Origin of the sequence: Nitrospirillum goiasense, from assembly GCF_034427435.1 — a bacterium.
GTDB lineage: Bacteria > Pseudomonadota > Alphaproteobacteria > Azospirillales > Azospirillaceae > Nitrospirillum.
In genome coordinates this window covers 794,542-1,025,227 of record NZ_JAXQNP010000004.1, presented here as the reverse complement: position 1 = coordinate 1,025,227, position 230,686 = coordinate 794,542, and the positions used below count along the sequence as shown (strand labels likewise).

General features: G+C 67.2%; 200 protein-coding genes and 4 pseudogenes (2 of these 204 running past the window's edge). 107 read left to right on the top strand and 97 right to left on the bottom strand.

Features of this window, described 5'->3' with window-relative positions; all coding sequences use genetic code 11:
- From ULB03_RS26265 to ULB03_RS26205, 13 genes are all read left to right on the top strand, one after another.
- Positions 1–1,741 carry the final stretch of a glycosyltransferase gene (locus ULB03_RS26265; RefSeq protein ID WP_322486031.1) on the top strand. Its footprint begins 1,907 nt before the window's first position, so the window shows 1,741 of its 3,648 coding nt (coding positions 1,908–3,648); its start codon lies beyond the left edge, outside the window; the stop codon is at positions 1,739–1,741.
- Between the two features lie 45 nt (positions 1,742–1,786).
- On the top strand, positions 1,787–2,320 hold the full coding sequence (locus ULB03_RS26260; protein ID WP_322486030.1) for a GtrA family protein: 534 nt from the start codon (positions 1,787–1,789) through the stop codon (positions 2,318–2,320).
- Between the two features lie 26 nt (positions 2,321–2,346).
- Entirely contained in the window at positions 2,347–3,180 is an 834-nt protein-coding gene (locus ULB03_RS26255) for a glycosyltransferase family 2 protein (protein ID WP_322486029.1), read from the top strand.
- Complete coding sequence (locus ULB03_RS26250; RefSeq protein WP_416211194.1) at positions 3,167–4,174, top strand: lysylphosphatidylglycerol synthase domain-containing protein; 1,008 nt, start codon at positions 3,167–3,169, stop codon at positions 4,172–4,174. Before ULB03_RS26255 ends, ULB03_RS26250 begins: the two co-directional genes overlap by 14 nt.
- A complete protein-coding gene (locus tag ULB03_RS26245; protein ID WP_322486027.1) occupies positions 4,159–5,160 on the top strand; it encodes a hypothetical protein in 1,002 nt (333 codons plus the stop codon). The genes ULB03_RS26250 and ULB03_RS26245 overlap by 16 nt, the downstream gene beginning before the upstream one ends.
- Positions 5,136–5,642: an aminoglycoside phosphotransferase family protein gene (locus tag ULB03_RS26240; RefSeq protein ID WP_322486026.1), complete on the top strand. Its 507-nt coding sequence runs from the start codon at positions 5,136–5,138 to the stop codon at positions 5,640–5,642. The genes ULB03_RS26245 and ULB03_RS26240 overlap by 25 nt, the downstream gene beginning before the upstream one ends.
- The gene (locus tag ULB03_RS26235; RefSeq protein ID WP_322486025.1) at positions 5,639–6,064 is read left to right on the top strand and encodes an HAD family hydrolase; all 426 of its coding nucleotides are present in this window, start codon (positions 5,639–5,641) and stop codon (positions 6,062–6,064) included. Before ULB03_RS26240 ends, ULB03_RS26235 begins: the two co-directional genes overlap by 4 nt.
- Positions 6,064–6,807, top strand: coding sequence for a glycosyltransferase family 2 protein (locus ULB03_RS26230; protein ID WP_322486024.1), 744 nt, complete (start codon positions 6,064–6,066; stop codon positions 6,805–6,807). The genes ULB03_RS26235 and ULB03_RS26230 overlap by 1 nt, the downstream gene beginning before the upstream one ends.
- A gap of 18 nt (positions 6,808–6,825) precedes the next feature.
- Complete coding sequence (locus ULB03_RS26225) at positions 6,826–7,245, top strand: hypothetical protein (RefSeq protein WP_322486023.1); 420 nt, start codon at positions 6,826–6,828, stop codon at positions 7,243–7,245.
- Positions 7,246–7,494: 249 nt separating this feature from the next.
- Complete coding sequence (locus ULB03_RS26220; protein WP_322486022.1) at positions 7,495–9,210, top strand: hypothetical protein; 1,716 nt, start codon at positions 7,495–7,497, stop codon at positions 9,208–9,210.
- A gap of 142 nt (positions 9,211–9,352) precedes the next feature.
- Positions 9,353–10,477, top strand: a complete 1,125-nt coding sequence (locus ULB03_RS26215; protein ID WP_322486021.1) for an acyltransferase family protein — start codon at positions 9,353–9,355, stop codon at positions 10,475–10,477.
- Between the two features lie 421 nt (positions 10,478–10,898).
- On the top strand, positions 10,899–11,714 hold the full coding sequence (locus ULB03_RS26210; protein WP_322486020.1) for an ABC transporter permease: 816 nt from the start codon (positions 10,899–10,901) through the stop codon (positions 11,712–11,714).
- Positions 11,704–13,059, top strand: coding sequence for an ABC transporter ATP-binding protein (locus tag ULB03_RS26205; protein ID WP_322486019.1), 1,356 nt, complete (start codon positions 11,704–11,706; stop codon positions 13,057–13,059). Before ULB03_RS26210 ends, ULB03_RS26205 begins: the two co-directional genes overlap by 11 nt.
- A gap of 175 nt (positions 13,060–13,234) precedes the next feature.
- On the opposite strand, the gene ULB03_RS26200 is transcribed toward ULB03_RS26205, so the two are convergent.
- The 7 genes from ULB03_RS26200 to ULB03_RS26170 form a co-directional block, all read right to left on the bottom strand.
- Positions 13,235–14,791 (bottom strand): ISL3 family transposase, encoded by a 1,557-nt coding sequence (locus ULB03_RS26200; protein ID WP_322486245.1) that lies wholly within the window; start codon positions 14,789–14,791, stop codon positions 13,235–13,237.
- Positions 14,792–14,875: 84 nt separating this feature from the next.
- Complete coding sequence (locus ULB03_RS26195; protein WP_322486018.1) at positions 14,876–15,709, bottom strand: hypothetical protein; 834 nt, start codon at positions 15,707–15,709, stop codon at positions 14,876–14,878.
- A gap of 353 nt (positions 15,710–16,062) precedes the next feature.
- Positions 16,063–17,544 (bottom strand): M20/M25/M40 family metallo-hydrolase, encoded by a 1,482-nt coding sequence (locus ULB03_RS26190; RefSeq protein ID WP_322486017.1) that lies wholly within the window; start codon positions 17,542–17,544, stop codon positions 16,063–16,065.
- A 95-nt stretch (positions 17,545–17,639) separates the two neighbouring features.
- Positions 17,640–18,788 (bottom strand): phosphatidylinositol-specific phospholipase C1-like protein, encoded by a 1,149-nt coding sequence (locus tag ULB03_RS26185; RefSeq protein WP_322486016.1) that lies wholly within the window; start codon positions 18,786–18,788, stop codon positions 17,640–17,642.
- 68 nt (positions 18,789–18,856) lie between these two features.
- Positions 18,857–21,121: a GH92 family glycosyl hydrolase gene (locus ULB03_RS26180; protein ID WP_322486015.1), complete on the bottom strand. Its 2,265-nt coding sequence runs from the start codon at positions 21,119–21,121 to the stop codon at positions 18,857–18,859.
- Between the two features lie 44 nt (positions 21,122–21,165).
- Positions 21,166–23,367, bottom strand: coding sequence for a TonB-dependent receptor (locus ULB03_RS26175; protein ID WP_322486014.1), 2,202 nt, complete (start codon positions 23,365–23,367; stop codon positions 21,166–21,168).
- A gap of 461 nt (positions 23,368–23,828) precedes the next feature.
- The gene (locus tag ULB03_RS26170) at positions 23,829–24,518 is read right to left on the bottom strand and encodes a TetR/AcrR family transcriptional regulator (protein ID WP_322486013.1); all 690 of its coding nucleotides are present in this window, start codon (positions 24,516–24,518) and stop codon (positions 23,829–23,831) included.
- Positions 24,519–24,699: 181 nt separating this feature from the next.
- Between ULB03_RS26170 and ULB03_RS26165 the strand changes: the two genes are divergently transcribed.
- Positions 24,700–26,547, top strand: a complete 1,848-nt coding sequence (locus tag ULB03_RS26165) for a DUF885 domain-containing protein (protein WP_322486012.1) — start codon at positions 24,700–24,702, stop codon at positions 26,545–26,547.
- Positions 26,548–26,589: 42 nt separating this feature from the next.
- Here the strand turns inward: ULB03_RS26165 and ULB03_RS26160 are convergent, their stop codons facing one another.
- A complete protein-coding gene (locus tag ULB03_RS26160) occupies positions 26,590–28,398 on the bottom strand; it encodes a hypothetical protein (protein ID WP_322486011.1) in 1,809 nt (602 codons plus the stop codon).
- Positions 28,399–28,733: 335 nt separating this feature from the next.
- Here ULB03_RS26160 and ULB03_RS26155 point away from each other — a divergent pair, with 335 nt between their 5' ends.
- The 3 genes from ULB03_RS26155 to ULB03_RS26145 are packed head-to-tail and all read left to right on the top strand — an operon-like array spanning position 28,734 to position 31,715.
- Positions 28,734–29,087, top strand: coding sequence for a DMT family transporter (locus tag ULB03_RS26155; RefSeq protein WP_322486010.1), 354 nt, complete (start codon positions 28,734–28,736; stop codon positions 29,085–29,087).
- Positions 29,088–29,103: 16 nt separating this feature from the next.
- Positions 29,104–30,669, top strand: a complete 1,566-nt coding sequence (locus ULB03_RS26150; RefSeq protein ID WP_322486009.1) for a hypothetical protein — start codon at positions 29,104–29,106, stop codon at positions 30,667–30,669.
- Positions 30,670–30,689: 20 nt separating this feature from the next.
- Positions 30,690–31,715, top strand: a complete 1,026-nt coding sequence (locus ULB03_RS26145; protein ID WP_322486008.1) for a glycosyltransferase family 2 protein — start codon at positions 30,690–30,692, stop codon at positions 31,713–31,715.
- Between the two features lie 135 nt (positions 31,716–31,850).
- Here the strand turns inward: ULB03_RS26145 and ULB03_RS26140 are convergent, their stop codons facing one another.
- Genes ULB03_RS26140 through ULB03_RS26130 form a run of 3 tightly spaced genes read right to left on the bottom strand, consistent with a single transcriptional unit; the run spans position 31,851 to position 37,678 of the window.
- Positions 31,851–33,305, bottom strand: coding sequence for an efflux transporter outer membrane subunit (locus ULB03_RS26140; protein WP_322486007.1), 1,455 nt, complete (start codon positions 33,303–33,305; stop codon positions 31,851–31,853).
- Positions 33,305–36,481, bottom strand: coding sequence for an efflux RND transporter permease subunit (locus tag ULB03_RS26135; RefSeq protein WP_322486006.1), 3,177 nt, complete (start codon positions 36,479–36,481; stop codon positions 33,305–33,307). Before ULB03_RS26135 ends, ULB03_RS26140 begins: the two co-directional genes overlap by 1 nt.
- 15 nt (positions 36,482–36,496) lie before the next feature.
- A complete protein-coding gene (locus ULB03_RS26130) occupies positions 36,497–37,678 on the bottom strand; it encodes an efflux RND transporter periplasmic adaptor subunit (RefSeq protein WP_322486005.1) in 1,182 nt (393 codons plus the stop codon).
- Positions 37,679–37,904: 226 nt separating this feature from the next.
- On the opposite strand from ULB03_RS26130, the gene ULB03_RS26125 reads away from it, so the two are divergent.
- Positions 37,905–38,621, top strand: a complete 717-nt coding sequence (locus ULB03_RS26125) for a TetR/AcrR family transcriptional regulator (protein ID WP_322486004.1) — start codon at positions 37,905–37,907, stop codon at positions 38,619–38,621.
- A gap of 13 nt (positions 38,622–38,634) precedes the next feature.
- Here ULB03_RS26125 and ULB03_RS26120 read toward each other — a convergent pair whose 3' ends face one another.
- Complete coding sequence (locus ULB03_RS26120; RefSeq protein WP_322486003.1) at positions 38,635–38,946, bottom strand: hypothetical protein; 312 nt, start codon at positions 38,944–38,946, stop codon at positions 38,635–38,637.
- Positions 38,947–39,200: 254 nt separating this feature from the next.
- On the opposite strand from ULB03_RS26120, the gene ULB03_RS26115 reads away from it, so the two are divergent.
- From ULB03_RS26115 to ULB03_RS26075, 9 genes are all read left to right on the top strand, one after another.
- Complete coding sequence (locus tag ULB03_RS26115; protein WP_322486002.1) at positions 39,201–39,836, top strand: TetR/AcrR family transcriptional regulator; 636 nt, start codon at positions 39,201–39,203, stop codon at positions 39,834–39,836.
- 96 nt (positions 39,837–39,932) lie between these two features.
- The gene (locus tag ULB03_RS26110) at positions 39,933–40,544 is read left to right on the top strand and encodes a 3'-5' exonuclease (protein WP_322486001.1); all 612 of its coding nucleotides are present in this window, start codon (positions 39,933–39,935) and stop codon (positions 40,542–40,544) included.
- Between the two features lie 190 nt (positions 40,545–40,734).
- Complete coding sequence (locus ULB03_RS26105; RefSeq protein ID WP_322486000.1) at positions 40,735–41,100, top strand: c-type cytochrome; 366 nt, start codon at positions 40,735–40,737, stop codon at positions 41,098–41,100.
- 48 nt (positions 41,101–41,148) lie between these two features.
- The gene (locus tag ULB03_RS26100) at positions 41,149–42,552 is read left to right on the top strand and encodes a D-arabinono-1,4-lactone oxidase (RefSeq protein ID WP_322485999.1); all 1,404 of its coding nucleotides are present in this window, start codon (positions 41,149–41,151) and stop codon (positions 42,550–42,552) included.
- Positions 42,545–43,846: an alanine racemase gene (locus tag ULB03_RS26095; RefSeq protein WP_322485998.1), complete on the top strand. Its 1,302-nt coding sequence runs from the start codon at positions 42,545–42,547 to the stop codon at positions 43,844–43,846. Before ULB03_RS26100 ends, ULB03_RS26095 begins: the two co-directional genes overlap by 8 nt.
- A gap of 112 nt (positions 43,847–43,958) precedes the next feature.
- Positions 43,959–46,274, top strand: coding sequence for a TonB-dependent receptor (locus ULB03_RS26090; RefSeq protein WP_322485997.1), 2,316 nt, complete (start codon positions 43,959–43,961; stop codon positions 46,272–46,274).
- Positions 46,275–46,402: 128 nt separating this feature from the next.
- Positions 46,403–47,836: a coniferyl aldehyde dehydrogenase gene (locus ULB03_RS26085; RefSeq protein ID WP_322485996.1), complete on the top strand. Its 1,434-nt coding sequence runs from the start codon at positions 46,403–46,405 to the stop codon at positions 47,834–47,836.
- A 99-nt stretch (positions 47,837–47,935) separates the two neighbouring features.
- Positions 47,936–48,277 carry a hypothetical protein gene (locus ULB03_RS26080; protein WP_322485995.1) on the top strand — a complete coding sequence of 114 codons (342 nt, stop codon included), beginning with the start codon at positions 47,936–47,938 and terminating at the stop codon, positions 48,275–48,277.
- A gap of 227 nt (positions 48,278–48,504) precedes the next feature.
- The gene (locus ULB03_RS26075) at positions 48,505–49,188 is read left to right on the top strand and encodes a hypothetical protein (protein ID WP_322485994.1); all 684 of its coding nucleotides are present in this window, start codon (positions 48,505–48,507) and stop codon (positions 49,186–49,188) included.
- An 89-nt stretch (positions 49,189–49,277) separates the two neighbouring features.
- Here ULB03_RS26075 and ULB03_RS26070 read toward each other — a convergent pair whose 3' ends face one another.
- The 4 genes from ULB03_RS26070 to pcaF form a co-directional block, all read right to left on the bottom strand.
- A complete protein-coding gene (locus ULB03_RS26070) occupies positions 49,278–50,492 on the bottom strand; it encodes a GGDEF domain-containing protein (protein ID WP_322485993.1) in 1,215 nt (404 codons plus the stop codon).
- 170 nt (positions 50,493–50,662) lie between these two features.
- On the bottom strand, positions 50,663–51,334 hold the full coding sequence (locus ULB03_RS26065) for a 3-oxoacid CoA-transferase subunit B (RefSeq protein WP_322485992.1): 672 nt from the start codon (positions 51,332–51,334) through the stop codon (positions 50,663–50,665).
- A gap of 17 nt (positions 51,335–51,351) precedes the next feature.
- The gene (locus ULB03_RS26060) at positions 51,352–52,035 is read right to left on the bottom strand and encodes a 3-oxoacid CoA-transferase subunit A (RefSeq protein WP_322485991.1); all 684 of its coding nucleotides are present in this window, start codon (positions 52,033–52,035) and stop codon (positions 51,352–51,354) included.
- 83 nt (positions 52,036–52,118) lie between these two features.
- Complete coding sequence (pcaF, locus tag ULB03_RS26055) at positions 52,119–53,324, bottom strand: 3-oxoadipyl-CoA thiolase (RefSeq protein ID WP_322485990.1); 1,206 nt, start codon at positions 53,322–53,324, stop codon at positions 52,119–52,121.
- 299 nt (positions 53,325–53,623) lie between these two features.
- On the opposite strand from pcaF, the gene ULB03_RS26050 reads away from it, so the two are divergent.
- Positions 53,624–54,343, top strand: coding sequence for an IclR family transcriptional regulator domain-containing protein (locus ULB03_RS26050; RefSeq protein ID WP_322485989.1), 720 nt, complete (start codon positions 53,624–53,626; stop codon positions 54,341–54,343).
- A 3-nt stretch (positions 54,344–54,346) separates the two neighbouring features.
- Here ULB03_RS26050 and ULB03_RS26045 read toward each other — a convergent pair whose 3' ends face one another.
- Positions 54,347–56,575 (bottom strand): helicase-related protein, encoded by a 2,229-nt coding sequence (locus ULB03_RS26045; protein ID WP_322485988.1) that lies wholly within the window; start codon positions 56,573–56,575, stop codon positions 54,347–54,349.
- Positions 56,576–56,664: 89 nt separating this feature from the next.
- On the bottom strand, positions 56,665–57,432 hold the full coding sequence (locus ULB03_RS26040; RefSeq protein ID WP_322485987.1) for a substrate-binding periplasmic protein: 768 nt from the start codon (positions 57,430–57,432) through the stop codon (positions 56,665–56,667).
- 280 nt (positions 57,433–57,712) lie between these two features.
- Between ULB03_RS26040 and ULB03_RS26035 the strand changes: the two genes are divergently transcribed.
- Complete coding sequence (locus ULB03_RS26035; protein ID WP_322485986.1) at positions 57,713–57,847, top strand: hypothetical protein; 135 nt, start codon at positions 57,713–57,715, stop codon at positions 57,845–57,847.
- A 105-nt stretch (positions 57,848–57,952) separates the two neighbouring features.
- Here the strand turns inward: ULB03_RS26035 and ULB03_RS26030 are convergent, their stop codons facing one another.
- The 3 genes from ULB03_RS26030 to ULB03_RS26020 form a co-directional block, all read right to left on the bottom strand.
- Entirely contained in the window at positions 57,953–59,113 is a 1,161-nt protein-coding gene (locus ULB03_RS26030) for an efflux RND transporter periplasmic adaptor subunit (RefSeq protein ID WP_322485985.1), read from the bottom strand.
- A 19-nt stretch (positions 59,114–59,132) separates the two neighbouring features.
- Entirely contained in the window at positions 59,133–62,348 is a 3,216-nt protein-coding gene (locus tag ULB03_RS26025) for an efflux RND transporter permease subunit (protein WP_322485984.1), read from the bottom strand.
- Between the two features lie 230 nt (positions 62,349–62,578).
- Positions 62,579–63,763: a glycosyltransferase 87 family protein gene (locus tag ULB03_RS26020; RefSeq protein ID WP_322485983.1), complete on the bottom strand. Its 1,185-nt coding sequence runs from the start codon at positions 63,761–63,763 to the stop codon at positions 62,579–62,581.
- A gap of 362 nt (positions 63,764–64,125) precedes the next feature.
- Between ULB03_RS26020 and cobU the strand changes: the two genes are divergently transcribed.
- The 4 genes and pseudogenes from cobU to bluB all read left to right on the top strand — a co-directional run bounded on the left by cobU (position 64,126) and on the right by bluB (position 67,419).
- Positions 64,126–64,629 carry a bifunctional adenosylcobinamide kinase/adenosylcobinamide-phosphate guanylyltransferase gene (gene cobU, locus ULB03_RS26015; protein WP_322485982.1) on the top strand — a complete coding sequence of 168 codons (504 nt, stop codon included), beginning with the start codon at positions 64,126–64,128 and terminating at the stop codon, positions 64,627–64,629.
- Between the two features lie 21 nt (positions 64,630–64,650).
- The gene (gene cobO, locus ULB03_RS26010; protein ID WP_322485981.1) at positions 64,651–65,280 is read left to right on the top strand and encodes a cob(I)yrinic acid a,c-diamide adenosyltransferase; all 630 of its coding nucleotides are present in this window, start codon (positions 64,651–64,653) and stop codon (positions 65,278–65,280) included.
- A pseudogene (locus tag ULB03_RS26005) lies at positions 65,280–66,769 on the top strand (cobyric acid synthase). The gene cobO and the pseudogene ULB03_RS26005 overlap by 1 nt, the downstream one beginning before the upstream one ends.
- On the top strand, positions 66,766–67,419 hold the full coding sequence (gene bluB, locus ULB03_RS26000) for a 5,6-dimethylbenzimidazole synthase (RefSeq protein WP_322485980.1): 654 nt from the start codon (positions 66,766–66,768) through the stop codon (positions 67,417–67,419). The pseudogene ULB03_RS26005 and the gene bluB overlap by 4 nt, the downstream one beginning before the upstream one ends.
- Before the next feature lie 5 nt (positions 67,420–67,424).
- Here bluB and cbiB read toward each other — a convergent pair whose 3' ends face one another.
- A complete protein-coding gene (cbiB, locus tag ULB03_RS25995; RefSeq protein ID WP_322485979.1) occupies positions 67,425–68,408 on the bottom strand; it encodes an adenosylcobinamide-phosphate synthase CbiB in 984 nt (327 codons plus the stop codon).
- Between the two features lie 16 nt (positions 68,409–68,424).
- Between cbiB and cobD the strand changes: the two genes are divergently transcribed.
- The gene (gene cobD / locus ULB03_RS25990; protein WP_322485978.1) at positions 68,425–69,480 is read left to right on the top strand and encodes a threonine-phosphate decarboxylase CobD; all 1,056 of its coding nucleotides are present in this window, start codon (positions 68,425–68,427) and stop codon (positions 69,478–69,480) included.
- 18 nt (positions 69,481–69,498) lie between these two features.
- Here cobD and ULB03_RS25985 read toward each other — a convergent pair whose 3' ends face one another.
- The 3 genes from ULB03_RS25985 to ULB03_RS25975 all read right to left on the bottom strand — a co-directional run bounded on the left by ULB03_RS25985 (position 69,499) and on the right by ULB03_RS25975 (position 72,116).
- Positions 69,499–70,431, bottom strand: coding sequence for a substrate-binding periplasmic protein (locus ULB03_RS25985; protein ID WP_322485977.1), 933 nt, complete (start codon positions 70,429–70,431; stop codon positions 69,499–69,501).
- A gap of 153 nt (positions 70,432–70,584) precedes the next feature.
- Entirely contained in the window at positions 70,585–71,076 is a 492-nt protein-coding gene (ybaK, locus tag ULB03_RS25980) for a Cys-tRNA(Pro) deacylase (protein WP_322485976.1), read from the bottom strand.
- A gap of 35 nt (positions 71,077–71,111) precedes the next feature.
- Complete coding sequence (locus ULB03_RS25975) at positions 71,112–72,116, bottom strand: alpha/beta hydrolase (RefSeq protein WP_322485975.1); 1,005 nt, start codon at positions 72,114–72,116, stop codon at positions 71,112–71,114.
- Between the two features lie 245 nt (positions 72,117–72,361).
- Between ULB03_RS25975 and asnB the strand changes: the two are divergent.
- Together asnB and ULB03_RS25960 are read left to right on the top strand one after the other, a co-directional pair.
- Positions 72,362–74,313: pseudogene (gene asnB / locus ULB03_RS25970) on the top strand (asparagine synthase (glutamine-hydrolyzing)).
- Positions 74,314–74,355: 42 nt separating this feature from the next.
- Entirely contained in the window at positions 74,356–74,652 is a 297-nt protein-coding gene (locus tag ULB03_RS25960; RefSeq protein ID WP_322485972.1) for a putative quinol monooxygenase, read from the top strand.
- 7 nt (positions 74,653–74,659) lie between these two features.
- On the opposite strand, the gene ULB03_RS25955 is transcribed toward ULB03_RS25960, so the two are convergent.
- Entirely contained in the window at positions 74,660–75,685 is a 1,026-nt protein-coding gene (locus tag ULB03_RS25955; RefSeq protein WP_322485971.1) for an NAD-dependent epimerase, read from the bottom strand.
- A gap of 183 nt (positions 75,686–75,868) precedes the next feature.
- Between ULB03_RS25955 and ULB03_RS25950 the strand changes: the two genes are divergently transcribed.
- A complete protein-coding gene (locus tag ULB03_RS25950) occupies positions 75,869–76,093 on the top strand; it encodes a hypothetical protein (protein ID WP_322485970.1) in 225 nt (74 codons plus the stop codon).
- A gap of 17 nt (positions 76,094–76,110) precedes the next feature.
- Here the strand turns inward: ULB03_RS25950 and ULB03_RS25945 are convergent, their stop codons facing one another.
- The 6 genes from ULB03_RS25945 to ULB03_RS25920 all read right to left on the bottom strand — a co-directional run bounded on the left by ULB03_RS25945 (position 76,111) and on the right by ULB03_RS25920 (position 84,413).
- Positions 76,111–76,560, bottom strand: coding sequence for a toll/interleukin-1 receptor domain-containing protein (locus tag ULB03_RS25945; RefSeq protein ID WP_322485969.1), 450 nt, complete (start codon positions 76,558–76,560; stop codon positions 76,111–76,113).
- Positions 76,561–76,819: 259 nt separating this feature from the next.
- Complete coding sequence (locus ULB03_RS25940) at positions 76,820–79,894, bottom strand: multidrug efflux RND transporter permease subunit (protein ID WP_322485968.1); 3,075 nt, start codon at positions 79,892–79,894, stop codon at positions 76,820–76,822.
- Positions 79,895–79,971: 77 nt separating this feature from the next.
- Positions 79,972–81,228, bottom strand: a complete 1,257-nt coding sequence (locus ULB03_RS25935; RefSeq protein ID WP_322485967.1) for an efflux RND transporter periplasmic adaptor subunit — start codon at positions 81,226–81,228, stop codon at positions 79,972–79,974.
- A 476-nt stretch (positions 81,229–81,704) separates the two neighbouring features.
- The gene (locus ULB03_RS25930; protein ID WP_322485966.1) at positions 81,705–82,262 is read right to left on the bottom strand and encodes an arsenate reductase/protein-tyrosine-phosphatase family protein; all 558 of its coding nucleotides are present in this window, start codon (positions 82,260–82,262) and stop codon (positions 81,705–81,707) included.
- Positions 82,263–82,299: 37 nt separating this feature from the next.
- Positions 82,300–82,812: an arsenate reductase ArsC gene (locus tag ULB03_RS25925; RefSeq protein WP_322485965.1), complete on the bottom strand. Its 513-nt coding sequence runs from the start codon at positions 82,810–82,812 to the stop codon at positions 82,300–82,302.
- A 185-nt stretch (positions 82,813–82,997) separates the two neighbouring features.
- Positions 82,998–84,413 (bottom strand): methyl-accepting chemotaxis protein, encoded by a 1,416-nt coding sequence (locus ULB03_RS25920; protein ID WP_322485964.1) that lies wholly within the window; start codon positions 84,411–84,413, stop codon positions 82,998–83,000.
- A gap of 320 nt (positions 84,414–84,733) precedes the next feature.
- Between ULB03_RS25920 and ULB03_RS25915 the strand changes: the two genes are divergently transcribed.
- Positions 84,734–85,507 carry a ferredoxin--NADP reductase gene (locus tag ULB03_RS25915; RefSeq protein ID WP_322485963.1) on the top strand — a complete coding sequence of 258 codons (774 nt, stop codon included), beginning with the start codon at positions 84,734–84,736 and terminating at the stop codon, positions 85,505–85,507.
- Positions 85,508–85,573: 66 nt separating this feature from the next.
- On the opposite strand, the gene ULB03_RS25910 is transcribed toward ULB03_RS25915, so the two are convergent.
- From ULB03_RS25910 to ULB03_RS25885, 6 genes are all read right to left on the bottom strand, one after another.
- Positions 85,574–86,290 (bottom strand): RES family NAD+ phosphorylase, encoded by a 717-nt coding sequence (locus ULB03_RS25910; RefSeq protein ID WP_322485962.1) that lies wholly within the window; start codon positions 86,288–86,290, stop codon positions 85,574–85,576.
- Positions 86,284–86,697: an MbcA/ParS/Xre antitoxin family protein gene (locus ULB03_RS25905; RefSeq protein WP_145731685.1), complete on the bottom strand. Its 414-nt coding sequence runs from the start codon at positions 86,695–86,697 to the stop codon at positions 86,284–86,286. Before ULB03_RS25905 ends, ULB03_RS25910 begins: the two co-directional genes overlap by 7 nt.
- A gap of 65 nt (positions 86,698–86,762) precedes the next feature.
- The gene (locus tag ULB03_RS25900) at positions 86,763–88,172 is read right to left on the bottom strand and encodes a serine hydrolase domain-containing protein (protein WP_322485961.1); all 1,410 of its coding nucleotides are present in this window, start codon (positions 88,170–88,172) and stop codon (positions 86,763–86,765) included.
- A 58-nt stretch (positions 88,173–88,230) separates the two neighbouring features.
- Positions 88,231–89,361, bottom strand: coding sequence for a helix-turn-helix domain-containing protein (locus ULB03_RS25895; RefSeq protein ID WP_322485960.1), 1,131 nt, complete (start codon positions 89,359–89,361; stop codon positions 88,231–88,233).
- A gap of 4 nt (positions 89,362–89,365) precedes the next feature.
- Complete coding sequence (purT, locus tag ULB03_RS25890; protein WP_322485959.1) at positions 89,366–90,541, bottom strand: formate-dependent phosphoribosylglycinamide formyltransferase; 1,176 nt, start codon at positions 90,539–90,541, stop codon at positions 89,366–89,368.
- A gap of 18 nt (positions 90,542–90,559) precedes the next feature.
- A complete protein-coding gene (locus ULB03_RS25885) occupies positions 90,560–91,531 on the bottom strand; it encodes a phosphoribosylaminoimidazolesuccinocarboxamide synthase (RefSeq protein WP_322485958.1) in 972 nt (323 codons plus the stop codon).
- A gap of 241 nt (positions 91,532–91,772) precedes the next feature.
- Here ULB03_RS25885 and ULB03_RS25880 point away from each other — a divergent pair, with 241 nt between their 5' ends.
- From ULB03_RS25880 to ULB03_RS25865, 4 genes are all read left to right on the top strand, one after another.
- The gene (locus ULB03_RS25880) at positions 91,773–93,437 is read left to right on the top strand and encodes a hybrid sensor histidine kinase/response regulator (RefSeq protein WP_322485957.1); all 1,665 of its coding nucleotides are present in this window, start codon (positions 91,773–91,775) and stop codon (positions 93,435–93,437) included.
- Positions 93,431–94,702: a response regulator gene (locus tag ULB03_RS25875; protein WP_322485956.1), complete on the top strand. Its 1,272-nt coding sequence runs from the start codon at positions 93,431–93,433 to the stop codon at positions 94,700–94,702. The genes ULB03_RS25880 and ULB03_RS25875 overlap by 7 nt, the downstream gene beginning before the upstream one ends.
- Before the next feature lie 267 nt (positions 94,703–94,969).
- Positions 94,970–97,132 (top strand): TonB-dependent receptor, encoded by a 2,163-nt coding sequence (locus tag ULB03_RS25870; protein ID WP_322485955.1) that lies wholly within the window; start codon positions 94,970–94,972, stop codon positions 97,130–97,132.
- Positions 97,133–97,450: 318 nt separating this feature from the next.
- Entirely contained in the window at positions 97,451–98,842 is a 1,392-nt protein-coding gene (locus ULB03_RS25865; RefSeq protein WP_322485954.1) for an L-serine ammonia-lyase, read from the top strand.
- Positions 98,843–98,988: 146 nt separating this feature from the next.
- Here the strand turns inward: ULB03_RS25865 and ULB03_RS25860 are convergent, their stop codons facing one another.
- Positions 98,989–100,044 (bottom strand): bile acid:sodium symporter family protein, encoded by a 1,056-nt coding sequence (locus tag ULB03_RS25860; RefSeq protein ID WP_416211193.1) that lies wholly within the window; start codon positions 100,042–100,044, stop codon positions 98,989–98,991.
- A gap of 168 nt (positions 100,045–100,212) precedes the next feature.
- Here ULB03_RS25860 and ULB03_RS25855 point away from each other — a divergent pair, with 168 nt between their 5' ends.
- Positions 100,213–101,064, top strand: a complete 852-nt coding sequence (locus ULB03_RS25855) for a LysR family transcriptional regulator (RefSeq protein WP_322485953.1) — start codon at positions 100,213–100,215, stop codon at positions 101,062–101,064.
- A 15-nt stretch (positions 101,065–101,079) separates the two neighbouring features.
- On the opposite strand, the gene ULB03_RS25850 is transcribed toward ULB03_RS25855, so the two are convergent.
- Positions 101,080–101,460: a DUF4166 domain-containing protein gene (locus tag ULB03_RS25850; RefSeq protein ID WP_322485952.1), complete on the bottom strand. Its 381-nt coding sequence runs from the start codon at positions 101,458–101,460 to the stop codon at positions 101,080–101,082.
- On the bottom strand, positions 101,439–102,815 hold the full coding sequence (locus tag ULB03_RS25845) for a saccharopine dehydrogenase NADP-binding domain-containing protein (RefSeq protein ID WP_322485951.1): 1,377 nt from the start codon (positions 102,813–102,815) through the stop codon (positions 101,439–101,441). The genes ULB03_RS25850 and ULB03_RS25845 overlap by 22 nt, the downstream gene beginning before the upstream one ends.
- Before the next feature lie 175 nt (positions 102,816–102,990).
- Between ULB03_RS25845 and ULB03_RS25840 the strand changes: the two genes are divergently transcribed.
- The gene (locus ULB03_RS25840; RefSeq protein WP_322485950.1) at positions 102,991–103,710 is read left to right on the top strand and encodes a glutathione binding-like protein; all 720 of its coding nucleotides are present in this window, start codon (positions 102,991–102,993) and stop codon (positions 103,708–103,710) included.
- Between the two features lie 4 nt (positions 103,711–103,714).
- On the opposite strand, the gene ULB03_RS25835 is transcribed toward ULB03_RS25840, so the two are convergent.
- The 5 genes from ULB03_RS25835 to ULB03_RS25815 all read right to left on the bottom strand — a co-directional run bounded on the left by ULB03_RS25835 (position 103,715) and on the right by ULB03_RS25815 (position 108,307).
- Positions 103,715–105,352 carry a sensor histidine kinase gene (locus tag ULB03_RS25835; RefSeq protein ID WP_322485949.1) on the bottom strand — a complete coding sequence of 546 codons (1,638 nt, stop codon included), beginning with the start codon at positions 105,350–105,352 and terminating at the stop codon, positions 103,715–103,717.
- Positions 105,349–106,062 (bottom strand): response regulator transcription factor, encoded by a 714-nt coding sequence (locus tag ULB03_RS25830; protein WP_322485948.1) that lies wholly within the window; start codon positions 106,060–106,062, stop codon positions 105,349–105,351. Before ULB03_RS25830 ends, ULB03_RS25835 begins: the two co-directional genes overlap by 4 nt.
- 8 nt (positions 106,063–106,070) lie before the next feature.
- Positions 106,071–107,573 (bottom strand): DUF4153 domain-containing protein, encoded by a 1,503-nt coding sequence (locus ULB03_RS25825; RefSeq protein ID WP_322485947.1) that lies wholly within the window; start codon positions 107,571–107,573, stop codon positions 106,071–106,073.
- The gene (locus ULB03_RS25820; RefSeq protein WP_322485946.1) at positions 107,570–107,734 is read right to left on the bottom strand and encodes a hypothetical protein; all 165 of its coding nucleotides are present in this window, start codon (positions 107,732–107,734) and stop codon (positions 107,570–107,572) included. Before ULB03_RS25820 ends, ULB03_RS25825 begins: the two co-directional genes overlap by 4 nt.
- A 114-nt stretch (positions 107,735–107,848) precedes the next feature.
- A complete protein-coding gene (locus ULB03_RS25815) occupies positions 107,849–108,307 on the bottom strand; it encodes a spore coat protein U domain-containing protein (RefSeq protein ID WP_322485945.1) in 459 nt (152 codons plus the stop codon).
- Positions 108,308–108,552: 245 nt separating this feature from the next.
- Between ULB03_RS25815 and ULB03_RS25810 the strand changes: the two genes are divergently transcribed.
- On the top strand, positions 108,553–109,413 hold the full coding sequence (locus tag ULB03_RS25810) for a protein-methionine-sulfoxide reductase heme-binding subunit MsrQ (RefSeq protein ID WP_322485944.1): 861 nt from the start codon (positions 108,553–108,555) through the stop codon (positions 109,411–109,413).
- 43 nt (positions 109,414–109,456) lie between these two features.
- Here ULB03_RS25810 and ULB03_RS25805 read toward each other — a convergent pair whose 3' ends face one another.
- Both ULB03_RS25805 and ULB03_RS25800 read right to left on the bottom strand, forming a co-directional pair.
- On the bottom strand, positions 109,457–110,416 hold the full coding sequence (locus ULB03_RS25805; protein ID WP_322485943.1) for a nucleoside hydrolase: 960 nt from the start codon (positions 110,414–110,416) through the stop codon (positions 109,457–109,459).
- 23 nt (positions 110,417–110,439) lie between these two features.
- Complete coding sequence (locus tag ULB03_RS25800; RefSeq protein WP_322485942.1) at positions 110,440–111,978, bottom strand: adenosine deaminase family protein; 1,539 nt, start codon at positions 111,976–111,978, stop codon at positions 110,440–110,442.
- Positions 111,979–112,447: 469 nt separating this feature from the next.
- Here ULB03_RS25800 and ULB03_RS25795 point away from each other — a divergent pair, with 469 nt between their 5' ends.
- Positions 112,448–112,720, top strand: a complete 273-nt coding sequence (locus tag ULB03_RS25795) for a hypothetical protein (protein WP_322485941.1) — start codon at positions 112,448–112,450, stop codon at positions 112,718–112,720.
- A gap of 58 nt (positions 112,721–112,778) precedes the next feature.
- Here the strand turns inward: ULB03_RS25795 and ULB03_RS25790 are convergent, their stop codons facing one another.
- On the bottom strand, positions 112,779–115,298 hold the full coding sequence (locus tag ULB03_RS25790) for a TonB-dependent receptor plug domain-containing protein (RefSeq protein ID WP_322485940.1): 2,520 nt from the start codon (positions 115,296–115,298) through the stop codon (positions 112,779–112,781).
- A gap of 414 nt (positions 115,299–115,712) precedes the next feature.
- Here ULB03_RS25790 and ULB03_RS25785 point away from each other — a divergent pair, with 414 nt between their 5' ends.
- The 3 genes from ULB03_RS25785 to ULB03_RS25775 all read left to right on the top strand — a co-directional run bounded on the left by ULB03_RS25785 (position 115,713) and on the right by ULB03_RS25775 (position 118,417).
- Positions 115,713–117,140, top strand: a complete 1,428-nt coding sequence (locus tag ULB03_RS25785; protein WP_322485939.1) for an FAD/NAD(P)-binding protein — start codon at positions 115,713–115,715, stop codon at positions 117,138–117,140.
- Positions 117,141–117,302: 162 nt separating this feature from the next.
- Positions 117,303–117,992 carry an EAL domain-containing protein gene (locus tag ULB03_RS25780; protein ID WP_322485938.1) on the top strand — a complete coding sequence of 230 codons (690 nt, stop codon included), beginning with the start codon at positions 117,303–117,305 and terminating at the stop codon, positions 117,990–117,992.
- A gap of 140 nt (positions 117,993–118,132) precedes the next feature.
- Positions 118,133–118,417 carry a hypothetical protein gene (locus tag ULB03_RS25775; RefSeq protein ID WP_322485937.1) on the top strand — a complete coding sequence of 95 codons (285 nt, stop codon included), beginning with the start codon at positions 118,133–118,135 and terminating at the stop codon, positions 118,415–118,417.
- Between the two features lie 15 nt (positions 118,418–118,432).
- Here the strand turns inward: ULB03_RS25775 and ULB03_RS25770 are convergent, their stop codons facing one another.
- The 4 genes from ULB03_RS25770 to puuE are packed head-to-tail and all read right to left on the bottom strand — an operon-like array spanning position 118,433 to position 122,353.
- A complete protein-coding gene (locus ULB03_RS25770; protein WP_322485936.1) occupies positions 118,433–119,689 on the bottom strand; it encodes a M20/M25/M40 family metallo-hydrolase in 1,257 nt (418 codons plus the stop codon).
- Positions 119,686–120,933, bottom strand: coding sequence for an allantoate amidohydrolase (locus ULB03_RS25765; protein ID WP_322485935.1), 1,248 nt, complete (start codon positions 120,931–120,933; stop codon positions 119,686–119,688). Before ULB03_RS25765 ends, ULB03_RS25770 begins: the two co-directional genes overlap by 4 nt.
- A complete protein-coding gene (uraD, locus tag ULB03_RS25760; protein WP_322485934.1) occupies positions 120,930–121,433 on the bottom strand; it encodes a 2-oxo-4-hydroxy-4-carboxy-5-ureidoimidazoline decarboxylase in 504 nt (167 codons plus the stop codon). The genes ULB03_RS25765 and uraD overlap by 4 nt, the downstream gene beginning before the upstream one ends.
- Positions 121,430–122,353: an allantoinase PuuE gene (gene puuE, locus ULB03_RS25755; RefSeq protein WP_416211192.1), complete on the bottom strand. Its 924-nt coding sequence runs from the start codon at positions 122,351–122,353 to the stop codon at positions 121,430–121,432. The genes uraD and puuE overlap by 4 nt, the downstream gene beginning before the upstream one ends.
- Positions 122,354–122,586: 233 nt before the next feature.
- On the opposite strand from puuE, the gene uraH reads away from it, so the two are divergent.
- The 20 genes and pseudogenes from uraH (at position 122,587) to ULB03_RS25655 (ending at position 140,274) form a co-directional block, all read left to right on the top strand.
- Entirely contained in the window at positions 122,587–122,991 is a 405-nt protein-coding gene (gene uraH / locus ULB03_RS25750; protein WP_322485933.1) for a hydroxyisourate hydrolase, read from the top strand.
- Position 122,992: 1 nt separating this feature from the next.
- Positions 122,993–124,513 (top strand): xanthine dehydrogenase small subunit, encoded by a 1,521-nt coding sequence (gene xdhA, locus ULB03_RS25745; protein ID WP_322485932.1) that lies wholly within the window; start codon positions 122,993–122,995, stop codon positions 124,511–124,513.
- On the top strand, positions 124,506–126,881 hold the full coding sequence (gene xdhB, locus ULB03_RS25740) for a xanthine dehydrogenase molybdopterin binding subunit (RefSeq protein WP_322485931.1): 2,376 nt from the start codon (positions 124,506–124,508) through the stop codon (positions 126,879–126,881). Before xdhA ends, xdhB begins: the two co-directional genes overlap by 8 nt.
- Positions 126,878–127,471 (top strand): XdhC family protein, encoded by a 594-nt coding sequence (locus tag ULB03_RS25735; protein WP_322485930.1) that lies wholly within the window; start codon positions 126,878–126,880, stop codon positions 127,469–127,471. The genes xdhB and ULB03_RS25735 overlap by 4 nt, the downstream gene beginning before the upstream one ends.
- Complete coding sequence (locus ULB03_RS25730; protein ID WP_322485929.1) at positions 127,408–127,770, top strand: XdhC family protein; 363 nt, start codon at positions 127,408–127,410, stop codon at positions 127,768–127,770. The genes ULB03_RS25735 and ULB03_RS25730 overlap by 64 nt, the downstream gene beginning before the upstream one ends.
- Positions 127,770–128,906 (top strand): cysteine desulfurase family protein, encoded by a 1,137-nt coding sequence (locus tag ULB03_RS25725; protein ID WP_322485928.1) that lies wholly within the window; start codon positions 127,770–127,772, stop codon positions 128,904–128,906. The genes ULB03_RS25730 and ULB03_RS25725 overlap by 1 nt, the downstream gene beginning before the upstream one ends.
- A gap of 29 nt (positions 128,907–128,935) precedes the next feature.
- A complete protein-coding gene (locus ULB03_RS25720) occupies positions 128,936–129,943 on the top strand; it encodes a hypothetical protein (protein WP_322485927.1) in 1,008 nt (335 codons plus the stop codon).
- 94 nt (positions 129,944–130,037) lie between these two features.
- Entirely contained in the window at positions 130,038–131,264 is a 1,227-nt protein-coding gene (locus tag ULB03_RS25715; protein ID WP_322485926.1) for a urate hydroxylase PuuD, read from the top strand.
- A 14-nt stretch (positions 131,265–131,278) separates the two neighbouring features.
- Positions 131,279–132,601 (top strand): guanine deaminase, encoded by a 1,323-nt coding sequence (gene guaD / locus ULB03_RS25710; RefSeq protein ID WP_322485925.1) that lies wholly within the window; start codon positions 131,279–131,281, stop codon positions 132,599–132,601.
- Between the two features lie 73 nt (positions 132,602–132,674).
- The gene (locus tag ULB03_RS25705; protein WP_322485924.1) at positions 132,675–132,935 is read left to right on the top strand and encodes a CopG family ribbon-helix-helix protein; all 261 of its coding nucleotides are present in this window, start codon (positions 132,675–132,677) and stop codon (positions 132,933–132,935) included.
- On the top strand, positions 132,932–133,246 hold the full coding sequence (locus tag ULB03_RS25700) for a type II toxin-antitoxin system RelE/ParE family toxin (RefSeq protein WP_322485923.1): 315 nt from the start codon (positions 132,932–132,934) through the stop codon (positions 133,244–133,246). The genes ULB03_RS25705 and ULB03_RS25700 overlap by 4 nt, the downstream gene beginning before the upstream one ends.
- Positions 133,247–133,317: 71 nt before the next feature.
- A complete protein-coding gene (locus ULB03_RS25695; RefSeq protein WP_322485922.1) occupies positions 133,318–134,265 on the top strand; it encodes a LysR family transcriptional regulator in 948 nt (315 codons plus the stop codon).
- A gap of 231 nt (positions 134,266–134,496) precedes the next feature.
- On the top strand, positions 134,497–135,333 hold the full coding sequence (locus tag ULB03_RS25690; protein WP_322485921.1) for an urease accessory protein UreD: 837 nt from the start codon (positions 134,497–134,499) through the stop codon (positions 135,331–135,333).
- 15 nt (positions 135,334–135,348) lie between these two features.
- Positions 135,349–135,651, top strand: coding sequence for an urease subunit gamma (locus ULB03_RS25685; protein WP_004273333.1), 303 nt, complete (start codon positions 135,349–135,351; stop codon positions 135,649–135,651).
- Positions 135,652–135,666: 15 nt separating this feature from the next.
- Complete coding sequence (locus ULB03_RS25680; protein ID WP_322486242.1) at positions 135,667–135,999, top strand: urease subunit beta; 333 nt, start codon at positions 135,667–135,669, stop codon at positions 135,997–135,999.
- On the top strand, positions 135,999–137,711 hold the full coding sequence (gene ureC / locus ULB03_RS25675) for an urease subunit alpha (protein WP_322485920.1): 1,713 nt from the start codon (positions 135,999–136,001) through the stop codon (positions 137,709–137,711). The genes ULB03_RS25680 and ureC overlap by 1 nt, the downstream gene beginning before the upstream one ends.
- 12 nt (positions 137,712–137,723) lie before the next feature.
- Complete coding sequence (locus ULB03_RS25670) at positions 137,724–138,269, top strand: urease accessory protein UreE (protein WP_322485919.1); 546 nt, start codon at positions 137,724–137,726, stop codon at positions 138,267–138,269.
- Positions 138,235–138,954, top strand: a complete 720-nt coding sequence (locus tag ULB03_RS25665; protein WP_322485918.1) for an urease accessory protein UreF — start codon at positions 138,235–138,237, stop codon at positions 138,952–138,954. The genes ULB03_RS25670 and ULB03_RS25665 overlap by 35 nt, the downstream gene beginning before the upstream one ends.
- Positions 138,951–139,585, top strand: a pseudogene (ureG, locus tag ULB03_RS25660) (urease accessory protein UreG). The gene ULB03_RS25665 and the pseudogene ureG overlap by 4 nt, the downstream one beginning before the upstream one ends.
- Positions 139,586–139,671: 86 nt before the next feature.
- Positions 139,672–140,274 (top strand): HupE/UreJ family protein, encoded by a 603-nt coding sequence (locus ULB03_RS25655; protein ID WP_322485917.1) that lies wholly within the window; start codon positions 139,672–139,674, stop codon positions 140,272–140,274.
- A 3-nt stretch (positions 140,275–140,277) separates the two neighbouring features.
- Here ULB03_RS25655 and ULB03_RS25650 read toward each other — a convergent pair whose 3' ends face one another.
- The 6 genes from ULB03_RS25650 to ULB03_RS25625 form a co-directional block, all read right to left on the bottom strand.
- Positions 140,278–140,868: a hypothetical protein gene (locus tag ULB03_RS25650; protein ID WP_322485916.1), complete on the bottom strand. Its 591-nt coding sequence runs from the start codon at positions 140,866–140,868 to the stop codon at positions 140,278–140,280.
- A gap of 55 nt (positions 140,869–140,923) precedes the next feature.
- Positions 140,924–141,502 (bottom strand): hypothetical protein, encoded by a 579-nt coding sequence (locus ULB03_RS25645; protein WP_322485915.1) that lies wholly within the window; start codon positions 141,500–141,502, stop codon positions 140,924–140,926.
- Between the two features lies 1 nt (position 141,503).
- Positions 141,504–142,091 (bottom strand): hypothetical protein, encoded by a 588-nt coding sequence (locus tag ULB03_RS25640; protein WP_322485914.1) that lies wholly within the window; start codon positions 142,089–142,091, stop codon positions 141,504–141,506.
- A gap of 116 nt (positions 142,092–142,207) precedes the next feature.
- A complete protein-coding gene (locus ULB03_RS25635) occupies positions 142,208–142,726 on the bottom strand; it encodes a GNAT family N-acetyltransferase (RefSeq protein ID WP_322485913.1) in 519 nt (172 codons plus the stop codon).
- Positions 142,723–144,021, bottom strand: a complete 1,299-nt coding sequence (locus tag ULB03_RS25630) for an alpha/beta hydrolase family protein (protein WP_322486241.1) — start codon at positions 144,019–144,021, stop codon at positions 142,723–142,725. Before ULB03_RS25630 ends, ULB03_RS25635 begins: the two co-directional genes overlap by 4 nt.
- 330 nt (positions 144,022–144,351) lie before the next feature.
- Complete coding sequence (locus ULB03_RS25625; protein WP_416211191.1) at positions 144,352–146,442, bottom strand: PAS domain S-box protein; 2,091 nt, start codon at positions 146,440–146,442, stop codon at positions 144,352–144,354.
- A 216-nt stretch (positions 146,443–146,658) separates the two neighbouring features.
- Between ULB03_RS25625 and ULB03_RS25620 the strand changes: the two genes are divergently transcribed.
- Positions 146,659–147,564: a LysR family transcriptional regulator gene (locus tag ULB03_RS25620; RefSeq protein WP_322485912.1), complete on the top strand. Its 906-nt coding sequence runs from the start codon at positions 146,659–146,661 to the stop codon at positions 147,562–147,564.
- A gap of 61 nt (positions 147,565–147,625) precedes the next feature.
- Here ULB03_RS25620 and ULB03_RS25615 read toward each other — a convergent pair whose 3' ends face one another.
- Positions 147,626–148,354 carry a tetratricopeptide repeat protein gene (locus ULB03_RS25615; RefSeq protein ID WP_322485911.1) on the bottom strand — a complete coding sequence of 243 codons (729 nt, stop codon included), beginning with the start codon at positions 148,352–148,354 and terminating at the stop codon, positions 147,626–147,628.
- A gap of 198 nt (positions 148,355–148,552) precedes the next feature.
- On the opposite strand from ULB03_RS25615, the gene ULB03_RS25610 reads away from it, so the two are divergent.
- The 6 genes from ULB03_RS25610 to ULB03_RS25585 all read left to right on the top strand — a co-directional run bounded on the left by ULB03_RS25610 (position 148,553) and on the right by ULB03_RS25585 (position 156,378).
- Positions 148,553–149,047 (top strand): formate dehydrogenase subunit gamma, encoded by a 495-nt coding sequence (locus ULB03_RS25610; protein WP_322485910.1) that lies wholly within the window; start codon positions 148,553–148,555, stop codon positions 149,045–149,047.
- Positions 149,044–150,642 (top strand): formate dehydrogenase beta subunit, encoded by a 1,599-nt coding sequence (locus ULB03_RS25605; RefSeq protein WP_416211190.1) that lies wholly within the window; start codon positions 149,044–149,046, stop codon positions 150,640–150,642. Before ULB03_RS25610 ends, ULB03_RS25605 begins: the two co-directional genes overlap by 4 nt.
- A 14-nt stretch (positions 150,643–150,656) precedes the next feature.
- Positions 150,657–153,518: a formate dehydrogenase subunit alpha gene (fdhF, locus tag ULB03_RS25600; RefSeq protein WP_322485909.1), complete on the top strand. Its 2,862-nt coding sequence runs from the start codon at positions 150,657–150,659 to the stop codon at positions 153,516–153,518.
- Positions 153,515–154,423, top strand: coding sequence for a formate dehydrogenase accessory sulfurtransferase FdhD (fdhD, locus tag ULB03_RS25595; RefSeq protein ID WP_322485908.1), 909 nt, complete (start codon positions 153,515–153,517; stop codon positions 154,421–154,423). Before fdhF ends, fdhD begins: the two co-directional genes overlap by 4 nt.
- Complete coding sequence (locus ULB03_RS25590; RefSeq protein WP_322485907.1) at positions 154,413–154,628, top strand: formate dehydrogenase subunit delta; 216 nt, start codon at positions 154,413–154,415, stop codon at positions 154,626–154,628. Before fdhD ends, ULB03_RS25590 begins: the two co-directional genes overlap by 11 nt.
- Positions 154,629–154,845: 217 nt before the next feature.
- Positions 154,846–156,378, top strand: a complete 1,533-nt coding sequence (locus ULB03_RS25585) for an OFA family MFS transporter (protein WP_322485906.1) — start codon at positions 154,846–154,848, stop codon at positions 156,376–156,378.
- Positions 156,379–156,447: 69 nt separating this feature from the next.
- Here ULB03_RS25585 and ULB03_RS25580 read toward each other — a convergent pair whose 3' ends face one another.
- Positions 156,448–157,230 carry a 3-hydroxybutyrate dehydrogenase gene (locus ULB03_RS25580; RefSeq protein WP_322485905.1) on the bottom strand — a complete coding sequence of 261 codons (783 nt, stop codon included), beginning with the start codon at positions 157,228–157,230 and terminating at the stop codon, positions 156,448–156,450.
- A gap of 338 nt (positions 157,231–157,568) precedes the next feature.
- Between ULB03_RS25580 and ULB03_RS25575 the strand changes: the two genes are divergently transcribed.
- The 4 genes from ULB03_RS25575 to ULB03_RS25560 all read left to right on the top strand — a co-directional run bounded on the left by ULB03_RS25575 (position 157,569) and on the right by ULB03_RS25560 (position 162,115).
- On the top strand, positions 157,569–158,168 hold the full coding sequence (locus ULB03_RS25575) for an EAL domain-containing protein (protein WP_322485904.1): 600 nt from the start codon (positions 157,569–157,571) through the stop codon (positions 158,166–158,168).
- On the top strand, positions 158,165–159,397 hold the full coding sequence (locus tag ULB03_RS25570; protein ID WP_322485903.1) for an EAL domain-containing protein: 1,233 nt from the start codon (positions 158,165–158,167) through the stop codon (positions 159,395–159,397). The genes ULB03_RS25575 and ULB03_RS25570 overlap by 4 nt, the downstream gene beginning before the upstream one ends.
- Positions 159,398–159,477: 80 nt before the next feature.
- Complete coding sequence (locus ULB03_RS25565; protein WP_322485902.1) at positions 159,478–161,643, top strand: putative bifunctional diguanylate cyclase/phosphodiesterase; 2,166 nt, start codon at positions 159,478–159,480, stop codon at positions 161,641–161,643.
- 139 nt (positions 161,644–161,782) lie between these two features.
- Positions 161,783–162,115: an EthD family reductase gene (locus ULB03_RS25560; protein ID WP_322485901.1), complete on the top strand. Its 333-nt coding sequence runs from the start codon at positions 161,783–161,785 to the stop codon at positions 162,113–162,115.
- Positions 162,116–162,165: 50 nt separating this feature from the next.
- Here ULB03_RS25560 and ULB03_RS25555 read toward each other — a convergent pair whose 3' ends face one another.
- Positions 162,166–164,232 carry a sensor histidine kinase gene (locus tag ULB03_RS25555; protein WP_322485900.1) on the bottom strand — a complete coding sequence of 689 codons (2,067 nt, stop codon included), beginning with the start codon at positions 164,230–164,232 and terminating at the stop codon, positions 162,166–162,168.
- Positions 164,233–164,358: 126 nt separating this feature from the next.
- Complete coding sequence (locus ULB03_RS25550; RefSeq protein WP_322485899.1) at positions 164,359–165,105, bottom strand: response regulator transcription factor; 747 nt, start codon at positions 165,103–165,105, stop codon at positions 164,359–164,361.
- A gap of 273 nt (positions 165,106–165,378) precedes the next feature.
- On the opposite strand from ULB03_RS25550, the gene ULB03_RS25545 reads away from it, so the two are divergent.
- The 5 genes from ULB03_RS25545 (at position 165,379) to ULB03_RS25525 (ending at position 170,906) form a co-directional block, all read left to right on the top strand.
- Entirely contained in the window at positions 165,379–165,720 is a 342-nt protein-coding gene (locus tag ULB03_RS25545; RefSeq protein ID WP_322485898.1) for a hypothetical protein, read from the top strand.
- Between the two features lie 156 nt (positions 165,721–165,876).
- Entirely contained in the window at positions 165,877–166,818 is a 942-nt protein-coding gene (locus tag ULB03_RS25540; RefSeq protein WP_322485897.1) for a polyprenyl synthetase family protein, read from the top strand.
- Between the two features lie 78 nt (positions 166,819–166,896).
- On the top strand, positions 166,897–168,807 hold the full coding sequence (gene dxs, locus ULB03_RS25535) for a 1-deoxy-D-xylulose-5-phosphate synthase (RefSeq protein WP_322485896.1): 1,911 nt from the start codon (positions 166,897–166,899) through the stop codon (positions 168,805–168,807).
- Positions 168,804–169,484 (top strand): ABC transporter substrate-binding protein, encoded by a 681-nt coding sequence (locus tag ULB03_RS25530; RefSeq protein ID WP_322485895.1) that lies wholly within the window; start codon positions 168,804–168,806, stop codon positions 169,482–169,484. The genes dxs and ULB03_RS25530 overlap by 4 nt, the downstream gene beginning before the upstream one ends.
- A gap of 273 nt (positions 169,485–169,757) precedes the next feature.
- A complete protein-coding gene (locus ULB03_RS25525; protein ID WP_322485894.1) occupies positions 169,758–170,906 on the top strand; it encodes a glycoside hydrolase family 5 protein in 1,149 nt (382 codons plus the stop codon).
- A gap of 71 nt (positions 170,907–170,977) precedes the next feature.
- Here ULB03_RS25525 and ULB03_RS25520 read toward each other — a convergent pair whose 3' ends face one another.
- The gene (locus ULB03_RS25520) at positions 170,978–171,733 is read right to left on the bottom strand and encodes an MlaA family lipoprotein (RefSeq protein WP_322485893.1); all 756 of its coding nucleotides are present in this window, start codon (positions 171,731–171,733) and stop codon (positions 170,978–170,980) included.
- A gap of 411 nt (positions 171,734–172,144) precedes the next feature.
- Here ULB03_RS25520 and hpnI point away from each other — a divergent pair, with 411 nt between their 5' ends.
- The 7 genes from hpnI to ULB03_RS25485 all read left to right on the top strand — a co-directional run bounded on the left by hpnI (position 172,145) and on the right by ULB03_RS25485 (position 181,082).
- Positions 172,145–173,338, top strand: a complete 1,194-nt coding sequence (gene hpnI, locus ULB03_RS25515; protein ID WP_322485892.1) for a bacteriohopanetetrol glucosamine biosynthesis glycosyltransferase HpnI — start codon at positions 172,145–172,147, stop codon at positions 173,336–173,338.
- Complete coding sequence (gene hpnJ, locus ULB03_RS25510; protein ID WP_211101972.1) at positions 173,335–174,762, top strand: hopanoid biosynthesis associated radical SAM protein HpnJ; 1,428 nt, start codon at positions 173,335–173,337, stop codon at positions 174,760–174,762. Before hpnI ends, hpnJ begins: the two co-directional genes overlap by 4 nt.
- Before the next feature lie 158 nt (positions 174,763–174,920).
- The gene (gene hpnK / locus ULB03_RS25505) at positions 174,921–175,817 is read left to right on the top strand and encodes a hopanoid biosynthesis-associated protein HpnK (protein ID WP_322485891.1); all 897 of its coding nucleotides are present in this window, start codon (positions 174,921–174,923) and stop codon (positions 175,815–175,817) included.
- A 12-nt stretch (positions 175,818–175,829) separates the two neighbouring features.
- A complete protein-coding gene (locus ULB03_RS25500; protein WP_322485890.1) occupies positions 175,830–176,786 on the top strand; it encodes a lysylphosphatidylglycerol synthase domain-containing protein in 957 nt (318 codons plus the stop codon).
- Positions 176,787–176,962: 176 nt separating this feature from the next.
- Positions 176,963–178,546 (top strand): inorganic phosphate transporter, encoded by a 1,584-nt coding sequence (locus ULB03_RS25495; protein WP_322485889.1) that lies wholly within the window; start codon positions 176,963–176,965, stop codon positions 178,544–178,546.
- A gap of 88 nt (positions 178,547–178,634) precedes the next feature.
- A complete protein-coding gene (locus ULB03_RS25490) occupies positions 178,635–179,279 on the top strand; it encodes an HAD family hydrolase (protein ID WP_322485888.1) in 645 nt (214 codons plus the stop codon).
- A 213-nt stretch (positions 179,280–179,492) separates the two neighbouring features.
- A complete protein-coding gene (locus tag ULB03_RS25485) occupies positions 179,493–181,082 on the top strand; it encodes an inorganic phosphate transporter (protein ID WP_322485887.1) in 1,590 nt (529 codons plus the stop codon).
- 181 nt (positions 181,083–181,263) lie between these two features.
- On the opposite strand, the gene ULB03_RS25480 is transcribed toward ULB03_RS25485, so the two are convergent.
- From ULB03_RS25480 to ULB03_RS25460, 5 genes are all read right to left on the bottom strand, one after another.
- Entirely contained in the window at positions 181,264–181,737 is a 474-nt protein-coding gene (locus ULB03_RS25480) for a VOC family protein (protein WP_322485886.1), read from the bottom strand.
- 96 nt (positions 181,738–181,833) lie between these two features.
- The gene (locus tag ULB03_RS25475) at positions 181,834–184,452 is read right to left on the bottom strand and encodes an MMPL family transporter (RefSeq protein ID WP_322485885.1); all 2,619 of its coding nucleotides are present in this window, start codon (positions 184,450–184,452) and stop codon (positions 181,834–181,836) included.
- Between the two features lie 80 nt (positions 184,453–184,532).
- Positions 184,533–185,051 (bottom strand): hypothetical protein, encoded by a 519-nt coding sequence (locus ULB03_RS25470; RefSeq protein WP_322485884.1) that lies wholly within the window; start codon positions 185,049–185,051, stop codon positions 184,533–184,535.
- Entirely contained in the window at positions 184,970–186,190 is a 1,221-nt protein-coding gene (locus ULB03_RS25465; RefSeq protein ID WP_322485883.1) for a CopD family protein, read from the bottom strand. Before ULB03_RS25465 ends, ULB03_RS25470 begins: the two co-directional genes overlap by 82 nt.
- Positions 186,191–186,206: 16 nt before the next feature.
- A complete protein-coding gene (locus ULB03_RS25460) occupies positions 186,207–186,617 on the bottom strand; it encodes a copper resistance CopC family protein (protein WP_322485882.1) in 411 nt (136 codons plus the stop codon).
- 709 nt (positions 186,618–187,326) lie between these two features.
- Between ULB03_RS25460 and ispH the strand changes: the two genes are divergently transcribed.
- Complete coding sequence (gene ispH / locus ULB03_RS25455) at positions 187,327–188,247, top strand: 4-hydroxy-3-methylbut-2-enyl diphosphate reductase (RefSeq protein WP_322485881.1); 921 nt, start codon at positions 187,327–187,329, stop codon at positions 188,245–188,247.
- Positions 188,248–188,351: 104 nt separating this feature from the next.
- Positions 188,352–189,488 carry an adenosyl-hopene transferase HpnH gene (gene hpnH, locus ULB03_RS25450; RefSeq protein WP_322485880.1) on the top strand — a complete coding sequence of 379 codons (1,137 nt, stop codon included), beginning with the start codon at positions 188,352–188,354 and terminating at the stop codon, positions 189,486–189,488.
- Here the strand turns inward: hpnH and ULB03_RS25445 are convergent.
- The 7 genes from ULB03_RS25445 to hpnA form a co-directional block, all read right to left on the bottom strand.
- Positions 189,423–190,127: a phosphorylase family protein gene (locus ULB03_RS25445; RefSeq protein ID WP_322485879.1), complete on the bottom strand. Its 705-nt coding sequence runs from the start codon at positions 190,125–190,127 to the stop codon at positions 189,423–189,425. The two genes, hpnH and ULB03_RS25445, sit on opposite strands and share 66 nt — an antisense overlap.
- A 227-nt stretch (positions 190,128–190,354) precedes the next feature.
- Positions 190,355–192,346 carry a squalene--hopene cyclase gene (gene shc / locus ULB03_RS25440; protein ID WP_322485878.1) on the bottom strand — a complete coding sequence of 664 codons (1,992 nt, stop codon included), beginning with the start codon at positions 192,344–192,346 and terminating at the stop codon, positions 190,355–190,357.
- A gap of 127 nt (positions 192,347–192,473) precedes the next feature.
- Positions 192,474–193,748, bottom strand: a complete 1,275-nt coding sequence (hpnE, locus tag ULB03_RS25435; protein WP_322485877.1) for a hydroxysqualene dehydroxylase HpnE — start codon at positions 193,746–193,748, stop codon at positions 192,474–192,476.
- Positions 193,748–194,629: a presqualene diphosphate synthase HpnD gene (hpnD, locus tag ULB03_RS25430; RefSeq protein ID WP_322485876.1), complete on the bottom strand. Its 882-nt coding sequence runs from the start codon at positions 194,627–194,629 to the stop codon at positions 193,748–193,750. The genes hpnE and hpnD overlap by 1 nt, the downstream gene beginning before the upstream one ends.
- Positions 194,626–195,501, bottom strand: coding sequence for a squalene synthase HpnC (gene hpnC, locus ULB03_RS25425; RefSeq protein WP_322485875.1), 876 nt, complete (start codon positions 195,499–195,501; stop codon positions 194,626–194,628). The genes hpnD and hpnC overlap by 4 nt, the downstream gene beginning before the upstream one ends.
- Positions 195,498–196,766, bottom strand: a complete 1,269-nt coding sequence (locus ULB03_RS25420; RefSeq protein ID WP_322485874.1) for a glycosyltransferase — start codon at positions 196,764–196,766, stop codon at positions 195,498–195,500. The genes hpnC and ULB03_RS25420 overlap by 4 nt, the downstream gene beginning before the upstream one ends.
- Positions 196,763–197,764: a hopanoid-associated sugar epimerase gene (hpnA, locus tag ULB03_RS25415; protein ID WP_322485873.1), complete on the bottom strand. Its 1,002-nt coding sequence runs from the start codon at positions 197,762–197,764 to the stop codon at positions 196,763–196,765. The genes ULB03_RS25420 and hpnA overlap by 4 nt, the downstream gene beginning before the upstream one ends.
- Before the next feature lie 475 nt (positions 197,765–198,239).
- Here hpnA and ULB03_RS25410 point away from each other — a divergent pair, with 475 nt between their 5' ends.
- Positions 198,240–199,034, top strand: a complete 795-nt coding sequence (locus ULB03_RS25410; protein WP_322485872.1) for a hypothetical protein — start codon at positions 198,240–198,242, stop codon at positions 199,032–199,034.
- A 64-nt stretch (positions 199,035–199,098) separates the two neighbouring features.
- Here the strand turns inward: ULB03_RS25410 and ULB03_RS25405 are convergent, their stop codons facing one another.
- Positions 199,099–199,713: a TetR/AcrR family transcriptional regulator gene (locus tag ULB03_RS25405; RefSeq protein ID WP_322485871.1), complete on the bottom strand. Its 615-nt coding sequence runs from the start codon at positions 199,711–199,713 to the stop codon at positions 199,099–199,101.
- A gap of 283 nt (positions 199,714–199,996) precedes the next feature.
- Here ULB03_RS25405 and ULB03_RS25400 point away from each other — a divergent pair, with 283 nt between their 5' ends.
- The 3 genes from ULB03_RS25400 (at position 199,997) to ilvD (ending at position 204,877) form a co-directional block, all read left to right on the top strand.
- Positions 199,997–201,115: an HlyD family secretion protein gene (locus ULB03_RS25400; RefSeq protein WP_322485870.1), complete on the top strand. Its 1,119-nt coding sequence runs from the start codon at positions 199,997–199,999 to the stop codon at positions 201,113–201,115.
- A 62-nt stretch (positions 201,116–201,177) separates the two neighbouring features.
- The gene (locus ULB03_RS25395) at positions 201,178–202,893 is read left to right on the top strand and encodes an MDR family MFS transporter (protein ID WP_322485869.1); all 1,716 of its coding nucleotides are present in this window, start codon (positions 201,178–201,180) and stop codon (positions 202,891–202,893) included.
- A gap of 139 nt (positions 202,894–203,032) precedes the next feature.
- Positions 203,033–204,877, top strand: a complete 1,845-nt coding sequence (ilvD, locus tag ULB03_RS25390) for a dihydroxy-acid dehydratase (protein ID WP_322485868.1) — start codon at positions 203,033–203,035, stop codon at positions 204,875–204,877.
- A gap of 157 nt (positions 204,878–205,034) precedes the next feature.
- Here ilvD and ULB03_RS25385 read toward each other — a convergent pair whose 3' ends face one another.
- The 5 genes from ULB03_RS25385 to ULB03_RS25365 all read right to left on the bottom strand — a co-directional run bounded on the left by ULB03_RS25385 (position 205,035) and on the right by ULB03_RS25365 (position 208,723).
- Positions 205,035–205,943: a CBS domain-containing protein gene (locus ULB03_RS25385; protein ID WP_322485867.1), complete on the bottom strand. Its 909-nt coding sequence runs from the start codon at positions 205,941–205,943 to the stop codon at positions 205,035–205,037.
- A 167-nt stretch (positions 205,944–206,110) separates the two neighbouring features.
- Complete coding sequence (locus ULB03_RS25380) at positions 206,111–206,695, bottom strand: YceI family protein (protein ID WP_322485866.1); 585 nt, start codon at positions 206,693–206,695, stop codon at positions 206,111–206,113.
- 165 nt (positions 206,696–206,860) lie between these two features.
- Positions 206,861–207,436: a YceI family protein gene (locus tag ULB03_RS25375; RefSeq protein ID WP_322485865.1), complete on the bottom strand. Its 576-nt coding sequence runs from the start codon at positions 207,434–207,436 to the stop codon at positions 206,861–206,863.
- A gap of 38 nt (positions 207,437–207,474) precedes the next feature.
- Positions 207,475–208,047, bottom strand: coding sequence for a cytochrome b (locus tag ULB03_RS25370; protein WP_322485864.1), 573 nt, complete (start codon positions 208,045–208,047; stop codon positions 207,475–207,477).
- A 64-nt stretch (positions 208,048–208,111) separates the two neighbouring features.
- On the bottom strand, positions 208,112–208,723 hold the full coding sequence (locus ULB03_RS25365; RefSeq protein ID WP_322485863.1) for a YceI family protein: 612 nt from the start codon (positions 208,721–208,723) through the stop codon (positions 208,112–208,114).
- Between the two features lie 310 nt (positions 208,724–209,033).
- On the opposite strand from ULB03_RS25365, the gene ULB03_RS25360 reads away from it, so the two are divergent.
- The 3 genes and pseudogenes from ULB03_RS25360 (at position 209,034) to ULB03_RS25345 (ending at position 211,059) form a co-directional block, all read left to right on the top strand.
- Positions 209,034–209,405 carry a BufA1 family periplasmic bufferin-type metallophore gene (locus ULB03_RS25360; RefSeq protein WP_322485862.1) on the top strand — a complete coding sequence of 124 codons (372 nt, stop codon included), beginning with the start codon at positions 209,034–209,036 and terminating at the stop codon, positions 209,403–209,405.
- Between the two features lies 1 nt (position 209,406).
- Positions 209,407–210,317, top strand: a pseudogene (gene bufB, locus ULB03_RS25355) (MNIO family bufferin maturase).
- The gene (locus tag ULB03_RS25345; RefSeq protein ID WP_322485859.1) at positions 210,310–211,059 is read left to right on the top strand and encodes a DNA-binding domain-containing protein; all 750 of its coding nucleotides are present in this window, start codon (positions 210,310–210,312) and stop codon (positions 211,057–211,059) included. Before bufB (ULB03_RS25355) ends, ULB03_RS25345 begins: the two are co-directional and overlap by 8 nt.
- Here the strand turns inward: ULB03_RS25345 and nhaA are convergent, their stop codons facing one another.
- The 4 genes from nhaA to ULB03_RS25325 form a co-directional block, all read right to left on the bottom strand.
- The gene (nhaA, locus tag ULB03_RS25340; RefSeq protein ID WP_322485858.1) at positions 211,060–212,241 is read right to left on the bottom strand and encodes a Na+/H+ antiporter NhaA; all 1,182 of its coding nucleotides are present in this window, start codon (positions 212,239–212,241) and stop codon (positions 211,060–211,062) included.
- 80 nt (positions 212,242–212,321) lie between these two features.
- Positions 212,322–212,753, bottom strand: coding sequence for a hypothetical protein (locus ULB03_RS25335; protein ID WP_322485857.1), 432 nt, complete (start codon positions 212,751–212,753; stop codon positions 212,322–212,324).
- Between the two features lie 38 nt (positions 212,754–212,791).
- The gene (locus ULB03_RS25330) at positions 212,792–213,256 is read right to left on the bottom strand and encodes a hypothetical protein (RefSeq protein WP_322485856.1); all 465 of its coding nucleotides are present in this window, start codon (positions 213,254–213,256) and stop codon (positions 212,792–212,794) included.
- 59 nt (positions 213,257–213,315) lie between these two features.
- Positions 213,316–213,990 (bottom strand): class I SAM-dependent methyltransferase, encoded by a 675-nt coding sequence (locus tag ULB03_RS25325; RefSeq protein ID WP_322485855.1) that lies wholly within the window; start codon positions 213,988–213,990, stop codon positions 213,316–213,318.
- 392 nt (positions 213,991–214,382) lie between these two features.
- On the opposite strand from ULB03_RS25325, the gene ULB03_RS25320 reads away from it, so the two are divergent.
- Together ULB03_RS25320 and ULB03_RS25315 are read left to right on the top strand one after the other, a co-directional pair.
- Positions 214,383–215,513: an NADH:flavin oxidoreductase gene (locus ULB03_RS25320; RefSeq protein WP_322485854.1), complete on the top strand. Its 1,131-nt coding sequence runs from the start codon at positions 214,383–214,385 to the stop codon at positions 215,511–215,513.
- Between the two features lie 61 nt (positions 215,514–215,574).
- On the top strand, positions 215,575–215,922 hold the full coding sequence (locus ULB03_RS25315) for an ArsR/SmtB family transcription factor (protein ID WP_322485853.1): 348 nt from the start codon (positions 215,575–215,577) through the stop codon (positions 215,920–215,922).
- Between the two features lie 47 nt (positions 215,923–215,969).
- Here ULB03_RS25315 and ULB03_RS25310 read toward each other — a convergent pair whose 3' ends face one another.
- From ULB03_RS25310 to ULB03_RS25265, 10 genes are all read right to left on the bottom strand, one after another.
- On the bottom strand, positions 215,970–216,722 hold the full coding sequence (locus ULB03_RS25310; RefSeq protein WP_322485852.1) for a hypothetical protein: 753 nt from the start codon (positions 216,720–216,722) through the stop codon (positions 215,970–215,972).
- 81 nt (positions 216,723–216,803) lie between these two features.
- Complete coding sequence (locus ULB03_RS25305; protein WP_322485851.1) at positions 216,804–217,112, bottom strand: hypothetical protein; 309 nt, start codon at positions 217,110–217,112, stop codon at positions 216,804–216,806.
- 88 nt (positions 217,113–217,200) lie between these two features.
- Positions 217,201–217,671, bottom strand: coding sequence for a hypothetical protein (locus ULB03_RS25300; protein WP_322485850.1), 471 nt, complete (start codon positions 217,669–217,671; stop codon positions 217,201–217,203).
- A 96-nt stretch (positions 217,672–217,767) separates the two neighbouring features.
- Entirely contained in the window at positions 217,768–220,566 is a 2,799-nt protein-coding gene (locus ULB03_RS25295; protein WP_322485849.1) for a DUF5695 domain-containing protein, read from the bottom strand.
- 90 nt (positions 220,567–220,656) lie between these two features.
- Positions 220,657–221,556 carry a LysR family transcriptional regulator gene (locus ULB03_RS25290; protein ID WP_322485848.1) on the bottom strand — a complete coding sequence of 300 codons (900 nt, stop codon included), beginning with the start codon at positions 221,554–221,556 and terminating at the stop codon, positions 220,657–220,659.
- Positions 221,557–221,659: 103 nt separating this feature from the next.
- Positions 221,660–222,694: a hypothetical protein gene (locus ULB03_RS25285; protein WP_322485847.1), complete on the bottom strand. Its 1,035-nt coding sequence runs from the start codon at positions 222,692–222,694 to the stop codon at positions 221,660–221,662.
- 70 nt (positions 222,695–222,764) lie between these two features.
- Positions 222,765–223,277 (bottom strand): DoxX family protein, encoded by a 513-nt coding sequence (locus tag ULB03_RS25280; RefSeq protein WP_322485846.1) that lies wholly within the window; start codon positions 223,275–223,277, stop codon positions 222,765–222,767.
- The gene (locus ULB03_RS25275; RefSeq protein ID WP_322485845.1) at positions 223,274–224,011 is read right to left on the bottom strand and encodes a DNA-binding domain-containing protein; all 738 of its coding nucleotides are present in this window, start codon (positions 224,009–224,011) and stop codon (positions 223,274–223,276) included. Before ULB03_RS25275 ends, ULB03_RS25280 begins: the two co-directional genes overlap by 4 nt.
- Positions 223,995–224,843, bottom strand: coding sequence for an MNIO family bufferin maturase (bufB, locus tag ULB03_RS25270; protein WP_322485844.1), 849 nt, complete (start codon positions 224,841–224,843; stop codon positions 223,995–223,997). The genes ULB03_RS25275 and bufB (ULB03_RS25270) overlap by 17 nt, the downstream gene beginning before the upstream one ends.
- A 34-nt stretch (positions 224,844–224,877) precedes the next feature.
- On the bottom strand, positions 224,878–225,147 hold the full coding sequence (locus ULB03_RS25265) for a BufA1 family periplasmic bufferin-type metallophore (protein ID WP_322485843.1): 270 nt from the start codon (positions 225,145–225,147) through the stop codon (positions 224,878–224,880).
- A gap of 225 nt (positions 225,148–225,372) precedes the next feature.
- On the opposite strand from ULB03_RS25265, the gene ULB03_RS25260 reads away from it, so the two are divergent.
- The 3 genes from ULB03_RS25260 (at position 225,373) to ULB03_RS25250 (ending at position 229,664) form a co-directional block, all read left to right on the top strand.
- Positions 225,373–226,734: an amidase gene (locus ULB03_RS25260; RefSeq protein ID WP_322485842.1), complete on the top strand. Its 1,362-nt coding sequence runs from the start codon at positions 225,373–225,375 to the stop codon at positions 226,732–226,734.
- Between the two features lie 181 nt (positions 226,735–226,915).
- The gene (locus ULB03_RS25255; RefSeq protein WP_322485841.1) at positions 226,916–228,343 is read left to right on the top strand and encodes a M28 family metallopeptidase; all 1,428 of its coding nucleotides are present in this window, start codon (positions 226,916–226,918) and stop codon (positions 228,341–228,343) included.
- A gap of 13 nt (positions 228,344–228,356) precedes the next feature.
- Positions 228,357–229,664, top strand: coding sequence for an MFS transporter (locus ULB03_RS25250; protein ID WP_322485840.1), 1,308 nt, complete (start codon positions 228,357–228,359; stop codon positions 229,662–229,664).
- A gap of 89 nt (positions 229,665–229,753) precedes the next feature.
- On the opposite strand, the gene ULB03_RS25245 is transcribed toward ULB03_RS25250, so the two are convergent.
- Positions 229,754–230,059, bottom strand: a complete 306-nt coding sequence (locus tag ULB03_RS25245; RefSeq protein ID WP_322485839.1) for a hypothetical protein — start codon at positions 230,057–230,059, stop codon at positions 229,754–229,756.
- A 425-nt stretch (positions 230,060–230,484) separates the two neighbouring features.
- Here ULB03_RS25245 and ULB03_RS25240 point away from each other — a divergent pair, with 425 nt between their 5' ends.
- Positions 230,485–230,686, top strand: partial view of a YyaL domain-containing protein gene (locus ULB03_RS25240; protein WP_322485838.1) — the 5' portion only. 875 nt of this gene lie beyond the right edge of the window; only the first 202 of its 1,077 coding nucleotides appear in the window; its start codon is at positions 230,485–230,487; the stop codon falls past the right edge of the window.

The following is a 230,686-nucleotide window of genomic DNA, read 5'->3' as shown; positions in this document are numbered from 1 at the left end:
AGGCCTGCGGCTTATCGAGAATACGGAAAACCTGGGCTTCATCGGCAACTGCAACAAAGCCGCGGCCCAGGCCAGCGGCCAGTACCTGCTTTTCCTGAACAATGACACGGAGGTGACGGACGGCTGGCTGGATGCTCTCCTGCGGACGTTCGAGATACATCCCGACGCGGCCATTGTGGGCTCGAAGCTCATTTATCCCAACGGCGTGCTCCAGGAAGCCGGTGGCATTGTCTGGAAGGATGGTTCGGCATGGAATTATGGCCGCCTGGATGACCCCTCTCTTCCCCAGTACAATTACACCCGGGAAGTGGATTATTGCTCCGGCGCCTCCATCCTGGTGGAGGCGACTTTCTTCCATGCCCAGGGAGGCTTCGACAAGGCCTATGCTCCGGCCTATTGCGAAGATTCGGATCTGGCATTTAAGGCGCGCTCGGTTGGTCGCAAAGTTTACTACCAGCCCCGTTCGACTGTTATTCACTACGAGGGGATTTCCCACGGTACCGATACCGGCTCGGGGGTCAAGGCCTACCAGGTTGCCAACCAGCAGCGCCTTATGCAGCGGTGGGCCGCCGTGCTGGAGCAGGAAAATTTCCCAAACGGTGTGAACGTTTTCCGCGCGCGTGAGCGCAGCTTCAACCGCAAAATCGTCCTGGTCATTGATCATTACCTTCCCGAGCCTGATCGGGATGCCGGATCGAGAACGATGTTCTCTTTCCTGGAGGTTCTTCTCTCGGCAGGCTACGGTGTGAAATTCCTGCCAGAGAACGGCTATCTTCACCCCAAATATGCACCGCCGCTCCAAGATATGGGGGTTGAGATTTTGTATGGGGCCCTGGCGACACCGTCCGGCTTTGAGGAATGGATCGCGCGGAACGGGGCTGAAATTCACGCTGTTCTGTCGAGCCGGCCATCGACAACGCTTAAGTATTTGAGCCTCGTTAAGTCTCACTCCAAGGCCCGGATCGTTTATTACGGCCACGATCTTCACCACCGCCGTCTGGCCCTGGAATACAAGTATACCGGCAACGTCAGAGCGCACCTCGATTCGCTGAATATGGAATTGCAGGAAAAGACGGTATGGGTTCAGTCGGACTGTGTGCTTTATCCCTCGGTTGATGAGGTTGTCACGGTCAAGGAGGTGCTGCCTGGCACCCCCGTCCGTGTCGTCGCGCCTTACACAGTGGATCGCGCCGAGGACGATGTTCCAGGCTTTGCCGAGCGTTCAGGTTTGCTGTTCGTGGCAGGCTTCGCGCACACCCCGAATGAGGACGCGGCCCAGTGGCTGGTGAACGAGATCATGCCGCAGGTTTGGGCCTCCATGCCGGACCTGACGCTGTTCCTGGTGGGCTCACACCCGACACCGACGGTGCATGCCCTGGCCTCGGATCGGGTCAAGGTCACGGGCTGGGTCAGTGGCGAAGAGTTGGAGCGGCACTATGCCACCGCGCGGGTTGCGGTCGTGCCGTTGCGCGTGGGGGCCGGCATCAAGTCGAAGGTGGTCGAGGCGCTGCAGCACGGCGTGCCGCTGGTCACGACGACCGTAGGCGCGCAGGGCCTACTCGATCTGGAGCGCGTCTGCACCGTCACCGACGATGCCGCCGAAATCGCGCGAGCCATCCTGTCGCTGGTGTCCAATCAGGCTGCCTGGGAGCGTCAGGCCGCGGTGCAGCCCGATTATGCGCAGGCGAATTTCTCCCGTGAAACCATGCGTCGACAATTGGTGGAGGCGCTGGAAGACTAGCGGTTTCCACCCGGGGCGGTCCGGATCATCATTGATAGCTAGGGCTTGCCATTGCCCGCTTTCGGACAATATCCTCCGGCGCTTTTTCCGGGCTGCGGCGACGCCAGCCCCGGATCCGGATATGGCAAGGGGTGGGATGTGGGAAAAGTTGGCGTGCGCCTTTACCGGTTTGCCCTGATTTCCGGGGCGGGGTGGGCCATGGACATGGCCACGATGACGTCGCTTGTTTGGCTGAAGGTCCCGACTTTTCCTGCCAACCTAATCGGCGCCAGTTTGGCCCTTACTTTTGTCTTTTTCGTTTCCCAGCGGCACATCTTCGTCCATGACGGGCATCTGCTCGGTCGGCAATTCTTGTACTACTGTTTGTGGCAGGTGGCCGCTGTGTCGGTTGCGTCGCTCGTCATCTCTTTCATAGCGTCTATGCTAATGATGGTGGATTGGCCGGTATCCGCATCGTGGCTGCCTCCGCATGCTGTTGTGGCATCTGTTTTGGCGAAGGTGATTGTCACTCCTCTGACGCTTTATTCCAATTTCCTATTTATGACCTGGCTGCTAGAGCGCCGGTTTGTACTCTACTGAAATCACGTCATCGAATTGGATTCGACATGACCACCAAGATTCTTTTGTTTGTGCCAATGTATAATTGTGCACCCCAAATTCCCAGAGTCCTGGCACAGTTGAGCGACGCTTCCATCTCCCGTCATTTCGACGGCTTGATTTGCGTTGACAATCGGTCGACCGACAATACCTTGGAAGTTGCGCGGGCCGCATTGGCGAATGTTGCTGTACCTCATCGGGCATTGCTCCACAATGACGATAATTATGGCTTGGGCGGATCTCACAAGGTCGCGATCCAATGGGCCTTGGATCACGGCTATACCCATTTCGTTGTTCTCCATGGAGACGACCAAGGGCACGTAGGCGATTTGGTGCCCCACATTGAATCAGGCGCCTATAATCAGGTTGATTGCTTGCTAGGCGCCCGCTTTATGGCCGGATCGCGCCTGCAGGGTTATTCCCTATTGCGGACGGCCGCGAATATCACCTTTAACTTGATTTTCTCGGCAGTTGCTGGCCAACGGCTTTACGATTTGGGCTCTGGCCTGAATATGTATCGGACGGACGTTTTTTCTGATGGCTTCCATCTCAAGTTTGCTGATGATCTCACCTTTAATTATTATTTGCTTCTAGGCAGCTGCCAACGGAACCTGACGCAGCGCTTCTTCCCCCTGGCTTGGCGGGAGGACGACCAGATCTCCAATGCCAAGCTGTTCCGTCAGGGGCGTCGAATGTTGGCCATGCTGTACCAGCGGGCCTTGTCACCGACGGCCTTCCTTCTTGGGGAGCATCGGGCGGTGGCGCGCGCCGCATATCCGTCGACTGTGATCGAGCGCTGGAACAAAGGTCCAGTGCAGGGGAACGCCAGTGCCGCCCTTTAATCGAGGCTTGGCGCGCCGGCGGCTACGCCGGGGTCTGTTAGCCTTTCTCCCACTGGTAGCGGTACTGGTTTATTTGCCATTCTCACCGATGGCGGAGGGGACCGCCGGTCCATTGGCGCCCCTTCGCCTGGTCATCCTTGCGATCGCGTTCTACGGTTTAGGACATGCGCTGCGTGCCGTTCGTCTGGCCGTTGTGGGGGTGCCGCTTCTGCGCTGGCCTGCCAGGGCCTTGCTCTTGCTGCACTTTCGCACAGCGCCCACGTCCTTTGTCCTGCCATTTAAATTGGGGGAACTCTACCGTTTCCAGCAACTAGGCGGGCTTTCGGTTGACGGTGCCCGCGCTTTGCTCGTGATCGTGGTGGAGCGCATGATGGACGCCATTGTGCTATCCGGTCTGTGCTTTTTCCTTTTCGCCGTTGATCACGGTGTTCCGGCGAACCTTCTCTTCATTGCGGTTGTCTTGTCGGTATCCATCGCCTTGGCCTTGTTGGTTCTAGTCGCCTTTGGGCCTGCGCTGGCCACCCTACAAGGGTACATTTTCCGGCATCACTTCTCTCCTGGATCCCGGACCGCCTTGCGGCTGATCAATTCTTTGCGGCGCGCGATTGCGGTGGCAACCGAAAGCCTGCGCGGTAGCGTACTGATCCTGTTGTTATTGACGGCGGGCATCTGGGCCTGTGAATGGATCAGCCTTGTCGTGCTTCTGGATGGATGGGGCGGTGGTGGCGTGGCAACGGTCATCGGGGTGATCTCCATGGCGCTTTCACCCCAGGAGGTTTCGGTTCTTCCCCAATCCTTGATTTATCTTTACACGCTGGTGGCCTTGCTCTTCATGGGGGCGGCCTGGCCGGTTGCGACGATGTTGCATCTTCGGTATTTCAGCACGGACGCCCGGCGTTCAAACGCGCTGTCCCAGCGGCCGCTCCCCTTGGCGCGCCTTCCCCGCCGCGTGCGGCTCAATGCACTTCGTAGGACCACATGGCATACGCGTTAACCGTGGTCTATGACGACCGCCAGCTTCCGTCACCCGAGATCGAAAGCATCATCGGTGCGGCCCGTTTTTCTAGCATCCTGCGCCGGCGCCGGTCTCTGGGGCAAGAGGTGGCTGGCATCATGGAACGGGCGGGCGCCACGGATTTTTTCCACCTTGCCGATGATCGGGATGGCCTGTTCCTCCTGGAACTGGTGGAGGCTAGCTCTCAGGACCGCATCTTCCTGCGCTTCCCCTCCTGCCTGATGCCGAGCAGGCCCGATGCGCTGCAGGCCGTGGTGGCGCAGGCGGCTTTCGCGCCGGGGACGACTTTGTTGGCTCCGCCAACCGGGGGCGAGGTCGCGGCCCTGCTCACCGCGGCGGATTTGCGTCCGCTGCTGGCGCGCTACGATGATTCGGCCGTACGGGAATTTCACGCCGGCTTGGCTCGCTCCCGTGCGATCATGAGTGATGATCCATGCGGTTTCATGGATTTGCGGCGCGCCGACAGCTTCCTGTCGTTCATGAGTGGGGCCACGGAAACCCGTGCCTTCAATTCGAACCAGATGGAACGGCGCTCTTTGCGCAAAAGCTCCACCGATCGTGCCAAGATGGAAGCGGAATATAATTTCTTCCATGTGGCACCGGAATCGCTGAAGCCCTTCTTGCTGCCAACCTATGATTTCCGGGATGACGGCCAGCGCGCCAGCTACGCCATGGAGCGCTTGGCCATTCCGGATGTGGCGCTGCAATTCATCCACCATGCTTTCGACACGGCATCGTTCGCCGTCCTTCTGGAGCGCTTCTTCGACTTTATCGAGGCAAGGCCCCTGCGCGAAATTGGCGTGGACGCGGTGCGCGCCAATGCCCGTGATACCATCTTGGGCAAAATGGATCGCCGCTTGGCACAGTTCCTTTCGATGGAGGTTGGCCGCCGTCTGGATGCCATCCTTTCCGCCAGCGGGCCTGGCGGGGGGTGGAGGCGATGGCCGCCCGCGCCAGGCATCTGATCGATATCGCCATTCAGCGGGATCCATCGACGGCGCTGGCCATTGGCCATGGGGACCCCTGCTTCTCCAATATCCTTTTCGACCGCCGTACCGGCCTGATGCGCCTGATCGACCCGCGCGGCGCCAAGTCCTTGGATGATGCCTGGATGCATCCGCTTTACGATTTGGCGAAATTCAGCCATTCGATCTGCGGGGCTTACGACTTTATCAACAACGACCTTTTCGACTGTCAGTTGGACGGGCAATTGGTTCTGCGCCTCCAGCTCCAGGATGGCGGGTCACCGGCCGATCTGCGCGCTTTGTTCCTGGAGGCGTTGCAGGATCGCATGCCATTCGGAGAGGGCTCGCTCTTCATCGTCCGGGCCTATGAGTTGTCGCTTTTCTTGTCGATGCTGCCCCTGCATGTCGATCACCCGCGCAAGCTGGCGGGCTTCGCCCTTACCGCTGCCGCGCTGATCCAGGAATTGGAAGACCAGTTATGATCGCCCATACCAATGTCCTCGTCGTCGATGTCGACGGCACCCTGTGCCCCATCAAGGTGGCTGGGCAAAGCTACGCCGACATTCCACCAGAGCCCCTGTTGGTGGGGCGGTTGCGGGAGCTTGCCGCTGAGGGCTGGCGTATCATCCTGCATTCGGCGCGTGGAATGCGGACGCACGACGGCAATCTGGGGACCATCAACCTCGATACGCTTCCGACACTGCTGGATTGGCTGAAGCGGCACGAGGTTCCCTATCATGAAGTTCACATGGGAAAGCCCTGGCCAGGTGACAATGGCTTTTACATTGATGATCGGGCCGTTCGGCCGCGTGAATTCCTGGAACGGTCCTTGGCTGAATTGGATGCCTTGTGCGAGCGTGATCGGCTGGCCAAAGCGGCGGGGGGTGCGGAATGTCAGGAGTGATGGCCATCACCATGGCGGGGTTCGGCTCGCGCTTCGCCAAGGCCGGATACACCGTTCCCAAATATCAGATCGAGGTTTTCGGGCGCCCACTCTTTGACTGGTCGATGCTGGCGCTGACCGCTTTCCGTGATGCCGGCTGGCGGTTCGCCTTCGCTGTGCGGGCGGATGATCGGGCGCGGGATTTCATCACCGAACGGTGCAAGATTCTTGGCATCGACATCGCCCATTTCGCCGATTTGCCGGCCCCGACGGATGGTCAGGCCACCACGGCCCGTATCCTGGCCGCCGCCGCGGAAGACCGGCAACAGCCTTTCGCCATCTTCAATATCGATACCTTTGTGCGCCCAGGGGCCATGACGCCCGACGAGGTTCCCGCTGATTGCGATGGCTGGGTGCCTTGTTTTCCAGGCCCGGGTGAGGGGTGGTCTTTCGTTCGGCTGGGCGATGACGGGAAGGCAGTGGAACTGAGGGAAAAGCAGCGCATTTCCCCCCATGCGACAGTCGGGTTTTACTGGTTCGGGTCGGTGGCCCTGTATATCGACGCTTACGATCGGTTCTTCGCTCATGGTGGCGAGGAGAAGGGGGAGCGCTACGTGGCGCCGCTTTACAATCAGCTCATTGCCGATGGACGTACCGTGCGTATTTCGAATTTGAGTTTGGATGATGTGGGGCAATTGGGAACACCGGACCAGGTAACGTTATTTGAGAAGTCTCCGCCAGCTGGGGCGAAAGTCTATATCTAATTTCTTTTGCAAGTGATTATGCGACAGCTGGGGCGTGCTATGAGAAATTTTCCGATCGCTTCAATAAATGATGACAATAAAAATTCCGACGGTGTGCCAGGATATGTATTTATTATTCTTGAATTTCTTATTTTGTCAGCGTTGATTTCGTATAATGCATTTGGAATATTTTCGAACCGCCCTGCAGGTCTCCCTGCTGAAGCTATCCGGTGCCAGATACCCGCTGCACTTTTAAGTATTCCGGCGATGGCGGCTGGTTTGTTTGGGTTGAAATATCTTGGCAGAATTAAGATAGTTAATGTCACGGCATGCCTATTGTTCTTTTTTGTTTTTCTGGCCGTTCTTTTGTCTTGTGCTCCGGGATGTTTTCGGGAGATTCATATCGTTCCTGGTGGATGGTCAAATCAAGCGTTTGGTCTGGCTGGTACTCTATTGTGAATCCGCTTCTGTTGACGGCTATCTACCAAATGTTTCCGTCAAATCTTGCCTTTGGTTTGGTTCTCTGTGGCAGATGATGCGTCACTGCGTGGCCCATCACCGTCAAGAAGCGCTTAGAGGGCGTGTGATCGTCAACAGGATGCAATTATCTTTTGGTATGTCGTCTCTTGTAGAGAGAAACTCGAGTTGGCTGATATAATTTTTATTAATCAGCTCAGCGCAAATTCTAAACCTGGGAATGGAATAATAATGTCGCAATTTCCAACAGCGCTGAGGCAAGAAGTGCGGATTATTATAGACGGAATCCTTGGTTCACCATGGATCGCCCCTTTGTTTTTTTTGATGGTTGCATGCCTGCATCCGGATGTTCCTGGTTTGTATATGGATTCGGTAAATCCAGATTATATTTCTGTTTTTGTCACACATGCCCGCGGTTGGGTTCCTGCATGGATATACCAGGATAATATTTTTGCGCCGGGTTATAAATATCCTTTGCTAAACTCTCTGTATGGCGGCAATGTCACCGGGTATATTGCCGCAGTATTCTTTAGTTTTTTTGGATATGGCGTCACCGCTTTGCGCATTTATCATGCGCTCATTGGCGTGTCTTTGGTATTTGTCGTTTATTCTCTGATCCTTTTTGGAACAGGAAGCCGGGGCTGGGCCAGTATTGCTACTACCGTCTTCGCCATAGATCCCGCTTTTATATTTGCGTGGCGGACTCAATATTACCTTCAGCTTTTTCCTCTTTTAGCTTTTCTTCCAGGCGTTCTTATTTTAAGTCGCTCCCTGAATGAGGATAGAAGATTTGGTAAAATCTTTTTTGCTGGAGTTTTAATTGGCCTGAGTGCATTCTTCTATTTCATATTCGCGCTTTATGCCGCAGTTATTTTGGCCGTATTGATTTACCTTTGTCGCTTACAGCGCAGGCCGGTGCTGCGGCCGGGAATATGGTATGTTGTCGGCGTGGTGATTGGCTACCTGCCATACATTTATGCGCACGCGTCCATTATCGCGCAGGAAGGGATGCAGGGCTGGCTCCAAAATTTGCGTTCCTTGCAGAACTCTTACGGAGTCATGAATGGCCAAAAGGAAACGCTGCTGGACCGTGTAAGCTACACGCTCCACGTCATATTTCATGTTTTTGGTGGGAATCCCATCGAGCGACTGTTTTTCGCTGGGATGCCCTCCCAGAATACCAACACCAATGCCATTCTGACGTCGAAGTTGGATTACGGCGCCTGGCTCGTGGTTCTGGCTTGGGTTGCCACCATCGCTTGGGTCGGTTTGGGCGCACGGTGGCGCCAGGGCATCGGTCCGTTGAAGAATTCGTTTGTATTGGCCGTCATGCTGCTGGCGGTGATGGTCACGCACGTCTGCTTCGGGGCCTTCATGGGGTCTCCGTTGGGCTATCAACATTACGTGATGCTCGGGCCCATCTTTGCCATAGCTGGGATAGTGGGTGTTGCCGCATTGGCAACAGAGCTCGGCCCACGCAACCCGCGAATCCGAATCCCCTTCCGCGGCTTAGCCCTTGCCAGCCTGGGCGTTATCGCCCTTGCGCACACGGCTCGGGATGCGTTTCTTTACCGCCAACTCGAAGTCACCGGCGGCGTGGGTGTCTATTCCGATGCCATCAATCGGTTGGCGGCATATTCTTTCGATGCACCCCCGGATACGGTGTTCGCATTCCCGCAGTGGGGCTACTGGATGGGGTTCGTGGTGGCAACGGGCGGCCGCCAGGAGGTCTGGGCCAATGGAAACGTTGATGATTTGATCAAGCGCATCAATTCAGCCGGGGCGCGCCAGCACTACATGATCATTTTGCAGCCCAAGGTTCTTGATAGCGCGATGGCCCAGTTGAGGGAGGAAGGGCACTTGGTCGATGTGAAATCCTATCCGATCAAGGACCGTTCTGGAGAGGTGGTGGTCGTGGCTACGCTTTGGGATCCCAAGCCAGACTGAGCTGGGACGGTCAGGCCTACGAAAGCGGGCCGGGGGAGTGGAGCGGGGCACAGCGTTTGGATTCAGCGCTACGTCGCATTGATAGAGTATGTTATATACGCCGCTCGACATTCCTATCCGAGCACTCGTGAAGTTGGAACAAATGATATCTTCAGCGGCCAGTGGATTTGATGTTTTCAACAAAGAAAAGAACAACTTTAATCTGGTAAGATTGTTCGCAGCACTGGCTGTTATATATGCTCATTCGCATGCCATATCGCCCACTCCGGGTCTTGTGGATGTTATTGCTGCCTATACGGGGGGAGTTGCTCATAGCGGGTCTATCGCCGTAGACATATTTTTTTTTCTGAGTGGTGCGTTAGTTCTAAAAAGTTTGGTTGAGACGCCGGATCTTTCGGGTTTTGTCTTGAAACGTGTAATGCGCATTTACCCAGGCCTCATTGTCTGCTGTGCTATTGTTACTTTTTTAGTGGCGCCAATTTTTGGAGGTCAGGACTTTTTTTATGTTTTTTCTCAGTCACAGGCTTGGCGTTATTTTTACATGAATAGCCTTGCGGTCTGGAATGAGCATGTCATCCCCGGAATATTTTCTGACCATCCTTATCAGGGTCTGAATGGTTCTCTTTGGTCTGTTACTCTAGAGGTCCGGTTGTATTTTGTGCTGGCTCTCTTTGGCCTATTTGGCCTTGCTGTGAGTCGAAAGATAATACAGATAGCGTTATTTTCCTCTATATTGTTAATAGCGATTTGCCCGGGTGCTATCCCTATTCTGGGAAACAATCAAGATACCTTTGGGAACTACGATTTTCCGTCGCACGCCATAATATTTTTTATTGGTGGTCTCTATTATTTGCTTCATGACAGTTTTAAATTTACTAAATGGACTTTGCTTGTATCGATATTTTTAATGTTGCTTACCCGTGGTACGCCCGCATTCCCAATCATGATTAGTACGGTAGGTATTACTTTAGCGCTGCTTTTTGGTACCAGCCGCGTTGCATTGCGGTTCCCGCTTCAGAATGACTTATCGTATGGAGTTTACCTCTACGGTTGGCCCTCTCAACAAATTACCCGCACTTTGTTTCCTCATAGTGGCCCGCATTTAAATGCAGCCGTGGCTATGATTATTGCCTTGGGTCTGGCGGCATTATCCTGGAGGTTGGTGGAGCGGCCCTGCATTAATTTGGCACATGCCCTGGCGAAGAAGGGCTTTCCTTTCCGTAAGCAACCTTCAACCTTTTCGGAAAGGCCCACTGTCGCGCTTTGACGATGTCGGAGCGCGTCCGCCGGGGATAGTTCTGTCATGCCTAGGTTAGGCTCCACAGATTAGGTGCCGCAGCCTGCAGATTGATCGAACCTGTCTAATTTGACGCTGTCCGTTCCTCACCCTGGTTTGACGGACATGTGCGCGTATAATCTTCTGATACCACCTCGGAGAGGGGCGGGTTGGAATCACCTTGTGGCTGAGCGCGTTGGTGCAAGGCGGGGCGGATCGGCACGGTCACCGGCACTATGTTCGGTTCTGGTGATCCTGAAAAAGGGGGGCGGGTTAGCTTGAGTCTTGGCCGGCGACGTCGTATACCCGGCCCCTGAGTTTCCATGCCATTGGATGGCGGGGGCGCGTCGGTGCCTCTTGTGCGCTGGTGGTTCCGCTAATCCGAGTAGCGTATTCTGTCCGAGGCCTATTGATGTCCACCGCCGCAGTGACGTCGCCGTCAATCATCAGCCGTCTTTACGCCAACAGGCGTTTGATCTTGCGCCTCACGGCCCGGCAGCTCAGCGCCAAATGGCAGGGCACGATGCTGGGAATGGTGTGGTCCATCCTAACCCCGCTGCTGACCTTCGCGGTCTATGGCTTCGTCTTCACTCAGATTTTTCACTCGCGCTGGTCAGGCTCCCTGTCGTCCACCAGCTACCCCTTGCTTATTTTTTCGGGGCTGGTGACGTTCTCCATCTTCGGCGAGACGGTCAACGCCGCCCCCACGCTGATTCTGGAGAACGCCTCCTATGTCAAGAAGGTGATCTTTCCGCTGGAGATCCTTCCGATCGTCAGCATCCTGGTCAATACCGTGAACGCCGGGTTTGGCCTGGTGATCCTGCTGGTCGCGCAATTTATAACCATGGGGTCGCTGTCGTTCGGTTTGATCTATGTTCCCATCATCATTCTGCCCTTGGCCGTTGCGACGCTGGGTGTGGCCTGGTTCCTTGCATCCCTGGGGGTTTTCATCCGCGACATGCGCCATATCGTCGGGGTCGCCACATCACTGCTGATGTTCCTGACGCCCATCTTCTATGCAGCCGAAACCGTGCCGGACTCGTTCAAGCCGGTGATGAAGCTGAATCCGATCGCGCTGACCTTGGAGCAAATACGCGCCGCCCTTTTCCTGGGGCAATTTCCAGATCCGCTCGATTACCTGGGGCTCTGGGTCTATGCGCTGTTCATCGCATCCCTAGGATACGCTTGGTTCGCCCGTAGCCGGAAGGCTTTCGCTGATGTCCTCTGAAATCGCTCTCAAGGCCGACGATCTCGGTAAGGCCTATCTCATCTACAAGCGCCCCGAGGACCGCCTGAAGCAGATGCTGTTTCGCTGGCGTCGCTTCTATGAGGAGTACTGGGCGCTGCGGGGCGTCAGCCTGGAGATCAGGAAGGGCGAATCCGTTGGCCTGGTCGGGCGTAACGGGGCGGGCAAGTCCACCTTCCTGCAATTGGCCGCAGGCATCATCCAGCCCACGACCGGCAGCATTACCACCCGTGGGCGCATCGCCGCGTTGCTGGAGCTGGGCGCCGGTTTCAACCCGGAATTCACTGGGGTGGAAAACGTGCGCCTATCGGCCGCGATCCTGGGGCTCAGCAGCGAGGAGATCGAGGACCGGTTCCAGTCCATTGCTGAATTCGCCGCCATCGGCGACTTCATCAACCTGCCGGTCAAGCTCTACTCCAGCGGCATGTACGCGCGGCTGGCCTTCGCCGTCGCCGCGCATGTGGACGCCAGCATCCTGATCGTGGACGAAATCCTGGCGGTGGGCGACGCGGCTTTCACCCAGAAGTGCATGCGCTTCATCCGGAAGTTCCGAGAGAACGGCACTTTGATCTTCGTGTCGCACTCTCCAAGTTCCATCATGTCCCTGTGCGATCGCGCCATCTGGATCGACGGTGGCGAGGTGCAGGAGGTGGGTGACGCTAAGGTGGTCTGCGATAACTACCTGGCCTCCCTTGATCGTGAGCGGGACAATGGCGCCTCTTTCAAGATTGGCGGCCGGCGCCGGTCCAAGGAAGCGTCGGCTCCGGCGGTTCGCCTCCCCAAGGCCGTGAACCCCATCCAGGTGTTCTCTTTCGATCCGGAAGCCAGCTGGTACGGCCGCCGCGGCGCCACCATCGAAAGTGTCCGCTTCCTTAGCAGTGATCGGATGCCCCTGCAGATCATGCACGGCGGCGAGGAGGTCATTCTCCAGATACGCTGCAGTGTGGCGGATGAGCTGTCATCCCCCATCGTAGGCTTTTATATTCGAGACCGCTTGGGACAGAACCTCTTCGGCGACAACACGTATTTGCGCTACGAGAGCGACCCCGTGTCCGTGCAGGTAGGGCAGGAGTTGTATGCGGAATTCCGCTTCGAGATGCCCTACCTGCCTACTGGTCAATACGCAGTCTGTTGCGCCATCGCCAATGGCTCCCAGCAGGATCACGTGCAGCATCACTGGTACGATGAGGCGCTGATTTTCGACGTCGCCTCCAGCCATATCGTCCAGGGATTGGTTGGTATTCCGATGCTCGGCGTGGATTTGCATGCGGTCGACATCAACGGGGGAGCGGCAAATCCGTCCCCGACTGTTGCCGTGGGGGAATGATACGGGGTTCCTGGAACCCTTGGTTTGAGGCGCGCGCGCAACGCCAGCAGCCTGTCATGGCGTGCGAGCGCGCTTCCTCTTGTCAGTGATGTTCCAGACCTGTCAATCGGCGGCGTAACGGGACCCCGTATCGGCGCCCAATAGGGGCTCTGACGCAATTTTGGTGATGGCCAGATCATCCGACGCCGATTACGCGGGCCTGGAGCAGGTCGAGCTTCCCGCGACCGTACATCTGGCGTTTGACGAGTTTGAGCTTGGTGATCTGCCCCTCGGTTTGGCCATTGGACCAAGGCGACGTGATGGCAGCGGCAACGGCTGCGCGGTCCTTGTTGATGCCGTTGGCGAAGGACGCGACCAGGCCGCCTTTGGCCCGCTCCAACCAGGGATCGAGGTCGGCGAGTGACTTGCGCCGGATCATACCCTGGAAGTCGGCGACAACGTTCCTGGTATCGACCAAGGTGGGGATACTTCCTTCAATCGCGGCGACGAGGACGGTTTCGGCCTTGGTCAGGGCATCCCGCCCCAGGGTCATGAACCGGGCGATGGTTCGTGCCGACGGCGTGCGGCTCAGGGCCTCCGCCCCCATCTGATCAGCCCGGCGGCGGCGGGTCGCCCACTCGGCGACCACCCGTAGGGAGCCCCGGAATCCCTGCTGTTGCAACCGGCGCCAGAGGTCAGCGCCATTGTGGTGGCCTGCCGCCCACTGCTGATCCAGCCAGGGAAGATGCACCTCAAGGGAGCTTTCCCGCGTACGGAAGATGTCCGACCTCTGGCCACGCAGGATTTTCCGCACCAGGCCGCGACTGTGGCCCGTCCGGCGGACGATTTCGCGGATCGACATGCCTTCCTTGGACAGCCGCTGGATGGCGGCATTGGTTTCCTCACGGCGGACGTAGCCGTCGTATTGCAACTTCTCCGCCGCCGTAAGCAGGGCGGGATCGATGGTGGTGGCGCCCACCGCGACGCGGATCTGTTTCATCGACTTGCGCACGGCATCCAGAAAGGCGCGGCTGGCGTTCTCCATCAAGTGCCAGCGGTCGGCCACCTGGGTCGCGTCCGGCAAGGCCTTGGCGGTTGCTATCGCATAGCCGCCCCCGCGATCCCGCGCGACGGTGCTGACCTGGGGTTGGCCTTCAAGCCAGGCCTGGACGGTCGCGGGTTCGCGATCCGGCAACAGCGCGATGGTCCGGCGGCGCTCAAGGTCGCAGATCAGGGTTCCGTAGCGCTGGTTACGGCGCCAAGCCCAGTCATCGATCCCGATAACGGTCGGCGGCACGAACTTCGGACTGCCTTGGCGGCGAACCACGCGTAGCAACGTGTCGTTGCTCACCGGCATCATCAGCCGTTGCGCCATCGCCGCCGCCGGTCGGCCGCCCAGCGCCAGGCCCAGGTGATGAATGATCTTGTCCAGCCTCGCCGTCCGGCGGGCCCGAGGCGTCAGGATGGTCGGATCGAACCGTTCGGTGAAGACGCGCCGACCGCACAGAACCGCATCACAGAAGAACCGGCGGGCGAGCAGGGTCAACTGAGCCGTGCGACCGGCGGCGGGGAGATCCATCAATCGGCGTCGATAGCGACTATGAACCCGGCGGGACGGCGAGCCACACCCAGGGCAACGGCTGACAGCACTGGATGAACGGACGCTGAGCCGGATCACCGTGCCGTCATCAGCGACGTCGATGATCTCCATGCCGGGAAGGACAAATGTTGAGCGGAATATCTTTGGGTGCATCGCCTTGATCCCATTGGAAAAGCGATCACAAAAGGACACCCTGATTTCATCAAAATTGAGTCAGAGCCCTTATTCCATGCCGATTCACACCAGACCAGCGTGTGCCAGTAGGTCTCTAAACCTTTTTCGAGCATAGTTGTAGAGGGCGAGGTCCTGGCTGTTTGCGGCCATCAGCCTTTGATACAGACTATTTCCCAGCTCCGATCGCGCCTTTTCAAGGACCTCCTCCTCCGTGAGTGCGGTTTCCGTGGAACTATTCTCGCGCACCGGCTGCAGATTCAGGTCCGGAAAGAAGGGGCGATAAGCGTGGTTAAATAAACCACACGACGCATCGAATTCCCGCACGATACCGAAGGCCGACAAACTATTAAGGAAGCCAATCGCTTCAGATAAATCCTCCGCTGTGGCTTCGGCATCCTGGATGTTCTTGTACCGGAACGAGGCCGATGAAAGATGGATGACTTGGTAGTCGCGTAGAACCACACCCACGCCCGGCGTGTCCAAAGACCACTCAATGTATCCACGGAAGTCGTTCGTGCTGGCCACGGCGTGGTCGTGCTGGGCAGGATCTCTGCGTCCGAAATGATATATGGACCGCGCTCTGTCGATAGGGTGCCGCAGCAGAACAATGGGATGGATGTGTGATCCTGGTGTTGGTGGCCGAACTTTGTGGGAGGATATGGCGATGGCGTCTAAGTTTTCCTTGAAGAAATTCGCTAATTGGCTCGCAGTAAGTGCAAATTTATCTGAATTTCCCTCAAATTCAAGCCATCTACGTCCATATATTTTTTCAAGCTGATGATCTATGCTTGTCCCGGCATTTTTGTAAATATGATAATGTACAATAATGTCTCTTTTTGGATTTGGATATCTATAAACATGGGGGTTAATCAATCTAGAGACAGCCTGAAAGATCATATCTCGCCATCCGGAGCCATTTTTTCTCTCGAAATTTCTAAAAGCTATTGAATTATACATTAATTCATTCGGCGTAGAAATATGACAAATGCATTATACCTTTGGTCTCGAAGCGGTGGGGCGCCTTCATGCGCTGGTTTGCTCTCAGGGGATCAATTAAAGATTGATGATGGTGCTGCGAGGCTGCATTTTCCTGGCAACCTATGCGCCATCTCCCGTACCGGCCGCTGGGGACAGTAAATCATTGTCATTTGTGACGGCACCGGCACATGACAATGCTTCTCCTGGCCGACAGCCAGGAGAAGCGCAACCGTGGATAACCTCGCAAGAGGGCGGGGGCCCCCGCCTACCGTTCACCCCGCGTACTTCTTCACCACGGCGTACAGGAACTCCCGCCCCTCATAGAGGGAGCGGACGCGGATGCGTTCGTTCAGGCCGTGCACGCCGCTGCCGTCGGGGTCGCGGAACATGCCGCTGAGGCCATACGTGGCGATGCCGGCGGCGTTCAGGAAGCGGCCGTCGGTGGCGCCGGTGGACATGGTGGGCACCACCGGCACGCCGGGCCACATCTTGGCCGCGACCTCCGTCACCGGGTCCAGCACCGTGGGCGTCAGGGCTGGCGGGGGTGAGACGGGGCTGGGCTGGCCCACCGCCGTCACCTTGATGGCCGGATCGTCCAGCACCTTCACCAGGGTCTGGCGCACCTCCTCCAGCGGCTGCCCCGGCAGGATGCGGCAGTTGACGTTGGCCTGGGCGTGCTGGGGCAGGGCGTTGGGCGCGTGGCCGGCGGTCACCATGGTGGCGACGCAGGTGGTGCGCAGCGTGCTGTTCCAGCCCGGATCCTGGCTGACGCGCGCGATGGCCGCCGGGTCGGGGTTGTCCTTGGTGATGGCGATCATGTCGGCCCCGACCGCACCGCCGATGACCGGGGACAGGGCGGTGAAGTAGGCCTTGGTCACCGGGTTCAGCGCCACGGGGAAGTCAAAGGCCGCCAGCCGGTTCAGGCCCGCCGCCAGGTGATAGATGGCGTTGTCCTTGCTGGGACGGGAGCTGTGGCCGCCCGGGTTGGTCGTCTCCAGCGTGAAGTCCTGGTAGACCTTCTCCCCCGCCTGGATTTCCAGGGCCAGGTACTTGCCATCCTTGTCCAGGCGGCCGCCGGCCCCCTCGTTCAGGGCGAATTCCGCGTCCAGGGCGTCGCGGTCATGGGCCAGCAGGTACTGCACGCCGTCGAAGGTGTCGCTGGTTTCCTCGCCGCAGGTCAGCGCCAGCTTGATGGTGCGTTTGGGCCGGAACCCTTCCTGGCGCAGTCGGACCAGCAGGTCGGCGAAGACGGCGGCCATGGCCTTGTCGTCGCTGCTGCCGCGCCCGTAGAAATAGCCGTTCTCCTCCACCAGGGTGAAGGGATCACGCTGCCAGTCCTCGCGCTTGGCCTCCACCACGTCGATGTGGGCCAGCAGCAGGAGGGGCTTGGCCGCCGGATCGCTCCCGGGCAGCACCGCGGCCAGCGCGCCGTCCTTGGGCCGCCCCTCCGGCACCAGCACGCGCACGTCGCTTTTCTTCAGGCCGATGGCGGTCAGGCGGTTGGCGACGGCCTGGGCCGCCGCCGTGCAGCTGCCCGACGACAGGGTGGTGTTGGTCTGCACCAACTGCTGGTACAGGTTCCGGAAGGCCACCCAGTCGGGCCGGGTCAGGTCGACCGTGACGCTTTCGGCGCCGGAGGCCGGCCTGCCCGCGTCCGCGGCGAACGCCGTGCCGTTCATGCTGAGGCTCAGCGCCGTGCCCAGGGCCAAAGTGGAGGCCAGGGCGGGGGCCAGTGCCGCCCATCGCGTCATCATCTTCATCGCCTGCCGCTTCCGATGTTCTTGTCAGCAGCAAGAATAGATAACGGTTTCAGGCCCCTGGCAAGGGTGCTGTCCCCCGCCGGCGGCCTTTAGCGGTCCAGCCCCTGGCTGACGCAGTTTGCGCCGGCCGTCACCGGGTTGCAGCGCGCCGCCCCGCCGCCCGGCAGGCTGACGACGAAGCCGGTCGCGGCCGGTTCGGACGCCGGATAGTCCGTGCTGACCATCTGCGCGCCGCTGCCCAGCGCCATGTCGCGGCGGCGGGTGTCGTTGGCCCGCGCCTCCTTGGTGTCGGCGTCCGACCGGGTACGGACCAGGTAACCTTGCCGCACCAGGGTGGTGATGGCCTCGCCGGGGCCGTCGTTCATCTCGATAAAGGCGGCATCGTCGCTGGCGGCCCCGTCAGGGCCCAGCTGGGCGTTGGTGAAGGCCACGCGCCCCTTCAGGCTGGGATGGCCCTCCAGATAGCGGGCGCTGATATTGCGCTGGTCCAGCAGGAAGACGACCTTGCCCCGCGCTTCCTCCAGGCTGGGCCAGCCGTGCGTCCGCACGGCGGCGTTCAGGGTGGCGGCATCGCCCCGCACCCGGTCGGGGGTGATGATCTCATCCGCCTTGAACACTGACAGGATCTCGCGGTCCAGTGCGTCCAGGCTGGCGGGGGTCAGCGCCTCCGGCGTCACGGTGGGGAAGGACAGGGACAAGGTCTCTTCCTTCGTTTCCAGCAGGATGAACAGGGGGACATGGCCCGGGTGCGCCTTGGACCAGGCGTGGATTTCGGCCAGGCAGGCGGTGAAGGGCTGGCAGGTGCTGCGGTAGTCCACATCCTGGACATGCATGACCTTGAAGCCCGGCTTGTCCATGAGGTGGTTGGGATCGAAGGGCGGGTCCGCTGGCAGGCCCGCCCGCGCCGCCAGCCCGGGGCCGGCGGGGTGGGCGTACAGTCCGCCCTTGCTGTCGGCGAAGATGTCCAGTTCCACCTGGCGCACCCCGGCCGACAGCTGGGACGTCAGATCCTGATGGCGGTAATCCAGGGCCGCGTACAGTTCCGGGCGGGTCTTCTTCCACAGCACCGACTCGCTGGCGGCGATGCCGGCGTGATAGCTGTTGTGGGTGCCGATGACCTGGATCTGGTTCATGGCCACCGCGCCCGCGGCGGGCTTGTTCTCCGGGGCCTGGGTGGCGCACGCGGTAAGGGACAAGGCGGCAGCGCCGGCCAGCAGCAGCGAACGGGGGAAAGGCATGGGAAGGCTTTCTCGAAAGGGTTCGGGGCGAAGGCTTAACCGCGTTTGGTTTCAGGACCGTGACGGCCTCAGGGCTGCGACGCTGGGACACACAGCATGGGCCGGTCGCCAGTGGGGTCGGCCGTCGGGTCGGACAGGGAGGGCGGCGGCGTGCCCGTCCCCCAGCGCGTGGGTTCCGGCCCCATGACCAGTTCCAGCACGCCCCCGTCCTTGATCTGGCCATGGCGGAACCAGTTGGTCTCCAGCGGCCGGCCGTTCAGGGTGGCGGACTGGACGTAGCGGTTGAACCGCTCGGCATCCAGGTTATGGGCGATGACGCGGAAGTGCTTGCCCCCGCCCAAATCCAGGTCAGCCTCAGGGAAGCTGGGGGTGCTGATCAGGTAGACGTCCTGGCCGGCGACGGGGAAGAAGCCCAGCATCTGGAAGATCAGCCAGCTGGACATGGCGCCGGAATCGTCGTTGCCGGGAATGCCGCCATGGGTGCCCAGGAATTCCCGTTCCAGGGCGTAGACGGTCATGTCGGCGGTGCGGTCGGGCCGGCCGATCCAGTTGTAATAGAGGGGCAGCAGGAATCCCGGCTCGTTCGACATGTCGAAATGCCGCTTCAGGAACAGCGTGTCCAGCCGCCGCAGGAACCCGGCCTTGCCCCCGGACAGGGCCACAAGCCGCGCCACGTCATGGGGCGCATACAGCGAATAGGTCCACTCATCCCCCTCATAGAAGAAGTCGGGCCAGGTGCCGCGCTTCAGCGTGTTGGGCTCCGCCCAGCTGCCGTCCGGGTTGCGGGGCCGCAGGAAGCCCTTCACCCCCTCCTTCACCAAGGTCGGGTCCCACAAATTGGCCCAGTTGCCGGAGCGCTGGGCATACAGCTTGGCCTCGTCGCGTCGCCCCAGCCCGCAGGCCAGCGTGGCAATGGCGAAGTCGTCGTAGGCGTACTCCACGGTGCGGGAGCCGGAGCGCTCATTGGCCAGGCTGAGATAGCCCTTGGCGTTGTATTCCATCAGGCCGCCGCGCCCCCATTTGCGTGGGTCCTGGGGCGGCACCTCCGCATCCTTGCGCATGCCGGCATAGGCGGTCTTGTAGTCGATGCCGGTCAGGCCCTTCACATAGGCGTCGGCGATGACCACCTCGGCGTTGCTGCCGCCCTGGGTGCGGCCGGTGTCGTTGCCGCTGCGCCCATCGGGCAGGTAGCCCTCATGCCGGTAGATGTCGACCAGCGACCGCACCAGGTCGCGCTGCCGCTCCGGCGCGATCAGGGTGAGCAGGGGGCCGGAGGTGCGGAAGGTGTCCCACAGGGTGTAGTAGTCGTCGTAATAGGGCTCGGCCGAGGTCCAGCCCGGGTTCTCCCCCGTGCGGTCCGAGGGCATCAGCATGGTGTGGTAGAGGGCGGTGTACAGCTGGCGGCGCTGGTCATCACTGGCGCCCGTCACGGCGATGGGCGACAGCGCCTTGTCCCAGGCGGCGGTGGCCTGGGCGCGGATGGCGTCGAAGTCCCAGCCGGGGGCCTCCTTCTCCACAGTGCGGCGGGCCTGGGCGGCGCTGATGAAGGACAGGCCCACCTTCACCTGCACCACCTCGCCCGGCTGGGCATTGAAATCGAAGCTGGCGCCGATGGGCTGGTCGCCGTCCACCGTGGCGGCGGCATCCGGGGACGGCGACCCGCCCGCCCAAGTGCGCACCCGGGCGGGGGCGTGGTCGACCTCCATATGGAAATAGACCTTGTACTCCCCGCCCTCGTTCCAGCCGCCGGTATAGCGGCCCACACCCTCGACCACCGTGGGGGAGATGACCTTCAGGTCGGCCCCCAGGAACTTCTGGGATTCCGATCCCGGCCCCTTGTTCAGGATGGCGGCCAGGTTGACGGTGACATGGGCGTCGCCACCGGCCAGGAAGGTGTAGCGGTGCAGGCCCACGCGCGGCGTGGCCGTCAGCTCCACCCGTGTCTGGTAGCGGGTCAGGGTCGCGGCGTAATAGCCGACCTTAGCCACCTCATCCACCCGTACCGACTTGATGTCGGCGGGGGTGACCTCGCCGGTGACGGGGGCCACCAGGATGTTGCCGTACTTGCCCGAGGCTCCGCTGAGGTGCAGGTGGCTGAACCCCAGCACCCGCCCCGTCCCGGCATAGCCGGAGCCGATGTGGAAACCGTCGAAGGTCTCCATATCCGGCCCCACCTTGACCATGCCGAAGGGCAGGGCGGCGCCCACGAACACCTCCCCACCCCAGTCGATGCCGAGATAGGGGTAGACGGCGTCGCTGGGCCCGGCGGCCTGCGCCGGCCCGGTGGTCCAGGCCAGCAGGAGGGTCGAGACCAGCAGCATCTTCTTCAACATCGGCGTCGCTCCGTCGGATGGCAGATGGCGGACAGGGGGTGCCGTCAGAAGCCGACGGTGACGGTGCCCATGTAGTTGCGGCCCGGCAGGTAATAGAAGGTGGGGTTGGCCAGGTTGCCGCTGCCTTCGGTGGCCGTACGGTTGTTGAACAGGTTGTTGATCATGAAGCTGACCTTCAGCCGGTCGCCCATCTTGTACCCCACCACCACGTCGCTGAACTGATAGTCGGGCAGCTTGACGTTGGGGTTGTTGTCGGCGCGCTGGCCGGTGCCGGCATAGCGGGTGCCGACATACTTGGTCAGGAAGGACCCGAACCAGTTGTCCTTATCGTACATCAGGCCATAGGCGAGGGTGCTGCTGGGGGCGTTGGCGATCTGCAGGCCGGTGGCCTTGACGGCGGCGCTGTTCAGGCTGCCGTTGGCGGTGACGGCCAGGCCATCGATCAGGGTGTAGGTGACCTCCGCCTCAATGCCCTTGTAGATGACGCCGCCCTGGTTGAAATACACCGTGGTGTTGGCGATGCCGTTCACCGTTTCCAGGTCGCTGCTGACCTTGTTGCGGAAGTTGATGTAATAGCCGTCGATATCGGCCACCAGCCGGTCAGTCTTATAGACGAAGCCGGTCTGGTAATTGATCGTCTGCTGCGGGCTGACGCGGTTGGCGCTGGACCCGGTGCTTTCCAGCACGCTGACCTGCGGCGCCTGGAAGCCCATGGCCCACTGGGCGTACACCGCCATCTGGTCGTTCAGGCGGTAATTGACCATGGTTGAGCCCAGGTCGGCGCTGTAATCCCCCTTGTTGTTGTACGGGGCGAAGTTCAGCGGGCCTTGGAAACTGCGCGAAAAATCGATGTGCTTGAAGCCGGGAATGATGGTCAGGTCCGGCAGCGGATGCCATTCCAGCTCGACGAAGGGCTGGGTGGTGTCGCTTTCGGTGATGTAGTTGTTGATGACGCTGCCGAATTTCCGGTAGGGCGTCAGCGCGGTGATGACCCCGGTGGACAGGTTGTAGGACTGCTGGAACTGGGTGTCGCGGGCATGCTCCGCCCAGACGCCGGTGCGGATCGTGGTGGTGAAGAAGCCTTCGCCCACGTCCTTTTCCAGCTTGGCGATGTCGCCCCACGCCCGGTAATAGCCCTGGTTATGGACACCGGGCACGCCGCTGGACAGCAGGGCCGCGTTGGGGGTGGCGCCGGTCTGGTCCGCGCCGGCGATGGCCTTGTCATCCAGGGCGTAGGTGTAGGCTTTGTTGTCGAGGCGCAGGAAGCCCAGGTCGCTTTGCACCCCGATATATTCAAAGTCCGCCTTGCGGTGGTCGACGTTATAGTCCTTGTACTGCTGTGAATTGGGGTCGTCGTTCAGGTTGGCGAAGGATTTGCCGTACTTGGCGGTGGCCGCCCGCGTCTGCTGGGTGAAATTGTTCCAGGTCAGGTCGCTGTAATCGGCGAACAGGGTGACGGTGGTGCTGGCCCCCACCGGCTGCTGCACCTTGATCAGCGCGTTGTCGCGGTTCAGGCCGGCATAATCCAGCAAGCCGTCCGACTGGGTGTGGTCATAGTCCAGCAGGACGCGGGTGCCCTGGGTGGCGGCGATGGCGCCGGTGTTCACGGCGCCATTGCCTTCAAAGCCACCACCGCTGCCGAAGCCCACCATGGCCTTGCCGCCGAAGCTTTCCGCCGGGGTGCTGGACGATAGGGCCATGGTGCCGCCGAAGGTGGCGTTGCCCACCGTGCTGGCGGTGCCGGGGCCGCGGTCCACCACCACATGGTCCAGGGTGGGGGCCGGGAAGAACGAGGTGGTGGCATGGCCGAAGGCGTTGGGATCGCCGAAGGGGATGCCGTCGAAGGTGACGTTGTACTCACCGTCCTGGAAACCGCGCACCGTGGCGTTCTTGCTGGACAGGCCCATGCCGTTGGGGCTGGAATTGCTGGTGCTGGGCGCGAACTGGGCGATGGCCAGATAGTCGGATATGGGCGATGCCACATCCTGGATGAAGTGGCTGTTCAACAGCGATTGCGGCTGCACCGCCGACAGCGAGGCCTGGCCGACCGCCAGGTTGGTGGCCGTGCCCCGCTCCCGGTTCGCGCTGACCACCACCTCTGGCGTCGTGGCTTCGGCGGCGGCATCGGGCGTATCAGCGGCGGGCGTATCGGCGGCCGGGCCGTCCGCGGCGCGGGCGACCGAGGGGACGGTCATGGGGGCGGCCAGCGCCAGGACGGACGCGCTGAGCAGAAGCAGGCGGCGCATAAAGGGGCTCCATCAGGTCAAGAGGGGCCATTCACCCCTCCCACAGGACAGGGCGTGGCCGTTTCTGGTTGGGACGACGCCAAGCCGGGGATCGACGCGTCCTTGCGGTAGAAAGGAAAATTGAAAAATTAAAATGACATGAAAGCATCATCCCCGCGAAAGAGGACGGATGCCATAAAGACCCCGATTTATTGGGTCATGCGCCCACAGAGTGGGCGCATGCGCTAATCACAGGCAAGCGAACGCCAGCCGGACCCAAATCTACCTATGGATGTTTTATCGTTTTTCGAGCGCTATCGCGTTCGGTAGCGAAGACTATCGAATAAGTATTGCCGATTTATGTCGATGTTGCTGAATTTATTGGAACAACGGGGGCGTGTCTTGCCGCCTGCCGGGCGCCACTTAAGCTCGCGCGTCCCCGTGGTGGCGCGTTGGAGCATGAAGCGGAGCGGTGACCGCGCTCAATCGGCCTGGGTCAGCGCCGTCTCGCGCTCGGCGAATTTGGCGAAGTAGCGGACCACCATGTCCGCGATTTCCTGGTTGATCAGGTTGTCGTCCAGGCCGGGTTCGTCGAACACCATTTCCGTGGCGCTGTACATGACCTCGACTGCCAAGCGGGTGGCGAGGCGCAGCTCCGCGTCGCTGGTGTGCGGGTAATGGGCGCGAATTTCCTGGAACGACCGCTCGGCCACGAAATTATGGGATTCCAGGCGCAGTTGCTGCAGGGCCGGCACGGCGCGCAGCGCCCGCAGGATCCAAACGCCGCCCAGGCAATTCCGTGCGATGTCGTTGGTGACCTCTTGAATCTGGCGCAGGCGGTCGGCTTGTTGCTCCGGCGTGTCCCGCGCCGGCATCGGGTGGCTGGCCTTCACCCAGGTCAGATAGGCCGCGTTCATCCGCTCCATCATCCGGACGCCCAGTTCCTTCAGCACGGCGTACTTGTTGGGGAAATAACGGTACAGCGCGGGCGGCGTCAGGCCGGCGCGGGCGCAGATCAGGTTGGTGGACAGCCGTTCGATGCCGACTTCCCCCAACAGCAGGGCGGCGGCGGACAAGATCGTCTCCACTGTATCGATGGACCGTTTCTGGACCGGTGTCTGCTTTTTGCTGAGATCCGGCATGGGTGTCGCGTCGATAGAGCGGGACGACATTGCTTGTCCTGGGCTGCGGCCTTGGATGCCGGATTTTCATTGGGAGGAGCAGGGAAACGCGCAGCCGCACTCTAGGGGGCGGCGGAAGCCCATTCAAGCCTTGGTGGCGGAGCGGCTTTCATCCCTCAAAATTTTGCGCATACTCTCCCGCAAAACAAGGTTCGTCAGTTGGGAGAGCTTCATGATCGATCGTCGTCAATTCCTGGCCGGCGGTACCGCCGCCGTTGCCGTATCATCCGCCCTGCCCGCATGGGCGCAAGGGGCGGCCGGCCCCGTCCCGGGGGCCGCCAGTGGCGCCGGCGCTTCGCTGACTGCCTTGCTGGAAACCTTTTTCCAGGAGGATTTGCGGCGCCGGCCCGAGGCGGCGACCAACCTGGGCCTGGATACCGGGGAGTTGTCTGCCCTGCGCGGCCGCCTGGCCGACCGTTCCGCCACCGGCCTGGCCACGGAGCGAGAGGCCACCGCCAGCCAGATGCGCCGCCTGGCCAGCATCGACCGTCGCGCCCTGGGGGGCATCGACGCCGTCAATTACGATTGCGTCGCCTATGTCCTGTCCAACCGCCTGGAAACCTACAAGCGTTTCGACTTCGGCCGGCCGGGAGAACGCTCCCCCTACGCCATCAGCCAGCTGACCGGCTGCTATCAATCCACCCCCACCTTCCTGGATACCAAGCACCCCATCAACGGCAAGGACGACGCCGAGGCCTACCTGTCGCGGCTGGAGGCCTTCGCCACCGCGCTGGACCAGGATACCGAGCGCCTGGAGCACGACCGGGGCGTTGGCGTGGTGGCGCCGGATTTCCTGCTGGACACCACGCTGACCCAGATGCGCGCCCTGCGTGTTGATGCGGACACGTCGGACCTGGTGGCGTCCGTGGCGCGCCGGGCCAAGGCCAAGGGCATCGAGGGTGATTGGGCCGCGCGCGCCGCCGGCATCTACACGTCCAAGGTGCTTCCGGCCCTGGACCGCCAGATCGCGGCGGTGGAAGGGGCGCGGCGTCAGGCGACGCACGACGCCGGTGTCTGGCATGTGAGGGACGGCGACGCCTGGTATGTCGACGGCCTGCGCGCCAACACCACCACCACCCTGTCGCCGGAGGAGGTGCATAAGATCGGCCTGGACCAGGGGCGCGAGATCACCGCCCGCCTGGATGCCGTGCTGAAGGCGCAGGGCCTGACCCAGGGCACGGTGGGCCAGCGCATCAAGGCCCTGTACCAGGACCCCGCCTCCTTCTATCCCAAGACGGAAGAGGGGAAGGCCCAGCTCATCGCCGACCTGGGTGTGCGTCTGGCCGATGTGGTCGGCCATCTGCCGCGATACTTCTCAACCCTGCCCAAGGCCAGGGCGGAGGTGAAGCCGGTGCCGCCGCAGATCGATGCCGGCGCGCCACTGGCCTATTACCAGTCGCCCTCGCTGGACGGCACCCGGCCGGCCGCCATCTATTTCAATCTGCACGACACCGGCGAATGGCCCAAATGGGCGCTTCCCACCACGCTGTATCACGAGGGCATCCCCGGCCATCACCTGCAGGTGGCCTTGGCGCAAGAGACGGCGGGCATCCCCCGCTACCGCTCCAACATGTTCTTCTCCGGCTATGGCGAGGGTTGGGCCCTGTATGCCGAACAACTGGCCGATGAGATGGGCATGTACGAGAAGGAGCCCATGGGCCGTGTCGGCTATCTCAAGTTCCTGCTGTTCCGCGCCGGCCGCTGCGTCATCGACACCGGCATGCACCACAAGCGGTGGAGCCGCGAAAAGGCTGTGCGTTACATGGTGGAGCTGACGGGCGACACCGAGAGCGCCATGACGCGGGAGACCGACCGCTACTGCGCCTGGCCGGGCCAGGCCTGCAGCTACAAGATCGGGCACACCGTGTGGGGGCGCCTGCGCGACCAGGCGAAAAAGGAACTGGGGCCGAAGTTCGACATCCGCGAGTTCCACCACGCCGGCCTGTCCTCCGGCAGCATGCCGCTGGACGTGCTGTCCCTGGTCATCCAGGACTACATCAAAGCCCGTAAGGCGGCGTAAATCGGGAAAGGGCGCCCGGCTTGGGCTGGGCGCCGCCCCTTTTTAACGGACCGTTCCCGGTCCGCCGAGATTGCAGAACCTCTTGCCGTCGCTGGACACGGCGAAGAAGGTGAAGCCCGAGAAATCGGTGGCACGACCGAATCCGCGCCACCCCAAATTCTCATCGAACTTCTGGCCCATGTACTCTTCCGCCAAGGGGGCGGTTCGGCTCATGACGGCCGCGCCGATGATGCGATTCTGGTGGTCGACGACAAGGACCATGGCGGGAGGCGCATGCTCCTCCGTCATCCAGGCCCAGCCGGAGACGGTTATCGGTTCACCGGGGGCATCGAAGACCGGGGCACGCTCCGCCATTGGCACGGCGTCCAATGACTGCACTCCGCCACGGCAAATTACCTCCTTGCGGCGGGCCAGGAAGGCCTGGGCGTCATCACCCCAGCGGAAGGGGAAGTGGGCATACACGCCCTGATTATTCCGCTCGATGTAGTCAAAATAATCGCGGATGCCGCTGTCGTCCCAATATATGTAATGCAGATGCTCACGGTCGTTTATCTTGAGGAACCCGGCCAAGCCCGCTTCCCAGTTCAGGTCGATCATTTTTTGCCAAATACGGGTTTCACGACCGTAGGCAACGCCGCTGAACATCACGATGGCTGCCAGAATGGCGGTGGCGCTCGCCTGCTCCCAGCGACGGTAACTCCAACGCTGCTCCCGCAGCACCCCGAATAGCACGGCCAGGGCGCCGACCCATCCTAGGATAGCGAAGGACGCGTACTTCTTGTTGCCCCCTTCCAAAATGCCGTACTGCGCCCGGGAAAGTGCGGCTGCGAGGCCGGTGGCCACGATGGCTGCCAGAACGACGAAACCATAAAGGGCGACCCGGCCGCCCAGGCCGGGTTTCATGAATCGAGCGGCGGCAAAGGTGACGGCAACGCCGAAGACCAGAGCACCCAGGATGGCGGCGGAGTAGACGGGCCAGTCCCAGGTCACGAAGGTGCTGGGCCAGGGATCGTAGCGAAACAGGGGAGATCCCCAATAAAGCAGCGCGAACTTGGCAATCTGCACGATGGATTGGCCCGCCGCCACGGATGCCACGGGCGTTGTCTTAAGGACGATGCCGGTATGGACCAGGGCAAGAACGCCTGACGTCGCGATCACCTCAAGCCGGCAGCGCAGGACGATGGCCGCCGAGGCGGCAGCTAGCAGGATGATGGGGGCGTTGCCGAGGGTGAAGGTGCCGACCACAGCGAGGACCACCAAGCTGGTCCAATATGACGCGAGGTCACGCACGCGTTTATCCGGCGACAAATCCCGGCTGATCAAGGCGGCGGCCACCAACAGCAGCACCGCCATGATGGTGTGCTGGATCTGGAACGGAACCACCAGAGTGTACAGGAAATCGGGATTTATGAATAACAGTAAGGAAAGGGCAAAAAGACAGGCCCGGTGGCTGAGAGAGTCGGCTTGCGACGGCACGTTTCCCGCAGTAGGCGCGAAGGCATGCCGGTAAACCAGGACCGCACCCAGAACCTGCAGCAGGTTGGTTACCGCGATTTGGAAAATCTCTTGGCCAGAGAACGCGAATTCGTCGATAATTGTGATAATGCGGGTCGTTAATATTCGATGCTCATTATGCAGCGTGACCAAAAAGCTCAAAAGCTGATACACCCCGCCGAGGCTTGCATGCAGACGCAGCTTGTCGTGGATATCATCATATATCGGCGTGGCGAAGTGATGATGATACTCCCATACTAACGTTGCAACTGCCAATGCGCCTGCTAGTGCTACCAGAGCATGGGAAAACGCCGCCACCGTTGCTGGAAAAGGAATGTTTTCTTTATTTTGGGACAAAATAGTCTCCTGACACGCAAACATGGCGGGCCGCGCTCATCCGCAGGCATATGATTGCATCACGCCATGGCTGGCAGCTGTGAGGCTGGGTCATATCCTTGGTATGGAAGTCAACTTACCCTTACCCCCGAACAGGCGCAGCCCCCCGAACAAGCGCGGCCACGGTACAATAAGCCCTGGGGTCAACGCTATGGCGATGGATGAAGCCTTGAGGCTAAAACGGTGGGCGTGACAGTAGCAGTTTGCGCTTGGTGGGACGTGCATAGTGTGTCAAGGAACGGCGTGTCCTTCTTGCCCTAGAGGGCGCGTGGATCGGTGTCCTGTGGGGGGTTGCAGTGGGCCGTTTTGACTTAATTCTATGTATTATTTTCTCTTTGTGTCTGCCAGCGGGCCAAATTCTTTTCAAGATGGCGGCCCGTCATGGGCAGGCCAACGGTGGCTTTTCCATTCTTGATGTTGTGCGCAACCCGCTCCTAATTGCGGCATTCGCCTTTTATGGGGCGACCGCCGTGTTGTGGTACCGCATCTTGACGGTCTTGCCGCTCAGCCGGGCCTATATCTTCTCCCTTCTCGGATCGGCGCTGGTGCCCGCCGCTGGCTACATTATTTTCGGGGAGAAGATGACGTTGCAGTATATTATCGGGGCGAGCTTTATAATAATAGGATTCTTTATTGCGTTCCGAGCGTAGATCTGTCCGAAGAATTGTGTCGCTTGAAATCGAGGGGGTGGTGGTGTCTATATTGGGGCGTTCTGGCGCGATTATTGCTGTATTTTCATCATTGTTTGTCGCGTTTGTCTATGCGCGTTTGCAAATGCCGGGTCACGACTGGGGTGACGATTTTGGCCTATATCTCCAATATGCTTCTAATATATGGAACGATCGGCCTATTAATTATTTGAACTCCCAGATCCAGGTGCCGCCGGGTTTTCCGTTCCTGTTCGCCATATTGTCACCTTTTCATGGCTGGGATTTCCAGAACATGAAAATGGTACAGTCGGCATTCGTTGGGATGTTTGGTATCGCAGCCTATTTCCTGGCCCGTCACTATGTTTCGCCACTGGCGGCCGTATTGGTTTGTGTCGCCACCGTAGCGAACGAGGCAGTATTTTTTATTCAGCAGTCCCTCATTCCTGACACGCCCTTCTCCGCCGTCATCGCCCTCTCGTTGGTCGCCACCAACCGTCTATGTTCGCTGGATCGGGGTGATGGCGAAAGGGATAAGCCGCTAAGTCATTGGGCGACGCCCTGGCCCGGCTTGCTGGTCCTGGCCGCCCTGATGCTAAAGCCCGCCGGTATGACCATTGCTGTGGCTACTGTGGCTGGCCTGTTTGCCGCCCTTATTGTCGGGCGAACCCGCGGTTCGTCCCGGCCAGTGGCGTTGGCGCTGGCGATCAGTCTTGTTTCGATCACTTATTACTACCTGGCGTGGAATGCGTCCTCAGGCGACTTCGTCAGCAATTTTCTTCGGTATCTCAAGGGCTACGACAGCATCGTCGTCGGCATCGCCAGTTTCTTGTGGGCCGGCCTGCAGCGTGAACTGGGCGACATGCGGGTGCTGCTGCTGTGGTTCAGTGGCGCGGCGTGGGTCGCCAATACGCTGACGATTGTGGGGTTCACCAGTGCCATTTGGGTTCTGCTACGCCAACGCGGTGCCGCCCCGGTGGAATGGTTCATGCTCGCCCACTTCGGCCTGATGATCCTAACTCCGTGGGGTGGTGGTCCTCGGTATTTGCTGCCGCTGCTGCCGCTGCTCTTCCTTCACGTCGCCTATTGCCTGGAGGCTGGCACCAAGGCTTTGCTGCGCCGCTGGCCGGTTGTCATTCGGGTCCCAGGCGTCGCCTTGCTTGCCCCATCTGCTGCCGCCGTCTTGGCCCTCACCCCCATTATTTGGCATGGGGCGAACGAAGTTTATAACAACCGCCATACGGATTATAATGAGATCGATAAGCCGGACGTGAAAGATTTGGTTGCTTGGCTTGACCGGAACACGACGCAGGAAGACTCTATTTGTTCCTTCAAGCCGCGAGCGATGATGTACCTGACTAGTCGCCGTACATGTTACGCCGGGGCTTGGCAGGATCAAAAGCCGCTTGTGGATTTTATCAATATGTCATCCGCTAAGTATTTTGTGGTCATGTCTGGGGAAAAGAACAATCCTGACTTGGAATCGACCAAGCGATCTGCTGCCGACACCAGCGTATGCCTAGCTTATGAGAATGGCTCTTTCCGTGTTTACGGGAAGTGTGGCCAACCCGCCGACAAGCCATGAGTGTCGGAAGGAAAGGACTTATGGATACGTCGTCCTTGATGCCATCCCCGTTAACCGTAGCTGCCGTTCTTCCTTGCTACAAGGCCAAGGAGCATGTTCTCGGCGTTCTGAGCGCCATGCCCGCTATCGTTAATCGCATCTACTGCGTTGATGACGCATGCCCGGAAGCGACTGGCCGACATATTGAAGCGAACATGACCGATTCCCGTGTGCGGGTCATTTACCACACCGCGAACACGGGTGTGGGTGGGGCCATGTGCACGGGCTATGAGGCGGCGCTTGCCGATGGAGCGGATATCATCGTGAAGATCGATAGCGATGGCCAGATGGATCCACAGGCCATTCCCTACCTGATCGCACCCATCGTCGGCGGTATGGCCGACTATGCCAAGGGGAATCGCTTTTCCAATATCGAGGACGTCAGCAGCATGCCGGTAGCCCGTCTTGTCGGGAACGCTGGACTTTCGTTTCTTACTAAAGTGTCCACGGGCTATTGGAATATCTTCGATCCCACGAACGGCTATACTGCGGTTCATGCCCGTGTTCTGGAGCGTATCCCACTACGGAAGCTAAGTCGTCGTTATTTTTTCGAGTCCGACCTGCTTTTCCGCTTGGGTACTATCTCAGCGCGGGTCGTTGATATTCCAATGGCCGCTATTTATGGGGATGAGGTTTCCAATCTCAAGATAACCTCCGTCCTGTTTCCTTTTTTTGTAAAAAATATGCGGAATTCTTTTAAGAGAATAATTTACAACTATTTTCTTAGGGATTTTTCTGTCGGCTCAGTTTATCTGGTCCTGGGGCTTTTGTTGCTATTAGGTGGGGGTACGCTAGGAACATTCTTCTGGGTACACGGCATAATTATAAATCGCGCCGCCACCGCGGGCCAGGTCATGTTCTCCGCCTTGCCGGTCATTTTCGGCGCCCAGCTGCTTGTCGCCTTCACCAGTTACGATATCGGCCGCACCCCATCGACTGCTCTGCATCCCCTGTTGTCTCGGCTGCGTTCTTCCACCCTGCCGGCGGCTGATTCTATTTCCAGGTAACGCCAAACGTCCTGGGTGGTGTTGGCAACCCGGTCCCTTGAACGCGCTGATCACCACCAGGGATGAGGATCAGCGCGTCTTGGTGCAGGGCTACCGCCGGGGGAAGCGGCCCTCCTGGGGTGGGGGAAAGGCCCCTCACTCCACTGTCGGTACCGTCTCCGACCCGCCCAGCACCTTGAACAGGGTGACCCGGTTTTCCAGCAGCGATAGCTGCACGGAAATGCGGTTCTGCTGGGCGCTGTACAGGCTGCGCTGGGCGTCCAGCAAGGTCAGGAAGCTGTCGACGCCCCGTTCATAGCGCTTGTTCGACAGGTCGTAGGTCAGCTGGGTGGACTTCACCAGCGAGGTCTGGGCCGTCAACTGGCGGTCCAGGGTGCCGCGCGCGGCCAGGGCGTCCGCCACCTCGCGGAAGGCGGTCTGCACCGCCTTCTCATAATTGGCCACGTCGATGTCGCGGGTGGCCTTGGCGGAGTCCAGGTTGGCCTGGTTCTTCCCGTTGTCGAAGATGGGCACGCTGATGCTGGGGCCGAAGCTCCAGGCGCTGCTGCCCGCGGCGAACAGGTCGGTCAGCCCGGCGCTGGCGGTGCCGTAGCTGCCGGTCAGCGTGATCTGGGGGAAGAAGGCGGCGCGGGCGGCGCCGATGTTGGCGTTGGCCGCCTTCAGCGTGTGCTCGGCCTCGCGGATGTCCGGCCGGCGCAGCACCAGGTCGGACGGCAGACCGGCCGGCAGGTCGCCCAGCACGTCCTGGTCGTCCAGGCTGGCGCCCTCGATCTCCCCGTCGGTCAGGGGCGCCCCGACCAGCAGTTCCAGGGCGTTGCGGTCCTGCGCCACCTGGCGGGTGTATTGCTCCAGGTTGGCGCGGGCGGTGTCGACGGAGGTCTGCGACTGCGCCAGGTCCAGGGCGGAACTGCTACCCCGCTCGAACATGCGCTTGTTGCGCTCGTACGTCGCCTCCTGGGTGCGCAGGGTATCCTGCGTCAGGGCCAGCAACTGGCGGTCCGACACCAGGGTCAGGTAGGCGTTCGCCACCTCCGCGATCAGGGACAGGCGGGTGGTGGCCGTGGCCTCCGCCGTCGCCAGGTACTGTTCCAGTGCCTGCTGCGACAGGCTGTGGACCCGGCCGAACAGGTCCAGCTCGTACGAGGTCACGCTGACCTGCGCCTGGCTGCTGTTGGCCGTGACCGGCCTGCCGGTCAGGCTTTGCGAGGCCGGGGTGCGAGACCGGGTGGTGCCGCCGCCGGCGTTGAGCGTCGGCAGCGTGGCCGCGTCCTGCACCCGGTATGTCGCTCGCGCCACCCCGATATTCAGCAGGGCCACGCGCAGGTCGCGGTTGTTCTCCAGCGACTTGGCGATCAGGGCCTGCAGCCGGGGGCCGCGGAACACGGCCTTCCAGCTGTCGGGACCCTGCAGGGGCGAGGCCTTGCCGGGCGCATCCGCCGGTTCATACGCCTGGCCGGTGGGCCAGGCGTTGGGAACGGGGCTTTGCGGCCGGGTGTAGTCCGGCGCCAGGGAACAGGCTCCCAGCGAGGCGGTGGTCAGCAGCAGGGCGGTGAAGGCCGCGATGCGCTTGGGGATCGAAAACACGGTCATCACGGATGTCCTGCGGTGTCGTGACCCTGGGCGGCAGGGGTGGGCGTGCCCGAGGCGGGGGTGCCGGGGGAGGGCCGCTTGCCGAAGCGCCGGAGGACCGAGACGAAGAAGACGGGGACGAAGAAGATGGCGAGGAAGGTGGCCGAGATCATGCCGCCCATCACGCCCACGCCGATGGCGTTCTGCCCGCCGGAGCCGGCGCCGTTGGCCACGGCCAGCGGCAACACGCCCAGGATGAAGGCGAAGGACGTCATCAGGATGGGGCGCAGACGCTGCCGGGCGGCGGTGACCACGGAGGTGATGAGGTCGTGCCCGGCCTCATACTGTTCCTTGGCGAACTCCACGATCAGGATGGCGTTCTTCGCCGACAGGCCGATGGTCGTCAGCAGGCCGACCTGGAAGTAGACGTCGTTGTCCAGGCCGCGCAGCCAGGCCGCGGCCACCGCGCCGATGACGCCCAGCGGCACCACCAGCATGACCGACACCGGGATGGACCAGCTTTCATATAAGGCCGCCAGGCAGAGGAAGACGATGGCCAGCGAGATGGCGTAGAGGGCGGGGGCCTGCGAGCCCGAGAGCCGTTCCTCATACGACAGGCCGGTCCATTCGTGCCCGATGCCCGGGGGCAGCTTGGCGGCCAGCTTTTCCATCTCCGCCATCGCCTCGCCCGTGCTGTGGCCGGGGGCCGGCACGCCCTGGATGTCGCGCGACGACACGCCGTTGTAGCGCTCCAGCTGGGGTGAGCCGTACTGCCAATAGGCCGTGGTGAAGGAGGAGAACGGGACCATCTGGTTGCTGGAGCCCCGCACGTACCAGCGGCTGATGTCGCTGGGCAGCATGCGGAAGGGGGCGTCCGCCTGGGCATAGACCTTCTTCACGCGGCCCTTGTCGATGAAGTCGTTGACATAGGCCGAGCCCCAAGAGGTGGACAGGATGCTGTTGATGTCGGACAGCGACAGCCCTAGGGCCGTGGCCTTGGTCTGGTCGACCTTCACCCGCAGCTCGGGAACGTCCTCCAGGCCGTTGGGGTGGACCTGCATCAGCACTGGGCTTTGCGCCGCCATGCCCAGCAGCTGGTTGCGCGCGGCCATCAGCTTTTCATGACCCAGGCCGGCCCGGTCCACCAGTTCGAAATCGAAGCCGGAGGCGTTGCCCAGCTCGATCACGGCCGGCGGCAGGATGGTGTAGATGGAGGCGTCGCGGTAGGCCATCAGCTTCATCATCGCCCGCTGGGCGATGGCGCCGGCCCTCTGGTCAGGCCGGGAGCGCTGCGACCAGTCGCGCAGGTTGACGAAGGCGAAGGCGGAGTTCTGGCCACGGCCGGCGAAGTTGAAGCCCACCACCGTGAACAGGCCGGCCACATTGTCCTTCTCATCGACCAGGAAGTGCTTTTCCATGGCCTTGGCCGCTTCCAGCGTGCGCTCGGCGGTGGCGCCGGGGGGCGTGGCGGCCTGCACGAACAGGAAGCCCTGGTCCTCATCCGGCAGGAAGCCGCTGGGGATGCGCATGAACAGGAAGACCATGCCCGCGACGATGACGCCATAGACCAGCAGGTAGCGCAGCGTGCGGCGGCTGACATGGCCGACGGCGTTGCCATAGCCGTTGGACAGCCGGTTGAAGCCGCGGTTGAACCAGCCGAAGGGGCCAGTTTCCACAGCGCCGCTGCCATGGTGGGCGGCGGGCTTCAGCAGGGTGGCGCACAGGGCAGGGGTCAGGACCAGGGCCACCAGCACCGAGAGGGCCATGGCCGACACGATGGTCAGCGAGAACTGGCGGTAGATGGCGCCGGTGGATCCGGAGAAGAAGGCCATGGGCACGAACACGGCCGACAGCACCAGGGCGATGCCGATCAGGGCGCCCGTGATCTGCCCCATGGATTTGCGCGTGGCCTCGCGGGGGGATAGTCCCTCCTCCGCCATCACGCGCTCGACGTTCTCCACCACAACGATGGCGTCGTCGACCAGCAGGCCGATGGCCAGCACCATGGCGAACATGGTCAGCGTGTTGATGGTGAAGCCGAAGACCGACAGCACGCCGAAGGTGCCCAGCAGCACCACCGGCACGGCGATGGTGGGGATCAGCGTGGCCCGCCAGCTTTGCAGGAACACGAACATGACGATGAAGACCAGGACGATGGCTTCCAGCAGCGTCTCGACCACGTCATGGATGGACAGGCGCACGAACGGGGTCGTGTCGTAGGGGTAGGCGACCTCCAGGCCCTCGGGGAACAGGGGGCGCATTTCGTCGATCTTGGCCTTGATGGCCTTTTCGACCTGCAACGCGTTGGCGCCGGTGGTCAGCTTGATGGCCAGGCCGGCACCCGGATGGCCATTGTAGCGCGCCTGGGTCTCATAGCTGTTGCTGCCCAGCTCCACCCGCGCCACGTCCTTCAGCAGGACCTTGGACCCGTCCTGGTTCACGCGCAGGATGATGTTGGCGAACTGCTCCGGCGTTTCCAGCCGGGTCTGGGCGATGATGGTGGCGTTCAGCTGCTGCCCCTGGATGGAGGGCAGGCCACCGACCTGGCCGGCGGACACGGCCTTGTTCTGCACGCTGATGGCGTTGGTCACGTCGGCCGCCGTCATCTGCACGGCTGCCAGCTTGTTCGGGTCCAGCCAGACGCGCATGGCGTGCTGGGGGCCGAACAGAGTGATGTCGCCGACGCCGTCCAGGCGGCTGATGGGGTCCTGCAGGTTGGACGCGACGAAGTCGCCGACGTCGGTGTCGCTCAACTGCCCGTTGGGGGAGTAGAAGGCCAGCACCATCAGGAAGTTTTTGGCGGACTTGCTGACCTGGACGCCCTGCTGCTGCACTTCGGTGGGCAGCAGCGGCGTCGCCAGTTGCAGCTTGTTCTGCACCTGCACCTGGGCGATGTCGGGGTCGGCCTCGGCGTTGAAGGTCAGGGTGATGGTGACGTTGCCCGAGCTGTCACTGGTCGAGCTCATGTAGCGAAGATGATCGATGCCGTTCATCTTCTGCTCGATCACCTGGGTGACCGTGTCCTCCAGCGTCTTGGCCGAGGCGCCGGGATAGCTGGCGGTGATGGCCACGGACGGCGGCGCGATGCGGGGGAACTGCTCGATGGGCAGGGTGTTGATGGCCAGCGCGCCCGCCATCATGATGACGATGGCGATGACCCAGGCGAACACGGGCCTGTCGATGAAGAATTTTGACATGGGGTGGGCCCTGCCTTACAGCGGCTGCGGGGTGGCGGGGGCGGCCGCCTGGGGCTTCACCTCATCCGCCTTCACGTCCGCGCCGGGGCGCAGGCGCTGGACGCCTTCCACCACCACGCGGTCGCCGGCGTTCAGGCCACCGGTCACCACCCACTTGTCGCCTTGCGCCTGGGTGGTGGTGACGGGGCGGACGGCCGCCTTGTTGTCCTGGCCCACGACCCAGACGGTGGTGCCACCGTCGGCGCCATGGACCACGGCCTGCTGCGGCACCAGCATGGCCTGGTCGCGCACGCCTTCCTCCACCCGCGCCCGCACGAACAGCCCCGGCAGCAACTCCGCCTTGGGGTTGGGCACGGTGGCGCGCAGCGTGACCATGCCCGTGGTCTGGTCCACGGTCACGTCGGCGAATTGCAGGCGGCCGGGCTCGCCATAGGGTTGGTCGCCCAGGCCGTCGATCAGCAGGCTGATGGGGGCGTCGCCCGCCGTGGCGCCCTTCACATGGCCGGCGGCGATCTCCTGGCGCAGCCGCAGCAGGTCGACGCTGGACTGGGTGACGTCGACGTACATCGGGTCCAACTGCTGCACCGTGGCCATCGCCGTGGTCTGGTCGCTGGTGACCAGGGCGCCCTCCGTCACGGAGGAGCGGCCGATGCGACCGCTGATGGGGGAGTAAACGCGGGTGTAGTCCAGGTTGATCTGGGCGGTCTTGACCTGGGCGCGGGCGGCGTCCACCGCCGCCAGGTCGGTCGCCAGGCTGGCCGTGATATCGTCGTAATCCTGCTTGGACACGGCGTTGACGGTCACCAGATCGGCATAGCGTTCCGCCTTGGCCTTGACCGACTTCACCGTGGCTTCCGCCTGGGCCAGGCTGGCCTTGGCGCTGGCCAGCGCCGCCTCATAGGGGGCGGGGTCGATCTGGTAAAGCTGCTGGCCGGCCTTCACGTCGCCGCCCTCGGTGAACAGCCGCTTCAGGATGACGCCGCTGACCTGCGGGCGCACCTCGGCCACGCGGAAGGCGGAGGTGCGGCCGGTCAGTTCCGTCGACAGGGTCACGGGCTGCGGCGCGACGGTGACGACACCCACGGAGACAGGGCCCTGCGGTGGCGGCGCCTGCTTCTTCTCACCGCATCCGGCCAGCGCGATCGCCGCAACCGACAGCGTCGCCACCAAGGCCACCTTAGGAATGTTGAGTGTCATCAATGCCTCTTAGACGTAAGTCCGCCCTTACCCGGTTTGTTCGGATGCCGGCGTAACACGCCTTTGCAAGGAACAAACCGGAAGTGGTAAGGGGACGGGGAAAAAGATAGGCAAGGGTGCATCGTACGGAAGCCCTGACCTTGCCGAATGAGTGTTTCGTACTGTATTATACAGTACAGTCCTGTGACGCGCGTCACCGGGCCATTGATTAAGCTATGAAATTATGATGACCCGCTCTTCACGCCGCGCCACCCCCGCTCCCGGCTATCCTTCTGAGACGGCCTCCACCTCTGGCGCAGCCCCCCCGGCGGACGTGCCCCCCTCGGATGCTCCCAAGCTGGGGCGTCGGGCGGAGGCGCGGCGGGCGGCCATGATGGATGCCGCGCTGAAGGTGTTCATGGAAAAGGGGTTCGAGCGCGCGACCCTGGGTGACATCGTCGCCTTGTCCGGCGGCTCCCGCGCCACGCTCTACGACCTGTTCGGCGACAAGGAGGGCTTGTTCCTGGCGGTGCTTGAGGTCGTCACGGGCCACATCAGCCAATTGATGAACGACGTCGCCGAAAGCTGCGGCCCGCCGGAGGAGGTGTTGCTGCAGTTCGGCACCTCGTTGCTGGAAGCGCTGGTGCAGCCTGATGTCATGGCCATGAACCGCATCCTGGTGGCGGAGGGGCGGCTGTTCCCCGACCAACTGGAAGGCTTCTTCCGCAGCGGGCCCGACCAGGCCCGCGGCAAGGTCGCGGGCTATCTGCGCCGGGCGGCGGACCAGGGGGTGATCGTGGTGGACGATCCCATGACCGCCGCGCGCATCTTCTTCGGCATGGTCACGGCGGGATATTCGTTCGAGGGGCAAATCAATCCCTCCCGCCTGGGGGACGCCGTGGATCGCCGCGCGTATGTCCAGCAGGTCGTGCGGCTGTTCCTGCGGGGCCTGTGCCCCCGCTAACGCCCGTGTGGGGTCAGCCTGGGGGGCAGCCCCGGTTATGGTTCAGTTGAATGAACAGGGCGACCAGTGCGGCGGCCGCGGCGGCGAAGGGCGCCCCGATGAACCACACCATCAGGAACGTATATTGCGATACCCCCAGCAGCAGCAGGACGACCGCCAGCAGGACGATGGCGCCCAGGGCCGCGAAGGCCATGGACCAGCTGACGATGGACAGGCAGGCGACCGTCGGGTCGTGGGCGTCGCCGTCCGCGTTTTCCCCGGCTAGGCCAATCGGGTCTTCGCCGGTCAGGCCCTTGCCAAATGAGCTGTCTGTGGTGACGGTCATTGTGGGTCCCAACAATCTTGTCTTGCCCGCAGAAAAGAGTAGCACCACGCGCCGCCGAATCCAGTGGCCTGGCGCTATACGGACGTATGGCCACGGACATAGGGGCCCCGGCCGGGTCGATGGCCCATGGCGTTCCGTCGCCGGACGCGGTAGTCATGGGCGCCATGGGCGGGCGCAGTAGGCGCCGCGCCGTTTTCCCGTCGCCAATCGCCCCATCCGCCACCCCCGCCCACCAGCCTCAGCCGACCGACCCCGTGACCGCTCCAGAACCCGCCTCCGCCGCATCCACCCCGGGTCCCGCCCTGACCGGCCGCGCCGCCGCCACGCGCCAGCGCCTGATGCAGGCCGGGGCCGAGTTGTTGGGCGAGGTGGGGATCGAGCGTATCTCCACCAACCAGGTGGCCAGCCGCGCCGGTGTGACGCCCCCTGTCTTCTACCGCCATTTCAAGGACAAGTACGACCTACTGGCGGCCCTGGGCGGCGCGCTCATGGAATCGCAGAACGACATCCTCTACGACTGGCTGGAGCGCAGCGCGCCTGCCGGCTTTGAAGAGTTGATGCAGAACCACTATCAGTTCCTGCTGTCCACCATCCAGGCGACGTCCGCCGTGCCGGGGGCGGTGTGGATCATGCGGGCGCTGCGCGCCGTGCCCTCGCTGACCGCCATCCGCCTGGCCTCGCATGAGATGGTCACTGATCGCATCTGCCGCGCCATGGGTCCGCTGTTGCCGGAAATGGACCCAGCCGAATTGCGCCTGCGCACCCGCATCGCCGTGGACGCGGGCTACGCCGCCGTGGAAATGGCGCTGGACGACCCCACCATGTCGCCGGAAAGCGTGTGCCGCGCCCTGACCGACATGTGGATGGGCGGTCTGCGCCACGGCGTGTGAGGCTGGACATCATGGCCGCGCCGGCTGGTCAGGCCGATAGCGGCTCCGCCCCCGTGGGGCCATACGCAGTGAGATAAATCTGGGATGGGGCAGGTCTTGGGTAAGGCGGGAAGCGCCGGTACCGGCCGCTGGGTGGCCATGGATATCGAGATGACCGGCTTTCGCCCGGTCAATGGGCGCAGCATCATCGAGGTGTCGGCGGTGGCGGTTTCGCCATGCGGCATGGGCGGGCATGTGCGTGAGGCGTGCAGCTGGCGCATCAATCCCCGATGCCCCTTGAATCCCATCGCCATCGGCGTGCACGGCGTCCGGGCGGATGAGCTGGCCGATTGCCCTGACTTCGCCGATGTGGCGGCCGACATCCTGGCCTTCATCGGTCAGGATCCCCTGGTGTTCCATGGCGCCTCGGGCGACGTCGCCTTGTTGAACCAGGAACTGGCGGTTGCCGGGCTGGCGCCCCTGTCCAACCGGGTGATATGCACCGAAACCCTGGCCCGCCGCCGTTGGCCGGGCGAACGGTCGCGGTTGCCCTTGGTGGCCGAACGGCTGGGCTGCGCCGTGTGGACACGCCATAAAAAGCGCCGCCGGCAGGACGGCACCCTCACCATCACCGGCGATTACCCGCACAAATCCCGCGCCGACGCCGAAATGACGGCGGACATCTGGCTGGCCCTCGGGAGCATCGGGGGCGAGAGCCATCCGCTCTAAGGCAGACGTAGACCGCTCTCGCTGAGTCTGTCCACGAACGGCCCGCCCGCGATTACCCCCTTGCCGGCACCTTAAAGTTTAGCTATCACTAACAGACGTTAGCGATGACTAACGCCGTGCCCGCGAGAGACGGGTGGCGACGGGGAGTTCCATGGGCTTGGGCATCGGGCATTTTCCGAAACGGGTACGCTTGTCCGCATCGATCCTGCTGGCTGTGATGGCCGGCGGCCTGTCGGCCTGTGACAAGGCGCCGGCACCGCCGCCGTCGGCGGAGACGCTGGCGGCATTGCGGCCGGCGGACCAGCGTCTGGCCGGTCTCTATGAGGCCAGTTGCAAGGCCTGCCACGCCAATCCGGACTCCGGCGCCCCGCTGGTGACCTACGCCGCGGTCTGGGCGCCGCGCTGGGCCAAGGGGCCGGACACCCTGCTGAAACACACGCTGGAGGGGTTCAACGGCATGCCGGCGGGCGGCCAGTGCTTCTCCTGCACCGCCGACGATTACCAGTCGCTGATCCGCTTCATGGCCGGCCAAGCGCCGGCCGCCAAAACCAACTGAACGACCCTTTCCACAAGGGTTTTCCCAAAGGGGGAACCGGACCGAACCATGCTGACACGGCGTACCCTGTTTCTGTTGATGGGCGGCACGGCGCTGGCCGCCGGCGGCGGCGTGGCGGCCAGCCGCGTGGGCGTGCAGCCGGAACCGCCGGCCCCGCCCAGCGCCGACGCTGGCGGCCACCTGCTGTGGCGCAACTGGTCGGGCATCCAGCATGCCTATCCAGCCACCCGTGCCGCCCCGGCGGATGAGGGTGAACTGGCCGACTTGGTGCGCAGGGCCCCCGGGCCCATCCGCGCCGTGGGCTCCGGCCATTCCTTCATGCCGCTGGTCCCCACGCCCGGCACCCTGGTGACGCTGGACCGCATCGCCGGGCTGGACGGCCATGACGCCGATGCCCTGACCGCCCATGTCCGCGCCGGCACCCGCCTGGCCGACCTGGGCCCCGCCCTGGCCGCCGTCGGGCAGGAGATGCCCAACCTGCCCGATATCAACAAGCAATCGCTGGCCGGCGCCCTGTCCACCGCCACCCACGGCACGGGCGTCACCCTGAAGGCGCTGCACGGCAACGTCCAGGCCTTCCGCCTGGTGACGGCCGATGGCCAGGTGCTGGATTGCAGCCCCAGCCAGAACGCCGACCTGTTCGCCGCCGCCAAGGTGGGGTTGGGCGCCTTCGGCGTCCTGACCCGCGTGACGCTGAAGAACAGCCCGGTCCGCCGGGTGGAGCGGCGGGTTTGGCTGCAGCCGGTGGAACAGACCCTGGCGGAATGGCCCACCCTGCAGGGCCAGCACCGCAATGTGGAGTTCTATTACCTGCCCTTCACCGGCATGACGGCCGTGATCACCCATGATGAGACGGACGCGCCCGCCACCCCCCGGCCGCCCACCCAGGACAATGACGCGGTCATGAGCCTAAAGGCGCTGCGCGACTGGCTGGGCTGGTCCCCCGCCATCCGCCGCCGCGTGGCCAAGCATGTGCTGTCCGGCCTGGAGCCGGAGCGCGTGGTGGCCGAAAGCTGGCAGCTGCTGTCCAACGAACGTCCCATCCGCTTCAACGAGATGGAATTCCACTTGCCGCGTGAGGCGCAGGTGCAGGCGTTGAAGGACGTGATCGAGGCCATCGAGACCCGGCGCCCCGACGTCTTCTTCCCCATCGAGGCGCGCGTGATCGCGCCCGACGACGCCTGGCTGTCGCCCTTCCACGACCGTCCATCCGGTTCCATCGCCGTCCATGCCTATTACAAGGACGACTACCAATTCCTGTTCGACGTGGTGGAACCCATCCTGCGGCGCCATGGCGGCCGGCCGCATTGGGGCAAGCTGAACACCCTGAAGGCCGCCGATTTCATCGCCCTTTATCCCCGCTTCCGCGACGCCATGGACGTGCGCCGCCAGGTCGACCCGGAGGGGCGCTTCCTCAACGAGTATCTGCGCGGGGTGTTCACCGATGCGTGACGACGATGGACGGCGGCCCAGCCGCCGCCGGGTGCTGGCGGGCGGCGTCGCCGGCGCCGCCGTGGTGGGTGCCGGCGCCCTGGCCTGGCCGGCGGGCGACCATGGCGGCGGGCACGACGCCTATTTCACCGGGCTGTCGGCCGCCCTGACCAAGGCGGGGGTGGCCCAGCCGGTGCTGGTGGTGGACACCGCGCGGCTGGACGCCAACATCAAGGCGGTCAGCGATACCCTTGGCAAGGCGGGCGGCCAAGCCAAGGGCCTGCGCATCGTCGTCAAGTCGCTGCCCTGCCACGACCTGATGGACCGGGTGGCGGCGGGCTTGAAGACCAAGCGCTACATGGTCTTCAACCAGCCCATGCTGGTGGAGATGGGCGCGCGCGTTCCCGACGCCGACCTGCTGATGGGCAAGCCCCTGCCGGTGGCCGCCGCCGCCGCCTATTACGATGCGCTGGGCGCGCAGGCGCCGGGGCCGCAATGGCTGATCGACACGCCGGAACGCCTGGCCCAGTACACGGCCATGGCCAAGGCGCGCGGCGTGGCGCTGTCGGTCAATTTCGAGATCGACGTGGGCCTGCACCGGGGCGGCCTGACCGATCCGCGTGACCTTGCCGCCCTGCTGGCGACCCTGGACCCGGCCGTCACCGCCTGCGGTCTCATGGGCTACGACCCCCATGTCGCCAAGATGCCGGGCATCTTCGACATGCGGGGCAAGGCGCTGGCCCGGGCCAAGGACCTGTACGCCCGCATGGCCGCCGTGCTGCGTGAGAAGGCGCCGCTGAAGCAGGGCCAGGCGCCCTACACCTTCAACACGGCGGGCAGCCCGACCTATGCCTTGCATACCGACGATCCGGTGGCGACAGAGGTAGCCGTGGGTTCCGCCTTCGTGAAGCCCACGGACTTCGACATCGACACCCTGGCCCATCACCAGCCGGCCTGCTTCATCGCCACCCCGGTCCTGAAGGTGGAGGAGCCGGCCCTGATCCCGGGCCTGGAAGGCTTGGCGGGCGTCGCCGCCTTTTTCGATCCCAACACGGCCCGCGCCTTCTTCGTCCAAGGCGGCCACTGGCTGGCCAATCCGGTATCGCCGCCGGGCTTGCAGCTCAGCGGCCTCTACGGCCGGTCCAGCAACCAGGAGCGCTGGTCGGGATCGCGCCACGTGCCGTTGAAGCCGGACGACTGGGTGTTCCTCCGCCCCTCGCAGAGCGAGGCAGTGCTGCTGCAATTCGGGCCGCTGCTGGCCTATGACGGCGCCGCCATCACCGGGCGGTGGCCGGTATTCGAGATGTCCGCCTGAGCGTCAGGCGGCGGTACCACAGTGCGTACCCCCGGCGGGCACCGGGGTTGAACAAATAAAAAGAGTGGGTAGGGCGGTTGCGCAACGACGGAACCAGAACAGGGAGCCAACCATGACGCGGAAAGACAAGACGGGCATTGGCCGGCTGAGTATGGGCCGGGCGGGTATTGGAGTCATGTTGCTGTCGGGTGTGGCGCTGGGCGCGCTGCACGGAGCCGCCTGGGCGCAGTCGGCGTCGCCGGCCGACACGGACGGCGTGTTGCAGGACATCGTGGTCACGGCGCAGAAGCGGTCGGAGAATTTGCAGGACGTGCCGGTGGCCATCACCGCCCTGACGGCGGAGACGCTGGAGAAGATGGACGTGCGCGATGTCCAGGACCTGCCGGCCCTGACGCCGGGCCTGCAGATCAAGACGTCCGACGCCAGCGCCAACCCCAAGGTTTTCATCCGTGGCGTGGGCCTGAACGATTTCAACGCCAATGCCGCCGGCGCCGTCGGCATCTACGCGGATGGCGTCTTCGTCGCCTCCCCCTTGGCGCAGCTGGGGCAGTTCTTCGACCTGGAACGGGTGGAGGTGCTGAAGGGTCCGCAGGGGACGCTGTATGGTCGCAACACCACCGGCGGCGCCATCAACATCACCACCCGCCAGCCCACCTTTGAGACCACCAGCGACGGCAGCCTGGAATACGGCCGCTTCAACGAGGTGAAGGCGGAGGCCGGCGTGGGCGGCGCCCTCATTCCCGGCAAGCTGGCGATGCGCCTGGCCGGCGTCTACCAGCGCGACGACGGCGACACCTACAACCGCTACACCAACGACTATGTGAACGCGGTGAACCGCTGGGGCGGGCGGGCCAGCCTGCTGTTCACGCCCACCGACGACCTCAGCGTCACGGTGCAGTTCCATGGCGGCCAGAACCGGGGCGACAGCCGGTCTTTCCAGTCCCGCCCCCTAATCCCGCAGGATGCCGCCGCCGCCGGTCCCGGGGGCCTGTGTGCGCCCGGCTATTACGCCTCCGGCCTGTGCACCGACGCGCTGGGCTATGCCGACACCGACAACAACCCCTATGCCGGCGCCTACAACGTCAAGGGCAAGGACAAGGTTGATACCTGGGGCGCCTCCGTCAACGTGCGCTGGGACGTGGGCCAGGCCACCCTCTATTCCATCACCGGTTTCGACAGCGCCGAGCGCAGCGATCTGGAGGATACCGACGCCAGCCCCAACAATCTGCTGACCAGCACCTACAAGGCCACGCAGCACGATGTGTCGCAGGAACTGCGGGTGGAGGCGCCGCTGGGCGACAAGTGGCGGGGCGTGGCCGGCGCCTACTTCCTGCATGACTATCTGAACACCTCCAGCCAGTACGACATCCTGCGCGATCTGCGTCCGATGTTCGTGACCGACGACAACCCCACCGGATTCTCGCTGGAAAACAACGTGGCGACGGTGGGCTATCCCTACACCCAGATAAGCGACAGCTATGCCGTCTTCGGCCAGGTGGATTATCAACTGACCGATAGGATCACCCTCACCGGTGGCCTGCGCTATTCCAAGGACGACAAGGATTTCCGCTACCGCAGCACGGTGGAGGAGGTGGTGGACGTGTTCAGCTACGCCGCCTCCAAATCCTTCGACAGCGTGTCGGGCCGCGCCTCCGTCCAGGTGAAGCCCACCGACGACGTCATGGTCTACGCCAGCTACAACCGCGGCTATAAGAGCGGCGGCTTCTTCGGCGGCTACACCCGCGACCCGGCCGACCTGGCGCCCTATGCCGACGAGACGCTGGACGCTTATGAGGTCGGGGCCAAGACCGAGCTGTGGAACAAGCGCCTGCGCCTGAACGCCGCCGGCTTCTATTACGACTACAGCAACCTGCAGGTCTTCCAGATCGTCACCCGCGACGGCATCCCGACCCAGACCTTCAACAACGCCGCCAACGCCCGCCTGTACGGCGTGGACGCCGACATCACCGTCGTCCCGCTGAAGGGGCTGGAGATCAGCCTGGGCGGTGAGTACCTCAACAGCGAATACCTCAACTATGTCTCGGAGGGGGAAAGCCTGTCCGGCAACCGCCTGCCCTCCGCCCCGCGCTGGACCTTGAACGGCCTGGTCAGCTATGACCAGCCGCTGGACGGTTCCAACGGCAAGGAGGCCGGCACGCTGAATGCCAGCGTCAATGTCTCCTACCGCTCGCTGGTCTTTTTCGACAGCCATAACCTGACGCGGCTCAGCCAGTCCGGCTATTGGCTGACGGACGCGCGCCTGGGCTGGACGGCGCCCAACGGCACCATCAGTCTGGGCCTGTGGGTGCGCAACCTGTTCGACCAGACCTACATCATGGATATCAACAACCTGGACAGCTTCGGCCTGGATTCCATCAGCATGGGCTCACCCCGCCGCTTCGGCGGGTATCTGAACTGGCATTTTTAATGTTCCTCAGACGCCGGCAGGCCCGTCCGGGCCTTTGGCTGTCCTCGATTTCCAGTCCGCTGACGCTCCCCGGTAATCTCCGGGGCCGGCCGTCGCCGGCCTGAACCTTTAGTTGGATGGAGAGGGTGATGATGGCGGTGCAGCAGGGCGGGGCGCCTGACCTGGCGGTGGTGGAGCAGGCCTTCGGCCGGCTGCGCGGGGCGGCGCGGCAGGATGCCTACCCCTCGGCGGCGCGGCGGCGGGACTGGCTGGCGGCACTGGAACGGGGTTTGGTCCGCCGCCGTGACGCCCTGGTCCAGGCGGTGGACGCCGATTTCGGCGGCCGGCTGGCGCATGAGACGCTGTTCGCGGAAATATTCGTCAGCCTGGAGGGCCTGCGCCAGGCCCGCCGCCATCTGGCCGGTTGGATGCGACCCCGCTGCCGGTCCGTGCCCCTGGCCCTGGGGCCCGGCCGCGCCTGGGTGCAGCCGCAGCCGTTGGGCGTGGTCGGGATCATCGCCCCCTGGAACTATCCCCTGTTCCTGGCGCTGGGGCCATTGGCCGGGGCGCTGGCCGCCGGCAACCGCGTGCTGCTGAAGCCCTCGGAACTGACGCCCCGCACCACCGCCCTGATCGCCGACCTGGTGGCGGAGGCGGTGGGGCCCGACGTGGCCGCCGTGGTGTCCGGCGGGCCGGAGGTGGGGGCCCAGTTCGGCCGCCTGCCCTTCGACCACATCCTGTTCACCGGCTCCACCCGCGTGGGGCGGCTGGTCATGAAGGCGGCGGCGGAGAATTTGACGCCGGTCACCCTGGAACTGGGCGGCAAGTCGCCGGCCCTGGTGTTGCCCGATGCCGACCTGACGTCGGCAGCGACCGACATCGCCTATGGCAAGTTCACCAACGCCGGCCAGACCTGCGTTGCGCCCGATTACGTCCTGGTGCCCAGGTCACGGGTCCAGGATTTCGTGGCGGCGCTGGCGGTGGCCGTTCCCGGCTATTTCCCACCGGGGCAAGGGGCAGGCCAAGGGGCCAGCGCCATGTCCGCGGTCTTCGGCGCCGCCGGCCGCGCCCGCATGGCCGACCTGGTGGCGGAGGCCAAGGCCCGGGGGGCGGAGGTGCGGGAACTGGGCCCGCCGGTGCCGGGCCTGGCCATGGGGCCCGCCGTGGTGCTGGACCCGCCCGAGGACATCGTCCTGCAGCGGGAGGAGATTTTCGGCCCCATCCTGCCCATCGTGCCCTACGACAAGGTCGAGGACGCGCTGGACTATGTGCGCGACCGGCCCCGGCCGCTGGCCTTCTATCTGTTCGGCCGCGACCGCACCCTGATCGACCGGGCGCTCAAGACCATCGCCGCCGGCGGCGTGGTGGTCAACGATACGCTGATCCATGTGGCGGTGGAGGATTTGCCCTTCGGCGGCATCGGGCCCAGCGGCATGGGCCGCTATCACGGCCGCGACGGCTTCGACACCTTCAGCCATCTCAAGGCGGTGTTCGACCGCAAGGGCCCCCGCCTGGACCGTCTGGCCCGCCCGCCGCTGAAGCCCCTGCACCGCTGGCTGATCAAGCTGTTGATCGGGGGGTAGGCGGCGCTGGCGCCGGGGCTGCCCGCGCCCTATCTTTCGGGCATGCTGAGACGGCTGCCCCAAATCCGCGCCCCAATCCGGGCACGGTTCACTATCGCCTTGCTGGCCCCTTTGCTCGTCGTCGCCCCGTCGCGCGCGGACGTGTGGGACTATGCGCGCTCCGCCGGCCCCATCATCGGCCAGGCAAAGGCCTGCGGCGCGGCGCCGGCCCGCACGGACCATGCCTCCGACCAAGTGCGGGAATTGCTGGACCTCACAGCACCCAACGCGGATGAGAGGCGCAAGGTGGGCGAGATGTTCGATTTCCTGGTCAACACCGCCGTCACCATGCAGAACCAGGCGCCCAACCGCGACGATTGCCCCGAGGCGCTGGTGACGTTCGCCGATCTGGAACGGCGCCTGCCGCTGTGGCGGGAGATGCTGCCACCGCGCAAGCCTTGAGGACTTAAGGCTGCCAACCAGTTGCGGAGATGCAAAGCAATCCTGCAAACGCATGTGGCAAAATTAACCCTAATCTCCTAAACGGCCGATTTCAGATAAACGGGCGCATTTTTTTCAACAAAAAGGCGACGGACTGTCGATCTCCTGGCGTGGAACCGGGGTCGGGGGGGCGCAACGGGGCCGTTCCCCCGGCTTTTCCCGTCATGACCCCGACGACGGAGAGTCTCATGTCGATCTCTTCTGTGTCGTCGTCTACCTTGTCCGCGTACACGACGAGCACCACCAGCACGACTCAATCCGCGAAGTCGTCCCTCAAGGATGACTTCAAGGCCTTGAGCGATGCGCTGTCCTCCGGTGACCTGGACACGGCCAAGTCGGCCTACGACACCCTGACCAAGGATCTGCAGGCCAACGCGCCCGCCAATTCCTCGTCGTCCTCCAGCGGCAGCAACCCGCTGAAGGACGCGCTGGACAAGGTTGGCAGCGCGCTGGAAAACGGCGATGTCTCAGGCGCGCAGAGCGCCTTCGCTGATATCAAGTCCCACGGGGGCGACCGTAGTGGTCCGCCGCCGGGCCCGCCCCCCGGCGGTGATGCCGGTGGCCAGGGTGGCGGCAATGGCCAGGCATCGGCTGTGCGGTCCGCCTTCTCCAGCCTGTCGGACGCCTTGTCCTCTGGCGACCTGTCCAGCGCCCAGTCGGCCTACGGCAGCCTGACCCAGCTTCTGGGTGGCGGCTCGACCGACAGCACGGATAGCAGCAGCACCGCCAGCGACACCAGCAATCCGCTGAAAAGTTTGCTCAGCCAGATCGGCAGCAGCCTTAACAGCGGTGACGTGTCGTCGGCGTCCAGCCTCCTGTCCTCCTTCACCCAACAAACGGGCGCGGGCCAGTCGGTGAACCTGACGGCCTGATGTCGAGATGGGCCGAGGGTGGTGAACCGCCCCGGCTGAACCGGTGGGTGCCGGGGCCGTCTCAGAGCGGCCTCGACCTCCGGTCCCGGTCACGCGCTCCAGCTTGGCCGCGCCAGGGGATGCGCGGGTGCCAATGCCGGGGTCCCCAGGCTCAGCGTTTCCGTCCGGTTGCGGCCCGTGTCCTTGGCCCGATACAGCGCTTGGTCGGCCGTGCCCACCAGATCATCCCAGACCTGCGCGTCGGGCCCCAGCGTGGCGACGCCGATGCTGACGGTGCAGCGCACCGGCCCCTGCGGCCGATCCAGGGTGATGGTCGCCACGCGGCGGCGCACCCGTTCCGCCACAGACCAGGCGTCCTCCAGCCCCGTTTCCGGCAATAGGGCCATGAACTCCTCACCCCCCACGCGGGCCAGCACATCGCTGCGCCGCAGCTCCTCCGCCAGGGTGTCCGCCACGGCGACCAGCAGGGCATCCCCCGTGCCATGGCCCCAGCGGTCGTTGACCGTCTTGAAATGATCGATGTCGATCATCAACAGCGACAGCGCCCGGCGGTGGCGCAGGGCGCGCGACACCTCCATCTCCCCCGCCGCCCACATCACCCGGCGGTTGGCGACGCCGGTCAGCGGATCCTCCCGCGCCTGCTGCATCAGGTCGCCATCCAGCCGGCGGCTGATCATCCACAGATAGCCGTTGGTGACGGTGGTGGTGACGCAGATGACGACCAGGCGGGTCAGCACCGTCATGGCCTGGGGGTCCTGCGTCGTCTCGTTCCAGTCGATCACCAGGGCCCAGCCGGCGCGCGCCAGGGCCAGCACCGCCCAGACGGCGTAAATGCCGGCGGTCACGGTGGCGGCGGGATGCAGGCTCCGCTCCGCCTGGCGCAGCAGGCGCCAGGCCATGGCCGCCGACAGGGTGGCGAAGAACAGGCTGCCGGCCAGGATGCGCCCCCGGCTTTCCGGCGCGCCCACGGTGAACCACAGGAACATCGCCGCCAGCATCACGCCCACGGCCAAGACGGGCCCGGCCTCGCGCGCCGGCCGGCCCAGGAAGCGGAGCACGCCGACATAGGCCAGGCCATAGCCGGCGAAGATCAGGAATTGGCTGGACAGCAGCGCCAGTTCGGGCGGCAGCCAATCCAGGGGATTGGCCAGCGCCAAGCCGGCCGCCTGGGCGAAGCCGGATAGGGCCCAATAGGTCAAGCCCGCTTGGCGGGGCAGGGACAGCGCCGCCATCAGCAAGCATAGGGCCGCCACGATCTGCAACAGCGTGTTGACGATCAGTAGGCTGGGGACATCCAGGTCCACGCCAACGCCCTCCCACCTGGGTAACCGGTCCGGCCAATGGGGGCCGGATCCGCACCCAGGATAGGAGAGGCGGGATCAACCTACAATGGTACGAAGCCGCCCGCCTGGCCAATCTTCCGGTTAGGTCAAGGGCTTACCCCGGGCGCTTCGTCCCGTTGTTCACGTGCCGTTTACACGCTGGGGTGGCTGGTGGCCGTCAGTGCCAGGCCGGACAGGGCCGCCAGCGCCTCCACGGTCAGGCCGGGGCACAGCTCGCGCACGGCGAAGCCGTCCGCCGTCACGTCCAGCACCGCCAGATCGGTGTAGACACGGGTGACGCAGCCCAGGCCGGTCAAGGGATAGGTGCAACGGTGCACCAGCTTGGACTGCCCGTCCTTGGTCAGGTGCTCCATCATCACGAAAACCTGGCGGGCGCCCACGGCCAGGTCCATGGCCCCGCCCACCGCCGGGATGGCGCCGGGCTTGCCGGTGGACCAGTTGGCGATGTCGCCGTTCTCCGCCACCTGGAAGGCGCCCAGGATGGCGATGTCCAGGTGCCCGCCCCGCATCATGGCGAAGGACAGGCTGTGGTCGAAGAAGGCGCCACCGTCCAGCAGGGTCACCGGCTGCTTGCCGGCGTTGATCAGGTCCGGGTCCACGGCGTCGGCGGCGGGCTTGGGGCCCATGCCCAGGATGCCGTTCTCGCTGTGCAGCAGGATTTCCTTGTTGGGCGACAGGTGGTTGGCCACCAGTTCGGGCATGCCGATGCCGATGTTGACGACCGCGCCGTCCTCAATGTCGTTGGCGATGCGGGCGGCCATCTGGTCGCGGGTCCAGGCGGTGTAGCTTGGGGTCTGGGTCATGATCCGGCTCCTTGACCTCAGGCGGCGGCGCGGGCGGACTTGCCCACGGCCACCACGCGGCTGACGAATATCCCGGGCAGGACGATGGTTTCCGGGTCCAGCGTACCCAGCTCCACGATCTCCTCCACCTGCGCCACCGACACCTTGGCGGCGGACGCCATGATGGGGCCGAAGTTGCGCGCGGTCTTGCGGAAGACCATGTTGCCCCAGCGGTCGGCCAGCCGGCCCTTGATCAGGGCCACGTCGGCGCGGATGGGGTATTCCAGGACATAGCCTTTGCCGTCGATGACGCGCGTCTCCTTGCCCTCGGCCAGCGGCGTGCCATAGCCCGTGGGGGTGAAGAAGCCGCCGATGCCGGCGCCGGCGGCGCGGATGCGCTCCACCAAATTGCCCTGGGGCACCAGCTCCAGTTCCACCTTGCCGGCGCGGTACAGCTCATCGAAGACGAAGCTGTCAGTCTGGCGGGGGAAGGAGCAGACGACCTTGCGCACGCGGCCCGCCGCCAGCAAGGCGGCCAGGCCGGTGGTGCCGTTGCCGGCGTTGTTGCTGACGATCGTCAGGTCCCGGGCCCCCTGCTCGATCAGGGCGTCCACCAGTTCCATGGGCATGCCGGCGTTGCCGAAGCCGCCCACCATGACGGTGGCGCCGTCGCCGACGTCGGCCAGGGCTTCCAGGGCGGAAGTACGAACTTTGGATAGCATCGATTCCTATTCCTCAAACGCCGGCGGGGCATCCGCCCCTTGGCTTGTCCTAGGTTTCCAGCCCGCTTGCGGCCTGGGGGTGATCAGACCCGTTCGATGACGCTGGCGATGCCTTGGCCCACGCCGATGCACATGGTGCACAGGGCGCGCTTGGCATCCGACCCGGCCAGTTCATGGGCGGCGGTGGCAACCAGGCGGGCACCGGACATGCCCAGGGGATGGCCCAGGGCGATGGCGCCGCCGTTGGGGTTCACCCGCGCGTCGTCGTCGGCGATGCCCAGTTGGCGCAGCACGGCCAGCCCCTGGCTGGCGAAGGCCTCGTTCAGCTCCACCACGTCGAGGTCGCTGACGGTCAGGCCCAGGCGGGCCAGCAGCTTTTGCGACGCCGGGGCCGGGCCGATGCCCATGACGCGCGGCGGCACGCCGGCGGTGGCCGCGCCCACGAAGCGCGCCAGGGGCGTCAGGCCGTATTTGCGCACGCCCTCGGCGGACGCCAGCAGCAGGGCGGCGGCGCCGTCGTTCACGCCAGAGGCGTTGCCGGCGGTCACCGTGCCGTCAGGCTTCACCACGCCCTTCAGCTTGGCCAGCGCCTCCAGCGTCGTGTCGGGGCGGGGGTGTTCATCCACGCTGACGACCTTCGGGTCGCCCTTGCGCTGGGGGATGGTGACGGGGACGATCTCCCGCTCGAACCGCCCACGGGCCTGGGCGGCGGCGGCCTTCCGCTGGCTGGCGATGGCGAAGGCGTCCTGGTCGGCCCGGCTGATGCCGAAGTCCTCGGCCACGTTCTCGCCCGTCTCCGGCATGCTGTCGACGCCATAGGCCGTCTTCATCGCCTTGTTGACGAAGCGCCAGCCGATGGTGGTGTCGAAAATCTCCGCTTTGCGGGAAAAGGCGTCCTCCGCCTTGCCCATGACGAAGGGGGCGCGGGACATGCTTTCCACCCCGCCGGCGATCATCAAATCCGCCTCGCCCAGGGCCACGACGCGGGCGGCCATGGCCACCGCGTCCATGCCCGACCCGCACAGCCTATTGACGGTGGTGCCGCCCAGGCCCACGGGCAGGCCTGCCAGTAGCAGGGCCATGCGGGCCACGTTGCGGTTGTCCTCACCCGCCTGGTTGGCGCAGCCGAAAACGACGTCGCCCACCGCGTCCCAGTCCACCGTGGCGTTGCGCTCAATCAGCGCCCGCAGCGGCACGGCCGCCAGATCGTCGGCGCGCACCGACGACAGGGCGCCGCCGTACCGCCCGATGGGGGTGCGGATCGCATCGCAGATGAAGACCTCAGTCATGACTACGCACTCCTCCGTCATAGCGGGGGCAGGGGGCTGGCTGGCGTCCTGATGGCGGTCACCTGGTTGGCGATCGCGCGGGTCGTCTTTGGCCGTCCCTCCCCGGGGAAGTCATCGGCCGCTTTTTTTACGGCGGCCGCATCTTTTTGTTCGTCTAGCGTACAAATGTCCGTATAATGAACATTACAATGAACCTGGCGCCCCGGCCTGTCAACGGCCCGTGGGCGATGCACCTGCATGGTGGAGGCGCGGCCGATGACCGACGTGGATGTGGAGACGGGGAAGAGGGGGGCGAATTCGTGCGCGCCCTGGCGCGCGGCCTGTCGGTTATCGAGGCCTTCGGCGCCACCCACACGCCCATGACCCTGACCCAGGTGGCGAAACGGGCGGAGGTGACGCGCGCCACCGCCCGGCGCCTGCTGCACACCCTGTGCGCCCTGGGCTATGTCGCCTTCGATGGCAAGCTGTTCAGCCTGCGGCCCAAGGTGCTGAACCTGGGCCTGGCGTATCTGTCATCCCTGACCCTGACGGGTGTGGCCCAGCCCTTCATGCAGGAACTGGTGGGGCGGGTGCAGGAATCCTGCTCCATCTCTGTGCTGGACGGCACGGACATCGTCTACGTCGTGCGCGTGCCCATGAAGCGCATCATGTCCATCGAGATCAGCATCGGCACCCGCCTGCCGGCGGCCCGCACGTCCATGGGCCGGATGCTGCTGTCGGCCCTGCCGGATGCCGAGTTGGACGCCATCCTGGCCGCCACCCCGGGCATCGCGGCGGACGCGGTCAAGGCCGCCGTGCGCCAGGCCGGCGCCCAGGGCTGGGCCCTGGTGAACCAGGAGCTGGAGGAGGGCCTGCGCTCCATCGCCGTGCCCATCCGGGGCCGGGGCGGGGCTGTCATCGCCGCCATGAATGTCAGCACCCATGCGTCCCGTGTGACCGAGGCGCAGTTGCGGGAGGAGTTCTTGCCGGCGCTGCAAAGCACGGCGGCGGCAATCTCCCATGCCCTCAGTTTCGCCTGATCGTTACTTCCGCTTGGGCCCATAGCGCTTGCGGGGCGCGCCGCGGAAGCCGGGTTTGGGCTTGTTGGGGCCCTCGCCGGCGGCGCGGGCGCGGCTGCGCATGGCCAGGACCTGGGCCAGGCGCTCGGCCACCGCGGTGCGGCGTTCGGTGACAGCCTCGCGGTCGGGGAAGTAGGTGGGGAACTTGCGCGTCGCCCAGTAATAGAGGTCGCAGATGCGTGACTGCGCCTCCAACCCCAGGTCATCCAGGCTGTCGATGCGCTTACCGGCGACGTTGTCCAGCAGCAGGGGCTGCTCCCGCTCCAGCGCGCGGCAGATGCCATAGACCAGGTCGGCGTCGGTCTCGCGGTCCAGATCCGCCGGCATGAACAGCAGGGTCAGGCGGCGGTCGAAGTCCAGGCGGCGGGCATCCAGGGCCACCGCCATCTTGCGCACCGGCGCCAGGTCGGCCAGGGCGTAGGGCGAGCCCTTGGTGTCGGCGGCGGCGAAGCAATCCACCAGCGGCACCAGGCGGTCGGTGCCGACGTAGGTGGCCAGGCGTTCCATCATGGCGCGGGTGGGCCGCAGGGTCAGGGCCAGGGCGGCGTGCACCTTCTCATCCGCCGCCTTGTACATGTGGCGCAGGGCGTTGGGGCTGCCGCGCCCGACCACGCCGTATTCCCCCACCTCGAACTTGCCATAGCGTCCGGCGCGGCCGGCGATCTGCCGCACCTCCGACCCCGACAGGGGCCGCACCTCGTGCCCGTCGAACTTCTCCAGGCTGGTGAACAGCACGCGGCGCACCGGCAGGTTCAGGCCCATGCCGATGGCATCGGTGGCCACCACCACGTCGGCCTCGCCGGTGGTGAAGCGCTCGGCCTCCCGCCGCCGCACCTCGGGCGCCAGGGCGCCATAGATGACAGCGGCGCTCAGGCCCTTGGCGCGGATTGTTTCGCGTACGGAATGAACCTCGCGCCGGGAAAAGGCGATCAGCGCGTCTCCGGCCTGCACGTCGCTCCATTCCAGCCGGCGGTCGATCAGCTTCAGGGGCGTCTTGCGCTCCAGCTCCACCACCTCCAGGGGCTCGCCCAAATACTGGGCCATGCGCTCGACCACCGGGCGGATGTCGGGGGAGCCCAGCAGGAACACAGTCTCCGCCGGCACGCCCACCAGGGCGGCGGACCAGGCCCAGCCGCGCTCCGCATCCGCCAGCATCTGGACCTCGTCGATGACCGCCACGTCCAGGCGGCTTTCGGGATCCAGCATCTCGACCGTGGAGGCGGTGATGCGGGCGCCGGGCACGCGGATTTCCTCCTCGCCCGTCACCAGGTTGGCGGCCACGCCCTCCTTGTTCAGGCGGTCCATGATCTCCAGCGCCAGCAGGCGCAAGGGGGCGAGGTAGGCGCCGCTGCGGGCATCCTTCAGGGCCTGCATGGCGCGGTGGGTCTTGCCGGAGTTGGTCGGGCCCACCACCAGCACCAGGCGGCGCGGCATGCTGCGCGCCAAGGGGAACAGGTCCTCATAGCGCTTCAGGTCGAAATGGCTGTCGACGAAGCTGCGGCCACGGGCGTGGATGCGGTCCTGTGCCCAGCCCGCCACCTCCCGCTCCCAGCGGCGCAGAACCGATGGCGCGTCCGTCAGGTGGTGGGTGGCCCGCCACAGCCGATCCCGAATTTCGGCCAGGGCGTCGGCGTCGCTCGAAACCTCGGCCTCGATTTCCGTCAAGCGACGGGCCAGGCTGCCTTCAGCGTCGCGCCGGCGCCCATTCAGCTTGCCGTCGGTGCTGACCAAATCGACCAGGGCCGCGCCATCCAGGTCCGACAGCTCACCGACGGAAAAGGTGCGGTCCACGTTCAGGCGATAGGGGTGCGGGAAGCTGGGCAGCCGCACCTCCAGCCGCTGGGTGATGCGCACGCGGTCGGGCACGATGGCCGGGGTGATCTCAAACCCCGCCTCGCGCAGCGGCGGGCGGGCGGCGGTCAGCAGGGCGGGCCGGGCCACGGCCTCCGCCGCGCGGCGCTGAATGACGGCCAGCAGCTCTTCCTGCCGGCCGGCCTCCACCCACACTTGCTCTTTGTCGGGCAGCACCAGCGGCAGGGGCAGCAGGCCCATGGCCGCCGCCTGGCGCGGCCGCACCAGCCCCAATTGGGCCAGCGTGGCGCAGCCTTCTTCCGTCGTGGCGATGGCCAGCAGCAGGTCGGGGTCCCAGGTATGGGCTTCGGCGTCAGCGGTAGGGGGGGTATCGGGCGTCATCGCGGCGGGAAATACCAGACAAGGCAAGAGGTCCCGCCTTTATGGGCCGCCCCGCCGCCGCCGTCCACCCGTCTTGGTCCAAGGACCGCTCAGGGCATCGTTGCCAGGGCCTTGTCGAATGCGGCGATCACCTCATCGCTCACCGTCGGCGCGCACATGATGTGGCCCGCGCCAACGGCGGACAGTTCGGGGAAGTGAATAGAGACAATTTCGGATGGGTCTATGCCGGCCGCCACGGCGGCTGTTCTGGCGTCCTCGGAACCGGAAACGATGGTGTAGTCGATATGACCGGACGTTATCATCTTCACCAAGTCGGATGGTGTGCCCCGAATGGGGCGCACATGGGTCGCTTCCGAAGCGGTCATGGCATCGATAACCGGCCCCTTGGACGCCCCTAACATGCTGCCGTAAACCCGGGTTTTGTCACGCAGCAGCGCCTCGACGGTAGGATAGGCTTTAATCCAATTCGCGTCTTTTTTGGTGATGACCACCCAGTCGATCTGAGGAAAGATGGGCGCGGTGAATTTGAATCGCGCCTCCCGATCCGGAGTCTTGATCACGTTGGGGGTGCAGGCCACACGACCATCCTGCAAATCTGCCAGGATGCGATTGCGCGGAATGGGCCCCAACCAACTAATTTCATATCCCGCCGCAGCGGCTAGAGCTTCTACTCGGTGGGCGATGGGTCCTTTTACGGCTTCGCCATCCGAAACACCTTGTAGGAAGGGGCCTACATCGGGGTAGAGGAATTGAATAACCGGCTTGCCGCTGGACTGGTCCGTGGCCTCGGGCAGGGCAGTACCGCTCGCGATAACGCTTAAGAACAAGCTGCCAATTAAACTCGCGGTGGCGCCCACGGCTCAGGCCCTCAAGTCACGGAAATGAACGATAGGATGGGTCATTTCTGCCTATGCGCCAAGAGACGTTATTGCCGATAGGCAACAATAATATTGCCCTAGACTGCGTCGCCATTTCCCTAATAGCTCAAATCTTAACGGATTAACAATGCCTTGCCGTTTCTGGACCTGAAAACTGTCCTGATGGTAGAGGCGTGGCGGCCTGGCACGGCCTTTGCTTTCCATGATTTTTGCCTGCCGCCGGGATGGTTCCGGATGGCGCTATGATGGGGGAAAAGTCATGTCTTTCAAGAAGATCGCTGCGGCTTGCCTGGTTCTCGCCGGTATCGGCATCTATGCCAGCGGCCATGTGACGGCTGAACGCAAGGTGGCGGCCGCCAGCCCGATCGAGTGCCAAGGCTGCGAGCCCTGGTAAAAGTCCGCTTCACTGTCATGCCTGGCGCTGGCACGGTATGGCGCCATAGAAAAACGGCCGCCCTTCAGGGCGGCCGTTTGCTTATCCGATGCCGGGAAGCGGGGCCTACTTCGCGGCCGCGTCCTTGGGGGCGTCTTCCGCCACCGTCACGGCGTCGCCGTCGTTCAGCATGGTGTTGGGGTTCAGCACCACGCGGTCCTTGTCGCTGACACCGCCCACCACCTCGACCGTGGTGTTGAACTCGCGGCCCAGGGTCACGGCGTGGAAGCGGACCTTGCCTTCGCCGTCGACCACGGCCACGCGCTTGCCGTCCGGCCGGGTGACGATGGTGTTCACCGGCAGGGCCAGGACCTGGGCGCCCGCCTGAGGGAAGCGGGCGTTGCCGCGCATGCCCGCCGGGATGATCAGGTCGGGGTTGGGCAGGTCGGCCTCGACCCGCATGGTGCCGCTGGTGCTGTCCACCGCGTGCGAGATGCGCACCACCTTGGCGGGGAAGGTCCGGCCCGGAAACTCCACGAAGCTGGCGTCCACCGGGGTGCCCACCGCCACGGCGGGCACCTGGCCCTGGGGCACGTCGATGACCAAGCGCAGGTGATCCTGGCGCGACACCTGGTACAGCGCCTTGCCGCTGCTGGCGTCGGCCACCACCAGATCGCCCTGTTCCACCAGGCGCTGGGTGATGATGCCGTCGATGGCCGTGGTCACCGTCTTGTAGGCCGTCAGCTGTTCCAGCCGCTTCACATTGGCGATGGCGGATTCCAGGTCGGCCTGGGCGGCGTTCAGGGCGGACTCGCGGGTGTCATAGGTCTCGCGCGTCACCCAGCCGTCGCCGAGCAGGGACTTGGACCGGCCGTAGTTGGACTTGGCCAGCGCCAGGTTGGCCTCCGCCTGGTGTTGCGCCGCGCGGGCCTGCATCAATTGCTGGTCCTGGTCGGGGGCCTCGATCACGGCCAGGGTTTGGCCCGCCTTGACCATGTCGCCGATGTCCACCAGGCGCTTGCCGATATAGCCGGAGACGCGGGCGTACACGGTGTACTCGGTCAGGGCCTGGGTCTGGGCCGGCAACAGCAGGCCGTCGGACGACTTCACCGGCTTGGGCGTGGTGGTCTTCACCTGCAACGGCGCCTGGGGCCGCGTTTCCGGCGGCGCCTTGGTGCCGCTGGCCAGGTGCGGGGCCGACACCATGCCGATGGCGGCCAGGGCCACGACGGCGGTGCCCAGCATCCAGGTCCGGCGGCGGGCGGTGGTCTTAGGGGCGGCGCTCATCATCATCAAACTCCTAAAATCACTCGGCGGCCGAGCCGGCGGGAACGGGGTGGGCGGCGACCAGGGCGTGGCGCCGGCGGTGCAGCAGGACATAGAGGGCGGGGACTGCCAGCAGCGTCATGGGTGTGGAGAACAGCAGGCCGCCCATCACCGCGCGGGCCAGGGGGGCGTTCTGCTCCCCGCCCTCGCTCAGCGCCAGGGCCATGGGGATCATGCCCAGCACCATGGCCAGCGCCGTCATCATGACGGGGCGCAGGCGGGCGCCGCCGGCCTCCGCCATGGCGTCCAGGGGCGTCAGCCCCTGCTCACGCCGCTGGTTGGCGAAGGACACCATCAGCACGCTGTTGGCGGTGGCGACGCCGATGACCATGATCATGCCCATCAGCGCGGGCTCGCTGAAGGTGGTGCCGGTCAGCAGCAGCATCACGGCGCCGCCCAGGATGGCGGCCGGGGTGGCCCCCAGCACGATCAGCGGGTCCAGCCAGGATTGGAAGTTCACGACCATCAGCATGTAGACGAACACCACGGCCAGGGCCATGCCGGTGGCGATGTCGCCATAGGCCTGCTGCATGGTCTTGATCTGGCCGCCCATCTCGATGCGGTTGCCGGGCTTCAACTGGGGACGCACGGCGTCGATGGCGGCCGTGATGTCGCGGCCGACCGACCCCAGGTCCCGGCCCGAGACGTTGGCGATGACGTCATAGCGCGGCGAGAAGGAGGTGCGGCTGATGTCCGCCGCCACCTTGGTCGGCACCAGCTTGGCCACGTTGCGCAGCAGAACCGGGGTGGATAGGCGGGTGGAGTGGATGGGGGTGTTCAGCAGGTCTTCCGGTGAGCTGATCAGGCGCTGGGGCGACTGCACCACCACCGGGTAGATCACCAGCGAGTTGACGTCCATCCAATAGCTGGGGTTGACCACGCCCGAGGACGCCAGTGACACCAGCACCTCCTGCGCCACGTCGTTCTGGGTCAGGCCCAGCTCGGCGGCGCGGGCGCGATCCACTTCGATGCGATAGCCGGGGGTGGATGTCACCTGGCGCAGGGTCACGTCCACCAGGCCGGGAATGTTCTTCAGGCGCTGGCGCAAATCGTCAGCGATCAGGGCGTTGGGCCCGCGCGCCGTGCCGATGATGCGGATGTCGATGGGGGTGGGGACGGCGCCGTTCAGGATCTGGCTGGTGATGTCACCCGGCTTCTGGAAAATCTCCACGCCCGGGAAATCCTTGGCCACCATGGCGCGGATCTGCTCGACATACTCATGCGTGGGGCGCGACCGCTTCTCCGTCAGGGCGCCCAGGATTTCGCCGTCGGCGGAACTGACGGTGACGCTGTCGGTCAGGCCCAGGTTCACAGGGTCGGGCAGGCCGATGTTGTCGATGATCAGGCCCAGCTCCTCCGGCGGGATGATCTTGCGGATCTCCCGCTCGATGGCGCCGAACTGGCGCGACGCCTCCTCCAGCCGGGTGCCGGCCGGGGTGCGGACATGCAGGCGGAACTGCCCGGCGTCGACCTCGGGGAAGAAGTTCATGCCGACGAAGGGGACGGTGGCTGCGGCGCAGACCAGCAGGATGATGGCGAAACCCGTCACCGCCCAGGGCCGGGACAGGCCGCCGCCCAGCACCCGCAGATAGCGCTGGCGCAGACGTTCGAAGCCGCGCTCGAACCCGGCGTGGAAGCGGGACCAGGCGCCCGCGAGGCCCGTGGCGGGGGCGACGTGGCCCTGATGGTCCTCCTCGCCATGCCCGTGGCCGCGCAGTTCCGCCGGCAGCATCCAGGCGGCCATGGCGGGCACCAGGGTCCGCGACAGCACGTAGCTCATCAGCATGGAGGAGATGACGGCCAGGGCCAGCGGCGAGAACAGGTACTTGGCGATGCCGTGCAGGAAGAAGATGGGCACGAACACGATGCAGATGCACAGCGTGGACACCAGCGCCGGGAAGGCCACCTCGTCCGAGCCCTCCAGGATGGCCTGGCGCAGGGGTTTACCCATGCTGATGTGGCGATGGATGTTTTCGATGGCCACAGTGCCGTCGTCGACCAGGATGCCGATGGCCAGCGCCAGGCCGCCCAGGGTCATGACGTTCAGGGTGTGGCCCGCCATCGACAGCACGGTCACCGCCGTCAGGATGGACAGCGGGATGGAAGTCAGCACGATGGCCGTGCTGCGCCAGCCACCCAGGAACAGCAGGATCAGGATGGCCACCAGCGCGCCCACGATCAGGCCCTCGTGCTGGATGCCCTCCATGGCGTGCTTGATGAAGGTGGTCTGGTCGAACAGGGGTTCGATGCGCATGCCCGCCGGGGCCGCCTTGCGGATGTCCGGCAGGCGGCGCATGACCTCGTCCACCACGGCCAGGGTGCTGGCGCCGCCCAGCTTCATGATGGTCAGCAGCACGGCGGGCTGGCCGTCGGCGTGCACCACGTTGGTCTGCACGGCGGCGCCGTCGCGCACGTTGGCCACGTCCCGCATGAACACGGTGCGGCCGTTCACGTCGCGCAGGGGGATGTCGTTGAAGGTGTCGACGGCGATGGGCGAGCTGTTCAGGCCCACCTGGTACTCGGTGTCCCCGATCTTGGCGGTGCCGGAGGGCAGGTTCAGGTTCTGGGCGGAGATGGCCTTGTTGACGTCGTTGGGCGTCAGGCCATAGCTGCGCAGCTTGTCCGGGTTGATGTCGACCATGATCTGGCGCGCGTTGCCGCCGTAGGGCAGGGGCAGGCGCAGGCCGGGGATGTCGCTGATCTGAGAGCGGATGGTGATGCGGCCATAGTCGTACAGCTGCGCCTCGGACATGGTGTCGGACGACAGCGCCAGCTGCAGGATGGGCACAGAAGAACGGCTGTACTGCACGATCAGCGGCGGCTGCGTGCCGGTGGGCATGCGCTTCAGGATTGTCTGGCTGATGGCCGAGATCTGGGAAATGGCCAGGTCGATGTTCACGCCCGGCTGGAAGGTGGTGCGGATGATGCCCACGCCGTTGGACGTTTCGGATTCCACCTCCGCCACGTTGTCGGCGGTGTTGATGATGGCCAGTTCACCAAAGGCGGTGATCTTGCCCGTCATCTCCTGCGCGTCCAGGCCCGAATAGCTCCACACCACGGTGACCGTGGGGATTTCCACCTCCGGGAAGATGTCCGTGGGCATCTTGAACAGGCTCAGCACGCCCAGCAGCGTGATCAGGCCGGCCAGCACGGCGAAACTGTAGGGGCGCCTGAGGGCGTAGGCGACAATCCACATGGGGAGGGGGCTCCGGCAACGCGATGCGAAAAAGTGCAACGCCACGCCCAAGGGCCGGGGTCGCCCCCCCGCCCGGCACAGCCCGGAATAATTAACGCGCTTAAAGGATGTTGGGAACCTACTTCGATACGCAGCGGCTCGAATTTAGGCATGCCGTTACAAATTGCCGCCCTCCCACGCTCGCTGTGGCGCGCGTCACTGCAAGTTTCCAAAAGGGGGCGTAAAATTGGTCAGCTTTGGGTTGCCAGGCCCTCCCCGGCCGTATCGCTGTCGGGGCGCGTCGGATCGGTCAGCGACGGCACCCAGCGCAGCACCACATACAAACCAAATCCGCACGCCAGCAGCGGCTTGAACCAGGTGGTGGTGGCCTGGTGCAGCCCCCGCGTCCAGACATGCGTGGTCAGGGCGAAGCACAACAGTACCAGCACCCAGCCCAGCGCGCGGTTGCGCCGCGCATGGAACTCCCAGCCCGCGAATGCCCCCGCGACCAGCGCCATGTCGCCGAAATGGCCCAGCACGGTGCGGGGATTGAACAACAGCAGATAGGTCACGATCAGGGCCGCCACCGTGGCACCGGCGCGCGGCGCGGGCAGGCGGCTGACCGTGCCACGCGCCAGCACCAGGACGGCCCCGCCGGCCAGGGCGCGGATGGCGGTCTGCACGGCCAGGTCCAGCGGCAGGCCCAGGGTGGCCAGGCCGTTGGCGAAATCATGCCAGACGCCGCCGCCGGGGTTGGCGCTGCTCATGGTCTTGCGCACCAGTTGGCCATATTCGCCCAGGGCGTACCCGGGGTTCCAATGCGCCAGCGGCAGAACCAGCGCCGCCGCCAGCCATAGCGCCAGATGAAGGCGCAGCGCCGGCCACAGGGCGAAGGCCAGCAGAACCAGCGCCAAGGCCTGGGGCTTGAAGGCACCCGCCAGCACCAGCAGGAAAGCGGCGCGGCGCCAGCGGCCTTCGGCGATATCGGCCAGCCCGCCCAGCATCAGGCCCAGCATCAGGAATTCCGTCTGGGCGCCGCGCAGGTCGACCACCCCGATAGGCAGCGCCGCCAGCAGCGCGACACCGAACACCCGCTGCCAATCCACCGGCGCCAGTAGGCGACAAAGCCGCGCGACGCCCCACCAACAGGCGGCCAGCAGGCTCAGCCGCCACAGCGCGTCCCCGAGCAGCGGCGGCAGGTAGGCCCAGGGCGTGAACAGGACGGCGCTGGACGGCAGATAGAGGAAGCCGTTGATGCCGTCCTCGTAAATTTCCGCCCCGCGCCACCAGGCCCAGGTGGCCTCGGCATAGATATGGAATTCCGAAACGAAGCGTCCGCTTATTACCTGCGCCTCGATCGCCACCAGGGCGATGGCCCACAGGGCGAGGCCAATCGCCAGCGGGCGGGCAAGGCGGAAAGCGGGTGGGCGGGACATGGTCAGGTTAGACCTATTTCATAGGTAATAGGCAGTATGGCCTAACAGGTACCACCTTAGCGCCCAAGTTCAAGGCCTAAGCGGGCTGCTTACATATTTATGATAAAATGTCGCAATTCGCCGCCATGCTGGGTGGCGGTGGATCGCCGTAAGGTTGCCGTGGTCGGCGCCTTCACGGACCCATATCGCGGTCCGGGGGAGGGGAACGTCCGCGCTGGGCGTTTCGCGAGCCGCGACTCCGGGCCAACGCCCCGGTCTTCCTTGAACACTCGACAGACGCGCCCGTTCGCGCTCTTTTGCCCTTCATGACCATCATGGGTGACGGTCGGTGGGAAAGAGGTGGGACCGTGGAGTACGAGGCCATGCCGGGTGTGACCCTGGTGCTGGGGGGCGCCCGCTCCGGCAAAAGCCGCTTCGCCGAAGGGTTGGTGACACGCTTGCCCGGTCCCTGGACCTATGTCGCCACCGCCCAGGCCTGGGATGATGAGATGCGGGACCGCATCCGCCAGCATCAGGCCGACCGCGTGCCCGGCTGGACCACGGTGGAGGCGCCGCTGGATCTGGCCGGTGCCCTGGCGCGCCATGGCCAAGGCCCGCTGCTGGTGGATTGCCTGACCCTGTGGCTGACCAATGTCATGCTGGCCGAGCGCGACGTGCCGGCGGCGTTCGTGGCGCTGGAGGACGCCTTGGCCGCCTGCGCGGGGCCCGTCGTGTTGGTGGGCAATGAGGTGGGCCTGGGCATCGTGCCCGACAACGCCTTGGCCCGGGCCTTCCGCGACCATGCCGGCCGCCTGCATCAGCGCTTGGCTGTCCTGGCGTCGCAGGTCTTTCTCACGGTGGCGGGACTGCCACTGAAAGTGAAATAAGCTCGGGAGACGGAGGACAGCATGACCGAGACGCCCGAACAGCCCCCATCCGACGAGGATGCCGCCCGCCATCGCGAGAAGATGCGCAAGCGCAAGGCGGTGCAGGACGCCCGCGTGGCCCAGGCGACGCAGGAAAAGGGCCTGCTGATGGTCCATACCGGCCCCGGCAAGGGCAAGACCACGGCGGCGCTGGGCATGATGCTGCGCACCGCCGGGTACGGCTTGCGCGTTGGCTTCATCCAGTTCGTGAAGGGCAATTGGGCGACGGGGGAGCAGGCGGCGCTGGCGCGCTTCGCCGACCTGATCGACCACCATGTGATGGGGGAGGGCTTCACCTGGGACACCCAGGACAAGGCGCGCGACATCGCCGCCGCGTCCCGCGCCTGGGACCTGGGCCGGCGCATGCTGGCCGATCCCCAATATCATCTGGTGGTGCTGGACGAGATCAACATCGTCCTGCGCTATGGCTACCTGGACGTGGCCGAGGTCCTGGCCGGGCTGGACACCCGCCTGCCCGACACCCACGTCCTGCTCACCGGCCGCAACGCCAAGCCGGAAATCATCGAGGCCGCCGACCTGGTGACGGAGTTCCAGGCGGTGAAGCACCCCTTCCAGGCCGGCATCAAGGCGCAGCGCGGGATCGACTTCTGATGGCGGACGCAGCACCGGGCGCCCGCGCGCTGATGATCCAGGGAACCGGCTCGGACGTCGGCAAGTCGCTGCTGGTCGCGGCGCTGGCCCGGGCGTACACCCGGCGCGGCTTGCGCGTGCGGCCCTTCAAGCCGCAGAACATGTCCAACAACGCCGCCGTCACCCCGGATGGGGGGAGATCGGGCGGGCGCAGGCGCTTCAGGCCCGCGCCTGCGGCGTGCCGCCGTCGGTCGACATGAACCCGGTGCTGCTGAAGCCCCAGACGGACGTTGGCGCGCAACTGGTGCTGCGGGGCCGGGTGGTGGGCACCGCCGGCGCCGCCAGCTATCAGCGCCGCAAGGGGGAATTGCTGCCAGCCGTGCTGGAAAGCTTCCACCGCCTGCGCGGCCAGTGCGACCTGGTGGTGGTGGAAGGGGCGGGCAGCCCCGCCGAAACCAACCTGCGCGCGGGCGACATCGCCAACATGGGCTTCGCCCGCGCCGCCGGCGTGCCGGTGGTGCTGGCCGGCGACATCGATCGCGGCGGCGTCATCGCCAGCCTGGTGGGCACCCATCGCGTCCTGGATACCGACGACCGCGCCCAGATCCGGGGCTTCCTCATCAACAAGTTCCGGGGGGACGTGCGCCTGTTCGACAAGGGCGTGACGGAGATCGAGGCGCGCACCCACTGGCCCTGCTTCGGCGTCCTGCCGCATCAGCCGGCGGCGGCCCGCCTCCCGGCCGAGGACGGCATGGACCTGGCGCACTGGGCCCGGCGGCTATCCGGCGGGGCGTTGCGCATCGCCGTGCCCATGCTGTCGCGCATCGCCAATTTCGACGACCTCGACCCCCTGCGGCTGGAACCGGGCGTGACGGTGGAGATGGTGCCGCCCGGCCGCCCCCTGCCGGGCGATGCCCACGGGGTCATCCTGCCCGGCTCCAAGGCCACGCTGGCCGACCTGGCCTTTTTCCGCGCCCAGGGCTGGGATATCGACTTGGCCGGCCATGCGCGGCGCGGCGGCTGGGTCCTGGGCCTGTGCGGCGGCTATCAGATGCTGGGCCGTTCCGTGGCCGACCCCGATGGTATCGAGGGACCGCCGGGCGCCGCCCCGGGCCTGGGCTACCTGGATGTGGAAACAGTGCTGGCGCCGGCCAAGACCCTGCGCGCCGTGACGGGCCGCGACGCCGCCACCGGCGCGGCGCTGACCGGCTATGAAATGCACCTGGGCGTGACCCAGGGCCCGGACCGGGCCCGGCCGCTGCTGCATCTGGATACCGACGGCGGTGACCGGGTGGCGGAGGGGGCGGTCAGCCTGAATGGGCGCATCGCCGGCACCTATGTCCACGGCCTGTTCGGGCATGACGACCAGCGGGCCGCTTGGCTGCGGCGATGGAACGCGGCCCCCGGCCTGGACAGTTATGATGGTACGGTGGAGGCGGCGTTGGACGAACTGGCCGAGGCCGCCGAACGCCACCTGGATCTCGACGCGCTATGGGCCATCAGCCGATGAACGCACCCGACAAGCCTTGCCCGGACTTCGATTCCGATTTCCGGTCCCATTTCCGCGATCTGCTGGTCTGGCGGCGCGACGTGCGGCGCTTCCGCACCGATCCCTTGCCCGATGGTCTGCTGGAACGCCTGCTGGACCTGGCCTGCCTGGCCCCGTCCGTGGGGCTCAGCCAGCCTTGGCGCTTCGTCCGGGTGGATGATCCCGCCCGCCGCGACGCCATCCGGACGGAGTTCGAGCGCTGCAACGCCGAGGCGCTGGCCGCCCAGTCGCAGGATCGCGCCCACCTGTACGCCAGCCTCAAGCTGGCCGGCCTGCGCGAGGCGCCCTGCCACCTGGCGGTCTTCGTCGATCCCGATCCGGGACAGGGCGCGGGCCTGGGGCGCCGCACCATGCCGGAGACCCTGGCCTACTCCGCCGTCGCGGCCATACAGACCCTGTGGCTGGCGGCGCGGGCGGAGGGTGTGGGCCTGGGCTGGGTCTCCATCCTGCGGCCGGAGGTGATGAACGGCCTGCTGGAGGTGCCGGGGGGATGGCGGCTGGTGGGCTATCTCTGCATCGGCTATCCCGCCGAGCCCGACGATGTGCCGGAACTGGAGCGCGCGCACTGGGAACACCGGCACCCGCTGTCCGAGGTGCTGTTCCAGCGATGAGGGGGTTAGAGCGCCACCACCAGCGCCAGGCCCCACAGCAGGGCCAGGCTGCGGCGGTAGAGGCTGAGCCCGGCGTCGATGTCGGTGGCCGTGGCCTCGGCCCGGCCGTCGCCCATCCAGTGATCCTCCACCCGCACGTCGCCATAGGTGCGCGGTCCCGCCAGCCTCAGGCCCAGGGCGCCGGCCATGGCCGCTTCCGGCCAGCCGGCGTTGGGGCTGCGGTGCCGCCCGGCGTCCCGCCGCACGGCGGCCAGGGCCGCCCTGGCTCCGGCGCCGCCCCGCGTCCAGGCCGCCAGGATCAGCAGCAGGGCGGTCAGGCGCGAGGCCGGCAGGTTCACCAGGTCGTCCAGCCGGGCGGCCGCCCAACCATAGGCCTCATGCCGGGGGGTGCGGTGGCCCACCATGCTGTCGGCGGTGTTGATGGCCTTGTAGGCCAGCAGCCCCGGCAGCCCGCCCACCGCCAGCCAGAAGACCGGCGCCACCACCCCGTCAGAGAAGTTCTCCGCCAGGCTTTCAATGGCGGCGCGGGCCACCCCGGCTTCGTCCAGGCTGGCGGGGTTGCGGCCGACGATATGGGACACCGCCTCCCGGCCACCCTCCAGCCCGCGTTGGCGCAGGGCGTTCGGCACGGCGGCGACGAAGCGGTGCAGGCTGCGCTGCGCCAGCAGGCTGCTGGCGGCCAGGCCGGTGACCAGGGTGCCCCAAAATCCGCCCAACCGGGACAGCAGCGCCTGCATCGCGATGCCGACGGCCAGCGCCACGGCCACCAGCACCAACTCCGCCACCACGCCGGCCATCTTGCGCGCCATCGCCGGCTGGCCGGTCCGGTTCCAGGCGCGGTCCAGCCGGCCGATGAGGGCGCCCAGCCACACCACCGGGTGGCGGATGCGGGCGTACAGCGCATCGGGATAGCCACACAGGGCCTCCAGCGCCAGGGCGGCCAGGGTCATCCAGGGCAGGGCGGGATACAGGGCGGGAAAGAGCATCATGGACCAGGGGTTTAGCATGAACGACGCTGCCGCGCCGCAGGGGCGTGAGGGCATCCGGCGTGAGGGCATCCGGCATGGCGGCGACCTGACCCAGGCCGCCCGCCTGTTCCCGGAGGCGCCGGCACCCTGGATCGACCTCAGCACCGGCATCAACCCCTGGCCCTATCCGCTGCCGGCCCTGGCCCCCGCCGCCTGGACCGCCCTGCCCACGCGGGGCGCCCTGGATGCCCTGCTGGCGGCGGCGGCCGGTGCCTATGGCGCGCCAGGGCCGGACAGCCTGGTCGCGGCGCCCGGTTCGGAACTGCTGATCCAGACCCTGCCGCGGCTGCGTCCCCCGGGCGAGGTCGCCATCGTCGGCCCCACCTATGGCGACCATGCCCGCGCCTGGGCCGCTGGCGGCCACCGGGTACAGGGGGTGGCGACGCCAGACGGTGCGCCGGGCACCACCGACGTCCTGGTGGTGTGCAACCCCAACAATCCCGACGGCCGGACCTGGAGCCCGACGGATTTGCTCGACCGGGCGGCCGACCTCGCCGCGCGCGGGGGCTGGCTGGTGGTGGACGAGGCCTACGCCGATCTCGATCCCGGCCGCAGCCTGTGCGGCCATGCCGGCCGGCCGGGCCTCATCATCCTGCGGTCCTTTGGCAAGTTCTTCGGCCTGGGCGGCCTGCGCCTGGGTTTCATCCTGGCGCCGGCGCCGCTGCTGGATGCCGTGCGCGCGGGCCTGGGCTCCTGGGCTGTCAGCGGCCCCGCCTTGGCTGTGGGCACTGCGGCGCTGGCCGATCTGGAATGGCAGGCGGGGGCCCGGCGCCGGCTGGCCGGGGCGGCCGATGCCTTGGACGCCGTGGTGCGCGGGGCGGGCGTGCCGATCGTGGGCGGCACCGCCCTCTATCGCCTGCTGGACGCCGGAGATGCCCGGCACCTGTGGCGGCACCTGGCCCAGTGCGGTGTGTGGACCCGGCCGTTCCCCGAGCATCCCGGCCGCGAGGGCTGGCTGCGCCTGGGCCTGCCGCCGGACCCGGATGCGATGGACCGTCTCGCCGGGGCGTTGGCGTCCTTTGTCCGGCCGTGAGGCGCCAAAGACCTGGTGTCAGGGCGGCTGGCCCCCCAGCCAATAGTTACTGGGCAGGGCCGCCGTTTCCGGCGACTGCAAGGGGTTGGGAATGACGATGCGCCGCCGCCCTTCCAAGTCCGCGTTCGCCATCAACTGGCGGATAAAGGGGGCGTTGTTGAAGTACTTCAGGAAGGAACCATCCTGATAGGCCTGCAGCAACCCCCGCTCCACAATCCGTGCCAGGGCGCTGTCTTCCTTGCGGGTGAAGAAATACATGTCGAAGGGATAGACCAGCACCAGGGATTTCTCCACCGTCAGGTCGGGGAAGGCCGCCTGGCGTGACGCCAGCTCCCCATAGATTTCAAAAGCGCTGCGCGGCAGGTAATCCACGCGACCGTGCTGCAAAACCGAATACAGCAGATCATACCGCAGCGCCTCCACCGGCAGGCCGGCGGCGCGCATGATGTCCACGTCCGGCCAGCCCATCCCCTGGACGGCGGTCAGCCGGCGCAAATCCTCCAGCGTGCGGACGGCGGAGAACCGGTCCTGGTCCGCCTTGCGGATGATGAACAGCCGATGGCCCAGCAGGCCCCGGGTCAACGGCATGCGGATCGGGTTCAACTCCCGCTCCATCTCCGCCGTGGTGCCCGTCCAGACGATGTTGACCTCCGCGCCGGCGCGCAGCGCCGCGATGGCGCGGGAATGGCCCATCACCCTTTCGCTGGGCCGTAGCTCATAGCGCACGCCCATCTTGTCCAGGGCCAGGCGCAGCAGCCCCAGGGGATAGAGGCTGCGCGTATCCTCCCCATCGTCGCTATAGCGGGGATAGACGATGACCAGGGGCGTGTCCGTGCCAGGCGCGGCGTCAGCGGCCTGGGCGCGCCCGGTAGTGAACAGGGCGGCCAGAAACACGATGCAAATCATCCCGACCGCACGCAGTACCGGGGCGAGGCGGCTGGTTTCGCGCATGGGCTCTCCCTCCGACGGCGTATACCCGCACCGTCAGGATGGCCTCATGTTCAATCCGGTCGCCGCCTTTGGCAACGGGGCATGAAAAGTTCATGCGGGTGGGTTTACTAGCGGCCCCGAATGACTATGGCCGCCTACTTCCTGCAGCCCGTCTCACCGCACGGTGATATCGGCCCACTGGGCGTCGGCTGCCTTGATCAGGTCGGCCGGGGCCAGCGCCAGTTGCAGGCCGCGCCGGCCGCCGTTCACGATGATTTCCGCCAACGCTTCCGCCGACCGGTCCAGGAAGGTGGGCAACTTGCGGCGCTGGCCCAGGGGGCTGATGCCGCCCACGACGTAGCCGCTGCTGCGCTCCGCCACCGCCTGGGGCGCCAGGTCGGATTTCTTGACCTTGGCGACTGCGGCCAGGGCCTTCAGGTCCAGCCGGGCCGCCGCCGGAATGATGGCGCAGGCCAAGCCCGGGGCCGGGCCGCCCTCCAACTGGCAGACCAGCGTCTTGTAGACCAGCGCGGGGTCCAGGCCCAACGCCTCAGCCGCCGCCAAGCCGATGGCGGCGGCGTTGGGGTCGTAGTCGTATTCCAATAGACGATAGGCGACGCCCGCCGCCTCCACCGCGCGCACCGCCGGCGTTCCCTTGGTTGCCATGATCCGTCGTGCCCCCTTTTGCCGGGGGCAGCGTATCAGATGCCGGCGCCGTCGATGAAATTGTAAATGTCGAAGGATGCCAATCCCTTGGCGATGTCGCTTACCGCCTTTTGCGCCTGGGGCAGCCGGCCGCCCAGGGTAATGAAGCCGTGCACCATGTCGGGATAGACGGTGTGCAGCACCGGCACGCCGCTGCCGGCCAAGCGGGCGGCATACTCCCGCCCCTCATCCTGCAGCACGTCCAGGCCGGCGGTGAGGATGACGGCCGGGGGCAGGTCCGCCAGGCTGTCGGCCAGCAGCGGGGACAGGCGCCAGTCGCGGCGGTCGGCGCCGGCCGTGTAATTGTCCACGTACCACAGGTACTGCTCCCGGCTCATGAGATAGCCGGTGGCGCGGCGGTGGTGCGACGGGCGGTCGGCGGTGAGATCGGTGCAGGGGTAGATCAGCACCTGGGTCTTCAGGTGCGGCCCGCCCTCGTCCCGGGCCTTCAGGGCCAGCACCGCCGCCAGGTTGCCGCCCGCGCTGTCGCCGGCCACGCCGATGGCCAGCGGGTCTATGGCCAACCGCTCGGCACTGGCGGCCAACCAGGTCAGGGCGGCCCAGGCGTCGTCCAGCGCCGCGGGATAGGGGTGTTCCGGGGCCAGGCGATAATCCACCGCCACCACGGTATGGCCGGAGGCGGCGGCCAACTGGCGGCACAGGATGTCGTGGCTTTCCAGATTGCCGATGGTCCAGCCGCCGCCGTGCAGGAACAGCAGCGCCGGCACCGGACGCCAGCCGAAACTGGCGCGATACACCCGCACCCGCAAGGGGCCGGCCGGCCCACCGATGATCTGGTCCATGACCGAGGCCAGGGTCGGCGGCTCCGGAGCCAGCGGGCGGCGGCTTTCGACATAGCCGGTGCGCAAGGCATCCAACGGCACGTCGCGAAAGCGGGGCGGCCCTATGTCGCGCAACAGTTCCGCCAACGCCGGCGGCACATCGTCCGGCACGAAAACGGACCCATCCTCAGTCGGCGTCGGGGCGGAACTGGCGGCCATGGCACCCTCGCTTAAATACGATCTGCGTCAGTATGTTTTCGCTATAATGACTTAGTCAACATGTATTATGTTAAATATAACACTATATACATGTATTTTAGGAAACCTGACGAAGGCCCGGCCCTCGTCACCTTGATGTCGACCTGCACGCCCACCGCCGATGCAATTCGCTGGCGGGCCACCGGTAAGGCCCTGTATTCCTGAACCTCCCCCGGTCAGGGGATCCGGAATCACAGGGCGGAACCATGTGCGGCATTGCGGGGCTTTGGGTATTCGGCGGCGCGGACGGCGCCCGGCTGGCGCGCCAGGCCGGGGTGATGATCGACCGCCTGGCCCATCGCGGGCCCGATGACCGGGGCGTTTGGCAGGATGACGCCGCCGGCGTGGCCCTGGCCAACCGCCGCCTGGCCATCATCGACCTGTCCCCGTTGGGCCACCAGCCCATGACGTCCGCCGATGGGCGCGTGACCATCGCCTTCAACGGCGAAATCTACAATTACCAGGATTTGCGCCGGCAATTGCTGGCCGAGGGCGTGGTTTTCCGCAGCCATTCCGATACCGAGGTGCTGGTGGAGGCGATCGCCCGCTGGGGGGCTGATCGGGCGTTGGCCGCCTGCAACGGCATGTTCGGCCTCGCCATCTGGCTGGCGGCGGAGCGCCGGCTGATGCTGGTGCGCGACCGCCTGGGGGAAAAGCCGCTGTATTGGTCGCTGGCCAACGGCGTGCTGTTGTTCGCGTCCGAACTCAAGGCCATCCGCGCCGAGCTGGGCTATCGCGCCGTGCCGGACGAGGCGGCGCTGGCCGATTATTTCCGCCACGGTTTCATTCCCGCGCCGCGAACCGCCTTCACCGGCATCCGGCAACTGCCCCCCGGCACCTGCCTGATCCTGTCGGCGGACGGCGCGTCCGAGACGCGGGCCCATTGGTCCGTGGCGGAGGCTGGCCGCCAAGCCCTGGCCGAACCGCTGGCGCTGCCGGATTCCGAGGCCTTGCGCCTGACCGGCGACCTGCTGGCCGATGCCGTGCGCCGGCGCATGGTGTCGGACGTGCCCTTGGGCGTTTTCCTGTCCGGCGGCATCGACAGCGCCCTGGTGGCGGCCCTGATGCAGGAACAGAGCGCCACCCCCATCCGCAGCTTCACCATCGGGTTCGAGGAGGCGGCCTTCGACGAGTCCGCCGCCGCCGCGGCCACGGCCCGGGCCCTGGGCACCGATCACACCACCCTGCGTGTGACCGCCGCCGACGCGGTGGACCTGGTGCCCAACCTGGCCGGCATGTATGACGAGCCGTTCGCCGACATCTCCGCCATTCCCACCGCCCTGCTGTGCCGCCTGGCGCGCCAGCAGGTGACGGTGGCGCTGTCGGGGGATGGGGGGACGAGGCTTTTGGCGGCTATTCCCGGCATTTGTGGGCGGGGGCCGTCGCCCGCTGGCGCCAGCGGCCGCGCTGGCTGCGCCAGGGGCTGGCGCGCTTGGACGCGGCCGTGCCCGACGCCTGGATCGACGCCGCCGCCCACCTGCTGAGGCCGCACTTGCGCCAGCCGGCCGACAAGGTGGGCAAGTTCCTGGCCGCTGTGGCGGCGGCGGATGAGGAAGCGGCCTATATCGCCATGCTGGGCATGAAGGCCGATGTCCTCCTGCGCGGCGGCCGGGCGCCGTCCGGCCCTGCCTTGGCCTTGCCCGCCATATCCCTGCCCGCCATATCCCTGCCCAACGGCGGCGACCCCGCCCTCCGCCTGCAGCTGCGCGACCTGGCCCGCTACCTGCCCGACGGCGTGCTGGTCAAGGTGGACCGCGCCAGCATGGCCGCGGGGCTGGAGGCGCGGGCCCCCTTGCTGGACCCGCGGGTGGTGGAATGGGGCCTGCGCCTGCCGCTGAACCAGCGTCTACGCGGGGGGCGGGGCAAGTGGATGCTGCGCCGCCTGCTGGCGGACCGTATCCCGCCGGGCCCCCCCTCAGGCGTCGTGGCCGCCCCCAAGACCGGCTTCGGCGCCCCCCTGGGCACGTGGCTGCGCGGCCCCTTGCGCGACTGGGCGGCGGGGCTGATCGACGGCGCCGCCGGCGACGGGCTGATCCAGGGCCCGGTGGCCTCGGCCCTCTGGCAGCAGCATCTGTCCGGTCGGCATGATCACGCGGGGCGGCTATGGACCATCCTGTCCTATCTGTCGTGGAAGGCCACGGTGGCCCATGCCGACTGAACATCCACCCCTATCCCGACCCCTTTGGAAAGGAACAAATCCATGACCCATCCCGTGAAGATCACGGCCGTCCTCATCGCCCGACCGGGCAAGCTGGATGAGCTGAAGGCCCTGCTGGCCGGCATGGTGGCGCCGTCGCGGGGCGAGCCCGGCAACCTGCGCTGGGATATCTGGCAGGACCAGGCCGATCCCAACCGTTTCGTGCTGGACGAACTCTACGTGGACAACGCTGCCATCGCCGCGCACCGCGCCACCGCCCACTTCCAGCATTACCTGTCCAAGATCAACGATGTGGCTGAGCGCACGGCTATGGTGCTGGACCCGGTCGAGGTCGCCTGACGTCCCGTCAGCCCGGCTGCTGGGCCGCGTGATAGGCGCGGAACCACGCGACGAAACGGGCCACGCCCTCCTCCACCGGCGTTGCGGGGGCGTAGCCGATATCGCGCGCCAGGTCGTCGATATCGGCCCAGGTGGCGGGCACGTCGCCCGGCTGGATGGGCAGCAGGCGTATGTCCGCCGTCATACCCAGATTCTCCTCCAGCAGGCGGACATAGCGCATCAGGTCCACGGGCCGGTCGCTGCCGACATTGTAGAGGCGATAGGGCGCCACGCCGCTGCTGGCCGGGTCGGGCTTGGCGGCGTCCCAGGCGGTGTCGACCGTGGGGACGCGGTCCAGCAGGCCCAGGATGGCGGACACCACATCGTCGATGTAGGTGAAGTCGCGCCGCATGCGCCCCTCGCCATACACCTCGATGGGCCGGCCCTCCACGATGGCCTGGGCGAATTTGTACAGCGCCATGTCCGGCCGGCCCCAGGGACCGTAGACGGTGAACAGCCTGAGGCCGGTCACGGGGATATGGAACAGGTGGCTGTAGGAATGGGCCATCAGCTCATTGGCGCGCTTGGTGGCGGCATAAAGCGTCAGGGGATGGTCGGCCCCGCCGTGCGGGCTGAAGGGCATGGCGGTGCTGGCCCCGTAGGCCGAACTGGTGGACGCGTAGACCAGATGGGCCACGGCGGCGGCACGGCAGCCTTCCAGGATGTTGGCGAAGCCCACCAGGTTGCTGTCCACATAGGCCGCCGGATGGTCCAGGCTGTAGCGCACACCGGCCTGGGCCGCGAGATGGACCACGCGGGCGAAGCGGTGGCTGTCGAACAAGGCCGCCACCGAGGCGCGATCCGCCAGGTCGATGCGCGCCTCGGTAAAGCCGGGGAAAGGCCGCAGGCGGTCCAGCCGCGCCTCTTTCAGCGCCACGTCATAGTAGGGGGTCAGGTTGTCCAGCCCCACCACCGGCACGCCCTGCCGCAGCAGGGCCAAGGCCACATGGTTGCCGATGAACCCGGCGCTGCCGGTGATCAGGACGGGGGACATTGTTGCGGATTTTCCTGACAGAACTGGCCCTTGGAAGAAGGGGGCCGTGACGACGCGTGGACGCCTTTGCCTACCACGTCGGCCCGCGCGGCGCGACAGTCGCTTGATGTCGCATTTGTGACGCGGCCCGGATGGCACGCGCCTTGCGTTAACGGCGTATGTATGAGTGTCACAGGTGCCGCCATGGAAAACATCATCCCCTATGATGCCGAGGAAATCCGCCGCAAACTGGAGCGGGCGGCTGATGAACTGGACGCCGCCGGCGATCCCATTTTGGCTCGCAGATTGCGAGAAATTGTCGATTTGGATCGCGCCGGCGACGGCGTGCCCTCCATGCGCCTGGCTGGCGACCGCCCGCGGGGCTGGACGCCGGTGGTGGTGATGGGCGGCGCTTCCGGCCGCGACTGAGCGCACCGTCCCCCGTCTCAACTGGCCAGGGGGGTGCGTTCCAGCACGGCCCGGCGGATGGCCAGCGCGACCTCGTGCAGGGCCTGGTCCTGGTCCGGCCACAGCGTGACCGGCCGCCCGTCGCGCGGCACCGCCAGCAGGTGGCGCAGGGGCGTGGACAGCCAGTCACAGGCCCGCAGAATGACAGGGATGACGCGCGCCCGTCCCGCCCGGTGGCGATCCACCGCGTGCTGCATCTCCCCGTCATGGCAGGCGGGGGAGGCCAGGAAATCCGGACTGACCAGCAGCAGCACCACGTCCGCCTCGGCCAAGGCGGTGCCGATGCCGTCCTCCAGCGCGTCGCCGGCCAGCAGGCGCCGGTCGTGCCAGACCGCCACACCCTGGCGCTTCAGCGGCGCCAGATGCACCTCCAGCCGGTCGCGCAACGCCTCGTCGACATGGGAATAGGATATGAACACGCGCACCACGGCAGCCCTCCGCCGATACCAGACCTAATGATTTTCCGGGTGCTGGCGCGTACGGGGAGGTCCCGCGACGGGGCCGCCGGCCAGCACGGCGCGCCAGTCCCCCAGGGCCGATATTGTTCTTCTTTTGTTCTTATGTCAACGCAGCCGCCCCGGCGCGAAAGGGGTTGGCCGTTTGGCCAGGAGATGAGGCGGTGTCCAAAAAGAAAACGGCCGGGGAACGTCCCCGGCCGTTTCCAGACTCAGCACCGCTGACGCGCCGTCACGCGACCTCGGCGATCTCCTGCAGGCGGCGTGAGTTGGCGGCCGCCTTGTGGTCCTTGGCCAGCAGGGTATAGACCGCCGGCAGGACGAACAGGGTGAACAGCGTGCCGATGGACATGCCGGTCACCACCACCAGGCCGATGGAGAAGCGGCTGGCGGCACCGGCACCCGACGCGATCAGCAGGGGCAGCAGGCCCACCACCATGGCGGCGGTGGTCATCAGGATGGGGCGCAGGCGCACGCGGGCGGCGTGCAGGATGGCCTCCCGGCGACCCAGCCCTTCCTTCACCTGCATCTCGTTGGCAAATTCCACCAGCAGGATGCCGTGCTTGGAGATCAGGCCGATCAGCGTCACCAGACCCACCTGGGTATAGATGTTGATCGAGGTGATGCCGATGAACAGCGGGATCAGCGCGCCGCAGATGGACATGGGCACGCTGACCAGGATGACCAGCGGGTCGCGCAGGCTTTCGAACTGCGCCGCCAGCACCAGGAAGATGACGATCAGCGCGAAGCCGAAGGTCATGGCCAATTGGTTGCCTTCCTCCACGAACTGCCGGGTCTGGCTGAGGTAGCTGTGGCTGAAGCCCGCCGGCAGCTGCTTCACCTGGTCTTCCAGGAAGGCCACCGCCTCGCCCATGGACACGCCCGGCATGGGCACGGCCTGGAAGGTGGCGGAGTTCATCTGGTTGTAGTGGGTCAGGGCGTTGGGGTCCGTGCCCTCTTCCAGGCGCAGGAAGGTGGACAGCGGCACCTGGTCGCCGGTGACGGAGGTGACGTAGAAGCGCGTCAGCTTGTCCGGCGTCAGGCGGTCGATGCGCGGCACCTGGGGGATGACCTCGTACGACCTGCCCTGCAGGTTGAAGCGGTTGACGTAGTTCTCACCCACCATCAGGGCCAGGGTGTCGCCGATGCTGGCCATGGTGACGCCCATCTCGTTGGCCTTGGCCCGGTCGATGTGGATGCGCACCACCGGCGTGTTGTAGTCAAGGTCGCTGTCGACCACCAGGAACTTGTGGCTGGCGACGGCGGCGGCCTTGATCTTGTCCATCGCCTCATAGATGGCAGGGAAGCCCTGGGTGCCGTTCAGCACCATCTGCACCGGCAGGCCGCCGGTGGTGCCGGGCAGGGGCGGCAGGTTGAACACCAGGGCCTTTTCACCGGGCACCTGGTTGAACGCCGCCTGCAGCGCCGCCAGTGATTCCTGGATGGGCCGGTCCCGTTCTCCCCACGGCTTCAGCAGCACGCCGGCGATGCCTTGGCTGGTGCCGGAGGTGCCGCTGATCAGGAAGCGTTCCCGCCCCTCGGGCAGGGTGCCGCCGGCGGCGTCCAGTTGCTGGGCGTAATGCTGGGTGTAGTCGATGTTGGCGTATTGCGGGCCCTTGAACATGCTGAACAGGATGCCCTGGTCCTCTTCCGGGGCCAGTTCCGACCGGCCGTTCAGGTACAGGTAGGGGATGCTGGCCAGCACGACCACGGCGAACAGCAGGATGACGGGGCGATAGTCCAGCGCCCGGGTCAGGCGGCGTTCGTAGAAGTTGGCCAGCCCGTTGAAGGCGCGATCGACGAAGCGCGAGAAGGCGGTGTGGTCGCCGCCCTTGGGCAGCAGCACCGACGCCATCATGGGCGACAGGGTCAGCGCCACCACGCCGGAAATGACCACCGCACCCGCCAGGGTGAAGGCGAATTCGCGGAACAGCGCGCCGGTGACGCCGCCCAGCAGTCCGATGGGGGCGTAGACCGCCGCCAGCGTGATGGTCATGGCGATGACGGGGCCCGCGATCTCACGGGCGCCGACCAGGGCCGCCTGCACCGGCGTCTTGCCCTCCTCCAGGTGGCGGTAGACGTTTTCCACCACCACGATGGCGTCGTCGACCACCAGGCCGATGGCCAGCACCATGGCCAGCAGGGTCAGCAGGTTCAGGCTGAACCCCGCCGCCAGCATCAGGCTGAAGGCGCCGATCAGCGACAGCGGGATTGTGACCACGGGGATCAGCACCGACCGCAGCGAGCCCAGGAACAGGAAGATGATGACGATGACGATGCCGATGGCTTCGATCAGCGTGTGCTCCACCTCGCTGATCGAGGCGTTGATGAAGTTGGTGGCGTCATAGGCCACCTTCATCTCGATGGCGGGCGGCAGGTTGCGCTGAATCTCCGGCAGGATCTTCTCGCGCACGTTCTGCACCATCTGCAGCGGGTTGCCCGTGGGCGTCACCTGCACGCCGATGAACACGGCGTTCAGGCCGCTGAACATGACGGCGCTGTTGGTGTTCTGCGCCCCCAGCGAGATGGAGGCCACGTCCTCCAGCCGCACCACGGCCCCGCCCGAGGCCTTCACCACCATGCGGCGGAAATCCTCCACGCTGGTCAGGTCGGTGTCGGCGGTGACGTTGGACACGGTGAACAGGCCCTTCACCTGGCCCGGCGCGGACTGCACATTGTTGTTGCGCAGGGCGTTGGCCACGTCGTCGGCCGAGACGCCACGCGCCGCCATGCGGTTGGGGTCCAGCCACAGGCGCATGGCGAAGGTCTGGCCGCCCAGGATGTCGGCCGAGGCGACGCCGTCCACCGTTGCGATCAGCGGCTGCACCACGCGGGTGAGGTAGTCGGAGATGGCCGAGCCCGGCAGTTCCTTGGACGCGAAGCTCAGGTACATCACCGCCGTGGTGTCGCCCGTGGACTTGGTGATGACCGGGTCGTTCGCCTCTTTGGGGATCAGGTACTTGACCTGCTGCACCTTGGCGATGACGTCGGTCATGGCCTGGCTGGGGTCGTAGTTCAGCTTGACGTAGACCGTGACCGTGCTCTGCCCCTGGACGGAGCTGCTGGTCATGTAGTCGATGCCGTCGGCGCTGGCCACCGCCTGCTCGATGGGGGTGGTGATGAACCCCTGCATCAGGTCGGCCGTGGCGCCCGGATAAACGGTGGTGATGCTGATGGTGGTGGATGACAGCTTGGGATACTGCCGGATGGGCAGGGTCGACAGCGACCGCAGGCCCACCAGCAGGATCAGCAGGCTGACCACCAGGGCCAGCACCGGCCGCTTGATGAAAAGATCGGTGAATTTCATGGTCGGGGTATCCCCTGGAACCGGCCGCGCGTCATTCGGGCGCGGCCGGTCCCGATTTACAGGTCAATGGCGGGGTATCAGGGGCGCGGCGTCTCGGCCGGGGCCGGCGGGGCCCCCTGGTCCGACAGGGTGACCGGGGCGCCGTTCTGCAGCTTGTTCTGGCCCACGGCCACGACGCGGTCGCCGGGCTTGACCCCGCTCAGCACCACGACCTTGCCGTCGGCGCGGTCGCCGGTCTTCACAAAGACGCGGTCGACGTGCAGGGCCGGCTTGCCATCCTCGCCATTCACCGGCTTGCCGTCCTTGTCCACCGTGGGGCGGACCACATAGACGCTGTTGCCATACAGCGAGTAGTCCACCGCCGTTTCCGGCAGGGTGACCTGGTTGGGCGTGACCGGCAGCACGACGGTGACGTTGCCGAACATGCCGGGCTGCAGGGCGTGGTCCTTGTTGGGAATGGTGGCCTGCAGCTTCACGGTGCGCGTGTCGCTGCTGATCTGCGGGTCGATGGCGGTGACGGTGCCCTGGAACACGCGGCCCGGGTAGGCGTCCACGGCGACGCGCACCGTCTGGCCCACGGCCACGCGGCCGCGCTCGCCCTCCGCCAGGGTGAAGTTGGCGTACAGCTCATCCAGGTCGGTCAGGGTGACGACGGCGTCGCCGGCCTTGACGTACTGGCCCACGTCCACCTGGCGCACGCCCAGCACGCCATCGAACGGCGCCCGCACCAGCAATTGGGCGATCAGGGCGTTGGTCTTGGCGATGTTGGCGTTGGCCTGGTCCAGCACGGCCACCTGCTGGTCCACCGTCTGCTGCGAGGTCGCCTGCTTGGCCACCAGGGCGCGATAGCGGGCGAGGTCCAGTTCCGCCACCTTGGCCTGGGCCTTGTAGTTGGCCAGGTCGCCCTGCTGCGGCTTGTCGTTCAGCTGCAGCAGGGGCGTGCCCGCGGTGACCGTGGCGCCGGACTGGAACAGGATCTTGGTCACCGACCCGCCGACCTCGGGCGTCACCGTGACCTGGTGGACGGCCTGCAGCGTGCCCACGGCGGGCAGCAGTTGCGGCACATCCTCCACCTTGGCCACGGCGGTGGCGACCGGCGGCGGCGGCGGCATCATCTTTTTCAGGACTTGGCCGATCATCGCCGGCTTAACGGTGTTGTTAAAGTAAACGAACAGGCCGCCGATGATGGCCAGGACAATCACCGTCAGGATCATGAACAGGGCGATGCGCGGTGGCCGCTGCTGCCCGCCCTGGCCCCGGTATTCCTGGCGGGACAGGCCCGTCAGCGGCGCGTCCGGTTTCGGCACGGTGGTCACGGTCGAATGGGATTCCATGGTCTCGGTCTCGCTCGGCGCAAATAGTCCCCGGCGCCGGTGGGCACAAGCCCGCCGGCTGGGCGTTGGTGTCGGTATCGAAGCGGCACACGTCAACAGGTCGCCGCGGGGGAACCCGGGCGATGGTTGGCCACCGGATGCGAAGAACCATTCCTTGCAGGTCCTTCCATACCACCAGACCCCGGAAATCCAGGGGCGGGCGGCGACAGCCGACAGCGGTGCGCTTTCCTAAACGATGGCCTGTCCCCGGCGATCCGATGCCCCCGCACCCGATCCTTCCGATCCCATGGGCCCTCATTATTGCGCGGACTATGGGCAGGGCCGCTGATACTGCCAGTGAGCGGTGTCACAACCGGCCGGGTGCTTTTCAAGAAATCCGGAAAAAATGCAAGGATTGCTCCGATTTCCCGAATGATCCGCACCCGTGGGCGTCTTTGCCCCGTCGTTTCCTAATTATTCGGGGACGCTGAACGACGTCAGCCGACGCGGCACAACCCGTCCTCCGGGCCCTCGTCCCAATGGCTGAGCGCCAACAGGCAATGGGCGGGCAGGATGGCCAACAGGTCGATCCGCCGGCGCAGGTCTTGGAAGACCGCGTCCACCACCGCCTCCGGGTCGGCGGCGACACCAGGGTCCAGGCTGGGATCGGGATCCGGCAGGGCCCAGTGCGCCGTCACCAGCTGGCCCGGCCAGGCGCCGGCCATGCCGGTGGCGGCCAGTTCGCTGACGGTGATGACGATGTCCACCGGCGGCGCCACGGGTCCTATGTACCGGTCCAGCGGCTTGGGCGCCAGGTCCCGGGTGTCGACGCCCTCCGCCCGCAGGCGGGCCAGGACAAAGGGATTGATGTGGTCGACCGGCATCAGGCCGGCGCTGTGGGCGTCGAATCGATGCCCGGCATGGTGGCGCAACAGCGCCTCCGCCATCAGGCTGCGGCCGGCGTTGACCCGGCCGACGAACAGGACGCTCAGGCGGCGGTCCGTGTGGCCGGGACGTGGCGCGGGTTCATCCAGCATCGGGCTGTCAGGCGGCATCGTCGGATCCAGGGGTTGCGGCCTGGGTGGGCGGGGCTCAGCCCGCCGCAGCCCAGCCTTCCTCGCTATTATGCATCGCGGCCAGCGTCTCGGCCGTCAGTCGGGCCAGGCGCTGTTCCGGCAGGGAACAGAAGATACGCACCCGCCGCTCGATCATGCCGAACAGCAGGTTGAACAAGGCGCGCTGTTCCACCTCCGACCCCTTGAACCCCTGCGGGTCGGGGAAGCCCCAGTGGGCGATCATGGGGTGGCCCGGCCAAGCCGGCGCCACGGCCCCGGCGCTGGCGTCGCAGGTGTGGAAGATGAAGTCCATGGGCGCCACGTCCGGGCCGGCGAATTGGTTCCAGGACTTGGGGTGCAGGCCGTCCGTGGAAATGCGGGCCTTGGTCAGCAGGTCCAGGGCGATGGGGTTGCAGTCCGGCAGCGGGTCGGAACCCGCGCTGAACACCACGAACCGGTCGCCGCCCCAGTGACGCATCAACGCCTCGGCCATGATGCTGCGGGCGGAATTGAACTGGCACAAGAACAGGACCCGATAGACTGTCGCCATGTCGCTTCTTTCCCCCTCTGGCTCACGGCTTTCCCGCGCCGGGGGCCCCCATCGCCCCAGGGTCAGGAACCGCGGCCCTGTGCCGCCCGCCCCCTGGGGCGGCACATTTAACCGTATGCTAATCCCAGCGTATGCCAGTCTTGTGACGCTGGTGTTGCAGGCCGGCGAAAAGGGACGAGGTTGCCTCAATCAAGCGCGGTAGCAGACCCGCAGTCCCCCCACAGTCGGCCGCGCACCCAGATGGGGGCGGAGGCGTCCTTCATAAGGGCGAAGACGCCGCCACCCATGTCGCGGCGATAGGTCTGCAGCAGGAAGGGGGCCGTGTTGCTGCTGGCCGCCGCGGCGCTCTTGTCGGGGTAGATACGGCGGTTGCGCCCATAGGTGGCGTTCCATACCGGATCGGGGCCATGAGGCTTGCTGAATTCCGGATTATGGCAGGGGATCAGGCGGTTATGGTCCGTGGGCGCGCAGAAGATCATGCGTGGGTCCATGGACATGACGGGATCGTGCAGCGGCGTCACCGCCTTGTCCAGGAAGGGGATGTAGCGGGTCATGTACTGTTGCGGGTTGGTCCCCGCGATGGGCTTGAGTTCCTTGTCGAACAGGTCGTCCAGGGTCAACTCGCCGGTCGCCAGGGCCTGCTCCATGCGCTCGGAAATCTTCGCCGCGACCTCGCGGGCCTTGTCGATGAAGGGCGTATCCTCGGTGGTGTAGCCGGAGGTGGCGGTCAGCATCATGATGGCTTCCGCCCGGCCCAGGGTCCGGTCCAGATGGGTGGTCCCCTCCTTCAGCGCTTTGCTGGACAATTCCGCGTCGCGATGCAGCGCGTCCACCGTCTCCTGGAAGCCGCCGCAGCGCTCGGCGATGTCGCCGGTCGCGCCGGCGATGGCGGTGGCGTTTTCCTCCACCTGGGCGACGGCGGCGCCCACCGTCTCCACCGCGCGGCCGATGGTGGCGGTGCTGCGGCCCACGCGCTCCGCCTGTTCGGACCCGGTCGCCATGCGGGCGGTCAGGCGCCGCACCTGTTCGGTCAGGGCCTTCAGCGTGGCGTCGATTTCCGCCGTGGCCTCCGCCGTCTGGCGGGCCAGCGCCTTCACCTCGGTGGCGACGACGGAGAAGCCGCGGCCGGCCTCGCCGGCGCGGGCCGCCTCGATGGTGGCGTTCAGGGCCAGCAGGTTGGTCTGGGCGGCGATGCGGTTGATGTCGCTGGAGACGCGTGCCACCCGGGTCATGGCCTTTTCCAGGCCGCTCAACTCATCGGCGCTGGCGTTCACCGCCGTGACCAGGTCGCCGATGGCGGCCAGGGACTGGCGGATTTCCTCCGCCGAGGTGTCGACATCCCGCCGGGCGCCGGCGGCGACCCCCTGGGTCGCCTGCGCCATGCCGGCGATGCTGCGGTTACTGCTGACGATGTCGCGTGAGGCCGCCTGAATTCCCGCCAACTCGGTGGTTTGGCTGTCGATGGCCTTTTCCACCTGATGAATGCTGCCGACGACGTCGGCGATGTCCACACTCAATCGGCCGACTTCCGTCGCGATATCGGCGATCAGCGGCCCCGCGTCCACGCGCGCTTCGTTGAAATGAAGGGTATCCACGGCCATGTCCTCTCCCCACGGATCAAGGCGGTCATTCTGCGCGCCAGCCCGTAAACAAAAAGCAAACGGCCCCCAAACTAAGGAGGTGGCCCGAAAGGATAGGGAATTTAACGGAAATTGCTCTCATCCTTTGGTTGATCACATAATGCAGTGGGGAAAGAGCTATTTTTCCAGGATTGTCTTGTAATACCCCGTCATTCGACCAGATATGCAGTCGCAGCGATCCAGGGCAGTGTATTTTCGCATTTGCGGAAGGGCGGGGAACCGCCATTCTCCCCGGCTTAAAGCGATGTTTTCCGGTGTGTCAGGAAGAGGGTATAGCGAGGATGAGCGCGTTTCTGTCCGGCAAGGTCACCCATGTCCATCATTGGACGGACAACCTGTTCAGCTTCCGGCTGACCCGCGACCCGTCCTTCCGTTTCCGCAACGGCGAATTCACCATGGTGGGGCTGGAGGTGGACGGCCGTCCGCTGATGCGCGCCTATTCCATGGCCAGCACCAATTATGAAGAGCACCTGGAATTCTTCAGCATCAAGGTGCCGAACGGCCCCTTGACCTCCCGCCTGCAACACATCCAGGAGGGGGATGAGGTGCTGTACGGCCGCAAGGCCACCGGCACCCTGCTGCTGGACAACCTGCTGCCCGGCCGCACCCTGTACATGCTGGGCTCCGGCACCGGCCTGGCCCCGTTCATGAGCCTGATGAAAGACCCGGACGTTTACGAGCGCTTCGAGAAGGTGGTGGTCACCCACACCGTGCGCCGCGTGGCCGAGCTGGCCTATTACGACGACATCACGAAGCACCTGCCGAATGACGAGTTCATCGGCGAGATGCTGCGCGACAAGCTGGTCTACTACCCCACCGTGACGCGGGAGCCCTTCCGCACCGAAGGCCGCCTGACCGACCTGATCAAAAACGGCAAGTTCTTCGCCGACATCGGTGAGAAGCCGTTCGATCCGGCCCAGGATCGCGTCATGATCTGCGGCGGCCCCGGCGTGCTGAAGGACCTGCAGGACCTGTGCGAGGAAGCCGGCATGCGGGAAGGCAGCTCCAACGAGCCCGGCCACTACGTCATCGAGAAGGCCTTCGTGGAGCGCTGATCCGGCGATCCGCGCCCCTACGGTTCACGGCCGCGTCTCCCGCAAGGAGGCGCGGCCGTTTGCGTTTCAGGGCTCCGGTATCGGCCGCCAATCCTCTTCACCAATGACGATGTAGCGGGTCACGGCGCGGCCATCCCAGTGATAGCGCAAGGTGCGCGCCTGCAGGATGGGCGGGGTGATCAGGTCGGGGTAGTAGAGGGCCGCGGCCAATCCCCGGGGCCAGCGCACGCTGGGATACAGCACGCCGTCGCTGCCCTGGGCCTTCAGCCGCTTGCCCAGCGCTTGCCCCGCCGTCCAGTCGTCCGGCGCCAGGGTGTCCCGGAAGGCCTCGCCGCGCACGTCGTGCAGCGTCCCTGAGACCCGGGCCGTCAACTCGCGGAACTGGGCGTCGGCCGCCGGCTCCTCCGTCATGCGCATGAAGCGGCCGAAGTGATGGACGGTTTCCATCAGCGCCACCTCGAACCGGTCACCGCAGTACCACACGCCGAAGGCGCCGTCGGAAAAGCGGCTGGGCCGGTCGGTGGAGGTGTGGGTGAAGGCGCCCATGGCCAGGCTGGCGCCTGGGCCCGACAGGCGGCGGTTCCGGGGCACCAGCGACAGGTCGCCCACCTCGTCCCGCACGCGCGGATTGGTCTTGGCCTCCGCGCTGGCGATCAGGTCCCAGTCGGCTGGGTCGGCGATGTCCTCGAACAGCCAGACGGGCGGGTAGATGGTGCGGACGATGCGATAGGCCGGGCGCCAATCCAGGGTCGTGACCGGCGGGTCCGCGGGCGGCGTCACCACCCGCCGCGCTCCGCGTCCAGATAGTTGCGAACGGCGGTCAGGTCCGCCGGGGCGCCGGCCAGCATGCGCTGCAACGCCGATTGGCCGTTGAAGGCGGCGTTGGGCTTGGCCACCCAGGCATAGGCCCGCTCCGGTTCCATGAACAGATAGCGCAGGGCCTTATGGATGCCCATCAGGTCGCCCAGGCGCCACAGCAGGTCGGGCGGCAGGCTGCCGATGTCGCCCCGTTTCCAGCGGTAGAAGGTGGAGGGGCTGGGCTGGCCCAACAGCACGCGGGCCTGGCCGTCATCCACCCCCCACAGGCGGAACAGGTTGAAGACGGCGCGCAGCATGGCCGCCCCCTCCGCCTGGGTGACGGCGCCGGGGATTGCGGTATCGGGCGCACTGGCGGGCAGGGCCTGGGCCATGGCGAACTCCTTAATGCCATATGGCAGTCAATATAAGATAAACTGCCATATGGCACAAGGGCCGCTCACTTGAAGGCCGCCACCGCATCGGCCACCAGCCGCTCCAGCGCCAGGATGTCACCCTCCGGCAGGTAGGACATGCCCAGCCGGACAATGACCAGGTGGGCGCTGGGGATGATGACGATGGACTGGCCCTGGTTGCCGCGGGCCATGAAGCTGTCGGCCGGCATGCCGGCGCGCACCCGCCGGGCAGCGGCGCCCCCCTTGTCCGTATCAGGGCCGGCCCGGTTGGTCCAGAAGCCGGCGCCATAGCCGCAGTCCTCCGACCCCGGCGTCAGGCGGGCGGAATAATCGACCCAACCCTCGGGCAGCAGGCGCCGGCCGCCCACCACGCCATCGTCCAGGAATAGCTGGCCGAAGCGCGCCCAGTCCCGTGCCGTGGCCCACATATGGCTGGACCCGATGGGCGTGCCGGTCGCGTCCAGTTCCAGCGTGGCATGCTCCATCCCCAGGGGATCGAACAGCTCACGGTGGGCGAAGGCAAGAACGTCGGCGCCGCCTCCGCCCGTCCTTTGCTTGATCAGGCGGGACAGCAGCAGGGTGTTGCCGTTGCTGTAGGTCCAGGCCTGGCCCGGTGCCGCCTTGGCCGGCGCGGACTCCGCCATCGCCGCCATGTCGGCGCGGGCGTACACCATCTGCGTGGTGGGGTCGGCCATGCTGGTCCAGTCAGCGGTCAGGGACTGGCCGAAATCCAGCCCGCTGGTCATGCGCAGCAGGCTATCCACGGTGATGTCCCGGCGCACGTCGTGGTCCCAGGCCGGCACCTCCAGGCGCTGGTCCACCGTCAGTTCGCCCCGCCGCACCAGGATGCCGATCAGGGCGTTGGTGACCGACTTGGTCATGGACCAGCCGATCAGGGGCGTATCGATGCCCACGCCGGGGGCGTACCGCTCCGCCACCAACTTGCCTTCGCGCAGGATGACCACCGCCTTGGTCCAGCGGCGGGCGGCTCCGTCCGGCTCGGCGAAGGCCCGGTCCAGCGCCGCCGTCAGGGCGGGATCGGTGGGCGTCACCACCGCCGGCCCGGCGATGGCCGGCAGCAGGGGCGGGGTGGCGGGAGGCAGGGGGACGCGCGGGCCGGACGGCGGATCCTCCGCCGTCAGCACGCGGCAGCCCGCCGGCCCTTCATAAACGGCCGTGCTCTCCACCAGGCCGGCGAAATGGGTGGTCACCGTGCCCTTGGCGCGGTCGACCTCATAGCGGGTCAGGGCCCCGCCCGGCCGTATCTGCGGGGTGACGCCCTGGGCGAAAAAGGTGTCCGCGTCCAGACCGCCGACGAACACGGCGGAGCAGATCTGGTGGCTGGTGAAGTGGGCCGGCACCGCCACGGCGCGGCGCACGCCGTCGCAGCCGGTCAGGGCCAAGGGTAGAAGCAGGGTGGGCAATAGCAGGACGGGTGGCAAACGGGGCGGCATGGATGGCGCTCACGGCTGGGAAGGGGTGTCCCAGGTTTGGGGGCCGCCGCCCCGCCGGTCATGCCGGATTTGAAATCCGGCTAGCCGCTGCCACGACATTTGACGGTTCGGCCAGGGCCTGGCGGCGATAGTCGCCGGGCGTCAGGCCGGTGTCCGTCTTGAAGGCGCGGTTGAACGGCCCCAGGGAGCCGAAACCCGCGTCCAGCGCGATGGTCAGGATGGGCACCTCGGCCTGTGCCGGATCGGCCAGCGCGGCCTTGGCCTCCGTCAGACGGTAGTGGTTGAGGAAGGCGTTGAAGTTGCGATGGCCCAGCCCCTGGTTGATCAGCCGGCGCAGGCGATATTCGGGCAGGCCCAGCTCCACCGCCAGCTGGCCGATGGTCAGGCCGTCGCGGCGATACGCGCGGTCCAGGCGCATGGCCCGTTCCAGCGCCGTCACCCAGATGGGATCGACGGCGGCGGGCCCCGACCCTGGCGCCGGCGGCGCGGTATGAACAGGCGGGCACGAGTCGTGGAACAAGGCCTGGCCGCCGCCGACGCGCAGCAGCGACCACGCGATGACGCCGGCGATGGTCAGCAGGCCGGCCGCGTCCAGCAGGTTGCCGCCGCCGGCGCCCCCGGCCGGTCCCCGCCCCATCGACGAGGGGCCCGCCAAGGTGGCCAACGCCGTGACGGTGGAGTGCAGGGCGGCGGCGACCACGATGAACAGGCGCAGGCGGCGGCGGGGCTCCACCAGGTCGGCCGCCGCGGTGGCCATGGCCTGCCAGGCCGCCAGGCCGGCCCACGCCAGGGGTTGCAAATCCAGGACCAAGCCCAGGGGGCCTGCGGCGGGGTGATGGCCGGGCACCAGCACCAGACCCTGGGTCATGCCCAGGCCCGCCAACGCCAGCCATGCCAGACCTTGCCAGGGACGGGGGCGGAAGGCGTCGTCGAACAGGCTGCAGGCGAACAGCCAGAAGACGAAGCTGTTGGCGGTGGCCAGGCCCATCAGCGGCCCGGCCCACAGCCCCGCCGTGGCATGCAGCCCAGGCAGGCTGCACAGGGCATAGGCGGCGCTGCCCACGGCGAACAGCGCCCCTAGCCGGGCGGCCGTCACCCGGGGGTAGGCCGCCAGCAGCCGGCCGGCCAGCAGGACCAGCAGGCTGACCACGCCGCCGCGCAGGAACAGGTCTAGGGCGGCGGCGTCCATGGCCTTAGTCGCGGTAGCTCAGCCACACCGTGTCGGCCGCCCGCTTGGCCAGCGCCCGCGCCTCGTCAGCGGTGGCGCCCTCGGCCAGGGCCACGCCCATGCGGCGATAGGGCCGGGTGGTGGGCTTGTTGAAGATGCGCACCTCCACGTCATGCTCGGCCGTGCCCAGCGCCAGGGCGTCGGCCAGGCCTTCCACGCCGAAGTGGGTGGAGTCCTGGCTGGCCAGGATGACGGCGCTGGCGGTGGGCCCGCGCAGGGTGATGCGCGGGATGGGCAGGCCCAGGATGGCGCGGGCGTGCAGGTCGAATTCCGACAGGTTCTGCGACATCAGCGTCACCATGCCGGTGTCGTGCGGGCGGGGCGACAGCTCGCTGAACACGACGTCGTCGCCGGCCACGAAGAATTCCACCCCGAACAGGCCATAGCCGCCCAGATTGTCCACCACCTTGCGCGCCATGTCGCGGGCGGTTTCCAGCGCCTGGGCGTCCATGGGCACGGGCTGCCAGGATTCCTGGTAGTCGCCGCGCTCCTGCCGGTGGCCGATGGGCTCGCAGAACACCACGCCGTCGCGCGTGCGCACGGTCAGCAGGGTGATCTCATAGTCGAAGGCGATGAACTCCTCGACGATCACCTTGCGCCGGTCGCCACGCATGTTGGCGACGGCGTAGGTCCAGGCGGTTTCCAGTTCCGCCGCCGTGCGCACCGTGCTCTGCCCCTTGCCGGAGGAGGACATCACCGGCTTAATGACGCAGGGCAGGCCGGTGTGCTCGGCCGCCGCCCGCACCTCTTCCAGGCTTTCGGCGTAGCGGTAACGGGAAGTACGCAGGCCCAGTTCCGTGGCCGCGACCTCACGGATGCGGTCGCGGTTCATGGTCATGTAGGTGGCCCGCGCGCTGGGAACCACGGTATGGCCCGCGGCCTCCATCTCCTGCAGCACCTCGGTGCGAATGGCCTCCACCTCCGGCACGATATAGTCCGGCTTGTGGCGCAGGATGGCGGCCTTCAGCGCCTCGCCATCCAGCATGGAGAACACCTCGAACTCGTCGGCCACCTGCATGGCCGGCGCGCCGGCATAGGCGTCGCAGGCCACGACATGGGCGCCGTAGCGCTTGGCGGAAATGACGAATTCCCGGCCCAGCTCGCCCGAGCCCAGCAGCAGGATTTTGGCGGTCGCGGTCATGATGGCGGCGGTCCCGGCTTAGAAGTATTGGGAAAGGTTGCGGCGGATGCGGGCCAGCGCCCCATCCGGGTCGCGGGCGGGCACGTAGGTCTCACCCGTGATCATCTCATAGGCCTGGATGTAGATGGCCGCCGCCTGCAGCACCACGTCGCCCGGAATCTCCGGCACGTCGTCGGTGTAGGGGTCGCAGCGCGCCACCACCCAGCTGCGCACGAAATCCTTGTCGAAGCTCTCTGGCCGCTCGCCGGCCTCGAACTTGGCGGGGTAGGTTTCGGCGAACCAATAGCGGCTGCTGTCCGGCGTGTGGATCTCATCCGCCAGGATGATGTTGCCGTCCTGGTCCAGGCCGAACTCGTACTTCGTGTCCACCAGGATCAGGCCGCGCTGGGCCGCCAGTTCCCGGCCGCGGGCGAACAGGGCCAGGGCCTTGGCCGACAGCTCTTCCCACTGGGCGGCGGTCAGCAGCTTGCGCTCCACGATCTCCGCCGGGGTCAGCGGCTCGTCATGGCCGCCGTCGAAGGCCTTGCTGGTGGGGGTGATGATGGTCGCGGGCAGCTTCTGGTTGGGGCGCAGCCCGTCCGGCAGGGTCACGCCGTACATCGTGCGCTCCCCCTTCTTGTACATGGACAGGATGGAGGTGCTGGTCGTGCCGGCCAGATAGTCGCGCACCACCACCTCGACCGGCAGGATGTCCAGGCGCTTGGCCACCACCACGTTGGGGTCGGGATAGTCGATGACGTGGTTGGGGCACAGGTCGCGGGTGGCCTCGAACCAATAGCGCGCCGTCTGGGTCAGCACGGCGCCCTTGTGCGGCACCGCCGTCAGGATGCGGTCGAAGGCGCTGAGGCGATCGGACGCGATGATGATGCGCCGCCCGTCGGCCAGGTCATAGTTGTCGCGCACCTTGCCCCGGTAGTGCTTGGGCAGTTCCGGGATGGTGGCGTCGTCGAGGACGTTGGCGGGGGCGAGATCGGAAGGGGTGAGGTCCACCGGGCACCTGAGGGGTTGCGGCGCCCCCCGTCAGCGTCGGATCGGGGGGCGGGGTTGGAATCGCGCGCGATCCTAGTGCGGCCGCGTCCGTTTGACCACTGCGCGGAGGGCGGGGGGCCTACCCATCGCCGCCTGGTCAGGGCGATGGGCCCCGGGGGCCCGACACCTCCCCCCGGATCTCTATATCCGGCGTGCCCGCCGGGTTATGGTGGCGGTCCCCGCTCTCACCAACGCCCGGTTGATGCCGCTCCGTCTCCGCCTCGCCCTGACCTTCGGTATCCTGGTGGCCGTGGCCACCTTGGCGGCGACGCTGGTCATCGGCGGGCTGGCGGCCCGCCGCGTGCGCACCGACATCGCCCGCCAGATGGCGGACGTCGCCTTCCAGACGGGGGACAAGCTGGACCGTGGCATGTTCGAACGCTGGCGCGACGTGCAGGTCGCGGCGTCGCTGGCCAGCGTGTTCAAGGTGGGGGCCGACGAGGACCGGCAGCGCCGGTGGCTGGACCGGCTGAAGCAGACCTTCCCCTCCTACGCCTGGATCGGCTTCGCCGACCCCTATGGCCGCGTCATGGTTTCCGCCGACGGCCTGCTGCAGGGGGCGGATGTGTCGCAGCGCCCCTGGTTCGCCGCCGCCCGCGACCATGGCTCCTACGCCGGCGACGTGCATGAGGCCAAGCTGTTGCAGAAGGTCATGGGGTCCCCGGATGGGGAGCCCCTGCGCTTCGTCGATGTCGCCGCCGCCGTGCATGACGACAAGGGCGGGGTGCAGGGGGTGCTGGGCGCCCATCTCAGCTGGACCTGGGCGACGGAGGTAACGCAATCCGTCCTGGGGGCGGCGGCCGAGCGCTCGGGCGTCCAGGTGTTGGTGCTGTCGCAAGGCGGGACCGTGCTGCTGGGGCCGGAGCCCTTCGTCGGGCGCGACCTGGCGATGGCCCGTGACGAGGGCGGCCGCCCCATGATCCGGTGGCCCGATGGCGGGCCGGACGACTTTCTGATCGGCGTCAGCCAAAGCAAGGGCTATCGCGACTACCCGGGGCTGGGCTGGTGGGTTGTGGCGCGCCAGCCGGCGGCCGTGGCGCTGGCCCCGGTGCACCAGTTGCAACGCCTGGTGGCCGTCGCCGGCGGCGGCATCACCCTAATGGCGCTGCTGATCGGCTGGTTCGCCGCCGGCCGCCTGGCGGCCCCCCTCGAGCGCTTGACGAACGCGGCGGAACGGCTGCGCCTGCACCCGCTTCCCCAGGCGGGGGACGCGGAAGATCCGCTGGATACCCTGCCGGCCGTGGCGGGGGACCGCGAGATCGTGTCCCTGGCCGACAGCCTGCGCACGGCCTTCGCCACCATTCGCGCCCAGGCGGGGGAACTGGCGCAGACCAACGTCACCCTGGAAAAGCGGGTGGAGGAGCGCACGGCGGCCCTGGCGGCCGCCAACATCCGCCTGATGAACGACCAGATCCGGTTGGAAGGGCAGGCCACCGCCCTGGCCGCGCTGGCGGAGGAGCGGGACCGCGCCCGCGCCGCCGCCCAGGCCGCCAACCAGGCCAAGTCGAATTTCCTGGCGGCCATGAGCCACGAGGTGCGCACGCCCCTGAACGGTATCCTGGGCATCGCCCAACTGCTGTTGGCCGGTCCCCTGCCGGCGGAGGTGCGGCCCCAGGTGCGCACCTTGCAGCAAAGCGGCCAATCGCTGCTGACCATCGTCAACGACCTCCTGGACGTCTCCAAGATCGAGGCCGGCAAGCTGGTGCTGGAGGATTTGGCCTTCAGCCTGGAGGACCTGGTCGACGGGGTGCGCCGCCTGATGCAGCCCAGCGCCCAGCAAAAGGGCCTGTCGTTGACCATGACGCTGGACCCGGCGCTGAGTCCCGGCTACCGGGGGATCCGGCGCGCCTGCGCCAGATTTTGCTGAACCTGGTCAGCAACGCGCTGCGCTTCACCGACAGCGGCGGTGTCACCATGGCCGTCGCGTTGGCGGATACCCAGGCCACCGATGGCAGGACCTCCGACACCGGGGGCACCTTGCCAATCCGCCTTCACTTCTCCGTCACCGATACGGGGGTCGGCCTGTCGCCCACCCAGGCCGGGCGGCTGTTCGAACGCTACGCCCAGGCGGACGAGACCATCGCCCGCCGGTATGGCGGCACGGGTCTGGGCTTGGCCATCTGCCGCGATCTCGTGGACCTGATGGGCGGCGATATCGGCGTCGACAGCCGCGAGGGGGCCGGCAGCCGTTTCTGGTTCACCATTCCCCTGGTGCTCGCGGCTGCGGAGGATGTCGCGCCGCTGGCCCCCGGCGCCACGGCGGTTCCGGCGCTGCCTCCCGCCGCCCCCGCGCTGGGTGGGGAGGGGGCCCCCGCCACCGGGGCACCGGCCGGCCGTATCCTGTTGGTCGAGGATGACGCGGTGAACCAGCATGTCGCCCTGCTGCTGTTGCGCCGCGCCGGCTATGCCGTGCGCCTGGCCGAGGATGGCCAGCAGGCGCTGGACATCCTGGCCGCCGACACGTTCGACCTGGTGCTGATGGATATGCAGATGCCGGTGCTGAACGGCCTGGAAGCCACGCGCCGCCTGCGGGCGATGGAGGCCGGGACGGGGCGCCACGTTCCGGTCATCGCGCTGACCGCCCACAGCCTGTCGGATCGCGTCGACGATCATCTGGCCGCCGGCATGGACGATCATCTGGTCAAGCCCTTCGACCACGACCAGTTGCTGGATCGCGTCGCCTTCTGGCTGGGCCGTGCCGGGGGTGAGGCCATCAAGGTCGAGCAGGCGCCGCCAAAGGACGCACAAGGGGATGCGCCCATCTTCGATCCCGCGGTGCTGGGCCGGCTGTCGGCCCTGGTGCCGCCGAACCATTTCCGCACCGTGATCCAGGAGATGGTGACCAATGGCCTGGCGCGCGTGGAGCGCATCGCCGCCCAGGCGGGCGCCGGGGACGTGGCGGCGCTGAAGCGCGAGGCGCACAACCTGATCTCCACCGCCGGCAGCGCGGGGCTGGGGCGCCTGCAGGCGCTGGCCCGGACCCTCGACGGCGCCTGCGCCGCTGGTGATGTCGACCGCGCCCGCCTGGTCGCCGGCACCATCGCCGCCGTGGGGGCCGGCGACTGGCGGCGCCTGGATGATCTGCTGCCGGTCCAGGAGCGGGCCCAGGGCCCGGAAACCCAGGCGCCCTGATCGCCACCACTGCGACCTTCTGTCTTTTGCCGCGTCCGCGCTTTCCCGTTGACGCCCATGCTGCGCCGCGTTAAAAACATGTTACGTTATACTATAACATAACGAAAACCAGCAGTTGGGGCCTGTCTCCACCCTATCCAGCCGTCGCCGACGTCCGTACCGCCCGTGTCCGGACCATGGTGACGGTTGGTTTGGGGCCAACGGGGGCGGCTTGAAGGGAAAAGGGTCGCCCATACATGCGGGCGGCTTGCAGGAAAGGTGGAAGGTATGGCTTTCAAGGTGGGGCGCGCCGGGATTCTTGGCGCCATTCTGTTGGGTTCGGTCAGCACCATGGCGCTTGCCGCCGATGATCCGGCTGCGGAGCCGGCGGGTGCCAGCGGCCAGCTTGGCAACAATTCCGCCAGCGGCCCCATTCCAGAGATCGTCATCACCGCCAAGCGTCTGCTGGACGCCCGCAACAGCATCCAGCCCGAATTGGGCGCCACGTCCTACAAGATGGACGAGGCCGCGTTGGAGGCGCAGCCGGGTGGCCTGAACAACGGCCTGAACCAGGTGATGTTGCAGGCGCCGGGCGTGGCCCAGGACAGCTTCGGCCAGTTGCACATCCGGGGTGAGCACGCCAACCTTCAGTACCGCATCAACGGCGTCATCCTGCCGGAAGGCATCAGCGGCTTCGGCCAGACGCTCAGCCCCCGCTTCGCCCACAGCGTCAGCCTAGTCACCGGCGCGCTGCCGGCGCAGTACGGCCTGCGCACCGCCGGCATCATCGACATCCAGACCAAGTCGGGCGCCTTCGACAACGGCGGCGACATCAGCGTCTATGGCGGCAGCTATAACACGCTGCAGACCAGCTTCGACATCTCGGGCTCTTCCGGCACGCTGAACTATTTCGCCTCGGGCGATTTCAAAACCAGCGGCGTGGGCATCGAATCCCCCGATGGCAGCGGCAAGCCCAACCATGACCGGACCGAGAACGGCCGCGGTTTCGTTTTCGTCCAGGACATCCTGGACCCCGACACCCAGGTCAGTCTGCTGGCGGGAACGGAGCGCGGGCAGTTCCAGATTCCCACCCGCTCCGGCCAGTCGCCCAGCCTGGGCTACAATTTCAACGGCCAGACCGACTATCCCAGCGAGAAGATCGACGAGGATCAGCGGGAAATCACCCATTACGCCGCCGCCACATATCTGAAGGCGCTGGATGCGGTGACGGTGCAGTCCTCGATCTATGGCCGCTATTCCAGCCTGTGGTTCAAGCCCGACCCGGTGCCGGATCTGCTGTACAACGGCATTTCGCAGGAAGCCTACCGCCGCTCCATCGCCGGTGGCTGGCAGACGGACGGCAGCTGGGTGGTGAATGACCAGCACACGCTGCGCGCCGGCCTGCTGATGCAGGTCGAACGCTCCACCGGCAAGACCACGTCGCAGGTGTTCCCGGTGGATGACAGCGGCGCCCAGATCGGCAGCACGCCCACCACCGTGCGCGATGATTTCGGCAAGACCGGCTACAGCGAAAGCGTCTACATCCAGGACGAATGGAAGTTCGCCCCCACCTGGACGCTGAATGTCGGCGGCCGCTTCGACAGCTTCCAGCAGTTCGACAGCGAAAGCCAGTTCAGCCCGCGCGTGAACCTGGTGTGGCAGCCGACGCAGAAGACCACGCTGCACGCCGGTTACTCCCGCTACTTCACCCCGCCGCCGTTCGAGCTGGTGTCCAACACCTCCGTCACCAAGTACGCCGGCACCAGTGCCGCCGCCGCCAGCAGCGTCAACGACGCCCCCAAGGCGGAGCGTGCCAATTACTTCGACGTCGGTATCGAGCAGAAGCTGACCGACGCGCTGACCGTGGGCGTGGACGGCTATTACAAGAAGTCCAAGAACATGCTGGATGAGGGCCAGTTCGGCGCCCCCATCATCCTGACGCCCTTCAACTATGACCAGGGCACCCAGAAGGGTATCGAGGTTTCGCTGACCTACGCCGTCGACAACTTCCAGTCCTACGCCAACTTCGCGGTGTCGAAGGCGGAGGGCAAGAAGATCGTCTCCAGCCAGTTCAGCTTCAGCCAGGATGACCTGGACTACATCGCCACCCACTACATCCCGGTGGACCACGACCAGCGCTTCACCGCCTCGGCCGGCGCCAGCTACCGTATCGACAAGACGCTGCTGACCACCGACCTGATCTACGGTTCCGGCCTGCGCGCCGACGGGGCCACGCCCAATGGCGCCGCCCTGGCCGGCTATGTCCAGGTCAACCTGGGCGTGGTGCAGACCCTGAACCTGCCCACGGTCGGGCTGATGGACGTGCGGTTCGACGTCATCAACCTGTTCGATGAGAAGTATGAGATCCGCGACGGAACGGGGGTCGGCGTGGGCGCCCCGCAATATGGCCCGCGCCGCGGCTTCTACTTCGGCCTGACCAAGATGTTCTGATCCTTGGCCGCCGCCCGGATCGTCCCCGACCCGGACGGCGGCCTTGGAACCGGATCAGCCCAAGGCCCCCTCGATGCCTTGGGCGGTTCCTGGTTGGGCGGAGGGGACCTCACCCCTGACGGCGGGCCCGGGAGGCATGGTCTTCCCGGGCCCGCTTCATTTTAAACATCATCAAAATATTCGGCGTGGGGATGCCAGTGGCGGGCGCTCCAGGAACGCGGTATCAAGGCGCCTGGCGGTTGGGCGCCCGCGAGGTTCGCCGCCGGAATGGTGCGGCGCCGCGGCGGGACGCGGCCGCGCGGGAATAGGGCATCGGGCATGAGCATCAGCGTCTTCGAACTGTTCAAGGTGGGCGTCGGCCCTTCCAGCTCCCACACCATGGGGCCGATGACGGCCGCCTGCCGCTTCGTGCGGCGGCTGGCCGCCGACGGAACGCTGGAGGCCGTGGCGCGGGTGGAGGTGCAGTTGTACGGCTCCCTGGCCCTGACCGGCCGGGGCCATGCCACTGACACCGCCGCCATCATCGGCCTGACCGGCCAGATGCCGGCCGATGCCGATCCCGACGCCTGCGCCGCCCTGGTCGCCCGGGTGCTGACCAGCCGCCGCCTGCCCCTGAACGGGGTGGATGCCGGGGCGGGGCGCGAAATCGACTTCGACGCCGGGCGCGACATCCGCTGGGAAGGCGGCAGCCAACTGCCCTTCCACCCCAACGCCATCACCTTCGTCGTGTTCGACGCCACCGGCGCGGAGCTGGCGCGCGGCACCTATTATTCCGTCGGCGGCGGCTTCGTGCTGGATGAGGATGAGGCGCGGGCCAACGCCCCGGCCAATCCCGGCCCCGCCGTGCCCTATGATTTCGCCAACGCCGACCAGTTGCTGGACATGGCGGCCAAGGCCAGCCTGACCATCGCCGAACTGATGCGCGAGAATGAGCGCGCCGGCCGCACGGATGCGGAGATCGACCAGGGCCTGGATCGCATCCTGGCCACCATGGACGCCTGCATCGACCGCGGCATGCGTGAGACTGGCATCCTGCCCGGTGGCCTGGACGTGCCGCGCCGCGCCGCCAAGATCCATGCCCAGCTGCTGCAGCGGCAGGAACGCATGCTGCGCGACCCGCTGTCGGTCATGGACTGGGTGAACCTGTGGGCCCTGGCGGTGAATGAGGAGAACGCGGCCGGCGGCAAGGTCGTGACCTCCCCCACCAACGGGGCGGCCGGCATCATTCCGGCGGTGCTGCGCTATTACGAGCGCTTCCATGATCCCGATCGCCGCCGCCTGCACATCTTCCTGCTGACCGCCGCCGCCATCGGCGGCCTCTACAAGCGCAACGCCAGCATCTCCGCGGCCGAAGTCGGCTGCCAGGGCGAGGTGGGCGTGGCCTGCTCCATGGCCGCCGCCGGCCTGACCGCCGCCATGGGCGGCACCAACGCCCAGATCGAGAACGCGGCCGAGATCGGCATGGAGCACAACCTGGGCCTGACCTGCGACCCCATCAAGGGCCTGGTGCAGATCCCTTGCATCGAGCGCAACGCCATGGGCGCCATCAAGGCCATCGACGCCGCCCGCCTGGCCCTGATGGGCGACGGCACCCACAAGGTCAGCCTGGACCGGGTGATCGAAACGATGCGGCGCACCGGCGCCGACATGAAGGACCTGTACAAGGAAACGTCCCTGGGCGGCCTGGCGGTGAATTTGCCGGAGTGTTGAGTTTTATTGTTCCTCAGGCGCCGGCGGGGCATCCGCCCCTTGGCTATCCTCCCTCCGCTCCTTCGGTGCTCGGTCCGGCGGACGCGGTCGCGTCCTAGGGCACGGACCGTTTTTCCATGCCGGTTGGCGCTCCCGGGAAGGCTTGATTATTCCGCCGTCCCATACCCCGGCGGATGGCTGCTGGCATAGCGCCGGGCCAGGACGGCGCAGACCATCAGCTGGATCTGGTGGAACAGCATCAGGGGCAGGACGATCATGCCCACGGCGTGGCCGGCGAACAGCACGTTGGCCATGGGGATGCCGCTGACCAGGCTTTTCTTCGACCCGCAGAACACCACGGCGATCTCATCGGGGCGCGACAGGTGCAGGCGGCGGCTGACGAGCGTGGTGATGACCAGGATCAGGGCCAGCAGGGCGGCGTCGACCAGCAGCACCTTCAGCAGGCTGGCCCCGTCCAGTTGGTGCCAGATGCCCTCGTTCACCGCGTGGCTGAAGGCGCCGTAGACCACCAGCAGGATGCTGGCGCGGTCGACGGGGCCCAGCACCTTCTTGTTGCGCGCCACCCAGCCGCCGATGCGGCCGCGCAGCACCTGGCCCAGCACGAAGGGCAGCAGCAACTGCACGAAGACGGAAGTCAGGGCGTCGGCGGAGAAGCCCGCCCCGGCCTTGGAAAGCAGCAGGCCCACCAGCACCGGCGTCACCACCATGCCCAGCAGGTTGCTGGCCGAGGCGCTGCAGATCGCTGCCGCCACGTTGCCGCCGGCGATGGAGGTGAAGGCGATGGAGGACTGCACCGTGGACGGCAGGGTGCAGAGGAACAGCACGCCCAGGTACAGGTCGGGCGTCAGGATATCCAGGTTCACCAGCGGCTTCAGCGCCAGCCCCACCAGGGGGAACAGCACGAAGGTGCACAGGGTCACCAGCAGGTGCAGCCGCCACTGCGTCAGCCCGCCGATCACCGCCTCCCGTGACAGCCGGGCGCCGTAGAGGAAGAACAGCAGGAAGACGGCGACGTCCGTCGCCCCGTTGGCCACGCCGATCATGCCGCCCTTGGCCGGCAGGACGGAGGCCAGGCCCACGGTTCCCACCAGCAGCAGGGTGAAGGTGTCGGGCTTCAGGCGCGCCAGCCACAGCAGGACCGTGGAGGGCTTGTGGGACGGCGGCATGGACGGGTCGGGGGCGGTTGCGGCGGGAACGGACATGGCGGCCAACCTTGGACGGACGGGGGGACGAGGGCAAGCGGCAAAGGCCAGAGGCGGAACAAGATGACGCAGCATCATAAAGTGCTGGACGGCTCATCGTGAAGACTGCTTACAATTGTTACTGAAATCACGTTTGTGAATGACCGTATCGTGGTTGGGGATGGGGTTATGTTGGATACGACACTGCTGCGCACCTTCATGGAGGTGGCGCGCGCCCAAGGGTTTACCGAGGCGGGGCGCCGCCTGGGCCTGCGGCAATCCACCGTCAGCCAGCAGATCGGCCGGTTGGAGGAGGCGGTGGGCCGGCGCCTGTTCGTGCGCGACACCCATACCGTGCGCCTGACGGCGGATGGCGAGGCCCTGGTGGAATACGCCCGCGCCATGCTGGAACTGGAGGAACGGGCGCGCCAGCACTTCGCCGGCGCCGACCTGCGTGGCCGGGTGCGGTTCGGCGCGGGGGAGGACTTCGTCATCTCCCACCTGTCCGATGTGCTGGCCGCCTTCGTGCGCCGCCACCCGGCGGTGGACCTGGAATTGACCGTGGGGCTCAGCGGCTTCCTGTACCAGAAGCTGGACGCCGGCGATCTGGATCTGGTGCTGGCCAAGCGGCGGCCGGGCGACACCCTGGGCCGCCCGCTGTGGCGCGACCGCTTCGTCTGGGCGGGGCGGGAGGGGGAGGCGCTGGACCCCGCCAAGCCCGTGCCCCTGGTGCTCTACACCCCGCCCAGCATCAGCCGGTCGGTGGCGCTGGAGGCGCTGGAACGCCATGGCCGCGCGTGGCGCATCGCCTGCGTCAGCGGCAGCCTCAGCGGCCTGCGTGCCGCCGCCCTGGCCGGGCTGGGTGTCACCGTCCAGCCCCGCGCCATGCTGCCCACCGGCATGGCGGAGGTGCCCCACCTGCCGCCCCTGGTGGATGTGGAGTTCGTCCTGGCCGGCCCCGGCGCCACCGGGCGCGGCCCGGCCGCCGCCTTGGCCCAGGCCATCATGGACAGCGCGGTGAGGTTGCAGGGCGCTGCGTGATCAGCGGGGCGCCAGTCACCCCCGGTCCAGCCATCCCCGGTAATGCACGATCAAGCCGGCCAGCGGGTGGCTGATGCGGACATCGAAGCGGAAGCGCTCGCCGTCCGGCGTGGGCTCCGCCGTCTCGGTGGCGTCGCTACGCGGCGCCAGCCACAGGGGTAGGGGCAGGCCCAGCAGCGTCCACTGGCGCAGGACCAGGCGCACGGTTCCGCCATCGGCCCCGCCATCACTCACCAGGGCCTGCGCATAGGCGGCGGGTCCGAAGCGTTCCACCACCATATGGGTGTTCCGTCCCTGGCCGGCGTCCAGGCGGCTGGCGAAGCGGCGGCCGCCGAAATCCCGCACCCAGCGCTCGCCGCCCTCGGGCGTGCGGGTCAGCGTGACACTGACGGGCACGTCCGCGCCCGTGGGGGAAAGCCCACCAGCAGCGCCGCCAGGCGGGCCAGCAAGCCGCCGCCCCGGGTCACCGTGGCGCGGCCGCGCCAAACCGTGGGCGCCCCGGCCTCGACACCATGCAGCGCGCGCCAGACGGCGGGCTGGCGTGACCAGGCCTCGGCGCCGATGACCTGCCGGAACACCGGCCCCACCGCCTCGGCCGCGTCTCGCACGCCGGTGCGGATGGCGCGGTTGGCGAACAGGGCGTCGAAATCCGCCAGCTCCAGGTCCGTGGCGGCGCGGGCGCCCGGGGCGGGGGGATGCCCCGCCAGCCAGCGGCGCACCAGGGCGGCGGCGGGCATGGCGGGAATTTCCGGGCCGTCGTCCCCCTCCGCCACCAGGTGCCACGACCGGGTGGCCGGCTGACCATTGGCGTCGTGGCCCGTGACCTCCACCACCAAGCCGCCGCGATGCTCGCCCCAGCGGAAAACTCTGGCGCCCCAATGGAACAGCGGGGCCAGGGGCAGCAGGCTGGGCACCAGCCGCAGGCGCACCAGCCAGGCCAGCGCGGTCATGATGCGGTGGATGCTTTCCGGCCGCGTGCCCGCCCCCACCCAGATGTCGCGCAGGTCCGGCCACAGCCGGGGCATGACCTGCAGGTCCGGCACGTCGACCAGGGCGAAGCGGGTGTTGCGCAAGGGCAGGGCGCCGGGCGGGGCGATAGTGCGCCGCCGCGTTTCCGTCAGGGCGTGGGCCCGCGCCCAGGCGCCGTCGCGCCGCAACGTCACCGGCTTGCCCGCATAGCTGGCGATGGCGCGCAGCACATTGTCGCCCACCCCCGCGCGCGGGGTGGGGGCGACGCCGATGCTGACGCCCGTCACCGCCGTCCAGCCCCGGGTCAGGTGCCGCGCCGCCGCCGCCGTCAACGCGGGAAAGGTGCTGACCCCCGACAGCAGTGGAACGCCCCGGTCGCGGGCGGCGGCGTCGAACGCGGCGATGCCGGTGACGAAGTCGGCGCCGTCCGCCAGGTCCAGATAGGGCAGGTCCAAATCCAGGCAGGCCTGGACCACGCGGTAAGGCGCGTTCCCATAGACCTGAAACGGGCCGGTGGCATCGATCACCAGGTCGGGGCGCGCGGTCGCCACCAGGGCCGCCAACTGGACCGTCAGGTCGCCATCGCGGTCGAACGCCAGCGGCGACAGGGCCGTGGCCCCACCCCGCTGCGCCAGGGCAGTGCAAAAGGCCGTCGCCTTGGCCGCTGATCGCCCGGCGATGACCAGGGTCAGCGCCGGCTCATCGGCCAGCAGCCGCGCGATCCGGCCGCCGAAGGTGCCGTACCCGCCGATGATCAGGACCCGCAGGCCGCTCTTGGACATCCGTGCACTCCCCGTAAGCGGCCTGGCGGCGCGCCGGTGCCATGTAGGCACAGTCCAGCTCGCAAGACAAACGAGCCGCCGGGCCGGGCGCGCGCATTAGGGGCGGGCGCCGGGGGCGGGGCCGATGGTAGGATCGGCCCCCATCCCGTGAGACGTTCCCGATGCGAGGCTTGCCATGATCGAGCTGTACTACTGGCCCACGCCCAATGGCCACAAGATCACCCTGTTCCTGGAAGAGGCGGGGCTGGACTACACCCTCCACCCGGTGGACATCAGCGCCGGCGACCAGTTCAAGCCGGAGTTCCTGGCCTTCTCTCCCAACAATCGCATGCCGGCCATCATCGATACCGCGCCGCTTGATGGGGGCGAGGCCATCACGGTGTTCGAAAGCGGCGCCATCCTGTTGTACCTGGCGGAAAAGACCGGGCGTTTCATTCCGGCCGACGTGCGGGGCCGCAAGACGGTGATGGAATGGCTGTTCTGGCAGATGGGCGGCTTGGGCCCCATGGCCGGGCAGAACCATCACTTCGTGCAGTACGCGCCGGAGCGCATCCCTTATGCCATGACCCGCTACGTCAACGAGACCAACCGCCTTTACGGCGTGCTGAACCGCCGCCTGGCGGGCCGCGCCTTCGTGGCGGGCGATGACTATTCCATCGCCGACATGGCGATCTATCCCTGGATCGTGCCGTGGCAGCGCCAGCAGCAGAACCTGGATGACTTCCCCGACCTCAAGCGCTGGTTCGAGGCGGTGGCCGCCCGGCCCGCCACCGTGCGCGCCTATGCCAAGGGCGAACCCCTGCGCAGCCGCCCCACGGTGACGGAGGCGGGCAAGAAGATCCTGTTCGGCCAGACCGCCGCCAGCCTGGACGTCACGGCCAAGCCCGCCTCCTGACGGTTCAGGCGCGCGGCAGCGTCACCTCGAACACCGCGCCGCCCTGCGGCGAGCCGCCCTCTGGTGACTTTTCCGCCAAGCGGATGTCGCCGCCGTGGGCGCGCAGCAGGGACTGCACGATGTGCAGTCCCATGCCGGTGCCGCCGCTGTCCCGCCGGGTGGTGAAGAAGGCGTCGAACACCCGCTCGCGGTTGGCGGGGGAGATGCCCTGGCCGTTGTCGGCCACGGTCACCACCACCGCCCAATCCCGCACCGCCACATCCAGGGTCAGCGTGGTGGCGCCGTGGCGGCCAGCGTTGTCCGCCAAATGGCTGAACAGGATCAGGGCGTTTTCCGCCGACATGGCGACGGTGGCGTTGCCGCCCCGTGGGTCCAGGGCCAGGCCGGGGAATTGCGCGGCCAGATGGGGCCACAGGGCGGCCAGATCCGCCCGCCCGCCCCGCACCGGATTGTCGGCCTGGGCCAGGTCGCGCAGCCGCTGCACCAGGGCGGTCAGGCGGCGGGTGTCGGCCAGGATGTTGCCCAGGAAGCGGCGGCGCTGTTCTGTGTCCATAGGCCTGGGATCCATGGCCTCGTCACCCTCCAGATCGTCGTGCAGCAGCTCCGCCGCGCCCTGGATGCCGGTCAGGGGGGATTTCAGCTCGTGACTGACATGGGCGGCGAAGGTGGTGATGTAGCGCGACCGGTCGGACAGACGCTGGGCCATGTCGTGAAAGCTCTGCGACAGCAGGGCGATTTCCCGGGTGCCGTAGTGGGGCGCGTCGGCTGGCCCCTGGTCCAGCGTCCGGGTGCCCAGTTCCCGCGTCTGGCGCACCAGCTGGTGGATGGGGCGGGTGATGGTGCGGGAAAAGACGAAGGCGATGACCAGGATGACGGCCAGGATGCAGCCGCCGGCCAGGGCCACCTTGCGCCGCTCCCCATACAGGTGGCGGAAGATGTTGTTGGGCGTGCGCGAGGCATAGATGACGCCGGCCACCCGGTCCCCGTCCCGGGTGTGGGCGATGATGGGCAGGGCCACGAACACCCGCACGCCCGTCCCCCGGCTGATGGAATACAGCGGTGGCGGTTCATGCTGGGACCGGCGGATGCGCAGGCTGGCGTGGTAATGGCCGGCCAGCGCGTCCGCCACCTCCGGCACCCCCGCCAGCGATAGGCCGACCTCTTCCGCACCCGCCAGGATGACGCCGTTGAAATCCAGCACCCGCACGCCGGCCAGCATCTGGTCCTGGGCCCGCCGGGCGATGGCGTAGACCTGGGCGCCGATGGCCTGAAGGGCGGCGTCCACCGCTGTGGTCGCGGGCTGGGCCGGCGGGCGGGGGCCCAGCACGTCGTCGCCCGTGAGATCCAGGGCCGGCTCGATGGGGTGGAAGCGGTCGTCCGCCGGCGGCGTCAAGGCGACCGATGACAAGGCCGGCGGTGGTTCCAGCCGCTCCACCGCGTCGGCGTAGGTGGCGGCCAGCACGCTGGCCTGGGCGATCAGTTCCGCCTCCGTCTGGCGCACCAGTTGGTTCTCATAAAGGCGGAAGAAGAACAGGCCGGCCAGGGGCAGGGCGGCGACCGCCAGCAGCACCGCCACCACGATCATGCCCAGCGACGGCCGCCACTTGGCGCGGATGCGCAAGGGCGTCGCGGTGGGCGTCACGACGCCGTGCCCACCGTGCACCCGCCCAGGCGGAAGCCGACGCCATGGACCGTCTCCACCGCGTCCTCGCAGCCCGCCGCCTGGAATTTGGCGCGGATGTTGCGCACATGGCTGTCGATGGTGCGGTCGGACACGTGGATGTTGTCGGGATAGGCGGCATCCATCAGCTGGTTGCGGGTGAACACCACGGCCGGCCGCGTGGCCAGGGTCTTCACCATCATGAACTCCCGCGCCGTCAGGCCCAGTTCCCGCCCCGCCACCGTGGCGCGATGACCGGCGCTGTCCAGCACCAGGGCGCCCCGGGTCAGCGGCGGTTCCCCCTCCGGTGTGGCCGGTGCCGGGGCGGGGCCCCGGGCGCGGCGCAGGATGACGTTGACGCGGGCCACCAGCTCACGCGGGCTGAACGGCTTGGTGACGTAATCGTCGCCGCCCATCTCCAGCCCCAGCACCCGGTCGATCTCCTCATCCCGGGCGGACAGGAACAGGATGGGCACGTCGGAGGCGCGGCGCAGGCGGCGGCAGACCTCCAGCCCGTCCATCTCCGGCATGCCCACGTCCAGCACCACCAGGCTGGGCGGGTTGCGGCTGGCCAGGTTCAGGGCGTCCACGCCGTTGCCCGCCCATTCCGCCGCCATGCCCGCCTTCTCCAGGGCGAAGCACAGGACGTCGCGGATATGGGGATCGTCGTCGACGACAAGGATGCGGTGCATGATGCCCATCATGGTTGGCCCTTATGATCGATACCATCCGGATGCGCCGCCAGATAGTCCTTCAGGCGCTGGTCGCGCAGCGTCCAACTGCGCCAGTCGGTGCGGTGGGACAGGAAACTCTGGGCCAGCTCCGTGCGGGCGGCCTGAACGGCCTGGTCCGGACCGTGAAGCGCCAGATATGTATCCATCGTGGGAATGGTCTGCGGACCCAAGCGCACCAAATAGGCCCAGTCCACGTCCCGCCCACCCCATACCAGCGGGGAATACATCAGATTGAAGTGGGCGATCGTGTCCGGAATATTCATCCACGCCGCGCCATAGAGCAGGATCACCGCCGCCGCCAGGTTGGCGCCCACCAGCCAACGGTTGCTGCGGCCCAGCGCCATGCGCACCAGGATCAGCACCAGGCCCACCGCCACCAGCGCCATCCACAGGAAGGCCGCCAGGCGCAGCACGGTCAGGGAATAGGCATGCACATATCCCGCCAGGCGCAGCATGGCCGACAGCACCAGCACGATGTTCTGTGCCACCCAGGCGACGATCAGGTGCCGCACGGTGGGGGACACCATCGGCCGGTCCAGCGCCGCCAGGACGAACAAGGCGGCCAGCAGCGCGGTCAGCACTAGGGGATAGGCGCCCTGGTGGGCGTAGGCGGCGTGGGTGACTCCCGGGGGCAAGGGATGGCCTGTCCACAGGTAATAGGCGTCCAGGGCCGATTGCATGGCGAACAGGGCGTTGAACAGGATCAGCGCCCGGACCAGCGCCGCCGGCGACAGCAGCAGGGCCGCCACCGGGTGGTCGCGCCACCGGCTGCTTGCGGGCGCGTCGACACGGGCCATGGCGACGCCGGGGCTGGCGATCCGGATGAAGGGCCACAACAGGGCCAGGGCCACCATCCAGAAGACGACGCGGCCGGCGTCGATGCCGCTAAGGAAATCCAGCGGCAGCCGGGACGCCCATGAATCCAAGATGGGGTTGGCCGTGGTCAGCAGCAGGCAGAAGACCAGGCCCAGACCCAAGGGCAGGACCCAACGGGCGGCCAGGGTGACGAAGTCCGGGCGCCGGGCGCCGCTCACGCCCCATTCCAGGGCGGCCAGACCATCCCGCCATAGCCGCGGAGGCCCCTGGACCAGCATGGCGCCCACCGACCGCGCCCGATCCCCCGCACTGGCGGGCCAACGCCCGGTCAGGTGCAGCAGGCAGGCGGCCACGGTCGGTGGGAACAGCAACAGCGACAGGGGCGTGACCGCCTCGGTCAGCAGCGCAAGCACCGCCGTCAGCCCCGCCGCCGCCGGAACCCATCGCCCGGCACCGGCGGCCGGCGGGTTCAGCAACAGTGACCCGGCGCACAGCAGCGCCAGGAAGGCGGCCAGATCCACCCCCAGCGGCGCGTCGTAAAACAGCAACGTTGCCAGTGTCGCCAAGCCGGCGACGGCGATGCCGGCAGGCAAGGCGGGGGCGTCGCCGCCGGGCATCGCGCCGGCGGTCGTGACGGGGATGGTGTCGGTCATGGGGCCGGGGTCTTCCTGGGCTTGAAGGGCAGGATGACAGCCGGCGGGCCCTTGCCGGCAGGGCGCGCCACCAGCCACCAGCCATCGCGCAGGACGCACGGGGGCACGGTGGTGGGGGGCAGCAGGGCGGAGGTCGGGGGTGGGGTTCCGGCGGGTGTCATGCCGGCGTTATGCGATGCGGCCGTGCAGCCGTGGGGGTGCTGGTCAGCAGATATCGCGGGGAATTCGTGCAGATTTTGTGCAGACGGAAGCCAGGCCAGGCCCGCGCGCGGGTTTTACTTCGCCTTGATGGTGATGGTCAGGGTGTCGCTGTAGCTACCGGCGATGGTCTTGGCGTTGGCGGGGATGGTCACGGCCAGGCTGGCGGTCTTGGCGAAGGTGGCCTTGGATCGGGTGACGGAGACGCTGCCGCTGCCATTGCCGGTGGTGCCGTCGTAAAAGGGGGTGAAGGCAACGGTGTTGGTACCGGACTTCAGCTTGCCGTTGTTGGCCGAGTTGACGCTGATGGTGTAGCCCTTGCCGTCGTTGCAGTTCTCAACCACGCTGCCCACCTGGCGTTTGGTTTCGCCGGTCACCACATCCAAGGCGACGCCCAAGTCGGTGACGTCCACGGTGCAGGCGGTGACCACGGTCCCCTTCAGGGCGATGGTGCGGTTGGCGGTGGCGGCGCGGGCTGGCGCTGCGGTGGTCAGCGCCAGGCAGCCCAGGATCAGGGCCGTCAACAGGCGGGTCATGGTCAGGCGTCCTTCGGTTCAGGGGCTTAAAGCCCTTTTGCCGAGTGGTTAAGCAAGGACCGGGCCAGGTGCGGCGGATGGTCGCGTTCGGTAAGGTAAATAAGGAATTAATTAAAGATGGCGTTCCGCTCCCCTTCCCGTGGAAAGGCATCAAGAATGCGTTGTGCAACGGCTGCGGGCCAATCCCTTGCCCGCAGATTTGCAAATAGTATTGCATATCGCGACATCGCCGCCGGGGGTGAGGTATGAACTGGCGCCTTTGGCAGGATCGCGCCGGGCGCTTTTCCTGGTTGTTGACCACGGTGTTGGTGGGCCTGTGTCTGCCCCTGGCGCTGACTGTGGCCGATGCCGTCATGGGCCAATTGGGGCCGCGGCCCTACAGCGCCTTCATCCACCAGGTGGGCCTATGGGCGTTCCGTTTCCTGCTGCTGTCGCTGTTGGTGACGCCGCTGGCGCGCATCGCCCGGTGGCCGGCGTTGATGACGGTGCGCCGCCGCATCGGTGTCGCGGCCTGCCTTTATGCCGTGGTGCATCTGGGGGGCTATGCGGCGGACCAGTCGCTGGACCTGGTGCACATCGCGTCCGAGATCGCGCGCCGCGTCTATCTCACCATCGGGTTCGTGGCGCTGCTGGGCCTGGTGGCGCTGGGCGTCACCTCCACCGACGGCATGATCAAGCGGCTGGGCGGTCTCCGCTGGCGGCGCCTGCACGCCCTGGCCTATCCCATCGCCATCCTGGCGGTGATCCATTACTTCATGCAGGAAAAGGCCGACGTGACCGAGCCGACGCTGATGGCCGGCTGGCTCACCTGGCTGTTGGGCTATCGCCTGCTGAACCGGGCGCTGCCCGATGGGCAGGCGCGCGCCCTGCCGGTGCTGCTGGGGTTCAGCCTGCTGGTGGCGCTGGCCACGGCGGGGGCGGAGGCGCTGGGCTTCTGGGCCGTACGCCATTTGCCCCCCGATTTGATCCTGGAGGCAAACCTCAGCTTCGACCTCGACGTCGGCATCCGCCCCGCCTGGTATGTGCTGGCGGGTGGCCTTATCCTCACCGTGGCATCGGTGGCCGGCGACGTCCGGCAACGCGCCCGGCGCCTGGCGCGGGCCTGACCCACCCCGGGGAGGGTAGGTCAAGGCCGGCGCCGGTGTCGCATCAGCGCACGGCGTCCGTCATCATGCGGACGAAGCCGTCGCGGTCGGCGCGCTTGATGACGCGCATATTGGGCGCCTGGGGCACCAGGTCGGGGTCGGCGTCGGTCGCGTCCGGCAGGATGGCGGAGGAGACGCTGGAATAGCCGCGCGTGAGCGTGCCCGCCGTCTCCACGTCCACCACGCAGTCCTCCGCCTCCAGCACCAGGCTTTCGTCCAGCGCGCAGGCGCAAGTCAGGGCGTCGGGATGGATGCTGCCATCGATACGCTGCCGCTCACGCGAGAAGGCCAGGCTGTCGCGGTTCACGCGGGTGAAGAAGCGCGACACCGGCGTGTCCAATGCCGCGATGGCGTCCAGCTCGGCGCAGGTGATGACGCCCTCGACCATGGACCGGGTCCAGGTCAGCAGGCTGGCCTTGAAGCCGGCGTTGACCACGATCTTGGCGGCCTCGGGATCGACGTAGAAGTTGAACTCGGCGGCGCTGGTGACATTGCCCACCGCGTTGTCGGTGCCGCCCATGATCCACAAATGCTTGGTGGCCTGCACGATGGCCGGTTCCTTCATCACCGCCAGCGCCAGATTGGTCAGGGGCGCCTGGGCGATGATGGTGACCTCGCCCGGGTGGGCCAGGACGGTGTCGATGATGGCGTCCACGGCGTGTTTCGCCTCCGGCCGCTGCTTGGCCGGCGGGAAGTTGGCGTCGCTCATGCCGTCCTTGCCGAAGACGTAGGCCGCGTCCAGCGGCTTGCGCATCATGGGCAGGCGGGCGCCCGGGTAGACCGGCACCTCGCCGCCGCGGCCAGCGGCCTCGACGGTATACAGCGCGTTCTCCACGCACTGGTCGAAGGTCACGTTGCCGTGGCAGATGGTGATGGCGTCCAGCGTGACCTTGGGATTGCGCAGGGCCAGCAGCAGGGAAAAGGCGTCATCGCCGGCGGTGTCGGTGTCGATCAGAAGGCGCATGGGGCGCGGTCTCGCTTCGCTGCTCAGGTGGGGGATAGGCCAGGGGATGCGGCGGTGGTTTTAGGGCTCTGGCCCTGACCCCACAAGCCGCTTTCAGCCTCGGCGGCGACGGCCGCCTCGAAATCGTGGAAGTCCGCCTCCAGCCGCCATTGCAGGGCGGCCTTGGGGCTCTGGTCCAGCAAGGACTGGCAGGCGGCCGAGGCGGGCGTGCCCGGATGGTCGGCGGCGCAGGGTGTTGCCAGTTGGCCCGGCGCCGCCCACAGGCTGGCGCCCGGCAGGAAGGCATGCTCCAGCCCATTGCGGGAAAAGGTCTTCAGCGTGGCGTAATCCAGGCCATAGGTTTCCGCCGCCCGCACATATTCATGCGTCAGGTCGATGCGCGACACGCCCTCGTCATCGGTGGACAGGGCCAGCGGCACGCCGAAGGCGCGGTAGGTGGTGATGGGGTGGTCGCGGCCGGTCACGCCCAGGATGACGTCGTTGCTGGTCAGGTTGATCTCCACCAGCACGCCCCGGTCGGCCATGGTCTTCAAGAGGTGCTGGGCGTCCGTCTCCTGGCCGATGTCCACGCCGTGGCCGATGCGCTTGGCGCCCGCCACCTCAACCGCCAGGCGGATGTGGTCGCGCAGATCCTCTGGCGGCACCAGGCCCAGCGCCAGTTCGCCGGCATGCAGCGACAGGTTGGCCGCCGGCATGCGGTGGCCCAGATAGCCCAGCAGGCGCATCTGCAGCCCATAATCCTTCAGCGTCACCGGGTTGTCCTCCGGCGCCACCAGGTTGACGCCGACGAAGCGCGGGTCGGCGGCGGTCAGAGCATAGCCATAGAGGCTCTGCGCGAACACCTGCGGGCCGGGCAGCACGCGGATCACCTGGGCCAGGTAGCGGATCTGGACGCCGCAGCCCGGCTGCGCCTCCGCCGTGCCGCAGCGCAGGATCTGGCGCATGCGGGCCTCCGCCGCGTCGGTGTCGGCCTTGGCGGCGGCGATGACGGCCGGCAGGCCCGGCGCGATGGCGGTGCGCCAGGCGTCGAACGTGGCCGTGTCGCCGGGGATGCTGCCGGGCGGGGGATTGCCCAGCGGCTTGGCCAGGGCTGCCGCCTTCGACATGCCGTTGGACCACATCAGTTCCAGGTACAGCACGTGGCTGGCGGCGGCGCGGTTCGCCGCCTCCGCCAGCATTTCCGGCACCTGGGCGTTCACCGCCGGCTCGAACTTGCCGAAGCTGTCGAAGAAGTGGTCGTGCCCGGTTTCGGGGCCGGCCACGAATCCGCGCATGGACAGCGCGTTGATCAGGCGGTTGTACAGGCCGACATCGCGCCGCGCATCCGCCGCCGGGATCAGGTCCTTGGCGCAGGGTGCGGGTTTCAGCACCAGGGCCTTGGGATCGACGCAGGCGCCTTTGGCGGCCGCCCAATCCACCATGTTCTCGGCATAGATGCCGCCGGTCAGGTGGTTGTGCAGGTCCGCGCCCTTGGGCATGCGGCGCAGGAACATGGCCAGGCGCACCGGGTCGGCGCGCAGATGCCGGAAAAGGTCGGCGGCCTTGGCTTCGGGGGTGGCCACGGAGGTGGCGGGGGGACGGCCGGGACTGTCGCCGGCGCCGATGCCGGGTGGTCACCGGTGGTGGCGCAGGCGGCCAACAGCGACAGGCCGCCCGCCGCCAGCATCGTGCGGGTATTCCTCACCCGGGTGCGCAGTGCCCCCATGCTCATTCCCCTTGCCCCTCATCATTCCCGGGCTTACGGCACAGGGCGCCTGTCCGCCGGATGGGTCAGGGTCAGGCCGTCGACACATAATCCAGGGGCAGGGGCCACGGGTTGGGTATGCCGTTGCCAGTCCAGGGCATTATGGCCGGGGACGGCCAGCGGTGCCACAGGCCAAATCCGGGAAGACTTTCAAGCAGGGCATGGGTGTCCCGCCATAGCCACCGGCTATGGAAACGCGATATTGAACCGTCACCATTGGCCGCTAAACTTCTGGCTGTCCCGGATGCCCCATCCGGTCCGTCCTTCAGACGTCAGGAGACCTTCCGGTGCGCGCCTATTCCGCCCTCACCCTCGTCCTTCCCGTGGCCCTCGCCGCGCTGCTGCCCGTGCCGGTGGCGGCCCAGAGCGCCCCGCAATCCGATGCCGACAAAAAGGCGGTGATTCAGCAGCAGAAAGAGAATGAGGACGCGGAAAGCCTCTGCCGTGTCATCAAGGACAAGGCCGACTATGAAAAGTGCCTGGAACTGTACTTCCTGGATCAGGACCAGTTCCGCGCCTTCCTGGACGCGCACAAGCCCAAGCCCGCGCCCAAGGGCTGATCAAATGAGACGGCCGCCCCGGGGAACCCCCAGGGCGGCCGCTTTCGTCACGTCCGCATCAGAACTTGTAGCTGACGCGGCCGTAATAGAACGCCCCGTTGAAGCCGAAGGGCGAGTAGTTGCTGTAGGGATAGATGCCGCTGGTGCTGTTGGCGGCGATGACCTTGTCGGGATAGACGTCGAACACGTTGTCCGCCCCGACGGTGACACCGATGGCGTCGGTCACCTGATAGCTGATGGCGATGTCGGTGATCCACTTGGCGCCATAGGTCTGGTCCAGCGCCGGGTTGCTGCTGTCCAGCGACGTGGTGCTGCCGTACCGGGTGGTGCGCACCGTGGTCGACAGCTTGTCCCAGTCGTAGGTGGCCGCCAGGTTCAGCTTGTTCTTGGGCTGGCCCTTCTCGATGCGGCCCTTTTCCGACCGGCCGAAGCGGAAGACGGTGCTGCCCAGGCTGGCCAGCTGCGACGGATTGCCCTCCACCCGCGTCACTTCCGTGTCGTTCAGGTTCAGGCCGGCGGTCAGCGACAGACTGCCCACATCGCCCAGGTCGATGGCGTAGCGGCCGACGATATCCACACCGCGGGTGCGGGTGTCGACGGCGTTGGTGAAGAAACGGCCGCCGCCGACGCCTGTCACGCCATTGGCCGCCAGCAGCCGCACCACCGCCGCCCCGGTCAGGTTCTCCGACAGAACGATGCGGTCATTGATATCAATCTGGTAGAAATCCACAGTGGCGTAGAAGTTGTCCGCCGGGCGGAACACCAAGCCGGCGCTGTAATTGGTGGATTTCTCCGGCTTCAGCGGCTCCGCCCCCAGCGCCTTGGCCGCCGGATCCGTCACCGGGAAGGTGCGGACGTCATAGGGCACGCTGTTGATGAACACCGTGCTGGTGGCGGAATAGTGCGACTGCGCCAGGGACGGCGCGCGGAAGCCGGTGCTGATGGCCCCGCGCACGGACAGGGCGGAGATCAGGTCATACTTGGCCGACAGCTCGCCGTTCGTGGTGTCGCCGAAGTCGCTGTAATGCTCATAGCGGCCAGCCAGGTTCACCAGGAAGTCGGGCGTCAGCTTGGTTTCCAGCTCGGCATAGGTGCCGACGCTGCCCCGGCTGTTGGTGCCGGCGTCCGCCGGCTGGAATCCTGGGAAGACCTGGGCGCCGGGGGCGGCCGCCGTGCCCTTGGACGGGCCGTCCAGCACCGGCACGCCGCCGTTGATGTAGCTGGCGGGCTCACCCGCCTTGATGGTGTAGTCCTCGCGCCGCACCTCGGTGCCCACGGCGATGGACAGCGTGTCGGGCAGGAAGCCGATATGGGCCAGCTTGCGGACATCCAGGTTGCCCACCAGTTCGTCCGAAACCAGTTCGCCGGCGTAGAAATTGCGCGGGCTGGCCGTGCCCAGCGACACGTTGACGGAGTTTTCCACGCCATAGTCGAAGCGGTTGCGGCCGTAATCGACGCTCAGGTCATAGCTCCAGTCGTCGGGCAGGTCGCCCCGCGCGCCCACGGTGGTGGACAGGTCCAGTTGCTTGGACGTGATGTAGGGCAGATAGCCGTCGGGCGTCAGGGCACGCACCGTGCGCGCATCCAGCGGGCGGCGGAAGAAGCCGGCGCTCTGGCCGTCACGCTGGCCCAGGCTGGCGAAGGCGTAGATCTCCGCCTTGTCGTTCACCGGCAGGCTGGCGTTCAGGAACAGGTTGTATTCCTTGTCCAGCGGGTCGCCGAAGCGGCTGTCGTGGCGGTTGAAGGTGGCCTCGCGCGGGTCGCCGGCCGTCAGGTATTGCTGGCGCGGATCGTCGCCCGACCGGTCGGTGGGTCGGGAGCGGTGGGCCTCCGCCGACAGGGTGACATAGCCGTTGCGCGGCAGGGGCAGGCCGACATTGGCCTCTACCCGGCCGGTCTGGCCGTCGCCGGCACCGTATTCGCCATATTCAACCGCCGCGCTGCCGCCGCTGTCCTGGCCCCTCAGGCGGATGTTGATGACGCCGGCGATGGCGTCGGAGCCGTACTGGGCGGCGGCGCCGTCACGCAGCACCTCGATCTTTTCGATGGCGATGGACGGGATGGTGTTCAGGTCCACGGCGTCGGACCCGCGGCCCACGCTGCCGTTCAGGTTCAGCACGGCGCTGACGTGCCGGCGCTTGCCGTTGACCAGCACCAGGGTCTGGTCGGGGCTCAGGCCGCGCAGGGTGGCCGGGCGGACATGGTCGGTGCCGTCGGTGTTGGCCGGCTGCGGAAAGTTGAAGCTGGGCACCAGGGCCCGCAGCATCTGCGTCGTCTGCACCAGGCCCGTCTTCTCCAACTCCTCCACCGGCAGCACGTCGATGGGCACGGGGGAGGAGGCGACGGTGCGGTCGCTGCGCCGCGTGCCGGTCACCACGACCTCATCCAGGTCGCTCAAGGTGGCATTGGCGCTGGTGGCGTTGGCGCCCTGGGGGGCGGAGGCCGGGGCCGGGTCGGCGGCGCGGGCGGCCGCGATGGGGAAGGAAACGCCCAGGATCAGCGCCAGAGCGGTGGCCGACTGGCGGCGGCGGCTCGGGAGGCTGCCTGCCGGGAATAGGGACGTCAGGGGAATGGACATGGATGAAGGCTCCCACGGGTTATTGCCGTCCGGTGCCCCTAGGGCGGGACGTGTGCCGTCGCCATCCGGCAAATCTTTGGGGAATGCCGTCAGAAACAACACTTTTTTCATGTGTATATTTCGATTCAACACACGTCGTGAGCATGGATCAGGTCGCCGCAATCCTGCAAGTATCCGCTATGCGGGGTGGCGGGCGTGGGTGCCATGCCAGGAAGGTATGGATCGCGCAGGGTTCCCGAAATCCAACCGCCCCGCCATTTCACGAAATGACTAATGTGGTATGTAAGCCAAACGTCGCTTGACAGCGGGGGCGGCCGCATTTGAGCATGGGGATCAACTTGCGGCCCAAGCGGGCGGACACCATTGGGCGGAACCCCATTGAGCGTAGCCAGCGGGCGCCGGGCAGGAACATCCATGACGACACGGCCGACCATCGCCATCATCGGCGCGGGCTTCAGCGGCTCTTTGCTGGCCTTGCACCTTCTCTCCCGCGGGGCCGATTGCCCCCGCATCCTGCTGATCGAACGCGCCTCGGACTTCGGCCGGGGCTTGGCGTATGCCACTGGCAACCCGGCGCACCTGCTGAACGTCCGCGCCGGGAACATGAGCGCCTTTCCTGATCAGCCGGAGCATTTCCTGGCGTGGCTGCGCGCCCAGGGCGACGCCGTTCCCGGGGCCGCCGGGGCGGGCCCCGCCAGTTTCGTGGCGCGCCAGACCTACGGCCATTATTTGCAGAAGCTGGTGTCGGACGCGGCCAAGCAATCGCGGTCCGCCGGCCGGCTCATCCTGGTGCCGGATACGGCCGTCGCCCTGCGGCATGAGGGCGACAAGATGGTGGTGCGGCTGGACGTGGGCCGGGAGTACAAGCTGGACGCCGCCGTGCTGGCCATCGGCAACTTCCCGCCGCAGCCGCCGCATTTGTTCGACGCCAGCTTTTTCCGCTCCCCCCGCTTCCATCCCGATCCCTGGGCGCCCAGCGTGGCGCGGGACATTGGCGTCCGCGACAGCGTGCTGGTGGTGGGTACGGGCCTGACCATGGTCGACACGGTGCTGTCGCTGCGGGCGCGGGGGCACCAGGGGCAGATCGTGGCGCTGTCGCGGCGCGGCCTGCTGCCCCGGCGGCATACCGATGCCGTGCCCCACGTCATGCCGCCGCCGCCGGACCTGCCGACCTCGCTATCCCGCGCCCTGGCGCATGTGCGCCGCTTGGTGCGGGAGGAGCAGGCGGCCGGCCGCGCCTGGCAGCCGGTGATCGACAGCCTGCGGCCCCGCACCGTGGCCTATTGGCAGGCCTTGCCCCTGGCGGAGCGCAAGCGCTTCCTGCGCCACCTGCGGCCCTGGTGGGATGTGCATCGCCACCGCCTGGCGCCCGCCGTGGCGACGCAGCTGACCGCGCTGCAGGCCACGGGCGCGCTGATCGTCACCGCCGGCCGCCTCCAGACCATAGAGGAGGTGCCGGAGGCGGTGCAGGGCCGCGTGCGGGTGACCTACCGGCCGCGCAACGAAAACGACGACATCACCTTCCCCGTCGACCAGGTCATCAACTGTTCCGGCCCGGCCTGCGATATCCTGCGGGTGACCGACCCGCTGGTGCGCGACCTGCTGGCCCAGGGCACCATCCGCCCCGATCCCCTCCATCTGGGTCTGGACGTGGACGGGGAGGCGCGGGTGCTGGACGCCAGCGGTCGGCCGGTGGCCGGCCTTTACGCCATCGGCCCTGTGACGCGGGGCACCTTCTGGGAAATGACGGCCGTCCCCGATATCCGTATGCAGGCCGCCACCCTGGCCCAGCACATCGGCGCCTACATCGGCCGCCGGACGCGGGTGGTCGTGGAGGCGTGAGGGAGATTTCCTCGGGCCCTTGTCGAACGCGGAAAAGATATAATTATATGATGCAATGGTTGGGAGTTCTGACGGCCCCCGCCTTCGTCTCCGTCACGAAAGAGTCCATCCATGGGTTGCCAGGCCTGCCGCGAGGGTGCGGAGCTTCCCTTTGATTTCACGATGGCCTTTCAGCCCATCGTCGATGTCGCCGCCCGCACCGTCTTCGCCTATGAGGCCCTGGTGCGGGGCGTTAACGGCGAGGGCGCCGGCACGGTGCTGTCCGCCGTGGACGCGGACAACCGCTATGCGTTCGACCAGGCCTGCCGGGTCAAGGCCATAGAGCTGGCGGCGGCGCTGGGCCTGCCGGCCACGGGGGCCCGCCTGTCCATCAACTTCATGCCGGCGGCGGTCTACCGGCCGGAAAATTGCCTGCGCACCACCGTGCAGACCAGCAACGCCGTGGGCATGCCCCTGGATCGCCTGATGTTCGAGGTGACGGAGAACGAACCCGTCAACGATCCGGCCCACCTGCTGGGCATATTCCAGGAATACCGCCGTCGGGGTTTCCTCGCCGCCATCGATGATTTCGGCGCCGGCTATGCCGGCCTCACCTTGTTGGCCAAGTTCCAGCCGGACATTTTGAAGATCGACATGGAACTGACCCGCGACGTGTCCAACCGTCCCGTCAGCCGCACCATCGTCGCCGCCATCGTCCAGGTTTGCCAGACCCTGGGCATCACCGTGGTGGCGGAAGGGGTGGAGACGGAGGATGAGCTGGCCACCCTGCGCGCCATGGGTATCACCCTGTTCCAGGGCTACCTCTTCGGCCGTCCGGCCTTCCAGGCGCTGGACAAGCCTGTGGGGCTGTAACGCCTCAGTCGCTGGCGGCGCGGGCGTACAGGTCCAGGATGCCGAAGCGCTCCAAGACCGTGCGTGGTGAAAACCGGTAGCCAGGGCGGCAAGCCATCCCGTAAGACAGCGGCATTTCCGTTTAAACGCGATTTGCCGTCATGATCCTCGACATCATCGCCGCCCTGGGCCTGCTGGCCATCCTCGCCATCTGCGCCCATGGCATGCGCACGCCGCGGAAGCGCACGGGTTTCCTGCTCATGGCCGCCGTCACTCTGCTGGCGATGGGGGTGCTGGTGGCCGACAACGTCGTGGCCATCGGCCTGGTGCACAGCGCGCGCTTCGGCGCCGTCATCCTGGGCGTCATGGGCCTGATCAATGGCGCCTTGGTCCTGGCGCAGATCGTCAGTGGCAAGCCCTGGAACCCCCGCCGCCTGGGGCGGTGAGGCGGGGGCGGGGCGTCAGGCGGTCAGGAAATCCACCAGCGTCAGGGCCATGACCTCGGTCGCCTTGTAGAGGTCGCTCAGCGGCAGGCGCTCATCCGCGCGGTGGGCGTTGGCTTCCTCGATGGTGTGGGGGCCGGCGCCGTAGAGCACGGTGGGGATGCCGGCGGCGGCGTAGTGGCGGGCGTCGGTGTAGATGGGCACGCCCTTGGCGGCGACCGGCTCGCCCAGGATGCGGGTGGCGTGGCGGCTGAGGGCGTCGGTCAGGCGGTCGGTGCCGGCGATGGGCTTCAGCGGCTCCGCCAGCAGGATGCGGCGCACCGTCACCGTCGCCTCCGGCCGTTCGGCCGCCGCCGCGGCGATGACCTGGCGCAGGGTGGCCTCCACCGTGGCGCCCTGTTCCTCCGGGATCATCCGCCGGTCCAGGCGGAAGGTGATGCGGTCGGGCACGACGTTGGTGTTGATGCCGCCGGAAATCAGGCCGACGGTCAGCTGGGGGCTGCCGATGCCGGGCACGGCGGAAACGGTGGCGGCATAGCCGGCGCGGTGCTGGTACAGCCAGCTGAGGATGACGGTGGCGGCCTCCAGCGCGTCGATGCCGGTGGCGGGCAAGGCGGCGTGGGCGGACTTGCCCCGCACCTCCACTTCCAGGTGCAGGCAGCCGTTGTGCGCGGTGACGATGCCGTAGCTGAAGCCGGCGGACACGGCATAGTCCGGCTTGCTCAGCCCCTGGTCCAACAGCCAGCGCGGCCCGATCTCCCCGCCCGCCTCCTCATCATAGGTCAGGTGCAGTTCCACCGTGCCGTTCAGCGCCATGCCCTGGCGCGCCAGCTCATCCAGCGCCATCAGGGCGTAGGTGTAGGAGGCGAAGTCGGATTTGGAGACGGCGACGCCGCGCCCGTACATCCAGCCATCCTTGACGGTGGCGGCATAGGGATCCACCGTCCAGCCCTCGCCCGGCGCCACCACGTCGCCATGGGCGTTCAGGGCGATGGTGGGGCCGCCGGTGCCGAAGCTGCGGCGCACGATCAGGTTGGTGGCGCTGATCATGCCGTTGGCCTTGACCAGCTCATCCGGGACCACATGCCGTTCGACGGTGTAACCCAGGCCTTCCAGCAGCTCGGCGGCGCGGGCGGCGTGGGGGGCGCAATCGCCCGGCGGGTTGTCGGACGGCACTTTGATCAGCTCCGCCAGGAAGCGCACCTGCTCCTCCCGCTTGGCCGCCAGGAAGGTGTGGACGGCCTCCTGGATGGCAGTGGCGGCGTCGGTGGTCATGGGCGGGGTCCTTCGGCAAGGGAGACGGGTTCGAAGTGGCGCAGGAAATCCAGCAGCACGGTGACGGCCAAGTCGGCATCCTCCACCGTGATGCTTTCGGCCGGGTTGTGGCTGATGCCGCCGGCGCAGCGCACGAACAGCATGGCCATGGGGCAGAGCGCTTCCATCGCCATGGCGTCGTGGCCGGCGCCGCTGGGCAGATGGTGGGGCACGATGCCGGCCCGCGCCACCGCCTGGCCCAGTTGGCGCATCAGGCCGGGGCGGCAATGGGCGGCTGGGGCGTCGTGCGTGGGTTGGACGTCCAGCGCCACGCCCCGGCGCGCCGCGATGGCGGCCAGGGTGTCCAGCAGGTCGGCGGCGGCCTTCTTGCGGCTGTCGTCACACGGGCTGCGCAGGTCGATGGTGAAGACGGCTTGGCCGGGGATGACGTTCACCGCACCCGGCTTGGCCTCGATGCGGCCCACGGTGGCGACCAAATCCGGTTCGGCCCCGCCGGCGGTCTCCACCGCCAGCACCATTTCCGCCGCCGCCGCCAGGGGGTCGTGGCGCAGGGCCATGGGCACGGTGCCGGCATGGCCCGCCTGGCCGGTGACGGTGATGGCGTAGCGGCTGGCGCCGTTGATGGCGGTGACGATGCCCAGGGGCAGGCCCCGGGATTCCAGCACCGGGCCCTGCTCGATATGCACCTCGACGAAGCCCAGCACCGCCGCCGGGTGACGGGCCACAGCGGCCAGGCCGGCGGGGTCGCCGCCGAATTCCGCCAGCGCGTCGCCCAGGGCGATGCCGTCGCGGTCGCGCGCGGCCATGGCGTCGGGGGCGAGGGTGCCGGCCACGGCGCGGCTGCCCGTCAGGGTGACGGGGAAGCGCACGCCCTCCTCATCGCCGAAGCCCAGCACCTCGATGGCGTAGGGCAGGCGCTCCCCCCGGCGGTTCAGCTCGGCGACAGCGGCGACGGCCGCCAGCACGCCCAGATTGCCGTCGTACTTGCCGGCGTTGCGCACCGTGTCGATGTGCGAGCCCAGCAGCAGGGCGGGCAGGCCCGGCGTCGTTCCCTCATAGCGGCCGACGACGGTGCCGGCGGCATCCAGGTGCGCCACCATGCCCGCCTCGCGCATCCAGGTCAGCAACTGGTCGGCGGCGGCGCGATGCTCCCGCGTCAAATATAGGCGGGTCAGGGCGTCCGGGTCGGCGCTGTGCCGGGCAAAATCGTCCAGGCGCGCCAGGAGGGCGGGGCCGAAGATCACGGCAGCATTTCCTTCAGGCGCAGCAGGGCGATGCGTTCCACCTGCACGGTCGCGGTGGCGAACTCCGTTTCCGCATCATTGCCCACGCGGGCCGCGAAATTCTCCAGGATGGCGGCGCGGGTCAGGCCGCGCACCGCCAGGATGAAGGGAAAGCCGAAGCGCGCCTTATAGGTGTCGTTCAATTCCTGGAAGCGCGCGTATTCCTGGGGCGTGCATTTGTCCAGCCCGGCGGACGCCTGCTCGGCGGTGGAATCGGCCGTCAATTCGCCCCGGATGGCCAGGCGGCCGGCCAGGTCGGGGTGGGCCAGCAGCACACCCAGCCGCTTGTCCCGGCTGGCCGCCCGGAACTGCGTCACCAGGGCGGCGTGCAGCCCCTCCGCCGTGTTGGCGTCGGGCGGAAGGCCGGCATCCCAGGCGGCTTCCGCGATCCAGGGCGAATGCTCGAACACGCCGCCGAAGCGGGCGATGAAGGCGTCGCGGGTCTCGAAGGCATCGCTCATGCGCCGGCCCCCGTGTAGGGGTGGCGGGTGTGCCAGTGGCGGGCGATGTCGGCCCGCCGGGCGAACCACACGCCTTCGTGGGCGGCGGCATAGTCCAGGAAGCGTTCCAGCGCCTGGATGCGGCCGGGCTTGCCCACCAGGCGGCAGTGCAGGCCGACGGACATCATGCGTGGCGTTTCCGCCCCCTCGGCATACAGGGCGTCGAAGCTGTCCTTGAGGTAGGTGAAGAACTGGTCGCCGGAATGGAAGCCCTGGACCTGGACGAAGCGCATGTCGTTGCAGTCCAGGGTGTAGGGCACGATCAACTGCGGCTTGCTCCCTACCACTTGCCAATAGGGCAGGTCGTCGTCATAGGCGTCGGCGTCGTAGAGGAATCCGCCATGTTCGGCCACCAGGCGGCGGGTGTTGGGGCTGGTGCGGCCGGTGTACCAGCCCACGGGCCGGGTGCCGCTGACCTGTTCCAGGATGGTCATGGCCTTGGCCATGTGCGCCGCCTCTTCGGCGGGGTCCATGTATTGGTAATTGATCCAGCGATAGCCGTGGCTGGCGATCTCATGCCCCTGGTCCACCATGGCGCGGATGACGTCCGGATGGCGTTCGGCGGCCATGGCCACGGCGAAGATGGTGAGCGGGATTTTCTTTTTCCCGAACAGCTTCAGCAGGCGCCAGACACCGACGCGCGAGCCGTATTCGTACAGCGATTCCATGGACATGTGGCGCACGCCGGGCAGGGCCTGGGCCGCCACCATCTCCGACAGGAAGGCCTCGGACGCGGCGTCGCCGTGCAGCACGCAGTTCTCCCCGCCTTCCTCATAGTTCAGCACCAGCTGAACCGCGATGCGGGCGGCGTTGGGCCAGTCCGCCTGGGGCGGGTTGGCGCCATAGCCGATCAGGTCGCGCGGGTAATCCACCGTCATCATGCCGCTGCTCGCCCCCTGTTTTCCCAGCCCTTAAGGCGCATTATCGCCCGATAGGGTTGCCGCCGCGACCCCGAAAGGTCCAGCATGGCGACGCCAGCATATCGCGCGCCCCGGCACGGGCGCCTTCCTGATTGTTTTGAAAGACTTTCCTGGGGTGGCTGGCTGACGGGGCGATGCCACCCCATGTACCTTTTGTGCACAAGCGAGAACAGGGCGACAGACGGGCGGCGAAGATGAGTGCAGGCCAGATGAATGCGGGCCGGGGCGAGGGGCGCCTGACAACCCATGTGCTGGACACCATGGCGGGCAGGCCCGGGGCGGGCATATCCGTCGTGCTGGATCGCCTGGGCGATGATGGCGCCCGCACCCGCGTGGCGCAGGCCCGCACCAACGCCGATGGCCGCTGCGACGCGCCCCTGCTGGCGGGCGCCGACCTGGTGGTGGGCCGCTATGAGCTGACCTTCGCCGTCGGCGCCTATTTCCAGACGCGGGTTCATGAAGGGGGCGGCGTTGCCCTGGCCGATCCGCCCTTCCTGGATGAGGTGCCCATCCGCTTCGCCATCGCCGACGCCGGCCAGCACTACCACGTGCCGCTGCTGATCTCCCCCTACGCCTATTCCACGTACCGGGGCAGTTGAGATGCAGCACCGCCGAACCGTCCGCTTCCTGCTGGGCAATGAGCTGCGTGAACTGACCGACCTGGACCCGACGCTGACCGTGCTGGACTGGCTGCGCGGCACGGAGCGCCGCCTCGGCACCAAGGAGGGCTGCGCCGAGGGCGACTGCGGCGCCTGCACCGTGGTGGTGGGGCGCTTGGTCGAGGGTGCGGTCAGGCATGAGGCCATCAACGCCTGCATCCGCTTTCTGGCCACCCTGGACGGTTGCCAACTGCTGACGGTGGAACACCTGAAGCGGCCGGACGGCACCCTGCACCCGGTGCAGCAGGCCATGGTGGACTGCCACGGTTCGCAATGTGGCTTCTGCACTCCCGGCTTCGTCATGTCGCTGTACGCCCTGAACCGGGCGGAGCCGCCAGGCAGTGTGCCGGATGAACAGCGTATCGACGATGCCCTGGCCGGCAACCTGTGCCGCTGCACCGGCTATGCCCCCATCGTCGCGGCGGCCCAGCGGTTGCGTGACCGGACGCCGGACCATATCGACGACGCCCTGCCCACGGTGACCCGGGCGCTGGCCGCCCTGGCCGATGACGCGGTGGTGGAAACGGGCCGCGATGGCCGCCGCTTCCTGGCGCCGTCCACGGTGGACCAGCTGGCCGATCTGGTGCTGGCCAACCCCGACGCCACCATCGTTTCCGGCGCCACCGACGTGGGCCTGTGGGTGACCAAGCACCAGAAGGTGCTGCCCACCGTGATCTACACCGGCCGTGTGGCCGGCCTGGCGCGTATCACGGACCGGGGGGACGCCCTGGAACTGGGGGCCGCCGTCACCTTCACCGCCGCCAAGGCGGCTTTGGGCGCCTTGCACCCCGACCTGGACGAACTGTTGCGCCGGGTGGGGGCAGAGCAGGTGCGCAACGCCGGCACCATCGGCGGCAACATCGCCAACGGTTCCCCCATCGGGGACACGCCGCCGGCCCTGATCGCCCTGGGCGCCAGCCTGACCTTGCGCCGGGGGGCGCAGCGCCGCACGCTGCCGCTGCAGGATTACTTCCTGGCTTACGGGAAGCAGGACCGCCAGCCGGGCGAGTTCGTGGAAAGCGTGACCGTGCCCAAGCCGGGCCGGGGCGACTTGTTCGCCGCCTACAAGATCTCCAAGCGCTTCGACCAGGACATCTCCGCCCTGTGCGCCTGCTTCCTGGTGACCGTGGGCGATGACGGCCGCGTCACCCGCGCCCGCCTGGCCTATGGCGGCATGGCGGGCACGCCCAAGCGCGCGGCGGCGGCGGAGGCGGCGCTGCTGGGCCGGCCTTGGGACGCGGCGGCCGCGCGGGACGCGAAGGCGGCCCTGGCCCAGGATTTCACCCCCCTCAGCGATTGGCGGGCCAGCGCCGCCTATCGCCTGGCCGTGGCGGGCAACCTGCTGCTGAAGTTCCAGGCGGAAAGCGCGCCCGACGCCCCCGCCACGCGCGTGCTGGCGCAGCGTGCCCAGGCGCGTCCGGCGGGTTGCGATATCGCAAGCCGGGGGGTGTGCAATGCCTGACAAGACCCCCGCCGACATCAACGCCGACATCCCCGCCGCCAGCCGCCGCATCGACGGCGCCGTGCATGACAGCCGCCGCCACGAAAGCGCGCACAAGCACGTGAGCGGGGAGGCGCTGTACGTCGACGACATCGCGGAACCGGCCGGCCTGCTGCATGTGCAGTTGGGCCTGGCCAGCCGCGCCCACGCCCGCATCCTGTCCCTGGACCTGGAGGCCGTGCGCCGGGCCCCCGGCGTGGTGGCGGTGTTCACCGCCGCGGACATTCCGGGTGATAACGACATCGGCGCCGGCCTGCGCCATGACGAGCCGCTGTTCGCCGAGGATGTGGTGCAGTACCACGGGCACCCGCTGTTCGCCGTGGCGGCGGAGACGCGCGACCAGGCCCGCCGCGCGGCGGGCTTGGCCAAGGTGGAGTATGAGGATCTGCCGGCGGTCCTGGACATCGCGGCGGCGCGCGCCACCGGCACCCTGGTCACCCCGCCCATGACCCTGCGCCTGGGCGATGCGGAAGCGGCGCTGAAGGCGGCGCCCCGGACGCTGTCCGGCCGCATCGTCATCGGCGGGCAGGAGCATTTCTACCTGGAAAGCCAGATCGCCATGGCCATCCCGGGGGAGGATGAGGACGTGCTGCTCCACGTCTCCACCCAGCACCCCAGCGAGGTGCAGCACATCGTCGCCCACGTCCTGGACATCCCCGACGGGGCGGTGACGGTGGAGGTGCGGCGCATGGGCGGCGGCTTCGGCGGCAAGGAGACCCAGGCCAACCTGTTCGCCGCCTGTGTCGCCCTGGTGGCCAAGAAGACCGGCCGCGCCGCCAAGCTGCGCCCCGACCGCGACGACGACATCCGCATCACCGGCAAGCGCCACGATTTCGAGGTGGATTATCAGGTTGGCTTTGACGATCAGGGCCGCATCCTGGCCACGGACATGCTGTTCGCCGCGCGCTGCGGCTTCGCGGCGGACCTGTCGGGCCCGGTGACCGACCGCGCCCTGTTCCATGCCGACAATTGCTATTTCTATGGCAATGCCCGCATGGCGTCGCTGCCGTTGAAGACCAACACCGTGTCCAACACCGCCTTCCGTGGCTTCGGCGGGCCCCAGGGCATGGTGGCCGCCGAACGGGTGGTGGAAGAGGTGGCCTTCGCCACCGGCCTGGACCCGCTGGATGTGCGGAAGGTGAACTTCTACGGCACCACCGACCGCAACGTGACGCCCTATCACCAGACCGTCGAGGACAACATCATCGGCCCCCTGGTCGATGAACTGGAGGCGTGGTCGGACTATCGCGCGCGGCGGCAGGCCATCCGCGCCTTCAACGCCGCCAACCCCTACCTGAAAAAGGGACTGGCCCTGACGCCGGTGAAGTTCGGCATCTCCTTCACCTTCACGCCCTATAACCAGGGTGGCGCGCTGATCCATATCTACACCGACGGTTCCATCCATCTGAACCATGGCGGGACGGAGATGGGGCAGGGCCTGAACACCAAGGTCGCCCAGGTGGTGGCCGATGAGTTCCAGGTGGATATCGGCCGCATCCGCATCACCGCCACCACCACGGGCAAGGTGCCCAACACCTCCGCCACCGCCGCGTCCTCCGGCTCCGACATCAACGGCAAGGCGGCGCAGAACGCCGCCCGCGCGCTGAAGGCCCGGCTGGTGGAATTCGCCGCCGGCCACTGGAACGTTCCGGAGGCCGCCGTGGTTTTCACCGCCGAGGGGGTACGGGTGGGCGATCGGCTGCTAACCTTCCGGGAGGTGGTGAAGGCCGCGTACATGGGCCGCATTTCCCTGTCGGCCACCGGCTATTACAAGACACCCAAGATCCATTGGGACCGGGCCAAGGGCCAGGGCCGCCCCTTCCTCTATTACGCCTATGGCGCGGCGGTGGCGGAGGTGACGGTGGACACGTTGACGGGCGAGTATGTGGTTGACCAGGTGGACATCCTGCACGACTGCGGCGACAGCCTGAACCCCGCCCTGGACAAGGGACAGGTGGAGGGCGGCTTCATCCAGGGCATGGGCTGGCTGACGACGGAGGAACTGTGGTGGGACGCCCAGGGCCGCCTGCGCACCCACGCGCCCAGCACCTATAAGATCCCGGCCTGTGGCGACCGCCCGCGCCGGTTCAACGTCCGCCTGGTGCAGAACAGTCCGAATGTGGAGGACACCATCCACCGCTCCAAGGCGGTGGGGGAGCCGCCCCTGATGCTGGGCATCAGTGTGCTCCACGCCCTGTCGGACGCGGTGGCCAGCGTCGCCGGCCACAAGATTTGTCCCCGGCTGGACGCGCCGGCCACGCCGGAACGGGTGCTGGCCACCATAGAGCGTTTGCGCGCCCAGGCAGCGGCGGGTGAGGGGATGGCATGAGCACGGTTCCCTCGCCCCGCGTTCCGCTGTCGGCCCCCGGCCCCCTATCCGCCACGCTGGCCGGCCCCCTGGCCCGGGGCGAGGCGGTGGCCCTGGTCACGGTGACGGAGGCGCGCGGTTCCACCCCGCGCGAGGCTGGCGCCTGCATGGCGGTGGGAACGGACTGGCAGATCGGCACGGTGGGCGGCGGCCGGCTCGAGCATCTGGGCCTGGAAACCGCCCGTCGTCTGCTGGTCGAGGGCGGGGACCCCGTACGCCTGGACGTGCCCCTGGGCCCGGCCGTGGGCCAGTGCTGTGGCGGCCATGTCGTGCTGACGGTGGAGCGGGTGGACGAGACGGTGCTGTACCGTCTGCGCGCGGCGGAGGCCACGGCCCTGGCCGGCCAGCCCTGGCTGATGCTGTTCGGCGCCGGCCATGTCGGCAAGGCGGTGGCCCGCGCCATGGCGCCCCTGCCGCTGCGCCTGGTGTGGGTGGACAGCCGGGCGTCGGAATTCCCCCCGACCCGCCGGTCGACGCCGATATCCGCGTGGCGACGGAACTGCCCAGCCAGGTGGCGCTGGCGCCGCCCGGCGCCGGCTATCTGGTCATGACCCATAACCACGACCTGGATTTCGCCATCGCGGCGGAGGCGATACAACGCACCGACGCGGCCTACGTCGGCCTGATCGGGTCGCACACCAAGCGGCAGCGCTTCTCCCGCTGGTATCAGGCGCAGGGCTATGACCCGGTCCACCTGCGCCGCCTGATCTGCCCCATTGGCGCCGGCCTCTCGGGGGACAAGCGGCCCGAGGTTATCGCGGCCCTCACCGTGGCGGAGGTGCTGACCACCCTGTTGCGCCGCCCGCCGCAGACCACGGTGATGATGGGCGATATCTACGGGGCCATCTAGTGGCGGGCCTTCCCACGGCCGCCGGCGGTGGCCCGCTCTATCTGGACCACCTGGCCAGCACGCCCCTGGATGCGGACGTGCTGGCCGCCATGCTGCCCTGGTTCCAGCCGGACCATGCCGGCAACGCCCAGTCCGCCCATCACAATCCTGGCCGCCAGGCCGCCCGCGCCATAATCCAGGCCGCCCGCGCCGTGGCGGCGCTGGTGGAGGCGCCGGCGGATGCCACCGTGACCTTCACCCCCAGCGCCAGCGAGGCCAACCGCCTAGCCCTTCGGGGCCTGGTGCCGGCCGGCATTCCGGTCCTGGTCTCGGCCATCGAGCATGACAGCGTGCTGCGCCAGGTGGCGGATCTGCGGGCCGCCGGGCACGCGGTCACCCTGCTGCCGGTGGACGGCCTGGGCGTCATCCGCCTGGACGCGCTGGAGGCCGCCTTGGTCGGGGCGGGCCGTCCGGCCCTGCTGTCGCTCATGGCCGCCAACAATGAGGTCGGCAGCCTGCAGCCGCTGGCGGCGGTGGGGGACCTGTGCCGTCGCCATGGCGCCCTGTGGCATTGCGACGGGGTGCAGCGCGTGGCGACGGGCCCCTTGCCTTTGGGAGACAAGGATCGTTCCGGCCCCGATATGATAACACTGTCGGCGCACAAGCTCTATGGGCCGCAGGGCGTGGGCGCCCTGGTGGCGCGGTCGGGCCTGGCGCCAACCGCCCCCTGGTCCTGGGGCACGCCGCCCACCGCCCTGATCGTGGGCTTTGCCGAGGCGGCGCGGCTGGCCCTGCGCCGGCGCGATGATGACCGCGCCCATCTGTCGGCGCTGACGGCGCGGCTGTGGGCGGGCCTGAGCGCCGCCGTCCCCGGTATTCGGCGCAACGGCCCCGCCGATGGGCTGCCCGGCTGTCTCAACGTCACCCTGCCGGGTGTGGACGCCGCCGACCTGCTGTTGGACCTGCCCGACCTGGCGCTGTCCACCGGCTCCGCCTGCCGCTCGGCCAGCGGCCAGCCCTCGCATGTGCTGACCGCCCTGGGGCTGGACGCGGCCGCCGCCTTCGGCAGCCTGCGCTTCGGCCTCGGCCGGGGCACCACCGGGGCGGATATCGACCGGGCGGTGGCCCTTATCGCCGCGACGCTGCGGACGCGCTAAGATCGACGGGCGCGGAATGGGAGGCGCCCATGACTGAACACCACGCCCCTGAACACCATGTCCCTGGACACGATGCCGTCATCGCCTGGCTTCTGGCCGGGGACCCGGCCATTCGCTGGCAGGTGATGCGCGACCTGCTGGATCTGCCGGAGGCGGACTGGGCGGGTGAGCGGGCCAAGGTGGAAGCCGATGGCTGGGGCGCCCGCCTGCTGGCCTGCCAGGACCCGGATGGGCAATGGGCCGGCGGCGCTTTCTTCCCCGCCGACTTCACCCCCGACGAATGGCACCGCAGCGGCCAGCCGTGGACCGCCACCGCCTTCGCGTTGGACCAGTTGCGCGAATTCGGCCTGGACCCGGCCACCGAGCGCGCCCGGCGCACCGTGGCCCTGGTCGGGGCCCATTCCCGCTGGGATGAGGGCGGCCAGCCCTACTGGCAGGGGGAGGTGGAGGAGTGCATCAACGGCCGCACCGTGGCCAACGGCGCCTATTTCGGCGCTGACGTCGCCGCCCTGGTCGACCGCCTGGTGGACGACCGCCAACCGGATGGCGGCTGGAATTGTGAGCGCGCCGCCGGTTCCGCCTGTTCCTCCTTCGCCAGCACCCTTAACGTGCTGGAAGGCCTGCTGGAGTATGAGCGCGCCACCGGCGGTACCGACCGCTCCCGCGACGCGCGGCGGACGGGGGAGGAATACCTGCTGACCCGCCACCTGTTCCGCCGCCTGACGACGGGGGAACCGGCCGACCCGCGGTTCCTGGACCTGCTGCACCCCAACCGCTGGCGCTATGACATCCTGCGCGCCCTGGACTATTTCCGCGCCGCCGGCCAACTCAGCCGCGCCCAGCCCGATCCGCGCCTGGCCGAGGCCGTCGCCCACGTCCGTTCCCGCCGCCAGCCGGACGGCACCTGGCCGCTGGACTGGGATTTGCGCGGACGGGTGTGGCTCAAGGTCAACGACGGGCCGGGCCAGCCATCGCCCTGGATCACTCTGCGGGCGCTGCGGGTGTTGAAATGGTGGGATGCTGCCGGCTTTCCATGATTTTTGAAGCTGTTGCCGATATGCGGACCCTGGCGCGGCGCCGCCGGCGCCCGTAGCGTTGTGCGGTTGCACAAAAATTCGGGGCGGCGGGGCGATGGCGTTCATTTTCTGGGAATGGGTCAACGGGCTGGCGCGCTGGCTGCACGTCGTCGCGGCGGTGGCCTGGATCGGGTCCTCTTTCTACTTCATGGCCTTGGACGCCAGCCTGCGCAAACGGCCCCACCTACCCGAGGGCGTGCAGGGGGAGGCGTGGCAGGTTCACGGCGGCGGCTTCTACAACATGGTGAAGTACCTGGTGGCGCCCGGCCAGATGCCGGCCGAGCTCACCTGGTTCAAATGGGAAGCGTACACCACCTGGCTCAGCGGCTTTTTCCTGCTGTGCGTCCTCTACTACCGGGGCGCCGACTTGCTGCTGATCGACCCGTCGGTCATGGCTCTGACGCAAGGGCAGGCCATCGGCCTCAGCGTCGCCCTGCTGGCCGCCGGCTGGATCGTCTATGACCTGCTGTGCCGGTCGCCCTTGGGCAAGCACAACGGCGCGCTGGCGGCGGTGGGCTTCGTCTTCCTGGTGGCGGCCTGCTGGGGAACGACGCACGTTTTCAGCCCGCGCGGCGCCCTGCTGCAGATGGGGGCGCTGATCGGCACCATGATGGTGGCCAACGTCTTCCTGTTGATCATCCCCAACCAGCGCAAGGTGGTTGCCACCCTGCTGGCCGGCGGTACGCCCGACCCGTCCCTGGGCAAGGCCGCGAAGCAGCGGTCCATGCACAACAACTACCTGACCCTGCCGGTCGTCTTCCTCATGATCGGCAACCATTATCCGCTGACCTACGCCACCCGCTACAACTGGGTGATTTTCGCCCTGATCCTGGTGGTGGGCGCCAGCGTCCGCCACTTCTTCAACATCAAGCACACGGGCAAGCCGGCGCCGTGGTGGGCCTGGGGCGTGGCCGCCGCTGGCATCGTCGCAGCCGCCTGGCTCAGCGCCCAGGGCTCCGCTGATGGCGGCCCGGCGGTGGGGGCGGCCTCCGCCACGCCGGCTACGTTCGCTCAGGCGCAGGAGGTGGTGATGAACCGATGCAGCATGTGCCACACGGCGGCCCCGGCCTGGGACGGCATCAGCGACCCGCCGCATGGCGTCATCCTTGACAATCCGGGCGATATCCTGCGCCATGCCGACGACATCCGGCGCCAGGCCGCGCTCAGCAGCGCCATGCCGCCCGGCAATGTCACCCTGATCACGCCGGAGGAACGGGCCATCCTGGCCGCCTGGTCCGCCGGTGCCGCATCGCCCCCCGTGGCGTCGGCTAGCGTTCCGTAACCTGGATATTCGTCATGGCGTTCACCCCCGGCACCACCGCCCTGCGCGGCCGGCTTCTGACCTTCCTGCGCGCGCCCCAAGGGCCGGGCGACCGCGACAGCTATCACTACATCGCCGATGGGATGGTGGTGGTAACGGCCGGTCGCATCACGGCGGTGGGCGAGGTGGCGGACCTCCTGCCCACTCTGCCGGCGGGGATGGCGGTGGACCATTACCCCGATGGCCTGATCCTGCCCGGCTTCATCGACACGCACATCCACTTCCCCCAGACCCAGGTCATCGCCTCCTACGGGGCGCAGTTGATGGAGTGGCTGGAGAAGTACACCTTCATCGAGGAACAGCGGTACGCCGACCACGCGCACGCCAGCCGCAACGCCCGCTTTTTCCTGGATGAGCTGGCGCGCAACGGCACCACGTCGGCCGTGGTCTACGGCAGCGTGCACCCCGGCTCGGTCAAGGCCCTGTTCACCGAGGCGGAGGCGCGCGGCGTGGGTCTGGTGGCGGGCAAGGTCATGATGGACCGCCACGCCCCCACCGCCCTGACCGACACCGCCCAGACCAGCTACGACCATTCCAAGGCGCTGATCGGCGCCTGGCATGGCGTCGGCCGCCAGCGCTACGCCGTCACCCCGCGCTTCGCCATCACCTCCACGCCCGAACAGCTGGAGGCGGCGGGCGCGCTGTTGCGCGAGCATCCCGGCGTCTACCTGCAAACCCACCTGTCGGAGAATGATGAGGAAATCCGCCAGGTGGCGGGCTTGTATCCAGAGGCGCAGGACTATCTGGACGTCTACGACCGCTACGGCCTGCTGGGCGACCGCTCCCTCTTCGGTCACTGCATCCATCTGAGCGAGCGGGAAAGGACGCGGATGCATGAGACGGCGTCCATCGCCGTCTTCTGCCCCACCAGCAACTTGTTCATCGGCAGCGGCCTGTTCGACCGCGCCGCCCTGGAAAACCCGGCCCGGCCGGTGCGCCTGGGCCTGGCCACCGACGTGGGCGGCGGCACCAGCTATTCCCTGCTACGCACGGCGGGGGAGGGGTACAAGGTCCTGCAATTGCGCGGTCAAAGCTGGCCGGCGCTGGCCGCCTTCGACCTCATGACCCGGGGCAACGCCGCCGCCCTGGGCCTGACCGGCGAGATCGGCCAGATCGCCCCCGGCCGCTATGCCGACCTGGTGGTGCTGGACGCCTCCGCCACCCCCGCCATGGCCCACCGGCGCGAAGCCATCCACGGCGACCTGGAGGAGGAGCTGTTCCTGCTCATGACCCTGGGCGACGACCGCGCGGTGCGGGCGACCTACATCCAGGGGCAACGGGTGCATGACCGGGATTAGAATGGTATCTCAGGCGCGCCTGTGCGAAGATGTGTACACCTGAATACAGTCCGCCCGTATGAAGAGAGGCGCCATGTCTAACAGCACCACTCTGACCGTCAGGCTCAAGCCCGAGGTTAAGGACCAACTCGCTGCGTTGTCGGCGCAGACCAACCGAACCCGCTCCTATTTGGCGGCAGAGGCCATTGCTGACTATGTGGCGCGGGAAATCGCTTTGGTTGAAGGAATCCAACGCGGCTTGGCGGATATTGAGGCGGGCCGATTGATACCACACGATCAGGCGATGGATGAACTGGACGCGGCGATTGAGGAAGTTGCGCGGAGCCGGGGGTGAAGCGGTCCGTCATTTGGTCCCGCGATGCGTTGGATGAGCTGATAGGCATCGCGCGTCACATTGCCAAAGACAATCCCGAAGCTGCCCGCAAGGTGGCTGTGGCCATCCGCGCAACAGGCAGCGCCTTGGGGCAGCGCGCCTTGGGGCGTAAAGGGCGCGTTACCGGCACCTATGAAAAGGTGGTGGCGGACCTGCCTTATATTATTGCCTACAAGTTCATGGCCAAACCAACTGGCGGCGAAGCTTTGGTGATCCTGCGTATTGTGCACATGGCCCGTGACTGGCCACCGGATGCATGGCCGGCGAACTGAAGAAATTTTAGTTAGGCCCCGGCCTTGCAAGGGATGTCCGGAGCTAAGCCTAGTGTTTGGGGGATGGGGTGATGGCCCTGCTGGAGAACATGCAGGTCTTCGTGCGCGTGGTGGACCTGGGCAGCCTGTCGGCGGCCGGGCGGAACCTGCGCATGTCGCCGGCCCTGGTCAGCCACCGCATCCAGCAGTTGGAGGCCCACCTGGGCGCGCGCCTGCTGAACCGCACAACGCGCCAGCTGCAGGCCACCGAAACCGGCCAGATCTTCTACCAGCACTGCCTGGAGGTGCTGGAGGCGGTGGAGCGGGCGCACAGCAGCATCGCGGCCGAGGGCGGCGCCCCGTCCGGCAGCGTGCGGGTGACGGCGCCGCTGGGCTTCGGCCGGCGTGTGCTGGGCCCCCTGGTGCCGGAGTTCCGCGCCGCCAATCCCATGGTGGATGTGCGACTGCGCTTGTCTGACCATCTGCTGGACCTGCTGCGCGAGTCCGTGGACATGGCCATCCGCATGGCCGCGCTGAAGGACAGCAGCTTCGTCGTGCGCAAGATCGCCGACCTCCGGCGCGTGCTGGTGGCGGCGCCGGAATATCTGGCGGCGCGCGGCCGGCCGCAGGCGCCGTCCGACCTGCTGGAGCATGATTGTCTGCTGTTGCGCTTTCCCGGCACGCAGCAATATCGCTGGACTCTCACCAGTCCGGGCAAGGGGGATGGCGCCAAGGGGGAGGCGAAGTCCACCAAGCTGTCCATCGCCGGACCCATGGACGCCGATGATGGCGACGTGCTGACGCGCTGGGCCGTGGACGGCCACGGCATCGCCCTGAAACCCCTGTGGGAGGTGGCGGAGGAGGTGAAGTCTGGCGCGCTGGAAATCGTCATGCCCGACCACCCGCCCGAGCCCGTACAACTGGCCATCGTCTATCCGCATCGCGCCCTGTTGCCGGCCAAGGTGCAATCGCTGTCCGATTTCCTGGTGCCCCGTGTGCGCGGCCTGCTGGCCGCCAGCCACCCGGACGCCGTGTTGTGAGGGGACGCCGGTCCGTACGTCAAATGACGTATGGGGGCTGCCCATCTTTTAAGCGCACATCGACAGGCGCTCAAATTCTGGGCGATGATCGGGGGCCGCGTGGGCGGTCGTGCCACGCGGGCCGCAGGGTCAACCGCTGGCACGGCGGTTGCGAACCGCCTGCGGGGAAACAGTGGGGTGGCCTGGGAATGACGCGGGACGGGAAAGCGCCGGTGGGGAGCGGGGGCTGTCATGCCTGACGCCGCGTCCCATCCCGCGGGCCTCCCGCCCGCCACCCGATTGCAGCGCCTGGAGGGCCGTGTCGTCCTGGGCGTGAAGGCGGATGCGGACGGTGTCACCCGCCTGGACCGCCTCTACCAGTCCGGTTCCGCCCGCCTGCGCCTGCCCAAGGGGCCTGGGCTGGAGGGCGTGCTGATCAACACCGGCGGCGGCCTGACCGGCGGTGATGTGCTGGAGACGGAGGTGATCGTAGCCGCCGGCGCTCGCGCCACCGTCACCACGCAGGCCGCCGAGAAGGTCTACCGCGCCAGCGCGGGTGAGGCGCTGGTGCTGAACCGCTTGAGTGTGGCTGGCCGGCTGGACTGGCTGCCGCAGGAGACCATCCTGTTCGATGGCGCGCGGCTGCGCCGCCGGCTGGAGGTGGAGATGGTGCTGGACGCCACCCTGCTGGCGGTGGAGGCCACGGTGTTCGGCCGCACCGCCCGGGGGGAGCGGGTGACCCAGGGCCTATTCCGCGATGACTGGTGCATCCGCCGGGACGGGCGTCTGGTCTATGCCGATGCCGTGCGCCTTGAGGGCGACATCGACGCCCAACTGGCCCGCGCCGCCGTGGCCGGCGGCGGGCGGGCGGTGGCGTCCTGCCTCTACATGGCGGCGGATGCGGAGGCCCGGGTGGACGCGGTGCGCGACCTGCTGCGCGCCGAGGGCGTCAAGGCTGGGGCCAGCGCCTGGAACGGCCTATTGGCCCTGCGCCTGGTGGCATCGGACGGCCAAACCCTGCTGCGGGCGTTGACGCCCCTGATCGAATTCCTGCGCGGGATGCCGGTTCCGCGCGTCTGGCGCTGCTGAGGGAGTATCAAGCCCGTGAACCTGACCCCGCGTGAGAAGGACAAGCTGCTGATCGCCATGGCCGCCATGGTGGCGCGCCGCCGCCTGGAACGGGGCGTGAAGCTGAACCATCCCGAGGCCATCGCCCTCATCACCGACTTCGTGGTCGAGGGCGCCCGCGACGGCCGCCCGGTGGCGGAACTGATGGACCAGGGCGCCCATGTCGTGGGCCGCCACCAGGTGATGGAGGGCATCGCCGAAATGATCCCGGACGTGCAGGTGGAGGCGACATTCCCCGATGGGGTGAAGCTGGTCACCGTCCACAACCCCATCCGCTGAGGTGCCGTGATGACGATGATCCCGGGACAAGTCTTCACCGCCGAGGGGGAGATCGAGCTGAACGCCGGCCTGCCCACGGTGACGCTGGACGTGGCCAACACCGGCGACCGGCCCATCCAGGTGGGAAGCCACTTTCACTTCTTCGAAACCAACGCGGGCCTGAGCTTCGACCGCGCCCAGGCCTACGGCCACCGGCTGGACATCCCCGCCGGCACGGCGGTGCGGTTCGAGCCGGGGCAGACCCGCACCGTCACCCTGGTGCCTTATCGCGGCGCCCGGACGGTGTACGGGTTCAGCGCCCAGGTTTCCGGCGCGCTGTCGGACCAGAGCGTGAAGGGGGGCAACTGATGGCCGTGAAGATCAGCCGCGCCGCGTACGCGGACATGTTCGGCCCCACCGTGGGCGATCGCGTGCGCCTGGCCGACACCGACCTGATCGTGGAGGTGGAGAAGGACTACACCACCTATGGCGAGGAGGTGAAGTTCGGCGGCGGCAAGGTCATCCGCGACGGCATGGGCCAGTCGCAGGCGACCCGCGCGCAAGGGGCGGTGGACACCGTCATCACCAACGCCCTGATCATCGACCACTGGGGCATCGTCAAGGCCGACGTGGGCCTGCGCGACGGCCGCATCCATCATATCGGCAAGGCCGGCAACCCCGACGTGCAGCCGGGGGTGGACATCATCGTCGGCCCGGGGACGGAGGTCATCGCGGGCGAGGGCAAGATCTTGACCGCCGGCGGCATCGACACCCACATCCACTTCATCTGCCCGCAGCAGATCGAAGAGGCGCTGATGTCCGGCGTCACCACCATGCTGGGCGGTGGCACCGGCCCCGCCACCGGCACCAACGCCACCACCTGCACGCCGGGGTCCTGGCATCTGGCCCGCATGCTGGAGGCGGCGGAGGCCTTCCCCATGAACCTGGCCTTCGCCGGCAAGGGCAACGCCGCCTTGCCGGCGGCGCTGGAGGAACAGGTGCGCGCTGGGGCGGCGGCCCTGAAGCTGCATGAGGACTGGGGCACCACCCCGGCGGCCATCGACACCTGCCTGGACGTGGGCGACCGCTTCGACGTGCAGGTGATGATCCATTCCGACACGCTGAACGAGTCCGGCTTCGTCGAGGACACCATCGCCGCCTTCAAGGGCCGCACCATCCACGCCTACCATACCGAGGGGGCGGGCGGCGGCCACGCGCCGGACATCATCAAGGTCTGCGGCCTGGCCAACGTCATCCCGTCCTCCACCAACCCCACGCGGCCCTATACCCGCAACACGGTGGATGAGCATCTGGACATGCTCATGGTCTGCCACCACCTGGACCCCAACATTCCCGAGGACGTGGCCTTCGCCGAAAGCCGCATCCGGCGCGAGACCATCGCGGCGGAGGATGTGCTGCACGACCTGGGCGCCCTGTCCATCATCTCCTCCGACAGCCAGGCCATGGGGCGCGTGGGGGAGGTGCTGATCCGCACCTGGCAGACGGCGCACAAGATGAAGGTGCAGCGCGGCCGACTGGCGGAGGAGACGGGGGAGAACGACAACGCGCGGGTGAAGCGCTACATCGCCAAGATCACCATCAACCCCGCCATCGCCCACGGCATGAGCGCGCATGTCGGCTCCATCGCTGCCGGCAAGCTGGCCGATCTGGTGCTGTGGTCACCGGCCTTCTTTGGGGTGAAGCCGGATTTGGTGTTGAAGATGGGCACCATCGTGGCCGCCCCCATGGGCGACCCCAACGCCAGCATCCCCACGCCCCAGCCCGTGCACTACCGCCCCATGTTCGGCGCCTATGGCCGCGCGGTGCGGCGCAGCGCCGTCACCTTCGTCTCGCAGGCGGCCCTGGACGATGGCCTGGGCCAGCGCCTGGGGCTGGAGAAGACCCTGTTGGCCGTGACCAACACCCGGGGCGGCATCGGCAAGGCCGCCATGGTGCACAACAACGCCACGCCGCATGTCGAGGTCGATCCGGAAACCTATGAGGTGCGGGTGGATGGCCAGATCGTCACCTGCGAACCCGCCGACGTGCTGCCCATGGCGCAGCGCTATTTCCTGTTCTGAGGGTGTCATCCCGTGACTGATTTACCCAAAGCGCACACCATCCTGCCCGCTGGCTACTGGGATGCCGCCAAGGCGGTGGGCACCGTGACGCTGGATTTCGACCACCGCTGCCGCCGGCGCCTGCGGCTGGAGCGGGACGGCGGGGATGGCCCCCTGATGCTGGACCTGCCCAGCCCCCGCCACATCCGTGACGGCGATGGCCTGGTGCTGACCGGCGGCGGCATCGTCGCCGTGAAGGCGGCGCGCGAGGATTTGTTGGAGGTGCGGTGCGAGGCCATCGGCGACCTGCTGCGCATGGCCTGGCACATCGGCAACCGCCACATCCCGGCCGAACTGCGGGGGGATCGCCTGCGCATCCGCGCCGACCATGTGCTGGCCGACATGCTGACCGGCCTGGGTGCCATCGTCACGCCCGTCTCCGCCCCCTTCGATCCCGAGGGCGGCGCCTATGGCGACAGCCCGGCCGGCGGTGGGCACGGGCATGGGCATGGCCATTCGCACGACCACGGGCATGATCACGATCATGGCCATCACCACTATGGGCACGGCCATGGCTGAAGCCGTCGCCGACGCCGCCGGCGTCTACCGCCTCATGACCTGGCTGACCGCGTCCTTTCCCGTGGGCGCCTTCTCCTACAGCCATGGCCTGGAATGGGGGGTGGAGGACGGCACTATTCGCACGGTGGACGCGCTGGTCGCCTGGGTGGATGACCTGCTGGCCCTGGGCTCCGGCTGGAACGACGCCGTGCTGGCGGCGGCGGCCTGGCGCGCCTCGGCGGCCGGCGACTGGGCGGGCCTGGCCGAGGTGGCGGACCTGGCCGCCGCCCTGACGCCCACGGCGGAGCGGCGGCTGGAGAGCCTGTCCCAAGGTCGCGCCTTCGCCGCCGCCATCGCGTCGGCCTGGCCGTGTGAGGCCGTCGACCGGCTGAAGGCCATGGGCGGCGATCTGGCCTATCCCGTGGCGGTGGGGGCGGTGGCGGCCGGTCACGGCCTCAGCCTGCCCGCCACCCTGCTGGGCTACCTGCACGGCTTCGTCGGCAACCTGGTGTCGGCGGCCCTGCGCCTGGTGCCGCTGGGCCAGACGGACGGCCAGCGGGCGCTGGCGCGGCTGGAACCGTTGGTGCTGGCCACCGCCGGCCGGGCGGCGTCCACCACCCTGGATGATCTGGGTGGTGCGGCCTGGGTGGCCGACATCGCCTCCATGAACCACGAGACGCAATACACGAGGTTGTTCCGCTCATGAGCACGTCTTCTCCCCACGTCTCCCCCCATGGGCCCCTGCGGGTGGGCATCGGCGGCCCCGTCGGCTCCGGCAAGACCGCGTTGATGGAGGCGCTGTGCAAGCGGTTCCGCGACATCTACAACATCGTCGCCATCACCAACGACATCTACACCAAGGAGGACGCGCTGATCCTGACGCGCGTCGGCGCCCTGGATCCCGACCGCATCCTGGGGGTGGAGACGGGCGGCTGCCCCCACACCGCCATCCGCGAGGACGCTTCCATCAACTTGGCGGCCGTGGATCAGATGAACGCCAAGTTCCCGGGCCTGGACATCATCCTCATCGAATCCGGCGGCGACAACCTGGCCGCCACCTTCAGCCCGGAACTGGCCGACATCACCATCTACGTCATCGACGTGGCGGCGGGGAAAAGATCCCGCGCAAGGGCGGCCCCGGCATCACCCGGTCCGACCTGCTGGTCATCAACAAGATCGACCTGGCCCCCCTGGTGGGCGCCAGCCTGGAGGTGATGGACAGCGACACCAAGCGCATGCGGGGCGAACGCCCCTACGTCTTCACCAACCTGAAGACGGCGCAGGGCCTGGACGTCGTCACCCGTTTCATCGAACGCGCCGGCGGCTTGGCCGCCTAGTGCGTATTGGGCGGCTTGGCCGCCTGAGACTGAATGAGCGGCTTGGCCGCCTAGGATACACCGACACCGAACAGGGGAACCCGACCATGATGCACCGCCGCCTGCTGCCCGCCCTGACTGTCGCCGCCGCCTTCGTGCCCGCCGTGGCCCTGGCGCACCCGGGCATGCCCGGCCACACCCACGGCTTCACCGATGGCTTCGCCCACCCCTTCGGCGGGCTGGACCACCTGGCCGCCATGACGGCCGTGGGCCTGTGGGCCGGCCAGCAGGCCCGGGGCGGGCAGGGTGCCCGCGCCGTCTGGCTGTGGCCGCTTGCCTTCCTGGCCCTGCTGGTGGCCGGCGCTGTCGCCGGGGCCAACGGTTTGGCCCTGCCCGGCGTGGAATGGGGCATCGTCCTGTCGGTGGCCGCCCTGGGCTGGCTGACCGCCTTCGGCGCCCGCGTGCCCCTGGCTGCCGGCGCCGCCCTGATCGGCGCCTTCGCCCTCTGCCACGGCGCCGCCCATGGGGCGGAGATGCCGGCGGATGCCGATGGCCTGGCCTACGGCCTGGGCTTCGTCACCGCCTCCGCCACCTTGCACCTGGCCGGCGTCGCCCTGTCCCGCCTGGCGGAACGCGCCGGCTTGGCCCTGGCCCCGCGCCTGGCCGGCCTGGGCCTGGCGGCCCTGGCGCCGCTGTTGCTGGCGGTGTGAGGCTCAACACGAGAGATTGACGAAGTAGAAGTGGCCCCCGAAATCGGCGTCCAAACTGTATCCGCACGACAGCAAGGTCTGATCCGTTCGGCTTGTCCAGGCGTTGGATCGGCGTTCCGCCGGCAGGGCCACTTCATCACTTTCATCGTAAACGATGCCGTATGAGGTGGCCAACCAGCCACCCCAAATGAATAGTGCCAGCTTGGGCGCGCTGGTGTCGGGCATGGCCTGGATCCGTCGCAGATAAACGGGGCGCAGGGCGAGGAAGTGCAACACCTCGCCTGTGACGAATATCGGCCGCGCCAGTTCCTCTCGCCATTTCAGGGCCGGAACGACGATAAGAGGCAGCAGAATAAGTGACAGCGCCCGCCGCCAACGACGTCGTCCGATTGCGTGAGCGGCCATGATACCGGCCATGGCGGCTGTAAGCGCCGCGGCGTACATCAGGCCGATCAGGCTGAGCAGGCACAGCAAGCTTAATTCGGCCAGTGAGGCCGTAATCAGCACGGCAACGCTGGCGAGGCCCAGGGCCGTTAGGACGGGCCAGAGGACATAGCCGTCATCTTCCTGGTACCAAAGGGAGGGGTAGCGCATGGAAAGGGCGTCCTGAATGGGTGGGCCTTCGGCGGGCGAGCGGTAGAGACACGGACTAACAACCGAAATCCACCAAGTAAAAATGCCCCTCCAGCACGGCATTGACCGTGTAGTCGTAGGGGCAGGCCAGCACCGTGCGGTCAATCCGCGCTTTCCAGCTGGCGGAATGTTGGCCACGCGGCAATGTCACCTCGTCGCTCTCGTCATAGACGACGCCCGTCCCTCTGAATGGATTGCCAACCCAGTTGATGACCATCAATCGAGGCTCGCCGAGGTGTGGCAAGGCTAGGGCCTTGATTTCATAAGTAGGGCGCTGCAGGGCGAAGTGCAGGCGGTCGCCCAGGACAGTGGGCGCATGGACGGCAATTGACGGCCACAGAATGGCGAACAATGCCGCTGAAGGCAGGATGGCGTAGGACATGGCACGGCGCGGCGAACCACGGCGGCTGCGCAGAGCGAGGTTGATGGCGGTCAAGCTGAGAACCAGCCACGCGGCGAACAGCGCCAGTCGGATCAGGATCAGCCACGCCAATTCGGTTACCAGCAAGGCCTCCCCAAACACCAAGATCAACAGCGTTCCGGCAATGAACAGGGCCGGCCATCGGGCTGGGTGATCGATCACCTCTGCGGTCATGTCAGCATCCCACGCCGACGGCGTAGAAGTGCCCGCCCAGAGTTGTGCGCACCCAATAGCCATACGCGCAGGAAAGGATCGTTTGTTGGGCTCGTGCCCGCCATGCGGTGGATCGGCGCTCCGGCGGTAGAGCCATCTCGTCACTCTCGTCGTAGACCAGGCTGGTTGAGGCGGTAAGGAAGCCGCCCCAATCAACGGTCAGCAACTTGGGCTCACCCGTATCGGGCATGGCGCGGATCAGAGCCAGATATTCTTGGTATTCGATCATGAAGTGCAGGCGGTCGCCCAGGGTCTGCGCGCCGCCCATGACCAGCTTGGGTTGCGCCACCGTCACTAGGAAGGCCAGGGGCAGCAGCGCCAGGGACGCGGCGCGCCGGGGCTGCCCCTGGCGGCCCGCCTGCACTGCCAGGCTTGCCGCCGCCATCGCAGCCGCGCACCACAGGGCGAGAACCAGCAGCAGGGCCAGGGCATCGAACGGCGGCTCCCACTCCAGCGCCGCGTCGACCAGCACTAGGCCGGCGAAGACGCTGGCCATGGCCAATAGGGGCCATAGGGCCGGACGGTCGGGAGCGGAAATGGCGATAGTCATGGGTTGCCCCGGCGGTGGTGGAACAGCCGCCACGCTACCCGCCGCCGGCCTCGGGCAGGCGGGCATTTTTTCCGCAATAACGGGCACTTATGGTGCAGGATTTGTGCAGGCGGCCGTCATGGCGGGGTCTGCGGGGACTTGTGCCAGTTCCACAACACTTCTCGCGTTGCCGGATCCACCAATGCCGCCTGCCGCTTCAGTGTCGCGCGCAAGGTTGGTCCGATGCGCTCAGCCGGCATCGGCGTATAACCGCGGCGGCGAAACCAGGGGCCGTTCCAGGGCGGCGCCCGGAAGGTGGTTAGCGTCAGGGCCTCGGCGCCCAAGGCCCGCGCGTCGGCCAGGGCCTGGCCCAGCAAGGCGCCACCAATGCCACGGCCGCCGGCCTCGGGCGCCACCGAAATATTGGCGATGTAAAGCTGATCGTCCTGCGGTTGCAGGAGGATGAAGCCGACGGGGCGTCCGGGGTCACCCGCCACCCAGACGGTGCCGGTCGCCAGCCGTTCCAGCGCGATGGGCGGGCGGTCGGCGATGAAAGCCAAGTCCGGCCAGGCGGCGTACCGCCGGCGGGCGGCGGCTTCCAGCGCTTGCAGGCCGGGCATCTCATCGGCCTCGGGCGCGCGCAGCGTCACGCTCACGGCTTGGGCGCCCCGCTGTGCGCCGCCACCCAATCGGTGATCAGGTCCAGGGCCAGCGGGGCGATGGTCTGGGGGATGCGGGCGTATTCGGTGGGGGCGCCGGTGTCGGCGGCCTGGAACATGTGGTTCAGGCCCGGCAGCTCGCGCACCTCGGCCTGGGGGTCGCCGGCCAGGGCGGCGCGCAGGGCGGGCAGGTTCTCCGCCGCCGAGACCTGCAAATCCTTGGACCCGACCAGGGCCAGCACCGGCAGGCGCAGGGTGTGCAGGGTGGGGGCGGGGTCGTGGGTCAGGAACCAGCGGTACCAGGGCTTGGTGATCGCCTCGATCAACGCCTCCGAGGTGGCGACGTGGTTGTCGCCGCCGATGATGCCGCCCTGCAGCAGAATGCGCAGGCGGGCGCGGGCGCGCTCCGCGTCCGTTTCCTCCTTCACGATGGCGTATTCGCGTCGGTCCATGTCCACCAGGCGCTCCGCACCGCCGGGGCCGACGCCGGTGGCGCCGGCGATCAGGCGCTTCTGGGTCAGCAGGATATGTTCCCCATCCACGCCCGGGCCGGCCATCAGCACCAGCCAGGCGATGGCCGGGTCATGGGCGGCGACCATGGGGGCGATCAGGCCACCCTCGCTGTGGCCGATCAGGCCAATGCGCGCCGGGTCGATGTCGGCGCGGCTGCGGAGATAGGCGACGCCGGCGGCGGCGTCGGTAGCGAAGTCGGGCGTGGTGGCGGCCTCGAAATCGCCGGTGGAGCGGCCCACGCCCCGGTCATCCACCCGCAGCACGGCGATGCCGCGCCGGGCCAGCGCGTCGGCCAGCACCAGGAAGGGCTTGTGCCCGTCGATGGTCTCATCCCGGTCTTGCGGACCGGACCCGGTGATCAGCAGGGCGGCCGGAAAGGGCCCCTTGCCCGCAGGCAGGGTCAGCGTGCCGGCCAGCCGCACCCCCGGGGCCCGGGGGTTGTCATAGGCGACGTCGACCGCGCGGTAGGGGAAGGGTGGCCGGGGAGTCTGCGGCCGCGCCTGCTCCGCCCATATCTGCGCCGTCGTCACCCGGGCCAGGACCAGGGGCCGCGCCTGGCCCGCTTGGGTCCAGGTGCCGCGCAGGCTCTGCCCGTCCGCCGTCAGGGCGCCGGTATAGCCGCCCAGGATGCTGGGTATGGCGAAGCTCACCTGGTCGCCGTCGCTGGTCACGCTGGGGACGGGGACGCCCATGACCTGCTGGTCGACGCTGTCCAGCGTCGCCGACAGGGAGGTGGAGCCCTGGCCCACGCCCTGGCCGGTGGCCGCCACATGAAACACCAGGCGCAACCGCGTCGCCCCCGTATCCAGTGTGCCCTGCCAGTCCCCGGTGAGAAGCGCCGGGGGAACCGGCTTTCCCGATTGCATGAGGGCGGGGGCATCCGCGTGGGGCTGTGCGGCCGTTAGGGTGGCCCCGCAGGCGACCCCAAGGGCGATCATGCCCCTGGCTGCCCACAGCACCCTCATCCGGAACAACGACCGTCGCCGCACCGCCCCTCCCCGTAACCTTGCCAGCTCCTTCATCCATCCGGTGTCCAAGCGTGGCGCTGGCGGCGGCGTCTGTCCAGGGGGCAAGAGGTCAAGGCGCCCCCCTTGCCAAGGCGGTTGGCATCAGGCTTGAAGCCGGAACTGCTCGATCCGGGTCTGGGTGTCGCCGACCAGGGTGGCGATTCCGGTGGACAGCGAGGCGGAGCGCTGAGCCAGCGACTTGACCTCCCCCGCCACGACGGCGAAGCCCTTGCCGGCCTCGCCCGCCCGCGCGGCCTCGATGGTCGCGTTCAGCGCCAGCAGGTTGGTTTGGCCCGACACGCCGGAGATGGATTGCGCGATCTGGCTGATCTTGGTCAGGACGTTTTCCATCATGGCCTCGGTTTCCTTGGCGGCCCGACGGCGGGAGGTGACGTCCGTCGCGTACATGACCGTGCGCCGCAATTGGCCGGCCACGTCGCGCAGGGGTTGGACCGTGGTGGTCAGGTGGATCTCGTTGCCCGCGACCATCAGGGTCTTATCCGGGCTCAAGGCCGCGCCAGCCTGCAGGCGCTGGCGTTCGTCGCTGGAGAAGACGTCGTCATACCGCAGGTAATCGGCCGCCTGCCGCATGTCGGCGACGCCCAGCAGCGCCAGCGCCCGGGTGTTGAGGTGCGCCAGGCGCTTGTCCTCGTCCCATTCGATGACCACGGTCGACTGCTCGATGGCATCGATGCGGCTGCTGGATTCCAGCGCCTGCAACTTGGTGGCGTTGATGTTGGCCTGGACGGAGACGAACCGCTCCAGCTTGCCGGTCTTGGACCGGATGGGGTTGATGGACAGGGAGATCCAATGCGGTTCCCCCGCCTTGGTGTAGTTCAGGATCTCCTCATAGAACGGTTCGCAGCGGGTCAGTTTCTCGCGGATGCGGGCCACCGTCGCCGGGTCGGTGTGCGGGCCTTGCAGCAGGTGGCCGGGCTTCTTGCCCTTCACCTCGTCCAGGGTGTAGCCGCTCATGCGGGTGAAGCCGGGGTTGACGTACTCGATAAGCCCATCGGCGCCGGTGATCAGCACGCTGTTGTCGGTGCCGTCGGCGACCAACGACAGGATGTTGAATTGCTCCTGCTGGCGGACTTCTTCGGTGATGTCGGTCGCGTACTTCACCACCTTCAGCGGCTTGCCGGTCAGGTCCAGGATGGGGTTGTAGCTGGCCTCGATCCAGACCTCGCGGCCGCCCTTGCCGATGCGCTTGAATCGGCCCGATTGATATTCGCCCTTGGCCAGACGCGCCCAGAAGTCCCCGTACTCGGCGCTTTTCCGGTATTCCGGCTCGACAAACAGCTCATGCCGCTTTCCTTGGATGTCCGCCAGGCTGTAGCCCAGGGCGGCAAGGAAGTTGTCGTTGGCGTCCAGGATGGTGCCATCCAGCGCGAACTCGATAACCGCCATCGCCTTGCCGATGGCCCGCACCTGGCCCTCGCTGTCGGCGGCGCGCAGCGTGCGCTCCGTCACGTCGGCCGCGTACTTGACCACCTTCACCGGCTTGCCGTTGGGGTCCAGGATGGGGTTGTAGCTGGCCTCGATCCAAACCTCGCGCCCATCTTTGCCCAGGCGCTTGAACTGCCCGGCCTGATAGGCGCCCCTGGCCAACTCTTCCCAAAAACTCTTGTACGCGGGGCTGTCGCGGTAGGCGGCATCGACGAACAGGCTGTGATGCCGGCCCTGGATTTCGGCCAGGGTGTAGCCCATGACCGTCAGGAAATTGGCGTTGGCATCCAGGATGGTGCCATCCAGGGCGAACTCGATGACCGCCTGGGATTTGTTGATGGCCGCGACCTGCCCGGCGAGGTCGATGGCCTTGCGCTTCTCATCGGTGATGTCGGCGGCGATCTTCAGGACCTTGACCACCCGGCCGCCCAGGCCGCGGATCGGGTTGTAGGTCGCCTGGAACCAGACCTCGCGCCCGTCCTTGCCCATCCGCTTGAACTGGGCCTGCTTGAACATTCCTTGGGCCAGGTCGCGCCAGAACGTCCGATAGGCGCCGCCCTCCCGCTCCTGCGCGTCCACGAACAGGCTGTGATGCCGGCCGCGGATTTCGGCCAGGCTGTAGCCCGTGGCCCGCAGGAAGTTTTCATTGGCCGTCAGGATTTTTCCGTCCAAACCGAATTCGATCATGGCCTGCGATTGGTCCAGGGCCTTCAGCACGGGATCGGTGATGAACGGAAGCCAAGGCATAATAAACGCTCCTAAAGACGTCTGATGATGACGGGGATGCCCAGGGTTGGACTTGGGGCGAGGTCACCATGACGACATTGTGCTTAATGAATTTTTTGGCCTCACCCTCAGTATAGTGCTCTGGTGTTGCGGGCCCGCGCCCGTGTAATCAGCGGTGGCGCCGGCCGCCGCCGCCCCCTACCATCGGCCGCTGGCGGAAAGGCGACAGGCAGGCCCATGATCGACAAGCTGGAATTCTTCATCGCGTTGGCCCGGGAACAGCATTTCGGACGCGCGGCGGAGGCCTGCGGGGTTACCCAGCCCACCCTGTCGGCGGGCCTGAAGCAGTTGGAAGATCAATTGGGCGTGCTGCTGGTCAACCGCGGCGCCCGCTACCTGGGACTGACGCAGGAGGGGGAGCGGGTGTTGGACTGGGCCCGCCGCATCGTGGGGGACGCCCGCGCCATGCGGCAGGAGGTGCGCGCCCTGCGCCATGGCCTCAGCGGGCATCTGCGCATCGCCGTCATCCCCACCGCGCTGGCCATGGTGCCCATCCTGACCACGCCTTACCGCGAGCGGCATCCGGGTGTGCGCTTCACCGTGCTGTCGCGCACCTCGGTGGAGATCCTGCACCTGCTGGAGGGGTTGGAGATCGACGCGGGCCTGACCTACCTGGATAACGAGCCGCTGGGCCGCGTGCGCACCGTCCCGTTGTACCGGGAGCAGTACCGTCTGCTGATCTCCCGCGACAGCCCCTTGGGCGACCGGGCCCAGGTCAGTTGGGCGGAGGTGGGGGAGATACCCCTGTGCCTGTTGACGCCGGACATGCAGAACCGGCGCATCATCGACCGGCTTCTGGCCATCGCCGGGGTCACTTCGGCCCCGACCCTGGAATCCAATTCCATGATCGTGCTGTTCTCGCATGTGCGCACGGGGAAGTGGGCCAGCGTCATGCCGGAGGTGCTGACAACGGCCTTCAGCTTCCCGGAGGAGATCCGGGCCATCCCCATCGTCGAACCGGCCGCCGTGCACGACATCGGCCTGGTGGTGCCCTACCGCGACCCCATGACCCCCCTGACCGCCGCCCTGGTGGCGGAGGCGAAGAAGGTGTCGCGCACCTTTGGCGAGCCGATGGCGCCATAAACGAACACCCCCGGAGGCGGTGGCCCCCGGGGGTGTCCTCATCCTATGGGATGATGCGGCTTCAGTTCGACGCCACCAGCTTCTGGCGCACGTCCGCCAGCAGGGCACGGGCCTCGGCCCGGCGGCCGGCGTCCCATACCGGCTGGGTCACCGACACCGGCGCCTCAAGGGCGTGGGCCAGCACCTTGGCCGACCGCTCGTACTCACCCTGCTGCGACAGGAACTCGCCATAGAAGTAGTTGGATTCCAGCCCGTTGGGGCTGATGGCGATGCCGCGCTCCAGGTACTTGCGCGCCTTGCTGTCGCTGCCGAAGCCGATGGGGAAGCCCGGCATCAGATAATACAGCGAGCCCAGGTTCACGGCGGCGGCGCCGTCCAGGGCGGTGGGGTCGATCTTGTCGGCCTGCTCGAACAGGTCGCGGGCCTTGCGCACCAGCTCCAGCGAGCCGGCGTTCTGCTCATAGCCCGCGATGCTGCCCAGGATCAGCCCGGTGGCGATCATGGGTTCCGCCCGGCCGGGATAGCGGGTCTGCAGGTCGGTGGCGCGGACCAGCAGGTCGCGCATCTTCTGCGCCTGCACCTTGTCGTCCTGCATCTGGTACTTGATGACCGACCAGTCGCGCAGCAACTGTGTCACGTCTTGCGCCACGGCCGGGTTGGCGGGAAGGCTGGCCGTTGCCGCCGTCGTCACCGCCGCCGGGCTGTCGACCGAGGCGGCCCGCACCGCGATCGGCGCGGTCAACATCAGGCCCAGCACGGTCGAAGTCGCAATGAAAATACGCGCACGCATGATCCACGTCCCAAAAGACGGGCGTCCTAACTCGGGCGTCCTAAAGGGTTGCAAGAGGGCCGCGGAGCCGTCTGCGACAGCCGGGCGGCGCGATAGAAGTTTTCTATCGCAACATGGAACGGCTTCCTTGATTACGTTCCGGCAATAGCCAACTTCTTACGCCAGGGAGAATGCCGGAGAAGTGAGGCCACGGCTGTGATGTCTGCCACAACAACGACCCCTTGGGACCCCGATAAGGCTGCGGAAGTCATTGCCGCACACCAGGATTTAGAAGGGCCTGCTTTGCCAATACTGCATGCCTTGCAGGAAACCTTCGGTCATGTACCACAACAAGCAGTACCCCTGTTGGCGGAGGCGCTGAACCTCTCCCGCGCGGATGTCCATGGAATCGTGAGCTTTTATCATGATTTCCGCGAGGCGCCGGCCGGCCGCCACGTTGTGAAGCTCTGCCGGGCGGAGGCCTGCCAGTCCATGGGCGGCCATGCGTTGGCGGAAAGGCTGTTGCACCGTCTGGGGTTGGATTGGGGCGGCACCACCGGCGACGGCCAATTAACCATTGAGCCGGTCTATTGCCTAGGTCTCTGCGCCTGCGCCCCAGCCGCGCTGATCGATGGCCGCCCGCTGGGCCGTCTGGACCATGAGCGGCTGGACGCCGCCGTGAACGAGGCCCGCAACGATTGGTCACGCCCATGAACGCCACCCCGCCCATGCCCGCCGCTCCCATGTCCCAAGGCGGTGTCCGCATCTTCGTGCCCCGCGACGTCGCGGCCCTGGCGGTCGGCGCCGATGAGGTCGCCAGCGCCGTCACGGCCCAGGCCGCCGCCCTGGGTGCCGCCGTCACCATCGTGCGCACCGGATCGCGCGGCCTGTTCTGGCTGGAACCGATGGTGGAGGTGGAAACGGCCGAGGGTCGTATCGCCTACGGCCAGGTTCAGGCCCGCGATGTCCCGGCGCTGTTCGCCGCCGGCTGGTTGACCGGCGGTGTCCACCCGCTGCGCATCGGCCGGCCCGAGGATCATCCCTTCCTGGTGCGGCAGACGCGCCTGACCTTCGCCCGCTGCGGCATCGTCGATCCCCTGTCGGTGGACGACTACAAGGCTGCCGGCGGTTATCGCGGCTTGGCCAAGGCCATCGAGATCGGCGGTGCGGCGACGGTGGAGGCGGTGACCAAGTCCGGGCTGCGCGGCCGGGGTGGCGCAGGCTTCCCCACCGGCATCAAGTGGAAGACGGTGCGCGACGCGGTCTCTGATCAGAAGTACATCGTCTGCAACGCGGACGAGGGCGACAGCGGCACCTTCGCCGACCGCATGATCCTGGAAGGCGACCCCTTCTGCCTGATCGAGGGCATGACCATCGCCGGCTTGGCGGTGGGCGCCACCCGGGGCTACATCTACTCCCGGTCCGAATACCCGCACGCCAACGCCACCATGCGGGCGGCGCTGGACATCGCGCGGGCCGCCGGTCTGCTGGGCCGCAACATCCTGGGCTCCGACCTGGAGTTCCACCTGGAACTGCGGGTGGGCGCCGGCGCCTATGTCTGTGGCGAGGAGACGGCGCTGCTGGAAAGCCTGGAGGGCAAGCGCGGCGTGGTGCGGGCCAAGCCGCCCCTGCCGGCGCTAAAGGGCCTGTTCGGCCGCCCCACCGTGGTCAACAACCTGCTGTCGCTGGCCACCATCCCCGTCATCCTGGATCTGGGCGCGCAGTATTACGCCGACTTCGGCATGGGCCGCTCGCGCGGCACCATGCCCATCCAGCTGGCCGGCAACGTCCTGCATGGCGGCCTGTTCGAGACGGCCTTCGGCATGACCCTGGGTGAGATCGTGATGGAGGTGGGCGGCGGCACCGCCAGCCGCCGGCCGGTCCGTGCCGTTCAGGCGGGCGGCCCCTTGGGCGCCTACCTGCCGCCCAGCCAGTTCGACACGCCCTATGACTATGAGGCCTTCGCCGCGCGCGACGCCCTGATCGGCCATGGCGGCCTGGTGGTGTTCGACGACACGGTGGACATGGCCCACATGGCCCGCTTCGCCATGGAGTTCTGCGCCGAGGAATCCTGCGGCAAGTGCACGCCCTGCCGCATCGGGTCCACGCGCGGGGCGGAGGTCGTGGACCGCATCCTGGCGGGCCGGGACGTGGCGGCCAACATCGAGCTGTTGGAAGACCTGTGCAACACCATGAAGTTCGGATCGCTGTGCGCCCTGGGGGGCTTCACCCCCTATCCGGTGCTGAGCGCCATCCGCCACTTCCCCGAAGATTTCCACCGCGGGCGCCTGCCCGCCGCGGCTGAATGAAGGAGGGTCCGGCCATGGGCTTGGTTCCTGAGATCGACTACGGCACCCCGCATCCCCGGGGCCTCAAGGGCGACACCGACGCCAAGATGGTCACCCTGACCATCGATGGTGAGACGGTGACGGTGGCGGAGGGCACCTCCATCATGCGCGCCGCCATGGACAGCGGCGTCACCATCCCCAAGCTGTGCGCCACCGATATGCTGGACGCCTTCGGCTCCTGCCGGCTGTGCCTGGTGGAAATCCAGGGCCGGGCGGGCACGCCGGCCTCCTGCACCACGCCGGTGGCCCCGGGCATGGTGGTGTCGACACAGACGGAACGGCTGAAGCGCCTGCGCAAGGGGGTGATGGAGCTGTACATCTCCGACCATCCGCTGGACTGCCTGACCTGCGCCGCCAATGGCGACTGTGAGCTGCAGGACATGGCCGGCGCCGTGGGCCTGCGTGAGGTCCGCTATGGCATGGAGGGGGCCAACCACCTGGGCCAGGCCAAGGACACCTCAAACCCCTATTTCACCTTCGACCCGTCGAAGTGCATCGTCTGTTCCCGCTGCGTCCGGGCCTGCCAGGAGGTGCAGGGCACCTTCGCGCTGACCATCCAGGACCGGGGGTTCGCCAGCAAGGTTTCGGCCGGCATGGATGAGGACTTCATGGACAGCGAGTGCGTCAGCTGCGGCGCATGCGTCCAGGCCTGTCCCACCGCCACCCTGATGGAAAAGTCGGTCATCGAGATCGGCCAGCCCGAGCATTCCGTCGTCACCACCTGCGCCTATTGCGGCGTGGGCTGTACCTTCAAGGCGGAAATGCGCGGGACCGAGCTGGTGCGCATGGTTCCCTACAAGGACGGGGCCGCCAACCGGGGCCATTCCTGCGTGAAGGGCCGCTTCGCCTGGGGCTACGCCACCCACCGGGAACGCATCCTGAAGCCCATGATCCGGTCCAAGATCACCGATCCCTGGCGCGAGGTGTCGTGGGAAGAGGCGATCAGCCACACGGCCAGCGAGTTCAAGCGCATCCAGGCGAAATACGGCCGCGGCTCCGTCGGCGGCATCACCTCCTCGCGCTGCACCAATGAGGAGACCTATCTGGTGCAGAAGCTGGTGCGCGCCGGCTTCGGCAACAACAACGTCGACACCTGCGCCCGCGTGTGCCATTCGCCCACCGGCTATGGCCTGGGTACGGCCTACGGCACCTCCGCCGGGACCCAGGACTTTGACAGTGTCGAGGATACTGACGTCGTCATGGTCATCGGCGCCAACCCCACCGATGGCCATCCGGTGTTCGGCTCCCGCCTGAAGAAGCGGCTGCGCCAGGGCGCCAAACTCATCGTCGTGGACCCGCGCCGCATCGACCTGGTCAAGACGGCGCATGTCGAGGCGGCCCACCACCTGCCGCTGCTGCCGGGCACTAACGTCGCCGTGGTCACGGCCATGGCCCACGTCATCGTCACCGAGGGCCTGGTGAACGAGGCCTTCGTGCGTGAGCGCTGCGATTGGGACGAGTTCCAGGACTGGGCCGCCTTCGTCGCCGAGGACCGGCACAGCCCCGAGGCCATCGCCGAGTATACCGGCGTGCCGGCGGCCGAGCTGCGGGCCGCCGCCCGGCTCTACGCCACCGGCGGCAACGCCGCCATCTACTATGGCCTGGGCGTGACGGAACACAGCCAGGGCTCCACCACCGTCATGGCCATCGCCAACCTGGCCATGGCCACCGGCAACCTGGGCCGGCGCGGCGTGGGCGTGAACCCGCTGCGCGGCCAGAACAACGTCCAGGGCAGTTGCGACATGGGGTCCTTCCCCCATGAGCTGCCGGGCTATCGCCATGTCCATGACGACGCCACCCGCGCCATATTCGAGGACATGTGGGGCGTGACCCTGGAGAGGGAGCCGGGCCTGCGCATCCCCAACATGCTGGACGCGGCGGTCGAGGGCACCTTCAAGGGCCTGTATGTCCAGGGTGAGGACATTGTGCAGTCCGACCCCGACACCCACCATGTCACCCATGGCCTTGAATCCATGGAATGCGTGGTGGTGCAGGACCTGTTCCTGAACGAGACGGCGAATTACGCCCACGTCTTCCTGCCGGGCTCCACCTTCCTGGAAAAGGACGGCACCTTCACCAATGCGGAGCGGCGCATCAACCGCGTGCGCCGGGTCATGCCGCCGCGCAACGGCTACGCCGACTGGGAAATCACCCAGCTGCTGTCCAACGCCCTGGGCTACCCCATGACCTACGGCCACCCGGCGGAGATCATGGCGGAGATCGCGGCCACCACCCCGGGCTTCCGCAACGTGACGTACCAGATGCTGGACGAGCGCGGCTCCGTCCAGTGGCCCTGCAACGATGAGGCGCCGGACGGCACCCCCATCATGCACATCAACGGCTTCGCCCGCGGCAAGGGCAAGTTCGTGCTGACGGAATACATCCCCACGGATGAACGCACGGGTGCCCGCTTCCCCCTGCTGCTGACCACCGGCCGCATCCTCAGCCAGTACAACGTCGGCGCCCAGACACGGCGCACCGCCAACAGCGAATGGCATAAGGAGGACAGGCTGGAGATCCACCCGCATGACGCGGAGAACCGTGGCGTGCGCGACGGCGACTGGGTAAAACTGCAAAGTCGGGCGGGGGAGACCACCCTGCGTGCCCTGATCACCGACCGGGTGTCGCCCGGCGTGGTCTACACCACCTTCCACCACCCCATGACCCAGGCCAACGTGATCACCACCGACTATTCCGACTGGGCCACCAACTGCCCCGAATACAAGGTGACGGCGGTGCAGGTCAGCCCCAGCAACGGCCCGTCCGACTGGCAGGAAAGGTACAAGACCCACAGCGACCTCAGTCGCCGCATCGTCGGTACGGACGCCGCCGAATGACGGACCGCGTGACGCCGGTTCCTCAATCCCCGACGCCCGGGGCCCTACCAGAAGCCAGCCGCCCGGCGACCCGTGTCGCCTGGCGGGAGGGCTTCCCGGTGGAGGGGACGCGCGTGGTGGCGGAGGAAACGGCGGTGGCCATCAGCTATGACAGCGCGGCTTACGCCGTGCTGATGGCGACACCGCGCGACCTGGAGGACTTCGCCCTGGGGTTCAGCGTGACCGAGGGCATCATCGCCAGCCGGGACGACATCGCGGACCTGGATATGGTGGTGGTGCCTGAGGGCGTGAACGTCCGCCTGTGGCTGGCCAAGACCCCGGGGGAGGCGCTGGAACGCCGCCGCCGCCGCTTGGCCGGACCCATGGGCTGCGGCCTCTGCGGTCTGGAAAGCCTGGCGGAGGCGACGCGGGCCCTGCCGGTGGTGCCGCCAGGCTTCACCGTCGATGCTGATCAGGTCGCCGCCGCGCGCGATGACTTGGCCAGCCACCAGCCGCTGTTCGAGGAAACGCGCGCCGTTCACGCCGCCGGCTTCTGGCGGACGGGGCGGGCCGGACAGCCGGGCCACATGGTGGCGGTGCGTGAGGACGTGGGCCGCCACAACGCCCTGGACAAGCTGGCCGGCGCCCTGATCCGGGACGGGGTGGATGCGTCCGCCGGCATGGTGGTGATGAGCAGCCGGGTGTCCGTGGAGCTGGTGCAGAAGGCCGCGGCCATGGGCGTGCCCGTGCTCGTGGCCGTCTCCGCCCCCTCCGCCTTGGCCATCCGCACGGCGGAGGCCGCGGGCATCACCCTGGTGGCGGTGGCGCGGCGTGACGGGTTCGAGGTGTTCACCCATGCCGGCCGGATCGTGCCGGCCAGGAATGATGACAGCGCTCAGCAAGGGAAAGCACGGCATGTCGCCTGACAAGCTGGTCTACATGGCCAACCAAATCGGCAAGTTCTTCACCAGCCAGCCGGGCGACCAGGCCGCCGCCGGCATCGCCAACCACATGGCCAAGTTCTGGGAGCCGCGCATGCGTCAGGCGATCCAGACCCATGTCGCCCAAGGTGGCGCCGGACTGGACCCCGATGTGTTGAAGGCGGTGGAAAGTTTACCTAAGGTAAATTAACCGGAAATCGTGTAATACCCGCCATGGCAGGTGGCGGTTGGCGCTCCGCGAGGGCGGCCGTCTTTTTTTGTCGGCTGAACAAAGCGGGTGACGCCCAATGAGTACGGTGACCTCGGCCCCCCCGACTGGGGGCCCCTCCGGCTCGATTCTGGATCGGGACCGGATCGTCGCGCAGGCGGGATTCAATCGGTGGCTGGTGCCGCCGGCGGCGCTCGCCGTGCATTTGTGTATCGGCATGGCCTATGGCTTCAGCGTGTTCTGGCTGCCGCTGTCCAAGGCGTTGACGGGCACGGATGAGTCGGCGTGCAAGGATATTTCCCTGCTGGCGGCCTTGACCACCACCACCTGCAACTGGCGGGTGGCCGATATCCAGATCATGTACACCCTGTTCTTCGTCGTCCTGGGCTCGGCGGCCGCGCTGTGGGGCGGCTGGCTGGAACGGGCCGGTCCGCGACGCGCCGGCGTCGTCGCCACCTTCTGCTGGTGCGGCGGCATGGTGGTGTCGGCGGTGGGCATCATGGTTCACCAACTCTGGCTGGTGTGGCTGGGCGGCATCGTCGGCGGCGTCGGCCTGGGCCTGGGCTATATTTCCCCTGTGTCCACCCTCATCAAATGGTTCCCCGACCGGCGCGGCATGGCCACGGGCATGGCCATCATGGGGTTTGGCGGCGGCGCCATGATCGGGTCGCCCCTGGCCAACATCCTGATCAACCAGTTCAAGGGGCCGGCGGGGCCGGGTGTGTGGCAGACCTTCCTGGTCATGGCCGCGATCTACTTCGTCTTCATGCTGGCCGGTTCCTTCGGCTACCGCATCCCGCCGGCGGGGTGGCAGCCTGATGGCTGGACACCGCCTGCGGCGGCGCAGCGGGCCATGATCACCCACCGCCATGTCCATCTGGACGACGCGCATAAGACGCCGCAGTTCTGGCTGATCTGGGCGGTCTTGTGCCTGAACGTCAGCGCCGGCATCGGCGTCATCGGCATGGCCTCGCCCATGTTGCAGGAAATCTTCGCGGGGCGACTGATCGGCCATCCCGAACTGGGCTTCGACCAGTTGGACCCTGGGCAGAAAACGGCCATCGCCACCATCGGCGCCGCCTTCGCCGGCCTGATCTCCCTGTTCAACATCGGCGGCCGCTTCTTCTGGGCCTCTCTGTCGGACAGGATGGGACGCAAGATGACCTACTGCGTCTTCTTCGTCCTGGGCCTGGTGCTGTACGCGGCGGCGCCCAGCCTGGCCCGCGCCGGCAGCGTCGCCCTGTTCGTGCTGGCCGTGGGCGTCATCCTGTCCATGTACGGCGGTGGCTTCGCCACGGTGCCGGCCTATCTGGCGGACATCTTCGGTACCCAGTTCGTCGGCGCCATCCACGGCCGGCTGCTGACCGCCTGGTCGGTGGCGGGTATCGCGGGGCCCTCGGTCGTCGGCTATATCCGTGAGGCGGAATTGGCGCTGAAGGTGCCGAAGGATCACGTCTATGACGTCACCTTCTATGTCCTGGCCGTGTTCCTGGTGCTGGGTCTGCTGTGCAACCTGGCCATCAAGCAACTGGCGGCCCGGTGGTTCATGAGCGATGCCGACGTCGCCGCCCTGCAGGCCAAGACTGTCAGCGCCCCAGTGGTCGGCGGTTCCTTCGGCATTGGCCGGGGGGGCGTGGATGGCCCGGCCATGCTGGCCTGGCTGGCGGTGGGCCTGCCCATCCTATGGGGCGTTTGGACCACCCTGCAGAAGGCGGCACCGTTGTTCAACTGACGGGGGCGATTGGGCTCAAACGACAAGAGGCGCGTCCATCGCTGGACGCGCCCGCAAGGCATCCAAAAACTACTGCGCCGTCCAACCGCCATCCATGGGCAGGGGCACGCCCGTCATCTGGGCGGCGGCGTCGGTGCAGAGGAAGGCGGCCAGTTCGCCCAGCTCTTCCGGCGTGGTGAACTTCTTGGACGGCTGCTTTTCCGACAGCAGCTTCAGCTCGGCGTCCTTCTCGCTGATGCCGTCCTTGGCGGCCATGTCCTTGATCTGCTTTTCCACCAGCGGCGTCAGCACCCAGCCGGGGCAGATGGCGTTGGCGGTGATGTTGATCTCCGCCGTTTCCAGAGCGGCCACCTTGGTCAGGCCGACCACGCCGTGCTTGGCCGCGACATAGGCGGACTTGAACGGGCTGGCCACCAGGCCATGGGCGGAGGCGATGTTGATCAGCCGGCCCCAGCCCTGCTTCTTCATGTGGGGCAGGGCGTAATGCATGCCCCAGAACACGCCGGACAGATTGATGGCGATGATGGCGTTCCACTTTTCCTCGGGGAAATCCTCGATGGCCGCCGTGTACTGGATGCCGGCGTTGCTCACCAGGATGTCGATGGACCCGAAGGTCTCCACCGTGGTGTCGATCATTTCCTTGATGGCGGACGGCTTGGAGATGTCGGCCGCGTTGTACAGGGCGCGGATGCCGAATTCGCTTTCCAGGCCGCTGCGGATCTTTTCGATCTCCGCCGCGTCGCCGAAGCCGTTCAGCATGATGTTGGCGCCTTTCGAGGCCAGGACGCGGGCGATGCCCAGGCCGATCCCGCTGGTGGAACCGGTGACGACGGCGGATTTACCCTTCAGCATGACTACCCCTATATGTTGAGGACGTGCGTGTGAATCTCGTTCCCGTTGGCATCGCGCGGCCGATGGCGCTGGCCGCCCCATACCCCTGAGGGCGCTTTTGATATAAGGCCATGTGTGCGCCGCCGAAAGCCCCGCCCATGGCCTAAACCGTCGTCATAGGCCGATTGCCGTCTGAATCGACAAACCGCGGCACCCCGGTACCTCGCGCCGGCATTGCGGCCGCCGGCTGAAGCGCACGAACGATTGCCCGGTCATCACATAACTGTCACCGTCTACGGATATTACTGATGGACACACTCTTTATTGCGGCCTGAAGGTCCGATCCCTCCTTGATCTTGATGCCTGAAGAGAGTCAGGCCGGCATTCCCCGGCAGGGCAAACAGGGACAGCCGGCGCCGGCGCCTGTGGCGGCCCCTGCCGTTACCCCCGCGTCCGCCGCCGCCACTTCCGAAGGCGGCGTCGCCACCCTGCCACCCCGCTGGCGCGACGTTGTGGCGCACCTGGGGTTTGTCTTCCAACCCATCGTCCAGGTGCGGACGGGCCGCGTCCATGGGCACGAGGCCCTGCTGCGCGGGGTGGAGGCGGCGGGCTTTCCCAGTGTGGCGGCCCTGTTCCAGGCGGCGGTGGACGACGGCGCGCTGCCGGCGTTTGAGGCGCATGTCCAGGCATTGGCCGTGGCCGCCTTCCTGGCGGCCGGCGGCACGGCCGATATCCGCCTGTTCCTCAACATCCATCCAGAGGCCCAGGGCCTGGTTTCCCCGCCGCCGCAGGCCGACCAGCTGCACCTGGTGTATGAGGCGACGGGCGCCGGCCTGATCACCACCCGCGCCGGCCGCGACGGCGGTGACCGGCGGGGTCGGGTCGACATCGCCTTCGACCGTTTCGGCGTGGGCGTGGCGGACTTCCAGCGCCTGCTGGCCAGCCCCCCAGTTACGTGAAGATCGACCGCGCCTTCATCACCGGCGTGGATGGCGACCAGGCCAAGCGCGCGCTGCTGGGGCAACTGGTGGGCAGCGCCCATGCCCTGGGTCTTGCCACCATCGCCGTGGGCGTCGAAACCTCGCGTGAGTTTTACGTCTGCCGTGACCTGGGGTGTGACCATGTGCAGGGCTTCCTGCTGGGACGGCCGGCCGCCGGCCCCCTGGCCGAGGCCAGCGAGATCGCCGAGTCCCTGAGCCGCAACGACCGGCGCCGCCCGGCGCCGGCACGCCAACGCCTGTTCGAGCTGATCGAGCGCATCTCGCCCCTGCCGCTTGAGGCGCCCAAGGCCAAGCTGCTGGAGTATTTCGGCAACCTGGCCGCCCCGCCGGTGGTGCCGGTGGTGGACAGGGCCGGCGTGCCGCGCGGCCTCATCCGCGAACGCCACCTGAAGCCCTTCGTCTATTCCCGGTATGGGACCGAGATCCTGCGCAACCGGTCTTTCGGCAACACGCTGAAGGACTTCGTCATCCCCTGTCCGGTGTGCGACATCGGCACCCCCTTGGAGCGCGTGATCGAGCTGTTCGCCGAGGCGTCGGACAGCGACGGCGTCATCATCGTTGAGGGCGGGGAATATGTCGGCTTCCTCAGCAGCCAGTCGCTGGTGCGCCTGCTGCATGAACACCGCCTGGCCACGGCGGTGGACCAGAACCCCCTGACCCGCCTGCCCGGCAACAACGCCATCACCGCCCAGGTGGAGACGCTGGTGGCGGATGCCGAGCGCGACCACGTGCTGGTCTATCTGGACTTCGACAACTTCAAGCCGTTCAACGATTATTTCGGCTTTCGCCAAGGGGATAGGGCCATCCTGATGTTCAGCGAGCAGCTGAAGGTCCAGGCCGCCGCCCTGGGCGGCTTCGCCGGCCATATCGGCGGTGACGACTTCTTCCTGTCGTGCAGCGGCCTGACCCCGGACCGGGTGCGCGAACGCCTGGTGGCCTTCCTGAACCGATTCCGTTCTGACGCCGAAAGCCTGTACGACGTCGAGACGCGGGAACGCGGCTGGTTCGAAGCCAAGGACCGCGAGGGGCGATTGCGCCGCTATCCCCTGTTGCGCGTCAGCGCGGTGATGGTGCCGCTCCTGGCCGGTGCCGTCCGGCCGGGGCTGGAAACACTTGTGGAACTCATCGCCGTCCATAAGACTGCGGCTAAGGCGGCGCCTGACAACCTGTTCCTGGTGGCGGGATGACGGATACCGTCGTCCGTCGACGGTCCCGGAAGGTCGGGGGGCGTCGGCCTGAACATAAGAGATTTGGGGCGCTATTCTCCTTGGCCAGGTTCTCTTTCCACCAGGCGGCTGATGATCCAGCCGGTGCGGGCGGGTCCAACGCGGGCATGGGCGGTGCGGCGGCGAGCGGCACCGGCGCCCATGGTGATTCGCTGTCGGATGGGGTGTCGGGCATCGATGGCGCCCCCCGCGTCGCGGGCTCCCTTTTCAATTGGTCGTTCTGGTCCTCCCTGTCCTTCAAGGAGGGGGTGCGCGGGGCTGTCGCCGCTTTGCTGATCGGCTTCGCCTTTTCCGCGGTCGAGATCGGCTGGGCCGCCAGCCGGGAGCGGGAAAAGGTCCTCACCATCGTCGATGACATCGCCGCCCAGGTGGAGGGCAGCGCCGCCATCGCCGCCTGGAACCTGGATGCCCAGTTGGCCAACCAGGTCATCATGGACAACCTGAAGCTCCATGCCGTGTCGGGCGTTGAGATCCTGCTGAAGGACAATGAGCGCCTGGCCGGTGTGCGACGCAAGCCGGCGCAGGATGGCTGGCTGACCGGGCCACTGTCCCGCCTGGTGTTCGGCGACCTCTCCACCATCCGTCGGCCCCTGCGTCAACCCAACAGCCCCAATGGCGAGATCATCGGCGAACTGCGGCTGGACCTGGATCCGGTGGTGCTGGCCCGCGACCTGCTGATCCTGGCCGGCACCGGCCTGCTCAGCGGGGTGCTGCGCAACCTGTTGCTGGGTCTGGCGCTGGTGGCCGTGCTGCATCGCTATGTCACCCGGCCGCTGTTCAGCCTGGGCCGCTCCATCGCCCGCATCGACCCCGACCGGCCCCTGGAAACGGCGATGCCCCTGCCGGCGGGCCATGAGCGGGATGAACTGGGCTACATTGCCGCCCGCACCAACGAGCTGCTGGCCCGCCTGGCCTCCAGCCAGGAAGCGCAGCGGCGCATGGCCACGCGCGACCTGCTGACCGGCCTGCCCAACCGGGTGCTGCTGACGGAGGAGTTGGGCCGCGCCCTGCCCAAGGCGGAGCGTGCGGGCTACAACGTGGCCGTTTTCCACCTGGATCTGGACCGCTTCAAGACCGTCAACGAAAGCTATGGCCTGGACGTGGGCGATCGCGTCCTGCGGGAGGTTGGCGCCCGGCTGACCGGCGTCCTGCGCGCCGGCGACAGCGTTGCCCGCCTGGGCGCCGATGAGTTCGCCGTGGTCGCCGAGGACATCGCCCAGCCCGAGATGGCGGCCCGCCTGGCGGAGCGCATCGTGGAGGCCCTGGCGGTCCCCTATGCCGTCGATGGCCATTCCGTATCGCTGACCGCCAGCGTCGGCGTGGCGCTCTATCCCGGCGATGGCCGCGATCCGGAGCCGCTGCTGCGCGGCGCCGATGTCGCCATGTGCACCGCGAAGGCGGCGGGCGGCGGCCGCTACCGCTTTTTCGCGCGCGAGATGATGGACAGGGCGGTGGCCCGCCTGCACAACGAAACCGCCCTGCGCCGGGCCATCGAGGAAAACCAGTTCGTCCTCTATTACCAGCCCAAGCTGGAGACGCTGACCCGCAAGCTCAGCGGGGTGGAGGCGCTGCTGCGCTGGCAGAAGGCCGACCGCCTGGTCATGCCGGGCGATTTCATTCCGCTAGCGGAAGAAACCGGGCTGATCGTGCCCATCGGCGCCTGGGTGCTGCGTACCGCGTGTGCGCAGGCGGCGCGCTGGCTGGCCATGGGTCATTCCGTACCCGTATCGGTCAACGTCTCCGCCCGCCAGTTGCAGGAGGCGGGCCTGGTGGACCTGGTGGCCGACTGCCTGGCCCAATCCAAGCTGCCACCCGATCTGCTGAACATCGAGATCACCGAGACCAGCATGATGCGCGACCTGGACCACAGCGAGGCGCTGCTGGAACGGCTGCGCTGCCTGGGCGTGGGCATCAGCGTCGACGACTTCGGCACGGGCTATTCCTCCCTGGCCTATCTGCGGCGCCTGCCGGTGACGGCGCTGAAACTGGACCGGTCCTTCGTCAACGACATCCCCGCCGAAACCGCCATCGCCACGGCGGTGCTGAACCTGTCGCGCAGCTTTGGTCTCAAGACCGTGGCGGAAGGCGTTGAAACCGAAGAGCAATGGCATTGGCTGGGCCAGCAGGGCTGTGATGAGGTCCAGGGTTTCCTCTTCGCCCGGCCGATGCCCGTCGACCTGCTGGAGCGCGACTTCCTGAAGGGATGACGCCCGCGTCCCCTGCACCCAGCCCTACAACCATAGGACAATACGCGGGGTGCCGGGCCCGGGGGTACAAGAAGACTGCCGCCGGCCGTCCCAGGGGCGCGCCGGCATCGCTTCCCCGCAGCCTGAACAGGACGACGCCATGATCAAAGTCAGCGTGCTGTACGCCAACGAGCCCGGCGCCCGCTTCGACCACGATTACTACCGCGACCGGCACATGCCGCTGGTCCAGGAAAAGCTGGGCGCCGCCTGCCTGTTCTACACGGTGGACAAGGGGGTGTCGGGCCTCCCGCCGACCGAGGCGCCGGCCTATGTCGCCATGTGCCACATCTTCGCCGAGTCCGCTGACAGCTTCTTGGCCGCGTTCGGGCCGGTGGCGGACGAGATCGTGGCCGACATCGCCAATTACACCACCCTGTCGCCGACCATCCAGATCAGCGAGGTGGTGGTGGGCGCGGGGCCCGGCCGGGGCTGATCGCCCCGCCCCCAGCCATCCTTCCCGTCCTCCTCAGCCCCGTCTCCTCCTCAGCGGTCGCCCCCCGACGCATTGCCGATTTCCAGCACCAGGCAGCACCCGTCCTGGCGGGCATCGTCGTAGTAGGCCCGGCCGCCATGCAGCTCCGCGATGCGGCGTACCAGGTAGAGGCCCACGCCGATGCCGGGGATGCGCTCCGCTGAGGAAAGGCGCACGAACTTGCCGAAAATGCGCTCCCGGTCCGCCGGCGCCACGCCGGCGCCGGCGTCGATGACGCGCACCATGCTGCATGTCGCCGTCTGTGCCATTTCCACGCGGATGGGCTGGTCGGGCGGGCCGTACTTGGCGGCGTTTTCCAGCAGGTTGAGGATCGAGGTCTTCAGGAGGGCTGGATCGCCCAGGACCTTGTCGGGGACGCCGCCCTCCACCCGCACCTCCTGGTCGGGGTGGGACGCGCGCAGGGACCGTATGGCCTCCGCCACCACACCGTCCAGGCGCAGGGGGCGCGTTTCCAGGTTCAGCCCGGGGGAACGGTCGGTTTCCCGGCGCAGGCCCACCTCGATGATTTCCACCAGCCGGTCCACGGCGCGGGCCATGCGTTTCAGCAGGTCGTGGCCCTTGGGCCCATCCGCCAGGCCGGCGGCGCCCTTGATTTGCAGGATGTCGATGCCGGTGCGGATGATGGACACCGGCGTCCGGTATTCGTGCGACACCATGTCGATGAACTGGATCTGCTCCCGCACCGCCTGGCGTTCCGCGGCCAAGGCCTGTTCCAGGCTTTCCTTCGCCGCCGACAGCTCGCGGGTGCGCAGCGCCACCATGTCCAATGCCCGCTGTTCGGCATGGACGGAGGCGGACAGGGCCGCGGCCTGCGCCTCCTTCCGTTCCTTTTCGGACAGGCGCACGCGGGACGCGATGGCGACGTTCATCAGGATCATGTGAACCAGCGAGGCGCTTTGCGCCACGGCCTCGGTCACGCTGATTTCGGGGATCACCCCCAGGGTGCGCAGGAAGCCCATCAGCCCGGCCATGCAGGCGGAGCCGAAGGCCAGGCTGTACATCAACGCCCCCGGGTGCCCGCGGCGGGCCAGCAGGATGCCGCTGCCGATATAGATCAGCATGTAGGCGGAGGTCACCGTCGCCAAGGTGGCGCCGGCAATGGTGTAATGACCGGCCACGGTGGCGATGACGCCCAGGCCGCCCAGGACGATGGGGATGCGGTTCAGCAGGCTGACCAGCGGCAGGGTGCGCCGCAGGTTCAGGAACTCCTCCGTCAGGATGGCGCCGATCAGGATGCCGCCGCAGACGCTGGTGCCGGTGATCAGGTTGGCCAGCTCCGGCGCCGGGCCTGGCAGCAGTTGGGCCAGGGCCCCCATGGATCCCAGCCCCAGGCCGATCAGCGTCAGCACATAGAGCGCATAGATGAAATAGATGCGCTCCAGCAGCCAGTAGCTGTGGATGAGGTTGGAGATCAGCACCGCGAGCGCCATGCCCAGCACGAAGCCTAGCCAGATGGACTGCAGGCTGATGTGGTTCATCAGCGGGATCAGGCGATAGACCTGACCGCTCAGGATGGTGGCGCTGGTGGTGTGGACATGGACGTAAATCCAGGCCTGGCCGGCGCCATCGAACGCCAGGGGCTGGGTGAAGCTGCGGAATCGCACCATGCGGTTGGCCGTGGGCTCGCTGTCGCCCTGCACCGTCCTGTCGTAGGCCGCCGCCGGCGGCGGCCCGGCATCGGCGGGCGTCAGGGCGACATAGCTCTCGACCGTGTCCAGGAAGCTGGGCTGCAGCTCCAGGTACCAGGTGTCGTCCGCGCCTTCCTGCCGCGTGACCCGCATGCGGACCCAGGTGTCGGTCAGCGTGAAGCCCCGGTTGAGGTTGCCGCGCAGCGGCTGGAAGCGATGGCTGGCCTCCCCGGACACCACGTCGGCCAGGGTCAGCGTCCGGTCGGGATCCACCAGGTATTCAAGATGCCCACCGATGGGCACCACCCGCGTGTCCGGATGCAGGTGCATCGGCGGCTGCGTCCACCCGTCCGCCGCCGGTTGGGCCCGCGCTGGCAGGAGCGGCGTCCAGGACAGCACGCCCAATAGGGCGAGGCGGAGCAAAAGCATGCCGGTCCAGACGCGTCCACCACGGAGCCACCGCCGGGTGGACCCTGCCCAGGTGGACAATACCCGGGCTGGCCATACCCGGGCTGGAAGTACCGGGGGCTGGGCGGTGGCCGTCATGATTGCGGGCTAAAGCTGCTTGATGGGGGCGGAGAACAGGTAACCCTTGGCATGGACGGTCTGGATAGGAAAGGCCTCACCCACCGCGGCCTCGATTTTCCGGCGCAGGCGGCTGACCAGCGCGTCCAACCCGCGACTGCCCTGCACCGTGTTGGCGTAGTCCAGCTTTTCCAGCAACTCGGTTCGGTCGACCGCCCGCCCCGGCTCCTGCGTCAGGGCCACCACCAAGTCGAACTCCTTGGCGGTCAGGCGGACGGGCAGGCCGCGGGGGGAGTGGATGGACCAGCGTGAACTGTCCAGCACCCAGGGTTCGCTGGATGGCGTGGGTTGCAGGGTCTGCGGCTCACCGGCCTCGGGGCCGGCGGCGAGGCGGCGCGCCAAGTTGATGGTGGCGATGGCCAGTTCGCGGCAGTCCACCGGCTTCACGAAATAAAGATCCGCGCCGCTGGTGAAGCCCTTCAGCCGGTCATCGACCCGCGACCGGGCCGTCAGGATGATCAGACCCATGTTGGTGTTGGCGCGCAGGAAGCTGGCGATGGTGTAGCCATCCTGGTCGGGCAGGCCGATGTCCAGGATCACGATGTCCGCCGGCTCCTTGGCGATCTGCTGGTACAACTCCAGGCCGGAACCCGCCGTCGCCACCGACAGGCCCTGGCTGCTCAAGCAGTGGGCGAGTAATTCCCGAAGGTCGACATCATCCTCCACCAGAACCACGCGTGGGGCCGTGGTGTCGGCGTATGCATCCAGGTCTGCCATAGAAAATCTTTTCTATTGAAAGGTTTTAGCGATGGTTCTGTATCAAAATTCTTTGATCGTTTCCCCGATGGGCACGGCGTCGGCACTTTTGTGAGTCGGCACTCTAAATTTCCGTTAATTTTATAGCAATACGGTGCGTGGGGTTTCGATTTTTACGGTCACCGTCCCATCCAGGGGAGTTCATCCCCAGGTGGATTAAGCCCATTGCCGCCGCCGGCATGGTTGTTTACCCTCACTGGCTTATCGAAAGCGTGGTTGGTCCGCAGGGCCGCCATGGAACGAAAGCCAGCCCGCCGCGCGGCCCGCGCCGCAGGGGGCGGCTGGGTCGCCGGGGTGTCATTGATGGGCCAGGGAAAGGAATGGACGCTGCTGCGCGCCGCGGAGCACTGTTATCGCGTCGCCGTCAGCATACCATCCGGGCCTGAGCGCGACCTGTGGATTCGGCGGGGCGGCATGCTGGAGGCCGACAGTGTGGCGGCGCTGCTGCCCGGTCCCTGGCCTGAGCGCTGGCCCGACCAAGCGGCGGCCCCCGATCCGCTTGTCGACGCGGTGATCGAGTCTCCGGCGGTTTCGTCTGTGTCGGCGGACACCGCGAGCGCTGGCCGGATCGAATAATTTCCCGGAATCGCCCTTCGGGTGCCCATTTCTGCCGAACCTCTTGATACGTGCGGCGCAACGGCGCCCTGCGGTCGCCAGTAATTGACACTGGGCGAGGGCTGGCAGAGTGTGCCCAGCTTAAACGACGCGTCATCATCTTCGAGGTTTCTTCAAGTGACCGGCCTTGTTTCTTCCGCCGCATCCTCTTCCTCGGGCCGTTACCCCTCGGGTCGTGAATTGCTGGAGGCCATGGGCCTGGCGTCGCGCCAGACCGAACAGCGCATGGAGGCGCTGTTGCCCGCCCCCGCCCAGTACATCGGCCGGGTGCAGGAGGCCGCCCGTTACGCGGTGTTCGCCGGCGGCAAGCGCTTGCGCCCCTTCTTGGTGAAGTCGTCCTCGGCGCTGTTCGGCGTGTCGGAGGACAATTGGCTGCAGGCCGCCGCGGCGGTGGAAATGGTGCACACCTACAGTCTGGTGCACGACGACCTGCCCTGCATGGATGACGACACGCTGCGTCGGGGCAAGCCCACCACCCATGTCCAGTTCGATGAGGCCACGGCCCTGCTGGCTGGCGACGCGTTGCTGACCCTGGCGTTCGAGGTGCTGGCCCAGCCGGCGGCCCACGCCGATCCGGCCGTGCGCTGCGCCCTGATCGCCAAGCTGGCCCAGGCCGGCGGCACGCTGGGCATGATCGGCGGCCAGATGATGGATATGGAAGCGCCCAATTCCGATTTCGGGTACGACGAAATCCTGACGCTGCAAAAGCTCAAGACCGGCGCCTTGTTCGAGTTCTGTTGCGAGGCCGGTCCCATCCTGGGCGGCGCCAGCGAGGCCGAGCGGGCCCTGCTGCGCGACTACGCCGCGGATTTCGGCCTTGTGTTCCAGATTTCTGACGATCTTATTGACGCCACCGGCGATAGCGGTAAGGCGGGCAAGACCGTCGGCAAGGATGAGGCCCAGGGCAAAGCGACCCTGATTTCCCTGCTGGGCCTGGACGCCGCCCGCGCCAAGGTGGTGGAGCTGGCGGAGCAAGCGGCCGCACGGCTGGATGGTTTCGGTTCCGCGGCGGATTCGTTGCGCGGCCTGCCCTTCATGCTTATCGACCGGGAGTCGTGATTTATCACGATGTATGCAAAAGTGTTTTTCTGGCACCGGCCCGTTAGAGGTCGGTAAGAATTATTTGGGAGCCGATGAATGGCGACGAAGACCCCGTTGTTGGACCAGTGTCCGACGCCTGACCGTTTGCGCGCGCTGCGTCCTGAGCAGCTGCGCCAGGTTGCGGACGAGCTGCGTTCCGAAACCATCGACGCGGTGTCGGTGACGGGTGGCCACCTGGGTGCCGGCCTGGGTGTGGTGGAACTGACGGTGGCGCTGCACTACGTGTTCGACACGCCGGCGGACCGCATCATCTGGGACGTGGGTCACCAGGCCTACCCGCACAAGATCCTGACCGGGCGTCGGGACCGCATCCGCACCCTGCGCCAGGGCGGGGGCCTGTCGGGCTTCACCCGGCGGTCGGAGAGCGAGTACGACCCGTTCGGGGCGGCGCACAGCTCGACGTCGATCTCGGCGGGCCTGGGCATGGCGGTGGCGCGCGACCTGGCGGGCGGGAACAACCACGTCATCGCCGTGATCGGCGACGGGTCGATCTCCGCCGGCATGGCGTATGAGGCGATGAACAACGCCGGCGCCCTGGGCTCGCGCCTGGTGGTGATCCTGAACGACAACGACATGTCGATCGCGCCGCCGGTGGGTGCCGTGTCGGGCTACCTGGCCAAGCTGGTCAGCAGCAGCCAGTACCGCCATCTGCGCAACATCGGCCGCCAGGTGGCGGAACACCTGCCCCGGCCGCTGCAGAACGCGGCGCGCCGGGCGGAGGAATACGCCCGCGGCATGGTCATGGGCGGGACGCTGTTCGAGGAGCTGGGCTTCTACTACGTCGGCCCCATCGACGGTCATGACCTGGACCAGCTGGTGCCCATCCTGGAGAACATCCGGGACGAGCCGAACGGCCGCCCGGTGCTGATCCACGCGGTGACGCAGAAGGGCAAGGGCTACGCCCCGGCCGAGGCGTCGGCGGACAAGCTGCACGCGGTGGGCCGCTTCGACGTGGTGACGGGCGCCCAGGCCAAGGCCAAGGCGAACGCGCCGACTTACACCCGCGTCTTCGCCGAGGCCCTGATGAAGGAGGCCAAGGCCGACGACAAGGTGGTGGCGATCACGGCGGCGATGCCGTCGGGCACGGGCCTGGACCTGTTCGGCCAAGCCTTCCCCACGCGGACCTTCGACGTGGGCATCGCCGAGCAGCACGCGGTGACCTTCGCCGCCGGCATGGCGACGGAGGGGTACAAGCCCTTCGTGGCCATCTACTCGACCTTCCTGCAGCGCGGCTATGACCAGCTGGTGCACGACGTGTCGATCCAGAACCTGCCGGTGCGCTTCGCCATGGACCGGGCGGGCCTGGTGGGGGCGGACGGCGCCACGCATGCCGGCGCCTTCGACCTGGCCTATCTGTGCTGCCTGCCCAACATGGTGGTGATGGCGGCGGCGGACGAGGCGGAGCTGGTGCACATGGTGGCGACCAGCGTGGCCTATGACGCCGGCCCCATCGCGCTGCGCTATCCGCGCGGCGAGGGCGTGGGCGTGGAGATGCCGGAGAAGGGCGAGGTTCTGCCCATCGGCAAGGGCCGCATTGTCCGCGAGGGCAACACGGTGGCCATCCTCAGCCTGGGCACCCGCCTGGGTGAGGCCGTGAAGGCCGCCGAGGACTTGGCGGTTCGGGGCCTGTCGACCACGGTGGCGGACGCGCGCTTCGCCAAGCCGATCGATAAGGAACTGGTGCGCCGCCTGGCGGTTGAGCACGATGTGCTGGTGACCATCGAGGAAGGCTCGGTGGGGGGCTTCGGCGCCCAGGTCATGCAGTTCCTGGCGGAGGAGGGGCTGTTCGACGCCGGCCTGAAGTTCCGCCCCATGGTGCTGCCCGACCACTATCAGGAACATGACAACCCGGCCAAGCAGTATGATGAGGCCGGCCTCAACGCCAACGGCATCGTCGATACCGTGATCAAGGCGCTGGGGGCCAACGCGCAGGTGAGGACGGCATGACGACCAAGATCACCGGTAACGCTTTCATCGCACGCGCCTTCAAGGGCAAGGCCCTCGCCGCTGCCATCCTGGCCGCCGCCCTCACGGGCGTCGCCTTGCCGGCGGCGGCGCAGCAAGCGGGCGCGACCGCGGAAGCCGCCGATCCGGCGGTGGCCAAGGTCAAGGGCTTCTACGACGCCCTGCTGAGTGGCATGAAGCAGGCCAAGCAATTGGGCGTCAAAGGCCGGGCCGAGAAGCTGGACCCGGTGATCAAGTCGACCTTCGACCTGGCGACCATGACCCGCCTCGCCATCGGTCCGGCGTGGGAGAAGTTCACGCCGGAGCAGCAGCAGGGCGCCATCGACGCCTTCACCAAGGTGACCGTGGCGACCTACGCCAACCAGTTCGACGGCTTCAATGGCGAGGTCTTCGACGTCGATCCCACGCCCAAGGCGCGGGGCGCCGACAAGATCGTCGAAACCAAGCTGACGCCGGCCGGCCAGCCGCCGGTGGCGCTGAACTATCTGATGCGCGGCCAGGGTGACCAGGCCCGCATCGTCGACGTTTACCTCAATGGCACCATCAGCCAGCTGGCCACGCGGCGGTCGGAGTTTTCCGCCGCCGTGCAGCAGGGGGGCGCCGATGCGCTGATCCAGGGATTGCAGCAGCAGGCGGACAAGCTGTTGGCCGGCGCCTGAGTTTCATCGATCTGCGTGCGCCAGAAATCAGGGCCCGCCCCAACCCCGGGGGCGGGCCCTTTTTCTTACGATCCGGCGCCTACATTTGTAATATCTGATGTTGACGATGGCGCCCTCCCTGAGGCACTCCAGACGAACAAAGCGGACAGGGGGCGGCCACGGACCCGCGGTGGCCACGGGGGTTCTATTTATTCAGTAACGTGCGTTCAGTGACACGTGTGCTGGGCCAAGGCCCGGCGGCCATGCTCGTCGCCGTGATAAGGGGGAGGGGGCGTGCTGATCGACCATGTCGAGGATCCGGAGCGCCGTCGCCTGCTGGCACGGCTGGGTGATATCGCCCTGGGCGTCGGGGGGCTGGCCGCCATGTCGGCCTTCACCGCTTGTTCACAGGGGCACTGGCTTCCGGCCACGCCGGATCGTCTGCCCCGCTGGCGGGGCTTCAACCTGCTGGAAAAATACACACTGGCCCATGACCAGCCCTTCCGGCAGGGGGACTTCGACCTGATCGCGGAATGGGGTTTCAACTTTGTGCGCCTGCCGCTGGACTATCGCATCTGGACGCGACCGGACGGCACCTTCCGCGAGCGGCCCTTGCGCCAGATTGACGAGGCCATCGGCTGGGCCCGGCACCGCAACATCCATGTGACCCTCTGTCTGCACCGGGCCCCTGGCTACTGCGTCAACCCGCCGGCTGAGGTTGGCGACCTGTGGGCGGCGGGGCCGGAGAACGACATGGCCCGCCTACGGTTCGCGCGGCAATGGGGCATGCTGGCGGAACGGTACCGCGACATCAATTCCCGCATCCTGTCCTTCAACCTGATCAATGAGCCGCCGAACGTCACTGGCGAGGCCTATGTTCGGGCTGTATCGGGGGCTGTCGCCGCCATCCGCGCCGCTGATCGACACCGCATCATCATCGCCGATGGCGCCCAGTTCGGGCGGCGGCCGGTGCCCGAACTGAAGCCCCTGGGCCTGGCCCAAGGGACGCGTGGGTACGAGCCCTTCCACCTCAGCCATTACAAGGCCGGCTGGGTGACGGGGTCCGACACCTGGGACGCGCCCACGTGGCCCATGCCAACCGTCCCCACTGGGCCGGACCAGGTGACGGACCCTGCCAGCTTCCGGCGCATCTGCATCCAGCCTTGGCAGGACTTGGCGGCCGGGGGCGTGGGGGTCGTCGTGGGCGAGTGGGGGGCCTACCGTCATACCCCGCACCCGGTGATGCTGGCCTGGGCGCGGGATTGCCTGGCCGCGTGGCGCCAGGTGGGCTGGGGCTGGTGCCTGTGGAACTTCCGGGGTGATTTCGGCGTGCTGGATAGCCAGCGTGAGGATGTGCGCTATGAGCCCTACCGGGGCCACCAGCTGGACCGCGCCTTCCTGGAAATCCTGCGGGAGGACGCGGCGCTGGACACCCGAGTCTAGCGCACGTCCACCAGCATCATAGGGGCCAAGCGTGGGCGGACGGCCCCGCCGGCGTTTGGCGACCCATGACCTCAGGGAATCGCCGGCATGTTGCTGGACTGGACGCCGATGGCCTCATCCAGCGCGGCCTGGCGATTCTGCAGCCACACGCTGCGCAGCAGGGCGTAGAAGTCGATGGTACCCTTGCGCAACTCATCCAGGGTGTCCAGGTTGCGGGCCTTGTCCAGGCCGCCGACCGCGCCGATGCCATAATTCGCGTCGCCGCCGTTCGCCTTGTCGAACACCCGGCCCATGGGGTCCGCCCACAGCTCCACGCCCATGCCCAAGCCATCGCGCACGGTGGACGGCCCGAACAGGGGCAGGACGAAATAGGGGCTCTGGCGCACACCCCAGGCGTACAGCGTCTGGCCGAAGTCGCCGGTCTGGCGCGTCAGCCCCATGTCGGTGGCGACGTCGTACATGCCGGCCAGGCCGATGGTGCTGTTGAAGACGAAGCGCCAGAAGGTGGTGAAGGCGGACTTCACCCGGGCCTGGGCCAAGTCGTTGCCAAAGATCAGCGGTTCGCCCAGGTTGGCGATGCCCTGGCGCAGGCGCAGCTGCACATACTCGGGCACCACGTCGCGGTAGGCGTGAGAGGCGGGGCCGATGGCGTTGTCGTTCAGCCACATGTTGGCGTCGAAGGTGACGCGGTTGACGTTTTCCAACGGATCCCAAGGCTCGACCACGCCCAGTTCATCGCGGCCCCCGTTGGGGGGCGCGGCACAGCCGGCCAGCATAAAGCCCATCAGGAGGCAGGCGGCCAGGGCCGCGCGGGACTGTCTGATCATGCTCGCCATACTTTCCTGCGGGATGCCTATCGGGGTCACACGGGGGCTTTGGATTATGGTCGCGCGCCCGGGGGAGGGGCCGGGGCGCGACGCTATGGTGCGACACTTTGGATAACAAAGGATGGTGTCGACCACCACAATTGGAAATGCACTCCCGAAGTGTAATGTCGGAGCGTGCAACGCAATATGCCGGTCGACGGCTGTCGCCCAAAGGCATTAACGCGCGTGGCGGGCGGAGCTATGTCGGCCGTCACAGGACGTGCTTTTGTCTTCGGTGTATCGCATTGTCACGGTGACGGCACTGCGGCGACCTTCGCTGGCATGTGCGCCGCGCTTACGTTAAGACCACCCTTCGAATCACAGTATCGCGCCCGGCCGCCGGGCGGTTTCTATTTGAGAGTCCCGCACGGCATGCCGTTCTCGATCACCCTGTTGACCGACGCCCTGGGCTGGGGGTTCGGGGCGCTGTCCGCCACGGGCACGCTCTACACCCTGGCGGCGGCGGACAGCGCCCGGCGCTTTTTTGCGCCTGGGCGGGGTGGGGCCATAGGCGTGCCCGTGCCGGCGGTGACGGTGCTGAAGCCGCTGCACGGCGCGGAACCGGGGCTGGCGGATCGCCTGCGTCAGTTGGCGACCCAGGATTATGGCGGCCCGGTGCAGGTGGTGTGCGGCGTCCAGGCCGTTGACGATGCGGCCATCGCCATCGTCAACGCCGTCGCGCGGGAACTGGACGCGGCCGGCGGCGCCACGCGCATCGACCTGGTGGTCGACGGCACCCGCCACGGGGCCAATGCCAAGATTTCCAACGTCATCAACATGATGACCGTCGCCCGGCATGATGTGCTGGTGCTGGCCGACAGCGACATCGCCGTGGCGCCCGATTATCTGGCCCAGGTGGTGGCCGCCCTGTCGCGGCCCGGCGTCGGCCTGGTCACCTGCCTTTACCGGGGGGAGCCCGTGGACCCGGCCTCTTTCTGGCAGGACCAGGCGGCCCGGGCGGTGGACCATCATTTCTTGCCCAACGTCCTGGTGGGGCTGCGCCTGGGGATGGCGAAGCCCTGCTTCGGCTCCACCATCGCCCTGACGGCGGAGACCCTGGACCGCATCGGCGGCTTCATGGCCTTCCGCGACATCCTGGCGGATGATCATGCCATGGGCATGGCGGTGCGCGCCCTGGGGCTGACGGTGGCGGTTCCGCCGTTCGTCGTTGGCCATCTGGCGCCCGAGTCCAGCCTGGCTGCCGTCCTGAACCATGAGTTGCGCTGGGCGCGGACCATCCGCGGCCTGGACCCCGGCGGCTACGCCGGGTCGGTTGTCACCCATCCGGTCCCGTTGGCCGTCCTCGGCGCAATTTTCGCGGGCTGGCATGCGTGGTCCCTGCTGCTGCTGGGGCTTGCGGTGGCCGCCCGTCTCGTGCTTCTGGTGACCATTGATGCACGGATCACACGGTCCCGGCCGCGATGGCCTGGATTGATCAGAGACGTCTTGTCATTTTTGGTGTTCGTTGCCAGCTTTGGCATTCGACATGTGAGTTGGCGCGGACAGCGCTTTTCGGTCAAATCCGACGGCACAATGGTGCCGGTCGGCGAAAATGGTGGGTCATGATGCGGACGCTATTTCTCCAGGCGCCTTCCTTCGACGGTTTTGACGGCGGCGCCGGCTCGCGCTACCAGGCGCGCCGCGAAATCAAGTCTTTCTGGTACCCGACGTGGCTGGCCCAGCCGGCGGCCCTGATCGAGAACAGCAAGCTGATCGATGCCCCGCCGCACAAGACCAAGCTGTCCGAAATCACGGCGCAGATCAAAGACTTCGACATGGTGGTGCTGCACACCTCCACCCCGTCGTTCAAGTCGGACGTGGCGACGATCGAGGCGCTGAAGGCCGTCAACCCCAACCTGAAGGCCGGCCTGATCGGCGCCAAGGTGGCGGTCGAGGCGGACAAGAGCCTGGCCCAGGCCCCGGTGGTCGACTTCGTCGCCCGCAACGAATTCGACTTCACCATCAAGGACGTGGCCGACGGCAAGAAGTGGTCGGACATCAAGGGCCTGTCCTTCCGCAATTCCGAGGGCGTGATCGTCCATAACGAGGACCGCGAAATCCTGGAGAACATGGACAGCCTGCCCTGGGTGACCCCGGTCTATAAGCGCGACCTGGAAATCGAGAAGTACTTCATCGGTTACCTGAAGGCGCCTTACCTCAGCATCTACACCGGCCGCGGCTGCAAGTCGCGCTGCACCTTCTGCCTGTGGCCCCAGACCGTGGGCGGCCACCGCTACCGCACCCGCAGCGTCGGCCACGTGGTGGAGGAGATGGCGTGGGCGCAGAAGAACTTCCCGCAGGTGAAGGAATTCTTCTTCGACGACGACACCTTCACCGACAACCTGCCGCGCGCCGAGGCCATCGCCAAGGAACTGGGCAAGTTGGGCATCACCTGGTCGTGCAACGCCAAGGCCAACGTTCCGCGCGAAACCCTGAAGGTGCTGCGCGACAATGGCCTGCGCCTGCTGCTGGTCGGCTACGAGTCCGGCAACCAGCAGATCCTGCACAACATCAAGAAGGGCATGCGCGTCGAGGTGGCTGAGAAGTTCACCAAGGACTGCCATGAGCTGGGGATCCAGATCCACGGCACCTTCATCCTGGGTCTGCCGGGCGAGACCAAGGAAACCATCCAGGAAACCATCAAGTGGGCGGCGAAGATCAACCCGCACACCATCCAGGTGTCGCTGGCCGCCCCGTACCCCGGCACCTTCCTGTACCAGCAGGCCATCGAGAATGGCTGGCTGGACGACGCCAATGCCGAGCTGGTGGACGAGCACGGCGTGCAGATCGCCCCGCTGCATTACGACCACCTGAGCCACTCGGAGATCTTCGGCTCGGTCGAGACCTTCTACAAGAAGTTCTACTTCCGCAGCGGCAAGATCGCCTCCATCGTCGGTGAGATGGTCCGCGACCGCGACATGATGAAGCGCCGCCTGCGCGAGGGCGTGGAGTTCTGGCAATTCCTGCGCGAACGCCGCAACGCCGCCTAACCTAACGCCGGCCCTCAAGCGCCGGGCGCCGGCTTCGCCGGCTTGGCTTACGCCGCGACAGCGGCGCGGCGGCAGTCGCCGCCGGCATTGGTCCTTGTTGGGAAATCACCAAGGATCAATGCGGGGTCCATCACCTCGGGTTCAGGACACACGTTCCCATGTCCGTATCCACGCCGGGCGCCGCCGCGACCTCCAGCAATGGGGGATCGGGGCGGCGCCTGATCGTTACGGCGGATGACTTCGGCCTGTCGGCCGCCGTCAACGCCGCCGTCATCGACGCCCACCTCAACGGCATCCTGACCGCCGCCAGCCTGATGGTGGCGGGGGCCGCCGCCCAGGCGGCGGTGGCCTTGGCCCATGCCCAGCCCAGCCTGGCGGTGGGCCTGCATGTCGTGCTGGTGGACGGCAAGCCCTTCCTGCCGCCGGACCGTATTCCCGATCTGGTGGGCCCCGATGGCCTGTTCCGCAACGACCTGGCCAAGGTGGGGGCGTCCATTTTCTTCCGCCCCAAGGTCGCGGCCCAGGTCGCGGCGGAGGTGGAGGCGCAGTTCCAGGCCTTCCGCGGCACCGGCCTGACGCTGGACCACGTCAACGCCCACAAGCATTACCACCTGCACCCCACCGTGGGCCGCATCCTGCTGGACGCCGCCCGCCGCCACGGGGCGCGCGCCATGCGCGTGCCGGTGGAACCGGCCGAGGTCATCCGGGCGGTGACGCCGGAGGTGGATTTGGGCCTGCACCGCGTCACCGGTCCCTGGGCCAAGCTGCTGCGCGCCAAGGTGCGCCGCGCCGGCCTGGCCGCGCCGGACCAGGTGCTGGGCCTGGCCTGGACGGGCGCCGTCACCGCGGAACGACTGCGCGGCGCCCTGGCCCGCCTGCCGGCCGGTGTCACCGAAATCTATCTGCACCCTGCCACCAGCGATGATGTGCCGGGCGGCGCCCCGGGATATCGCTACCGGGACGAACTGGCGGCCCTGCTGGATCCCGAGGTCAACGCCCTGGCCGCCGCCTTCCCCCGTGGCGGTTTCCGCGATCTGCCCCTGACCCTGGAATAGGTCCGCATCCCCATGGAAAAGGCAGCCCGCCTGTTCGCCCTGCTGGGCCTGGCCCTGGCCGTGGCGCTGGTCGCCCGCGAGGATACCAGCGCCCTGTGGGCCCTGCTGAAGACGGCGGGCGTGGGCCTTGTCGTCGCCGGCCTCTTCCATGCCGTGCCCATGGTGGCCAACGCCCGCGCCTGGCAGGTCCTGCTGCCGGGCGCCAAGCGGCCCTCGCTGGCGGCCATGGCCCGCAACGTCTGGATCCGCGAGTCGGTCAACGGCCTGCTGCCCGTGGCCCGCATCGGCGGGGAGATCGTCTCCTTCCGCATCCTGCGCCTGGATGGGGTGCGCGTGGCCCCCGCCGCCGCCAGCCTGGTGGTGGACATGGCCATTTCCATCCTCAGCCAGTTGGGCTTTTCCCTGCTGGCGGTGGGCCTGCTGGTGGCGCTGAAGGGGCCCGTCGGCATCGCCGGCCAGGTCACCCTGGGCCTGCTGGCCATGGTGCCGCTGGTCGCGCTGTTCATCCTGGTGCAGCGCGCCGGCCTGTTCGCCAAGGTCACCGGCGTGCTGGACAAGGCGGCGTCCGGCCGTCTGGCCGGCATCATGGCGCACAGCGCCCGCATCGACCGCGCCTCCAAGGCCATGTACCGCCGCACCGGCGCCATCACCGGATGCTTCCTGTGGCAGCTGCTGGGCTGGGCGTTGGGCGCCGGGGAAATCTGGCTGGCCCTCTGGGCGCTGGGCCACCCCATGGGCCTGCTGGAGGCGCTGGTGATCGAGGGCCTGATCCAGGCTGTCAGCAGCGCCGCCTTCGTCGTCCCAGGGGCCCTTGGCGTTCAGGAGGGCGCGTTCCTGCTGCTGGGCGGCGCGCTTGGCCTGGACGCGCCCACCGCCCTGGCGCTGGCCGCCGCCCGCCGCCTGCGTGACCTGGTGGTTTTCCTGCCGGGCCTGGTGGCCTGGACCACCCTGCGCAAGGCCAAAGCCTGACGCCCATGAGGCGTACCGCCCGCGCCCGCACAGACTACAGCCCACCTATGACCAGACCGGTTGCGTCCAGGCTTTCCCGAAACGCTCCGCCGCGCTATCACAGTCGCCATCCGCGCGATCTGTCTTAAAAGTTGCGCTCGCAAAAAGATTAAGCGGAAAGCCTAAGGAAAGCCTTCATGGCGCATATCGACGCCACCCACGCCACCACAGCGGTACCGTCACTCGCCCCCGCCGGTCGGCTGGGCACCTGGGCCTTTCTGCTGCTGCTGGGGGTGGGGCTCGGCTATGTCGCCCTCAACCTGCTCAGCGATTTGCGCGGCCTGGACGCGCTCTCCGCCTTGCCCCTGGTGTTGTTGGGCGCGGCCCTGCTGATCGCCCTGGGGTTCGAGTTCGTCAACGGCTTCCATGACACCGCCAACGCCGTGGCGACGGTGATCTACACCCACTCTCTGCCGCCGGCCGCTGCGGTGGTTTGGTCCGGCCTCTGCAACTTCGCCGGGGTGCTGTTCTCCACCGGCGCCGTCGCCTATGGCATCGTTTCCTTGTTGCCGGTGGAGCTGATCCTTCAGGTCGGGGCCGGGGCGGGGTTCGCCATGGTTTTCGCCTTGCTGATCGCCGCCGTGCTGTGGAACCTGGGCACCTGGTACCTGGGCCTGCCGTCCTCCAGCTCCCACACCCTGATCGGTTCCATCATCGGCGTCGGGCTGATGAACCAGTTGATGGCTGCCCCCGGCACCAATGCCAGCGGCGTTGATTGGGGCCAGGCCAGCAAGGTGATCCAGACGCTGCTGATTTCCCCCGTCGTGGGGTTCGCCTGCTCGGCCTTGCTCTTGCTGGCCATGCGCGGCCTGATCAAGGATAAGGCGCTGTTCAAGGCGCCCGCCGGGCGCAGGCCGCCGCCGGCGTGGATTCGGGGCCTGTTGGTCCTCACCTGTTCCGGCGTCAGCTTCGCCCATGGCTCCAACGACGGGCAGAAGGGCATGGGCCTGATCATGCTGATCCTGATCGGCACCATGCCGGCCGCCTATGGCCTCAACCGGGCCATCACCGCCGCCGATACCCCCGCCTACATCGCCACCTTCGACCGCGCCGGCGATGTGCTGGGCCGCCATGTCGACCGCATGCCCGCCGACCCCCGCGCGGTGGTGGAGGACTATGTCCGTACCGGCACCCTGACCAGCGCCACGCTGGGCGGCCTGCGCGAACTGACGGCCAGCATCGCCGACCAGTTGCGCTTTTCCGGCGCCTTGTCCGGCGTGGTCCAGGGCACGATGCGCAACGACATGTACCTCTCGGCCGAAGCGTTGCGACGCCTGCAGAAGCAGGGCGGGGCCATGCTCAGCGATGATGAGCGCCAGGTGCTTAAGGAACTGCTGGGCCGCTACGACCACGCCACCCGCTACATCCCCATCTGGGTCAAGGTGGGTGTGGCCATCGCGTTGGGCCTGGGCACCATGGTGGGCTGGAAGCGCATCGTGGTGACGGTGGGGGAGAAGATCGGCAAGGAACACCTGACCTACGGTCAGGGTGCCTCCGCCGAGTTGGTGGCCATGGCCACCATCGGTGCCGCCGACGCCTTCGGCCTGCCGGTCAGCACCACCCACGTCCTGTCGTCCGGCGTGGCCGGCACCATGGCGGCCAATGGCTCCGGTCTGCAATGGTCCACGGTGCGCAACATGGCCATGGCCTGGGTGCTGACCCTGCCGGCCTCCATCGTCCTGGCCGGCGGCTTGTTCTGGCTGTTCCGTCACCTGTTCTGATCAGTCATGTCCTGGTACCGGCACGAATGCCGTTGATCAGGGGACAGCGCTGTCCCAAGCTGCCGTTCGAAATGGGGAGTGCCACGGTATGATTCGCACCATCATCTTCGACCTGGATAATTGCCTTGCGCCGGCCGACGGCATTGGTGTTGAGCGGATGCGGCCGGTGTTTGACGCCATCACGGCGGCCAACGACGACACCCTGTCCCCCTCCGCCTTGGCGGCGGCCTTCGCCGACATTTGGCGCCATCCCCTGGATTGGGTCAGCCGTACCCATGGCTTCAGTGCCGCCATGCACCAAGTGGCGTGGACGGCCACGGCGGCCCTGGAGGTGACGGGCGCAATGGCTGATTACGGTGACCTGGCCCTCTTGGGGGAATTTGACCTGCCGCTCTACCTCGTTACTTCCGGCTTCCGTCGCCTGCAGGAGAGCAAGGTACGGGCGCTGGGACTGTCCGTGTACTTCAAGGGCATCCACGTCGACGCTATCGACGAGGCGGGGCATCCCGGCAAGGCCGGATTGTTCCAAAGGCTGTTGGCGGAAACCGGCGTGTCGGCCGCGCAAGCCCTGGTCGTGGGGGATAACCCGGACTCGGAAATCGCGGCGGGCAATAGCCTGGGCATGCCCACGGCGCAAATTCTGCGTCCGGGCGTTGTGTGGAGCGCCGATGCCCGGTTTCATATTCGTGATCTGCGCGATCTTATCCAACTCATTTGCGCGTTTAACGGATAGGGACGGTAGACCGTAACCGTCCCGGCAGGTCGGGGGTCAAAAGACGCTTCTCCTTGTTCTGGCATGCTTTTTCAGTCCCGCCTACCCGATTGCCTCCGATGAGCGCCGGCTGCCATCCTCAAGGTTTATTAACCAAAAGATGGGGCTTGCGACATAAAGTTGTCATGACTCGCGCCTTAGGGTTCCGGACCCATTTTTAAGAAGGACCGCGCCATGGCCCATACGGACGCCGTGAATTCCCCCATCGCATCCGCCGGCGGACCGGCTGCCCGCTATGGGACCTTGCTGTTCCTGGCCCTGATGGCCGTGGGCCTGGGCTATATGGCCGTCAACCTGGTCAGCGACCTCAGCGGGGTCGACGCCCATTCGGTCCTGCCCTTCGTGCTGCTGGGCGTGGCCTTGCTGATCGCGCTGGGCTTCGAGTTCGTGAACGGCTTCCACGACACGGCCAACGCCGTGGCCACGGTGATCTACACCCACTCCCTGCCGGCCAACGTGGCGGTGGTGTGGTCGGGCCTGTGCAACTTCGCCGGCGTGCTGTTCTCCACCGGGGCGGTGGCCTTCGGCATCGTCTCGCTGCTGCCGGTGGAACTGATCCTGCAGGTGGGCAGCGACGCCGGCTTCGCCATGGTGTTCTCGCTGCTGATCGCGGCCATCATCTGGAACCTGGGCACCTGGTATCTGGGCTTGCCCTCCTCCAGTTCCCACACCCTGATCGGATCCATCATCGGCGTCGGCCTGATGAACCAGCTGATGGCCACCTCCGGCACCGCGACCAGCGGCGTCGACTGGGGCCAGGCCACCAAGATCGGCTGGTCGCTGATCCTGTCGCCGCTGGTGGGCTTCCTCTGCTCCGCCGCCCTGCTGGTCATCATGCGCACCCTGATCAAGGACAAGAAGCTGTTCACGGCGCCTGAGGGCAACAAGGCCCCGCCATCTTGGATTCGCGGGCTGCTGGTCCTCACCTGCTCCGGCGTCAGCTTCGCCCACGGCTCCAACGACGGGCAGAAGGGCATGGGCCTGATCATGCTGATCCTGATCGGCACGGTCCCCACCGCCTACGCCCTGAACCGCGCCGTCACCATTCACGATACCCCCGCCTACATCGCCACCTTCGACCGCGCCAGCGACGTGCTGAGCCACTATGTCAAGGAAACGCCGGCGGACCCGCGCGCGGCGGTGGAGGATTTCGTCCGTACCCGCACCCTGACCGACAGCACCCTGGGCGGCATCCACGACCTGACGGCCAGCATCGCCGACCAGATCCGGGCCTATGGCTCGGTGGACCAGGTGCCGCAGGAAAAGGTGCGCAACGTCCGCAACGACATCTACCTGTCGGCGGAGGCCCTGCGCCTCATCCAGAAGAAGGGCGATCCCGCCATCGCCGCCGCCGACCAGCCGGTGCTGAAGGAACTGCTGGGCCGCTATGACCACGCCACCCGCTTCATCCCGACGTGGGTGAAGGTGGGGGTGGCCATTGCCCTGGGCCTGGGCACCATGGTGGGCTGGAAGCGCATCGTGGTGACGGTGGGGGAGAAGATCGGCAAGGAGCACCTGACCTACGGCCAGGGCGCCTCGGCCGAGCTGGTGGCCATGGCCACCATCGGTGCCGCCGACGCCTTCGGCCTGCCGGTCAGCACCACCCACGTCCTGTCGTCCGGCGTGGCCGGCACCATGGCGGCCAACGGCTCCGGCCTGCAATGGTCCACGGTGCGCAACATGGCCATGGCCTGGGTGCTGACCCTGCCGGCCTCCATCGCCCTGGCCGGCGGCCTGTTCTGGCTGTTCCGGCACTTGTTCTAGAGAGTACGCATCCGCGTCCTCGTCCTCGATTTCCAGTTCGCCTTCGGCTCCCCGGAAATCTCCGGCGCCCGCCGTCGCGGGCTGTAGCGGCACGAGACGCACTCTCGTGCCGCTGGTGAGGGGATGAGCCAGGCACCAGACGCCGGGGCGGTCCATCTGGGCCGCCCTTTCGCTTTTTGTCTCAGCCGTCGACGGCCTGGCGCAGGGCGCCGATGTCCAGCTTGATCATCTGCTGCATGGCGGCCATGGCGCGGGCGGCGATGACCGGGTCCGGGCTGGTGACCAGCTCGATGAAGCCAGTGGGGACGACCTGCCAGGTGACGCCGAACTTGTCGGTCAGCCAGCCACAGGCGTGGGTCTTGCCGCCATCGGCGGTCAGCGCCTCCCAATAGCGGTCGACTTCCGCCTGGTCGGCGCAGTCGATGAGCAAGGAGATGGCCTCGTTGATCTTCCAATGAGGGCCGCCGTTCAGGGCGATGAAGGGCTTGCCGTCCAGTTCGAAGGCCACGGTCATGACCAGACCGGCGGGGCGGGGGCCGCCCTCGCCATAATGGCTGACGGTGGTGATGCGTGAGTTGGGGAAGACGCTGACGTAGAATCGGGCCGCGTCTTCCGCCTGGGTGTCGAACCACAGGAAGGGGGTGATGGTGGGCATGTCCTCGTCCTTCTTCTGGGGAAAGGCGCGGGCTGACGATGCGCCTCTCCCTCAAGGACGGCCAGCGGCCGCCGCCGCCGACATCCCACCCGTAAATTATTCCGCCGGGGTTTTGGGCGGGCCCAGCAGGGCCGGCAGGAACAGCAGGGCGGTGACCAGGATGCTGGTCAGCGAGAACACCAGCAGTTCGCCCATGCTGGCGGTGCCGGGGTGGTGGCTGGTCCACAGGCTGCCGAAGGCGGTGCCGGTGGTCAGCGCCGACAGGATGGTGGCCCGGGTCAGGCTGGAGGTCAGGGGGTTGGTTAGACCTTGCCGCCAGGCCATGACGTAATAGATGTTGAAGGCGGTGCCGATGCCGAACAGCAGCGGCAGGGCGATGATGTTGGCGAAGTTGATGGGCTTGCCCGCCAGGATGGCGGCGGCCAGGGTCAGCAGCGCCGCCAGCGCCAGCGGTGCCAGGGTCTTCAGCACATCGACCACATTCCGCAGGGTGACGGCCAGCAGGATGGTCACCAGGATCACCGCCAGGATGCCCGCCTGCAGGAAGGCGTGGATGATGGTGGCGCTGCTTTCCTGGATGCTGATGGGCGTGCCGGTGGCGTCGGGGGCGATGGTGCGCACCGCCTTCACGAAGCGCTTCAGCACCTGGTTGTCGTTGCTGTCCCCCTTGGGGAAGACGGAGATGCGGGCCTGACCGTCCGCCGCCACCCAATCGCGCTTCAGGTCCTCCGGCAGGTCCTTGAAGGTGACGGGGGTCGCTTGCAGGCTGTCGTTCACCTGGGCCAGCATGGTCTGCAGGCCCGGCTCCACCGCCCGCTGGAAGACGGGCACCACCTTTTCCGCCGGGGCGGCCAGGGCCCCCTCCAGCGCCTTCTTGAAGCGCAGGGCGGAAGCGCCGCCCGGGGTGGCGGCGTCGGGCGCCAGCTTGTCCAGGGCGGCCACGGCGGCGGTCATGGACTGGCGCACGTCCTCGATGCTCGGGGCCGGACGCACCTCGGTCGGCGCCAGGCTGGGGCCGATCAGCATGGCGGCGTCGGAGATGGCCGCCAGCTTGGCGTCCTGGTCGGTGGGGATGTAGTCGCTGAGGGTGATGGCCTGCGCCACCTCCGGCAGCGTGGACAGCTTCTCGGCCAGCGCGCGCGCCTCATCCTCGGACTTGGCCAGCACGTCGATGGTGTTGGGCGTGAACAGCGGGTCCTTCATCAGCTCCAGCACCACGGACACGGCTTCCGTTTTGGGGCTGCGCAGGTTCAGCGGGTTGAAGTCGAAGGATAGGCGCGGCAGCAGGGCGGCGCAGGCCACGGCCACCACGGCCGAGGCCGCCAGCACCCAGCGGCGGCGGTGCTGCACCAGGCGATCCAGCGGTGCCAGCGCCTTGTACCCCACCTCCACATGCTCCCCCTTGGGGCGCAGCAGCATCAGCAGGGCCGGCAGGAAGGTGACGGACAGCAGGAAGGCCACGCCCATGCCCACGCCGGCGATGATGCCCAACTGCGACACGCCCCGGTAATCGGTGGGCAGGAAGGCCAGGAAGCCGGCGGCGGTGGCCGCCGCCGCGATGGTCAGCCCCCGGCCCACACCGCGACCGGCGGCGGTCAGAGCCTCGGCCAAGCCGTCGTGGGCCAGGCGGTCCGCGCGGTACCGGACGGAGAACTGGATGCCGAAATCCACGCCCAGGCCGACGAACAGCACGATGAAGGCGATGGACAGCAGGTTGAACGGGCCGGTGGCGATCAGGCCGAAGGCGGCGGACACGGCCAGGCCGATGACCACGGTGACCAGGATGGCGCCCACGATGCGGAAGGATTTCACCGCCAGCCACAGCAGCACCAGCACAGCGACGCCCGTCAGGGCGCCGTTGAACGCCGCCCCTTCACCCAGGGTGCCGAACTCCTCATCCGCCATGGGCACCTCGCCCGTCAGGCGGACGCGCACGCCGTTTTCCGGCGTCAGGCCCAGTTGCTTGGCGGTGCCGCGAATGGCGTCCGACGCCATGGCGCCGGGTTGCAGGTCGTTGAAGTCCAGCACCGGCTGCACCAGGATGAAGCGGCGCAGTTCCATGGGGTTGGGGGGCTGGCCCGACACCAGGCCACGCCAGTTCAGGGGCGCCATGTGGCCCTGCGTCGCCGCCTCCAGCGTCCCCGACAGGGCGTCGAAGGGGCGCTGAAGATCCTCCAGCTTGGCCTGGCCATAGCTGACGCCTTGCAGGTAGGTGCCCAGGGTGTCCAGCAGGCCGCGTGCCGATGGGTCCGCCGCCAGCGGGCCCAGCAGGGGCTGCGCCTGGATCAGCGACTGCATGGTGGACTGCACCTCCGCCGTGGGCAGCAGCATCAGGCCTTCATGGTCGAAATAGGGGCCGCCGTCGGGGCGGAAGACGTTGCGCACCACGTCGGTGCGTTTGCGCAGGGCCTCGGCCAGCAGGCGGGCGCCCCGCTCCGCCAGCTCCGGTGTCACGCCATCGATGACGATGGCGGTCTGCTGCACCTTTTGCGGATACAGCTTGTCAAAGGCGATCTCGCGCTGGCGCCAGGCCAATTGCGGCGACAGCAGCTTCACGGCGTCGGTGTCGATGGCGAAATGGGTGGCGACATGGAAGCAGGCCGCCGCCCCCAGGATCAGGCCGGCCAGCAGGGTCAGCTGCCAGCGGCGGCAACAGGCGGCCACCAGTTGGGCCACACGGTCGTTCAGACCCATCGTTCCTCCGGCGCGCGCCATGTCCCGAATCCCCTTATCGAACACGCCAAAAGGGCGCCGGTTTCCCGGCGCCCTTTCTTGCTCATGTGCTTATGTAGATATCAGGCTTCGCGGTAGGCCAGCAACAGCAGGCCGACCAGCACGAAGCAGGTGGGCCAAATCCAGCCGGCCCAGCGCGCGTCGCGTCCCGTGCCCCGGATCTGCAGCCAGCGGGCCGCCCCCGCCGCCACGCCCAGCACCGCCAGGAACAGGTGGCTGAGTTCGATCAGCAGCTGTTCCTTGATGTTGCTGATGGCGTGGTTGTGGGTCAGCAGCAGGTCGCCGCCCACCGTGGTCAGCACGGGGAAGACCAGGGCCAGGGCCTGGTTCTTCCACCGCCCGGTGCGCACCCCCCATTCGAAGATGGTGAAGGCGACGATCAGCACGACGAAGGTGCGGTGCTGCACCACCTCCGGATCGCGGAAGCTGTCCCAGAAGCCGACATTGCCCATGGGCCAGGTTTCCGGGTCGGAGCGCAGGAACAGGAAGCCGGCCAGGATCAGGAACAGCAGGGGCCAGTGCTTGGCCCAGCGCACCCCCGCCCGTTCCAGCAGCGCGAACAGGCCCACCAGCAGGACCACCAGGCCCGCCCAGTGGTGGTTGTATTCCGACCAGGCGATGTCATCGGCGTTGCGGGGGGCAGCTCGCCGGCGCCCGGCACGAAGGCCTGGGGCCGGTTGCTGGCCTGCTGGTCCCGCCATTCCTTGTCCAGCTTCTCCTGCAGGGCGGGGATGGCCAGGCTGTCGTGGCTGGGGCTCTCCAGGCGTGGCGGGATGATGGGGGTCAGGCGCTCCACCACCTCCGCCCAACTGGCGCGGTCGTCGGTGAGGTCGATGGCCGGTGGCTGCGAGGTGATGGACCCGGCCGCCAGCAGGATGGCGATGGCGAAGGCGATCTCCACCTCCACGAAGCGGCGCACGCGGGTCAGGCTTTCGCCCTGGCCGGCGGCGAAGCGGCGGATGGTGCGGAAATTGCCCAGCCCCAGCAGCAGCAGGATGCCCAGCATGACGCCCTTGGTGGCCGCCATGGCGCCGTAGGCGGTGCCGTAGAAGCCTTGCAGCCCGCCGATGAAGCCGATGCTGATGCCGATGGCGCCCAGCACGATCAGGATGACGCCGGTGATGGACATCAGGCTGTAGCGCTGGCCGATGGCGGCCCCCTCGTCGCGGGACTGGGCCTGGCCCAGCGACGACAGGAAGGCCGGCAGCCCACCCAGCCACAGGCCGGCGCCCAGGATGTGCGAGAAGGTCGCCAGCAGCATCCACACCCGCTCACCCGGCCGCGCCGCCGCATGGCTGGTGGCCAGCGAGGCGACCAGCATCACCAGGGCCAGGGCCGTCAGCACGGCGACGCGGGGGCGGGTCATGTGGCCGCGGGCCGCCACGACGATGGCGATGGCCGCCAGGGTCTGGACGATGCCGGCCTCGATGAAGAAGGCGCCCGCCACCTCCAGCACCGGCATGTCCAGTGTGCCGGACAGCACCAGCGCGTTCAGCGTCAGTGACGACAGGGTGGCGATGGCCGTGGCGATGCCACCCCAGCGGGCGTAGCGCGCGCCGGCGTCCGCCACCGCCTCGCCGGACAGCTTGAGCTGGGAGGCCAGCGGCAGCGCCAGGCAGGTCAGGAACAGCACGCTGCCGAAGGCCATGGTCATGGCCACCAGGTTGATGCCGTTCAGGACGACGGTCAGGTAACCGAAAATATCGACAAGGGTATCCACGAGCGGCAGGCCCCGATTACGGCTGGATCACGGTGAAGGGGATGTCGCCCCGGGTGGTGTGCCCGTCGACGGCCAGCACCTGCCAGCGCAGCTTGAAGCTGCCGATGGTGGACAGGGTGACCTGGCCGGTCAGCGTCTCGTCATCCGGGCTGGCGGTCATGGTCACCGGCACTTCGGTCTTGTCGGCGGCAATGATGGTCAGCTTGGACCGGGCGCGGTCGATTCGGCTGTTGAAATGCACCTTCAGGATGTTGCCGCCCACGCCCAGCGTGTCGTTCACCTTGGGGTTGCTGTCGATGACGATGGCGTGCGCTTCCGCCGGGGCGGGGGCCAGCAGCGGCGCCAGGGCGGCGCCGGCCAGGGCCAACAGGCCCAGGGCCAGGCGGCGGGCGGCGGGGCGGAAAGCGGGGGGCCGTACGGTAAACACGGGGGGTGTTCTCCTCTGGGAACCACGGAAACGGGAATGGGGCCCGGCGGCCCTCCCTGGGGGAGGGAGGCCATCGGGCCTGGGGTGGAACGGGCCGCTGCCGGGGCCGATCCGCATGTGTCTCGCGACTGTTCTACGGTGTCGGTGCCTGGCGCGACAGGGTTTATGTCAATTTCTTCCGCCATCGTTCCGGCTGCGATGGCGGAGATCAAGCATCATGCACGTCGGGGCAGGGTCCCATTCAAGGCGGCGATGGTTGCGCCGCACGCGGTGCTTTGTTGCGTCCGCGTCGTCCTGCCGCGTGTCATTACGCGAAATCGACCCGTCGAATTCTGCTTCCGCGCGCCGCCAGGAAGATGTTCCCCATTCTCATCTACTAAAGATGCTGCCCTCAAGGTCTAGGCCACCCGTTGCCGCGATGCCACACATGAACGGTGGTTCGCTCAAGCAATTGTGGCGCATTGGCACGTCCTAAATTTTGTGCAAGTCTGGCGTGACCATAGGGCGGTAGCGGATTCGATTGGCACGGGTATCAATCCCCGGTGTTCGATCGGGGCGGGGGGTCGGTTTTACCATCCGTAGCCAATATGGACCTGGCGGGCGATGCCCGGTGGGGGACTGTTGGTATCGCTAACATGTTCAAGTAGGGCGCCTCTGCGGGTCCAATCCGGATGATGGACTTGGGGTTTGCCTTCCAGGGGTTTCCGCAATGCAGGTAGTTCTCGCTCAGCCGCGGGGCTTCTGCGCCGGAGTGATCCGCGCCATCGACATCGTCGAACGAGCGCTGGAACGCCACGGCGCACCCGTTTATGTGCGGCATGAGATTGTCCATAACCAGCACGTGGTTGAAAGTCTGCGGGCCAAGGGCGCCCGCTTTGTCGAAGACCTGGCGGAGGTGCCCGCCGGTTCGCTGACCATTTTCAGCGCCCACGGCGTTTCCCTGGCGGTGGAAAGGGAGGCGGAGGCGCGGGAACTGCGCGTCATCGACGCGACCTGCCCGCTGGTGTCCAAGGTGCATCTGGAAGGCAAGCGCTATGTGGCGCAGGGCCGGACCGTCATCCTGATCGGCCACGCCGGCCATGCCGAGGTGGAAGGCACCCTTGGCCAGATACCGGGGCACACCTACCTGGTGTCCAGTGTCGATGACGTGAAGGCCTTGCCGCTGGCGCCGGACACCCCCATCGCCTACGTCACGCAGACGACGCTCAGCGTGGATGATACGCGCTGTGTCATCGGCGCGCTGAAGGGCCGATTCGCCGATATCGTGGGGCCGGAAACCAAGGATATCTGCTACGCCACGCAGAATCGGCAGGCGGCGGTGCGTGAATTGGCCAAGGTGGCCGACCTTATCCTGGTGGTTGGGTCGCCAAATAGTTCCAATTCGAACCGCCTGCGGGAAATTGGTGAGGAACTGGGCGTGCCCAGCTACCTTGTCCCTGACGAACACGCTATCAATCCCGCCTGGCTGGTGGGGTGTGGTGTGGTGGGCGTCACTGCCGGCGCGTCGGCGCCGGAAGTACTGGTGGACGGTGTGGTCGCTGCGCTGCGGCGCTTGGCCCCCATTGATTTGTCGACATTGCCGGGCATCGTGGAAGAGGTTCAATTCCGCCTGCCTGAAACGCTGGCCTGACGCGCACGCCCGTTGGTGGTCTTTTGGCCGCCAATTCGGTAGAGAAAATGTTTCAACCCGCGCCGCCGCGGTTAAGGGCGCTGGGGTTCAAGGAGATTGAAGGCATGGGTATTCCGCTGCATCAGGTCGTCCGTATCGGCTCGTATCTTCTCAAGAAGCGGCTGACGGGCGTGAAGCGCTATCCCTTGGTCCTCATGCTGGAACCGCTGTTCCGGTGCAACCTGGCCTGTGCCGGCTGCGGCAAGATCGACTATCCGGATGAAATCCTGAACCAGCGCCTGCCGCTGGAGGATTGCCTGTCGGCGGTGGACGAGTGCGGCGCGCCCGTGGTGGTGATCGCCGGCGGTGAGCCGCTGCTGCACAAAGAAATCGACCAGATGGTCGAAGGCATCATCGCCAAGAAGAAGTACGCTATCCTCTGCACCAACGCGCTGCTGATGGAAAAGAAGCTGGACCTGTTCAAGCCCAGCCCCTACTTCACCTGGTCGGTGCACCTGGACGGTGACCGCGAGGCGCACGACAAGTCGGTCTGCCAGAAGGGGACCTACGACCGCGCCGTCGCGGCCATCAAGGCGGCGAAGGATCGCGGCTTCCGCGTCAGCATCAACTGCACCTTCTTCAACGACGCCGATCCGGAGCGCGTGGCCCGCTTCTTCGACAGCGTCATGGAAATGGGCGTGGAAGGCATCACTGTCTCGCCGGGCTACGCCTATGAGCGCGCGCCCGACCAGCAGCATTTCCTGAACCGCACCGCGACCAAGAACCTGTTCCGCGAGGTCTTCAAGCGCGGCAACGGCGGCAAGAACTGGCGCTTCAACCAGTCGACCATGTTCCTGGACTTCCTGGCCGGCAACCAGGAATACCACTGCACCCCGTGGGGCAACCCCTGCCGCACCTACTTTGGCTGGCAGCGTCCCTGCTATCTCCTCGGCGAAGGCTATGCCAAGACCTTCAAGGAGCTGATGGAGGACACGGACTGGGACAAGTACGGCACCGGCAACTATGAGAAGTGCGCCGACTGCATGGTCCATTGCGGCTATGAGGCGACCGCCGTCACCGACACCCTGACCAACCCGCTGAAGGCCGCTTGGGTCGGCCTGCGTGGCGTCAAGACCACCGGCGACATGGCGCCGGAGATCAGCCTGGCCAACCAGCGCCCGGCCGAGTTCGTCTTCTCACGTCATGTCGAGAAGGCGCTGGCTGACATCCGCGCGCGCGACGCCAGCAAAGCCGCCGAGTAAGGCCTTAAACGCCGCCTCGGAATCCCGGGCCAGCCGCATCAGTTGCGGGATCTGGCCCGGCTGACGCCACAGGGACGCCAGGATCCGGAACGGGTCCGGCGTCCCGTTGCGTTTCAGGGGGGCCATGGCCGCGTCCGGCAGGGTCATGTGGGCTGGATCGCACACGGCGCGCAGCACCGCCACCGGCACGCCGAAGCGGGCCCCCACCCGGGCCGCGATCTGGGATTCGGTGTCGACCACCGCCGCTCCGGTCGCGGCGTAAAGCGCCTGCTTGCCGGCCACGTTGTTAATGATGCGTTCCTGGCCCGCCACCGGTGCCACCATGGCGTGGGGCAGGGCGTCGGCCAGTCCCGTCGTCCAGGCCGCGTCGGGCAGGAAATCGCCGCCGTCGGTGACGATGCGGTTGGCGATGACCAGGGTGCCGGGCGCCAGGCCCGGCTGCAGCCCGCCGGCCAGGCCAAAGCTTAAGAAGCCACAGGCGCCTGGGGCATGGGCCGTCAACTCCCGCTCCGTCCGTTCAAGGTCGCCGGCGCTGACCAGCGGTAGCCAGCCCCGCGCCCGGGCGATGTCCGCCTCACGCTTCAACCCGGTGACGACGATGATGGGGCGCGCCATGACGCGCCGCTGAGCCTGACCCATGATACTTTCCCGAACGCCCAAGCAAAACGCCTGGAAGGTGGACCTTCCAGGCGTCTTTATTACCCGCAGTCGCGGCGATTTACAGTTTTAAAAAGGGCCTTTTACAGGCGTCCCCTTTGTTATACCGCACCTCAAGTGCCGGGCGGCCACATCCGCGGCCTCGGCTTCCTCGCTCCGCCCTACGGTGCTCGCTCCGGCGGCCGCAGTCGCGGCCTATGCCGTCGGCATTACAGGCCGACACTGACCAGCTTGCTGTTGCTGTTGGACAGGTTGCGATAGCGCGCCATGGCCCACAGGGGGAAGTATTTCGAATAGCCGTGATAGCGCAGGTAGAAGATGCGGGGGAAGCCGCCGCCGCTGTAATACTCTTCCTTCCACAGGCCGTCCTCACCCTGGTTGCGCGTCAGCCAGTCGATGCCGCGCGCCACGGCCGGGTGCTCCACGGCGCCGGCCGCCATCAGGCCCAGCAGGGCCCACGCCGTCTGCGATGCGGTGGAGGGGAAGGGCTGGTAGCCGCTGTAATCCAGGGCGTAGCTTTCGCAATCCTCGCCCCAGCCGCCGTCGGGGTTCTGGATCTGCACCAGCCAGTCCACCGCCCGCTTCATGGCCGGGTGGTCCGGGGACAGGCCGGCGGCGTTCAGGCCGTTCAGGGCCGACCAGGTGCCGTAGATGTAATTGACGCCCCAACGGCCGAACCAGCTGCCGTCCTTTTCCTGCTCCTTCAGCAGGTACTCCACGCCTTCCTTCATCGCCCGGCCGTCCTTGTCGGCGCCCAGCTGGGCCATCATGCCCAGGCAGCGGCCGGTGACGTCGGAGGTCGGCGGGTCCAGCAGGGCACCGTGGTCGGAGAAGGGGATGTAATTTAGGTAATAATGGGTGTTGTCGGCGTCGAAGGCGCCCCAGCCGCCGTTGCGGCTTTGCAGCCCCTCCACCCATTCCGCGCCGCGGGCCACCGTCATGTCGTAGTCCGCGGGCAGGCCTGCGGCGGCCAGTTGCGGCTGGGCGCGGTTGAACGCCATCACCACTACGGCGGTGTCGTCCAGGTCGGGGTAATGGTCGTTGCCGTACTGGAAGGCCCAGCCGCCGGGGCGCACATCCGGGCGCTGATCCGCCCAGTCGCCCTTGACGTCCAGCACCTGTTCACCCTTCAGCCATTCCAGGGCCTGGCCGGTGCGGGCCAGCGCCTCATCCGTGCCCACCTCCAGCAGGGCGTGGCACAGCAGGCTGGTGTCCCAGACGGGGCTGACGCAGGGCTGGCAGAAGGCCTCGTCCCGCGCCTCATCGATGACCAGCAGCTTCTCGATGGCATAGCGGGCGGTGGCGACCTCGGGGTGCTTGGGCGACCAGCCCAGCAGGTCGAACATCATGACGGTGTTGGCCATGGCGGGATAGATGGCGCCCAGGCCATCCTCGCCATTCAGGCGCTCCCGCACGAAGGCGACGGCCTTCTCGATGGCCTTGTCCCGGCTCTTCTTGGGGAAGTAAGGCTGGACCACGCGCAGCACGCGGTCGATGACGCCGAAGATTTCGCCCCACGGCTTTTTCACATGCGGCGCCTTGGGCCAGGACTTCACATGGTCGGCGGGGACCAGGAACAGCTCATCAATGCGCAGGTTGCGCGGGTTCTTGGCCTTGGACTTGAGCGCCATCAGGATCAGCAGCGGCACGATGACGGTGCGCGCCCAATAGCTGATCTTGGTCAGGTGGAAGGGGAACCACTTCGGCAGCAGCATGATTTCCACCGGCATCACCGGGACGGCGGTCCACGGCACGGCGCCGAACTGGGCCAGCATGATGCGGGTGAAGACGTTGCTGGCCGCGGCCCCACCGTTGTCGCGGATGGCCTGGCGGGCGCGGGCCATGTGCGGGGCGTCGATGTCGTCGCCGATGGCCTTCAGCGCGAAGTAGGCCTTCACGCTGGCGCTGATGTTGAAGGCGCCGTTGTGGAACAGCGGCCAGCCGCCATGGCTGCCCTGGATGCGGCGCAGGTAGTTGCCGATGCGGCGCGCGATCTCCGGATCCGGTTCCTCACCCAGGTGATGCTTCAACAGGATGTATTCGGCGGGGATGGTGGCGTCGGCCTCCAGGTCGAAAACCCAGTGGCCGTCCGCCGCCTGGCGGTCCATCAGGACGCGGGCGGCGCGGTCGATCGACCGCTGCAACGCCCCTTCGCTGACACGGGCCGTGCCGGCACCAGTGCCGACGAAACCGGCTTCCATACGAACATCCATGACCAAGCGACCTCTACGAACGCGACTTAACCTGAAGCGGGATGATTCAATAAACGCCAAGCCGGGCTGTGCGCTGGCGCACACCCTTGGCTCATGCCTGAAATGCTCAGGCAACTCACCGTGCGGTCAGGATCGCATCCGCAGCGGTGAATCCCGAACGTATGGCGCCTTCTATGGTTGATGGCAACCCGGTAGCGGTCCAATCCCCTGCCAGTGCAAGGTTTTTTCCGGCGGCCGTTGCATTCGGGCGACGCTTTGCCTGTTCTGGCAGTGCGGCAAAGGTGGCCCGCTTCTCCTTCACCACCTGCCACGGCGGCAAAGGTGTCGCGGGGGCGAGGCCGGCCAAGGCCGCGATCTCGCCCCAGATGGTGCGGGCCGTCTCCTCCCGGTCCGACTCCATCAGGCGATCGGCGCCGCTGACGGTCACCGACACATGGTCGTCGTAGGCGAAGGCCCATTCGCCCACGGTGTTGATCATGCCCGTCATCCGGGGCATGCCCGCCGGCCGGTCCAGCCGGAAGTGAACGTTCAGGATGGAGCGGTGTTCCGTCGGCGTCGTCAGGCCGGGCAGCAGATCGGCCGCGACCCAGGCCGGCACCGCCAGAACCACGCGATCCTCAGGCTTCAGCTCAATCGTTTCGGTTCCGAAATCAAGAGCCGTGACCACTTGGTCCACGCGGGTGAGGGCACGCAACCGGCGGCGCCAAACGATGTCCGCGCCATTGCGGGCCAGCCAGTCCAGGGCCGGGTCGACAAAGACCGGCGACAGGCCGCCGCTGGCCAGCAGCGGCTGGTAGGCCGCCCCGCCTTGGGCCAGGGTCTCGCGGATGATGGCGCCGGCCAGCCCGGCGGCCGACTGCTCCGGCTCGGTGTTCAGGGCGGCCAGCAGCACGGGGCGGAAAAAGGTCTCCCAGGCGGTGCCTGAGCAGGCCAGCACCTCGCCGATGGGCGCCAGCGGATCGGCCCGCATCAGCTTCAGGCCGGCCAGGTAATCGACGGCCTTGGTGCCGGGTACGCGGCGCGACGGCACCAGGGCCCACCACGGCAACTTGCCGTCGTTGGGGCGGACCTGCCAGCGTCGGCCGGTGGCGCCGTCCCAGAACCGGTACTCCACCTTCTCCAGCGCCGGCTCCTGCCCGGGGGCGTGGGTGGCGCGCAGATAGGCCATGGCGGCGTGGTTGCCGCTGACCAGCAGGTGGCTGCCGTTGTCGATGCGGATGCCCAGGTTGGGCTCATCGTAGGAGCGGCAGCGGCCGCCGGCCTGGGCCGCCGCCTCATACAGGCGCACGCGGCGCCCCGCCTGGGTCAGGCGCACGGCCGAGGCCAAGCCGGCCAGGCCGGCGCCGATGACGTGGACGGTCGGCCCGGGGGATGGAACGGGGATGGTCATCAGAACAGGAAAGCCTTCAGCACGATCCACAGCAGGTGCGGCTTGGCGATACGCACCTTGGGGCGGTCGCCGGCCCAGCCGCGCACCAGCAGGCGGTCCAGGTACACCTTGTACACGTCGCGCATCAGGCGCGGGGCCCGGGCGGCGCGGCGGGGGGCGGCCGCCAGCAGGCGGTCGGCCTCGCGGAAATGCTCGGCGGCGCGCACCGCCAGGTCGCGGGCCACGCCGTCGATGCGCGGGTCGGCCACGACCGTGGCGGGATCGGTGGCGGTGATGCCGTGCCGGCGCAGCAACTCGGCCGGCAGGTACAGCCGGTTGATGGCCGCGTCCTCATCCACGTCGCGCAGCACGTTGGTGAGCTGCAGGGCGCGGCCCAGGTGATGGGACAGGGCGATGCCGCTATCCTCCGGCATGCCGAAGACGCGGACGGACAGGCGCCCCACGGCGCTGGCTACCCGGTCGCAGTACAGGTCCAGGGTCGCCATGTCCGGCGCCTGGATGTCGGCGTCCAGGTCCATCTGCATGCCGTCGATGACGGCGATGAAATCCTCGTGCCGCAGGCCGAAGCGCTGTGTGGCGGCCTGCAGGCCGGCCAGCTTGGCGGGGCCCTGGCCCTGGCAGACGGCGGCGATGTCACGCCGCCACAGGTCCAGCGCCTCGCGCCGCGCCGCCTTGGTGGCGGCTATGGTCGGGTCGTCGCCATCGGCGATGTCGTCCACTGCCCGGCAGAAGGCGTAGATGTGGAACATGGCGTCGCGTTCCGCCGGCGGCAGGACACGCATGGCGGTATAGAACGAGCTGCCGCTGGCGGATTTGGCCGCGGTTTCGTTCTGGCCCGGGAGGTTGGGATTGCTGTCGGGCATCTCGGCGGCGGCGCTCATGGCTTTTTCCCCACCGGCACCGCGCGGGTGCCGCCGATCAGCCGCTGCCACAGGGTGGACAGGGTGGCGCGCGCGGCGATGCACAGCGTCTCCATCTTGCTCAGGTGCACCCGGTCTGACAAGGGATCGCGGATCAACAGCAGGCGCACCAGGCGGCGGGCCAGGCGCTGGATGATGGCCACCTCGATGGCCAGGCGCAGGTCGGCAACCTGGCTGGCCAGCGGCTCCGCCTGGTCGAGCAGGGCGTCGGTGCGCTTCGCCAAGTGGCGGATGATGTCCAGCAAGGCGGGCGGCGCCTGCGGTTCCAGCAGCACGTCGGGGGTCAGGTCCCCGGCGATGAGCAGGGGCAGGGGGATGTAGACGCGGTCCAGCGCCTTCTTGTCCTTGCCGCAATCCTGCAGGTGGTTGATGACCTGCAAGGCGGCGCACAGCGCGTCCGACGCTGGCCAAGTGTCCCGGCTTTCACCATGCACATCCAGGACATAGCGGCCCACCGGCATGGCGGAATACCGGCAATAGTCCATCAGGTCGTCCCAGTCGCGATAGCGCAGTTGGGTGACGTCGCGGCGGAAGGCGATCAACAGATCCTGGGCGTGCTGGTCGGACAGGCCGCGCTGGCGCAGCACCTCGCGCAGGGCCACGGCCTCGGGCTCGTTCTCCCGCTCGCCGCGCAGGCTGGCGCCCATGGCGTCCAGCAGCTTCAGCTTCATGTCCGGCGCCAGCACGGGGCTGTCCGACACGTCGTCGGCCACCCGGGCGAAGGCGTAGTAGGCCATGACGGGCGCGCGCGCGTCCTGGCGGATGATCAGCGAGGCGACGGGAAAGTTCTCGTCCTTGTGGCCCTTGCCGGTGCGGTGGTTGGCTGCCGTCATGGGGTGGTGTTTCCGTTCTGGCCTGCACCTGCCTGGTCCGCCGGTGGCGGGGCGGACTGCACATGCTGGGCTTGGGCGCGCCCCTTCCACATGCCGCCACGGCCCATCCAATGCTGGACCGCGCTGTCCACGGTCCACACGGTATAGACGATGCCGATCAGCGGCAAGGTGACGGCCCGCATAGGCGACAGGCGATAGAACGCCTGGATGGGCGCGAAGCTGGCCAGCATCAAACCTACCGCCAGCGCGCCGAAGATGCCCGCCGCCTCCCGGTCGAACAGGGCCAGCAGCACCGGCGCCACATAAGTCAGCAGCATGCCCAGGACGGTGCCCGCCAGCAGCACCGGGGAATAGTTCAACTGCGCGTAGGCGCTGCGGATGACCATGCGGCGGATGTCGTCCACCTTGTCATAGGCGCGCAGGCTGACGGCGCGGTCGCTGAGGCCCAGCCAGATGGACCCTTGGGTCTTCAGGCGGCGGCCCAGGGCGCAATCGTCGATCAGGGCGTCGCGGATGCTGTCGATGCCGCCGGCGCGGGCCAGCGCCTGGCGGTCCACCAGCATGCAGCCGCCGGCGGCCGCCGCGACGGTGGAGCCGCTGTCGTTCACCCGGCCGAAGGGGTACAGCATCTGGAAGAAATAGATGAAGGCCGGGATGAAGGCCTTCTCCGCCCAGCTTTGGCAGCGCAGCTTGGCCATCAGGCTGACCAGCACGCGGTTTTCCGTCTGGGCGCGGGTGACCAGGCGGGTCAGCGTGTCGGGGGCGTAGGCGATGTCGGCATCGGTCAGCCACAGGTAATCGGGCGGGAAGTCGCCTTCCTGGGCATGATTGATGCCCTGGCGCACGGCCCACAGCTTGCCCGTCCAGCCGGGCGCCAGCTCCGCCCCCGTCAGAACGGTGAGCGTGGCGGTGGAGCCGGACGTTTCCGCCGCGTGGCGGGCCAGATCGGCCGTGCCGTCGTCGCTGCCGTCGTCGACCAGCACGATGCTGAGATGGCCGGGATAGTCCTGCGCGCCGAGCGACGCGATGACTTGGGCGATGCCGTCGGCCTCGTTACGGGCCGGGATGACGGCGGTGACGGACGGCCAGCCGCCTTCCAGCCCGCCATGGCTCACCGTGGGGCCACTGGGCAGTTGCCCCGGCTTGTTGGCCGGCGCCAGCGCCATGTCGTCCCGTTCCAGCCCCAGCCAGAACAAGCCCCGGGCGAAGACCAGGACCACCCAAACCGCCAGGCCGATGACGCCGATGAGGAAAATCAGGCTCATGCAAGATACCCCGCGGTCTTGAACCAGGTGAGGGCGTCGGCCAGGGCCTCGCCATAGGGACGGGCGGTATAGCCCAGCTCGGCCTCGGCCTTGGCCGAGGAAAAGAACATGCGGTACTTCGACATGCGCAGGCCGTCCACGGTCACGAACGGTTCCCGCTTGGTGATCTTGGCCACGGCCTCCGCCACCACGGCGATGGGCAGGATCAGGCCGCGCGGCACCGCCACTGTGGGCGGCTTGCGCCCCACCAGGCGGGCGATGTCAGCCAGCATCTGCTGCAAGGAAACGTCCTGCCCGCCCAGGATGTAGCGCTCGCCCACCCGGCCCTTCTCGAAGGCCAGCAAATGGCCCTCGGCCACGTCGTCCACATGCACCAGGTTCAGGCCGGTGTCGACGAAGGCCGGCATCTTGCCGGTCGCGGCCTCCACGATGATGCGGCCGGTGGGGGTGGGGCGCAGGTCGCGGGGGCCGATGGGGGTGGATGGGTTGACGATGACGGCGGGCAGGCCATCCTTCGCCACCATGTCCAGCACGGCCTGTTCCGCCAGGATCTTGCTGCGCTTGTAGGCGCCAATGGCGGCGTCCGGTGCCATCACCGCGCGTTCGTCCACCGCCACGCCGTCGGTGCGCGGCGCTAGCACCGCGACGCTGCTGGTGTAGACGACACGGCGCAGGCGGTGTTCCAGCGCCAGTTCCATGATGGCGCGGGTGCCGCGCAGGTTGTTCTGGACGATCTCTTCCGGGTTGGGCGCCCACAGGCGGTAATCGGCCGCCACATGCAGCAGCGCATCCGCCCCCGCCATCCCGCGCGCCAGGCTGGCGCGGTCGTTCAGGTCGCCCTCCACCACGCGCACGTCCAGGCCGGCCAGGTTGGTGGGCGGGGTGGCGGGCCGCTTCAGGACCGTGACGTCATGGCCGCGGGCCAGGGCCACACGGGCCACGGCCGCGCCGACGAATCCCGTCGCCCCGGTGATGAACAGTCGCTGCTTGTCGGCCATTGGCCTTCCGGTCCCCTATCGCGCCCCAATCGGCGCCCATCGAACGGCGCGGACCATATCACTTCCGCAGTGCGGAGTGAAAAGGGTTGGGCGCAGGCGCCCTGCGGATGGCTGGCCTGCTGCGGCGCGGATGCCACAGGGACGGCCAGCATTCGCCGGCCACATACCCTGTCAGTCTTGCAAGTACTTAACGATATATTAACGAATGATCGACGCGGTCACTATGTATATGACGCACTGCACACCGTCGGCCCCCCGTACTACGCCATCTCCCGCCGATTAAAAGGCGATCTGACCGTTGGGTTATACGGGTCAATACTGATTGACCTCCCGGTCAGGATGCATTCTGCTCATGTCTGTAGGAGAGGCTGGCGGTGTCATTCGGATGCCGTTGGTTGAATTTCCAGCAAGCGAGGTGGTTTGTCCCGGGGCGTTAGGCCCTGCGGGACCGTGAACGATCCGGGGGATTAGAGAAATGCGCCTGAAGGTCCAGTTGTTGTTGCCCGTCATCGGAATTGCCGCCCTGGGTGGCGTCCTTGTGTCCGCCGGCCAGATGAGTCAGGACCGGACAGCCCGGGTAGCCCTTTCCCTGGATCAGGCGCGCACCGTTCTGGTGCAGGCCGCCGATGTGCGGGCCCTCAGCCGCGCGGTTCAGCGCGACGCCCTGAACACGCTGCTGGAGCCGGGGGCCGATCGCGGCGCCTTCGTGCAGCGCGCCTCATCGCGGCTGACGGAAATGGCCGGCATGCTCACCGCCCTGCGCGACCACGCCGCCGACGCGGCGTTCCTGGCGCCCCAGGCCCAGGCGCTCACGGAAATGACCGGCTTGGTGACGGCGGTGCGGACGGGTGACGAGGCCGATGCCCTGGCGCGGCTGCGCACCCGGGTGGGCCCGGCGGACGCCCAGGCCGACACTTTGGCCCAATCCTTCATCACCGCGCGCGGGCTGGAGATGGACAGCCTGGCGGCGGACGCCGGTCGCCTGCGGGCGCAGGCTGACCGCCTTTCTGCCTGGGACGCGGTGCTGGGCATGACGGGCGCCTTGATGGCGGGCGCCCTGTTCCTGCTGCTGGTGCTGCGCCGCCCGCTGGCGCGCTGGCTCGGGGCCGGCAACGACGATTTGCGCGCGGTCATGGCCGCGGCGGAGCGGGGGGATGAACTGGGCGATTGGGCCCGCGCCCTGGTGGCCTTGCGCAACCAGGCGGCGGAGCGGGGGCGGCGTCCCGCCCGCGATGCCGTGGCCCCGGCCCACAAGGCGCTGGCGGCCTGATACCGGCTAGACGGCATGATAAAGGGGCGCGGGCTTCCGTCGAGTCCGCGCCCCTTTATGGATATCACGCCTTGCGGTCACACAGCGGACGGGGCAGGGCCCCCTCCAGCAACTGGCTAATGTGCCGGTCCATCCAGCCCGGTTCGTCCAGTGGGCTGAAGCGAATCAGCAGGCGGGTATAGAGCGCGCCGTACATCGCCTCCACCAGCGTTTCGACATGCAGGTCGCTGCGGAACTCACCATTGCGCTTGCCCCGCTCGATGAGGTCGCGCAGGCGCTGGCGCCGCGGCTCCACCACCTTTTCATGGTAAACCTTCAAGGTGGCGGGATCGTTTTGCCCAGCCAGCACGATGCTGGCCACCACCCGGCCGGTGGCGCCGGCGAAGCTGCGGGCGATGCCTTGCAGCATGGTGCGCAGGTCGGCCACCGCCGAGGTCGTGCTGGGGGTGGGCACCGTCAGCTCCGCATGGGCCAGCAGCGCTTCCATGGCCAGGGCCCCCTTGCCGGGCCACCAGCGGTAAATCGTCGTCTTCGCCGTGCCGGAACGGGCGGCCACCCCCTCGATGGTGAACCGTTCCAGACCGTTTTCCTCCAGCAATTGGAAGGCGGCGTCCAGGATGGCGTCCCGCGCCTGGTCTGATCGGGGCCGCCCCGGCCCCCGCATGGCTTTGTCCGTCACCCTCTCTCCTCGCTCTCACTATGAAGCCCCGGTTATTAAGCCGGCCCCTTGTTGGCCAGGGCCGGTCTGTGACGCTCATCGCACCGTTCGGGAAAGGAAACGCTACACAGCGTTTCGTTTGTCGCAGTGCTCCTGGCGCCGGTTCCACACTACCTTACACTTACGAAACGGACCATAGCGAAATGGTCCTTCCCGCCGACCCCCGGTTCGTCGTCCGGCCACTTCGCGTGGCCCGGAGCGCCCCCGGTCGTCCCTGCGGGTTCCAGAATCAAGGAGAGTAGTCGTGAGCGGGGTTGTAAAGAAGTCTTCCGTTAAAGTATTGGCCGGCGCCGTCGCCGCCGTGGCGCTTCTGGGCGGGGCGGCGGTGGGTGGCAATTACTATTGGAAGACGGGGCGCTTCCTCGAATCCACCGATGATGCCTACGTCCAGGCGGATTACACCACCGTCGCGCCAAAAGTTTCGGGTTACATCGCCGAGGTGTTGGTGGAGGATAACCAGCCGGTGAAGGCCGGCCAAGTGCTGGCCCGCATCGACGACCGTGATTTCCGCACGGCGCTGGACCAGGCCAAGGCCGACGTGGCCACGGCCGAGGCGGACATCCGCAACATCCAGGCCCAGCGGGTGCAGCAGCAGGCGGTGGTGGCCCAGGCCCAGGCGGCGCTGGCCGCCGACCAGGCCAACCTGACCTTCGCCCGCCAGGATCGGGACCGTTACCGCGACCTGATGAAGACCGGCTTTGGCACGGTGCAGCGCGCCCAGCAGACCGAGGCGGCGGTGACCGACAAGGCCGCCGGCCTGCAGCGGGACCAGGCGGCGCTGGTGGCGGCGCAAAAGCAGGTGGACGTGCTGGCCACGGCCGAGGCCAAGGCGGCCACGGTGCTGGACCGCGCCCAGGCGGTGGCCCGCCAGGCGGAACTGAACCTGTCCTACACCACCATCGCCGCGCCCATCGACGGCACGGTGGGGGCCCGCAGCCTGCGTGTGGGGCAGTTGGTCCAGGCCGGCACCCAGTTGATGGCGGTGGTGCCGCTGTCCCAGGTCTACGTCCTGGCCAATTTCAAGGAAACCCAGCTGACCGAGGTGCGCCCCGGACAGCCAGTGCAGGTGACGGTCGACAGCTTCCCCGGCACCACCCTGAAGGGCCGGGTCGACAGCCTGTCCCCCGCCAGCGGCACCAGCTTCGCCCTGCTGCCGCCGGACAACGCCACCGGCAACTTCACCAAGATCGTGCAGCGCATCCCGGTGAAGATCGTGCTCGATGACGGCCAGCCGCTGGCGGGCCTGCTGCGGCCCGGCATGTCGGCCGAGCCGGTCATCGACACCCGGACCCAACCCGCCGGGGCGCCCCAGGCACCGCAGTTGGCCAAGTCCACTTCCGGTCTTTATCCCATGGCCCGCTGAGGGCCGCTTTGACATCAGGCCCCGCTGAGGGCCGGTCTTTGATCGCTTAAGGCGCATACGCCATGGCCCCCTTCGACAACGTCCACCCCCCCGGTGCCCACACCCACGGCGCCCACCCCCACGGCACCCCGGCCGCCGGCGGCAACCTCCCCCGCACCTTGCCGCCGGCCCGCGGCCCGGCTCCGTCCCCGGACGATAGCCGGGCCGCCCCTTCCTCGACGCCCGCCGCCGACACCGTGTCGTTCAAGACCTGGCTGGCGGTGCTGGGCTCGGTGCTGGGCGCCTTCATGGCGGTATTGAACATCCAGATCGTCAACGCCTCGCTGGCCGACATCCAGGGCGGCATCGGCGCCGGCGTGGATGATGGTGGCTGGATCGCCACCGCCTACCTGATCGGCGAGATCATCGTCATCCCGCTGTCGGGTTTCCTCAGCCAGGTGTTCAGCGTGCGCCGCTACCTGATCACCAACACGGTGCTGTTCCTGGTGTTCTCCGTCGCCTGCGCCTTCGCTCAGAACCTGCAGCAGATGATCGTGCTGCGGGCCATCCAGGGCTTCTGCGGCGGTGTGCTGATCCCCATGGCATTCACCCTGATCATCACCCTGCTGCCCAAGTCGCGGCACCCGCTGGGCCTGGCCCTGTTCGCGCTGACCGCCACCTTCGCCCCGGCCATCGGCCCCACCATCGGCGGTTACCTGACCGAGACCTACGGCTGGAAATACATCTTCTACATCAACCTGGTGCCGGGCGTGTTCATGGTCGCGGCCCTGTGGGCCTCGTTGGAGCGGGCGCCCCTGCGCCTCGGCCTGCTGCGCCAGGGCGATTGGTGGGGCATCGCCACCATGGCCATGGGCCTGGCCTGCCTGCAGACGGTGCTGGAGGAGGGCAACAAGGACGACTGGTTCGGCTCCGCCTACATCGTGCGGCTGGCCGTCATCGCCGCCGTGGCCCTGGGCGCCTTCCTGGTCATCGAGCTGAAGGTGGACAAGCCCTTGCTGAACCTGCGCCTGCTGGCGCGGCGCAATTTCGGCCTGGGCATCGTCGCCAATGCTTTGCTGGGCGTGGTGCTCTACGCCTCCTCCTACCTACTGCCGCGCTATCTGGGAGAGATCCAGGGCTACAACGCGCAGCAGATCGGGTCCGTCATGGCTTGGGTGGGGCTGCCGCAACTGGTGCTGATCCCGCTGGTGCCCATGCTGATGAATCGCTTCGACGCCCGTTGGCTGGCGCTGGTGGGCGCGGCCATCTTCGCCGGCAGCAATTTCATGAACATCCACCTGTGGCTGGGCAGCGCCGCCGACCAGCTGTTCTGGCCCAACATCGTCCGCGCCTTCGGCCAGGCCCTGGTCATGACGCCCCTGTCGGTGGTGGCCACCAGCGGCATCGAGAAGGAGAACGCGGGCTCCGCCTCCGGCCTGTTCAACATGATGCGCAACCTGGGCGGCGCCGTGGGCATCGCCCTGACCCAGACCTGGCTGACCAAACGTGAACAGTTCCATTCCAACGTCATGACCGGCCAGGTCAGCCTGTTCGGCGAAAGCACCCGCCAGCACCTGGCCACGCTGCAGCGGAAGTTCATGGAGCACGGCGTGCCCGACGCCCTCACCGCCTGGCGCCAGGCGGTGGCGGAGGTGGACGCCGGCATCCGCGCCCAGGCTTGGCTGATGGCCTACAGCGACGCCTTCTTCTTCCTGGGCAGCGCCATGGCCCTGTCGGCCGTCGCCATCCTGTTCCTGAAGAAGGCCGCCGCCGGGGCGGACGCCGGCGGCGCGCACTGAGGCGTGCATGCCCGGCGCTGACCCGCGCGCCGGGCATGCCGGGGGATCGTTCGCGCCAACGCCGGAAAGGTTGCCTCTTTGGCCAGATAGTTTTAGAAATTGGGCCCAGTCAGGTAACAATCTTTCAGGATCTGGTTCCGTGCCCCAGCTTCGCTCCCGTACCACCACCCATGGCCGTAACATGGCCGGCGCCCGCGGCCTCTGGCGCGCCACCGGCATGACGGATGCCGATTTCGGCAAGCCCATCGTGGCCATCGCCAATTCCTTCACCCAGTTCGTGCCCGGTCACGTGCACCTGAAGGACCTGGGCCAGCTGGTGGCGGGCGAGGTGGTGGCGGCCGGCGGCGTCGCCAAGGAATTCAACACCATCGCGGTGGATGACGGCATCGCCATGGGCCACGCCGGCATGCTGTACAGCCTGCCCTCGCGCGAGGTCATCGCCGACGCCGTGGAATACATGGTCAACGCGCATTGCGCCGACGCCCTGGTCTGCATCTCCAACTGCGACAAGATCACGCCCGGCATGCTGATGGCGGCCCTGCGCCTCAACATCCCCACCGTGTTCGTCTCCGGCGGACCCATGGAGGCCGGCAAGGCCCCCGTGCATGGCGAGATCCGCTCCGTCGACCTGATCGACGCCATGGTGGCGGCGGCCGACGACAGCGTCAGCGACGCCGAGGTCCAGGCGCTGGAACAGAACGCCTGCCCCACCTGCGGCTCCTGCTCCGGCATGTTCACCGCCAATTCCATGAACTGCCTGGTGGAGGCGCTGGGCCTGGGCCTGCCCGGCAACGGCACCGTGCTGGCCACCCACGCTGACCGCAAGGCGCTGTTCCTGCGGGCCGGCCGCACGGCGGTGGAAATCGCCAAGCGCTGGTACGAACAGGACGACGCCAGCGTCCTGCCCCGTTCCATCGCCACGTTCGAGGGGTTTGAGAACGCCATCGCCCTGGACATCGCCATGGGCGGGTCCACCAACACGGTGCTGCACCTGCTGGCGGCGGCCTATGAGGGCGGGGTGGACTTCACCATGGCTGACATCGACCGCATGTCGCGCCGGGTGCCCCACCTGTGCAAAGTGGCGCCGTCCTCCGCCACCGTGCATATCGAGGACGTGCACCGCGCCGGCGGCATCATGGGCATCCTGGGTGAACTGGACCGTGCTGGCCTGCTGCACCGCGACGTGCCCACCGTGCACGCCCCCACCATCGGCGCCGCCGTGGACCGCTGGGACATCACCCGCGCCAACGACGCCGACATCAGCGAGTTCTACGCCGCCGCCCCCGGTGGCGTGCGCACCACCCAGGCCTTCAGCCAGGCCTCGCGCTACACCAGCCTGGACCGCGACCGGGTGAACGGCATCATCCGCAGCAAGGAGCACGCCTTCAGCCAGGACGGCGGCTTGGCCGTGCTGTATGGCAACCTGGCGGTGGATGGCTGCATCGTGAAGACAGCGGGCGTGGATCCGGCGGCCCTGACCTTCACCGGCAAGGCCCGCGTGTTCGAAAGCCAGGATGACGCCGTTTCCGCCATCCTGGGCAACCGGGTGCAGGCGGGCGACGTGGTGCTGATCCGCTATGAGGGCCCGCGCGGCGGTCCCGGCATGCAGGAAATGCTGTATCCCACCAGCTATCTGAAGTCCAAGGGCCTGGGCAAGGTCTGCGCCCTGGTGACCGACGGCCGATTCTCCGGCGGCAGCTCCGGCCTGTCCATCGGCCACGTCTCGCCCGAGGCGGCGGAGGGCGGCACCATCGGCCTGGTGGAGGAGGGCGACCGCATCGTCATCGACATCCCCAACCGCAGCATCCGCCTGGACGTGGAGGATGCGGAGCTGGAGCGCCGCCGCGACGCCATGAAGGCCAAGGGCGCCAAGGCTTGGAAGCCCGCCACCCGCGATCGCAAGGTCTCGGGCGCGCTCAAGGCCTACGCCCACTTCGCCACCTCCGCCTCGCGCGGCGCGGTGCGGGACACGTCGGGGATTTGATCCGGGCCTTGTCAGCGCCATGAGGTCACCCTCATGGCGCTGTCGGGCGCGACGATACGCTCGCGGCTTAAGCCCGCTTATTCCTCCGCGTCGCCCCACACCAGGAACAGGCCGACGTCGCCGGGGAAGCCGTTGGGGAAGTCCAGGACACGGGCGATCAGGCTGAAGCCGGCCGGCTGCAACTCGTGGTGCCAACGCTGGTAGATCTCGGCCGCCTCGCCACGCAGGGTGCGGGGCCAGTCCGGTTCCGGGGCGTTGATGGCGCGGGCGCCGTCGCTGCACAGGTCGGCCGGGAAGCGCAGCAGCAGGAATTCCTTCTCCCCCGGGCGGCCGCCTCATGCGCGCCCTCCAGCAGCTTGTGCCAGGCATGGTCGGCCACATGATGGTCGATCAGTTCCTGCACCTTCTCCTGCCGGCGGGCCAGCGCCTCCTTGCGTTGCTCGGCCAGGTGGCGGGCGTTCTCGTCATGGAAATTGCCCACCAGATGGCGGAAGTCGGCGGCCCGGAACAGGGGTTCGTGCGCCGGTTCCCGCACCGGCGCCGGTGCTGAGGGCGCCTTGCGTTCCCAGCGCTGGAACAGGCCGGAGCGGTGCGCCGGCTCCGTCTTCTCGGCGGGCTCGGCCGCCAGCACCTTCAGCAGGTCGGCGCGCGACACGATGCCCACCAGCGTCCCGTCCAGCACCACCGGCACGCGCTTGATGCCGTGGGTGATCAGCAGCCGGGCGATTTCCGTGGTGTCGGTGTTGATGTCGACGGTGATGACCGGGGCGGCCATGACGTCGCGGGCGGTGCGTTCCCGCTTCTGCACCGCGGCCCAATAGGCGGGCAGTTGCTCACCCTCCGCCACCAGGGCCAGCCACCAGTCGCGCCGCGCCTCATGGGCGGCACCCGCCTCCTCCCGGTCGATCAGGTCGCCTTCGCTGACCATGCCGATGACCCCGCCGTGGCTGTCCACCACCGGTGCGGCGCTGACGCCCCGTTCCAGCAGCAAGGCGGCGATGCGGCTGACGGGCGTGTCGGGCGTCACGGTCAGCACATTTTCGGTCATTACGTCATGGGCGCGCATGGGGCGGCATTCCTATCACGATGGGGCCAGTCACGATGGGTACGTGCCGGAAAAGATAACCCGATGAAAGGACGGGCGTCTTTGCGCTGCATCATAGCCAGGGGAGCACTTCTCCCAATGCACCGGGCGCCTGTCCTTTGGTAAGACCGCGCCCGCGCGTCGCCCGGTCAGGGCTGGGCCGTGGCCGTCAGATCCACCGTCACCGCCACGGCCAGGTCCACCGACCGGCCCTTGCTGAACAGGCCGTGGCCGCCGACGTCATAGTCGGTGCGCACCAGATCCAGCCGGCCCACGGCGTGGGCCTTGCCGTCGGTGATGTCCAGGGTGAAGGGCAGGACCACGTCCTTGCGGATGCCGCGGATGGTCAGGGTGCCCACGGCCTCATACTGGTTGCCACCCTTGGCGCGGAAGGTCGCGGCCTCGAACACCGCGTCGGGGAAGGCATGGACGTTGAACCAGTCCTCGCCCGGCAGGGCCTCATCCTTTTCAGCATCGCCGATGACGGCGCTGCCCATGGCGATGGTCACCTTGGCGTGTCCCGCCGCCGGGCTGGCGGGATCGAAGTCGATGGCGGCATCCCAGGTGCCGAAGCGGCCGGTGAATTCCTTGCCGCTTTGGTGGCCGATGAAGCCCAATTGGCTCTGGGCGTGGTCCACGGTCCAGGGCGCGGCGTTCGCCGGGGCGGCCAGCAACAGGGGCGACAGCAATAGGGTGGCCAGGGCGGGGATCAGAAACGAAGGGCGCAGGGTCACGGGCAACAACCTCCAGGACATGCCGATGCGGCGGGTTGGCTGCCGATAATAATCGACGCGCTGGCGGCGCCGTCTGCGACCTTGCGTAGCATACAGTGTAAGAAAAAGCCCCGGACGCGGGTGGCGGCCGGGGTTCTCTCATCTTGCCGTTTACTGTGTTACGGCTTACTTGGTGGTCGCGTTCAGGTCCACGGTGACGCTGACGGCCAGGGCCACCATCTTGCCGTCGGACCAGGCGCCCTGGCCCACGCCGTAATCGGTGCGCACCAGGTCCAGCTTGCCCACCGCGTGGGCCTTGCCGCCCGCCACGTCCAGGGTGAAGGGCAGGGTCACGTCCTTCTTGATGCCGCGGATGGTCAGGGTGCCCACCGCGTCATACTGGTTGCCACCCTTGGATTTAAAGCTGGTGGCCTCGAACACCGCCTTGGGGAAGGCCTTGGTGCTGAACCAGTCGGCCTCGGGCAGGGATTGGTCCTTCTGCACGTCGCCGGTCTTGGCGCTGGCCATGTCGATGGTGACGGTGGCGTGGCCCGTCGCCGGGTTGGCGGGGTCGAAGTCGATGGTGGCGTCCCAGCGGGTGAACTGGCCGCTGAACGCGGCGCCGCTCTGGCTGCCGGTGAAGCCCAGCTTGCTGTGGGCGGTGTCCACGGTCCAGCTGGCCGCGGCGGCCGGACCGGCCACCAGCAGGGCGCTCAAGGCGGCGGCCCCGGCGGCGGTGGCGAGGGGGGCGAGGAACTTCATGATGGGAATCCTCAGTCTTGGAAAGGGCGGCCGGGGGACTAGGCCCGGCGGCCGAAGCGGGGAACCATGCGCAGCAGCACGTCATCCTTGACCAGGAAGTGATGGCGCAGCGCCGCCAGGGCGTGGACCACCACCAGGGCCACCAGGATCCAGGCGGCCAGCTCGTGCGCCTCGGACACCACGTCGTTGATCGGACCCTTGTTCTCCAGGCCGGCCAGGATGGGCATGTGCGGGAAGGGGATGAGGCCGTAGAGCACGGTCGGGATGTTGAATTTCGAGGTGGAGACCACGGCCCAGCCGGTCAGCGGCATGCCCAGCAGCAGGGCGTACAGGCCGGCATGGCCCAGATGGGCGGCGGCCTTCTCCCAAACCGGCATGTGGGCCGGCAAGGGCGGGGGACGGTGGGACAGGCGCCAGACAGCCCGGAACAGGGTCAGGGCCAGGACGGTGATGCCCACCGACTTGTGCAACTGGAACAGCTTGAACTGGTCGGGGGAGCCGGGTGGCAGCGACGTCATCGTCCAGCCCATGATCAACAGGCCCAGGATGGCGATGACGGTCAGCCAATGGACCAGGATGGCCACGCTGTTGTAACGCGCCGCGACGGTCATGGTCCGGCTCCCCCTTCAGTCAGTTGAACGTGGCCCAGTATAACCGATTACCGGGCATAACCAATTACTGGGCGCGGTCGAACTCACCGCTGATCAGCAGCTCAACCTCGTCGCTGACGTAGGGCACGTACTTGTCGACGCCGAATTCGGAGCGCTTCACCTGCGCCTTGGCGTCGAAGCCGACGACATAGGCCTTGGTCATCGGGTTGGTGCCGCCGCCGTGGAAGCTGGCGTCCAGGGTCACCGGCTTGGTCACGCCGTGCAGCGTCAGCTCGCCGATGATCTTGCCGGTGGTGGCGCCGGTCACCTCGATCTTGGTGGCCTTGAAGGTGGCGGTCGGGAACTTGGCGGTGTCGAAGAAGTCCGGGCTGTTCAGGTGCTCGTCCAGCTTCGGGTTGGCGGTGGACAGGCCCTTCACGTTGATGGTCACGTCCAGCTTGCTCTTGGCCGGGGCCTTGGGGTCGAAGTCCAGCGTGCCCTCCAGGTCCGGGAAGGCGCCGTAATAGGTGGAGAAGCCGAAGTGGGTGATGGCGAACACCACCTTGGCGTGGCTCTTGTCCAGGGTGAAGTGACCACCCTCGACCTTCGTCAGGTCGGTCGTCGCCTGGGCCAGGGCGGTCGCGGGGGCGGCGGCCAGCAGGGCGGCGGCCAGCATCAGGGCGGGAATGCGCTTCATGGGATGTTCCTTGGTAAAGGCTTGGGAAAGCTGGCCGGACGGCCGGGGAGGGAGGACCGGCCACCACCCGCAAGAAGGGCGATGGCCGGCGTTACGGGCTTAATCTAGGTCGGGCCGCGCCCGCCCACAATCGAGGAAGCCTGGAATTCATTGTTCCAATCGTCGCACCAATCCCGCCGTCCTTGCGGCGATTTCACACGCCATGTGGGGTTTTATGGCGCGGTCAAAGGGCGTAGGGTCTGCCTGCCCGCCCGCCTGGGGCGGCCTCCCTGGGCGCGCGATGGCGCCCGTCTTGCCGAAGGATGGCCTGATGACCGAACGAACCACCGCCTTGAAAGCAGCCCTGGCCCTGGCCGGCGCCCTGACGGCCCTCAGCGCCGGCGCGCAGGCCCATGTCGGCCCCGCGCCGGAGGGTATGGAGAAGTGCTACGGCATCGCCAAGGCGGGCGAGAATTCCTGCGCGTCGGCCGCCGGCACCCATGATTGCGGCGCCCTGTCCAAGGTGGACTATGATGGCCAGGAATTCCTGGACGTGGACAAGGGCACCTGCCGCGCCATGGGCGGCAAGCTGAAGCCCTTCAAGGGCATCGGCAAGGCGCCGCGTCCGGTGGCCCCCAAGGCCGGCGCGGCCCCCAAGGCTGACGCGACCAAGGTCGTGCCGCCCAAGGCTCCGCAGGACTGAGATGCCCGAGGGCGCCGCCTCCCTGGTCACGCTGCCGCGCCGGGCCGGCATAGGCCTGCGTCATCCGCATGTGCCGGCCTTCCTGGATGGGCGGCGGCCAGACATCGCCTGGGTCGAGGTGCACAGCGAAACCTACCTGGTGGCGGGCGGTCCCCGCCTCGCGGCGCTGGAGGCCATCCGGCGCGACCATGCCCTCTCCTGTCATGGCGTCGGCCTGTCGCTGGGCAGCGCCCAGGGGCTGGACGCCACCCACCTGGCCAACCTGCGGCGCCTGTATGACCGTCTGCAACCGGATCAGATCTCCGACCACCTGGCCTGGACCGGCACGGATGGCGCCTATCTCAACGACCTGCTGCCCTTGCCCCTGACGGCGGACACGCTGGATGTCGTGGCGGCCAATGTCACCCATGCCCAGGATGCGCTGGGGCGCCGGCTGCTGGTGGAAAACCCCTCCCTCTACATGCCCCTGACCCTGCCGCCGGGGGCGGAGGCGATGCCCGAACCGCAGTTCCTGGCGGAGCTGGCGGCGCGCACCGGCTGCGGCCTGTTGCTGGACGTGAACAACGTCGCGGTCTGCGCCCATAACCTGGGGTTCGACGCCACGCGCTACCTGGCGGATTTCCCCTGGCGGCCGTGGGTGAAATCCATGTGGCCGGCCACCGGCGCGAGGCCTTCGCCCCCTGGGTGGGACCGGACGCCCGCGCCGACGGCGTGGTGCTGATCGACGACCATGCCAGCCGGGTGTCCGACGGCGTGTGGGACCTGTTGGCCGGGGTGCTGGCCCGCACCGGCCCCCTGCCGGTGCTGGTGGAATGGGATATGGATCTGCCGCCGCTGGAGGTGCTGCTGGGCGAAGCCGCGCGGGCCCAGTCCCTCCTGGATGGACTTCAGGCAGGGGCCGCCCATGCTTGAGGCCTTTCAGGCGCAGATGCGGCGCGCCCTGCTGGCCCCCGCTGGTGGGGCCAGTGGAACAGGCGTGGACCTGGCCGTCGGCCCCGTGGCCGAGGCGCGGCTGAAGATTTACCGCGCCAATGTGCAGCAATCCCTGGCGGAGGCGTTGGCCGCCGCCTTTCCCATCACCCTGCGGCTCATGGGCGTGCCCGCCTTTCGCGCGGCGGCGCTGGATTTCGTACGCGCCCACCCACCCACGCGGCCGCAGCTCTCGGCCTATGGCGGCGATTTCCCGGCGGCGCTGGTGCCCCTGGACGCCGGTGCGGCCGACATGGCCCGTCTGGAATGGGCGGTGATGGAGGCCTATTTCGCCGCCGACGCGGCAGCGCTGACGGCGGCACAACTGGCGGCCTTCCCGCCGGGCGACTATGCCCAGTTGCGCTTCACCGCCCATCCCGCCGCCCGCATCGTCTGGCTGCGGCACGACGTGTTGCCGCTCTGGCGGCAGGCGCAGGCGGATGAGGCCTTGGCGCTGTCGGCGCCCCAGCCCGCGGCGGGTGAGGTCCTGGTGCTGCGTCCGGCCGACGGCATCGTCTGCGTGGCGCTGCCGCCCGGCGCCGCGGCGGCGATCCAGTCCCTGCTGGACGGCGAGACGCTGGAGCAGGCGGCGGCGGCCGGCCTGGCGGTGGAGCCGGCGCTGAACCTGCAGGCCATGCTGCACATGCTGCTGGCCCAGGGGGCCCTGGCCGGGGCGAGCCTGTAATCAGCCCCGGCGCCGCGCCAGGGCCAGCCACAGTCCACCGCCCAGGGCGGAGAGCAGGGAGCCGCCGAAGACGCCCAGCTTCGCCTCCCCCGCCAGGGCTGCGTCAGGGAAGGCCAGGCCGGCGATGAACAGGCTCATGGTGAAGCCGATGCCGCAAAGCGTGGCGATACCGTAGAGGCCGCCCCAGGAAACCTGCGCCGGCAGCTTGGCGATGCCCAGGCGCACGGCGGCGGCGGTGAAGGCGAAGACGCCGAGCTGCTTGCCCAGGAACAGGCCCAGCGCGATGCCCAGCGGCACGGGGTCCAGCAGGCTGGACCACTCTAGGCCATGGAAGCTGACACCGGCGTTGGCGAAGCCGAACAGGGGCAGGACACCGAAATAGACGAGGGGGTGCAACGCCTCTTCCAGCCGGTGCAGCGGTGACCGTCCGGCCTCCTCCTCTTCCTCACTGCCCAGCGGAATGGTCAGCGCCAGCAGCACCCCCGCCATGGTGGCATGGATGCCGGAGCGCAGCACCGCCACCCACAGCACCAGCCCCACCACCAGATAGGGCGCCAGCCGGCGCACCCCCAGGCGGTTCATGCCCACCAGCACGGCCAGCGCCAGGGCGGCCAGGCCCAGGTCCGGCCAGGACAGGCCGCCGCTGTAGAACAGGGCGATGATCACGATGGCGGCCAGATCATCGAAAATGGCCAGGGAGGATAGGAACAGGAAGGCGGGGCGCGGCATCCCCCGGCCAAAGGCCGACAGAGCGGCCAGGGCGAAGGCGATATCCGTGGCCGCCGGCGTTGCCCAGCCGGCCAGCGCGTCGGCATGGCCCCAGTTCAGGGCCACGTAGATCAGCACCGGGAACAGCACGCCACCCAGGGCCGCGATGCCGGGCAGGGCGATTTGCGATGGGCTGGACAGGTCGCCGCCCACCATCTCCCGCTTGATCTCCAGCCCCACCAGCAGGAAGAACAGCGCCATCAGCAGGTCGTTCACCCACTGCTCGACCGACAGGGTGGCGGGCCCCACGCCCAGCGGGGCGTGCAGCGCGTGGAAATAGGTGGGCGCCAGGCTGGAGTTGGCCACCGCCAACCCCGCCACCGACAGGACCAGCAGCAGAATCTCGCCCCAGTTGTCCAGGGCCAGGAAACGTTCCACGCGGTTATGGAGTCGGCGGACCAGTGACTTGATCATTGGCGGGGGGACGGGGTTGAATTGTGTTTGGGCCACCACTGTGTCGCCAAGCGGGGGGGATTGCTACCTGAATCACCTGGTCAGGGTAGGGGGCAGGCTGGAGCGGACGGAGGTGGCTCGCCCATATTTCGCAAGGCGACAGCAGCACCCGAGGTCGAATTTTTGCTTTCACGAGCGCAGTGCTTTTCCTCGAATGCCTGACGTAGCGCGGGAAGGGCCGAGCGTGCCCGAGGTCCAATAAAACTTAGGCTTATGGCGGCCCAGTACCTAACGAGATCATCGCGGGCCGTCAGCAGTTCTGTCAGGGCCTGGATGTCCGCCTCTTGGGCCTGTTCAGGATGGTCGTGGATGCGCGTTGCCAAGCGCTCCATATCCGTTTGTCTGCCGCGCGCGGAACGCTTCTGGGCAATGCTGTGGGCTTCCTGCGCGATGGTGGTCGCTTCCCTTGGCCAAGCGGGGGTCGGGTTGGAGATTGCGGCCATGGCACTGACCAGCGCCAGGGCGTTTCCCATATTGGCGATACTCGTGAGAGGAATTGGCGACCATGTCATCAGGTCCCTCGGAGCGTCAGCGCGGCCAGTAAGCATAGCGTCGCCGCCGTCTGAATATGCAGGACGACGTGCAAAGTGTTGGGGGTGATGCCGTTGCGCTCCGGCAGGAAGGTATGGGTGGTGCCGAACATGCTCTGGTAGCGCGTCGCTCGCGCCGGCTCCGGCGCCACAAGGTAGGGTAGCCACCAGGCGCGCAGTTCGCCCGCGAAAAGCAGGCCATAGCTGACCCACAGCCAGTACCACAGCCACCCAGGAAAATGCGCGGTGTGCAGATGCACCAGGCTATAGGCCAAGCCGATGGTATAGGGCACGCTCTGGATCAGCGTGACCAGAACCAGGCGGCCGGTCGTGTCCGCCGCGCGCACTGTGGCCACACCGTTCAGCCGCCCAAGTGGCACCCAGTCGTGCAGCCACAGGATGACCACCTGAATGGCCTGAAGGGATACGAGAAAGGTCAGCATCATCCGAGACTAACACGCCCCGGTTGATACGCAATGACATCAGTCCTCGATTATCTCAAGTCTCAGTGATGCCGCGCGCTCATCACGGCGAAGCGCCAGGATTTGAAGGCGCAGTCCACGTCGCGCAAACCGGCCTCCGCCATCCACATCAGGTGTTCGCCCAGGGTGGCGCAGTGGTCCTGGCGCAGGCGGTCACGGGCGCGCGACAGCTCCACCGCCGGCACGCCCAGGTCGGCGGCCTCCGTCTGCCACAGCCGGTCGTACTGGCTTTCCACCTCCGCCGTCGGGCCCAGCACCTGCTCGGCGCTGATGAACAGGCCGCCAGGGGCCAGCACCTGGTTGATGCGGCCGTACAGGTCGCGCTTGGCGCCATGGGCCAGGTGGTGGATGGCGAGGGAGGTGATGACCAAGTCCCAGGGGCCGGCCAGGTCGGCCTTGTCCAACTCCGCCAGGGCGAAGCTGACGCGGGCGTCGCCAGCGAAGCGGCGCCGGCTTTGCTCCAGCGCCTGGGGCGTCTCCTCCACCAGGTGCAGGTGGGCGTGGGGCAGGCGGGCGCGTACCAGCGAGGCGAACAGGCCGCCGCCAGCGCCCAGGTCCAACACACGCGGCCGGGTGGGGGCCGTCCAGTCGTCGATCAGGGTCAACGCCGCGCCGTAAAAGGCGTCGAAACAGGGGATCAGGTTCCGCTGCAGCGCATCATTGCGCCCGGTTTCCAATAGGCTTGCACGGGCTGACACGGGTGCCGCCATCCTGCCGTCCTCCTGCTGTTGATGCGCCCTGTAGGCGCGCGTAAACCCAACCTGCGTCTTTTGTTTCCTTGGTCTCGATGAGGCCTGTCATGAAAGCGTAGCGCATTTTACGAATCCTACCATAGGCCATCATTCGTTAATGAAAGGTTCGCCGGGCGTCGGTTTGCGCCGCAGCATTCCGCTTTGGCAAAAAGGGCCGGAAACCAGGGGTTTGATATATCGAGAAAACGCGATATACCGAACTCTCTCCGTTGCCAACCAGACCAGGCAGACCCATGGATACCGTCATCCCGCCCGCCGGCCCCGCTTCGGCCACCGCTTCCGCCCCGACTCCGGCAACCGGGGCGACCTCTTTGGCCACTGGGCCGGGGGGCCAGTCCGTGAACCCGGCCGTGGCCCCCTTGTTCCAGCCCTTCACCTTCGGCCGGCACGTCCTGGCCAACCGCCTGGTGATGGCGCCGATGACCCGGAACAAGTCGCCGGGCGGCGTGCCCACGGATGAGGTCGTGGCCTATTACCGCCGTCGCGTGCGGGGCGGCGTGGGCCTGCTGATCACCGAGGGCACCTACGTCAACCACCCCGCCGCCAACGGCTATCCCCAGGTCCCCGCCTTCCATGGCGAGGCCGCGCTGGCCGGATGGCGCCGGGTGGTGGAGGCCGTGCATGCCGAGGGCGGGCGCATCATCCCGCAGCTCTGGCACGTTGGCGTCGCCCGCCGCGCGGGCGTGGAGCCGGATGCGGCGGTGCCGGGCTATGGCCCCTCCGCCATCGTCGAGAACGGGGTCGAGGTGGTGCGCGGCATGACCCAGGCCGATATCGACGCGGTCATCGCCGCCTTCGCCCAGGCCGCCGCGGATGCGGAGCGCATCGGCTTCGACGGGGCGGAACTGCACGGCGCCCACGGCTATCTCATCGACGACTTCCTGTGGGAGAAGACCAACCAGCGCACCGACGCTTATGGCGGCAGTCTGGAGAACCGCGTGCGCTTCGCCGTCGAGCTGGTGCGTGCCGTGCGCGCCGCCGTCAGCGCGGATTTCCCCATCGTCTTCCGCTTCTCCCAATGGAAGGGCGGCGACTACGGCGCCAAGATCGCCCAGACGCCGGAGGAGCTGGGCCGCATCCTGACGCCCCTGGCCGAGGCCGGCGTGGACATCTTCCATGTCAGCACCCGCCGCTATTGGGAACCCGCCTTCCCAGAGGTGGAGGGCGGCTCGCAGGACACCCTGGCGGCCTGGACCAGGCGCCTGACGGGCAAGCCCGTCATCGCCGTGGGCAGCGTGGGCCTGGCCGACGCCTTCAAGGTCGGCATGTTCGCCAACCGCGACGCCTTCGAGGTGAAGCCCACCGACGTGGACCAGGCGGCCCAGGCCCTGGCGCGGGGGGATTTCGACCTGCTGGGCGTGGGCCGGGTCTTGCTCAGCGATCCCGATTGGGCCATCAAGGTCCGTGAGGGCCGCGTGGACGAGGTGATCCCCTTCGACCGCGGGTCGCTGGACCGGCTGGTGGTTTGATGAATGGACCGGGGAGGGCGCCGCCGCCTTCCCCGGTTTCACGGGTGTGGATGTCGACGCGATGGATGTGGAAGCGATCCTGAAGGCCCTGGCCAACCCGGTCCGGCGCGACATCCTGTTGTGGCTGAAGGACCCCGCCACCCACTTCGCCCCCCAGCCCGAGGGCTATCCCCTGGAAAAGGGCGTGTGCGTCACCCGCATCCTGGAAAAGACGGACCTGTCACAGTCCACCGTCTCCACCTACCTGGCCATGCTGCAACGCGCCGGCCTGCTAACCTCCCACCGCGTGGGGCAGTGGACATTCTATCGGCGCGACGAGGCGCTGATCAACGAGTTCATGAGCACCTTTGGCAAGCAGCTCTGCCAGATGCTGGTGCAGCGGGGCGATTACGAGAGCGGTGGGGGGTGAATGTAAAAGGTTCGTTGTTTGGGCGCGGGGTAAATTTTAATTTTTTATTAGAACTTAGCAGATAAATCAACTTTTTCTGGCCGGATTGTCGTAACTTTTATTTCATAAATCCCCTGTGGTGTCTGAACTTCAGCTTCATATTTAAACGAATCTCGATAAACGTTGTGAAGTATAATGGAAGACATTCCATTTCTTTGTTGTGGAATTATCGCGACGTACAGTAGATTGTTAGCTTTAATGGAAACCCTCATCATTGCGGGGGTGATATATTTTGAATCTACAAAACATTCATATGTAATTGTATAACTGCCATCAGTATTATCCTCTTCTGTCTTCGAAAGTATTTTAAGTTCCGGCTCTGGCGGTTGGTTGCTATTCACATAGTAATTATTAATTGTCCCTTTATTAATTAGTTCGCTATCGGCACTGGAATCTTTCTTGCCCGTTTTTGTTAAAAATTTATCAGATAATATCTTGAATACTGTAAGTTTGCACTCTCGCTGATCTTTTATAGATGTAGGAATGTCTCCTTGAGAGAGGCCTTCATATTCACTTGATTTAATATCAGCCTGTCCTTCTATCCCCAGATTAGCTAATTTCTTGACCAGACCATTAACCTCTGCCTTAATATTACCCTTGGTGTTGATATTGGTTGTAGTGCCATTTAGCGGAATCGTTCCGCATATATCATTGGCTGTTTCTCTGATCAATTTTAAAGCATCTTGATTATTTGATTGTGCGGAGGATGAGGATGTATAAGCGATAGTGTAAATTAGGATTACGTAGGCTAATTTTTTCATATTATATTGCCAATTTTGGGAATCGAAGATTCCTCTATGATAACACCTATTCCATGTTTGTGAAACTCTATAGCTTAAGAGTCACCGGTGCAGCCAGAACCGGTCCAGCAAATACAGCGCCCCTGCCCAGGCCAGCACCATGGCCAGGGCGTGCAGCTTGACGTGGGCCGGGAACTTGCGCGCCGACAGCAGGATCAGCACGGGCACGCCGGCGACCAGCAGCGGCATCAACAGCCACACCATGCCCGGCGCCGCGCCACCCTGCGCGCCGTCATTGGCCGCCACCACCGTCAGGAACAAGGCCGGGAAGATGGCCATGCACCCGCCCACGATCAGCAGGAAGCCCAGCACCCATAGGGCGATTTTGCAGAATTTGTCGAGACGGGTCATGGGGCGGGTCATGGATTGGTCAGTGTGGTGTTTGCTCGTGGCACCCGTCCTCTATGGCATTGAGATCCGCTCAAGGGAAGGGGGGCTCTTAGCGCTTGAGCCGGGACGGACCTTCGCGGCGCAGCAGGCTGCGGCGGTAGCATAGGGCACCGGCGGCCGCCGTCGTGCAGGCCAGGGCGAACAGGACGGCCGGCGCCACGATTTCATCCGGGCGTGTGTTGTTCATTTGCAATAGGGCGGCGCTGGCCAGAAGCGGCGCCAGGATAAACATCAGCCGCATCACGATCACCGCACCGGGCCGAAAGCGGGTGAGGTCGGAAGCCCACCAGGCGCAGGGTATCATCAGGGCCCAATACAACGGGTTGCCGCGGGTTTGGGGCAGCGGGCCGGTGAACAGGACATTCAGCCAGGACAGAAGCGCCGCCGCCATCGCCAGGACGGCGGCGATGGCGGCGGCGTTGGACAGGCGGTCTTTCCGCAGGCGTTGCCAATAATCCAGGGCGGTGTCGCCAGGGCGACCGCCCTTCGGCGCATGCTGCGCAGCGCTGCGGCGACGCATCAACAGCGGGCCTCCTCCCAGTCGGTCACCGAAAACAACAGCAGCGAAAGTAGGCTGGGCCAGAGGTTCGGCAATGCCCCAGTTTGAGTGGTGCCGCTACACCCGCCCCACCGCCACCTCCCGCACCCCCGCCGGCAGCGTCACCGTCACCCAGGCCGTCTCGCCAGCCACCTCGACCGTGCCGCCCCCCGTCACCTGGTAGCGGCCCTGGGGCAGGCCGCGCAGGCGCAGGGTGGGCGGCTGGCGCTGGGCCTCGCCGTCCAGGGTCAGGCGCAGGCGGGCGTCGGTGGGGTGCCAGGCGATGCTGTCGGTGGGGGCGAAGCGGGCGCCCCGCACCTCCAGGTCCAGGCGCTGGCGGGCCAGGCGGGCGTGTTGCAGCCGGGCGTGCAGGCGGCGGCGGACGCCGTCGCGCGGGGTGATGGTCAGCCAGCCGTCGGCCTCGGCCAGCGTGCCGCCGAAGCAGAAGCGGCCGAACACGGGGTCGTCGCTGACCAGGGTGGCGGCCATGCGCAGGGCGCCGCAGAAGCCCAGGTCACTTTCGCTGGAATAATACCAACTGCCCCGGTGGTGGGGCTGGCCCAGCCAGGTGGTGCCGTGGGACCCCGGCTCGAACCCGCCGCCGGAGGCGCCGTCGTTGGCCTGGCCCGGATACCAATAGCCATAATCGCTTTCCGCCGTGCCGCTGTTCACCAGGGCCCAGGCGCTCATGAACGAGGTCCAGGCCAGGCGCAGATGGGGCCGCCCGTCGTCGGCGTCGTTCAGCGCATGGTCCAGCAGGGCCCAGCCGCCCATCTGCGCCATGTAGGTCAGGGTGAAGGCGTCGCCGCCGGCGGCGCGGTAGTCGCTGCCCAGGTAATAATAGGCGGGTTCGATGACGCCGCGGCAGAACAGGTTGGCGGCGATCTGCGCGTCGGCGAAGCGCCGTGCGGCGGCGCGGGTGACGGGGAATCCCGGCTGGCCGGCATGGTCCAGGGCATAGCGGGCCAGCGCCTGGGTGGATTCGAAGCCGGTGGAATCGAAGGGGTATTCCGACCCGAACAGGTCGGGCCTGCCGTTCACGAAGAAGGCGACCTTGCGCACCCAATGGGCGCGCAGCTCCGCCGCCTTTGCGGCCTCCCCGGCCGCGTCCAGGGCGTCGATCAACTCGGGGATCACCACCTCGTTGTAAAAGCCGGTCTCATAGGCGCTCCACTCTGCGATCTTCATGGGGATGGTGAAGAACGCGCGGGTGGTGCCGTAGGCCCGCTCCAGGTAGGTCGCCGCATCCAGCCGGGTGGTGATGGCGGGATAGCGGGAAGCGACGCGGTGGAGGCCCAGGTACATCGCGATGATGTGGGGGTAGTCATAGGGCCGCCAGTAATGCTGGCGCCCCTTGGGCCCCGGGTCGGCGCTCTCCCGATTTTTCTTCCAATCGGGAATGCCGTAGAGGGCGTAGCTGTCGTCCTCTTCCGTCGTGCGCTGCAGCCCGCCCCAGACGAAGTGCTGCACGTAATCGTCGAGCGCCGTCACCTCCGCCTGCACCGGATGCTCGGCGTTCTTGGCTGCGAGATAGGCGGGCTTGGATAACCCCGGGTCGTCGCAGGTCACCTCATAGATGCGCCAGCCGGTGATGCGGTCGTAATTGTCGGGGCCCAGCAGGGTCTGGGTCTCCATGTTCCATTCCGCCAGCAGGCCGTTGTACCACTTGGCCGGGTCGCGGTGCTGGTGGGCGGCGATGAAGGCGGCGCGCTTGTTGACCAGGGTTTCCACCGGCTCGGTGGCGAAGAACTCCAGGTGGGTGGTGCGCCCCTGTCCATGACGGACGATGATCAGGTTCTCCCCCAGCCGCCGGAAGCGCAGCTCATAAATATGGCGGCCGTTGCGCAGGCCCAGGGGGGTGATGGTGGTTTGGTCCGGATACTCCGCGTCGATAGCGTCGATGGTGTCCAGGGTGCGCAGGGCGATGCGGCCGGGCAGGTCGGTGGGCAGGGTCATGCCCTGCGCCACCTCCACATCGATGCCGCCCTGGGTCACCAGCGTGTCGCGCACGTCGGCGTAGCTGTCGGCCCAGGTGAAGTGGACGCCGAAGCGGCGCGCCTCCCCGGGTGCCAGCGTCAGGCTGCTCAGCGGCTGGCGCCAGCGGCCCCCGGCCGCCCGCATGGCCTCCGCCGTGGCGGCGGCGTGAATGAAGACGCGGTAGGGGCGATAGCCGGTGATGGGGCTGTCGGAATCCTGCCGGGCGCCGGCGCGTGGCTCCCAATACTCGAAATGCGTGTTCCGCTCGGGCGTCATGACCAGATAGGGGCCGACGCTGTTGGACCGCATCCAGAACAGGAAGGAGCCATGGCCGGAGACGAAGCTGTGCTTCAGCACCGCGGCCGTGGCCGGCTGCTTGGCCTTGAACTCGGTATGGAAGGGCAGGGGCAGGGCCAGGTCGCCGATCTCCAGCGGCCCGCCCGCGCGGTTGGTGAGCGTGACCTGCCAGGCCAGTTGCCCGGCCTCCAGCCCCAGGCGCAGGGTCAGGCCCAGCGCCGGTCCCGCCTCATCGGCGATGTCGTACGCCACCCGGCGATCCTGGGGGCCGGCCTGGTCGAGATGGGCGGGCGTCAGGTCCGCCGTGTCGACAGTGCGCCATGGGGCGGTGGCGTCACGGCGGTAGGCCAGGGTGACGGCGCCCAGGGTTTGGCCGGGCTGCAGGTAGTCGGTGTCGAAGGCATCCCCGGCGGCGCGCAGGCTGGTGAGGCCGGGCCCCTTGAACGTCAGGGCGAAGGCGTGGGGGACCGCCTTCGTCCCCTGCGCCGGGGTCGCCCGCACCGGCCCGGCCGCCAAGGCCCCCACCGCGGCCCCGCCGGCCGCCATCATGATGTCGCGACGGCGCGGCCCGGAAGCCGCCGCCCGCTTGTTCCTGTCCTTCATCGCCCCATCGCCCTTCCGCCATTCCACGGCCCTCTTGGTGAGGCCGATAATTGGATACAATATACGGAATGTTTTGGGCGGTGGAAGGCTTTATGCCGCGCTGTCCTCCCCCAAGGGCGGGCCCCATTCATACCGGCGGGCCAGCGCCATGAATTCCTTCAGGGCGGGGGAATGACGGCGGCCGGCCACGCTGGTCAGGCTGACGGTGCGCGAGAGTTCCGGCTCGATCAGGGGGCGGGTGGCGATGCCGGGCAGCATGGGTAGGAACTCCGGCATGACGGCGCAGCCCAAGCCCGCCAGGATCATGGCCTGGATCCAATCCTCCCGCTCGCTTTCATAGCAGACGCGGACGTCGGCGGGATCGGGGATGCCCAGGGTGTCGAAATGCTGGGGGTATTCGCAGTTGACCCGGTTCAGGTAGTCCTCCTGGTCCAACTCCTTCAGCGGCACCACGTCCATGGCCTCGAATTGGTGGCCGGGGGCGAAGGCGACGGTATAGCGCTCGCGGTACAGCGGCCGGGCCTCCACCCGATCCGGCAGGTTGGGGATGCCCAGCAGGGCGCAGTCCAGCTCCCCCTCCATCAGCAGGGCCAGGACCTCGCGCCCCGGCGCGTCGCGCAGCACCACCTCCACCGAGGGCAGGGCGGCGCGGAAGCGCTTCAGGAACCCCACCAGGCGGGTGGGGCCGATGGTGCACATGACCCCCAGGCGCACGCGGCCGCGTTCCAGCTTGCCGAAGCTGCGCGCCTCCAGCTTCGCGGACTCGCTGGCGTGGAACACGGCCTCCAGGTGCGGGCGCATCAGGCGGCCCAGGTCGGACAGGTGGGTCAGGGTGCGTTCGCGCACGAACAGCGGCCCGCCCAGCTCCTCCTCCAGCTTCTGGATGGCCTTGGTCAGCGATGGCTGGGCCACGCCACAGGCCTCCGCCGCCTTGGTGAAGTTCAGGGTTTCGCACAGCGCCACGAAGTAGCGCACCTGGTTCATTTCCATGAGGGGGTCCCTGAGAGCGGCATTTCCCTAGAAACGGCGGCGTCCAACCGTGTTGAACCATGCCGGGCGCCGCCTGTCGCGGGGAAACGTCACCGCACGGGGTTCAGGACCGGGGGCGCAGGCCCAGCCGGTCATTGGCGGCGTCGACGACATAGTCATAGGCGGCCAGCAGATGGACGCCGGTGTTGATGAAGCTGCCGCCCTGCGGGCTGGGGCCGCCATTCAGGATGCGGCTGGGCGAGGCCGGCTGGTTCGGGTCGCAATTGACGTTGGGGCCCGGCCCATCCGCCGGGTTGGTGTTGACGAAGCTGTAGTCCAGCGCCGTTTCGCCGTCGCCATCTTGCGCCTGGATGGCGATGGCGGCGTTCAGCCAGTCGATGGGGGCGTCGGGTTTCGGGATGATGCCGATGAACATGTTGGTGATGCCGGCATCCATCAGCAGCTGGGCCCGGGTGTCGATGGGGGCGCCGCCCGCCGGCGTCACCGACAGGTTGACCCAGGGCAGTTGCAGGCCGCTGGGGCTGTCCGCGTCCGGCGTCAGCGGCAGGAAGCGATAGCCCTGCAGGCTGTCGGCGGTCTGCCCCAGGGTGATCAGGCCGTGCCGGCCATCCTCCTGCAGCGCCGCCGTCAGGGCATAGGCCGGCAGCAGAGTGGGGCTGTCGCCCAGCATGTCGCGCAGGTTCAGGAAGGGGTTGTCCAGGGCGGTGGCGGCGTTGCCGGAGGGCGCCAGGGTCGCCTTGGCCTCCAGCCCGATGCCCACCCCCAGCATGTAGACGTCGTCGACGTTGGTGCAGGCCATGACCCGCACGGGGCCCAGGACCACCGTATGCTCGGGCGTGCTGTCGCCCACCTGCAGGCCGGTCACCGTCACCACGGGACCCGTGCGGGTGTTGCCGCTGGGCTCATAGGTGAAGGTCAGCGTCTCATCCGTGGGAACGGCCCAGGGCAGGAAATTGCCCTGGCCGTCCTGCAAGGCGGCGATGGGCACGACAATGCCGACGGAACCGGTGTCGATGTTCACGCCATGATGGGTCTGGTTGGGGAAGAACAGGGTGGTGGAGAACAGGCCGGGCAGGGTGCCCGCCATGTCGATGCTGGGTTGGAAGGTGATGGTGCGCGTGCCGTACTGGATGCTCATGGTGTCGCTCCTCAGGCTGAAGATGGCCTGAGAATGCCCGCGAGGCGGGTTTGTTCCAATATCTATAGTCTTACAAGTTGTGACGAGGGCGGGTGTCCAGCCGGCTGCGGATCAGGTGGTCCACGGACAGGGCGCCGGGGCCGCGCAGGATGATGGGCACCAGCACCGCCGACCACAGCAAATGGTCGGGCCAGCTTTCCGGATAGACGAAGATCTCGATCACCAGGGTCATGCCGAACAGGGCGCCGGCCGACAGGCGGGACGCCAGGCCGATGACCAGCAGCACGGCGCACAAATTCTCGGTGATGCTAGCCAGCACGGCCGCCACCTCCGGCGGGATCAGGGGCACCTTGTACTCGTCCCGGAACAGGTCGAAGGTGGTGTCGTTGATATGGAAACCGGTGACCTTGGTCTGGCCCGACCGCCAGAAGACGGTGGCGGCGGCCAGGCGCCACAACAGCGCGTCCAGCCCCCGGGGGAATCGCTCCAGCCGGTGGATGAGGGCCAGCGCCAGGGCGAGGGGGGCCGGCGCGATTGGGGCTGGCGCAGATGGGGCGGGCGCGGTGGGAGGCGTCAGGGTCATGGCAATTCCACTCCGGTGAAGACCTGCGCCGCCAGCAGGCCGGTTAATTCGTGTTCCAGATCGAAGGCCGCGTCCAGGGCCAGCGCGTTGTTCCAGGCGGCGCTCAAGGATAGGCCGGCGCCCAGCGCCATCAGCAGGGCGAAGGCGCCGGGGCCCAGGCGGATCAGCAGCACCTCGGCCGCCGGCCGCACCACCAGCAGGTGGGTGTTACCCTGGACGTCCAGATCCACCGCCGCATCGGCGACGTCCGGCTGGTTGGCCCGCCAGACGCGGTCCACCGGCCAGGGGCTGGTGATGAAACGATGGCTGGGGTGCAGGCGCCAGACGGCGTCCTCCACGGCGTCGCCCAGGGCGGCCAGGGCGGCCGGGTCCAGCGGGTCGGCCTCCGCCGCGTGGTAGGCATGGGTCCAGGCCGCCTCCAACCGGGCGACATCGGGCAGGTAGGGCAGGTGCCGCGCCACCTCCTGCCCGGCCAGCCAGGCGGGGAAGCCGGTGCCATAGCGCAACAGCGGCGCCTCTCGGGGCGGCTGGTGGCGCACATAGGCTTGGGCCAGGCCGGCGAAGCACGCTTCGCCCACCAGGCGGTGGACCACGGGGAAGCTGGCGGCCAGCACCGTGGCCAGGCCGCCCAGGGTATTGTCGCGGTGCAGGCCGGCACTAGCTAAGGGCGGCGCCCCGCTGGCGGCCAGCACCCAGTCCCGCAAGCCGCGTTGGCGCTCAAGCAGCGTGGGCATCGGGCACCTCCCCGTCAAACAGGGTCGCGGCGATGCCGTCGGTGGTGGCGGCCTCAGCCAGCAACTCGGCCAGGGGCGGAATGTTGGCGTCGCGCTCCACCAGGGTGGGGATGGGACCGAAGCGGGTCAGGGCCTGGCGGTACAGGTCCCACACGGCGGCTGTGACCGGGGCGCCGTGGGTGTCCAGCAGCACGGCGCGGCCTTCGTGGGTGACCGGCTCATGCCCCGCCACGTGGATTTCACCCACCGTGTCGGCGGGCAGGGCGGCCAGGTAGGCGCCCGCGTCCAGCCCGACATTGTGGGCGCTGACATGGATGTTGTTGACGTCCAGCAGAATGCCGCAGCCGGTGCGGCGCGCCAGTTCCGCCAGGAAGGCGGCCTCCGGCCAGTCGCTTTCCGGGAAGGCCATGTAGCTGGACGGATTCTCGACCAGGATGCGGCGGCGCAGGGCCGCCTGCGTCTGGTCGATATGGTCGGCCACCAGGGACAGGCTGGGGTCGGTGTAGGGGAGGGGCAGCAGGTCGTTGAGGTAGGTGCCGTCGATGCGGCACCAGGCCAGATGCTCCGACACCCATTCCGGCTGATAGCGATCCACCACGGCCACAAGGTCAGCCAGGTGATCGGTGTCCAGCGGCTCCGCCCCGCCCAGGGACAGGCCGACGCCGTGGATGGATAAAGGATAGGTCTCACGCAGGGCGGTCAGCCAGCGATGGGCCGGGCCGCCGGCCCCCATGTAGTTCTCGGCGTGCACTTCCAGAAAACGCAGGGAGGGGCGGCCGGCCAGCAGCTCGGCGGTGTGGCGGGCCTTGAGGCCGATACCGGTGATGCCCATGGCGGCGTCCCTCCCTGGCTTTCAATGGTGCGGCTTACTTCTTGGCGGGTTCGGTGCTGCCGCCGGCGATCTTGGCGCAGGTGCCGGCCGGCACGGCGATGAAGGCGCCGGGGTCGCGGTCCTTGGTGGCATGGCCGGCGCAGGAGTTGCTGTCGGTCTTGCAGTCGTTGTGGCCGGCCTTCACGACGCCGTAGCACTTCTCCATGTCCGCGGCCTTGGCCGGGGCGGCGGCCAGGGTGGCGCCGGCGACGGCGGTGGCGACGATCAGGCCGAGGCCCAGACGGCGAGTGGTGGTGGTCTGCATTTTCAAAATCCCTCAGGTTTGGTGGGTGGTTGCGATGGGCTGACGCTAACCCCGTACCCCCCACCCTGTGAAATGCAGGGGGGATATGAATTCGATAGCGGCCGGATATGGCGTCCGGTTGTCGCACCTCTTGCCGGGTTGCCCTCTTGCCAGGTTGCGGGCGGGTGGCGCCCATGCCAGGGTTCCGCCGGCCGGAATAAACGCCCCTCTTGCGAAGGCGCCCCCATGGATCTCAGCACCGCCCTCGCCGCCCTGAAGGACGGCACCTTGACCGCCCGCGACCTGGCGGAGGCCTGCATCGCCGCCCGGGCGGAACGGCCTGACGCCCGTGACAACCCCTATGCCGCCTTCAGTGCCGGTCTGCTGCGCGCCCAGGCGGATGCCGCCGACACCCGCCGCCAGGCCGGGCAAGCACTCAGCGACTTTGACGGCATCCCGTTGTCGCTGAAGGATAATTACGGAACCGGAACGGTTTGCGGCGGCACTTGGCCGGTGTTCGCCGGCTCCCCCCGCCGCCTGCCGTCCATGTGGAACCAAGCGGGCGGGGTGGTCGGCCGCCTGCTGGCCCAGGGCGCCGTCATTACCGGCAAGACGCGCATGGTGGAATTCGCCTTTAGCGGTTTGGGCGCCAACGGCCATTGGGGCACGCCGCGCAACCCCTGCGACCATGACCGTCATCGGGTGCCCGGCGGTTCCAGCACCGGCGCGCCGCTCAGCCTGCGTGAGGGGTCCGCCCTGCTGGCGCTGGGCACCGACACGGCGGGCTCCGTCCGCATTCCTGCGGCCTGGAATGGGCTCTACGGCTATAAAAGCTCACGTGGGCACCTGGCGACGGACGGCATCGTGCCCCTGTCGCCGCGCCTGGATACCGTGGGCCTTCTGGCGCTGACGGCGGAGGACCTGGCCCAAGGTTATCGCTTGCTGACCGGCACCGCCATTGACCCATTGGCCGGCGATCCCCTGATGGACCCCGGCGCCATCCGCATTGGCCGGGCCCCCGACACGCTGTGGCAGGACTGCGGCCCCGGCGTGGTCGCGGCGGTGGATGCCGCGCTGGACCGCCTCAACGACCTGTTCCGGCCGGTGGACACCGTGATGGTGCCGGACCTGGACGAGGCCCTGGCCTTGTTCCGCCGGGGTGGCCTGGCGGGGGCGGAGATTTACGGCTTCCTCACCCAGGAGCTGCCGGCGTGGCTGTCCAGCCTGGACGCCTACGTCGGCCCCCGCATCCGCGCCTCGGCCGACGTGCTGGACTATGACGCGCGCGTGGCCTTTCTCGACCGCTTCGCCAATGGCGTGCAGGCGCTGTTCCACGATGTCGACGTGGTGGCCCTGCCCACGGTGGCCATCACCCCGCCGCTGCTGGCCGACCTGGCGGAGCCATCGGCCTATGGCCGTGCCAACCTGATGGCCTTGCGCAACTGCTGTGTCGCCAACCTGGGTGACATGGCAGCCGTCACCTTGCCGGTGGGCACGGACGATGCCGGGTGCCCCGTGGGCCTGCAACTGCTGGCCCCGCGCGGCGCCGACGCCCGCCTGCTGGCCATCGCGCGGGCGGCTGCGCGGCACTTGGCGGGGGATGATTAAGCGCGCTGTCCGCTGGCCCGTACCCGCCAGTACGGGTAGCACAAGTCAGCCGGGTAAGGCATGGCAGGACTGCCGCTTGCGATGACGTGACGTATGTACCAGCCCTTGCCTGGGGCGGGGCGCTACCGCATCGTGGCGCCATAAGATTTCGGCAGTTAATCAACGAACACAGGGAACACCCATGCCCCAGCGCTCCCGGTCCGCGCCTCTGTTGTCCGCTCTCCTGCTGGCCGGGTTGGCATGCCATGGCCCCGAAGCGCAGGCCAAGCCGCAGGCGCCGGTGTCCGAGGGGGCGCCCGTGGGGCCGGTCGACGACCGCCCGGTGCTGCGGGAGATCGCCGCCCAGGTGGACCCGGCGCAACTGCATGCCACCATCGAGAAGCTGGTGTCCTTCGGCACCCGCCACACCCTGTCCGACACGACCTCCCCCGACCGGGGCATCGGCGCCGCCCGCGCCTGGGTCAAAAGCCGGTTCGAGGCCATCTCCAAGGACTGCGGCGGCTGCCTGACGGTGGTGACGCCGGCGCAAACGGTGACGGGCAAGCGCGTGCCCACCCCGACGGAGGTGATGGACGTGGTGGCCGTGCTGAAGGGCACGGAGGAGCCGCAACGGGTGATCGTCATCGCCGGCCATCTGGACAGCCGTGTCACCGACGTGATGAACGCCACCGCCGACGCGCCCGGGGCCAACGACGACGCCTCCGGCGTGGCGGCGGCCATCGAGGCGGCGCGGGTGCTGTCCCATTATAAGTTCCGCGCCACCCTGGTGTTCGCCGCCCTGTCGGGGGAGGAACAGGGCCTGTTGGGCGGCAAGGTGCTGGCCGACTACGCCAAGGAGCAGGGCTGGCAGGTGGAGGCCGACCTCAACAACGACATCGTCGGCAACACCCAGGGCGAGGATGGCGTGGTGGACAACACCCATGTCCGCGTCTTTTCCGAAGGGACCAAGGCGGTGGAAACGGCGAAGCAGGCCAACCAGCGGCGCTATTCCGGGGGCGAGGTCGACAGCCCATCGCGCAACCTGGCGCGCTACATGGACGGCATCGCCACCCGCTACCTGGATAATTTCAGCGTGCGCATGGTCTACCGCACCGACCGCTTCGGCCGGGGTGGTGACCAAGTGCCGTTTCTGGAGGCCGGCTTCCCCGCCGTGCGCGTGACCGAGGCGCATGAGAATTATACCCGCCAGCACCAGGATCTGCGCACCGAGGGCGGGGTGCGCTACGGTGACACCATCGACGGCGTGGATTTCCCCTATCTGGCCCAGGTGACCCGCCTGAACGCGCTGACCATGGCCAGCCTGGCCTGGGCGCCGGCACCGCCCAATGACGTGAAGGTCGAGGGCGCGGTGAAGCATGACACCACGCTCAGTTGGGCCAAGGTGCCGGGGGCCGTGGGCTATCGCGTCTGGTGGCGCGATACGCTGGCGCCCACCTGGCAGCATGACCGCTGGGCTGGCGACAGCACCACCCTGACCCTGCCCAACGTCGTCATCGACGATTGGTTCTTCGGCGTCTCGGCCGTTTCCAAGGATGGCTACACCAGCCCCGTGGTCTATCCCGGCCCCGCCGGCTCCTTCATCGCCGTGCCCGATCCCGCCGGCCCGTGACCGATAGGCAATAATGAGCAGCAATTCTTCCAACGCCGCCGCCCCTGACCCGTCGCCTGACGCGGTGGCGCCCCGCAAGGGCTGGGGCGGGGCCCTGCGCCATCCGGCTTTCCTGCGCTATTGGCTGGCCCGCATCCTGTCCATGGGGGCCCTGCAGATCCAGGCGGTGGCGGCGGGCTGGGCCATTTATGACCGCACCGGCAGCACCATGAACCTGGGCCTGATCGGACTGGCGCAGTTCCTGCCGTCCGTCGGGTTGGTGCTGGTCACCGGGCATGTGGCCGACCGGCTGGACCGCCGCATCATCATCACCACCTGCGTGATGGTGGAGGCGGCGGCCATGGCCCTGACCGGGGTGGTGCTGGCCTCGCCCGGCTTGCCGGTGTGGCTGGTCTATGCCGCCGTCATGCTGTTCGGCGCCGCCCGCGCCTTCGAGGCGCCGGCCTCTTCCGCCCTGCTGCCCAATCTGGTGCCCAAGGCTGACTTCCCCAACGCGGTGGCCATCAGTTCATCGGCCATGCAGGTGGCGGGCGTGCTGGGGCCGGCGCTGGGCGGTGTGCTCTACGCCGCCTTCCGCAACGGCGTGTTCGGGGTGGGCGCCGGCTTCCTGGTGCTGGCCGGCCTGGTGGTGGCGGGCATTTCCGCGCCGTCGCGGGCGGTGACCCGCGCGCCCGTCAGCTGGGACGGCATCCTGGGCGGCATCCGCTATATCCGCCAGCAGTCCATCGTGCTGGGGGCTATTTCGCTGGACTTGTTCGCCGTGCTGCTGGGGGGCGCCACCGCCTTGCTGCCGGCGCTGGCGCGCGACCAGTTCTCCGCTGATGCCGGCCTGCTGGGCCTGACCGGGCCCATGCTGCTGGGCGTGATGCGCGGCGCACCCGGGGCGGGGGCCATCCTGGTGGGCCTGACCTTGGCCGCCTGGCCGCTGAAGCGCCGGGTGGGGCCCATCATGCTGTCCTGCGTCGGTGTCTTCGGCCTGGCCACCATCGTCTTCGGCCTGACCCACTCCCCCGCCATCGCCGTGCTCAGCCTGCTGGTGATGGGGGCGGTGGACATGGTCAGCGTCTTCGTGCGCCAGACCCTGGTACAACTGGGCACGCCCGATGAGATGCGCGGCCGCGTCAGCGCCGTCAGCGGCCTGTTCATCGGCGCGTCCAACCAGTTGGGCGAGTTCGAGTCCGGCCTTACCGCATCCTGGCTGGGCACGGAACTGGCCGTGGTGGTGGGCGGCATCGGCACCGTGGCCGTCGTGGCCCTGTGGTGCGTGTTGTTCCCGGCGCTGCGCCGGGCCGACCGGCTGGACTGGAACGCCACGGCCTGAAGGGGTTGACGCCGCATATGGACAATAAAAAAGGAAGGATGGGCGGCCCATCCTTCCTTTTCAGGACTTCAGCGCTGACGCGCGGACAATCAGCCCTTGGCCTTGAAGGCGCGCAGCTGCTTGTTGAATTCGTTGGCGATGCTCTGCATCTGGTCGACCGCGGCGTTGTACTTGGCTGAACCCGCGGCCTTGTCGTTCTCCAGGCACTTCAGGAAGTCCTGCATGTCGGCCATGTAGCCCTTCACCGAGGCGCTGGCGCTGGTCATCTGCTCGGTGGTGGCGCCGGAGCCATCGGGGATGGCCGGCGGGTTGGCGTGCGTGCTGCACTCGGCCAGCGCGGGGCCGGCGACAAAAAGGGAAACGGTGGCCAGAATGCCCAGGAACTTGGTGTTCATCGTAATCTCTCTTCTCTGCTGCCCCGGTGGTCCGCCATTCTGTGCGGCGCAGCACGAGGGGGTGTGGAACCAACGGCCTCAAGCTGCCCTTGCGACGGCGGCTATTTGTTTACGGGCGGTTTATTAGCAAAACTTTACCAAGGTGAAAACAAGGTGCGCGTGCATTGTTGGGCTGCGTCGCGCGCGGGGTTCTGAGGGGGATGCGCAATATATTTGGTCTAAGCCTCGCATCCTTGCCCACTGTCGGAACAACTGGGAAATACATTTGCCGATTGTTCTAGGAGATTGCCGTGCATTTTAGGAAAATTGCCCTGGCGACGATTTATTTTTGCCTGGCAAGCGCTTATGGCCAGGCGGCGGCGCAAACCTGTGCTGCGTTGCAGCATGCGGCGCGCTCGGCGGCGCCCGGAACCGGGCCGCGTTTCGTGGTCAGCTATCCGGGCGACACCCATCCGGCTTTGGCCCACAGCGCCTTCACCTATGACAATGCGTTGGCGGTGATTGCCCTGGTGGCCTGTGGCCATGTCGAAGACGCGCGTCTGGTTGGCGATGCCTTGGCGCGGGCGGCTGGTGGCGACCGTACCTTCAAGGATGGCCGCGTGCGCAACGCCTATCGCGCCGGGGCTG

Excerpts from the sequence above, each read along its gene's own strand:
- ULB03_RS25500 (WP_322485890.1), top strand. The coding sequence starts at position 175,830 with ATGGAAAAGGCAGCCCGCCTGTTCGCCCTGCTGGGCCTGGCCCTGGCC.
- ULB03_RS26140 (WP_322486007.1), bottom strand. The coding sequence starts at position 33,305 with ATGACCGTGTTTTCGATCCCCAAGCGCATCGCGGCCTTCACCGCCCTG.
- ULB03_RS25290 (WP_322485848.1), bottom strand. The coding sequence starts at position 221,556 with ATGGAAATGAACCAGGTGCGCTACTTCGTGGCGCTGTGCGAAACCCTG.
- ULB03_RS25695 (WP_322485922.1), top strand. The coding sequence starts at position 133,318 with ATGGCCCTGCTGGAGAACATGCAGGTCTTCGTGCGCGTGGTGGACCTG.
- ULB03_RS26135 (WP_322486006.1), bottom strand. The coding sequence starts at position 36,481 with ATGTCAAAATTCTTCATCGACAGGCCCGTGTTCGCCTGGGTCATCGCC.
- ULB03_RS26190 (WP_322486017.1), bottom strand. The coding sequence starts at position 17,544 with ATGATGACGCGATGGGCGGCACTGGCCCCCGCCCTGGCCTCCACTTTG.
- ULB03_RS25915 (WP_322485963.1), top strand. The coding sequence starts at position 84,734 with ATGAGCGCGTTTCTGTCCGGCAAGGTCACCCATGTCCATCATTGGACG.
- ULB03_RS26035 (WP_322485986.1), top strand. The coding sequence starts at position 57,713 with ATGTCTTTCAAGAAGATCGCTGCGGCTTGCCTGGTTCTCGCCGGTATC.
- ULB03_RS25245 (WP_322485839.1), bottom strand. The coding sequence starts at position 230,059 with ATGAACACCAAGTTCCTGGGCATTCTGGCCACCGTTTCCCTTTTTGTC.
- ULB03_RS25845 (WP_322485951.1), bottom strand. The coding sequence starts at position 102,815 with ATGTCCAAGAGCGGCCTGCGGGTCCTGATCATCGGCGGGTACGGCACC.
- ULB03_RS25335 (WP_322485857.1), bottom strand. The coding sequence starts at position 212,753 with ATGGGAAACGCCCTGGCGCTGGTCAGTGCCATGGCCGCAATCTCCAAC.
- ULB03_RS25985 (WP_322485977.1), bottom strand. The coding sequence starts at position 70,431 with ATGCGCGAAACCAGCCGCCTCGCCCCGGTACTGCGTGCGGTCGGGATG.
- ULB03_RS26235 (WP_322486025.1), top strand. The coding sequence starts at position 5,639 with ATGATCGCCCATACCAATGTCCTCGTCGTCGATGTCGACGGCACCCTG.
- ULB03_RS25445 (WP_322485879.1), bottom strand. The coding sequence starts at position 190,127 with ATGGGTCAGGCTCAGCGGCGCGTCATGGCGCGCCCCATCATCGTCGTC.
- ULB03_RS25860 (WP_416211193.1), bottom strand. The coding sequence starts at position 100,044 with ATGTCCGTTCCCGCCGCAACCGCCCCCGACCCGTCCATGCCGCCGTCC.
- ULB03_RS25260 (WP_322485842.1), top strand. The coding sequence starts at position 225,373 with ATGGATCTCAGCACCGCCCTCGCCGCCCTGAAGGACGGCACCTTGACC.
- ULB03_RS25840 (WP_322485950.1), top strand. The coding sequence starts at position 102,991 with ATGATCGAGCTGTACTACTGGCCCACGCCCAATGGCCACAAGATCACC.
- ULB03_RS26195 (WP_322486018.1), bottom strand. The coding sequence starts at position 15,709 with ATGATCTTTCAGGCTGTCTCTAGATTGATTAACCCCCATGTTTATAGA.
- ULB03_RS25385 (WP_322485867.1), bottom strand. The coding sequence starts at position 205,943 with ATGCGCGCCCATGACGTAATGACCGAAAATGTGCTGACCGTGACGCCC.
- ULB03_RS26090 (WP_322485997.1), top strand. The coding sequence starts at position 43,959 with ATGACGCGGAAAGACAAGACGGGCATTGGCCGGCTGAGTATGGGCCGG.
- ULB03_RS25975 (WP_322485975.1), bottom strand. The coding sequence starts at position 72,116 with ATGGCCGCCAGTTCCGCCCCGACGCCGACTGAGGATGGGTCCGTTTTC.
- ULB03_RS25705 (WP_322485924.1), top strand. The coding sequence starts at position 132,675 with ATGTCTAACAGCACCACTCTGACCGTCAGGCTCAAGCCCGAGGTTAAG.
- shc (WP_322485878.1), bottom strand. The coding sequence starts at position 192,346 with ATGGAAGCCGGTTTCGTCGGCACTGGTGCCGGCACGGCCCGTGTCAGC.
- ULB03_RS26210 (WP_322486020.1), top strand. The coding sequence starts at position 10,899 with ATGTCCACCGCCGCAGTGACGTCGCCGTCAATCATCAGCCGTCTTTAC.
- guaD (WP_322485925.1), top strand. The coding sequence starts at position 131,279 with ATGGCGTTCACCCCCGGCACCACCGCCCTGCGCGGCCGGCTTCTGACC.
- ULB03_RS26130 (WP_322486005.1), bottom strand. The coding sequence starts at position 37,678 with ATGACACTCAACATTCCTAAGGTGGCCTTGGTGGCGACGCTGTCGGTT.
- bluB (WP_322485980.1), top strand. The coding sequence starts at position 66,766 with ATGAACGCACCCGACAAGCCTTGCCCGGACTTCGATTCCGATTTCCGG.
- ULB03_RS25960 (WP_322485972.1), top strand. The coding sequence starts at position 74,356 with ATGACCCATCCCGTGAAGATCACGGCCGTCCTCATCGCCCGACCGGGC.
- ULB03_RS26175 (WP_322486014.1), bottom strand. The coding sequence starts at position 23,367 with ATGCGCCGCCTGCTTCTGCTCAGCGCGTCCGTCCTGGCGCTGGCCGCC.
- ULB03_RS25410 (WP_322485872.1), top strand. The coding sequence starts at position 198,240 with ATGCGCCTGAAGGTCCAGTTGTTGTTGCCCGTCATCGGAATTGCCGCC.
- hpnJ (WP_211101972.1), top strand. The coding sequence starts at position 173,335 with ATGATGCGGACGCTATTTCTCCAGGCGCCTTCCTTCGACGGTTTTGAC.
- hpnI (WP_322485892.1), top strand. The coding sequence starts at position 172,145 with ATGCCGTTCTCGATCACCCTGTTGACCGACGCCCTGGGCTGGGGGTTC.
- ybaK (WP_322485976.1), bottom strand. The coding sequence starts at position 71,076 with ATGGCAACCAAGGGAACGCCGGCGGTGCGCGCGGTGGAGGCGGCGGGC.
- ULB03_RS25775 (WP_322485937.1), top strand. The coding sequence starts at position 118,133 with ATGATCCTCGACATCATCGCCGCCCTGGGCCTGCTGGCCATCCTCGCC.
- ULB03_RS25870 (WP_322485955.1), top strand. The coding sequence starts at position 94,970 with ATGGCTTTCAAGGTGGGGCGCGCCGGGATTCTTGGCGCCATTCTGTTG.
- ULB03_RS25880 (WP_322485957.1), top strand. The coding sequence starts at position 91,773 with ATGCCGCTCCGTCTCCGCCTCGCCCTGACCTTCGGTATCCTGGTGGCC.
- ULB03_RS25820 (WP_322485946.1), bottom strand. The coding sequence starts at position 107,734 with ATGACACCCGCCGGAACCCCACCCCCGACCTCCGCCCTGCTGCCCCCC.
- ULB03_RS25640 (WP_322485914.1), bottom strand. The coding sequence starts at position 142,091 with ATGACTATCGCCATTTCCGCTCCCGACCGTCCGGCCCTATGGCCCCTA.
- ULB03_RS25490 (WP_322485888.1), top strand. The coding sequence starts at position 178,635 with ATGATTCGCACCATCATCTTCGACCTGGATAATTGCCTTGCGCCGGCC.
- ULB03_RS25655 (WP_322485917.1), top strand. The coding sequence starts at position 139,672 with ATGATGCACCGCCGCCTGCTGCCCGCCCTGACTGTCGCCGCCGCCTTC.
- ULB03_RS25815 (WP_322485945.1), bottom strand. The coding sequence starts at position 108,307 with ATGACCCGCCTGTTGACGGCCCTGATCCTGGGCTGCCTGGCGCTGACC.
- ULB03_RS25495 (WP_322485889.1), top strand. The coding sequence starts at position 176,963 with ATGGCGCATATCGACGCCACCCACGCCACCACAGCGGTACCGTCACTC.
- uraH (WP_322485933.1), top strand. The coding sequence starts at position 122,587 with ATGAGTGCAGGCCAGATGAATGCGGGCCGGGGCGAGGGGCGCCTGACA.
- ULB03_RS26060 (WP_322485991.1), bottom strand. The coding sequence starts at position 52,035 with ATGCTATCCAAAGTTCGTACTTCCGCCCTGGAAGCCCTGGCCGACGTC.
- ULB03_RS25735 (WP_322485930.1), top strand. The coding sequence starts at position 126,878 with ATGAGCACGGTTCCCTCGCCCCGCGTTCCGCTGTCGGCCCCCGGCCCC.
- ULB03_RS25475 (WP_322485885.1), bottom strand. The coding sequence starts at position 184,452 with ATGGCGCGCGCCGGAGGAACGATGGGTCTGAACGACCGTGTGGCCCAA.
- ULB03_RS25715 (WP_322485926.1), top strand. The coding sequence starts at position 130,038 with ATGGCGTTCATTTTCTGGGAATGGGTCAACGGGCTGGCGCGCTGGCTG.
- ULB03_RS25315 (WP_322485853.1), top strand. The coding sequence starts at position 215,575 with ATGGATGTGGAAGCGATCCTGAAGGCCCTGGCCAACCCGGTCCGGCGC.
- ULB03_RS25285 (WP_322485847.1), bottom strand. The coding sequence starts at position 222,694 with ATGAGCATCCAGTACGGCACGCGCACCATCACCTTCCAACCCAGCATC.
- ULB03_RS26125 (WP_322486004.1), top strand. The coding sequence starts at position 37,905 with ATGACCCGCTCTTCACGCCGCGCCACCCCCGCTCCCGGCTATCCTTCT.
- ULB03_RS25545 (WP_322485898.1), top strand. The coding sequence starts at position 165,379 with ATGGAACGAAAGCCAGCCCGCCGCGCGGCCCGCGCCGCAGGGGGCGGC.
- ULB03_RS25930 (WP_322485966.1), bottom strand. The coding sequence starts at position 82,262 with ATGCCGCCTGACAGCCCGATGCTGGATGAACCCGCGCCACGTCCCGGC.
- fdhD (WP_322485908.1), top strand. The coding sequence starts at position 153,515 with ATGACGGACCGCGTGACGCCGGTTCCTCAATCCCCGACGCCCGGGGCC.
- ULB03_RS26065 (WP_322485992.1), bottom strand. The coding sequence starts at position 51,334 with ATGACCCAGACCCCAAGCTACACCGCCTGGACCCGCGACCAGATGGCC.
- ULB03_RS25905 (WP_145731685.1), bottom strand. The coding sequence starts at position 86,697 with ATGGCCCAGGCCCTGCCCGCCAGTGCGCCCGATACCGCAATCCCCGGC.
- hpnC (WP_322485875.1), bottom strand. The coding sequence starts at position 195,501 with ATGACGGCAGCCAACCACCGCACCGGCAAGGGCCACAAGGACGAGAAC.
- ULB03_RS25275 (WP_322485845.1), bottom strand. The coding sequence starts at position 224,011 with ATGCCCACGCTGCTTGAGCGCCAACGCGGCTTGCGGGACTGGGTGCTG.
- ULB03_RS26120 (WP_322486003.1), bottom strand. The coding sequence starts at position 38,946 with ATGACCGTCACCACAGACAGCTCATTTGGCAAGGGCCTGACCGGCGAA.
- ULB03_RS25265 (WP_322485843.1), bottom strand. The coding sequence starts at position 225,147 with ATGCAGACCACCACCACTCGCCGTCTGGGCCTCGGCCTGATCGTCGCC.
- ULB03_RS25645 (WP_322485915.1), bottom strand. The coding sequence starts at position 141,502 with ATGACCGCAGAGGTGATCGATCACCCAGCCCGATGGCCGGCCCTGTTC.
- ULB03_RS26100 (WP_322485999.1), top strand. The coding sequence starts at position 41,149 with ATGCTGACACGGCGTACCCTGTTTCTGTTGATGGGCGGCACGGCGCTG.
- ULB03_RS26075 (WP_322485994.1), top strand. The coding sequence starts at position 48,505 with ATGTCGATCTCTTCTGTGTCGTCGTCTACCTTGTCCGCGTACACGACG.
- ULB03_RS25680 (WP_322486242.1), top strand. The coding sequence starts at position 135,667 with ATGATCCCGGGACAAGTCTTCACCGCCGAGGGGGAGATCGAGCTGAAC.
- ULB03_RS26220 (WP_322486022.1), top strand. The coding sequence starts at position 7,495 with ATGTCGCAATTTCCAACAGCGCTGAGGCAAGAAGTGCGGATTATTATA.
- ULB03_RS25395 (WP_322485869.1), top strand. The coding sequence starts at position 201,178 with ATGGCCCCCTTCGACAACGTCCACCCCCCCGGTGCCCACACCCACGGC.
- ureC (WP_322485920.1), top strand. The coding sequence starts at position 135,999 with ATGGCCGTGAAGATCAGCCGCGCCGCGTACGCGGACATGTTCGGCCCC.
- ULB03_RS25720 (WP_322485927.1), top strand. The coding sequence starts at position 128,936 with ATGACTGAACACCACGCCCCTGAACACCATGTCCCTGGACACGATGCC.
- dxs (WP_322485896.1), top strand. The coding sequence starts at position 166,897 with ATGGCGACGAAGACCCCGTTGTTGGACCAGTGTCCGACGCCTGACCGT.
- ULB03_RS25830 (WP_322485948.1), bottom strand. The coding sequence starts at position 106,062 with ATGCACCGCATCCTTGTCGTCGACGACGATCCCCATATCCGCGACGTC.
- ULB03_RS25280 (WP_322485846.1), bottom strand. The coding sequence starts at position 223,277 with ATGACCCTGACGCCTCCCACCGCGCCCGCCCCATCTGCGCCAGCCCCA.
- ULB03_RS25625 (WP_416211191.1), bottom strand. The coding sequence starts at position 146,442 with ATGCCTTGGCTTCCGTTCATCACCGATCCCGTGCTGAAGGCCCTGGAC.
- cbiB (WP_322485979.1), bottom strand. The coding sequence starts at position 68,408 with ATGATGCTCTTTCCCGCCCTGTATCCCGCCCTGCCCTGGATGACCCTG.
- ULB03_RS25485 (WP_322485887.1), top strand. The coding sequence starts at position 179,493 with ATGGCCCATACGGACGCCGTGAATTCCCCCATCGCATCCGCCGGCGGA.
- ULB03_RS26185 (WP_322486016.1), bottom strand. The coding sequence starts at position 18,788 with ATGCCTTTCCCCCGTTCGCTGCTGCTGGCCGGCGCTGCCGCCTTGTCC.
- hpnE (WP_322485877.1), bottom strand. The coding sequence starts at position 193,748 with ATGACCATCCCCGTTCCATCCCCCGGGCCGACCGTCCACGTCATCGGC.
- ULB03_RS25650 (WP_322485916.1), bottom strand. The coding sequence starts at position 140,868 with ATGCGCTACCCCTCCCTTTGGTACCAGGAAGATGACGGCTATGTCCTC.
- ULB03_RS26255 (WP_322486029.1), top strand. The coding sequence starts at position 2,347 with ATGACCACCAAGATTCTTTTGTTTGTGCCAATGTATAATTGTGCACCC.
- cobU (WP_322485982.1), top strand. The coding sequence starts at position 64,126 with ATGCCGGGTGTGACCCTGGTGCTGGGGGGCGCCCGCTCCGGCAAAAGC.
- ULB03_RS26025 (WP_322485984.1), bottom strand. The coding sequence starts at position 62,348 with ATGTGGATTGTCGCCTACGCCCTCAGGCGCCCCTACAGTTTCGCCGTG.
- xdhB (WP_322485931.1), top strand. The coding sequence starts at position 124,506 with ATGCCTGACAAGACCCCCGCCGACATCAACGCCGACATCCCCGCCGCC.
- ULB03_RS26145 (WP_322486008.1), top strand. The coding sequence starts at position 30,690 with ATGGATACGTCGTCCTTGATGCCATCCCCGTTAACCGTAGCTGCCGTT.
- xdhA (WP_322485932.1), top strand. The coding sequence starts at position 122,993 with ATGCAGCACCGCCGAACCGTCCGCTTCCTGCTGGGCAATGAGCTGCGT.
- ULB03_RS25940 (WP_322485968.1), bottom strand. The coding sequence starts at position 79,894 with ATGAAATTCACCGATCTTTTCATCAAGCGGCCGGTGCTGGCCCTGGTG.
- ULB03_RS26230 (WP_322486024.1), top strand. The coding sequence starts at position 6,064 with ATGGCCATCACCATGGCGGGGTTCGGCTCGCGCTTCGCCAAGGCCGGA.
- ULB03_RS25610 (WP_322485910.1), top strand. The coding sequence starts at position 148,553 with ATGTCTGCCACAACAACGACCCCTTGGGACCCCGATAAGGCTGCGGAA.
- ULB03_RS25560 (WP_322485901.1), top strand. The coding sequence starts at position 161,783 with ATGATCAAAGTCAGCGTGCTGTACGCCAACGAGCCCGGCGCCCGCTTC.
- ULB03_RS25615 (WP_322485911.1), bottom strand. The coding sequence starts at position 148,354 with ATGCGTGCGCGTATTTTCATTGCGACTTCGACCGTGCTGGGCCTGATG.
- ULB03_RS25805 (WP_322485943.1), bottom strand. The coding sequence starts at position 110,416 with ATGCGCCTTCTGATCGACACCGACACCGCCGGCGATGACGCCTTTTCC.
- ULB03_RS25420 (WP_322485874.1), bottom strand. The coding sequence starts at position 196,766 with ATGAGCCTGATTTTCCTCATCGGCGTCATCGGCCTGGCGGTTTGGGTG.
- ULB03_RS25255 (WP_322485841.1), top strand. The coding sequence starts at position 226,916 with ATGCCCCAGCGCTCCCGGTCCGCGCCTCTGTTGTCCGCTCTCCTGCTG.
- ULB03_RS26030 (WP_322485985.1), bottom strand. The coding sequence starts at position 59,113 with ATGAGCGCCGCCCCTAAGACCACCGCCCGCCGCCGGACCTGGATGCTG.
- ULB03_RS25865 (WP_322485954.1), top strand. The coding sequence starts at position 97,451 with ATGAGCATCAGCGTCTTCGAACTGTTCAAGGTGGGCGTCGGCCCTTCC.
- ULB03_RS26245 (WP_322486027.1), top strand. The coding sequence starts at position 4,159 with ATGGCATACGCGTTAACCGTGGTCTATGACGACCGCCAGCTTCCGTCA.
- ULB03_RS26165 (WP_322486012.1), top strand. The coding sequence starts at position 24,700 with ATGATCGATCGTCGTCAATTCCTGGCCGGCGGTACCGCCGCCGTTGCC.
- ULB03_RS25920 (WP_322485964.1), bottom strand. The coding sequence starts at position 84,413 with ATGGCCGTGGATACCCTTCATTTCAACGAAGCGCGCGTGGACGCGGGG.
- cobO (WP_322485981.1), top strand. The coding sequence starts at position 64,651 with ATGACCGAGACGCCCGAACAGCCCCCATCCGACGAGGATGCCGCCCGC.
- ULB03_RS25250 (WP_322485840.1), top strand. The coding sequence starts at position 228,357 with ATGAGCAGCAATTCTTCCAACGCCGCCGCCCCTGACCCGTCGCCTGAC.
- ULB03_RS26205 (WP_322486019.1), top strand. The coding sequence starts at position 11,704 with ATGTCCTCTGAAATCGCTCTCAAGGCCGACGATCTCGGTAAGGCCTAT.
- ULB03_RS25665 (WP_322485918.1), top strand. The coding sequence starts at position 138,235 with ATGGCCATCACCACTATGGGCACGGCCATGGCTGAAGCCGTCGCCGAC.
- ULB03_RS25360 (WP_322485862.1), top strand. The coding sequence starts at position 209,034 with ATGACCGAACGAACCACCGCCTTGAAAGCAGCCCTGGCCCTGGCCGGC.
- ULB03_RS26095 (WP_322485998.1), top strand. The coding sequence starts at position 42,545 with ATGCGTGACGACGATGGACGGCGGCCCAGCCGCCGCCGGGTGCTGGCG.
- ULB03_RS25955 (WP_322485971.1), bottom strand. The coding sequence starts at position 75,685 with ATGTCCCCCGTCCTGATCACCGGCAGCGCCGGGTTCATCGGCAACCAT.
- ULB03_RS25575 (WP_322485904.1), top strand. The coding sequence starts at position 157,569 with ATGCCTGAAGAGAGTCAGGCCGGCATTCCCCGGCAGGGCAAACAGGGA.
- fdhF (WP_322485909.1), top strand. The coding sequence starts at position 150,657 with ATGGGCTTGGTTCCTGAGATCGACTACGGCACCCCGCATCCCCGGGGC.
- puuE (WP_416211192.1), bottom strand. The coding sequence starts at position 122,353 with ATGATGACGGTGGATTACCCGCGCGACCTGATCGGCTATGGCGCCAAC.
- hpnH (WP_322485880.1), top strand. The coding sequence starts at position 188,352 with ATGGGTATTCCGCTGCATCAGGTCGTCCGTATCGGCTCGTATCTTCTC.
- ULB03_RS25895 (WP_322485960.1), bottom strand. The coding sequence starts at position 89,361 with ATGGACGCCGCCGCCCTAGACCTGTTCCTGCGCGGCGGCGTGGTCAGC.
- ULB03_RS26045 (WP_322485988.1), bottom strand. The coding sequence starts at position 56,575 with ATGACGCCCGATACCCCCCCTACCGCTGACGCCGAAGCCCATACCTGG.
- ULB03_RS25690 (WP_322485921.1), top strand. The coding sequence starts at position 134,497 with ATGCCTGACGCCGCGTCCCATCCCGCGGGCCTCCCGCCCGCCACCCGA.
- ULB03_RS26085 (WP_322485996.1), top strand. The coding sequence starts at position 46,403 with ATGATGGCGGTGCAGCAGGGCGGGGCGCCTGACCTGGCGGTGGTGGAG.
- purT (WP_322485959.1), bottom strand. The coding sequence starts at position 90,541 with ATGACCGCGACCGCCAAAATCCTGCTGCTGGGCTCGGGCGAGCTGGGC.
- nhaA (WP_322485858.1), bottom strand. The coding sequence starts at position 212,241 with ATGATCAAGTCACTGGTCCGCCGACTCCATAACCGCGTGGAACGTTTC.
- ULB03_RS25950 (WP_322485970.1), top strand. The coding sequence starts at position 75,869 with ATGGAAAACATCATCCCCTATGATGCCGAGGAAATCCGCCGCAAACTG.
- ULB03_RS25480 (WP_322485886.1), bottom strand. The coding sequence starts at position 181,737 with ATGCCCACCATCACCCCCTTCCTGTGGTTCGACACCCAGGCGGAAGAC.
- ULB03_RS25810 (WP_322485944.1), top strand. The coding sequence starts at position 108,553 with ATGAACTGGCGCCTTTGGCAGGATCGCGCCGGGCGCTTTTCCTGGTTG.
- ULB03_RS25605 (WP_416211190.1), top strand. The coding sequence starts at position 149,044 with ATGAACGCCACCCCGCCCATGCCCGCCGCTCCCATGTCCCAAGGCGGT.
- hpnD (WP_322485876.1), bottom strand. The coding sequence starts at position 194,629 with ATGAGCGCCGCCGCCGAGATGCCCGACAGCAATCCCAACCTCCCGGGC.
- ULB03_RS25300 (WP_322485850.1), bottom strand. The coding sequence starts at position 217,671 with ATGCGTCGCCGCAGCGCTGCGCAGCATGCGCCGAAGGGCGGTCGCCCT.
- bufB (WP_322485844.1), bottom strand. The coding sequence starts at position 224,843 with ATGGGCATCACCGGTATCGGCCTCAAGGCCCGCCACACCGCCGAGCTG.
- ULB03_RS25295 (WP_322485849.1), bottom strand. The coding sequence starts at position 220,566 with ATGAAGGACAGGAACAAGCGGGCGGCGGCTTCCGGGCCGCGCCGTCGC.
- ULB03_RS25530 (WP_322485895.1), top strand. The coding sequence starts at position 168,804 with ATGACGACCAAGATCACCGGTAACGCTTTCATCGCACGCGCCTTCAAG.
- ispH (WP_322485881.1), top strand. The coding sequence starts at position 187,327 with ATGCAGGTAGTTCTCGCTCAGCCGCGGGGCTTCTGCGCCGGAGTGATC.
- ULB03_RS25345 (WP_322485859.1), top strand. The coding sequence starts at position 210,310 with ATGCTTGAGGCCTTTCAGGCGCAGATGCGGCGCGCCCTGCTGGCCCCC.
- ULB03_RS25825 (WP_322485947.1), bottom strand. The coding sequence starts at position 107,573 with ATGACCGACACCATCCCCGTCACGACCGCCGGCGCGATGCCCGGCGGC.
- ULB03_RS26180 (WP_322486015.1), bottom strand. The coding sequence starts at position 21,121 with ATGTTGAAGAAGATGCTGCTGGTCTCGACCCTCCTGCTGGCCTGGACC.
- hpnK (WP_322485891.1), top strand. The coding sequence starts at position 174,921 with ATGTCCGTATCCACGCCGGGCGCCGCCGCGACCTCCAGCAATGGGGGA.
- ULB03_RS26225 (WP_322486023.1), top strand. The coding sequence starts at position 6,826 with ATGCGACAGCTGGGGCGTGCTATGAGAAATTTTCCGATCGCTTCAATA.
- ULB03_RS25365 (WP_322485863.1), bottom strand. The coding sequence starts at position 208,723 with ATGAAGCGCATTCCCGCCCTGATGCTGGCCGCCGCCCTGCTGGCCGCC.
- ULB03_RS25900 (WP_322485961.1), bottom strand. The coding sequence starts at position 88,172 with ATGCCGCCCCGTTTGCCACCCGTCCTGCTATTGCCCACCCTGCTTCTA.
- ULB03_RS25520 (WP_322485893.1), bottom strand. The coding sequence starts at position 171,733 with ATGATCAGACAGTCCCGCGCGGCCCTGGCCGCCTGCCTCCTGATGGGC.
- ULB03_RS25770 (WP_322485936.1), bottom strand. The coding sequence starts at position 119,689 with ATGACCACCGACGCCGCCACTGCCATCCAGGAGGCCGTCCACACCTTC.
- ULB03_RS25790 (WP_322485940.1), bottom strand. The coding sequence starts at position 115,298 with ATGTCCATTCCCCTGACGTCCCTATTCCCGGCAGGCAGCCTCCCGAGC.
- ULB03_RS25550 (WP_322485899.1), bottom strand. The coding sequence starts at position 165,105 with ATGGCAGACCTGGATGCATACGCCGACACCACGGCCCCACGCGTGGTT.
- pcaF (WP_322485990.1), bottom strand. The coding sequence starts at position 53,324 with ATGACTGAGGTCTTCATCTGCGATGCGATCCGCACCCCCATCGGGCGG.
- ULB03_RS25330 (WP_322485856.1), bottom strand. The coding sequence starts at position 213,256 with ATGATGCTGACCTTTCTCGTATCCCTTCAGGCCATTCAGGTGGTCATC.
- ULB03_RS25935 (WP_322485967.1), bottom strand. The coding sequence starts at position 81,228 with ATGGAATCCCATTCGACCGTGACCACCGTGCCGAAACCGGACGCGCCG.
- cobD (WP_322485978.1), top strand. The coding sequence starts at position 68,425 with ATGAACGACGCTGCCGCGCCGCAGGGGCGTGAGGGCATCCGGCGTGAG.
- ULB03_RS25925 (WP_322485965.1), bottom strand. The coding sequence starts at position 82,812 with ATGGCGACAGTCTATCGGGTCCTGTTCTTGTGCCAGTTCAATTCCGCC.
- hpnA (WP_322485873.1), bottom strand. The coding sequence starts at position 197,764 with ATGGCCGACAAGCAGCGACTGTTCATCACCGGGGCGACGGGATTCGTC.
- ULB03_RS25590 (WP_322485907.1), top strand. The coding sequence starts at position 154,413 with ATGTCGCCTGACAAGCTGGTCTACATGGCCAACCAAATCGGCAAGTTC.
- ULB03_RS25580 (WP_322485905.1), bottom strand. The coding sequence starts at position 157,230 with ATGCTGAAGGGTAAATCCGCCGTCGTCACCGGTTCCACCAGCGGGATC.
- ULB03_RS25310 (WP_322485852.1), bottom strand. The coding sequence starts at position 216,722 with ATGAAAAAATTAGCCTACGTAATCCTAATTTACACTATCGCTTATACA.
- ULB03_RS25370 (WP_322485864.1), bottom strand. The coding sequence starts at position 208,047 with ATGACCGTCGCGGCGCGTTACAACAGCGTGGCCATCCTGGTCCATTGG.
- ULB03_RS25785 (WP_322485939.1), top strand. The coding sequence starts at position 115,713 with ATGACGACACGGCCGACCATCGCCATCATCGGCGCGGGCTTCAGCGGC.
- ULB03_RS26170 (WP_322486013.1), bottom strand. The coding sequence starts at position 24,518 with ATGTCGTCCCGCTCTATCGACGCGACACCCATGCCGGATCTCAGCAAA.
- uraD (WP_322485934.1), bottom strand. The coding sequence starts at position 121,433 with ATGAGCGATGCCTTCGAGACCCGCGACGCCTTCATCGCCCGCTTCGGC.
- ULB03_RS25620 (WP_322485912.1), top strand. The coding sequence starts at position 146,659 with ATGATCGACAAGCTGGAATTCTTCATCGCGTTGGCCCGGGAACAGCAT.
- ULB03_RS25780 (WP_322485938.1), top strand. The coding sequence starts at position 117,303 with ATGGCCTTTCAGCCCATCGTCGATGTCGCCGCCCGCACCGTCTTCGCC.
- ULB03_RS25305 (WP_322485851.1), bottom strand. The coding sequence starts at position 217,112 with ATGACCCGTCTCGACAAATTCTGCAAAATCGCCCTATGGGTGCTGGGC.
- ULB03_RS26200 (WP_322486245.1), bottom strand. The coding sequence starts at position 14,791 with ATGCACCCAAAGATATTCCGCTCAACATTTGTCCTTCCCGGCATGGAG.
- ULB03_RS26215 (WP_322486021.1), top strand. The coding sequence starts at position 9,353 with ATGATATCTTCAGCGGCCAGTGGATTTGATGTTTTCAACAAAGAAAAG.
- ULB03_RS25555 (WP_322485900.1), bottom strand. The coding sequence starts at position 164,232 with ATGCTTTTGCTCCGCCTCGCCCTATTGGGCGTGCTGTCCTGGACGCCG.
- ULB03_RS25375 (WP_322485865.1), bottom strand. The coding sequence starts at position 207,436 with ATGAAGTTCCTCGCCCCCCTCGCCACCGCCGCCGGGGCCGCCGCCTTG.
- ULB03_RS25855 (WP_322485953.1), top strand. The coding sequence starts at position 100,213 with ATGTTGGATACGACACTGCTGCGCACCTTCATGGAGGTGGCGCGCGCC.
- ULB03_RS26020 (WP_322485983.1), bottom strand. The coding sequence starts at position 63,763 with ATGTCCCGCCCACCCGCTTTCCGCCTTGCCCGCCCGCTGGCGATTGGC.
- ULB03_RS26240 (WP_322486026.1), top strand. The coding sequence starts at position 5,136 with ATGGCCGCCCGCGCCAGGCATCTGATCGATATCGCCATTCAGCGGGAT.